The organism is Chryseobacterium sp. MMS23-Vi53, assembly GCF_047651245.1.
In the GTDB taxonomy this organism is placed as follows: domain Bacteria; phylum Bacteroidota; class Bacteroidia; order Flavobacteriales; family Weeksellaceae; genus Chryseobacterium.
Genome location: NZ_CP180265.1, coordinates 345,255 through 575,940, shown reverse-complemented (window position 1 = coordinate 575,940; position 230,686 = coordinate 345,255). Strand labels below are relative to the sequence as shown.

219 protein-coding genes, 1 other RNA gene and 3 pseudogenes (2 of these 223 only partly in view) are annotated in these 230,686 nt (G+C 33.9%); 131 read left to right on the top strand and 92 right to left on the bottom strand.

Annotated elements, in window-relative coordinates; genetic code table 11:
- From glgB to apaG, 8 genes are all read left to right on the top strand, one after another.
- Positions 1-1,883, top strand: the 3' portion of a protein-coding gene (gene glgB, locus ACKX2A_RS02685; protein ID WP_415327494.1) for a 1,4-alpha-glucan branching protein GlgB. Its footprint begins 67 nt before the window's first position; the window shows 1,883 of its 1,950 coding nt (coding positions 68-1,950); its start codon lies beyond the left edge, outside the window; it ends in the stop codon at positions 1,881-1,883.
- A 7-nt stretch (positions 1,884-1,890) separates the two neighbouring features.
- Complete coding sequence (locus ACKX2A_RS02680; protein WP_415327493.1) at positions 1,891-3,297, top strand: glycogen synthase; 1,407 nt, start codon at positions 1,891-1,893, stop codon at positions 3,295-3,297.
- A 2-nt stretch (positions 3,298-3,299) separates the two neighbouring features.
- Entirely contained in the window at positions 3,300-3,845 is a 546-nt protein-coding gene (locus ACKX2A_RS02675; protein ID WP_415327492.1) for a hypothetical protein, read from the top strand.
- Positions 3,846-3,847: 2 nt separating this feature from the next.
- Positions 3,848-5,116, top strand: coding sequence for a glucose-1-phosphate adenylyltransferase (locus ACKX2A_RS02670; protein WP_415327491.1), 1,269 nt, complete (start codon positions 3,848-3,850; stop codon positions 5,114-5,116).
- Between the two features lie 187 nt (positions 5,117-5,303).
- Entirely contained in the window at positions 5,304-6,347 is a 1,044-nt protein-coding gene (locus ACKX2A_RS02665) for an SRPBCC domain-containing protein (RefSeq protein WP_415327490.1), read from the top strand.
- A gap of 123 nt (positions 6,348-6,470) precedes the next feature.
- Positions 6,471-9,284: a 2-oxoglutarate dehydrogenase E1 component gene (locus tag ACKX2A_RS02660; RefSeq protein ID WP_415327489.1), complete on the top strand. Its 2,814-nt coding sequence runs from the start codon at positions 6,471-6,473 to the stop codon at positions 9,282-9,284.
- Positions 9,285-9,321: 37 nt separating this feature from the next.
- Positions 9,322-10,584, top strand: coding sequence for a 2-oxoglutarate dehydrogenase complex dihydrolipoyllysine-residue succinyltransferase (gene odhB / locus ACKX2A_RS02655; RefSeq protein ID WP_415327488.1), 1,263 nt, complete (start codon positions 9,322-9,324; stop codon positions 10,582-10,584).
- A 97-nt stretch (positions 10,585-10,681) separates the two neighbouring features.
- Complete coding sequence (apaG, locus tag ACKX2A_RS02650) at positions 10,682-11,056, top strand: Co2+/Mg2+ efflux protein ApaG (RefSeq protein ID WP_415327487.1); 375 nt, start codon at positions 10,682-10,684, stop codon at positions 11,054-11,056.
- Between the two features lie 125 nt (positions 11,057-11,181).
- Here the strand turns inward: apaG and ACKX2A_RS02645 are convergent, their stop codons facing one another.
- The 3 genes from ACKX2A_RS02645 to ACKX2A_RS02635 all read right to left on the bottom strand — a co-directional run bounded on the left by ACKX2A_RS02645 (position 11,182) and on the right by ACKX2A_RS02635 (position 13,800).
- Positions 11,182-11,736, bottom strand: a complete 555-nt coding sequence (locus ACKX2A_RS02645) for a 3'-5' exonuclease (RefSeq protein WP_415327486.1) — start codon at positions 11,734-11,736, stop codon at positions 11,182-11,184.
- Between the two features lie 204 nt (positions 11,737-11,940).
- Positions 11,941-12,909 (bottom strand): glycosyltransferase family 2 protein, encoded by a 969-nt coding sequence (locus ACKX2A_RS02640; protein ID WP_415327485.1) that lies wholly within the window; start codon positions 12,907-12,909, stop codon positions 11,941-11,943.
- A gap of 6 nt (positions 12,910-12,915) precedes the next feature.
- Positions 12,916-13,800, bottom strand: a complete 885-nt coding sequence (locus ACKX2A_RS02635) for a lysophospholipid acyltransferase family protein (protein ID WP_415327484.1) — start codon at positions 13,798-13,800, stop codon at positions 12,916-12,918.
- Between the two features lie 79 nt (positions 13,801-13,879).
- Here ACKX2A_RS02635 and ACKX2A_RS02630 point away from each other — a divergent pair, with 79 nt between their 5' ends.
- Positions 13,880-14,452 carry a thioredoxin family protein gene (locus ACKX2A_RS02630; protein ID WP_415327483.1) on the top strand — a complete coding sequence of 191 codons (573 nt, stop codon included), beginning with the start codon at positions 13,880-13,882 and terminating at the stop codon, positions 14,450-14,452.
- Between the two features lie 30 nt (positions 14,453-14,482).
- Here ACKX2A_RS02630 and ACKX2A_RS02625 read toward each other — a convergent pair whose 3' ends face one another.
- The 5 genes from ACKX2A_RS02625 to ACKX2A_RS02605 form a co-directional block, all read right to left on the bottom strand.
- The gene (locus ACKX2A_RS02625; protein ID WP_415327482.1) at positions 14,483-15,859 is read right to left on the bottom strand and encodes an aldehyde dehydrogenase; all 1,377 of its coding nucleotides are present in this window, start codon (positions 15,857-15,859) and stop codon (positions 14,483-14,485) included.
- Between the two features lie 42 nt (positions 15,860-15,901).
- On the bottom strand, positions 15,902-16,573 hold the full coding sequence (locus ACKX2A_RS02620) for a hypothetical protein (RefSeq protein WP_415327481.1): 672 nt from the start codon (positions 16,571-16,573) through the stop codon (positions 15,902-15,904).
- Between the two features lie 91 nt (positions 16,574-16,664).
- Positions 16,665-17,465: a hypothetical protein gene (locus ACKX2A_RS02615; RefSeq protein ID WP_415327480.1), complete on the bottom strand. Its 801-nt coding sequence runs from the start codon at positions 17,463-17,465 to the stop codon at positions 16,665-16,667.
- Positions 17,466-17,724: 259 nt separating this feature from the next.
- Entirely contained in the window at positions 17,725-18,771 is a 1,047-nt protein-coding gene (locus tag ACKX2A_RS02610; RefSeq protein ID WP_415327479.1) for an HlyD family secretion protein, read from the bottom strand.
- A 5-nt stretch (positions 18,772-18,776) separates the two neighbouring features.
- On the bottom strand, positions 18,777-20,033 hold the full coding sequence (locus tag ACKX2A_RS02605) for a TolC family protein (protein WP_415327478.1): 1,257 nt from the start codon (positions 20,031-20,033) through the stop codon (positions 18,777-18,779).
- A gap of 218 nt (positions 20,034-20,251) precedes the next feature.
- Between ACKX2A_RS02605 and ACKX2A_RS02600 the strand changes: the two genes are divergently transcribed.
- Positions 20,252-21,052: a helix-turn-helix domain-containing protein gene (locus ACKX2A_RS02600; RefSeq protein WP_415327477.1), complete on the top strand. Its 801-nt coding sequence runs from the start codon at positions 20,252-20,254 to the stop codon at positions 21,050-21,052.
- A 212-nt stretch (positions 21,053-21,264) separates the two neighbouring features.
- Here ACKX2A_RS02600 and rplI read toward each other — a convergent pair whose 3' ends face one another.
- The 3 genes from rplI to rpsF form a co-directional block, all read right to left on the bottom strand.
- Positions 21,265-21,774 (bottom strand): 50S ribosomal protein L9, encoded by a 510-nt coding sequence (gene rplI / locus ACKX2A_RS02595; protein WP_415327476.1) that lies wholly within the window; start codon positions 21,772-21,774, stop codon positions 21,265-21,267.
- A 154-nt stretch (positions 21,775-21,928) separates the two neighbouring features.
- Positions 21,929-22,231: a 30S ribosomal protein S18 gene (rpsR, locus tag ACKX2A_RS02590; protein WP_100074406.1), complete on the bottom strand. Its 303-nt coding sequence runs from the start codon at positions 22,229-22,231 to the stop codon at positions 21,929-21,931.
- A gap of 32 nt (positions 22,232-22,263) precedes the next feature.
- Positions 22,264-22,605 carry a 30S ribosomal protein S6 gene (rpsF, locus tag ACKX2A_RS02585; RefSeq protein WP_066434819.1) on the bottom strand — a complete coding sequence of 114 codons (342 nt, stop codon included), beginning with the start codon at positions 22,603-22,605 and terminating at the stop codon, positions 22,264-22,266.
- A 132-nt stretch (positions 22,606-22,737) separates the two neighbouring features.
- On the opposite strand from rpsF, the gene ACKX2A_RS02580 reads away from it, so the two are divergent.
- On the top strand, positions 22,738-23,337 hold the full coding sequence (locus tag ACKX2A_RS02580; RefSeq protein WP_415327475.1) for a hypothetical protein: 600 nt from the start codon (positions 22,738-22,740) through the stop codon (positions 23,335-23,337).
- Positions 23,338-23,606: 269 nt separating this feature from the next.
- Here the strand turns inward: ACKX2A_RS02580 and ACKX2A_RS02575 are convergent.
- The 3 genes and pseudogenes from ACKX2A_RS02575 to ACKX2A_RS02565 all read right to left on the bottom strand — a co-directional run bounded on the left by ACKX2A_RS02575 (position 23,607) and on the right by ACKX2A_RS02565 (position 27,475).
- Positions 23,607-24,942, bottom strand: a pseudogene (locus ACKX2A_RS02575) (chloride channel protein).
- A gap of 328 nt (positions 24,943-25,270) precedes the next feature.
- Complete coding sequence (locus ACKX2A_RS02570) at positions 25,271-26,584, bottom strand: dihydrolipoamide acetyltransferase family protein (RefSeq protein ID WP_415327474.1); 1,314 nt, start codon at positions 26,582-26,584, stop codon at positions 25,271-25,273.
- A gap of 63 nt (positions 26,585-26,647) precedes the next feature.
- Entirely contained in the window at positions 26,648-27,475 is an 828-nt protein-coding gene (locus ACKX2A_RS02565; RefSeq protein WP_415327473.1) for an SAM hydrolase/SAM-dependent halogenase family protein, read from the bottom strand.
- A gap of 134 nt (positions 27,476-27,609) precedes the next feature.
- Here ACKX2A_RS02565 and ACKX2A_RS02560 point away from each other — a divergent pair, with 134 nt between their 5' ends.
- The 6 genes from ACKX2A_RS02560 (at position 27,610) to ACKX2A_RS02535 (ending at position 32,305) form a co-directional block, all read left to right on the top strand.
- Positions 27,610-28,569, top strand: a complete 960-nt coding sequence (locus ACKX2A_RS02560) for a PhoH family protein (protein ID WP_415327472.1) — start codon at positions 27,610-27,612, stop codon at positions 28,567-28,569.
- A 143-nt stretch (positions 28,570-28,712) separates the two neighbouring features.
- Positions 28,713-29,375 carry a porin family protein gene (locus tag ACKX2A_RS02555; protein WP_415327471.1) on the top strand — a complete coding sequence of 221 codons (663 nt, stop codon included), beginning with the start codon at positions 28,713-28,715 and terminating at the stop codon, positions 29,373-29,375.
- Positions 29,376-29,497: 122 nt separating this feature from the next.
- Entirely contained in the window at positions 29,498-30,007 is a 510-nt protein-coding gene (locus ACKX2A_RS02550; protein ID WP_415327470.1) for a hypothetical protein, read from the top strand.
- A 215-nt stretch (positions 30,008-30,222) separates the two neighbouring features.
- Positions 30,223-30,879 carry an outer membrane beta-barrel protein gene (locus ACKX2A_RS02545; protein ID WP_415327469.1) on the top strand — a complete coding sequence of 219 codons (657 nt, stop codon included), beginning with the start codon at positions 30,223-30,225 and terminating at the stop codon, positions 30,877-30,879.
- Between the two features lie 70 nt (positions 30,880-30,949).
- Positions 30,950-31,627: a DUF3575 domain-containing protein gene (locus tag ACKX2A_RS02540; RefSeq protein ID WP_415327468.1), complete on the top strand. Its 678-nt coding sequence runs from the start codon at positions 30,950-30,952 to the stop codon at positions 31,625-31,627.
- A gap of 42 nt (positions 31,628-31,669) precedes the next feature.
- Positions 31,670-32,305 (top strand): outer membrane protein, encoded by a 636-nt coding sequence (locus ACKX2A_RS02535; protein ID WP_415327467.1) that lies wholly within the window; start codon positions 31,670-31,672, stop codon positions 32,303-32,305.
- Between the two features lie 82 nt (positions 32,306-32,387).
- Here the strand turns inward: ACKX2A_RS02535 and ffh are convergent, their stop codons facing one another.
- Entirely contained in the window at positions 32,388-33,749 is a 1,362-nt protein-coding gene (gene ffh, locus ACKX2A_RS02530) for a signal recognition particle protein (protein WP_415327466.1), read from the bottom strand.
- 483 nt (positions 33,750-34,232) lie between these two features.
- On the opposite strand from ffh, the gene ACKX2A_RS02525 reads away from it, so the two are divergent.
- The 34 genes from ACKX2A_RS02525 (at position 34,233) to ACKX2A_RS02360 (ending at position 68,607) form a co-directional block, all read left to right on the top strand.
- Positions 34,233-34,604 carry a hypothetical protein gene (locus tag ACKX2A_RS02525; protein WP_415327465.1) on the top strand — a complete coding sequence of 124 codons (372 nt, stop codon included), beginning with the start codon at positions 34,233-34,235 and terminating at the stop codon, positions 34,602-34,604.
- A gap of 59 nt (positions 34,605-34,663) precedes the next feature.
- A complete protein-coding gene (gene atpB / locus ACKX2A_RS02520; RefSeq protein WP_415327464.1) occupies positions 34,664-35,779 on the top strand; it encodes a F0F1 ATP synthase subunit A in 1,116 nt (371 codons plus the stop codon).
- Positions 35,780-35,837: 58 nt separating this feature from the next.
- Entirely contained in the window at positions 35,838-36,032 is a 195-nt protein-coding gene (atpE, locus tag ACKX2A_RS02515) for an ATP synthase F0 subunit C (RefSeq protein ID WP_002979108.1), read from the top strand.
- An 86-nt stretch (positions 36,033-36,118) separates the two neighbouring features.
- On the top strand, positions 36,119-36,616 hold the full coding sequence (locus ACKX2A_RS02510; protein WP_415327463.1) for a F0F1 ATP synthase subunit B: 498 nt from the start codon (positions 36,119-36,121) through the stop codon (positions 36,614-36,616).
- Positions 36,617-36,618: 2 nt separating this feature from the next.
- On the top strand, positions 36,619-37,158 hold the full coding sequence (gene atpH, locus ACKX2A_RS02505; protein WP_415327462.1) for an ATP synthase F1 subunit delta: 540 nt from the start codon (positions 36,619-36,621) through the stop codon (positions 37,156-37,158).
- 21 nt (positions 37,159-37,179) lie between these two features.
- Positions 37,180-38,757: a F0F1 ATP synthase subunit alpha gene (gene atpA, locus ACKX2A_RS02500; protein ID WP_415327461.1), complete on the top strand. Its 1,578-nt coding sequence runs from the start codon at positions 37,180-37,182 to the stop codon at positions 38,755-38,757.
- 86 nt (positions 38,758-38,843) lie between these two features.
- On the top strand, positions 38,844-39,707 hold the full coding sequence (gene atpG, locus ACKX2A_RS02495; RefSeq protein WP_415327460.1) for an ATP synthase F1 subunit gamma: 864 nt from the start codon (positions 38,844-38,846) through the stop codon (positions 39,705-39,707).
- A gap of 271 nt (positions 39,708-39,978) precedes the next feature.
- On the top strand, positions 39,979-41,337 hold the full coding sequence (locus tag ACKX2A_RS02490; protein WP_415327459.1) for a hemolysin family protein: 1,359 nt from the start codon (positions 39,979-39,981) through the stop codon (positions 41,335-41,337).
- Complete coding sequence (locus ACKX2A_RS02485; protein ID WP_415327458.1) at positions 41,338-41,643, top strand: ATP-dependent Clp protease adaptor ClpS; 306 nt, start codon at positions 41,338-41,340, stop codon at positions 41,641-41,643.
- A gap of 220 nt (positions 41,644-41,863) precedes the next feature.
- Entirely contained in the window at positions 41,864-42,478 is a 615-nt protein-coding gene (udk, locus tag ACKX2A_RS02480) for a uridine kinase (protein ID WP_415327457.1), read from the top strand.
- Position 42,479: 1 nt separating this feature from the next.
- On the top strand, positions 42,480-42,836 hold the full coding sequence (locus tag ACKX2A_RS02475; RefSeq protein ID WP_415327456.1) for an FtsB family cell division protein: 357 nt from the start codon (positions 42,480-42,482) through the stop codon (positions 42,834-42,836).
- Positions 42,837-42,940: 104 nt separating this feature from the next.
- Entirely contained in the window at positions 42,941-44,089 is a 1,149-nt protein-coding gene (locus ACKX2A_RS02470; protein WP_415327455.1) for a methylmalonyl-CoA mutase family protein, read from the top strand.
- A 73-nt stretch (positions 44,090-44,162) separates the two neighbouring features.
- On the top strand, positions 44,163-44,534 hold the full coding sequence (locus tag ACKX2A_RS02465; RefSeq protein WP_415327454.1) for a GxxExxY protein: 372 nt from the start codon (positions 44,163-44,165) through the stop codon (positions 44,532-44,534).
- A gap of 89 nt (positions 44,535-44,623) precedes the next feature.
- Positions 44,624-45,709 carry a class I SAM-dependent methyltransferase gene (locus ACKX2A_RS02460; protein ID WP_415327453.1) on the top strand — a complete coding sequence of 362 codons (1,086 nt, stop codon included), beginning with the start codon at positions 44,624-44,626 and terminating at the stop codon, positions 45,707-45,709.
- Positions 45,710-45,847: 138 nt separating this feature from the next.
- Entirely contained in the window at positions 45,848-46,138 is a 291-nt protein-coding gene (locus tag ACKX2A_RS02455; protein ID WP_415327452.1) for a hypothetical protein, read from the top strand.
- A gap of 439 nt (positions 46,139-46,577) precedes the next feature.
- Complete coding sequence (locus tag ACKX2A_RS02450) at positions 46,578-47,957, top strand: dipeptidase (RefSeq protein ID WP_415327451.1); 1,380 nt, start codon at positions 46,578-46,580, stop codon at positions 47,955-47,957.
- A gap of 293 nt (positions 47,958-48,250) precedes the next feature.
- Complete coding sequence (locus ACKX2A_RS02445) at positions 48,251-49,159, top strand: T9SS type A sorting domain-containing protein (protein WP_415327450.1); 909 nt, start codon at positions 48,251-48,253, stop codon at positions 49,157-49,159.
- Positions 49,160-49,430: 271 nt separating this feature from the next.
- Positions 49,431-50,237: a T9SS type A sorting domain-containing protein gene (locus tag ACKX2A_RS02440; RefSeq protein ID WP_415327449.1), complete on the top strand. Its 807-nt coding sequence runs from the start codon at positions 49,431-49,433 to the stop codon at positions 50,235-50,237.
- Positions 50,238-50,428: 191 nt separating this feature from the next.
- Positions 50,429-51,136 carry an SDR family oxidoreductase gene (locus ACKX2A_RS02435; protein WP_415327448.1) on the top strand — a complete coding sequence of 236 codons (708 nt, stop codon included), beginning with the start codon at positions 50,429-50,431 and terminating at the stop codon, positions 51,134-51,136.
- A gap of 192 nt (positions 51,137-51,328) precedes the next feature.
- Complete coding sequence (locus ACKX2A_RS02430; RefSeq protein WP_415327447.1) at positions 51,329-52,075, top strand: electron transfer flavoprotein subunit beta/FixA family protein; 747 nt, start codon at positions 51,329-51,331, stop codon at positions 52,073-52,075.
- Between the two features lie 83 nt (positions 52,076-52,158).
- On the top strand, positions 52,159-53,106 hold the full coding sequence (locus tag ACKX2A_RS02425; RefSeq protein WP_415327446.1) for an electron transfer flavoprotein subunit alpha/FixB family protein: 948 nt from the start codon (positions 52,159-52,161) through the stop codon (positions 53,104-53,106).
- 208 nt (positions 53,107-53,314) lie between these two features.
- Complete coding sequence (locus ACKX2A_RS02420; RefSeq protein ID WP_415327445.1) at positions 53,315-53,914, top strand: bifunctional nuclease family protein; 600 nt, start codon at positions 53,315-53,317, stop codon at positions 53,912-53,914.
- 22 nt (positions 53,915-53,936) lie between these two features.
- On the top strand, positions 53,937-55,319 hold the full coding sequence (locus ACKX2A_RS02415; protein WP_415327444.1) for a nucleoside permease: 1,383 nt from the start codon (positions 53,937-53,939) through the stop codon (positions 55,317-55,319).
- 195 nt (positions 55,320-55,514) lie between these two features.
- Complete coding sequence (locus ACKX2A_RS02410; protein ID WP_415327443.1) at positions 55,515-56,057, top strand: RNA polymerase sigma factor; 543 nt, start codon at positions 55,515-55,517, stop codon at positions 56,055-56,057.
- Positions 56,035-56,736 (top strand): hypothetical protein, encoded by a 702-nt coding sequence (locus ACKX2A_RS02405; protein WP_415327442.1) that lies wholly within the window; start codon positions 56,035-56,037, stop codon positions 56,734-56,736. Before ACKX2A_RS02410 ends, ACKX2A_RS02405 begins: the two co-directional genes overlap by 23 nt.
- Before the next feature lie 81 nt (positions 56,737-56,817).
- Positions 56,818-57,909, top strand: a complete 1,092-nt coding sequence (locus tag ACKX2A_RS02400; RefSeq protein WP_415327441.1) for a hypothetical protein — start codon at positions 56,818-56,820, stop codon at positions 57,907-57,909.
- Positions 57,910-58,057: 148 nt separating this feature from the next.
- On the top strand, positions 58,058-58,444 hold the full coding sequence (locus ACKX2A_RS02395; RefSeq protein WP_415327440.1) for a hypothetical protein: 387 nt from the start codon (positions 58,058-58,060) through the stop codon (positions 58,442-58,444).
- A gap of 14 nt (positions 58,445-58,458) precedes the next feature.
- Complete coding sequence (locus ACKX2A_RS02390; protein WP_415327439.1) at positions 58,459-58,914, top strand: hypothetical protein; 456 nt, start codon at positions 58,459-58,461, stop codon at positions 58,912-58,914.
- Positions 58,915-58,959: 45 nt separating this feature from the next.
- A complete protein-coding gene (locus ACKX2A_RS02385) occupies positions 58,960-60,138 on the top strand; it encodes an acetyl-CoA C-acyltransferase (RefSeq protein WP_415327438.1) in 1,179 nt (392 codons plus the stop codon).
- A gap of 996 nt (positions 60,139-61,134) precedes the next feature.
- Positions 61,135-62,664, top strand: a complete 1,530-nt coding sequence (locus ACKX2A_RS02380; protein WP_415327437.1) for an MFS transporter — start codon at positions 61,135-61,137, stop codon at positions 62,662-62,664.
- Positions 62,665-62,873: 209 nt separating this feature from the next.
- Entirely contained in the window at positions 62,874-65,045 is a 2,172-nt protein-coding gene (locus ACKX2A_RS02375; protein WP_415327436.1) for a T9SS type A sorting domain-containing protein, read from the top strand.
- Positions 65,046-65,504: 459 nt separating this feature from the next.
- Positions 65,505-66,431 (top strand): mevalonate kinase, encoded by a 927-nt coding sequence (locus ACKX2A_RS02370; protein ID WP_415327435.1) that lies wholly within the window; start codon positions 65,505-65,507, stop codon positions 66,429-66,431.
- Between the two features lie 11 nt (positions 66,432-66,442).
- On the top strand, positions 66,443-67,372 hold the full coding sequence (locus ACKX2A_RS02365) for a UbiA family prenyltransferase (protein ID WP_415327434.1): 930 nt from the start codon (positions 66,443-66,445) through the stop codon (positions 67,370-67,372).
- Between the two features lie 65 nt (positions 67,373-67,437).
- Positions 67,438-68,607 (top strand): proline dehydrogenase family protein, encoded by a 1,170-nt coding sequence (locus tag ACKX2A_RS02360; RefSeq protein WP_415327433.1) that lies wholly within the window; start codon positions 67,438-67,440, stop codon positions 68,605-68,607.
- 405 nt (positions 68,608-69,012) lie between these two features.
- Here the strand turns inward: ACKX2A_RS02360 and ACKX2A_RS02355 are convergent, their stop codons facing one another.
- Entirely contained in the window at positions 69,013-69,561 is a 549-nt protein-coding gene (locus tag ACKX2A_RS02355; protein ID WP_415327432.1) for a helix-turn-helix domain-containing protein, read from the bottom strand.
- Between the two features lie 836 nt (positions 69,562-70,397).
- On the opposite strand from ACKX2A_RS02355, the gene ACKX2A_RS02350 reads away from it, so the two are divergent.
- Positions 70,398-71,507, top strand: coding sequence for a M14 family zinc carboxypeptidase (locus ACKX2A_RS02350; protein WP_415327431.1), 1,110 nt, complete (start codon positions 70,398-70,400; stop codon positions 71,505-71,507).
- A 145-nt stretch (positions 71,508-71,652) separates the two neighbouring features.
- On the opposite strand, the gene ACKX2A_RS02345 is transcribed toward ACKX2A_RS02350, so the two are convergent.
- Positions 71,653-72,162 carry a DUF4920 domain-containing protein gene (locus ACKX2A_RS02345; RefSeq protein WP_415327430.1) on the bottom strand — a complete coding sequence of 170 codons (510 nt, stop codon included), beginning with the start codon at positions 72,160-72,162 and terminating at the stop codon, positions 71,653-71,655.
- A gap of 490 nt (positions 72,163-72,652) precedes the next feature.
- Between ACKX2A_RS02345 and ACKX2A_RS02340 the strand changes: the two genes are divergently transcribed.
- The 3 genes from ACKX2A_RS02340 (at position 72,653) to ACKX2A_RS02330 (ending at position 76,651) form a co-directional block, all read left to right on the top strand.
- On the top strand, positions 72,653-74,068 hold the full coding sequence (locus tag ACKX2A_RS02340) for an APC family permease (protein ID WP_415327429.1): 1,416 nt from the start codon (positions 72,653-72,655) through the stop codon (positions 74,066-74,068).
- A 233-nt stretch (positions 74,069-74,301) separates the two neighbouring features.
- Positions 74,302-74,742: a GPW/gp25 family protein gene (locus ACKX2A_RS02335; RefSeq protein WP_415327428.1), complete on the top strand. Its 441-nt coding sequence runs from the start codon at positions 74,302-74,304 to the stop codon at positions 74,740-74,742.
- A 25-nt stretch (positions 74,743-74,767) separates the two neighbouring features.
- On the top strand, positions 74,768-76,651 hold the full coding sequence (locus ACKX2A_RS02330) for a type VI secretion system baseplate subunit TssF (protein WP_415327427.1): 1,884 nt from the start codon (positions 74,768-74,770) through the stop codon (positions 76,649-76,651).
- Between the two features lie 69 nt (positions 76,652-76,720).
- Here ACKX2A_RS02330 and ACKX2A_RS02325 read toward each other — a convergent pair whose 3' ends face one another.
- The 3 genes from ACKX2A_RS02325 to ACKX2A_RS02315 form a co-directional block, all read right to left on the bottom strand.
- Positions 76,721-77,020 carry a putative quinol monooxygenase gene (locus tag ACKX2A_RS02325; protein ID WP_415327426.1) on the bottom strand — a complete coding sequence of 100 codons (300 nt, stop codon included), beginning with the start codon at positions 77,018-77,020 and terminating at the stop codon, positions 76,721-76,723.
- Positions 77,021-77,042: 22 nt separating this feature from the next.
- Positions 77,043-77,723: a type 1 glutamine amidotransferase domain-containing protein gene (locus tag ACKX2A_RS02320; RefSeq protein WP_415327425.1), complete on the bottom strand. Its 681-nt coding sequence runs from the start codon at positions 77,721-77,723 to the stop codon at positions 77,043-77,045.
- Positions 77,724-78,182: 459 nt separating this feature from the next.
- Positions 78,183-78,755: a Crp/Fnr family transcriptional regulator gene (locus ACKX2A_RS02315; RefSeq protein ID WP_415327424.1), complete on the bottom strand. Its 573-nt coding sequence runs from the start codon at positions 78,753-78,755 to the stop codon at positions 78,183-78,185.
- A gap of 241 nt (positions 78,756-78,996) precedes the next feature.
- Between ACKX2A_RS02315 and uvrA the strand changes: the two genes are divergently transcribed.
- The 6 genes from uvrA to ACKX2A_RS02285 all read left to right on the top strand — a co-directional run bounded on the left by uvrA (position 78,997) and on the right by ACKX2A_RS02285 (position 84,310).
- Entirely contained in the window at positions 78,997-81,828 is a 2,832-nt protein-coding gene (gene uvrA, locus ACKX2A_RS02310) for an excinuclease ABC subunit UvrA (protein WP_415327423.1), read from the top strand.
- Between the two features lie 271 nt (positions 81,829-82,099).
- Positions 82,100-82,498 carry a hypothetical protein gene (locus tag ACKX2A_RS02305; protein WP_415327422.1) on the top strand — a complete coding sequence of 133 codons (399 nt, stop codon included), beginning with the start codon at positions 82,100-82,102 and terminating at the stop codon, positions 82,496-82,498.
- Positions 82,499-82,645: 147 nt separating this feature from the next.
- Complete coding sequence (locus ACKX2A_RS02300; protein WP_415327421.1) at positions 82,646-82,780, top strand: bacteriocin-like protein; 135 nt, start codon at positions 82,646-82,648, stop codon at positions 82,778-82,780.
- A 106-nt stretch (positions 82,781-82,886) separates the two neighbouring features.
- Positions 82,887-83,399 (top strand): DUF421 domain-containing protein, encoded by a 513-nt coding sequence (locus ACKX2A_RS02295; protein ID WP_415327420.1) that lies wholly within the window; start codon positions 82,887-82,889, stop codon positions 83,397-83,399.
- Between the two features lie 5 nt (positions 83,400-83,404).
- On the top strand, positions 83,405-83,899 hold the full coding sequence (locus ACKX2A_RS02290) for a GNAT family N-acetyltransferase (RefSeq protein ID WP_415327418.1): 495 nt from the start codon (positions 83,405-83,407) through the stop codon (positions 83,897-83,899).
- 120 nt (positions 83,900-84,019) lie between these two features.
- Positions 84,020-84,310 (top strand): hypothetical protein, encoded by a 291-nt coding sequence (locus tag ACKX2A_RS02285; protein WP_415327416.1) that lies wholly within the window; start codon positions 84,020-84,022, stop codon positions 84,308-84,310.
- 477 nt (positions 84,311-84,787) lie between these two features.
- Here ACKX2A_RS02285 and ACKX2A_RS02280 read toward each other — a convergent pair whose 3' ends face one another.
- Positions 84,788-85,102, bottom strand: coding sequence for a DUF4286 family protein (locus ACKX2A_RS02280; protein ID WP_415327415.1), 315 nt, complete (start codon positions 85,100-85,102; stop codon positions 84,788-84,790).
- Between the two features lie 148 nt (positions 85,103-85,250).
- Between ACKX2A_RS02280 and gyrA the strand changes: the two genes are divergently transcribed.
- From gyrA to ACKX2A_RS02245, 7 genes are all read left to right on the top strand, one after another.
- A complete protein-coding gene (gene gyrA / locus ACKX2A_RS02275) occupies positions 85,251-87,839 on the top strand; it encodes a DNA gyrase subunit A (RefSeq protein WP_415327414.1) in 2,589 nt (862 codons plus the stop codon).
- A gap of 29 nt (positions 87,840-87,868) precedes the next feature.
- Positions 87,869-88,906 (top strand): tetratricopeptide repeat protein, encoded by a 1,038-nt coding sequence (locus ACKX2A_RS02270; RefSeq protein ID WP_415327413.1) that lies wholly within the window; start codon positions 87,869-87,871, stop codon positions 88,904-88,906.
- 569 nt (positions 88,907-89,475) lie between these two features.
- Positions 89,476-90,312, top strand: coding sequence for a 1,4-dihydroxy-2-naphthoyl-CoA synthase (locus ACKX2A_RS02265; RefSeq protein WP_415327412.1), 837 nt, complete (start codon positions 89,476-89,478; stop codon positions 90,310-90,312).
- A 76-nt stretch (positions 90,313-90,388) separates the two neighbouring features.
- Positions 90,389-91,318, top strand: a complete 930-nt coding sequence (gene menA / locus ACKX2A_RS02260) for a 1,4-dihydroxy-2-naphthoate octaprenyltransferase (protein WP_415327411.1) — start codon at positions 90,389-90,391, stop codon at positions 91,316-91,318.
- On the top strand, positions 91,318-92,286 hold the full coding sequence (locus ACKX2A_RS02255) for a tetratricopeptide repeat protein (protein ID WP_415327410.1): 969 nt from the start codon (positions 91,318-91,320) through the stop codon (positions 92,284-92,286). Before menA ends, ACKX2A_RS02255 begins: the two co-directional genes overlap by 1 nt.
- Positions 92,283-92,738, top strand: a complete 456-nt coding sequence (locus tag ACKX2A_RS02250) for an SRPBCC family protein (RefSeq protein ID WP_415327408.1) — start codon at positions 92,283-92,285, stop codon at positions 92,736-92,738. The genes ACKX2A_RS02255 and ACKX2A_RS02250 overlap by 4 nt, the downstream gene beginning before the upstream one ends.
- A gap of 136 nt (positions 92,739-92,874) precedes the next feature.
- Entirely contained in the window at positions 92,875-93,561 is a 687-nt protein-coding gene (locus ACKX2A_RS02245) for a metal-dependent hydrolase (protein WP_415327407.1), read from the top strand.
- Positions 93,562-93,666: 105 nt separating this feature from the next.
- On the opposite strand, the gene ffs is transcribed toward ACKX2A_RS02245, so the two are convergent.
- Positions 93,667-93,764: signal recognition particle sRNA small type (gene ffs / locus ACKX2A_RS02240), an RNA gene on the bottom strand.
- A gap of 131 nt (positions 93,765-93,895) precedes the next feature.
- On the opposite strand from ffs, the gene ACKX2A_RS02235 reads away from it, so the two are divergent.
- The 11 genes from ACKX2A_RS02235 to ACKX2A_RS02185 all read left to right on the top strand — a co-directional run bounded on the left by ACKX2A_RS02235 (position 93,896) and on the right by ACKX2A_RS02185 (position 103,290).
- Positions 93,896-94,495 (top strand): DUF4199 domain-containing protein, encoded by a 600-nt coding sequence (locus ACKX2A_RS02235; protein WP_415327406.1) that lies wholly within the window; start codon positions 93,896-93,898, stop codon positions 94,493-94,495.
- Between the two features lie 16 nt (positions 94,496-94,511).
- Complete coding sequence (locus tag ACKX2A_RS02230) at positions 94,512-95,462, top strand: glycosyltransferase family 2 protein (protein WP_415327405.1); 951 nt, start codon at positions 94,512-94,514, stop codon at positions 95,460-95,462.
- Between the two features lie 11 nt (positions 95,463-95,473).
- On the top strand, positions 95,474-96,298 hold the full coding sequence (locus ACKX2A_RS02225; protein ID WP_415327404.1) for a hypothetical protein: 825 nt from the start codon (positions 95,474-95,476) through the stop codon (positions 96,296-96,298).
- Positions 96,295-96,996 (top strand): GIN domain-containing protein, encoded by a 702-nt coding sequence (locus tag ACKX2A_RS02220; RefSeq protein WP_415327402.1) that lies wholly within the window; start codon positions 96,295-96,297, stop codon positions 96,994-96,996. The genes ACKX2A_RS02225 and ACKX2A_RS02220 overlap by 4 nt, the downstream gene beginning before the upstream one ends.
- 87 nt (positions 96,997-97,083) lie before the next feature.
- The gene (locus tag ACKX2A_RS02215) at positions 97,084-98,799 is read left to right on the top strand and encodes a phospho-sugar mutase (RefSeq protein WP_415327401.1); all 1,716 of its coding nucleotides are present in this window, start codon (positions 97,084-97,086) and stop codon (positions 98,797-98,799) included.
- Positions 98,800-98,826: 27 nt separating this feature from the next.
- Positions 98,827-99,189, top strand: a complete 363-nt coding sequence (locus ACKX2A_RS02210) for a four helix bundle protein (protein ID WP_415327399.1) — start codon at positions 98,827-98,829, stop codon at positions 99,187-99,189.
- A 51-nt stretch (positions 99,190-99,240) separates the two neighbouring features.
- Complete coding sequence (locus ACKX2A_RS02205) at positions 99,241-100,494, top strand: pyridoxal phosphate-dependent aminotransferase (protein WP_415327397.1); 1,254 nt, start codon at positions 99,241-99,243, stop codon at positions 100,492-100,494.
- 10 nt (positions 100,495-100,504) lie between these two features.
- On the top strand, positions 100,505-101,209 hold the full coding sequence (locus ACKX2A_RS02200) for a hypothetical protein (RefSeq protein WP_415327396.1): 705 nt from the start codon (positions 100,505-100,507) through the stop codon (positions 101,207-101,209).
- Positions 101,210-101,224: 15 nt separating this feature from the next.
- Positions 101,225-101,953: a 3-deoxy-manno-octulosonate cytidylyltransferase gene (gene kdsB, locus ACKX2A_RS02195; protein ID WP_415327394.1), complete on the top strand. Its 729-nt coding sequence runs from the start codon at positions 101,225-101,227 to the stop codon at positions 101,951-101,953.
- 70 nt (positions 101,954-102,023) lie between these two features.
- Positions 102,024-102,686, top strand: coding sequence for a histidine kinase (locus tag ACKX2A_RS02190; protein WP_415327393.1), 663 nt, complete (start codon positions 102,024-102,026; stop codon positions 102,684-102,686).
- Between the two features lie 25 nt (positions 102,687-102,711).
- Positions 102,712-103,290, top strand: a complete 579-nt coding sequence (locus ACKX2A_RS02185; RefSeq protein WP_415327391.1) for a glutathione peroxidase — start codon at positions 102,712-102,714, stop codon at positions 103,288-103,290.
- 87 nt (positions 103,291-103,377) lie between these two features.
- Here the strand turns inward: ACKX2A_RS02185 and ACKX2A_RS02180 are convergent, their stop codons facing one another.
- Positions 103,378-104,034: an NAD(P)H-binding protein gene (locus ACKX2A_RS02180; RefSeq protein ID WP_415327390.1), complete on the bottom strand. Its 657-nt coding sequence runs from the start codon at positions 104,032-104,034 to the stop codon at positions 103,378-103,380.
- A gap of 102 nt (positions 104,035-104,136) precedes the next feature.
- Here ACKX2A_RS02180 and ACKX2A_RS02175 point away from each other — a divergent pair, with 102 nt between their 5' ends.
- A complete protein-coding gene (locus ACKX2A_RS02175) occupies positions 104,137-104,490 on the top strand; it encodes an MmcQ/YjbR family DNA-binding protein (RefSeq protein WP_415327389.1) in 354 nt (117 codons plus the stop codon).
- Here the strand turns inward: ACKX2A_RS02175 and ACKX2A_RS02170 are convergent.
- Positions 104,487-105,407, bottom strand: a complete 921-nt coding sequence (locus ACKX2A_RS02170; RefSeq protein WP_415327388.1) for a bifunctional riboflavin kinase/FAD synthetase — start codon at positions 105,405-105,407, stop codon at positions 104,487-104,489. The genes ACKX2A_RS02175 and ACKX2A_RS02170 overlap by 4 nt on opposite strands.
- 238 nt (positions 105,408-105,645) lie before the next feature.
- Here ACKX2A_RS02170 and atpD point away from each other — a divergent pair, with 238 nt between their 5' ends.
- The 3 genes from atpD (at position 105,646) to ACKX2A_RS02155 (ending at position 108,402) form a co-directional block, all read left to right on the top strand.
- Positions 105,646-107,154: a F0F1 ATP synthase subunit beta gene (gene atpD, locus ACKX2A_RS02165; RefSeq protein WP_415329526.1), complete on the top strand. Its 1,509-nt coding sequence runs from the start codon at positions 105,646-105,648 to the stop codon at positions 107,152-107,154.
- Between the two features lie 56 nt (positions 107,155-107,210).
- Positions 107,211-107,492, top strand: coding sequence for a FoF1 ATP synthase subunit delta/epsilon (locus ACKX2A_RS02160; protein WP_415327387.1), 282 nt, complete (start codon positions 107,211-107,213; stop codon positions 107,490-107,492).
- A gap of 79 nt (positions 107,493-107,571) precedes the next feature.
- Complete coding sequence (locus ACKX2A_RS02155; RefSeq protein WP_415327385.1) at positions 107,572-108,402, top strand: hypothetical protein; 831 nt, start codon at positions 107,572-107,574, stop codon at positions 108,400-108,402.
- A gap of 296 nt (positions 108,403-108,698) precedes the next feature.
- Here the strand turns inward: ACKX2A_RS02155 and ACKX2A_RS02150 are convergent, their stop codons facing one another.
- From ACKX2A_RS02150 to ACKX2A_RS02135, 4 genes are all read right to left on the bottom strand, one after another.
- Positions 108,699-110,891 carry a B12-binding domain-containing radical SAM protein gene (locus ACKX2A_RS02150; RefSeq protein WP_415329524.1) on the bottom strand — a complete coding sequence of 731 codons (2,193 nt, stop codon included), beginning with the start codon at positions 110,889-110,891 and terminating at the stop codon, positions 108,699-108,701.
- A 40-nt stretch (positions 110,892-110,931) separates the two neighbouring features.
- On the bottom strand, positions 110,932-111,810 hold the full coding sequence (locus ACKX2A_RS02145; RefSeq protein WP_415327384.1) for a DMT family transporter: 879 nt from the start codon (positions 111,808-111,810) through the stop codon (positions 110,932-110,934).
- Between the two features lie 81 nt (positions 111,811-111,891).
- Positions 111,892-113,163: an aminotransferase class I/II-fold pyridoxal phosphate-dependent enzyme gene (locus ACKX2A_RS02140; protein WP_415329522.1), complete on the bottom strand. Its 1,272-nt coding sequence runs from the start codon at positions 113,161-113,163 to the stop codon at positions 111,892-111,894.
- A 77-nt stretch (positions 113,164-113,240) separates the two neighbouring features.
- A complete protein-coding gene (locus ACKX2A_RS02135; protein WP_415327382.1) occupies positions 113,241-114,278 on the bottom strand; it encodes a PLP-dependent cysteine synthase family protein in 1,038 nt (345 codons plus the stop codon).
- Positions 114,279-114,501: 223 nt separating this feature from the next.
- Here ACKX2A_RS02135 and ACKX2A_RS02130 point away from each other — a divergent pair, with 223 nt between their 5' ends.
- The 8 genes from ACKX2A_RS02130 to ACKX2A_RS02095 all read left to right on the top strand — a co-directional run bounded on the left by ACKX2A_RS02130 (position 114,502) and on the right by ACKX2A_RS02095 (position 128,040).
- The gene (locus ACKX2A_RS02130) at positions 114,502-117,987 is read left to right on the top strand and encodes a DUF2723 domain-containing protein (protein ID WP_415327380.1); all 3,486 of its coding nucleotides are present in this window, start codon (positions 114,502-114,504) and stop codon (positions 117,985-117,987) included.
- Between the two features lie 94 nt (positions 117,988-118,081).
- Positions 118,082-119,569: a hypothetical protein gene (locus ACKX2A_RS02125; protein WP_415327379.1), complete on the top strand. Its 1,488-nt coding sequence runs from the start codon at positions 118,082-118,084 to the stop codon at positions 119,567-119,569.
- A gap of 127 nt (positions 119,570-119,696) precedes the next feature.
- Positions 119,697-120,221: a DUF1697 domain-containing protein gene (locus tag ACKX2A_RS02120; RefSeq protein WP_415327377.1), complete on the top strand. Its 525-nt coding sequence runs from the start codon at positions 119,697-119,699 to the stop codon at positions 120,219-120,221.
- A 246-nt stretch (positions 120,222-120,467) separates the two neighbouring features.
- A complete protein-coding gene (gene kdsA / locus ACKX2A_RS02115) occupies positions 120,468-121,277 on the top strand; it encodes a 3-deoxy-8-phosphooctulonate synthase (RefSeq protein ID WP_415327376.1) in 810 nt (269 codons plus the stop codon).
- Positions 121,278-121,538: 261 nt separating this feature from the next.
- Positions 121,539-123,773 carry a TonB-dependent receptor plug domain-containing protein gene (locus ACKX2A_RS02110; protein WP_415327375.1) on the top strand — a complete coding sequence of 745 codons (2,235 nt, stop codon included), beginning with the start codon at positions 121,539-121,541 and terminating at the stop codon, positions 123,771-123,773.
- 171 nt (positions 123,774-123,944) lie between these two features.
- The gene (locus tag ACKX2A_RS02105; protein WP_415327373.1) at positions 123,945-124,322 is read left to right on the top strand and encodes an HYC_CC_PP family protein; all 378 of its coding nucleotides are present in this window, start codon (positions 123,945-123,947) and stop codon (positions 124,320-124,322) included.
- Between the two features lie 108 nt (positions 124,323-124,430).
- A complete protein-coding gene (locus ACKX2A_RS02100; RefSeq protein WP_415327372.1) occupies positions 124,431-124,904 on the top strand; it encodes a DUF3347 domain-containing protein in 474 nt (157 codons plus the stop codon).
- A 346-nt stretch (positions 124,905-125,250) separates the two neighbouring features.
- Positions 125,251-128,040, top strand: a complete 2,790-nt coding sequence (locus ACKX2A_RS02095) for a multicopper oxidase domain-containing protein (protein WP_415327370.1) — start codon at positions 125,251-125,253, stop codon at positions 128,038-128,040.
- A 70-nt stretch (positions 128,041-128,110) separates the two neighbouring features.
- Here ACKX2A_RS02095 and ACKX2A_RS02090 read toward each other — a convergent pair whose 3' ends face one another.
- From ACKX2A_RS02090 to ACKX2A_RS02075, 4 genes are all read right to left on the bottom strand, one after another.
- The gene (locus tag ACKX2A_RS02090; RefSeq protein WP_415327369.1) at positions 128,111-129,229 is read right to left on the bottom strand and encodes an FAD-dependent monooxygenase; all 1,119 of its coding nucleotides are present in this window, start codon (positions 129,227-129,229) and stop codon (positions 128,111-128,113) included.
- Positions 129,229-129,819, bottom strand: a complete 591-nt coding sequence (locus ACKX2A_RS02085) for a hypothetical protein (RefSeq protein WP_415327367.1) — start codon at positions 129,817-129,819, stop codon at positions 129,229-129,231. The genes ACKX2A_RS02090 and ACKX2A_RS02085 overlap by 1 nt, the downstream gene beginning before the upstream one ends.
- A gap of 151 nt (positions 129,820-129,970) precedes the next feature.
- Positions 129,971-130,837, bottom strand: a complete 867-nt coding sequence (locus ACKX2A_RS02080; RefSeq protein ID WP_027385416.1) for an RNA polymerase sigma factor RpoD/SigA — start codon at positions 130,835-130,837, stop codon at positions 129,971-129,973.
- A 597-nt stretch (positions 130,838-131,434) separates the two neighbouring features.
- Positions 131,435-132,226, bottom strand: coding sequence for a S1/P1 nuclease (locus ACKX2A_RS02075; protein ID WP_415327366.1), 792 nt, complete (start codon positions 132,224-132,226; stop codon positions 131,435-131,437).
- A 291-nt stretch (positions 132,227-132,517) separates the two neighbouring features.
- Between ACKX2A_RS02075 and ACKX2A_RS02070 the strand changes: the two genes are divergently transcribed.
- The 4 genes from ACKX2A_RS02070 to ACKX2A_RS02055 all read left to right on the top strand — a co-directional run bounded on the left by ACKX2A_RS02070 (position 132,518) and on the right by ACKX2A_RS02055 (position 136,947).
- Positions 132,518-133,459: a type VI secretion system baseplate subunit TssG gene (locus ACKX2A_RS02070; RefSeq protein WP_415327365.1), complete on the top strand. Its 942-nt coding sequence runs from the start codon at positions 132,518-132,520 to the stop codon at positions 133,457-133,459.
- Positions 133,460-133,515: 56 nt separating this feature from the next.
- The gene (locus tag ACKX2A_RS02065) at positions 133,516-134,430 is read left to right on the top strand and encodes a TssN family type VI secretion system protein (RefSeq protein ID WP_415327363.1); all 915 of its coding nucleotides are present in this window, start codon (positions 133,516-133,518) and stop codon (positions 134,428-134,430) included.
- A gap of 11 nt (positions 134,431-134,441) precedes the next feature.
- The gene (locus ACKX2A_RS02060) at positions 134,442-135,581 is read left to right on the top strand and encodes a hypothetical protein (protein WP_415327362.1); all 1,140 of its coding nucleotides are present in this window, start codon (positions 134,442-134,444) and stop codon (positions 135,579-135,581) included.
- A 187-nt stretch (positions 135,582-135,768) separates the two neighbouring features.
- The gene (locus ACKX2A_RS02055) at positions 135,769-136,947 is read left to right on the top strand and encodes an aminotransferase class V-fold PLP-dependent enzyme (protein WP_415327361.1); all 1,179 of its coding nucleotides are present in this window, start codon (positions 135,769-135,771) and stop codon (positions 136,945-136,947) included.
- Between the two features lie 102 nt (positions 136,948-137,049).
- Here ACKX2A_RS02055 and ACKX2A_RS02050 read toward each other — a convergent pair whose 3' ends face one another.
- Positions 137,050-137,703 (bottom strand): metal-dependent transcriptional regulator, encoded by a 654-nt coding sequence (locus ACKX2A_RS02050; protein WP_415327360.1) that lies wholly within the window; start codon positions 137,701-137,703, stop codon positions 137,050-137,052.
- A gap of 85 nt (positions 137,704-137,788) precedes the next feature.
- Between ACKX2A_RS02050 and ACKX2A_RS02045 the strand changes: the two genes are divergently transcribed.
- The gene (locus tag ACKX2A_RS02045) at positions 137,789-138,820 is read left to right on the top strand and encodes a threonine aldolase family protein (RefSeq protein WP_415327359.1); all 1,032 of its coding nucleotides are present in this window, start codon (positions 137,789-137,791) and stop codon (positions 138,818-138,820) included.
- A gap of 36 nt (positions 138,821-138,856) precedes the next feature.
- Here ACKX2A_RS02045 and ACKX2A_RS02040 read toward each other — a convergent pair whose 3' ends face one another.
- Positions 138,857-139,360 (bottom strand): hypothetical protein, encoded by a 504-nt coding sequence (locus ACKX2A_RS02040; protein ID WP_415327357.1) that lies wholly within the window; start codon positions 139,358-139,360, stop codon positions 138,857-138,859.
- A gap of 265 nt (positions 139,361-139,625) precedes the next feature.
- Between ACKX2A_RS02040 and ACKX2A_RS02035 the strand changes: the two genes are divergently transcribed.
- Complete coding sequence (locus ACKX2A_RS02035) at positions 139,626-140,585, top strand: hypothetical protein (protein ID WP_415327356.1); 960 nt, start codon at positions 139,626-139,628, stop codon at positions 140,583-140,585.
- Between the two features lie 135 nt (positions 140,586-140,720).
- Here ACKX2A_RS02035 and ACKX2A_RS02030 read toward each other — a convergent pair whose 3' ends face one another.
- The 5 genes from ACKX2A_RS02030 to ACKX2A_RS02010 all read right to left on the bottom strand — a co-directional run bounded on the left by ACKX2A_RS02030 (position 140,721) and on the right by ACKX2A_RS02010 (position 144,148).
- On the bottom strand, positions 140,721-141,278 hold the full coding sequence (locus ACKX2A_RS02030; RefSeq protein WP_415327355.1) for a DUF4256 domain-containing protein: 558 nt from the start codon (positions 141,276-141,278) through the stop codon (positions 140,721-140,723).
- A 57-nt stretch (positions 141,279-141,335) separates the two neighbouring features.
- A complete protein-coding gene (locus ACKX2A_RS02025; protein WP_415327354.1) occupies positions 141,336-141,914 on the bottom strand; it encodes a YdeI/OmpD-associated family protein in 579 nt (192 codons plus the stop codon).
- Between the two features lie 69 nt (positions 141,915-141,983).
- Entirely contained in the window at positions 141,984-142,448 is a 465-nt protein-coding gene (locus tag ACKX2A_RS02020) for an SRPBCC family protein (RefSeq protein ID WP_415327353.1), read from the bottom strand.
- Between the two features lie 4 nt (positions 142,449-142,452).
- A complete protein-coding gene (locus ACKX2A_RS02015) occupies positions 142,453-142,776 on the bottom strand; it encodes an ArsR/SmtB family transcription factor (protein WP_415327351.1) in 324 nt (107 codons plus the stop codon).
- A gap of 616 nt (positions 142,777-143,392) precedes the next feature.
- A complete protein-coding gene (locus tag ACKX2A_RS02010; protein WP_415327350.1) occupies positions 143,393-144,148 on the bottom strand; it encodes an SDR family NAD(P)-dependent oxidoreductase in 756 nt (251 codons plus the stop codon).
- Positions 144,149-144,255: 107 nt separating this feature from the next.
- Here ACKX2A_RS02010 and ACKX2A_RS02005 point away from each other — a divergent pair, with 107 nt between their 5' ends.
- Positions 144,256-144,618: a winged helix-turn-helix transcriptional regulator gene (locus ACKX2A_RS02005; RefSeq protein WP_415327348.1), complete on the top strand. Its 363-nt coding sequence runs from the start codon at positions 144,256-144,258 to the stop codon at positions 144,616-144,618.
- Between the two features lie 15 nt (positions 144,619-144,633).
- Here the strand turns inward: ACKX2A_RS02005 and ACKX2A_RS02000 are convergent, their stop codons facing one another.
- The 4 genes from ACKX2A_RS02000 to ACKX2A_RS01985 all read right to left on the bottom strand — a co-directional run bounded on the left by ACKX2A_RS02000 (position 144,634) and on the right by ACKX2A_RS01985 (position 148,300).
- Positions 144,634-145,251 carry a hypothetical protein gene (locus ACKX2A_RS02000; RefSeq protein WP_415327347.1) on the bottom strand — a complete coding sequence of 206 codons (618 nt, stop codon included), beginning with the start codon at positions 145,249-145,251 and terminating at the stop codon, positions 144,634-144,636.
- 313 nt (positions 145,252-145,564) lie between these two features.
- Positions 145,565-146,731: a zinc-dependent alcohol dehydrogenase gene (locus ACKX2A_RS01995; RefSeq protein WP_415327346.1), complete on the bottom strand. Its 1,167-nt coding sequence runs from the start codon at positions 146,729-146,731 to the stop codon at positions 145,565-145,567.
- Positions 146,732-146,859: 128 nt separating this feature from the next.
- On the bottom strand, positions 146,860-147,468 hold the full coding sequence (locus ACKX2A_RS01990) for a ferritin-like domain-containing protein (RefSeq protein WP_415327345.1): 609 nt from the start codon (positions 147,466-147,468) through the stop codon (positions 146,860-146,862).
- Positions 147,469-147,538: 70 nt separating this feature from the next.
- Positions 147,539-148,300, bottom strand: a complete 762-nt coding sequence (locus ACKX2A_RS01985) for a KGG domain-containing protein (RefSeq protein WP_415327344.1) — start codon at positions 148,298-148,300, stop codon at positions 147,539-147,541.
- Between the two features lie 474 nt (positions 148,301-148,774).
- Between ACKX2A_RS01985 and ACKX2A_RS01980 the strand changes: the two genes are divergently transcribed.
- Positions 148,775-149,455 carry an XRE family transcriptional regulator gene (locus ACKX2A_RS01980; protein WP_415327343.1) on the top strand — a complete coding sequence of 227 codons (681 nt, stop codon included), beginning with the start codon at positions 148,775-148,777 and terminating at the stop codon, positions 149,453-149,455.
- 74 nt (positions 149,456-149,529) lie between these two features.
- On the opposite strand, the gene ACKX2A_RS01975 is transcribed toward ACKX2A_RS01980, so the two are convergent.
- Entirely contained in the window at positions 149,530-149,742 is a 213-nt protein-coding gene (locus ACKX2A_RS01975; protein ID WP_415327342.1) for a bacteriocin-like protein, read from the bottom strand.
- 139 nt (positions 149,743-149,881) lie between these two features.
- On the bottom strand, positions 149,882-152,026 hold the full coding sequence (locus ACKX2A_RS01970) for a hypothetical protein (protein ID WP_415327341.1): 2,145 nt from the start codon (positions 152,024-152,026) through the stop codon (positions 149,882-149,884).
- 476 nt (positions 152,027-152,502) lie between these two features.
- Here ACKX2A_RS01970 and ACKX2A_RS01965 point away from each other — a divergent pair, with 476 nt between their 5' ends.
- Positions 152,503-155,370, top strand: a complete 2,868-nt coding sequence (locus tag ACKX2A_RS01965) for an AsmA-like C-terminal region-containing protein (protein ID WP_415327340.1) — start codon at positions 152,503-152,505, stop codon at positions 155,368-155,370.
- A 124-nt stretch (positions 155,371-155,494) separates the two neighbouring features.
- Positions 155,495-155,713, top strand: coding sequence for a hypothetical protein (locus tag ACKX2A_RS01960; protein ID WP_415327339.1), 219 nt, complete (start codon positions 155,495-155,497; stop codon positions 155,711-155,713).
- A gap of 2 nt (positions 155,714-155,715) precedes the next feature.
- Here ACKX2A_RS01960 and xth read toward each other — a convergent pair whose 3' ends face one another.
- Entirely contained in the window at positions 155,716-156,489 is a 774-nt protein-coding gene (gene xth, locus ACKX2A_RS01955) for an exodeoxyribonuclease III (protein ID WP_415327338.1), read from the bottom strand.
- A 145-nt stretch (positions 156,490-156,634) separates the two neighbouring features.
- On the opposite strand from xth, the gene ACKX2A_RS01950 reads away from it, so the two are divergent.
- Genes ACKX2A_RS01950 through ACKX2A_RS01940 form a run of 3 tightly spaced genes read left to right on the top strand, consistent with a single transcriptional unit; the run spans position 156,635 to position 157,711 of the window.
- On the top strand, positions 156,635-156,859 hold the full coding sequence (locus tag ACKX2A_RS01950) for a glutathione synthase (RefSeq protein WP_415327337.1): 225 nt from the start codon (positions 156,635-156,637) through the stop codon (positions 156,857-156,859).
- Positions 156,860-156,863: 4 nt separating this feature from the next.
- A complete protein-coding gene (locus ACKX2A_RS01945; RefSeq protein ID WP_415327336.1) occupies positions 156,864-157,091 on the top strand; it encodes a hypothetical protein in 228 nt (75 codons plus the stop codon).
- 8 nt (positions 157,092-157,099) lie between these two features.
- Positions 157,100-157,711, top strand: coding sequence for an alpha-ketoglutarate-dependent dioxygenase AlkB family protein (locus ACKX2A_RS01940; protein WP_415327335.1), 612 nt, complete (start codon positions 157,100-157,102; stop codon positions 157,709-157,711).
- A 9-nt stretch (positions 157,712-157,720) separates the two neighbouring features.
- Here ACKX2A_RS01940 and ACKX2A_RS01935 read toward each other — a convergent pair whose 3' ends face one another.
- The 4 genes from ACKX2A_RS01935 to ACKX2A_RS01920 form a co-directional block, all read right to left on the bottom strand.
- Positions 157,721-158,179 (bottom strand): NUDIX hydrolase, encoded by a 459-nt coding sequence (locus tag ACKX2A_RS01935; protein ID WP_415327334.1) that lies wholly within the window; start codon positions 158,177-158,179, stop codon positions 157,721-157,723.
- 533 nt (positions 158,180-158,712) lie between these two features.
- Positions 158,713-159,948, bottom strand: a complete 1,236-nt coding sequence (locus tag ACKX2A_RS01930) for a PQQ-dependent sugar dehydrogenase (RefSeq protein ID WP_415327333.1) — start codon at positions 159,946-159,948, stop codon at positions 158,713-158,715.
- Positions 159,949-160,256: 308 nt separating this feature from the next.
- On the bottom strand, positions 160,257-160,544 hold the full coding sequence (locus tag ACKX2A_RS01925; RefSeq protein WP_415327332.1) for a bacteriocin-like protein: 288 nt from the start codon (positions 160,542-160,544) through the stop codon (positions 160,257-160,259).
- A 518-nt stretch (positions 160,545-161,062) separates the two neighbouring features.
- A complete protein-coding gene (locus ACKX2A_RS01920; RefSeq protein WP_415327331.1) occupies positions 161,063-161,440 on the bottom strand; it encodes a winged helix-turn-helix transcriptional regulator in 378 nt (125 codons plus the stop codon).
- 83 nt (positions 161,441-161,523) lie between these two features.
- Here ACKX2A_RS01920 and ACKX2A_RS01915 point away from each other — a divergent pair, with 83 nt between their 5' ends.
- Complete coding sequence (locus tag ACKX2A_RS01915) at positions 161,524-162,264, top strand: SDR family NAD(P)-dependent oxidoreductase (RefSeq protein ID WP_415327330.1); 741 nt, start codon at positions 161,524-161,526, stop codon at positions 162,262-162,264.
- A gap of 103 nt (positions 162,265-162,367) precedes the next feature.
- Positions 162,368-163,165 (top strand): SDR family NAD(P)-dependent oxidoreductase, encoded by a 798-nt coding sequence (locus tag ACKX2A_RS01910; protein ID WP_415327329.1) that lies wholly within the window; start codon positions 162,368-162,370, stop codon positions 163,163-163,165.
- Between the two features lie 27 nt (positions 163,166-163,192).
- Here ACKX2A_RS01910 and ACKX2A_RS01905 read toward each other — a convergent pair whose 3' ends face one another.
- From ACKX2A_RS01905 to ACKX2A_RS01865, 9 genes are all read right to left on the bottom strand, one after another.
- Complete coding sequence (locus ACKX2A_RS01905; RefSeq protein ID WP_415327328.1) at positions 163,193-163,519, bottom strand: hypothetical protein; 327 nt, start codon at positions 163,517-163,519, stop codon at positions 163,193-163,195.
- Between the two features lie 27 nt (positions 163,520-163,546).
- On the bottom strand, positions 163,547-165,094 hold the full coding sequence (locus ACKX2A_RS01900) for a DHA2 family efflux MFS transporter permease subunit (RefSeq protein WP_415327327.1): 1,548 nt from the start codon (positions 165,092-165,094) through the stop codon (positions 163,547-163,549).
- A 140-nt stretch (positions 165,095-165,234) separates the two neighbouring features.
- Complete coding sequence (locus tag ACKX2A_RS01895; protein WP_415327326.1) at positions 165,235-166,281, bottom strand: GlxA family transcriptional regulator; 1,047 nt, start codon at positions 166,279-166,281, stop codon at positions 165,235-165,237.
- 378 nt (positions 166,282-166,659) lie between these two features.
- Positions 166,660-167,709 (bottom strand): alpha/beta hydrolase, encoded by a 1,050-nt coding sequence (locus tag ACKX2A_RS01890; RefSeq protein ID WP_415327325.1) that lies wholly within the window; start codon positions 167,707-167,709, stop codon positions 166,660-166,662.
- A 178-nt stretch (positions 167,710-167,887) separates the two neighbouring features.
- Positions 167,888-168,085, bottom strand: a complete 198-nt coding sequence (locus ACKX2A_RS01885; protein ID WP_415327324.1) for a bacteriocin-like protein — start codon at positions 168,083-168,085, stop codon at positions 167,888-167,890.
- Between the two features lie 135 nt (positions 168,086-168,220).
- Positions 168,221-168,427: a bacteriocin-like protein gene (locus ACKX2A_RS01880; protein WP_415327323.1), complete on the bottom strand. Its 207-nt coding sequence runs from the start codon at positions 168,425-168,427 to the stop codon at positions 168,221-168,223.
- Between the two features lie 168 nt (positions 168,428-168,595).
- Positions 168,596-169,057: a PA2169 family four-helix-bundle protein gene (locus ACKX2A_RS01875; RefSeq protein WP_415327322.1), complete on the bottom strand. Its 462-nt coding sequence runs from the start codon at positions 169,055-169,057 to the stop codon at positions 168,596-168,598.
- Between the two features lie 78 nt (positions 169,058-169,135).
- A complete protein-coding gene (locus ACKX2A_RS01870; protein WP_415327321.1) occupies positions 169,136-170,281 on the bottom strand; it encodes an FAD-dependent oxidoreductase in 1,146 nt (381 codons plus the stop codon).
- A 45-nt stretch (positions 170,282-170,326) separates the two neighbouring features.
- Positions 170,327-171,151 (bottom strand): helix-turn-helix domain-containing protein, encoded by an 825-nt coding sequence (locus ACKX2A_RS01865; protein ID WP_415327320.1) that lies wholly within the window; start codon positions 171,149-171,151, stop codon positions 170,327-170,329.
- Positions 171,152-171,266: 115 nt separating this feature from the next.
- Between ACKX2A_RS01865 and ACKX2A_RS01860 the strand changes: the two genes are divergently transcribed.
- Positions 171,267-172,067, top strand: a complete 801-nt coding sequence (locus tag ACKX2A_RS01860) for a Cof-type HAD-IIB family hydrolase (protein WP_415327319.1) — start codon at positions 171,267-171,269, stop codon at positions 172,065-172,067.
- A 126-nt stretch (positions 172,068-172,193) separates the two neighbouring features.
- Positions 172,194-172,364: a lmo0937 family membrane protein gene (locus tag ACKX2A_RS01855; protein ID WP_259106684.1), complete on the top strand. Its 171-nt coding sequence runs from the start codon at positions 172,194-172,196 to the stop codon at positions 172,362-172,364.
- 152 nt (positions 172,365-172,516) lie between these two features.
- On the opposite strand, the gene ACKX2A_RS01850 is transcribed toward ACKX2A_RS01855, so the two are convergent.
- From ACKX2A_RS01850 to ACKX2A_RS01825, 6 genes are all read right to left on the bottom strand, one after another.
- Positions 172,517-173,407 carry a helix-turn-helix domain-containing protein gene (locus ACKX2A_RS01850; RefSeq protein WP_415327318.1) on the bottom strand — a complete coding sequence of 297 codons (891 nt, stop codon included), beginning with the start codon at positions 173,405-173,407 and terminating at the stop codon, positions 172,517-172,519.
- 12 nt (positions 173,408-173,419) lie between these two features.
- Complete coding sequence (locus ACKX2A_RS01845; RefSeq protein ID WP_415327317.1) at positions 173,420-174,259, bottom strand: alpha/beta fold hydrolase; 840 nt, start codon at positions 174,257-174,259, stop codon at positions 173,420-173,422.
- Positions 174,260-174,297: 38 nt separating this feature from the next.
- Positions 174,298-175,122 carry an oxidoreductase gene (locus ACKX2A_RS01840; protein WP_415327316.1) on the bottom strand — a complete coding sequence of 275 codons (825 nt, stop codon included), beginning with the start codon at positions 175,120-175,122 and terminating at the stop codon, positions 174,298-174,300.
- Between the two features lie 424 nt (positions 175,123-175,546).
- The gene (locus tag ACKX2A_RS01835; RefSeq protein ID WP_415327315.1) at positions 175,547-176,104 is read right to left on the bottom strand and encodes an OmpH family outer membrane protein; all 558 of its coding nucleotides are present in this window, start codon (positions 176,102-176,104) and stop codon (positions 175,547-175,549) included.
- 158 nt (positions 176,105-176,262) lie between these two features.
- Entirely contained in the window at positions 176,263-179,448 is a 3,186-nt protein-coding gene (locus tag ACKX2A_RS01830; RefSeq protein ID WP_415327314.1) for a TonB-dependent receptor, read from the bottom strand.
- Between the two features lie 296 nt (positions 179,449-179,744).
- Positions 179,745-180,734, bottom strand: a complete 990-nt coding sequence (locus ACKX2A_RS01825; protein WP_415327313.1) for an aldo/keto reductase — start codon at positions 180,732-180,734, stop codon at positions 179,745-179,747.
- Positions 180,735-180,873: 139 nt separating this feature from the next.
- On the opposite strand from ACKX2A_RS01825, the gene ACKX2A_RS01820 reads away from it, so the two are divergent.
- Positions 180,874-182,145 carry an NAD(P)/FAD-dependent oxidoreductase gene (locus ACKX2A_RS01820; protein ID WP_415327312.1) on the top strand — a complete coding sequence of 424 codons (1,272 nt, stop codon included), beginning with the start codon at positions 180,874-180,876 and terminating at the stop codon, positions 182,143-182,145.
- A gap of 74 nt (positions 182,146-182,219) precedes the next feature.
- The gene (locus tag ACKX2A_RS01815) at positions 182,220-184,064 is read left to right on the top strand and encodes a chloride channel protein (RefSeq protein ID WP_415327311.1); all 1,845 of its coding nucleotides are present in this window, start codon (positions 182,220-182,222) and stop codon (positions 184,062-184,064) included.
- Between the two features lie 82 nt (positions 184,065-184,146).
- Here ACKX2A_RS01815 and ACKX2A_RS01810 read toward each other — a convergent pair whose 3' ends face one another.
- The 3 genes from ACKX2A_RS01810 to ACKX2A_RS01800 form a co-directional block, all read right to left on the bottom strand.
- Complete coding sequence (locus tag ACKX2A_RS01810; protein ID WP_415327310.1) at positions 184,147-185,091, bottom strand: aldo/keto reductase; 945 nt, start codon at positions 185,089-185,091, stop codon at positions 184,147-184,149.
- A gap of 159 nt (positions 185,092-185,250) precedes the next feature.
- Complete coding sequence (locus tag ACKX2A_RS01805) at positions 185,251-186,060, bottom strand: anti-sigma factor domain-containing protein (RefSeq protein ID WP_415327309.1); 810 nt, start codon at positions 186,058-186,060, stop codon at positions 185,251-185,253.
- Position 186,061: 1 nt separating this feature from the next.
- Entirely contained in the window at positions 186,062-186,571 is a 510-nt protein-coding gene (locus ACKX2A_RS01800; protein WP_415327308.1) for an RNA polymerase sigma factor, read from the bottom strand.
- A 326-nt stretch (positions 186,572-186,897) separates the two neighbouring features.
- Between ACKX2A_RS01800 and ACKX2A_RS01795 the strand changes: the two genes are divergently transcribed.
- From ACKX2A_RS01795 to ACKX2A_RS01785, 3 genes are all read left to right on the top strand, one after another.
- Positions 186,898-187,464 carry a fasciclin domain-containing protein gene (locus ACKX2A_RS01795; protein WP_415327307.1) on the top strand — a complete coding sequence of 189 codons (567 nt, stop codon included), beginning with the start codon at positions 186,898-186,900 and terminating at the stop codon, positions 187,462-187,464.
- A 114-nt stretch (positions 187,465-187,578) separates the two neighbouring features.
- Entirely contained in the window at positions 187,579-188,289 is a 711-nt protein-coding gene (locus tag ACKX2A_RS01790; protein ID WP_415327306.1) for a ferritin-like domain-containing protein, read from the top strand.
- A gap of 26 nt (positions 188,290-188,315) precedes the next feature.
- On the top strand, positions 188,316-189,128 hold the full coding sequence (locus ACKX2A_RS01785; protein WP_415327305.1) for a ferritin-like domain-containing protein: 813 nt from the start codon (positions 188,316-188,318) through the stop codon (positions 189,126-189,128).
- Positions 189,129-189,259: 131 nt separating this feature from the next.
- Here ACKX2A_RS01785 and ACKX2A_RS01780 read toward each other — a convergent pair whose 3' ends face one another.
- On the bottom strand, positions 189,260-190,183 hold the full coding sequence (locus ACKX2A_RS01780; protein ID WP_415327304.1) for a DUF3078 domain-containing protein: 924 nt from the start codon (positions 190,181-190,183) through the stop codon (positions 189,260-189,262).
- A gap of 509 nt (positions 190,184-190,692) precedes the next feature.
- Here ACKX2A_RS01780 and ACKX2A_RS01775 point away from each other — a divergent pair.
- Complete coding sequence (locus ACKX2A_RS01775) at positions 190,693-190,938, top strand: hypothetical protein (RefSeq protein ID WP_415327303.1); 246 nt, start codon at positions 190,693-190,695, stop codon at positions 190,936-190,938.
- Positions 190,939-191,081: 143 nt separating this feature from the next.
- Here ACKX2A_RS01775 and ACKX2A_RS01770 read toward each other — a convergent pair whose 3' ends face one another.
- The 4 genes and pseudogenes from ACKX2A_RS01770 to ACKX2A_RS01755 form a co-directional block, all read right to left on the bottom strand.
- Entirely contained in the window at positions 191,082-191,789 is a 708-nt protein-coding gene (locus tag ACKX2A_RS01770) for a DUF421 domain-containing protein (protein WP_415327302.1), read from the bottom strand.
- Between the two features lie 101 nt (positions 191,790-191,890).
- Positions 191,891-192,613, bottom strand: coding sequence for an SDR family oxidoreductase (locus tag ACKX2A_RS01765; RefSeq protein ID WP_415327301.1), 723 nt, complete (start codon positions 192,611-192,613; stop codon positions 191,891-191,893).
- A gap of 208 nt (positions 192,614-192,821) precedes the next feature.
- Positions 192,822-193,396, bottom strand: a pseudogene (locus ACKX2A_RS01760) (NAD(P)H-binding protein).
- 7 nt (positions 193,397-193,403) lie between these two features.
- A complete protein-coding gene (locus ACKX2A_RS01755; RefSeq protein ID WP_415327300.1) occupies positions 193,404-194,387 on the bottom strand; it encodes an aldo/keto reductase in 984 nt (327 codons plus the stop codon).
- A 196-nt stretch (positions 194,388-194,583) separates the two neighbouring features.
- Here ACKX2A_RS01755 and ACKX2A_RS01750 point away from each other — a divergent pair, with 196 nt between their 5' ends.
- Positions 194,584-195,480: a helix-turn-helix domain-containing protein gene (locus ACKX2A_RS01750; RefSeq protein ID WP_415327299.1), complete on the top strand. Its 897-nt coding sequence runs from the start codon at positions 194,584-194,586 to the stop codon at positions 195,478-195,480.
- Positions 195,481-195,669: 189 nt separating this feature from the next.
- Here the strand turns inward: ACKX2A_RS01750 and ACKX2A_RS01745 are convergent, their stop codons facing one another.
- From ACKX2A_RS01745 to ACKX2A_RS01720, 6 genes are all read right to left on the bottom strand, one after another.
- Positions 195,670-196,206 (bottom strand): GNAT family N-acetyltransferase, encoded by a 537-nt coding sequence (locus tag ACKX2A_RS01745; RefSeq protein WP_415327298.1) that lies wholly within the window; start codon positions 196,204-196,206, stop codon positions 195,670-195,672.
- A gap of 60 nt (positions 196,207-196,266) precedes the next feature.
- Complete coding sequence (gene bioA / locus ACKX2A_RS01740) at positions 196,267-197,538, bottom strand: adenosylmethionine--8-amino-7-oxononanoate transaminase (RefSeq protein ID WP_415327297.1); 1,272 nt, start codon at positions 197,536-197,538, stop codon at positions 196,267-196,269.
- 12 nt (positions 197,539-197,550) lie between these two features.
- Entirely contained in the window at positions 197,551-198,567 is a 1,017-nt protein-coding gene (gene bioB / locus ACKX2A_RS01735; RefSeq protein ID WP_415327296.1) for a biotin synthase BioB, read from the bottom strand.
- Positions 198,564-199,208: a dethiobiotin synthase gene (gene bioD / locus ACKX2A_RS01730; protein WP_415327295.1), complete on the bottom strand. Its 645-nt coding sequence runs from the start codon at positions 199,206-199,208 to the stop codon at positions 198,564-198,566. The genes bioB and bioD overlap by 4 nt, the downstream gene beginning before the upstream one ends.
- Before the next feature lie 115 nt (positions 199,209-199,323).
- Positions 199,324-200,433, bottom strand: coding sequence for an aminotransferase class I/II-fold pyridoxal phosphate-dependent enzyme (locus ACKX2A_RS01725; protein ID WP_415327294.1), 1,110 nt, complete (start codon positions 200,431-200,433; stop codon positions 199,324-199,326).
- On the bottom strand, positions 200,423-201,049 hold the full coding sequence (locus ACKX2A_RS01720) for a hypothetical protein (protein ID WP_415327293.1): 627 nt from the start codon (positions 201,047-201,049) through the stop codon (positions 200,423-200,425). Before ACKX2A_RS01720 ends, ACKX2A_RS01725 begins: the two co-directional genes overlap by 11 nt.
- A 65-nt stretch (positions 201,050-201,114) precedes the next feature.
- On the opposite strand from ACKX2A_RS01720, the gene ACKX2A_RS01715 reads away from it, so the two are divergent.
- The 5 genes from ACKX2A_RS01715 to pdeM all read left to right on the top strand — a co-directional run bounded on the left by ACKX2A_RS01715 (position 201,115) and on the right by pdeM (position 208,447).
- Positions 201,115-202,599 (top strand): PLP-dependent aminotransferase family protein, encoded by a 1,485-nt coding sequence (locus ACKX2A_RS01715; protein ID WP_415327292.1) that lies wholly within the window; start codon positions 201,115-201,117, stop codon positions 202,597-202,599.
- 91 nt (positions 202,600-202,690) lie between these two features.
- Positions 202,691-203,716 carry a ligase-associated DNA damage response exonuclease gene (locus tag ACKX2A_RS01710; RefSeq protein ID WP_415327291.1) on the top strand — a complete coding sequence of 342 codons (1,026 nt, stop codon included), beginning with the start codon at positions 202,691-202,693 and terminating at the stop codon, positions 203,714-203,716.
- Positions 203,713-205,293 (top strand): ATP-dependent DNA ligase, encoded by a 1,581-nt coding sequence (locus ACKX2A_RS01705; RefSeq protein ID WP_415327290.1) that lies wholly within the window; start codon positions 203,713-203,715, stop codon positions 205,291-205,293. Before ACKX2A_RS01710 ends, ACKX2A_RS01705 begins: the two co-directional genes overlap by 4 nt.
- Positions 205,294-205,400: 107 nt before the next feature.
- Entirely contained in the window at positions 205,401-207,806 is a 2,406-nt protein-coding gene (locus ACKX2A_RS01700) for a ligase-associated DNA damage response DEXH box helicase (protein WP_415329520.1), read from the top strand.
- Positions 207,803-208,447, top strand: coding sequence for a ligase-associated DNA damage response endonuclease PdeM (pdeM, locus tag ACKX2A_RS01695; RefSeq protein WP_415327289.1), 645 nt, complete (start codon positions 207,803-207,805; stop codon positions 208,445-208,447). The genes ACKX2A_RS01700 and pdeM overlap by 4 nt, the downstream gene beginning before the upstream one ends.
- A 3-nt stretch (positions 208,448-208,450) precedes the next feature.
- Here the strand turns inward: pdeM and ACKX2A_RS01690 are convergent, their stop codons facing one another.
- The 4 genes from ACKX2A_RS01690 to ACKX2A_RS01675 form a co-directional block, all read right to left on the bottom strand.
- Positions 208,451-208,972, bottom strand: a complete 522-nt coding sequence (locus tag ACKX2A_RS01690; protein ID WP_415327288.1) for a GNAT family N-acetyltransferase — start codon at positions 208,970-208,972, stop codon at positions 208,451-208,453.
- Positions 208,973-209,026: 54 nt separating this feature from the next.
- Positions 209,027-209,608, bottom strand: a complete 582-nt coding sequence (locus tag ACKX2A_RS01685; protein WP_415327287.1) for a nucleosidase — start codon at positions 209,606-209,608, stop codon at positions 209,027-209,029.
- Between the two features lie 58 nt (positions 209,609-209,666).
- On the bottom strand, positions 209,667-210,365 hold the full coding sequence (locus ACKX2A_RS01680; protein WP_415327286.1) for a DsbA family oxidoreductase: 699 nt from the start codon (positions 210,363-210,365) through the stop codon (positions 209,667-209,669).
- Between the two features lie 76 nt (positions 210,366-210,441).
- On the bottom strand, positions 210,442-211,620 hold the full coding sequence (locus tag ACKX2A_RS01675) for an MFS transporter (protein WP_415327285.1): 1,179 nt from the start codon (positions 211,618-211,620) through the stop codon (positions 210,442-210,444).
- 153 nt (positions 211,621-211,773) lie between these two features.
- Between ACKX2A_RS01675 and ACKX2A_RS01670 the strand changes: the two genes are divergently transcribed.
- Complete coding sequence (locus ACKX2A_RS01670; protein ID WP_415327284.1) at positions 211,774-212,505, top strand: MBL fold metallo-hydrolase; 732 nt, start codon at positions 211,774-211,776, stop codon at positions 212,503-212,505.
- Between the two features lie 19 nt (positions 212,506-212,524).
- On the opposite strand, the gene ACKX2A_RS01665 is transcribed toward ACKX2A_RS01670, so the two are convergent.
- Entirely contained in the window at positions 212,525-212,866 is a 342-nt protein-coding gene (locus tag ACKX2A_RS01665; RefSeq protein ID WP_415327283.1) for a helix-turn-helix transcriptional regulator, read from the bottom strand.
- A gap of 576 nt (positions 212,867-213,442) precedes the next feature.
- On the opposite strand from ACKX2A_RS01665, the gene ACKX2A_RS01660 reads away from it, so the two are divergent.
- Positions 213,443-213,898 carry a PCC domain-containing protein gene (locus ACKX2A_RS01660; protein ID WP_415327282.1) on the top strand — a complete coding sequence of 152 codons (456 nt, stop codon included), beginning with the start codon at positions 213,443-213,445 and terminating at the stop codon, positions 213,896-213,898.
- An 81-nt stretch (positions 213,899-213,979) separates the two neighbouring features.
- On the opposite strand, the gene ACKX2A_RS01655 is transcribed toward ACKX2A_RS01660, so the two are convergent.
- On the bottom strand, positions 213,980-214,606 hold the full coding sequence (locus ACKX2A_RS01655) for a CatA-like O-acetyltransferase (protein ID WP_415327281.1): 627 nt from the start codon (positions 214,604-214,606) through the stop codon (positions 213,980-213,982).
- A 116-nt stretch (positions 214,607-214,722) separates the two neighbouring features.
- Here ACKX2A_RS01655 and ACKX2A_RS01650 point away from each other — a divergent pair, with 116 nt between their 5' ends.
- From ACKX2A_RS01650 to ACKX2A_RS01635, 4 genes are all read left to right on the top strand, one after another.
- A complete protein-coding gene (locus tag ACKX2A_RS01650) occupies positions 214,723-215,313 on the top strand; it encodes a TetR/AcrR family transcriptional regulator (RefSeq protein ID WP_415327280.1) in 591 nt (196 codons plus the stop codon).
- Between the two features lie 67 nt (positions 215,314-215,380).
- Positions 215,381-215,842: a hypothetical protein gene (locus tag ACKX2A_RS01645; RefSeq protein WP_415327279.1), complete on the top strand. Its 462-nt coding sequence runs from the start codon at positions 215,381-215,383 to the stop codon at positions 215,840-215,842.
- A gap of 2 nt (positions 215,843-215,844) precedes the next feature.
- Positions 215,845-216,147: a DUF3817 domain-containing protein gene (locus ACKX2A_RS01640; protein WP_415327278.1), complete on the top strand. Its 303-nt coding sequence runs from the start codon at positions 215,845-215,847 to the stop codon at positions 216,145-216,147.
- Positions 216,144-216,518 carry a rhodanese-like domain-containing protein gene (locus ACKX2A_RS01635; protein WP_415327277.1) on the top strand — a complete coding sequence of 125 codons (375 nt, stop codon included), beginning with the start codon at positions 216,144-216,146 and terminating at the stop codon, positions 216,516-216,518. The genes ACKX2A_RS01640 and ACKX2A_RS01635 overlap by 4 nt, the downstream gene beginning before the upstream one ends.
- 158 nt (positions 216,519-216,676) lie before the next feature.
- Here the strand turns inward: ACKX2A_RS01635 and ACKX2A_RS01630 are convergent.
- Both ACKX2A_RS01630 and ACKX2A_RS01625 read right to left on the bottom strand, forming a co-directional pair.
- Positions 216,677-217,410, bottom strand: a pseudogene (locus ACKX2A_RS01630) (tyrosine-protein phosphatase).
- Between the two features lie 99 nt (positions 217,411-217,509).
- Positions 217,510-220,422, bottom strand: coding sequence for a TonB-dependent receptor (locus tag ACKX2A_RS01625; protein ID WP_415327276.1), 2,913 nt, complete (start codon positions 220,420-220,422; stop codon positions 217,510-217,512).
- 258 nt (positions 220,423-220,680) lie between these two features.
- Between ACKX2A_RS01625 and ACKX2A_RS01620 the strand changes: the two genes are divergently transcribed.
- Together ACKX2A_RS01620 and ACKX2A_RS01615 are read left to right on the top strand one after the other, a co-directional pair.
- A complete protein-coding gene (locus ACKX2A_RS01620; protein WP_415327275.1) occupies positions 220,681-221,838 on the top strand; it encodes a helix-turn-helix domain-containing protein in 1,158 nt (385 codons plus the stop codon).
- Positions 221,839-221,974: 136 nt separating this feature from the next.
- On the top strand, positions 221,975-222,484 hold the full coding sequence (locus ACKX2A_RS01615; protein ID WP_415327274.1) for a pyridoxamine 5'-phosphate oxidase family protein: 510 nt from the start codon (positions 221,975-221,977) through the stop codon (positions 222,482-222,484).
- 111 nt (positions 222,485-222,595) lie between these two features.
- On the opposite strand, the gene ACKX2A_RS01610 is transcribed toward ACKX2A_RS01615, so the two are convergent.
- Positions 222,596-223,591, bottom strand: a complete 996-nt coding sequence (locus ACKX2A_RS01610; protein ID WP_415327273.1) for a phytanoyl-CoA dioxygenase family protein — start codon at positions 223,589-223,591, stop codon at positions 222,596-222,598.
- A gap of 138 nt (positions 223,592-223,729) precedes the next feature.
- Between ACKX2A_RS01610 and ACKX2A_RS01605 the strand changes: the two genes are divergently transcribed.
- Positions 223,730-224,575: an AraC family transcriptional regulator gene (locus ACKX2A_RS01605; protein WP_415327272.1), complete on the top strand. Its 846-nt coding sequence runs from the start codon at positions 223,730-223,732 to the stop codon at positions 224,573-224,575.
- A 71-nt stretch (positions 224,576-224,646) separates the two neighbouring features.
- Here the strand turns inward: ACKX2A_RS01605 and ACKX2A_RS01600 are convergent, their stop codons facing one another.
- A complete protein-coding gene (locus ACKX2A_RS01600) occupies positions 224,647-225,726 on the bottom strand; it encodes an Atu1372/SO_1960 family protein (protein ID WP_415327271.1) in 1,080 nt (359 codons plus the stop codon).
- A 126-nt stretch (positions 225,727-225,852) separates the two neighbouring features.
- Between ACKX2A_RS01600 and ACKX2A_RS01595 the strand changes: the two genes are divergently transcribed.
- Positions 225,853-226,662: an AraC family transcriptional regulator gene (locus ACKX2A_RS01595; protein WP_415327270.1), complete on the top strand. Its 810-nt coding sequence runs from the start codon at positions 225,853-225,855 to the stop codon at positions 226,660-226,662.
- A gap of 231 nt (positions 226,663-226,893) precedes the next feature.
- Complete coding sequence (locus ACKX2A_RS01590) at positions 226,894-227,256, top strand: winged helix-turn-helix transcriptional regulator (RefSeq protein ID WP_415327269.1); 363 nt, start codon at positions 226,894-226,896, stop codon at positions 227,254-227,256.
- 51 nt (positions 227,257-227,307) lie between these two features.
- Here ACKX2A_RS01590 and ACKX2A_RS01585 read toward each other — a convergent pair whose 3' ends face one another.
- From ACKX2A_RS01585 to ACKX2A_RS01575, 3 genes are all read right to left on the bottom strand, one after another.
- Positions 227,308-228,342, bottom strand: a complete 1,035-nt coding sequence (locus ACKX2A_RS01585; protein WP_415327268.1) for a sulfite exporter TauE/SafE family protein — start codon at positions 228,340-228,342, stop codon at positions 227,308-227,310.
- 9 nt (positions 228,343-228,351) lie between these two features.
- The gene (locus tag ACKX2A_RS01580; protein ID WP_415327267.1) at positions 228,352-229,140 is read right to left on the bottom strand and encodes a phosphatase PAP2 family protein; all 789 of its coding nucleotides are present in this window, start codon (positions 229,138-229,140) and stop codon (positions 228,352-228,354) included.
- A gap of 96 nt (positions 229,141-229,236) precedes the next feature.
- Positions 229,237-230,686: the 3' portion of an LTA synthase family protein gene (locus tag ACKX2A_RS01575; RefSeq protein WP_415327266.1), read on the bottom strand. Its footprint extends 413 nt past the window's final position; the window shows 1,450 of its 1,863 coding nt (coding positions 414-1,863); the start codon falls outside the window, past its right edge; its stop codon occupies positions 229,237-229,239.

Below are 230,686 nucleotides of genomic sequence, written 5' to 3'. Positions count from 1 at the left end.
ATTATAAGCTATATGATAAATTTGGTGCACATTCTGTCGAAAAAGATGGAATAAAAGGTGTTTATTTCTCAGTTTGGGCTCCAAATGCGGAAAAAGTTTCAATAATAGGAAACTTCAATAACTGGAATCATAAAGATCATATTTTGTTCCCAAGATGGGACGGATCGGGAATTTGGGAAGGTTTTGTGGCGGGACTTACTTGGGGAACGCTGTATAAATATGCTGTTGAAACTCCCCGTGGAGAAATTTTAGAAAAAAGTGACCCTTATGCTTTAAGCTGGGAACAGAATATTCAGGCTGCCTCACTGGTTTCGACAACTTGGTACGAATGGAACGATAAAAATTGGCTTAAAAACCGATGGGAAAAAAATAGTTTAGATGCTCCGATTTCCGTATATGAAATACATTTGGGATCGTGGATGAGAAATAGTGAGGATCCCGATAGGTTTTTAAATTACCGAGATATTGGTCAAAAGCTGATTCCTTATATTAAAGAGATGGGGTTTACGCATGTTGAATTTATGCCTGTTATGGAATATCCATATGATCCGAGCTGGGGTTATCAGATTACGGGATTTTTTGCTGCGAATTCGCGTTTTGGGTCTCCTCAGGATTTAATGTTTTTGATTAATGAACTTCACAACAATGATATCGGTGTTATCTTGGATTGGGTTCCCTCTCATTTTCCGGGGGATGCAAATGGTTTGTACCGTTTCGACGGTTCTCATTTGTATGAGCACGAGGATCCGCGCAAAGGTTTTCATCCTGATTGGAAATCGCATATTTTTAATTATGGAAGAAATGAAGTTAAATCTTTTTTAATTTCTAATGCAATGTTTTGGTTTGAACGATATCATGTTGACGGATTGCGGGTGGATGCGGTAACGTCTATGCTTCATCTCGATTATTCAAGGAATGAAGGGGAGTGGGAACCGAATATTTATGGCGAAAATGTAAATCTTGAAGCGAAAGCTTTCTTACAGGAATTTAATACCGCTGTTTATAAAGAATTTGGAAACAATATTCTCACCATAGCAGAAGAAAGCTCAGATTTTCCTTTGTTGACCAAACCTGTCCATGATGGGGGAGTCGGTTTTGGAATGAAATGGATGATGGGTTGGATGCACGATACGCTGGATTATTTTAAAGAAGAGTACGATAACAGAAAATATCACCATCATAAACTGACTTTTGCTTCTATGTATATGTATAATGAAAATTATATAATGCCCTTATCTCACGACGAAGTGGTGCATGGAAAAGCAAGCATGATCTATAAAATGAAAGGTGATGAATGGCAAAAGTTTGCGAATCTTCGGGCATTGTATGTGTATATGTTTACTCATCCGGGTGCGAAGCTTTTATTTATGGGTGATGAATTTGGGCAAACAAACGAGTGGAACTTTAAACAAAGTCTGGATTGGCATTTGTTGAAATATCCTGTTCATAAAGGTTTGCAGACATTGGTGAAAGATTTAAATCATATTTATCGATATGAATCTGCCTTTTACGAAAATCAGTTTAATAAAAATGGTTTTGAATGGGTACAGGCAGATGATCTCGAAAATTCTGTCTATGTCTATTTAAGAAAAGGAAAAAGGAGGGATGATGTCTGTATGGTCGTTTTAAATTTAACCCCAAAAGCTTTAGACTACAAAATTGGAGTAAATGCAGGAACGCATTGGGAAATTATTTTTAATTCTGATGATGAGAGATATGCAGGAAGTGGCGTAAAACCTAATATTTTTAAAGAACAAAATGAAGACTGGATGCGGCATTCAAAATCAATAAGTCTCAATTTACCTCCGCTTTGCGGCATTATTTTAAAACAGAAAAAAGACAAAAAATATAAATTACAAAGGATAAAACAACACAAAAGATAAAAGTAAAATGGTAGTTTATCATCTAAGTACGGAATGTTATCCGATAGCAAAAGTAGGCGGTCTGGCAGATGTAGTGGGAGCTTTGCCGAAATATCAGAACAAAATTAAAGGTGTTGATGCTAAAGTCGTTATGCCCTGGTACAACAAACCTTTTGTTCACCAACATGAGTTTGACATAGTTTTTGATGGCTTTATTCACCAGGGACCGAATATGCTTCAGGTTCTGGTGATGAAGGAAAAAACAGATGTTTTGGGATTCGAACTATATATGGTAAAAATTCCCGGACTTTTAGATCGCGACAATCCATACGGTTATCAGGATGAAAGTTTCCAGTTTTTGGCTTTTCAACATGGGGTTTTGCATTGGCTGAGTGCAATGCAGATTCGTCCTGATGTCTTACACTGCCACGATTATCACACAGGATTGGTTCCTTTCATGATAGAACACTGCGATGAATTTAATTTTTTAAAAGGTGTAAAAACTGTCGGAACCATTCATAACGGTGAATATCAGGGAATGATGAGCTGGGATATGGCGAATTACATGCCGTCTTTCGATTCCTATAAATGGGGCTTGATCGATTGGAACGGCTACATGAATCCTTTGGCAAGTATGATTAAATGTGCAACGGCTTTTACAACAGTTTCGCAGGGATATTTGGAAGAACTTTTTGTAAGTTTCAGAGGTTTGGAAAGTCTGGTTCGTGATGAATTTGGAAAAGCTTATGGAATCATCAACGGAATTGATACGGAAGTCTGGAATCCTGAGACAGATCCGATGTTGGATTTTAATTTTAATAGTAAAAATGCCATCGCTCAGAAAAAGAAAAATAAAGATAAGTTGTGTAAAGAATATGGCTTAAAACCCGAACTTCCACTGTTTGCATTTATTGGAAGATTTGCAACGGAAAAAGGAGCGGATTTTCTTCCTGATGTAGTTTGGAGAAGCATTAAGCAAAGCTACGGAGCCTTAAATATTATGATTTTAGGTTCAGGAAATTCTTACATTGAAAATAAGTTAAAAGAATATGATTATGTCTACAGCAATTTCGCTTTAGATTTAGGATATAAAGAACATCTTTCGCATAAGATATATGCTTCGGCGGATTTTTTACTGATGCCTTCGCGAGTTGAACCTTGTGGTTTAAATCAAATGTATTCTATGAGATACGGTACAGTTCCGATTGTGCGATATACAGGTGGTTTGAGAGATACAGTTGAAGATATTTCGACAGGTGGAGCGGGAATTAATTTTACCTATCCCGGAGTTGATGATATTATCCATGCGATGAACAGAGCATTAAGTATTTACAGCGAAAAAGACACAATGGAGAATCTTATTCATGCAAATATGAATTTTGATTTTGCATGGGAGAAATCTGCAGAGAAATACATAGCTTTATATAATAATTAAAAATGTTGAAGAGGCTTTTTTTTCTGTTTTTATTAATGTTGATTTTTTCTTGTAAGAAAGAAGAGGGAACTTATGTAGGCGGTTATTACTGGATTTATGGTTATGGATTAAAAAACATGGAAGGAGAAGAAGCAACGGAAGGTATTTCTGAAAAATGGAAAATAAAATATGCCGATGTAGGTGGTTGTACAATTGGCTATGACATACAGAAAAAAGCAGATGCTTTGAATAAGAAGACTTACGCAGCTATTGCAAAAAGATATGGAAAGGATTGGGAAAAAAAATACGACAAAGACCTCGAAAATTTCATGATGAAAAAGGTCGATGTTATGGATGTTTTGACTACCAATAAATTATTCAGAGACGAGCTTAAAAAATATTATATAGAAATTGATGATGTAGATAAAAATGTAAAGGAATTAAATAACGATCTGTATAAAGTTGTAGTTTATAATCAGAAGCTAAAAGCGGAAAACAAAGAATGCTTTGCAGTAAAAGCGAACACTAAAGATAGAACAGTAAATTTAATAGATAAAAACGCAAGATAATTATGAATCGCAATGTAATTTCCATTGTTTTGGGAGGAGGTAGAGGAACAAGATTGTTCCCACTTACGTATTCAAGATCAAAACCTGCTGTACCAATCGCGGGAAAATACAGATTGGTAGATATTCCTATTTCAAATTGTTTAAACTCGGGATTGAATAAAATCTTGGTTTTAACGCAATTCAATTCTGCATCACTGAATTCTCACATCAAGAATTCATATCATTTCGATATTTTCAGCAAAGGTTTTGTTGATATTCTGGCTGCGGAACAGAATGTGGAAAACGAAAGTTGGTATCAGGGAACTGCGGATGCGGTTCGTCAGTCGATGAAGCATCTTGAAAAGTATGATTACGATTATATTTTAATTCTTTCAGGTGATCAGCTTTATCAGATGGATTTCAGGGAAATGCTGGATTTTCACATTGAAAAGGGTGGAGATGTAACGATCGCAACGATTCCTGTCAATGCAAAAGATGCGACAGGTTTCGGAATTTTAAGTTCGGATGATGAAGGAAACATAACCTCTTTCGTTGAAAAGCCGGGTTATGATCTTTTAGATGATTTAAAATCTGAAGTTTCCGAGGAAAATAAACATGCTGGAAAAGAATATTTAGCTTCGATGGGAATTTATATTTTCACAAAAAGCATCCTTAAAAAAATGTTTGAAGAAGGAGCCGGAGACGATTTCGGAAAAGACATCATTCCAAATTCTATCGGGAAATACACAACTTTGAGCTATCAATATGAAGGTTACTGGACAGACATCGGAACTATAGAATCGTTTTACGAGGCAAACTTAGATCTTTGTCAGGATTTTCCTCAATTTAATTTATTCTCATCATCACCGATTTATACAAGAGCGAGAATGCTTCCACCGTCAAAAATTAATGGTTCTTATGTAAGTAAAGCTGTTTTCGGAGACGGATGCATCATCATGGCAGATAAAATTGAGAATTCCGTGATTGGAAACCGAACGAGAATCGACAAAGGCAGTACGATTGTAAATTCTTACGTCATGGGTGCAGATTTCTATCAAAACACCACTGAAATTGTGATGAATGACAGAAAAGGTCGACCAAACATGGGAATCGGAAAGTATTGTTACATTGAAAAAGCTATTTTGGATAAAAACTGCTACATCGGAGATAACGTAAGAATTATCGGCGGAAAACATTTAGCAGACGGCGATTACGGAACACACTCTGTTCAGGACGGAATTGTGGTTGTGAAGAAAGGTGCGATTTTGGCGCCGGGAACTCATATTGGGTAAGAAGTTGGATGTTTGAATCTGGAAGAGAAAATTTTTTGAAGTTTAATTAAAATTAATTCAATTAAAAAAATCAACGGTAAAATAGAAAAATTTTTATCATCCTTCCTCCATCTTCCATCCCAAAAATAATTAAAATCAAAGTGATCAACATATTGGTCACTTTTGTTATTTTCAATACATTTGTGCGATGCGTTTTTTTAAGATCATAGCGGTAATTATAGTGTTGTTGGTTGGGGCATATGCTGCTTCCATGTATTATTTTGTGGACGAAAGCAAAGATTTCAAGATCGAAAAAGAGATCGACTATCCTTTAGAAAAAGTCTTTTCACAGTTCAATAACCTGCAGAATTTTACCCGTTGGAATAATTTCTTTACGAGCTCTCAATCGATTGATATTGATTACTATTCGCCGTACGAAGGGCAGGGAAGTTCGATCAGTTATGTTGACCCGAAAAACGATACAGACGGAGAAATGTTTATCCGTTATCAAAATCCGAATGGATCATCTTTAAGATACCAGCTTTTTGAAGACAGAAATGAAAATCCTACGGTAGTTGATGTTAAATTTAAAGCAGTTTCTGCAGAAAGAACAAAAATAACTTGGGTCGTTCATACTCCAAAATTGTCAGTTTTAAGAAGAGTTGAAAATTTTTGGACAGAAGATCGTTTTGCTGAAAATATTAATAAGAGTATGACCAATCTTAAAAATGTTTTAGGCAATAAGGTGGAAAAAGACAATCAGATGGCGGCGATAAAATACGACAGCCTGATGGTAGAAAATGAAGAACAAAAACTTTTATTGGGAATAAATGTAAGCACATCCAACAAAAAAGATGCGCTTTACAAAAATATTGTGATGAATTATAATAAAATTTATAATTACACCACGATGGATTTGGGCAAAAAAGACGACGAATTTGGTTTTCCAATGCTAATCACTGATGCCGACAATTATAAGGATAAAGAAGTGTCGTATTTTCTTGGAATTCCTTTATCTAAAAAGTTCGGAGTTACGGATAATAATTTCAGTTTCAGAACGATAAATGCTTCGCAGAATTATGTGATGTATTACAAAGGAAATTACGAAGGTAGAGTGAAGGCTATACAACAATTAATCCAGAAGGCAAAGAAAGATGAGATGCGTTTTAATGATATTCGTCAGACTTTTATCGAGCGCCCGATGGACGATCAGGATGTGAATATGAAGTTGTCTTTATCTGTCTTTAAGTAAATTAATTATATTTATTTCTTTTATAGTTTTTTTAATAGTTTAGAGGTCTCCCGAATCGGTTTTTTTTATTAAATTTGAGGATTAATTCTACAAACAAAATTTAATAATAGATAAACTGTAATAATGGACAGATTTTCATTCCTAAACGCAGCTCATTCTCAGTTAATTGAGGATTTATACCAACAGTACTTAAAATACCCGGATTCTTTAGAACCATCATGGAAAGCCTTCTTTCAAGGCTTCGATTTTGCTTTGGAGAACTATGGTGACGAAGAAAACATCCAATATATCCAGGCTCCGGCCAATTCTGCACCTGCTGTACAGCAAGCGACTCAGGCTGCATCGAATGGTGAGGTTCCTGAGCACATCAAGAAGGAGTTTAAGGTAGTAAACCTTATTGAGGCATATAGAACGAGAGGGCATTTGTTTACGAAAACAAACCCAGTTAGAGAAAGAAGACATTATACACCTACTTTAGACATCGAAAACTTCGGTCTTAGTAGCGCGGATTTAAATACAAAATTCAACAGTGCAATAGAAATCGGTTTCAAAGAACCTGTGACTTTGCAGGAGATCGTGAAACGTCTGGAAACAATCTATTGCGATTCTATCGGTGTTGAATATATGCACATCAACAATGTTGAAGAAAAAGATTTCATCAAAAGATGGCTTCAGGTAAACGAAAATCACCCGAATCTTTCTGCTAATGAAAAAACTGAGATTTTATTAAAATTAAATCAGGCAGTTGCTTTTGAAAATTATCTTCACACAAAATTTGTTGGTCAAAAAAGATTCTCATTAGAAGGTGGTGAAACTTTGATCCCTGCTTTGGATCAGTTAATTACCAGATCTTCTCAATTGGGTGTTGATGAGGTTGTGTTAGGAATGGCACACAGAGGTAGATTGAACGTGTTGACAAACATTTTCGGTAAATCTTACAAACAGATTTTCTCAGAATTTGAAGGAAAAGAATTTGAAGAAGATGTATTCTCTGGTGACGTTAAATATCACTTAGGTTCGTCTAAAAAAATTAAAACTGCTTCTGGAGAAGAAGTTTGCATTAATTTAACACCAAACCCGTCTCACCTTGAAACGGTGGCGGCTCTTGTAGAAGGGATCTGCCGTGCAAAGGTTGATGATAAATATAAAGATTATTCTAAAGTTTTACCGATCATTATTCACGGTGATGGTGCTCTTGCTGGACAAGGTATTGCTTATGAAGTTGCTCAGATGATGACTTTGGAAGGGTACAGAACAGGAGGTACAGTTCATATCGTTGTAAACAATCAGGTTTCGTTTACGACAAACTATATGGATGCAAGATCTTCAACTTATTGTACAGACATTGCGAAAGTTACAGAATCTCCTGTAATGCACGTAAATGCAGATGATGCAGAAGCTGTAGTTCATGCTATTCACTTTGCTGCAGATTTCAGAGCGAAGTTTGGTAAAGATGTTTATATTGATTTATTAGGATACAGAAAGTATGGTCATAACGAAGGTGATGAACCAAGATTTACTCAACCTAATTTATACAAAACAATTTCTAAACACCCGAATCCAAGAGAAATTTATAAAGATAAATTATTGAAAGACAGCGTTACTTCAAACGAAGTTATTGCTAAGATGGAAACGGAATTCAAAGCACTTCTGGATAAAGACTTTGATGCTTCTAAAGAAATTGAGAAAAACGTAATGGACGTTTTCATGGCAGATGACTGGACAAACTATCCGATTGGAAAAAGAGGTGCAGTTCAAGATGCTGTTGATACAAAATATGACTTAGAAAAGTTGAAAGAATTGGCTATTAAAATGTCAACGCTTCCTGCTGATAAAAAGTTCTTAAATAAAATCACAAGACTTTTCGAAAACAGACTGAAAACAATTGAAGGAAACTCTTTGGATTGGGCATTAGGTGAGTGGTTGGCTTATGCTACGTTGCTTACTGAAGGTCACAACGTAAGAATTTCCGGAGAAGATGTGGAAAGAGGAACGTTCTCTCACAGACACGCAGTTGTAAAAACTGAAGATACTGAAGAAGAATATATCCCATTAAGACATATTTCTGAAAACAGATTTGATGTATTTAACTCTCATCTTTCAGAATATGGAGTTCTTGGTTTTGATTACGGTTATGCAATGGCTTCTCCTAATACTTTAACGATTTGGGAAGCTCAGTTCGGAGATTTCGTAAACGGTGCTCAAATCATCGTTGACCAATATTTGGCAGCGGCAGAAGAAAAATGGAAAATTCAGGATGGTTTAGTAATGTTGTTGCCGCACGGTTCGGAAGGACAGGGTGCAGAACACTCTTCAGCAAGATTAGAGAGATTCTTAACGCTTTGTGCTAACGAAAATATGGTAGTTGCAAACATTACATCTCCTGCTAACTATTTCCACTTGTTGAGAAGACAATTAAAATGGTCTTTCAGAAAACCATTAATTGTAATGAGTCCAAAATCATTGTTAAGACATCCAAGAGTGGTTTCTCCACTTGAAGATTTTTCAAATAAAGGATTCCAACCAATCTTAGACGATCCAACTGCTGATCCTAAAAAAGTAGAAAAGTTAGTTCTTTGTTCAGGTAAATTATACTTTGAATTATTGGCTAAAAAAGAAGAATTAAATGCTGAAAATATCGCATTGGTAAGATTCGAACAATTGTATCCGTTACAAACAGATGCAATTGAGGCGATCTTCGAAAAATATTCAAACAGAAAAGAATTGATATGGGCTCAGGAAGAACCAGAAAACATGGGAGCTTGGTCTTATATCTTAAGAAACTTCAGAGATACAGGAATTCAGGTAGTTTCTCCTGTTCCAAGTGGTGCTCCGGCTCCAGGAAGTCACAAAATGTTTGAGAAAAACCAGAATGCAGTAATCAACAGAGTATTCGACAGAAACGATGCTCCTGTAAAAAGACCTGTAACAGCTTAATTAAAATAATAATCATTTAAAAAATAAAAAATACGATATGTCAGTTTTAGAAATGAAAGTTCCTTCACCGGGCGAATCAATTACAGAAGTTGAAATTGCAACTTGGCTTGTAAAAGATGGTGATTATGTAGAAAAAGATCAACCAATCGCTGAAGTAGATTCAGATAAAGCGACTCTAGAATTGCCTGCAGAACAAAGTGGAGTTATTACTTTAAAAGCAGAAGAAGGTGACGTTGTACAGGTGGGACAAGTGGTTTGTTTAATCGATATGGATGCTGCAAAACCTGCGGGAAGTACTACTCCTGCTGCTGAAGCTCCAAAACAAGAAGAGGCTCCGAAAGCTGCTGAACCGGCTAAACAAGAAGCTCCAAAACCTGCTGCTCAACCGGTAGCTGCTGCAACTCAGACTTATGCAACAGGTGCTCCGTCTCCGGCTGCTAAAAAAATTCTTGACGAAAAAGGTATCGATGCTTCTCAAGTGACAGGTTCCGGAAGAGATGGAAGAATCTCTAAATCTGATGCTGAATTGGCAGCTGTTCCTGCATTTGGAGGAAACCCAATCACAGCTACAGGTTCTAGATCTACAACAACAACTAAACTTTCAGTTCTTAGAAGAAAAATCGCTCAGAGATTAGTTTCTGTAAAAAATGAAACAGCGATGTTAACTACTTTCAACGAAGTTGACATGTCTGAGATCTTTAGACTAAGAAAACAATATAAAGAAGAATTTGCTCAAAAACACGGAGTAGGGCTTGGTTTCATGTCTTTCTTCACAAAAGCAGTTACAAGAGCATTACAAATGTATCCGGATGTAAATGCATCTATCGACGGAGATTTCAAAGTAAACTATGATTTTTGCGATATTTCAATTGCGGTTTCAGGTCCTAAAGGATTAATGGTTCCGGTATTGAGAAACGCTGAAAATATGTCTTTTGCTAGCGTTGAAGCAAACATTAAAGATTTGGCAATCAAAGTAAGAGACGGAAAAATCACTGTTGATGAAATGACTGGTGGTACTTTCACTATTACAAATGGTGGTACTTTCGGATCTATGATGTCTACGCCGATCATTAACCCTCCTCAATCTGCAATCTTGGGTATGCACAATATTATCCAAAGACCAGTTGCGGTTGACGGACAAGTTGTAATTCGTCCAATGATGTATGTTGCAATGTCTTACGATCACAGAATTATCGACGGTAAAGAGTCTGTAGGATTCCTTGTTGCGGTAAAAGAAGCGATCGACAACCCGGTGAGTATCCTAATGGGTGGAGACGAAAGAAAAGGTCTTGGATTATAAGATTTTAAGAAAATTATAATATAAATTTTTAATCTCGCCTCAAAAAGGCGAGATTTTTGTATTTAATATAGTAAATACTATAATGATGTTCTCAAAAATGACCTCTAATATCAAAGTTTCAGTAATACCTGAATATGATAGTAAAAACAGTTATCCATCTGAAAACCGTTACGTTTTCAAATACAACATTACCATCGAAAATGATGGAAATTTTCCTATAAAAATTCTTAAAAGAAAATGGTTAATTTTCGATGTTGGTTTCGGATACACAGAAATTATCGGTGATGGAGTGATCGGTTTAACACCGGAAATTCCAATGGGTGAAAATTTTGCTTATTTCTCCAATGTAATGCTTCGTTCCGGAGTTGGCAATATGAGCGGAAAATACCTCGTAAGAAACATGGAGACACAGGAAAGTTTTGAAATAGATATTCCGAAATTTAATCTTTTGTCTGAAGTTTTGAGCAATTAATTTAAAACAAGAAAAGCTAAATATTATTTTAAATTAAAAAATATCCTCAAACATCTGCGCAATCTGCAAATCAGCGAGAAAATAGACATTTTACTCAATCAAAATCAGTTGGGAAAAACCACAAATCACAATTTTTTAATTTTCAGTTTCATATACTCAGAAACCTCTTCATTGCTTGTGAGAAATAGTTTTTCAAAGGCTAGGAGAGAGATTTTAGCACAAACTTCCGCATCGTCACCTGCTCTGTGATGGTTGAATTTGATTTGATGATATTCTGCCAGATGTTTCAGACCATATTTAGGTAAATAATTCCATGATTTTTTTGCCAACTGAATGCTACATAAATAATCAATTTTTGGAGTAAACATTCCGTAATGATTCAGACAGCCACGCAAAACCCCTGCATCAAAAGAAGCATTGTGAGCAATCATCAGCGTTCCATACATTGCCTCTTCAATTTCATACCAAATTTCGTCAAAAGTAGGAGAGTCCTTAACATCTTGGGGCAAAATTCCGTGAACATCAATATTATACTGACTGAAATAAGGAAAACTAGGTGGTTTTATCAACCATGTTTTTGTTTCTTTAATCTGAGAATTTTCAACAATACAGATTCCGACCTCACAAGCTGAGCTTCTGTCGTTGGTCGCGGTTTCGAAATCTATTGCACAAAAATCCATGAATTGTAGTTATTAAATTGAGAGTTATAAGTTATGAATTATTCTAATATTTTGGGCAGCTTTTTTCCGCCTTCCGTTCCCGCAATTTTGTAGTTTTTAAAACTACAAAATGTGCTCCACTCAAGTCGGGCTGAACCTTTCAACACATTTTAAATTTTAAGGTGATCATGAAGCTAATCCCCTAAAACAAATCCCGCAATCTAATTATAAGAAATGTTTAAAAATCAACCATTTAGATTGATAAAATTTATCTTTCTGATATTTTTGCCTAAGTTTCCAAGTTCCAAAAGCTTGACCATAAAATCCAAAATGAGCTCTTAAAACTGCCCAAAAATGTGAAACCCCATTTTTATAGGCAAAATAAAATGAGGCAGCTCCGTCTAGACATAACCTAAAAAATATCAGCCAAATCAACCGTGGAAATGGCAAATTCTTTAATAGCATTGAAAAATTATTTCTAATGTTTAAATATGTCTTCTGAGGACTTTGCTTGTTTAAAGTCCCCCCTCCAACATGATAAACTTTTGATTTTCCGGTGTAAAAAATTTTCTTTCCTGAGTTAATTAATCTCCAGCAAAGATCGATTTCTTCCTGATGCGCAAAAAATCTTTCATCAAAACCTTTCTGTTCCCAAAAATCTTTTGAACGGATAAATAAGCAACATCCTGAAGCCCAGAAAATCTCTGTTTCATCATCATACTGTCCTTTATCTTCTTCTATATCATCAAAAACTCGTCCTCTGCAATATGGATAACCAAGATTGTCAATTAAACCACCTCCTGCTCCGGCAAATTCAAAATAATTTTTATTGTTAAATGATAAAATTTTAGGCTGAATGGCAGAAACTGATGAATCTTTTTCAAATAAATTCAAAATAGGTCCGATCCAGTTTTCTGTAACTTCTACATCAGAATTAAGAAGGCAGTAAAATTCGTTTTTAATTTCTTTTAAGCCTTCATTGTAGCCTCCTGCAAAACCGTAGTTTTTATCGTTTTTGATAATTTTTACATTGGGAAATTGAGACTGTAAAAATGATATAGAATCGTCTGTTGAAAGGTTATCAATAACATAAATATCTGCATCCTGAGAAAACTGAACAACACTTGGAAGAAACTTTTCCAGCCAATTTTTTCCGTTCCAGTTTAAGATCGCAACTGCTAATTTTTTCGACATGTGAATCTATATTTTTTCAGAATCAAAATTTTTAATAGAATCCTGATATTTCCATTTTCTATGTGACCAAAGATAATTATCTGGACGCTTGTGTAAAGTGTTTTCCAATAATTTATGAAATTTTTTCACAACTTCATGTTCAACAAACTTTTCTCCATCGGGATAAATTCTGTGATAATTCACTTGATAAAATCCACGCTTTACTTTCTTCATTTCACAATAAATGAACGCAAGATCCATCCTTGTTGCCAATCTGTCGTAACCCGTAAATACAGGAGTTCTTTGATTTAAAAATTCTAATCCGTACGTAATATGTGCAAAATGCGGAGTCTGATCTGCCACAAACATATAAGCAGAACTTCCGTCATTTTTTGATCTGAAAATATTGAGAATCACTTCATTGGCTTCCAAAGCTTCGTTTCCGAATTTATTTCGGACTTTTTTCATTTGATTTTCCCAAAAGTCACTATTTACTTTTCTGTAAACGGGATGGCAATGATCTTGTGGAATAATCCTAGCTAAAGCATTGATCCACTCCCAGTTGAAAACGTGTCCCGCCAACATTATAATATTTTTTCCTTCCGCTTTTGCCTCATGAAAAACTTCCTGATTAATGTGTTGCATTCTAACTCTCGATTCTGTCTCCGAAATACTGAATGATTTTACAGTTTCAACCAGATAATCGGAAAAGTTACGATAGAATTTTTTTCTAATTTCTGCGATTTCTTCATCGGTTTTTTGAGGAAATGAATTCTGAAGATTTTGGGTAATTACATTTTTTCTATATCCAACAATATAGAAGTTCAAAAAGAAAATAATATCCGAAAAAATATATAAAATTTTCAGGGGAAGCTTAGATATTAAAAATAATATTTTGATCAGGAAATTCATAAAACATGCAAATTTACGGATAATAAAATTATGGTTCTATTTTTGCTTGCAATAAGTATTATTTTTTTATTTTTATATTATGAAAAAATTATTGTTAACAGCTTTCTTGGGATTAGGTTTTTTAGGATTTTCCCAGGAGTTAAAAGATAAACCCGAAGCGAGAGAGACGGAAAAGGCTTTGTTGGTAAAAACCGACCATGCAGAGCTGGATGCAAAGAAAAAAGCTGCTGAAGAAAAGGCAAAATTACCGAAGCCTTACAATCCAAAAGCTGATGCGGAAAAAGATATACAGGCTTTAATTGCAAAAGCGAAAAAGGAAAAGAAGAATATCATAATTCAGGCGGGTGGAAACTGGTGTATCTGGTGTTTGAGATTCAATCAATTTGTGCAGACAACTCCTGAATTGAAAAATATTGTGGATAAAAACTATGAATATTATCATTTAAATTATTCTCCAGATAATAAAAATGAAAAGATTTTTGCTAAATATGGAAATCCAGGTGATAAATTTGGTTATCCTGTTTTCATCATTTTAGATCAAAATGGCAAAATGATTCATGTTCAGCAAAGTGATGTTTTGGAACAGGATAAAGGATATAGTTTAGAAAAAACGAAGGAGTTTTTCAAACAATGGGCTCCAAAAAAATCATAAAAATAAAACCGGGAAATTTTTCTCGGTTTTTTATTTTAAATTAAAATTCAACAATCTTTTAATCCAGCTTAATTTTTTCTCGGAATAAGGTGGAAATTTAATATTTGGTTCGCCCCAAGTCGCTTTTTCAAGAATAGATTTTTGATGCGAAAAAGTTTCAAAACCAAATTTTCCGCGATAATTACCAATTCCTGAATTTCCGACTCCGCCAAAAGGTAGATTTTCATTTCCAAGATGCATTATTACATCATTAATACAACCTCCGCCAAAAGATAGTTTCTGCTTAAAAAAATCCTTTTCTTCAGGATTATTGGTGAATAAATAAGCAGCTAAAGGTTTTTCCTGTTCTAAAATTTCATTTAAAATTAGATTAAAATTACTGAAAGAAATGACCGGCAAAATCGGTCCGAAAATTTCTTCCTGCATGACTTCATCATTCCAAGTAATATTCGTTAAAATTGTTGGCTCTATGTATAATTTTTCTTTGTTGAAGTTTCCTCCAAAGTAAATTTTATTCTTATCAATTAGTTGAATTAAACGTTCAAAATTCTTTTGATTAATAATTTTGGTGTAATGCTCAGAATCAGGTTGATAATTAAATTCTTTAAGATATTTTCTCAATATTTCTAAAAACTGTTCCTGAACAGATTCTTCAACTAATAAATAATCGGGAGCAACACAGGTTTGACCTGCATTTAAAAATTTACCCCAAACAATTCTTTTTGCAGCTACTTCAAGATTGGCCTCTTTCGTAATAATTGCAGGAGATTTACCACCTAATTCTAAAGTAACCGGAGTTAAGTTCTCTGCAGCAGCTTTATAAATAATTTTTCCGACTTTTGTACTTCCTGTGAAAAATATTTTATCGAATTTCAATTTTAAAAGTTCTGTCGTTTCATCAATTCCGCCTTCGTAAGCATATAAATATTCTGGTGGAAAATTTTCATTAATGATTTTTGCCATTGTTTTCATGGTATTTTCTGCAATTTCGCTTGGCTTTAAAATACAACAATTTCCTGCTGCCAAAGCCGCAATTATAGGAGAGAGCGATAACTGATAAAGATAATTCCATGCTCCGATGACCAAAATATTTCCTAATGGTTCGGAATAAATTCGGCTTTTCCCGATTTGGTTGACGAGATTAGTTCTTACCTTTTTAGGTTTAGACAAAGACTTTAAATTTTTAAGATAAAAATCAATATCATTTAAAATAAAAGAAATTTCTGTGGTGAAAGTATCAAATTTAGACTTACCAAAATCTTTGTAGATAGCTTCGTATAAAAGATTTTCGTTTTTAACAATTAAATCTTTTAGTTTTTCAAGATACATTTTACGAAACTTACTATTTTTCGTTTGCTGTGTTTTGAAAAAATCTTTCTGTCTAGATACAATTTCCTGAATTTCCATAAAGCGAATTTCAGAAAATATATCAAATTTTTTGCCTAAATTTTACATTATATTTCTCACGGCAATTTTTACAGGATGATACAGTAAAATTATAAATGCTGTAATTAAGGCCAGCCAAAACAATCCTGTAAAAATTTCCATGTTTGACAGTAAAATTGCCTGTGCATTTATTTTTGCTTTAAATGCTCCCGCCGTCATTGATAATGATTCATTCACAGGAAGTTTTGCCATATTTGAACCGAAAATCTGATTCCATTGCGAATAAAAAATAGGATTGGTATCTGTAAAGTTTGAACTTAATGTATCTGAGTGCTTTAAAGTTAAAAATAACATTAGATTTTGCATTAAGGCATATCCGATTGCAGTTGTCCAGAACCTGGTTGCTGTTCCCACTGCTGATGCATTAGCAACATAGTCTTCAGGCATTCCCGCAATTAAAAAAAATACTAAAGGTGTGAAAAGTAATCCTTGTCCGACTCCCTGCAAAAATAATGGCGGACAAATGGTCTGAAGCGTTGTGTCGGGGTAAAAAGTGTAGGTAAACCAAGCACAATCAATCGCTAAAATTAGAAATCCAGCGAAAAAAATTAACTTTGATGAAGCTCCTTTTGTAATACACAAAGCTGAAAGGAAAACGCCCAAAAGGCTTCCCGCAACATTCCAATATTGAATTTCTACAATGTAATCCCATGGCCATTTCCAGACGGTTGCCATGATGCTGTATACATTATTAATAGAAGCTCTTAAAATATAAAAAATGAAAAAAAGGATAACTCCCGCAATTAAGTTTTTTGAACTAAAAACTTCAAAGTGAAAAAAAAGGACGAGGCTGATTTCTCTGTTTTAACATAAATAATCCTCCGAAAATCAAGAAAATTAAAAAACAAAGAATGATGATATCGGATTCAAACCACATCAGTCTTTTTCCATAAATTAAAGCATAACCTCCGGCTTGAAGACAAACCCAAAGCAAAAACCAGCTTGTGATATCTAGTTGATACAGAGGTTTTTTAGGGAAGAATCTGTTTTTATTAAAAATGGCAAAGGCGATAATTAATACAAAAACATGGAAATAAACCATCATCAAAATCATATGCTTGAAATCGTAGTCTTCAATGCTTGATTTTAACAAAGAAGTTGTAATCGTTCCACCCGTAAGAATAATGGTGTACATGAAGGTGTATGCAATTTCTTTGGCGTGTTTCGTTTTGAGTTCGGCGACAATTAATGGCAAAAAAATAGCACCTTCCATCACTCCAAAAATTCCTTCCAGAAAGCGAATTACTAAAATAATATGATAATCGTTGGTAATCGAAAGTCCGTAAAGGATAAGAATGGAAACGGAAGACATCAGAAGGGTGTAATATTTTACGCTGAAATACGCCATAAATCGCTGTATAACTAAAAGGGTAACCACAAATGTCCCATACATCAAAATCATTAAGTATTGAATGTCGTCCGAATCAACATCCATAAAAGAAGACGTGAAGGCGCTATTGGAGTGCAAAAGCGACAACAACATCAGGTGGGGAAACAGCGCCAGAATAAGAAGCGGCAGTTTCAGCCATTGTGGTACCCATTTATGATAAACTGTATTGTGTTGCATGATTTTATTTAAGCAAAATCATAAAATTGATGAATTTTAATTTTTGCCTGATTTGTTTAATGTAAATGCGAAAAGACAAAATAGCAAGGTGTAAAAGTAAAGATAAGATGGCAAAATTGCAGTTCTGTCTTTTCGCTAAAAAAATAATTTAATTGTTTAATTTAAAATTTGAGAAGAGGAATTTGAAAATTTAATCGAATACACTTAAACACTTCCACATACAACTCTAAAAACGTTCAAACCCTCTCACTCTCAAACTTTATATTTTCTTCGCACTCACCAAAACATTCATTCCGGAAAGTAATTTTTCGTTATTTTGATGATTATCAAGAATAATTTTTACAGGAAATCTTTGTTCTATCTTTACGAAATTTCCTGTTGCATTGTCAGGTTTTACCAATGAAAACTGTGAGCCTGAAGCCGGAGAAACAGAAACAATTTTTCCTTTAAATTCTACATCGGGATAAGCATCTGCTGTGATGATAACTTCTTTATTCTGATCGATCTGTCCCAATTGTGTTTCTTTGTAATTGGCAATAATCCATTTTTCTTTACTCACGATCTGCACCAAGGCCTGACCTTCTTTAATCAACTGACCTTCCTGAATCGTTTTCTTACCAACCCAACCATCGTAAGGTGCGGTAACGACAGTGTAGGAAAGGAAAAGTTTAGCATTATTCAGACTCGCCGAACTTTGCTGGATCTGACTTTTAACGGGAGCAACTCTTGTTTCTTGTTCGTTTACGCTTGCTCTCACTGCATTTTTTTGCTGTTCTAATGCTAAAAGATTGGCTTTTGCCTGTTCGTAAGAAGCTTTTACGTTTTCGAATTGTTGTTCAGTCGCAGCATCTTCGGAAACCAGATTTTTATATCTCTTAAAATCTTGTTCGGTTCTCCAAATATCGATTTTGGCGGAAGCTATTTTTGCATCGATGATTTTTGTGTCACTTTCTTTCGTATTTACGCCACTTTCAATCGTATTGATGTTTTCTGAATTAGCATGGAGATTGGCTTCAGCCATTTTCACTTGGTTTACGAATTCACGATTATCAATCACAATCAAAGTATCACCTTTATGTACAAACTGATTTTCGTTAAACTTAATATTTTTAATGAAACCTGAAACTTTGCTTGAAACGGGTGTGATATATTGTTCGATCTGCGCATCGTTGGTCGTCACATTTTTTCTGGAGAAAAGATAAAAACTCACCATTCCCGTAATCCCACTGATAATGAGAATCCATGCCAATAAAGTGATCGTTTTATTGATTCTTTTTTCTTTTCGTGTCAATTGTTTTTGTGCCATAGTTTTTATAAGTTTCCAATAGTATATTGGAGTTGATAATATTTAAGTTGTCTGTTGATTTTTACGGAAATAAGATTGGATTGTGCCTCCAGATATGCGTTGTCAGCATCGATTAATTCAGTGATTAAGCTTAATTTATTCGCATATTTTGTTCGTACAATTCTGTAATTTTCCTTTGCCTGATTGATCGCTTCTTCTGCTATTTTTACCTTTTGGTCGGTTTCTTCAAACTTTTTGTAGGCTTCATAAACATTATGTCTGATATTTTCTTCATTTTCTTCAACCTGCAATTTGGCAAGGTTGATATTTTCATTTGCTTCCTGCATTTTGTATTTGTTTTTATACAGACTTTCAATAGGATAGGTAAGATTTACACCAATCATTCCTAACCGGTAAGCATAAGGTTCAGGAGGAAAAAACATCATATTGGGATATTTTAAAAAATATTCTCCACCGGCCGTAATTTTCGGTAAATAATTCGCTTTTGTAATTTTTTGGTCTAATTCCTTTATCGAAAGGTTTTTGGTTGCCATTTCTACAGATTCATTTTTGTGTAAAGCAGTTTCTGTTAGTTCATTTATGTAAGGAATTTCTGCTTTTTCTGAAATCAAATCTTCTGTATCTACATGCATTTTCTGATTTTCAGGCAGTGACAAAATGGTTTTTAATTTATGTTCTGCAATCTGAATATCGTTATCTAATTCAGTCCAGCTCATTTTATGATTGGAAAGCTGTAGAGAAGTTCTCAAAACTTCGTTTACGGTTACAACACCGTTTGCTTTTAAGGCTTTAACCTGTTTAATGTTTACAGAATCTTCTTTCATTTTATCATTAATCAAACTTTGCTGTTCTTTTAAATGATGAATCTGAAGGAAGCCAGTAATGATTTCCATTTTCAATTGTCTTTCATCTAAATGCGTTTTTAATGAAGAAATTTCAGTATCAATGGCTGCTTTTTTCTCTGTATTTTTAATTTTTCCGCCCATATAAATCGGAATTGAGGCAGAAAGCGTAAAGTCATACATACCGTTGATGATATCATATTTTGTTGCTTTTCCGAATACGCCATTTTCGTGCTGAAAAAGATTGGTCACCTGATTATAGCTGGTATGAAATTCAATGTCTGGAAGTTTTTCCATTTTAAGGTCTTTTTCCCTTGTTTGGAATATTTCATTTTTTAAATGACTTATCTGAATATTTTTGTTATTCTTAAGTCCGATCTCAACTGCATTGTGAAGGCTGAGATGTTGATAGTCGATCATTTGTGATTGTAAAAAACTGCTTATCAATAATAAGCACAACGCAATACAGCGATATCTGCGTGCGTCAAATATCATTTTCATAAATTTATTAAAGGTTTTTTGCTAAATTGATTTTGATGTTGCAAAGTTACGTGATGAAGCCTCGGGCGTGATTTGTGAAAACAGAAAAAGATTTGTTCATTTACGCCAAATTAAAATTTTCTGCATATCTTTATTTTATGAATGATAGTCATTTTGGAGCCGTTGAAGAAGTTGATGCTGAGTTTTACGTTTATCATGTACTTAAAGGAGATGTAAAGACAGATATTCACCATCACAGTTCTGCACAATTGGTATATGCTGAAGGAGGTATTGTGCATATTTTTACAGATTTGAAACACTGGTATTTACCGGCTAGATGTTTTATGTGGATTCCTGCAGGAACTCCTCATTATATTTTTTCCACCAGCCCGAAAGTGGATTTGTATAATTTTTATTTTAAAAAAGAAGAAAATGAAAGTGGCTTTTTTGATGAAATTAATATTTATTCTGTCAGCCATTTGCTTCGTGAGATGATTTTATATACAAAAGAATGGAATGGAAAAATCACAAAAAATGATGAAGCTAAATATTATTTCCTCAAAGCCTTAAAAGGAATTTTACCCGAAAAAAGAGATAAAAAATTAGCATTTCCCGTTCAACATCCTTTTCCGAATGATGAAACTTTATTAAAAGTTGCTCAATATATTCACGCCAATCTTGAAAAGCCTTTAACCATCGAATCTACAGCAAAAGAATTTGGAATGAGCACAAGAACGCTTTCAAGGAAATTTAAAGAGATTTTGGGTATGAATTACGTTCGTTTTCTACGTGCTTTGAGAATTACCCGTTCATTGGAATTAATGTTGGAAGGGAAATATAATATGTACGAAATTGCAATGATGGTAGGGTATAACAGTCTATCATCTTTCAGTAATATTTTTAAAAAAGTAATTGGAATTCCGCCGACGGAGTATCAGCAGAAGTTGAAAGGAACTTGAGTTTGAGAGTGGGAGAGTTTTTGTGTTTGAGATTTATAACGTGGCTTCGAGAGTATCAACAATCGTACTTTCTACAAATATTGATCCTCTTTTATAATTGCGACATTTCTTGGTGACTGAGGTTATCAAAGTAACCAGTATGTATAAAAAAAACCACTTCAAAAGAAGTGGTCTTATATTTTGAGAAAAATCTCGTCTTATTAATAATAAGATTAAGCTTCTTCAGAAGGAGCTTCTTCTTTCTTAGCAGGAGCAGCTTTTGGAGCTTCAACCGGAGCGTCAGATACGATATCGAATTCGTAGTTGTACTCAACGTTTCTGTGAAGTCTAACAAGAGCAGTAAATTTTCCTGTTCTTTTGATAGTATTTCCAGGGATTTTGATGTATTTTTTATCTACAGATACACCAGCTTTTCCTAGAGCTTCAGCTAAATCAGCATTGTTGATAGAACCGAATAATTTGTCACCAGCACCTACTTTTGCAGGAATAGTGATAGAAGTTTTCTTCAATTGCTCAACTACAGCGTTTGCAGCAGCCACTAATTTAGCTTCTTCTTCTTTTCTAGCCTCCAAAGTAGCTTCTAGAGCTGCAATGTTTTTAGGAGTAGCTAAAAGTGCAAATCCTTGAGGGATCAAGAAGTTTCTTGCATAACCAGGCTTTACGCTTACTGTGTCGAATTCAAGACCTAAGTTTTCTACGTCTTTTTTTAGGATAATGTTCATTGTTGTTGTCCTTTTTTAGATGTTAGAAGTTAGAAATTAGAAGTTAGACATAGTCTGTATCTGAAATCTATTATCTAAAATCAAGTTAGAATTTAATTATTTATTCAGCAACAAAAAGCCAAAAGCTATAAGCTAATGGCTAATTGCAATTTTTTTATTTCAATAAGTCAGCTACGTATGGTAGTAACGCCAAGTGTCTTGCTCTTTTGATAGCAGCAGAAACTTTTCTTTGGTATTTCAAAGAAGTTCCAGTGTATCTTCTTGGTAAGATTTTACCTTGCTCGTTTACGAACTGTAATAAGAAATCAGCATCTTTGTAATCAACGTGCTTAATTCCGAATTTTTTAAATCTACAATATTTCTTTTCAGATTTTGTATTGATATCAAGCGGAGTAAGGAATTTTACTTCTGATTCTCCTCCAGCTGAGGCTTGTTTAGCCATTTCGTCTATTGCCATGTCTTGTCTTTTTTAAAAAATAGGGTTAATAATTAAGCTTTAGCTGCTTTTACTTTTGCTCTTCTTGTTACAGCGTAGTCAACAGCGTGTTTGTCTAGTTTTGTAGTAAGGTAACGGATCACTCTCTCGTCACGTTTGAATGCTAATTCTAAATCAGCAACTACAGAACCTTCACCTTTAAATTCAATTAAAGTGTAGAATCCGTTCTTTTTCAATTGGATTGGGTAAGCTAATTTTTTTAATCCCCAGTTTTCTTTAGCAACGATTTCGCAGTTCTTTTCTTTAATAAGATCTACATACTTGTTCACTGCTTCCTCCACCTGAGCTTCAGATAGAACGGGAGTTAAAATGAAAACAGTTTCGTAATTGTTCATAATGTTAAAAAATTTGTTAATTATTTCGAGGTGCAAAAGTAGTGTAATTTTATAAACTATACAACTTTTTGTTGTGTTTTAATGTATTAGATTGTATTTTCGTGTATCTATTTATTTTGAAAAACTAGTGCCATGAAAAACAAAATTTATATTTTACCATTATTGTGTTTTAGCACACTTTACTTTTGTCAGGACAAAATTATTAAGAAAAATGGTGATCATTTTGATGCTAAAATCATCGAAGTGGGTTCTTCAAATATCATTTACAAAGAACCGGATAATCTCGATGGACCAACACGATCTCTCGGAAAAGCGGATATTTTTCAGATAACATATAGTAATGGAAAAAGTGAAGTTTTAGGAAAATATTCAAATATTAATGATGCTAAAAATTTTATTGTTAGTAAAATAAATGAATTTGGAATTGATAGAGATGACGATAACAAAATGCTTCAGGCTGAATTTGATGGAGATCAGATTAAAATAAGTTCGATCAATAAAAAAGGAAAAATTATAAATGATAATGTTCTTTGGGATTTAAGCCGGGTTATTAAATTTCATAATATTTCGGCAAGAAAAAACAATGTTTTTTATTTGAATATTGTTACTTATAAAACCGAAAAATCTAAAACAGAATTAGATAAGCTTGTTATTAAATTAACTGATTATGAAGCTGCTGTTGAAGTTTTAGAAGCAATGAAAGATCTGGAAATTATGCTTAAAAAAGATTAATTTATAGGAGCTATTTCCCGCTTTCCACTATATCTTTTGTTTCGCTTTGCTACACAAAAGGATGCCGTTGCAATCGGGGCTAAAGTTGCAGTCATTCATATAAACATTCGAAAAAATATCCACGAAGTTTGTCATCCTGAAAGTATCTAAGTTCGAATTTTTCCATTTTCTAATAATATGTCTAGATTCCTACGGAATGACAAACTTTGAAAATAAAAAGTTTAAACAGATTTTTGTATTAATTTTTCAGTTACAAAATTCAAAACTATTTATTTTTCCTTTCTAATTTCCGCCAAGAAACTCACCTTAATAATATCATATAAAGAATGCCTGCTTACCAAAATTGAAGCAATGGACGAAACCATTCCGGCTAACATAAGATGGAAAATCAACGAATGTCTGTCGGTCATTTCCAAAACAATAATGGCGGATGTAAATGGTGCTCTCGTAATTCCCGTTAAAAAAGCGACCATTCCACCAAGAACCACAACATTTATTTCGTTTGGTGTTAAATGAATAACCCCCGAAATTACCGAACCAATACTTGCACCTGCCGTCAAAGCTGGAGCGAAAATTCCACCAGCTCCTCCAGAAGTAAAAGATAGAGCAGGCCCCAACATTCTTAAAATAGGAACATACCAATCTTCATGTTTGTCTTTCGTAAAAAGTACACGCTCCATGATTTCCTTCCCTGATCCTAAAACTTCTCTATTAATAAAGAAAGCAATGGAAGCAATAATTAAAGCACAGATCACCAAAAATGCAACATTTGCTCTGTCTGTTTTTAAATTTTTCTTTTTCCACTCATTCATTTTCAGCATAATTACGGATAATTGACTGGCTAAAATTCCTGCAATTCCACCAACTAAAATAATGGGAAACATCATTTGTTTTAGGATAACCTAAATATAAATAAGAACCCGCAAAAGTCTGAGCGGTCAAACCTGCAATAATAACCGCCGTAAATAAAGCTGTTTTAAAATAATTAATATGTGTTTTAGACAATTCTTCAACGGCAAATACGATTCCACCAAGCGGTGTGTTAAATGCGGCTGCAAGACCAGCTGCTGCACCCGTCATGATCATATTTTTCTTCGAAATTTTAGGCCACCATTCAGGAAGATATTCGTTCACTTTTCGGAAAACGGAACCGGAAATCTGAATGGTAGGACCTTCTCGACCGACCGCGCCACCGCCAATGACCAATATGACAGAGGAAAGAATTTTAAAAATGATAATTTTTAAGCTTAAAAGGCTTCTAATTTTTCTGTGTTCCTTAGGATTTGCCAATTCAACGGCGGCCATTACTTGTGGAATTCCGCTTCCTCGCGCGCTTGGCGCAAACTCTTTTACCAACCACCACGAAAGCACAAAACCAATAGGAGCAATGATAAAGATCGTCCAGGAATGCCAATTCATAATAAAATGAAGCAAGTTTTCACCCCAGGCAAATATTTTAGCGTACATTACTGCAAAGAAGCCAGTAATCACAGAACCAATCCAAAAAGGAATTGCCTGAAGTAAGTTATATTTCAGTTGTTCGTTTCGGATATTGTCAAAAGATTTTTTTAAAGATCTTCGAATGAGGGTGAAAATTTTCAGCATTTGTTAATTTTGAGATGCAAAAATACATGTTTTTTGCGGAATTTATATTTTTGAAACAATCTTAAATCTTATAAAACTTATATTAAACAGGTTGTTATAAATTTAATACTAATAAATTAAACTTCAAAAAAATAATTATAATGTAAAATGAGTTTTGTTTAATTATTAATTTGATAAATAAATATCTATTTGTTTGAATAATTTAAATTTATTAAAGGTGAAAATTAATCTTTTGAATTTTAATTGCAAACAAAAAAACCTTCGAAAAAATCGAAGGTTTTATATTTAAAATCGGCAAGAAAATTACTCATTGCCCATTATTTATTGCTTATATTTCCGTGTTCAGATCCCAGTTTTGCAGGTAATCGTGAACGTGCTTCAACATCATTCCACCTAGAGAACCGTCTACCACTCTGTGATCGTAAGAGTGCGACATGAACATCAACTGACGGATTGCGATGACATCACCATCCTTAGTTTCAAGAACTGCAGGCTTTTTAACGATCGCTCCAATTGCAAGAATAGCAACCTGAGGTTGAGGAATAATCGGAGTTCCCATCAAGTTTCCAAAGCTTCCAACATTAGAAATTGTATATGTTGCGCCTTGAGTATCTTCTGGTCTTAATTTTTTGTTTCTTGCTCTGTAAGCCAAATCATTGATTGCTTTTGCAAGACCTGAAAGAGATAATTGATCTGCATTTTTAATAACAGGAACAATCAAGTTTCCGTCTGGTAAAGCAGTTGCCATACCTATATTGATGTTTTTCTTTTTGATGATATTATCACCGTTTACAGAAACGTTAATCATTGGGAAATCCTGAATAGCTTTCACTACAGCTTTCACGAAAATCGGCATGAAAGTAAGTTTTTCACCTTCACGTTTTTCGAAGATATCTTTGTGTTTATTTCTCCATTTCACAACGTTTGTTACGTCTGTTTCGATGAAAGAAGTTACGTGTGGAGCAATTTGTTTTGCTTTCACCATGTTTTCAGCAATGATTTTTCTCATTCTGTCCATCGGAATGATCTCATCACCTGCAGCAGCCGTAATGGTAGCAGCAGGAGCAGAAGTTGCAACCGGCTGTGGAGTAGAAGTTACTTGTTGAACCGGAGCAGCTTGTGGAGCTGGCTGATTTCCTCTGTTTTTAACGTATGCTAAAATATCTTCTTTTGTAATTCTTCCTTCCAAACCGCTTCCTTTGATAGATTTTAGTTCAGTTTCAGAAATATTTTCCTGTTGTGCGATAGATTTTACAAGTGGAGACAGGTAAAGATCTCCCGAAAATTCTGTTGAAGCAGCTACTTGCAGAGGCTGTTCAATTGTTTTTAAAGTTTCAGCATCTGGAGTTGCAACCGGAGTTTCAGTTTTTACTTCTTCAGTAGCTGTGTTTCCGCCTTCTCCTTCAATCTCTAAAATAGCAATGGCTTCACCTACTTTTGCAACTTCGTCTTTCTGTTTCAAAATCTTTACGATTTTCCCCGAAACTGGTGTCGGAACGTCTGAATCTACTTTGTCTGTTGCAATTTCTACTACGGAATCATCCTCTTTCACAGTATCACCTTCGTTGAATAACCAAGTGATAATTGTCGCTTCCATAACACCTTCTCCCATGGAAGGAAGCAATAATTTGTATTCTGCCATTTTTAATTTTTAGATTTTGACAAATATATAAAAAAAATCGATTTTTTTATGAAATATTAAATTTTAGAAAAATTCAATGTAAATATTTTCTCCGACATTCAGTCCAAACAAAGATTTTGCACCGTTTTTCTTGCTTCCTTTATAGATCGTTAACTCTAAAAGCTGACTGTCATTGAAAATTGCCGCAGACTGACCGTGAAATTCTGTTTCTCTTGCCCAGTCGGAAACCACTTCCGTATGGCTTGAAAATATCCTCGAAAGACTTAAATTCCTGAATTTGATAGTAAAACTTTCCGTTCCGCGACCTGTACTTTCGAAGAAATCTTTGCTGATATTTGAAATTATATTTCCGAAATTATCAATGTAAGTTACCTCGCCGATAATCATCTTTTCAGACTCATTGTAAACTGGCTTTGGGAACATTAATTCCTTGGCGTGTTTTATCTTTCTACCGATCACTTCCGGAAGTCCGCCATTCGCCAAATGTACGGCTGCAGGAACAAAAACATCGGTTGACGTAAAATTTACGATATCATCGAAACGGTTATTTAATGTAATTTCATAAATCGCTTCAGGTTTAATATCAAAAAAAACTAAACTTAAAAGTCCGTTATCGGCCGCTAAAAAATAATGCCCGTCTGCTTTATAGAGAATATTTTTCCTCGATTTATGATGAAAACTGTCTACGGAAAGGATATGAATTGTGCCTTTTGGAAAATATTTATATGCGTTTCTTACGATGTAAGAAGTTTGTATCAGATTGAAAGCCTGGATCTCATGAGAAATATCAATCACATTTGCTTCAGGTTTTAGCGACAGAATTCTGCCTTTTACAGCGGCAACTCTGTAATCTAAATTTCCGAAATCTGAAGTTAGGGTTATAATTGACATTGAATCGTTATAGAAATAATCGTACCGCAAATTTATCTAAAAATAAAGGAAAGGCCGAAGATTGTGGAAAAGAATTTGATATAAATTTAAAAAAAAGGTTTAAATTTAAAATCTAAAATAAATAAAAATACTGCATGTTTGAATTAACATATGATTTGGAAGATGTAGACGTAAAAATCTTCTACGGAGTTAATAACCAATTTTTCAATTTAATAAAATCCAGCTTCCCAACTCTTAAAATTAATGGGCGAGATCATTTCATCTTCGCGATGGGTAATCAGGAAGCTCTTGATATATTTAAGCAAAAACTTGATGATATTGTAAATTATATTTCGAAAAATAATTCCATCACTTTAAAAGACGTTGAAAATATTCTAAATATTAAAGACGAAAACGAAAAACAATTAGTCTTCGATCAGGATATTATCGTAAAAGGTGTAAATGGTAAAATAATTAAAGCTAAAACCACAAATCTTAAAAAATTAGTAAAAGAAACTGAGAAAAAAGATATGGTTTTTGCAATCGGTCCTGCCGGAACGGGGAAAACTTACACAAGTGTCGCCTTGGCTGCGAAAGCTTTAAAAGATAAACAGGTTAAAAGAATTGTTTTAACAAGACCTGCCGTTGAAGCAGGGGAGAGCTTAGGTTTTTTACCGGGAGATCTTAAAGAAAAACTGGATCCGTATTTACAACCTTTGTATGATGCGCTCCGCGACATGATTCCTCATGAGAAACTGGAAGGTTTTATCGAGAAAAAAGTAATTGAAGTTGCGCCGTTGGCTTTCATGAGAGGTAGAACTTTGGATGATGCTTTTGTAATTTTGGACGAAGCTCAGAATACAACCCACTCTCAGATGAAAATGTTTTTAACCAGAATGGGGATGAATGCGAAATTTATTATCACAGGAGATCCAACACAGATCGATTTGCCACCAAAACAACAATCCGGGTTAAAAGAAGCCATGAGAATTTTGAGTGATGTAAAGGAAATCGGATTTGTTCATTTAACAGAGGAAGATGTTGTACGACATCCAGTCGTTAAGAAGATTATTCTTGCCTACAATGCAGAGGATAAGAGATTGAGAAACGATTAAATTTAATTTTAATTGAAAATATTTAGCAGGATGGTGGAAACTATCCTGTTTTTTTGTTTAAATAAATGTAATAAGTCTAAAATTTTGATATTCAAAATAAATTGCTATTTTTGCCGTCGAATTAATAAGATAAAACTAATAACATGAAGAAAATTTTACTTCTTGCAGCAGTCGCTGTAATGGGTTTGAGCGCAAACGCTCAGGAATTTCGATTTGGTCCTAAAGTAGGTTTTGCAATGTCAACGCTTAAGATTGATGAAAAGCAAGACGATCTAAATGCCAGAAAAATGAGTCCCAAATATACTTTCTACATTGGAGGTATGGCAGAATACAAAATCAATGATAATTTCGGATTTCAGGCAGAAGTTTTATACTCGCCACTTGGAGCTAAAGAAAAAATCGATGGTGTGAATGCTGGAGTTGTATTTGTAGGTGAACAAACTAAAGTGGATTTAGGAACGCTTTTGATACCGGTTTCTGCAAAATATTTCATCACTGAAGGTTTTTCAGTTGCTGCAGGTGCTAACTTTGGAGTAATTCTTTCTGCTAAACAAAAAAGTGTAGTTGGTTCAGACTTCTTTGATATTGAAGTTGAAGGAGAGGGTGGTGAAGTAGATATTAAAGATGATATCAAAAAACTGAATATTGCTCCGTTTGTAGGGGTAGAATATATGTTTGAAAACGGATTCTTCATCGATGGAAGATATAGTTTGGGAGTATCTAACCTTTCTAACGACGGAAGTGGCGGAAAAGTAACAAATAGCTTCGCACAAGTAGGTGTAGGATTTAAATTTGGAGGAAATTAATTTTTGATTTTTTTCATTAAAAATAAAAAGCGGTACAAAATTTGTACCGCTTTTTTCTTGTATTAAATGATGTTATTCATTAATACCTTACTTGTAGAGAAAATTTTAAAATTAAATTGAAAATGAAAAAACTATTATTACTAGGTGCTTTTGCATTATTAGGAGGTGTTGCACAGGCACAGGAAGGATTTAGATTAGGAGCTCACGTAGGTGCTCCGCTGGGAGACGCTTCTGATGCAGCAAGTGTTACATTAGGTATTGACGCAGCCTATATGTGGAATATTACTAAGGGATTAGACATTGGTGTTACAACAGGATATTCACATTTTTTTGGAAAAGATCATGTAGATGATTTTGGGTTTGTTCCTATTGCTGCTTCTGGGAAATATAGATTTTCTAAAGTTCCTTTGTTTGTAGGATTGGATTTGGGAGCAGCTATTTCTACGAGAGATTATATCAATAGTGGATTGTATGTTGCGCCAAGAGTCGGTTATCAATTGAAAAATACAGAATTGTATTTAGGTTTCCAGACAATCAGCAGCAAATATAAGGATCATGGTCCTTATTGGTATGATGACAGCAGACACAATTTCGGAGCGATTAACTTCGGTGTAAATTTCTTCTTGAAATAAGAAAAATTAAAAAAATCAAATAATTTGAACTCCAGTTGCAAAATTGGAGTTTTTTTATTCAAAAATTTGTGAAAAAGTTAAAAGCCTTTATTTAATACGTTTTATTATCGAAAATTGCTAATATTTTTAAATGATATTAATCACATTAAGAAATTGTAATACTACCATAACATCACTGTAAATTTGCCCTCAGAAAGTATTAAAATTTTAAAAAAATGAAAAAAGTATTATTAGCTGGTGCTATTGCACTTTTCGGTTTATCTAATGCTCAAATCGCTAAAGGAACAACTTATTTGTCAGGTTCTGTAGGATATTCTCAAGTAGAAACTAACAACGGTAACAATAAAACAGAAAACTTCAACGTATTGCCAACTGTTGGATATTTTGTAGCTCCAAACTTAGCAATTGGTTTAGGTGTTGGTTACCAAACTCAAAAAGAAACTAACATTACTACTGCAGTATTCCCAACTACTACAGTTGTTACTACAAACGAAGTGAAAGAACCAGCATTCGTTGTTGCTCCTTTCGTAAGAAAATACTGGACTTTAGGAGATAAATTATACATATTCGGTCAGTTAGCAGTGCCAATGCAGTTTGGAAAAACTGAAGTTGAAAACACTTCTGTAGCTACTTCAGGTTCTACAACGACTACAACTTCAACTTCTACAGAAGCTAAATACACTCAAGTTGGTGTTACAGTAAAACCAGGTTTAGATTATTTCCTAAACAAAAACTGGTCTATTGAAGCTACTATCGGTGAATTCGGTTACAACAACTACAAACCAAAAGATGGTGATGCTACCAATAACTACACATTTGGTTTAAACTTATCTTCTGTAACTTTCGGAGTTAAGTATGTTTTCGCTAAATAATTTTGAGCTAAAAAACATTTAAAATAGAGCCCTGAGTTTTCTTAGGGCTTTTTTCACATAAAACTATACCATGAAAAAACTATTATTAATGGGCGCGATCGCGCTTTTTGGGTTTTCGAACGCCCAGATCAAAAAAGGGGCTATCTATCTTTCAGGACAGATAAATTATTCTAAAAACGAAACTTCAATCACTAATTTTAATTCTACTGAAAAAGATTTTAAAATCATTCCTAAAGTAGGTGTTTTTGTAGCGGAAAACCTGGCAGTAGGAGCAGGTTTTGGTTCTACAAATAATAAGTTTGATTATAACGAGATCATTTCCAGTGGATCATTCGCTACATTTATCGATTATAAAGGAAAAACAAATGCTGTTGTTATAGCACCTTTCGTAAGAAAATACTGGACTTTATCAGACAAATTATACTTTTTCGGACAGTTGGAAGTTCCAATGGAATTTGGAAAGATGAATCAGGATGCATTGGTGACAGGATTAGACGGCATGTCTGGCTTTATCTATCAGCAGACTTATTCTGATGAACAAAAATATACTTCCATCGGTGTAAATGTAAAACCGGGTCTTGATTATTTCCTAAATAAAAACTGGTCTATTGAAGCCACAATAGGAGAGTTTGGATATAAAAATAAGAAGTATAAAGATGCTGAATACAGAAACGAAAAGAATTCTAATTTCGGATTGAATCTATCATCGGTTTCTTTCGGAGTGAAGTATGTTTTCGGAGGTAAATAAATCAACTTTAAATATAAATTATAATTTTTTAAATTAAATATCATGAAAAAACTATTACTAGCTGGTGCAGTTGCACTTTTCGGACTTTCTAACGCACAAATGACTAAAGGTGACTGGGTGATCAGTGGAGATACAGGTCTTGGTTTCAACAATGTTTCAACGACTATTAAAGTTGGAGATCAGTCTGTAGACGGACCAAAAGTAAACACATTCTCTATTTCTCCTTCAGTTGGATATTTCGTAATCGATAAATTAGCTGTTGGTATTGAACTAGGATATATGAATACTACTACAAAATACCAAGGTCTTAAGTCTACTACAAGTAGCTTCTCTGGAATGCCGACTGCAACTTATTATTTTGCAAACTCTACTAAATTTGTTCCTTTCTTAGGTGCTGGAATTGGGTATGCTTCTGTAAAAAATACAGATGAAGCAAACGTAATGGGTACAGTTGTTAAAAACGAAACAACTACAGATGGTCTTGCTTGGAAAGTAAAAGGAGGTGTTACTTACATGGCTACTCAGTCTTTAGGTTTAAACTTAGGTATTTCTTACGATCAGTTCTCAAACAAAGAAACGATCATGAATACAGATGTTAAAACTAATGTTAAAACTTTCGGGGTAAACGTTGGTTTCTCTTATTTCATCAAAGCTAAAGCTCAAAAATCTGATAAATAATCAATTTATTTTAAAGATAAAAATAAAAAAATCCGACTCAATTTTGAGTCGGATTTTATATTTTAAATGAATTTAAGCTAAATTATTTTCCAAACATTCCGCCCATTCCAGGCATATTTGGCATTTTGCTCATCATCTGCATCATTTGCTTACCTTGAGGGCCTTGCATCATCTTCATCATTTTACCCATTTGGTCGAATTGCTTCATCAATTGGTTTACATCTTCCACTTTTCTACCTGCACCTTTTGCAATTCTGCTTTTTCTTTGAGTGTTGATAATTGAAGGTCTTCTTCTTTCTTCCGGAGTCATAGAATAAATGATCGCTTCGATGTGTTTAAACGCATCATCGCTGATTTCAACATCCTTGATCGCTTTTCCAACTCCCGGAATCATCCCCATCAAATCCTTCATGTTACCCATTTTCTTGATCTGATTGATTTGCTTTAAGAAATCATCAAAACCAAACTCGTTTTTAGCGATTTTCTTGTGAAGCTTTTTCGCTTCCTCTTCATCAAACTGCTCCTGAGCTCTTTCTACCAAGGAAACAACGTCTCCCATTCCCAAGATTCTGTCCGCCATTCTTTCAGGGTAGAAAAGGTCTAAAGCCTCCATTTTCTCACCTGTAGAAATGAATTTGATTGGTTTTTCAACTACAGAACGGATCGTCAATGCAGCTCCACCACGCGTATCACCATCTAATTTCGTTAAAACAACCCCGTCAAAATTCAAAGTATCATTGAATGCTTTTGCCGTATTCACAGCATCCTGACCTGTCATTGAGTCAACAACGAACAAAGTTTCGTTTGGTGTAATCGTAGAATGAACGGTTTTAATTTCCTTCATCATCTGCTCATCAATCGCCAAACGACCTGCTGTATCCACGATTACAACATCGTGACCGTTAGATTTAGCAAAATTAATAGCGTTTTGAGATATGCTTGAAGGATCCATAGAACCTTCCTCAGTGAAAACGGGAACCCCGATTTGTCCGCCTAAAACTTTAAGCTGATCGATCGCAGCCGGGCGATACACGTCACACGCTACCAAAAGAGGTTTTTTATTTCTTTTTGTTTTTAAATAATTCGCTAATTTTCCAGAGAAAGTCGTCTTACCAGAACCCTGAAGACCTGCAATAAGAATCACAGAAGGTTTTCCTGAAAGATTGATTCCCTCCTGAGAACCTCCCATAAGATCTACCAATTCGTCGTGAACGATTTTCGTCATCAACTGTCCCGGCGTAAGCGAAGTAAGCACGTTTTGTCCTAATGCCTTATCCTGAACTCTTTTTGTAAGATCTTTTGCAACTTTATAATTAACATCGGCGTCCACCAATGCTCTACGAATCTCTTTTACGGTTTCCGCGACATTGATTTCCGTGATTTTTCCTCTTCCGGAAATATTATGAAGCGCTTTGTCTAATTTATCCTGTAAACTATTAAACATATGTATTGTAAATTATAGGTTTGCAAAAATAAGGAATTTTTGGTATATCCAAAGTGTTCTGCACGTAATATTATATATGTATAAATTAATCTTGCTTTTATTTGTAGCTTTCTCCCGCTTTCCACTGTATCTTTTTCGCCAACGCTTTTTTTTAAAGCCCATTCAGAAAAAGGATGTCGTTGCAATCGGGGCTATGGTGGTAGTCACCTATTTAAAAAGCAGAAAATATCAACAAAGTTTGTCATCCTGAAAGGATCTACATACGAATCTTTCCATATTGTTTTCTAATACTATGTTTATATCCTTTCAGGATGACAAACTAAATGTTAATCGATCTAAGAATGAAAAAAAAGCAAAAAAAATAAATCAACTCCATCAATTGAGATGATAAAAATCAAATCATGAGGAAATACGATAGAAAAAGTCTATTTTTGTGATCAAATAAAATTAACCTAACCAATGTTAGGTAAAATAAATTTGATAATGAAGGCTAATCCAAATATTCTGGTTACGGTATTATTTTTTTTAACATTTTTGATTCATTTCTCCTTATGGAAGTTTGTTTTCCATTTAGATGAAATTATAATTGTGAAATTTTATTTATTCTTAAGTGTAATGTTTATGATGATGATTACGCTTATCATATTAATTAATAGAGTCGCACCGGAATTTTTAGGTTTGTCTGTGATTGGTTTAATCCTTTTAAAATTCGGTTTAATGTATTTAATTAGAAAAAAATTAAACTTTGAAGCGATTCCAGGGTATAAATTTCACTTTATCATGCCATATTTTGTCCTGACAACGCTACTTACGTACTATGCGATTAAGCTTATTAATCATGACAAAAAACAGTAAAATTATTTATTGAAACTAGAAAAATTATTATATTTTTGCACAACGAAAAAAACCTATCAATGTTTAAGAAATTCGCAGTTTTATTCTACAGTATTTTTGTATTAAACTTAGTGTCTGCACAGCACGGTGAAGCCACTGCTGAGGCAGGGTCTGCTACTACAGAGCTTTCAGAGAAAGACAAAGTAAGTAAAGAAAACAAAGAGTACATCGATCATCACTTGTTAGATGCACACGACTTTACATTGATGGTGGATAAAGATGGTCACCACATCGGTTTCCCTCTTCCTGTTATTTTTTATGACAACGGTTTCCACGCTTTCATGAGTAACAGTAAAGAAGGATTCATGCACGGAGAAACTACAGAAGTTGACGGATCTTATTACAAATTACACCACGAAAAAATTTACAAGACTGATGCAGCCGGAAAATTAACAGAAGATGAAGAAGGTCATGTAACTTCAGAAAAAGTTTTAGACTTATCAATTACAAAAAGTGTACTTATCATCTTGCTAACATCAGTTTTCATGTTGGTATTATTTACAGGAATGGCTAGGTCTTACAAAAAATCAGCAGTTCCTACAGGAGCGGCAAGATTCTTAGAGCCTTTAGTAATCTTCGTAAGAGATGAAGTAGCTATCCCGAATATCGGACATAAGTATAAGAGATTTATGGGTTATTTATTAACTGTATTCTTCTTTATCTTATTCCTTAACGTTTTAGGATTGATGCCTTTCGGAATCAATGTTACAGGTAATATTACAATGACATTCTTCTTGGCTATCCTTACTTATTTAATTACTACATTCTCTGCTAATAAAGATTATTGGAAACACATCTTCTGGATGCCGGGAGTTCCTGTACCAATGAAATTGATCATGTTGCCAATCGAATTGTTAGGAACAATCACTAAGCCTTTCGCATTGATGATCCGTCTTTTTGCAAACATGACTGCAGGACACATCGTAGTAATGAGTTTGATCGGATTGATCTATGTATTTAAGAATTTTATAGCAGGTGTTGCTTTCCCTTTCTTAACATTAGTGATCTATCTATTGGAAGTATTAGTGGCATTCTTACAGGCTTATATCTTTACAATGTTATCAGCTTTGTTCATCGGAATGGCAGTGGAGGAGCACGAGCATGGACACGGACACGATCATGCAACTCACCACTAATAGTTTGGCGTTGAAGTATTAAAATTATTTAGAAACAAATTTTTTAAAATTATATATTATGGAAATCCCTAAAATTGTAGGTGCTGGTATCGTAGTACTAGGTGTAGGTATCGGTCTTGGTAAAATCGGAGCTGCTGCTCTTGAAGCTATCGCTAGACAACCTGAACAATCTGGAAAAATCCAAACAGCTATGCTTATCGCTGCTGCCCTTGTAGAAGGTGTTGCGTTTGCTGCTCTATTCGCAGTAAACTAATTAAAACTAAAACCACTATCCGTAACGGTTGGTTACAGATAGTGGTTATTTAAGAAAAAAGTAATAATTATTTATACATTAATATAATGGAATTAATTCATCAGTTTTCATCAGGATTATTTATTATCCAGTCTGTTATTTTTCTGGCACTTTTGTTTTTGCTAGGTAAATTTGCTTGGAAACCTATTTTAAAATCTATTAACGACAGAGAAACTTCTATTGTTGACGCTCTTAATCAAGCTACATTGGCTAGAAAAGAAATGGAAACTTTAAAAGAGGATAACGAAAGAATCATTCGTGAAGCTAAAATCGAAAGAGATGCTATCCTTAAAGAAGCTAGAGAAATTAAAGATAGAATCGTAGGTGAGGCTAAAGATGCTGCTAAATCTGAAGGAGACAAATTGATCGAAGCTGCTAAACAAACTATCAACGCTGAGAAAAATGCTGCAATGGCAGATATTAAAACTCAGATTGGTACTTTATCAGTAAACATCGCAGAGTCTATCTTGAAGCAAAAGCTTGACAACAGCGAAGCTCAAAACGAATTAGTTCAAAATTATTTAAACAAATCTAACCTTAACTAATAATGCTTACATCTAAAGTAGCTAAAAGATACGCACAAGGTTTACTTGATTTTACTAATGAATCAGGGCAAACGGCTACTGTATTTTCTGAAATGAAAGATGTGGTAAAAATTATGGGTGAATCTCAGGATTTAAACAAATTTTTTCTTACACCATACATCGATTCTAAAAAGAAAGTAGAAGTAGCAAAAGAAATTTTCAAAAGTTTATCAGCTTCTTCTCAAAATCTAATTACTCTGGTAATCAGACATGGAAGAGAAAACCAGTTGAAAAATATCGCTCAGGAATTCATCAATAAAGTTGAAGATATCAACGGTGTACAGAGAATTACTCTTACAACGGCGACTCAGCTTTCAAAAGAAAACCTTGATCAGATATTAAGATCTACAAACTTGGTAAAAGCAGACTCTAATTTTGACATAAAATTAAATGTAAAGCCTGAAATTTTAGGAGGATACATTTTAAGAGTAGGAGACCAGCAGGTAGACGCGTCTGTGAAGACGAAACTAAATCAAGTTAAAAAAGATTTCCAATTAAATTAAAGAAAGAAAAACAACCATACAATGGCAGAAATAAATCCGGCAGAAGTATCTGCGATCTTAAAACAGCAATTGGCCAACTTCGACACTCAATCAAACGTTGAGGAAGTAGGTACAGTTTTAACCATCGGTGATGGTATTGCTCGTGTATACGGGTTAGAAAACGTACAATACGGAGAGTTGGTGAAATTTTCTAGTGATGTAGAAGGTATTGTACTAAACCTTGAAGAAGACAACGTAGGTGTTGCTTTATTAGGTGAAAGTAAATTAGTAAAAGAAGGAGACACAGTAAGAAGAACAAACAGAATCTCTTCTATTAAAGTAGGAGAAGGTATGTTAGGAAGAGTAGTAGATACTCTTGGTAACCCTATCGATGGTAAAGGTCCTATTACTGGGGATTTATACGAAATGCCATTGGAAAGAAAAGCTCCCGGAGTTATCTTCAGACAGCCGGTAACTGAGCCTTTACAGTCTGGTATCGTTGCAATTGATGCGATGATTCCTGTAGGAAGAGGACAGAGAGAGCTTATCATTGGTGACAGACAGACAGGTAAAACTACTGTTGCGATCGATACGATCATCAACCAAAAAGAATTCTTTGATGCTGGTAAACCAGTATATTGTATATATGTTGCTATCGGTCAGAAAGCTTCTACTGTAGCACAAATCGTTAAAACTCTTTCTGATAAAGGAGCTTTAGCATACACTGTAATCGTTGCAGCTAACGCATCAGATCCAGTTCCAATGCAGGTATATTCTGCAATGGCAGGAGCATCTATCGGTGAATTCTTCAGAGACACTGGTAGACCAGCTTTGATCGTTTATGATGATTTATCTAAACAAGCGGTAGCTTACCGTGAGCTTTCTCTACTATTGAGAAGACCACCGGGACGTGAGGCTTATCCTGGAGACGTTTTCTATCTTCACTCAAGATTATTGGAAAGAGCGGCTAAAGTTATCGCTGATGATAAAATCGCTAGCCAAATGAACGATTTACCTGAATCTTTGAAGCCAATCGTAAAAGGTGGTGGTTCATTAACAGCACTTCCAATTATCGAAACTCAGGCGGGTGACGTTTCTGCGTATATTCCAACAAACGTAATCTCTATTACAGACGGACAGATCTTCTTGGAGTCTGATCTATTTAACTCTGGGGTTCGTCCGGCGATCAACGTAGGTATCTCTGTATCTCGTGTTGGAGGTAACGCTCAGATCAAATCAATGAAAAAAGTTTCTGGTACTCTTAAATTAGACCAGGCTCAATATAAAGAACTAGAAGCATTCGCGAAATTCGGTTCAGACCTAGATGCTTCTACTTTAGCAGTAATCTCTAAAGGAGAAAGAAATGTAGAAATCCTTAAGCAGCCGGTAAATGCACCACTTCCTGTAGACAGTCAGGTAGCGATCGTATACGCTGGAACAGAAAACTTAATGAGAAACGTTCCTATCAGAAAAATTAAAGAATTCCAACATGAATATATCGAATTCCTAAGATCTAAACACCCAGATACAATGGCTGCGATCAAAGCTGGAAAAATCGATGATTCAATTACTAGCGTTCTTAAGCAGGCTGCTAATGATTTAGCTGCAAAATATAACTAAAAATTAGTTGATGATTGTTGGTTGATAGTTGACAGAAATATCTAAAAACTAGCAACCAACAACCGACAACCAACAACTAACCCAATATGGCAAACTTAAAAGAAATACGAGGCAGAATTAGTTCAATTTCATCTACGATGCAAATTACACGTGCTATGAAAATGGTTTCCGCTGCGAAACTGAAGAAAGCACAGGATGCAATCGTAATGTTAAGACCTTATTCTGAGAAATTACAGGAACTTATCCAGAATGTAAATTCTAGTTCAGATCCTGATCAGATTTCTGTTTACGCTCAAAAAAGAGAAGTAAAAAGAATCCTTTTCATCGCTGTTACTTCAAACAGAGGTCTTGCAGGAGCTTTTAACTCATCTATCGTTAAAGAGCTTAACGCACAGTTTCAGAACAAATCTCAATATGAGGTTGAAGTTCTTTCTATCGGTAAAAAGGCTTTCGATGCTGTAAGAAAAACTCGTACAGTATACTCAAACGAAAGTGCTGTTTATGATAATCTGAACTTCGATGCTGTTGCTCACGTTGCTGAAGCGGTAATGAGCAGCTTTACAGAGGGTAAATTTGATGAAGTTTATTTAATTTATAATAAATTCGTTAATGCTGCTACTCAGGAAGTGACTACGGAACAACTTCTTCCGATCTCTATGCCTGAAAATACAGAGCCTCAAGTAGAAACAGATTATATTTTCGAGCCAAATAGAGCAGAAATCTTAGATAATTTGATTCCTAAATCTATTAAAACTCAGGTTTTTAAAGCAATCCTAGATTCAGTTGCATCTGAACACGGAGCGAGAATGACTGCAATGCACAAAGCAACAGATAACGCACAGGCTTTGAAGAACGACTTAGTAATCTTCTACAACAAAGCAAGACAGGCTGCTATTACAAACGAAATCCTAGAGATCGTTTCAGGAGCAGAAGCCTTGAAAAATTCGTAAGAATTATCTTATTTAAAAATACTAAAGCATCGGTTTTTATCGGTGCTTTTTGTTTTGGCTGGAAGATGGGGATGTTGGGAGCTTGAAGTTTCTCATTATTCCGTTTTTTTGTTTTTAAGTTTAATTAAAAATTAATTTTCAGCATAAATTTCCACTCCAAAACCTCCAGTATCTGTCTTCCTGCTTCCTTTCCGAACGAAAATATACCACCAACCTCTCAGGTTATTTTTTTTTATATATCTTTGTATTAATAAATTTATATAATTTCTAAATGGATTCGGACATAGTCAGGCTTTTGCTAGCCTTATTACTTGTTTTACTTAATGGCTTTTTCGTAGCCGCAGAATTTTCAATTGTCAAAGTTCGTTATTCACAAATACAGCTAAAAGCCGCAGAAGGAAACTCTATGGCAAAGCAGGCAGAACACATTATCAAACATCTTGATGAGTATCTTTCTGCAACACAACTTGGGATTACATTAGCTTCTCTAGCCCTTGGTTGGGTAGGAGAAAGTGCCTTACACCACGTTGTGGAGGGAATTTTTCATTCATTAAATATTGACATGAGCCAAGCTACAGTTACTACAGTTTCAGTAGCGACCAGCTTTGTACTCATCACTGTAATGCACATTGTATTTGGTGAGCTTATACCTAAATCGATTGCGATCAGAAAATCAGAATCAACGACAATGGCAACTGCGGTTCCGTTGAGAGTTTTTTATACCGTTTTCAAACCATTTATTTGGTTGATGAATTTAATGTCGAATACTTTTTTAAGATTAATTAAAATTCATCCGGCTTCTGAACAGGAAATTCACTCTACGGAAGAATTGCAGCTTTTGGTAAAACAAAGTGCAGACAGTGGAGAAATTGAAGAAGAGAATTATGAGATCATTAAAAATGCATTTGATTTTACAGATCATTCTGCAAAACAGATCATGGTTCCTCGCCAAAACATCACATCAATTGATTTTGAGGAAGATATCAACGAAATTATCAATAAAATCATGGACAGTGGATATTCACGTATTCCTGTGTATGTAGATTCAATTGATAATGTGATTGGTATACTCTATACAAAAGAAATTATAAGAGAATTCGTTAAAAGAAAAGGAGAGCTTAATCACGAAGATCTTAAAGAATTAATGCGTGATGCATTCTTTGTTGTTGGAAGTAAGAAAATTTCAGATTTATTGAAGATTTTCCAGCAAAAAAAGCAACACTTAGCAATTGTGATCGACGAATTTGGTGGTACGGAAGGTATCATCACGCTTGAAGATATTTTGGAGGAGTTGGTTGGAGAAATTCAGGATGAAGAGGATGATGAAGAGAAAATCGTTGATAAAATGGGGGAAAATACCTACTGGGTTCAGGCAACACAGCCTTTGGACGAAATCAATGAGTTTTTACCTAAAAGATTATCGCTTTCAGAAGAGAGTGAATACAATACTTTGGCAGGATTTATTCTTCATGCTTTAGAAGATATTCCGGAAGAAAATCAGGAGTTTGATCTCGAAAATTATCATTTCAAAATTTTGAAAATGAATAATAAAAGCGTAGAGCTTGTAGAATTGGTTTACGAAGGACCGAATACAATCAATGATCTGGCAGAAAAAATAGGAGAAGTTTAAATGAATTTTTATAATAGTATTAAAGATTATGATAATCCGAAACGACAGTACGAAGAGGAAGTACTGGTTTTGGACGAAACGGATGATGTTTATAAATTGATCTTGCATAACGATGATATTCATACATTTGATTATGTAATCGATTCTTTAATTGAAATTTGTAAGCATACTTTGGAACAGGCCGAGCAATGTACAATTCTTGTACATTTTAAAGGCAAATGCACGGTAAAAACAGGATCAATGGATTTGTTGAAGCCAATGCACGAAAAACTTATTTCAAGGGAATTAACAAGCGAAATAGTATAATAAAATCCGACAGAGATGTCGGATTTTTATTTTTATAATTATTGATTTGTTCTATTCATGGGCTTTATCCAATGCTATTTTATATTGCCACTTCGTGGCTCTTTCTTTTTCTTAAAATCTATAAAATATTTTCAACGAAAAACTTCCATCTTCCCGCATCCTTCGTCCAACATTTAAATAAAATAGTATATTTGTAAAAACTATAAAGAAAAAATAAAGAATGCTTGTAATAGGAATTGCAGGAGGTACAGGATCCGGCAAAACTACGGTTGTTGACAAGATTTTGCAGCAGCTAGATGTTGAGGGAATGAATATCCTTTCACAGGATAATTATTATCATGATAATCATAATCTTACGCTTACGGAAAGAGAAGCTTTAAACTACGATCACCCGAAATCCATCGATTTTGATTTGCTGATAAAACACGTAAAAGCTTTAAAAAACAACGAGCCTATCGAACAGCCGATTTATAGCTTTGTAACGCATTCCAGAACCGGAGATCATGTAACTGTAGAGCCTAGAAACGTATTGGTGGTAGAAGGAATTTTAGTTCTTACCAATAAGGAATTGCTAAAGGAATTTGATTTAAAAGTGTTTGTACATGCAGATTCAGACGAAAGATTGATTCGAAGGATCAGAAGGGATACGCAGGATAGAGGAAGAGATTTGGGAGAAGTTTTGCACCGTTATCAGACGACTTTAAAGCCTATGCATCAGGAATTTATTGAGCCTTCAAAAAACGAGGCGGACCTCATTATTCCGAATATGCGACAAAATTCTGTAGCGATAGATTTTTTAACTACTGTTATTAAAAACTCGTTGAGAAAACATTAAAATGGAAGAAAATAAACTTATTAAAGACATTCAGCCGAAGTCCGAGACTTTAAAAATGCTTCAGAAATATATTTTGAACAAGTATACCATTACGATCGTTCTGTTTCTGGTCTGGATGATTTTCTTTGATAAAACTTCGTTTTTGGTAATAAACGAACTGAATGGCGAAATCAACAAATACGAAGACCAGCTTCAATATTATAAAACCGAGTACGAAAAAAATGACGCGTTTTATAAGAAATTGATGAATAATAAATCTGAAAAAGAAAAATACGCAAGAGAAAACTATTTCATGAAAAAACCAAATGAAGAGATCTTTATTTTGGTTGTAGATAGCACAAATATTGCGAAAAAATAATTCTAAAAGTGAAATGTCAATGGTGAATTTTGCCTAGTAAGTGAATTTTTATAATTAACAAGCAAAGGGAATTGACTATTACAATTCACACTCAAAACAAAACTATGTCAACAGCCTGGGAAAATTTAGTAAAGAAACAGCTTAAAACAGACGATATTTTTTCAATTCTTAAAAAAGAAAATTTAGAAGAAATTGATGTAAGACCTTTTTATGATACAGTTCAGAAGCCTTTGGTAAACCTGCCAAAAATCGAAGAAAGTACTCATCTGGTGGCAAAATATCACGAAAGTTTAGAAGAGGATGTATTTGCCTTTATTTTGGATGAAAATGTAGAAAATCTTGAACAGAAGACCATTTTTGTCAATAATAAAGAATTGGCAGGACATATCAGTCCGAAAGAAGAGGATCAATATTTTTCGTTAATTGATGTCTTTGACGAAAAAGAAGCTGCAATTAATGATCAATTAGTTAAAGAATTATTAGCAAAACAATTCAGAAGAAATATTTGTGTAGATATTTCTCTTCATCAAAACGCCGGAGCTGCGATTTACCAACAATTGGGAATTGCTCTCGCAAAGACTAAAGAACTGATCGAAGTTTATGGTGTTGAAATCATTGATAAATTAATTTTCAGAATTGCAATCGGCGGAAGTTATTTCTTTGAAATGGCAAAATTGAGAGCTTTTAAAATGGTTTTCAATCAATTATCAAAAGAATATGGTTTAGATGAAATTCCATATATTTTTGCTGAAACATCATTAAGAAATAAAGCTGTTTCTGATAACGAAAATAACCTGATTCGTTCGACTTTAGAGCTTGCTTCTGCAATGATTGGCGGAGCAGACGCAGTTTTCAGTAACAACTATTTGGTGGACAGAAGTACGGATAATTCGGAAGAAATTTCATTTAAGCAACAAATCGTTTTAGCTTACGAAAGTATCATTAATGTTTTTGAAGATGCTTCAAACGGAAGTTACTACGTAGAAGATATTACGCAGCAAATTGCTGAAAAATCTTGGACTTTATTTGTTGAAATCGAAGAAGCAGGAGGTTATCTTGAGCTTTTAAAGCAGGGAATTATTCAAAAGAAAATCTACGATCACGCCATTGAAGAACAAAAATGGGTGGAAGAAGGAAAAATAAAGTTAATCGGAGTAAATTTATATCCAAAATTAGACGTTAAAAAGTCGATCGAGGAGTTGTATAATGAAAATGTGATTAAGGCAGTTCGTTGGGCTGAAATGTTTGAGTAATTGATAATATTTAATGCCACGAATGCACGAATATATTTATTAAATTTGTATTCAAGCACAAGTGAGTCATTATATGAGTATTATTTATAAAGAAGAGTCGTACAAGATTATTGGAATTTGTATGGACATTCACAATTATTTAGGTCATGGGTTTTCTGAAATTGTTTATAAAGATGCATTGGAATTAGAATTTCGAAAAGTAGGAATATTCTATGAAAGAGAAAAAGAATATGAAGTGGTTTATAAAGGAATTGTTCTTCCTCATAAATTTTATGCAGATTTTGTCGTTGACGAAAAAATCATTTTAGAAATAAAAGGCAGAAATCAAATTGCAGATACCGATCTTGCACAAGCAATCAATTATTTAAAAGTTTCTGATAATAAATTAGCATTGATTGTTAATTTTGGCGAATCAAAATTGAATTATAGAAGAATCATTTTATAATTAATAACCGTTTAATAAATATATTCGTGCATTCGTGGCATTCAAACACCGAAGTTCAAAAATACATCAACGCAAATCTAAACCAAGACTTGCACATTTTACTATTAAAAAAATCCCCATTTCCTGAAGTCTCCATGCAGGAAATCGTACAACAGATTAAAGGAAAACAGGTTGCACAAAAGAAATTTCCGTTTTTATTAAAAGAAGGAATTATTTTTCCTCCACAGCTTAATTTAGAGCAATCTTCCTCGGAAAAAACAGCGTTTTACAAATCAGAAATTTTAAAAGGTAAACATTTTATTGATTTAACGAGCGGTTTTGGGATTGATGCCTATTATTTGTCTCAAAATTTTAAAGAAATAACTTTAGTCGAACAAAACTCTGAATTACTGGGAATTGTTGAAAATAACTGGAGTGTTTTAGGTAAAAAAGCAAAATTTATCAATCAAAAATTAGAAGATTTTTTAAATGAAAATCAGGAAATTTTTGATGTCATTTACCTTGATCCGGCGCGAAGAGACAATAATAAAAATAAAGTTTTTTTATTAGAAGACCTATCGCCAAATATTCTCGAAATTCAGGAAAAATTATTATCAATTTCAAATGAAGTTGTTATAAAATTGTCGCCTTTAATAGATCTTAAATACCTAATTTCCGTCCTTCCTAATATTTTCAGAATTGAGATTATCGCGGTAAAAAATGATGTAAAAGAAGCTGTTGTCTTTTTATCTAAAGAAAAACCTTCGCAGATCATTTGCAATTGTGTGAATTTAGAAAGCGGTGAAACCTCTTTTGAGTTTCAGTTTGGAGAAGAAGAAAATGCCCATGCAAACTACGACGAACCTGAAAAATTCATTTATATTCCGAATAATACTATTTTAAAGGCTGGAGTTTTCAATTTAATTTCAGAAAAATTTAATCTAAAGAAGCTTCATCCCAATTCACATTTTTACACTTCGGTAGAAAAAATAGATAATTTTCCGGGAAGAGTTTTCGAAATGGAAGTTATTGATGCTAAACATATTAAAAAGAAAAGTCAGTTCAATATTATCTCCAAAAATTATCCTCTGAAACCAGAAGAAATCAAGAAAAAATATGGTTTAAAAGACGGAGGAGAAGATTACCTTATTTTTACACAATCCAAAAAAGGAAAAATAATATTAAAATCAGTATAAAAATGTTGCCGAAAAAAATAGGAATCCTTAATTTTGGGCAAACAAAAATTAAAGCATGAAATTGCGGCTGTAAAAACGATCAGAATGATCGAAAAAACAGAGCAGTTTCATATGACCTTAAAAAAATAAATTTTACATATGAAAAAATTAGTTGTATGTTTAGCTGTTGCAAGTTTGGCTGTTGTAAGCTGTAAGAAAGTGGCTGCTGGAGGAAATAAGAATATTATTAAGCTTGAAGAAGGCGCAGACAGATATTCTGAAGACGTACAAGGTGGCGGTGAAGCTCACGGTCATGGTCACGAAGCTGCTGCAGAGCACAAAGAAGAGGCTACAGCTGAAAAACACGGAACTGAAGCTCCGAAAGCAGACAGTGCCGCAACTACTGCAAAGCCTGCTGAAGCGGAAAAAGCACCAAAAGCTGAACACTAATTATTAGTACAAAATATAAAAAATGTCTCGCAGATTTTGTGAGACATTTTTTTTGGAGCTTAATCCCGCTTTCCGTTGTATCTTTTTGGTTACGGGCTCCAGAACTTCGTTCGTAAACCTGCAGTTTATGCTCCGCCCGCAACCAAAAAGGATGTCACTTCAATCGGGGCTATGTTGCAGTCTTTTCATCTAGAAATTACATCAAAATCAACATTTTTTATAAATTAAAAGTAATTTTCCTAGTTGATGATTACGTAGTATAAAAATTCCCCTCTTGTTGAGGGGTGGCAAAAATTCAAAAAATTTTTGACGGGTGGTTTATAAATTAAACACAAGTTTCAAAATTAAAACTAGCATAATCACAAACCTGAGGAAAATTATATCTTTTTGTTTGCTCCAGCGGGGCAAATTTTTTACTTTTAGCAAAACAAAATTTACAATGCAAGAGACATTAAATTACATTAACGAAAACAAGCAGCGTTTCGTAGATGAATTATTTGAGTTACTGAGAATTCCTTCTATTTCTGCAGATCCGGCTTATAAAGACGACGTTTTGAAATGTGCAGATGTAGTAGCGACACACCTTAAAAATGCAGGAGCGGACAACGTAGAAGTGTGCCAGACAAAAGGATACCCTATCGTTTTTGGAGAAAAAATTTTAGATACAAATTTACCAACGGTTTTAGTTTACGGACACTATGATGTTCAACCGGCAGATCCATTGGAATTATGGACAAAACCGCCTTTCGAACCGTATATTGAGAAAACAGAACTTCATCCGGATGGAGCAATCTTTGCGAGAGGTTCTGCAGATGATAAAGGACAGTTCTTTATGCATTTAAAAGCTTTTGAAGCGATGATGAAGACAAATTCTCTTCCTTGCAATGTTAAATTTATCTTAGAAGGAGAAGAAGAAGTAGGTTCTGTAAGCTTAGGTGACTGGGTAAATGAAAATAAAGAGAAATTAGCTTGTGACTGTATTTTAATTTCCGATACACATATTTACAGCAACGAACAGCCGACTGTCACAACAGGTTTAAGAGGTTTAAGCTATGTAGAGGTAGAAGTGGAAGGTCCAAACAGAGATCTACATTCAGGACTTTATGGGGGTGCAGTTCCAAACCCGATTCATGTACTTTCAAGAATGATTGCAAAATTGATCGATGAAGACGGGCAGATCACAATTGATGGATTCTATGATAATGTAGAAGATGTTTCGGACGAAGAAAGAGCTGAAATGAATAAATTAAAAGACAATCCGGAAGAATTCAAAAAATCAATTGGATTGAGCAATGTAGAAGGGGAAGAAGGTTACACGACTTTGGAAAGAACATCTATTCGCCCTACTTTAGACTGCAACGGAATTTGGGGTGGCTACACGGGAGAAGGCGCAAAAACGGTGATCCCTTCGAAGGCTTTCGCCAAAATTTCAATGCGTTTGGTTCCTTATCAGACTCCCGAAGAAATTACTGAAAAATTCACAACTTACTTTAAAAAAATCGCTCCGGATACTGTAAAAGTGAAAGTTACACCGCACCATGGAGGTATGCCTTATGTTTTACCAACTGATACAAAAGAGTTTTTGGCAGCAAAACAGGCAATGGAATCTTCATTTGGTAAGGAAGTTTTGCCTTACAGAGGTGGTGGAAGCATCCCAATTACGGCAATGTTTGAGAAAATATTAGGTGCAAAATCTGTATTGATGGGCTTTGGATTAGATTCAGATGCCATACATTCTCCTAATGAGCATTATGGATTATTCAATTTTTATAAAGGAATTGAAAGCATTCCGTTGTTTTTTGATAATTATGCTAAATAAAATATTTAGAATCACAAATAATGATCCTCAAGAATTTTTCTTGGGGATTTTTTTCTTGAATTTTAGGCAGCTTATAGAAGGTTTTATCTAGATAAGATTGTGAATTATTTAATGTAAATAAAAATATAGATAATAGTTTATATTGTTTTGGTAAATTCAATAAATAGTGAATAAAAGGAAAATATTTACTCTTAAGTGTAGTTTTTTAGTTTTTTTTAAACTTTTAAGTTAAATTTATTTTGTAATTGCCTTAAAATCTTTACTTTTAACGAATAAACTAAAAATATTTTACCATGAGAAAATTTTATCTATTTGCATTTTCTTTAATTTCAATTTTATCTTTCTCCCAGAGCACAATCTCTTTTGAAAGCTCAGAAGGATTCACTGCAGGAAGCATACACGGACAAGGAACGTGGGTAACAACAGGAACAGGAGGCACACCGGCAAATGTGGCTAATCAGATTATTAATAGTGAAGACAAGACTGCCGGATTAAACTCCTTGAAAATTACAAAAGAATCTGCCTTTAGTGGACAGTCAAGCACTATTGTTGGAGCTTTTGATAATTTAGCGGCAACTTTGCCTTATAACAACTTTACAATATCTTTTGATATTAAAATTACAGAAAAATCAAGTACTTCATCAGATTTTGCTTTTGCTACAGTTAATACGACTGCAGGAAGTTATGTAACATGGTTAAGATGTCAGTTCGACGGAAAAATAATGGTTGCAACTACTGCCTGGAACGATTCAGGAGCAACATGGAATGCCAATACTTGGTATAGATTCAAAGTGGTTGGTGGGGCTACAAGTGTGAGTTATTATTTAAATAATACTCTAATCTATACAGGAGCACCGATGACTACAAACGCAATCAATCAACTTCGTTTTGTTCACGATAATTACAGTGGAAGTGCTTATGTCGATAATATTAGAATTAATAATGAAATTACATTAGGAACTGATGAAATTTCAGCCAAAGAAAATAATATATCAATTTATCCAAATCCAACAACGGAGTTTGTAAATATTAAGTCTTCTAAAAAAATTAAAAACGTTGAAGTTTTTGATATTTCAGGAAGAAAAATAAATGTAAAACTAGATGGAGATAGAGTAGATGTAAGAAGCCTTTCAGCTGGTTCTTATTTATTAAATGTAGAAACAGAAGGTAAAAACATTACAGAGAAATTCATCAAAAAATAAATTTTCAAAAAATAATTACTTAACGCTCCCAAATCGGAGCGTTTTTTTATTGAAAAAAAACATTAATGATATTGTTTTGTATATAAAATATTCTTTGAAACAAGGAAATTTGTGTGATTTTCATTTAAAATGAATCTTTTTTTTATCTAAAGTTGATTTTTATTCAAAATAAAAATAATTTTACACAGTCAATAATCAATGACAATTTTATTTCAGTAATGAATTGATGAATGTTGACAGTAGAAACACAACAATTTTTAATAAAAATAAGATGAAAAAAGCTATATTTTTCGCTACACTATTTGGTGTATCGCAATTATGCGCACAGACAACAACCATTTTTTACGAAGATTTCGGATCAACTGCATCTGCTGATTTATTACCCAATAACTGGACGGCCCAAGACTTAGATGGGGATGAATCAACTTGGATTGCGAACGTGTCCGGGCCCATGTTTGATGCTATGGGATATTCAGGCCAGTTTTGTTATTCTTATGGAGATGATCCGGATAATTTATTGATATCGCCTGCAATTACTCTGCCCGCTGGTAATCCTTTAGCTTTAACTTTCCTTATCGGAACCTATACTGGAAATGGGTTATTAACTGCAAATGGACACTATGCGGTTTATGTATTACCTTCAAACATAGCTTTTACAGGAACACCCACTCCATTATTAGAGGAAAGTATAGGAACTGGTGATACGGCTCTTCAAAAAACAATTAATTTATCAAGTTTTGCGGGACAAACAGTTAGACTATATTTTAAGCACTTTAACAGTCCTTCAACCTTCTTGCTGCTTGATAGTGTGAAAATTGCTCAAACTTCAACATTAGGAACTTCTGAAGTAAAGAGTAATGCACAAGTTGGTATTTATCCGAATCCCACAACAGATTATTTAAATATAAAATCAAATTATAAAATATTAAATGCGGTAATTTTTGACGCTGCAGGAAGAAAAATAAATGCCCAATTAAGTGATAATAAAATAAATGTCCAGAATCTTCAAACAGGAAGTTATATTATTGAAATTGAAACAAAAGAAGGGATAAGCTCTCAAAAATTTATCAAAAAATAACTTTTATCAAAATGTGTTTTTAGGGCTCCTACGGGAGCTTTTTTTATTGACTTTATTCTAAGATGGAAACTTTAATTTTTTTGAATTAAGCTTTTTAATTTTAAAAATAAAAAAATGATAAATCTTAGCTATTATAAAATGCTCCAATTGGGGCGTTTTTGTTATTTTTAGGGGATTAAAAAATCAGTGTTATGTTAGAGAATAAAGTTGCTTATATAACAGGCGGAACCAAAGGTATTGGTTTCGGGATCGCAAAAATTTTGCTGGAAAACGGTATCTCGGTGGCATTTTCGGGAAGAAAAAGAGATGATGTTGAAAAAGTGGAGCTGGAGCTTAGGCAATATTCAAACAATGTGTTGGGAATTGTTTCAGACGTCAGAAATCTTGAAAGTGAAGAAGAAGCCGTAAAATATACTTTAGAAAAATTCGGAAGACTGGATTTTGTGATTGCAAATGCGGGATTGGGAATTTTCAAGCCTGTGGATGAACTTTCCGCCGAAGAGTGGAATGATATGATTGAAACAAATTTAACGGGTGTTTTCTATACTTTAAAAGCTTCAGTTGAAGAACTAAAAAAGAGCGAAGGATATTACATCACCATTTCCAGTTTGGCCGGTGCCAATTTCTTTGAAAACGGAACAGGCTACAACGCTTCAAAATTCGGTGTTGTAGGCTTTACTCAGGCTGCAATGATCGATTTGAGGAAATATAATATAAAATCAACAGTAATTATGCCTGGTTCCGTGGCAACCAATTTCAACGGAAATGTTCCTTCCGAAAAAGACGAATGGAAAATTCAGCCGGAAGATATGGGAAATCTGGTTTTGGATATTTTGAAAATGAATCCTCGTGTTTTGCCCAGCAAGATCGAGTTTAGGGCATCGAAACCTGCAAGGTAGGGACTTTAATGCATTGAATAGTAAAAAAATAAGTACTATGCATGCATAATATATTTTTTATTTATATTAGCAAAAATTAATCAAAACAAAATCTTCATATAAAATCCCTGATTTTTATACATAAGAGAACAATAAATCGTACACATGAAACCGTAAGGTTCCATATGACAAATAAAAAAATTAAGACAACATATGAAAATATTAGTTTGTATCAGTAGTGTTCCGGATACTACTTCTAAAATTAACTTTACAGCGGATAAGTCTGCATTCGACAAAAACGGAATTCAGTGGGTAATTAACCCGCTAGATGAATTTGCGTTAACAAAAGCTATCAAATTACAAGAATCTCAGGGTGCAACGGTAACAGTAATCAACATTGGTGATGCTTCTACAGAACCTGTTGTGAGAAAAGCTTTGGCAATCGGAGCAAACGATGCGGTAAGAGTAAATCTTGATCCAAAAGACAGCTATTCAACGGCTAAAGAAATCGCTGCTGTTGCTCAGAACGGAGGTTATGATTTAATTCTTTGCGGTAAAGAATCTATCGATTATAATGGTGGTTCTGTTCCGGGAATGGTGGCTCAGTTATTGAATCAGCCTTTCGTAAACGCATCTGTAGGTTTGGACGTAAACGGAGCTGAAGCTACTGCGGTAAGAGAAATTGAAGGAGGTAAAGAAACTATTTCTGTGAAATTACCGGCTGTAATCGCTGGTCAGAAAGGTTTGGTAGATGAGAAAGATTTGATCATTCCAAACATGAGAGGAATTATGTCTGCAAGAACTAAGCCTTTGCAGGTTGTAGAGCCTACTTCTTCTGAGGTAAAAGTTCAGGGAGTTTCTTACGACAGTGTTCCTCCAAGAGCTGCTGTGAAATTGGTTTCTCCAGATAATTTGGATGAATTGGTAAGATTACTTCACGAAGAAGCTAAAGTTATCTAATATTGAAGCTAAGGCTGAGTTTGAGATTTAATTTTCTAAATCTTAGCCTAAATCTAAACCTTTAATTTTTAAAATTTAAAAAAATGGCAGTATTCGTATACGCAGAAAATATAAACGGAGTTTACAAAAAAGCGGCTTTTGAGGCAGTTTCTTACGCTAAAGCAGTTGCAGATCAGGCTGGAGACACAGTTACAGCGATCTCTGTAAACCCAACAGATTCTTCAGATTTATTATACAAATATGGAGCATCAAATGTTATCAATATCAAAGACGAAGGTCTTAAAAGTTTTTCAGCTAAAGCTTATGCTCAGGCTGTAAGTGAAGTGGCAAACGGAAATATCATTGTTTTCCCTCACACAACAGATGCTTCTTCAGTAGCTCCAATGTTGGCAGTAATGAACGGACATTCTTTAATTACGAATGTTTTGGAAGCTCCGGAAAGCCTTTCTCCGTTCCAGGTGAAAAGAAAAGCTTTCTCTGGAAAAGGTTTCATGCACGCAAAATCTGAAGCAGCTGGAGTGATCCTAACAGTTTCTCAAAACGCTTTCGGTGTTAAAGAAAATGCAGTTTCAGGTTCAGAAGAAGTGAAAAACTTATCTGTTGCTAATGAAGATACTAAAGTAATTTCTCACGAACAAAGCTCAGGAAAATTAGACCTAAAAGAAGCTGAAATCGTAGTTTCTGCGGGTAGAGGATTGAAAGGCCCTGAAAACTGGGGAATGGTAGAAGAATTGGCAAATGTTTTGGGTGCTGCTACAGCTTGTTCTAAGCCGGTTTCAGATATCGGTTGGAGACCTCACACAGAACACGTAGGGCAGACTGGTAAGGCGATTTCTCCAAATCTTTATATTGCAATAGGTATTTCTGGTGCAATCCAGCATTTGGCGGGAGTTAACTCTTCTAAAACGATTGTAGTAATCAACAGCGATGCTGAAGCTCCGTTCTTCAAATCAGCTGACTACGGTGTTGTAGGAGATGCTTTCCAGATTATTCCTGCATTGACAGAGAAAATTAAAGCTCTTAAAGGATAAAAAAGGTCAATTGTGAATCGTCAATTCGCTTCGCTTGTTAATTTTAGTATTGTTTAAATTAAAAAATTCACTTGCAAAGTAAAATTGACTTATAAAATAAAATTCACAATTTACCAATCATACAATTCATATAAAAGCCCAGTTTCGGGCTTTTATTTTTGTCTAAAAAGTAAAAAAAAACTTGAAAAATTAATCTATATTTGTAGCTATGGATTATAAACAGTTAATTATTCGCGGAATATCGTACAGCCAGACACAATCCGGGGCGTACGCATTGTTATTGGAACATGAAGAAACACATATTAAATTACCTGTTGTTATAGGGAATTTCGAGGCACAATCCATTTCTCTAGGTCTTGAGAAAGACATTCATCCGCCTCGTCCGCTTACACACGACTTATTCACAAAATTTATAGTTTCTGCCAATTATGAGTTGATCTCAGTTATTATTTATCAGATAGTAGATGGAGTCTTCTTCTCAAATATTAATTTTAAAAATAAAAGCACAGAAGAAGAATTGATTCTTGATGCAAGAACTTCTGATGCTGTAGCAATGGCCGTAAGATTTGATGCTCCTATTTTTACGACACAGCAAGTGCTGAACGAAGCAGGAATTCTTTTGGAGCTTGAAGATGTAGCGAAAGAAGAGCAATCTTTTTCAGAAACAGTTTCTTCGGAAGATAATTTAAGATCAGTTTCTATGGAAGAACTTCAAAAATTGCTTGAAGAAGCGGTAAAAGAAGAAGATTACGATACTGCTTTGGAGATTCAGGAAGAAATTAAAAGAAGGAAAAAGAAAATAGATTAAAAGAGATATTTTATACTAACTTATGAATTTAAAATTACGTCTGACCATCCTCAGCTTTCTGCAGTTCTTCGTTTGGGGAGCTTGGCTGATTACGATGGCTAACTTTTGGTTTGGCACAAAACATTGGGATGGAGCACAGTTTGGAGCTGTTTTCGGAACAATGGGTATTGCATCCATTTTTATGCCGACCATTACCGGAATTATTGCCGACCGTTGGGTAAATGCAGAGAGAATTTTCGCGGCTTTACATATTCTTTATGGGATCGTTCTTTTTATATTACCAAATTCAGCAGATCCGTCGTCTTTCTTTTCTGTAATGCTGATTGCGATGTGCTGTTATATGCCGACAATCGCACTTGCCAATTCAATATCCTATACAATTCTTAAAAACAGCAATCTGGATGTGGTGAAAGATTTTCCGCCGATCCGTGTTTGGGGAACGGTAGGTTTCATTGTAGCAATGTGGATTACCAATCTTACGGGAAATAAAGCAACAGAAGGTCAGTTTTATATTGCCGGAGCCGTAGCTGTTTTCCTAGGAATTTATGCTTTAACATTACCAAAATGTCCTCCACAGAAATTAATCGATAAAAATGCGCCTTTATCCGAACAATTAGGATTAAATGCTTTTAAATTATTTAAAGATTATAAAACAGCATTGTTTTTCTTATTCTCCATGTTATTGGGGGCTGCATTGCAGTTAACCAACGCTTACGGAGACGTTTTCTTAAGCGAATTCGAGCATTTTCCGAAGTATGCAGATTCTTTTGTAGTACAGAGATCAACAATTATCATGTCTATTTCTCAGGTTTCTGAGACATTATTTATTTTGGCAATTCCGTTTTTCCTAAAGAAATTTGGTATTAAAAAAGTAATGCTGATGTCTATGATTGCATGGGTGTTGAGGTTTGCTTTCTTTGCCTATGGAATTCCGGAAGGATTTGGGTTGAGCTTAATTATCCTTTCATGTATCGTCTACGGAATGGCATTCGATTTCTTCAATATTTCGGGATCTCTTTTCGTGGAAACAACAACAGACAAGAAGATCCGCTCTTCTGCACAAGGTTTGTTCATGATGATGACAAACGGTTTCGGAGCTGTTTTCGGAAGTTATGCCGCAGGTTGGGCGATTGATAAATTCTTTACCCACCAATTTACAACGGCTTCATCTTTAGCAACCTATCTACAGACAACACCGGAAAATCAGACATTTATTAATATTCTTAAAAAGAGCTTTAATGCTGCAATCAATCCAGACGGAACATTGTCACAAATCGTAATGGTAAAAGACTGGCAGAATATTTGGCTTTCTTTCGCTGCTTATGCTCTAATTTTAGCTGTTTTGTTTGCCGTTTTATTCAGACACAAGCATAACCCTGAAGAGCTTTCAGATGTAAAGCATTAACATTTAGTCTAATAAAATATCAAAGATAATTTCTTAATTAAACTCAACTCTTTAATGGTTTAAATGTAAAATAATTACTAAATTATAACATTGATAATTAATATATTAAATTGCACTTTCAAAAAAAGTGCAATTTTTTTTGTCTTTCAGGCAACCATTTGAAAAATTTTCCGTCTTATAGATAGAAACAGATACATGAAGAATTTAGAAGAGAATTTTAAACTGGCAAAAAAGCAGGATCGGAGAGGGCAGAAAGCACTTTACGAAATGTTTTCCGCGAAAATGCTTGCCATCGCAAATTCTTACGTGAATAATCTTCATGATGCGGAAGATATTCTAATGAACTCTTTTTTTACCTGTTTTTCGAAAATTGATGAATGCAGAGAATGGAAAAGCTTTCAGTTTTGGCTGAGGAAAATTGTGGTGAATAATTCCATCAATTTTATTAGGAAGCATAAAAATCTTCTCTATGCAGATGTTGAATTGACAGAGGATTATTCTGATGATGATTTTAACGAAAATTTTGAAGAAATCAACCTTGAAGAAATTTTTTCTAAAATGCCCGATGGTTATCGACTGATTTTTAACTTGTATGTCTTTGAAGAAAAAAAACATTATGAAATTGCGGAAATTTTAAACATTTCTGAAGGCACAAGTAAAAGCCAGTTGAGCAAATCGAAAAAATGGATCGCCGATTTTTTAAAACAAAAGAAAGATGAAAGACAGTATGCTAAATAAATTAAAATCCGACTACGAAGAGCTTGAAATAAAGCCTTCTTCTGATCTTTGGGATAGATTGGATCAGAAGTTGGATATAACGCCCGAAATTGTGTTAAAAAGATCTTTTCAATGGTGGAAATGTGCGGCGGTTCTTTTATTGCTGATTTCTGTGGGAATGATTATTTACATTAATTCAAATAAAAGGAAATTCGATTACAAAAATGCAGATTATGTCGTTAAAAAAAGATTAGAAAAAACGATCAATCCAATCAATCCGGAATTTGAAAATCAGAATGTAGTTTCAGATAAATATTTAATTGAAAAAGAAGAAGTTAGATTAGCTGTTGAAAATAAAAATAGTAAATTAAAAGAAGTTGTAAAAGAAGAGAAAAAGGAAATTATTCAACCTCAGATTTCAGAATTTAAAACACAAGAAATTGCCATTCAGCAACCTGAAAATATTGAAGTTAAACCTATCAAAATAGAGAATAATATTCCCAACTCTCCTGTAATTGCAGAAGTGAAAAAAACAAAAGCAACTTACATCAACGCCAACGAGCTTCTTTTGGGGCGGGAATTTGATAAAACAAGAGAAAATTCTTATAAAAACGATGTAAAATTCGGCGTCTTCAATTTTAACAAACCTAAAATAGAGAATGTGACGGTTTTGGGCGTAACCATTGTTGATTCTAAGTAAAATCTTAAACTTTTAAATAAAAAATTACTGTTCGTAAAATATGAACAGAGCTAAAAAATTGCTATAAATAATCTAATATACATGAAAACTCAAATTATTTTAATAACGGCTATAATGGCATTTTCTTACAGTTCAGCCCAACAAAATCCTTCAGAATCTATGATGAAAAATTATTCAAAAAAGATTGATAGCATTGTTGTGCATGAAAAATTAAAAATGAATAAGGAGCTTGATCTCATAGATAAAAATTTTAATGATAAAAAAATCAATATCGATGAAAAACAAAAGCAGAGAGCCGAAATTGCTTCAAAATATGAACAGTCAATCAATGAGAAAGTAGACGCTCAAAAATCGGAGTTTGAAGAAGCTACAAGAGAAATAGTAAAAGATGCCGTTTTGAGACCAAGAGATACCTTAAAAGCAGGTAAAAATCAATTGCTTTTTGGACTCGGAGGAATCAAGATGCGTATGGATACAGACAAAAAAACACCGAAAGATTATCTTAGTTCTTGGGAATATTCTGTCGCTTTGGTTGGAACGAGCTATACTTTGAAAGACAAACCTTTTACATTTTACGATAAAAATTCTGACATTAAAAATGTAGTTTTCAATTCATCCAGTTTCGCTGTACGCTACGAAAATCAGTTGTGTGGATTTACAAGTCCGGTTTTTTATCGTTTGGGAGTTGCTTATCGATGGGATCAGGTGAAACCAAAATACGGACAGGTTTTTACTCAGGATAATAATGCATTGGGAATCAAAGATTTTACCAAGGGTAATTTAAAAGAAACACATCTGGATAATCATTATATTTTCGTTCCGGTAGATTTCAGATTTGTGTTAAATCCTAAATATATTGAATATGACGGTGTAAAATATCTGGATAACAAAAAAAGCCAGTTCAGTATTATTGCAGGCGTTTATGGAGGCGTAAGAGTAGCGAGCAATATTTATAATAAATATTCTAATGAATTCAGCAACAGGATTGTAGAGCGAGAAAGATTAACGCATGGCGTGAACGATTTCGTTGTAGGAGGGAAATTAGGAATCGGTTATGCAGGTTTTAATATCTTTGTTCAAAAAGATTTTACACCAACATTTAATAATAATGCGAATCTTACACACAAATACGGACTTCAGATTGGCATCGAATTATTGAATGTTAATTTTTAAATTAATAATAATGTTTGTTATTTTTTATAAATTATTAAATATTATTTTGAAATTTTTAATATTAATAATTAGTTAACGAAAAATTACTGTTTTTAAAACACACTCAATTTAAGTGTGTTTTTTTTTGTATTTTGGCACTTTAAGAATTATGAAAAATATTCAGTTATTAGGATTGCTGTTGGTGGTTGTGGGAAGTTTCCTGCCATTGGTACATGTGCCGATTATCGGGAACTGGAACTACTGGAAACTCGACCATAATTTAGCCATTGCATGTTGGATTTTTTCTGCCGGCGCTCTGTTTGGGATTGTGAATAACAGTGCTAAAATGGCAAGAATTTTTGCGATTTTGCTAATCGTCTTATTTGCATTTACTTTATTCGCTATAAAAATGCAGTCGATGGATTATTTCAGCTTTATGCCGATTAAATCTTTTCAGGAAAAACTGGCAGGTATCGTAAAATTAAGATGGGGCTGGATTGTAGAATTTCTGGGTGCTTTCGTCATTCTTATAGCTTCAAAAAATAATAATAAATAAAAACCAACACAGATATGAATTTTTTAAAGGTATTTTCAGTTGCAGTATTGTTTTTAGGTGTTTCCAACATCAATGCACAGAAAAAAGATACAAAAACGGCAGCTCCAAAAGAAACTCCAAAGCAAAAGCCTGTAGATAATCCTACGAAATGTGCAAATATCAAAGAAGGAACATTCCTGAGAACCAATTACCCTAAAAATCTTTGGTACATGACGGTAAAAGATAATGTGCAGACAGAATTTTACAATGACGGAAAAGATCACATCAAATCAAGCATGGTTTTTGTGGATGACTGCAATTACAAACTTATCGTTCTGGAAAAAACAGAAAAAGATAATCCTATAGCAATAGGAGATGTTTTCAGTAATAAAATTGTGGCAACTCAAGACAATTATATCAAAATTCAATCTGAATTAAAAGGAGAGAATTATGATATTATTTTAATGAAAGCCAAAGAAGTCAAAAAATAAAATCAAAAGATTTATACAAATAAAAATTAAATAGAAATTATAAAAATGAAAGAAGTATTCATCGTTTCCGCAGTAAGAACTCCGATGGGAAGTTTTTTGGGAAGTTTATCAACTGTTCCTGCAACTAAGCTGGGTTCTGTTGCTGTAAAAGGAGCATTAGACAAAATCGGTCTGGATCCGAAATTGGTCCAGGAAATCTACATGGGGAACGTTTTACAGGCAGGAGAAGGACAGGCCCCGGCTCGTCAGGTTGCTTTAGGAGCGGGTCTTTCAAACGAAACGCCTTCTACTACGGTAAACAAAGTTTGTGCTTCGGGAATGAAGGCTGTAACGATGGCAGCGCAGGCTATCAAAGCTGGTGATGTAGACGTTATCGTTGCAGGAGGTATGGAAAATATGTCTTCAGTTCCTCACTATTATAACGCTAGAAATGCGACTAAATTAGGTGATGTAAAAATGTTGGACGGAATGGTTCTAGACGGACTTACAGACGTTTACAACAAAGTTCACATGGGAGTTTGTGCAGAGAAATGTGCGACAGATTACAATATTACAAGAGAAGAACAAGATAATTTCGCAATCGAATCTTACAAAAGAGCTGCAAAGGCTTGGGGTGAGGGTAAATTCGCAGAAGAAGTTGTACCGGTATCAATTCCTCAAAGAAAAGGAGATCCTATCGTTTTCGCTGAAGATGAAGAATACAAAGCAGTAAACTTCGACAGAATCCCGACTCTTCCTACAGTTTTCAAAAAAGAAGAAGGAACTGTAACAGCTGCCAATGCTTCTACATTAAATGATGGAGCTTCTGCGTTAATCCTTGTTTCAAAAGAAAAAATGGAAGAATTAGGTCTTAAGCCATTGGCAAGAATCGTTTCTTACGCTGATGCTGCTCAAGCGCCGGAAGATTTCACGACTGCTCCTTCAAAAGCGTTGCCGATTGCTCTTAAAAAAGCTGGTTTAGAGATCTCAGACATCGATTTCTTCGAATTCAACGAGGCGTTTTCTGTGGTAGGTTTAGCCAATAACAAGATCTTAGGATTAGATGCTGCTAAAGTGAACGTAAACGGTGGAGCAGTGGCTATCGGTCACCCACTTGGAAGTTCAGGTTCAAGAATTATCGTTACTTTGATTAATGTATTGAAGCAAAATGGCGGTAAATATGGAGCTGCAGCCATCTGTAATGGTGGAGGCGGCGCTTCTGCTATCGTTATCGAAAATATGTAATCATTATTTTTAAATAATATTAAAATCCGGAAGTTTAGGCTTTCGGATTTTTTGTTTTAAATTTTTTAGGAGCTTAATCCCGCTTTCCGTTATATCTTTTTTGTTACGGGCTCCGCTTGGCTCCGCCCGCAACAAAAAAGGATGTCACTTCAATCGGGGCTAATGATAACTTTCCGTTTAAAATAAACCTTCAAGGTTTTAATCCACAACAAGATACTTTATTCCGCCAAAAAACAGTTTCAACCCATCGGAAAACCCGACGCTCCCAATCAAAACCGTTTTGTTCCATCGGAAAACCCGACAAAGAGAATCAAAACAAATTCAAGCTGTCGGAACTTCCGACGAAGAGAAATAAGTTAAGTTTAAGCTTTCGGAAGTCCCGACAATGCAAACCTGTATTTTGGAGCGATATTGTAGTTTTTAGACTTTAATTGTCATTATTTAAAAATATTTCTACAAAGTTTGTCATCCTACAAGGATCCAAATATAGTATTGAAACAAGATGGAAAGATTCGCGCATAGATGCTTTCAGCATGACAAACATTCCGAGTATATTCCAAACATTTATATAGTATTACTTTAATTAAGTTTACGCCTTTGTTTACCTTTTAAAAAGAATAGTTTATATAATTCTTTGTTTAGCCTTGCGATAAAATTTAGAACAATTCATAAGTTTTGGTTAAAACCAAATTGGATATTCTATTTTGGTAAATGGGCTAAAGCCCATTCCTATTGAATGAACTTTATTAAAAAACACTCACACAGTCTTTGCTGAGTGAAATGCCTTTGCGAACGAAAAATCAACAGAAAAATGAGCAAAAAAATCATTGCATTCTTTGCGTTAAAAAAGATCTGTGCAATCAGCAAAATCAGCGATAAAAAAATAAAAACAAAGAATCAAACTTTAACCAAATAATAAAATTTCTCCGAAACAAAATAAAAACAGCCGAATATTCAATGGTTTTTTTATTTTTGTGCTACTAATATTTATTTGAAATGTCTGAAATTGAGAATCAACAACCTCAAATTATAAAGAATAATCCGAAGATCATGAAGGCTTGGGCAGTTTACGACTGGGCAAACTCTGTGTATTCTTTAGTGATTACGTCTACCATTTTTCCGATTTACTATTCCATTCTTACAACAGCTTACGAAAAGAAGGAATATGTAGAAGAAACAAAATCCTGGATCGATGTCCCTGTGAGGCATATGATCAAGATTTTCGGAGAAGAATATCAACCCGATGCAGTTTATGGATATTCCTTAACGATCTCATTCTTTATCGTGGTTTTATTATCACCATTTTTATCATCATTAGCCGATACAATCGGAAACAAAAAGTCCTTCTTGCAGTTTTTCTGTTACTTGGGAGCAACTTCTTGTATGGGACTGGCGATGTTTACAGGAATGCACAACGTCTTTTTAGGATTACTTTTCAGTATTACAGCAAGTGTCGGATTCTGGGGAAGTTTGGTTTTTTATAACTCCTTCTTACCTGATATTGCAACAAGGGATAAGCAGGATGCCCTTTCTGCAAAAGGGTATGTTTATGGATATGTTGGTTCAGTAGTTTTAGTAATCATCTGTTTATTATTGATTCAGGTTTTTGCCAAAGGTGCGGCGCAGCAGTTATTGTTTACAAGAATCAGTTTCCTTTTGACGGGGGCATGGTGGTTTGGTTTCTCACAATATACTTTCAAACACTTGCCGCAATTTGGTGATGTTAAAGAAAAATTGCCGAAAGATTTAGTGTTATTAAACTATAAAAACATCTTCAAAAAACACGAAGAACAGGGAGGTTTCTTCGAGGTTTTAAAAGATAACATCAGTTTTTATATAGACATTGCAAAAGAAAGTTTCCACGAATTATTTAAAGTTGGGAAAGAGCTTTTCAAAGATAAAAATCTTAAATTTTTCCTTTCCAGTTTCTTCTTTTACAGTGTCGGGATGCAGACTATTTTCCTAATGGCAACATTATTCGGAAAAAGCGAAATCAACCTTCCTCAGGATAAACTTATCGGAACACTTCTGGTGATTCAGATCGAAGCGATTATCGGAGCTGTAATTTTCTCAAAGTTATCAAAGAAAATCGGCAACAAAAACGTTATTACCATTGCGATCTTTTTATGGATTGTAGCTTGTATTTGGGCATATTTCCTTAACAAAGAAAACCCGACAGTAGAATATCAGTTCTACGGAGTTGCAGCGGTTGTTGGTTTGGTAATGGGAGGTCTTCAGGCAATGTCGAGATCAACTTATTCAAAGCTTCTACCGGAAAATTCTATGGAAAATACAACTTTCTTCAGTTTCTATGACGTATTGGAGAAAATCGCGATTATCGTAGGAACATTTGTTTTTGCTTTATTTATTGATAAATATGATTCTTTAAGAGATATTTTTGCTAAAATAGATGTTGTTCTTCCATCTGCTTCTGGGATGAGGTTTGCTGCATTTTCTATGGCATTATTTTTCTTTGTTGGCTTAATTTTAATTCGATTCTTAAAGCTGAACAATCAAAACAAATAATCGAAAATACTTTATAAAATTTAAGACGCTATTTTGTAGCGTCTTTTTTATTTTCATTCGTAAAATGAATTAAAATAATATTATAAATTTTATAGTATTATTTTAATTTAAATATGCTTTTTAATCGTAAATTCTGTGAAAACTATGCTGTTTATTCACTGTGTTTGGATTTTTTTTGTTTATTTGCAAATTGTAAATAATTAATAAAAATGATTAAAAAACTTCTACTCCTCTCAATTTTGCAATGCTCTGTTTGGGGTTTTGCACAAAACGTACGACCCGTTGCTCAAAAGGTTTCGGAATTTCATACACAAAAGAAAAACTTTGAAAAGTATGATCTGTTCACAGTAAACAAAACCTCCGAAAAATTAGCAGAATATAAAAGAGCAGCGACTGACATTTCAGTTCTTAATGTGGATACTAAACAGCTAAAAAAACTTGTTCACGACAAACCCGAATATCTTGAAGTTTCTTTCCCTTTTGATGGGAAGATTATTACAATGGAGTTGTTTAAAAATCAGATTTTTACAAACGATTTTAAAGTAACAACGAACAAAGGTGAAATTGTAAATTATACTCCCGGAGCTTATTATCAAGGAATTGTAAAAGGTGATAATCAGTCGGTTGTGGCGTTCAGTTTCTTCGATGATGATATCGTTGGAGTAGCTTCTACACTGGAATTAGGAAACGTAGTTGTTGGAAAAGTAAAAAATTCAACGGATTTTGTAAGCTATTCAGATTCAAAACTAACAGGTTTAAATCCTTTCATTTGCGGTGTTGATGAGTTAGCTGATAATCAAAAACAACAAGTTTCTTTTGACCCAAACGCTAAGAAAACAACAGGGAAAGTTTTAACCCAAAACTGTGTTAGAATTTATTACGAAGTTTGCTACACCCCTTATGTAAACAATGGTTCAAGCACGACGACAACAACAAACTGGTTGACTGCAATTCACAATAATATTTCTACATTATACAACAATGACGACATCAGAGTTGCTTTGAACGAAATTTATATCTGGACAACTCAGGATCCTTATACAGGAACTCCGAACGCAAATTTGGCGAGTTTCAGAACAAACAGACAGACATTTAACGGAGATTTGGCTCACTTGGTAAATCAGCCATCTACAACGAGCGTGGCTTATGTAAACTCACTTTGTACAACAAGCAGACATGCCTATTCAGGAGCTTCACAGACCTATAATAATGTCCCTGTTTATTCATGGACGATCGAAGCAATGACTCACGAAATGGGACATAGTTTAGGTTCTCCTCACACCCACGCTTGTGCATGGAACGGAAATTCTACGGCAATCGATGGATGTGGAGCTCAAGCTGGTTATCCGGAAGGAAGCTGTCCAACAGGGCCAATTCCTTCTTCGACAACGAAAGGAACAATTATGAGTTACTGTCATTTGATTTCTGGCGTTGGAATCAATTTTGCGAACGGTTTCGGTCCTCAACCGGGAGCTTTGATCAGGGCTACTGTAGATTCTAAGGCTTGTCTTGGAACAAACTGTACAACAGCTTGTGCAACTACAATAACAGGTATGACGGTTTCGAATATTACGCAAAACTCTGCAAGTGCTACATTTACAGATGCAACTTCAACAAACTGGAAATACAAATTAACGAAATTCGACGGAACACCTGTAACGACGGGAACTACAACGACTCAATCGTTTAATTTCTCAAATCTTCAGCCTGCGACATATTATCTTTTATCAGTAGGAACAGATTGTTCAGCAGCTTACCAAAGAACACAATTTTTCTTAACAGATGCAGATTGGTGCAACGGATTCCAGTTTACCGATACAGGAGGAACAACAGGAAATTACGGTGATAACCAAACAATTGTAAAAACGTTCTATCCAAGTTCTGGTGCTTTGACGATGAATTTTACTGAATTTGCTTTAGAACAAGATTATGACTATATGTACATTTATAATGGACCTTCAACAAGCTCCCCAATGTTTACTAATGGAAATGCTTTAACGGGTACAACACTTCCCGGAACTTTCACATCTACACACCCCTCAGGAGCAATTACGGTAAGATTTGTTTCAGATCCTGCAGTAAATGATTTAGGTTGGAAAGCTAATTTCTCTTGTGCAGTTTTGGCGGTAGAAGATGTTAATACGAAAGACAATTCAGTAAATATCTATCCAAACCCGGCTAGAAATATCATCACAATTTCTTCAAAAGATGCTTTAAAATCATTTAAAATTTATGATGAAGCAGGAAGATTAATCAAATCTGAATCTTCTCTAAAAGGCTCTAAATTGGATGTGAATATTTCTTCAATGCAGACAGGAAATTATGTTGTAACTGTAGAAACAGAAAAACAAAAGGTTACAAAGAAATTGATTAAGCAGTAATTAAATTTTAGAAAATACTATAGAAAGGCGCTTTTTAAGCGTCTTTTTTTGTTTTTTAGGAGCTTATTCCCGCTTTCTGCTATATCTTTTTTTGCCCTCGCCTTTTCCATTACAAAAAAAGGATGCCGCGTCAATCGGGGCTAGGGTTGCAGTCATTCTTTAAACATCAGACAAAATATCTACAAACATCTGCGCAATCTGCAAATCAGCAAGATATTTAAGGCAAAAAAATGAAGAAAAAAAGAAATTAAACATGTTCTATAAATTAATAAAAATCATTAAAATTATCCTCAAATATTCAGGATTTTTTAGTAAATTTAGTATAAGAAACACAGATTTTAAGATTTAATATCAAATTTGGATTTATATTTGTGTTAAAATTTGTTAGAATTCGGCTCGAATTTTGATTATATTCAGCGGAATAATTTTAAATTTGCAAAAAAATTTATTTAATATAAAATGACAAACCCTTTATTTTACGCAAAAATCATTTTGTTTGGAGAATACGGCATGATCGAAGATTCTCAAGGGCTTGTAGTTCCCTACAGTTTCTATAAAGGAACTTTAAAGTTTTCAGACCTGGATTCTGAATTCGAAAAAAAATCAAACCAACATCTTCAAAAATATTCAGATTTCCTTTCAGCATTGGATTTATCAGATGATTTTAAACTTGATATCCAAAGTTTTAAAAATGATATTGAAAGCGGACTTTTCTTTGATTCCAACATTCCGCAAGGATACGGAGTTGGAAGTTCGGGAGCTTTGGTAGCTGCAATTTTCGAAAAATATTCAGTAAAGAAACAGAATCCGGAAAACATTTCTAAAGATAATTTAAAGCAATTAAAAGCTGTTTTCGGAGAAATGGAAAGCTATTTCCACGGAAAAAGTTCAGGAATGGATCCGTTAATCTGCTACATGAATCTTCCGATTCTTATTGAAAATAAAGAAAATTTAGACAAAGTTTCTATTCCAGACGGAGAAGAAGGCAAAGGTGCAATTTTCTTAATTGATTCAGGAATTACAGGCGAAACCGGACCAATGATTCAGATTTTTTTCGAAAAAATGAAAACCGAAGGTTTCCGCAAAACGTTGAAAGAAGAATTTATCCGTTACAACAACGCTTGTATTGATTCTTTCCTTAAAAAAGATATGAATCCATTTTTCCGAAACCTGAAAAAGCTTTCACATTGGGCATACGAACATTTCCGTCCTATGATTCCGGAAAGTATTTTCAACATCTGGAAAAAAGGTTTGGATTCTAATGCTTATTATCTAAAACTCTGCGGAAGCGGTGGAGGTGGTTATATTTTGGGTTTCACTAAAGACTACGAAAAAGCAGAAAAAATGCTTGACGGCTTCCATAAAGAAGTGATTTACAGATTCTAAAAATGTTGTGAATGAATTCTGAAAAAGAAACTTTCCAACAGAAAAATTATATTCAAAAATCTTTATTTTACAGATTTTCACAATTCGTGGGCTTTCTTTTGGGAGCTCGCTTTTTTGTTGCTATTTTGCTCACTTTTGCGTTATATGTTTCAACATTTTTCCTCTTCAATCAAGATGAAACATTTAGAAAATTTGTCTTCGATTTCAAGGTTCACGGCATTATTTTTTGCACAGTTCTTACGATTTTAGCGGGGGGAATTATCAATCAATTTTATGATTTTGAAAAAGATCATGTTGTAAAACCTTTCAGAACAAGAATTCAAAGCTTTATCAAACAGAAATATTTCCTTTATGTTTATCTGTTTTTATGTATAATTTCTTTGACGATTGCCTGGTTGATTTCTCATAAAGTTTTTTTATTTTTTGTTGTTTATCAGTTCTTTATGTGGTTTTACAGTCATAAATTAAGCCGAATTTTAATATTAAATAATTTAACTTTTATAAGCCTTACTTTATACCCATTTTTTGGAATGATGGTGTATTATGAAACCTTTTCCAAAAAAGTTTTATTAATGGCAATTTTCCTGTTCTTAATTCTTTTATGTATTGATATTGTGAAAGATACATTAACGAAAAGTGTTGATAAAGCTTTCGGTTACACTACAATTCCAAATTATTTTAAAAGTAAAACAACAATAGGAATTATCATTTCACTATTGATAATTACAATGGCGGTTTCCATGAAACTCATCATGAAAACAGGTATCTCTGGATTTATGTCTTATTATTTTTCTGGAGGATTATTTGTCTTCATACTTTGTATTTATTTGCTTTTAAACAATTCTAGAAGAAGCAAATTTGTGACACTCAATATTTTAAGATTCTGGGTTTTTGTCGGAATCATTGCGATGCTTTTAAACGGACTGGAAGGTAAATTATAGAAAATTTTCTTTAAAAGAGATTACATTTTCTTACCTTTGCAGAACCTTAAATTTATATAAAAGTAATGCCCATTTTTAACGATACTAAAGTTGCATTCGCAGACAAGTCTGATGCACAGTTAAAGAAAGCGTACTGGATGTTCAAAATGATTGAGCAGCCTACTCTTACAAGTCTTGGAACTTCTGTTCTTAATTTCTCTATTCACAACAATTTTCCTTTCGTTACCGGAATTGTAAAAAACACTTTGTTTGAGCAGTTTTGTGGCGGTGAAACGCGTGAAGAAAGTATGAAAGTTGTGAAGCAATTATTCAAAAGAGGAGTTGGAAGTATTTTCGACTATTCGATTGAAGGTAAAGAAGATGAGGCTACTTTTGATGCGGTTTGTAAAGAAATTAAAGATATTGTAAGATTTTCAGTAGGAAATCCGGCCATTCCTTTTATCGTTTTTAAACCAACTGCTTTCGGTAGAATCGATTTGTATGAAGCTGTTGGAAAGAATGCAGAACTGACTTCAAGCCAAAAAGAAGAGTGGGAAAGAGTTGTAAAAAGATTCGATGAAGTTTGTAAACTTTGCCATGAAAATGACAAAAAAGTAATGGTAGATGCAGAAGAAACTTGGATGCAGGATGCTGCAGATCAGCTTTGTGAGGAGATGATGGAGAAATACAATCAGGAAAAACCAATTGTTTGGAATACAATCCAAATGTACAGAACCGGTAGATTGGAATATATGGAATCTCATCTTCAAAGAGCTAGAGAAAAAGGTTATTTCATTGGTTATAAGATCGTTCGTGGTGCTTATATGGAAAAGGAAAGAGCAAGAGCTGCCGAAAGGGGGTATGCGGATCCGATTCAGCCCAACAAAGAGTCTTCAGATAAAAACTACAATGCAGGAATCGATTTTGTGATGAATCATTTGGATAAAGTTTCGGCTTTCTTCGGGACTCACAACGAAATTTCTTCTGAATTAGTGATGGATAAAATGAAGGCTGTGTCATTGGAAAATGGAAATCCTCATGTATATTTCGGACAGCTTTACGGGATGAGCGACAATATCACATTCTATCTTTCTGATAAAGGCTATAACGTGGCAAAATACCTTCCTTATGGACCTGTAAAAGACGTTGTTCCATATCTTACAAGAAGAGCTCAGGAAAATACTTCTGTAGCCGGACAAACGGGCAGAGAGTTAGGATTAATTAAGAAAGAACTTGACAGAAGAAGAGGAAAATAATTAACTTTTCCATCTTAAAAATATAAAGTCTTACATCTGGTAAGGCTTTTTTTATTGAAAAATATTGTCAAATTAATTAAAATGCTTTCCATAATTATTTTTATTAATAATACTTTAAAAATTAAAACTTTTTTTTGTTAATTTAATTGTAATTTATTATATTTGATAATAATAAGTAAAACTAAGTCTGTGAAATAAACTTTATTCTATACTCATGTACAGAAGATAATTCTTCGTCATAAAAATCACTATTAACTTTTCCGAATTTTAAATAAGATAACTTTCAAAAAAAGAAAGTTGTACGATATAAGTAACCCAAAAAGTTACTCCACAAAAATAAAGCAATAGCTTTAGTTTTCTTCTTCAAATATTTTTGGCCTGATCATTTTTCTTGATCAGGTTTTTTTATGGCTCAAAACTTTCGAATTTTCCGTTTTCGTAGAAGATAACAATACGTTTTATCTTATTGTTTTGATTCTCAGTTGGTTGACTGTTGCTTTGAGGAATAAAATTCTCTAATCGCTGAGAATCCGATATTTTTTCCTGAGCCGTACTTTGTTGCGGTATAAACGATTCTTGAGAAGACATTTTTGGAGTCTCTATTTCGCTTTCATCAGCTCCAAAATCTTCATCATCATTCATCATCGTAAAAAGATCGGGTAGAGAAGTAGTCTTCGTTTTTTCTTCCTCGTAAATTTCCTCTGGTTTCAATTCCGGAACTTTCGTTTCCTCAAGATCCGACTTTAACATTTCACCTTCACCTGTTACAAGCCAATCCCAAAGAATCTCCGGAAAGCGCGATTTTATTTTTATGATAAATTCAAGAGATGGTTTGTTCCTTCCGGAAGTAATGTGCGAAATAGAAGATCGCTGCACATCTATCTCATCCGCAAATTCGGAAGAGGTAAGATTAGAATACTCTATGACTTTTGAAATTCTCTCGTTTAAGCTCATAAAATAGTTTTTAATGATGTTACAAATGTAAATAAATAAATTTACAAATGCAAATCTGTATAATGAACAAATGTAAACTAAATAGTGCTACAAATGTAAACCATATAAAGAGCTATAAATCAATAAATTATTATTTACATAAAGTTTTCTACTAAATTTTACAAAAGTTTATTAACAACTAAACATTAAAAAATCAATATTCTTTCTCTATAAATGTAGATAACTTATTTATAAGTTACTTTTGAATAAATGCCAATGTATATAAGATAAAGTTATTTTTGTACTGCTATATTTTGTCGATTTACTAATAAATATTAGAATAGGGTAATAACATATAATAAACCTCTGAAATATGCATAAATAGGCGATTTAAGGTTGTAAATTAGGATAATTTAGATCCTTAAAACAATATTTTCGAAGGTTTGTGTGCACAATTTAGAATGGTAAATTCTAATCTATAAAATGCTGTTTACATTATTAAATTTATATAGATAAGTAAAAATTATTTTTAAAAGTAAATCAAAAATTAGCTCTATTTACATTTGTATACAGTGAATATTTACAAAGTTTTCCACACATCTAGTGTTTAGTAATATTACCCATAAATACACATTAACAGTAATTTCCAAACTTAAAGTATATTTAAAATAAACATTTAGATAAATATCATAAATATCTGATTTTAAATATATTAAATAATATAAATTAAATTATTATCAATCCACAATTCTATCAACAGACATTTTGGCAGACTCATATGTTTAGTTGAATTACAAATGTAAATTTTATTTTTTCATGAAAAATAGTTAAATTTGACTATTGTAAACTATTTCATAATGAACTTTGAACAGATTTATTCACCAAATCCTAATTTCCCAAATCGCTATATTTCCCCAGAAAAATTATTTTCTTACTTACAGACAAATCTCAGCGATCATATTCAGGAGATTGGAAAATCATATTTAGGAAAATCTATTTACAAATTGACAGTCGGAACTGGAGACGTTAATGTACTTGCTTGGTCGCAAATGCACGGAAACGAATCTAATGCGACACATGCGATGCTCGACTTGTTGATGAACTTAGATAAAGCTTCGGAATTGAAGGAGGATTTATTTAGCAAAATCAAATTGGATTTTATTTTTATGTTAAATCCAGACGGCTCTGAAAGATGGACAAGATTGAATGCAGCAGATATTGATCTGAATAGAGACTTTCACAACGAAGCAAGTACAGAAATTAAATTTCTAAAAAATGCAGTCGCTTCCAAAAAATACGATTACGCTCTGAATCTTCACGAGCAGAGAACAATTTTTACAACAGACGGAATTCATCCTGCGACGTTATCGTTTTTGGCGCCTTCTGAAAATGTTGAAAGAACTGTTACTGAAAACAGAAAAAAATGTATGGCTGTTATCGCGGAAGTTTATAATCATTTAAAAGAATTAATCCCAAATCAAATTGGCAGATATTCCGATGAGTTTTATCCGACTTCCACAGGCGACAATTTCATCAAAGCAGGAATGCCGACGATTTTGTTTGAAGGCGGGCATTTCGTAGACGATTACATAAGAAAAGGAACAAGAAAATATTATACGATAGCTTTATATTATACATTAAAATCGATTTCTGAATTAAATTCAAAAATCGATGGTTGGGAAATTTATAATGAAATTCCTGAAAACAGGGAAACGCATTACGATATCATCTACCGAAATGTAAAGTTGAATACCGATCACGAATGTATTTTAGACGTGGCCGTTCAGTATAGAGAAATTATGGAAGAAGGAAAAGACGAGATTTCTTTTATCCCTTTTGTAATGGAAGTAGGAGACGTAAAGCAAAGAAAAGGCTGGCTCGAAATCGACTGTACCGGAAAGAAATTTGTTTCTGCAACAAAATATCCAAAACTAGATGCCGAAGTCAATTTTACAATAGAAGACTAAAAAATAAAAAGCGGAACAAAATAATTATTGTTCCGCTTTTGTTTTATACAGATCACCATTGCGAACCGAAGGTAAAGCCATCACATTAAAATAAGAGACAGATTCTTCACTTCACTTTTTCTGTTCTGAATGACGATGAAAAATCTTAGTTCACAACTTTAATTCCGTTCGCTACAAATCTGATTTCTTCTTTCGGAGTTGTAATCGCATCGATTTCAGATTGAGGTTTCTTTGCGTCTTCCGCATAGTGCTTTTGCTCGTCGATAGAAGTTACTTTTCTTTCAGCAGTTCCGTCTAGAACAACAGTTTTACCCTTCAAAGCAGTCGGAACAAAGAAAGCATAATCTTTCATTTTTACGAAAAACTGAGAATTATCTTCAGTCTGGATTGTTAACCAGCATCCTTTTTTCTCACAAACGTCTGTAACTTTTCCTTTTACAGCTACGTTTTCTACTTTTTTATTCTCTTTTTTAAGCTTTTTGCTTAATTTATCTACAGAAATAGCTTTAGATTCTACGTTAGAAGCAACTCCGCCTCCGTAAACATCGCCCACCAATGCGTTTCCTGCAGGAGGTCCGAATTTTTTAGTCTCTTGTGCAAAAGCCAAAGTAGAAACACTTACAGCCGCTGCGAATAATATTGCTTTGAATTTCATTTTTAATATTTTTTCCAAAAGTACTAATAAAATTTGAATCAGAAATCGTGAAAAACTTAATAAAAAAAAGGTTGTGTTTTCGGGTGTTTAAACTCATTTTAAATAAATCTGATCAATAAATTTTGTATTACTAATATAAACGAAGTGCCTTTGTATATCTTAAAACACAAATTGATTAAAGAAAAAACTTAGTTTATCCTTGCGATAAAATTAAACGCAAAGCGAAACAAAGATTTGGAAAACAATTATTAATAATAAAGTTAAACAAAGCCGTTTCACTTATTTTCGAAAAACAAGGTTTTAAAAATGAAGATTTATTACTATCATTTGCTGAGTGAAACGCTCTTGCGATCAAAAAATAAAAATCAATTAATCACAAAAAACATAGCGATCATTGCAATAAAAACATCAAAAATACTTTTCAATCTAATTTCAAACAAAATAAAAAACAAAACCTATATTTATTTATATTTGAAGCCTATACTCAACTATGCAAAAAAAACTAAAACTTTGGGACGCCATTATGCTCGTAATGGGTTCCATGATCGGAAGCGGAATCTTCATCGTAAGCGCTGATATGATGCGAAATCTCGGCTCAGGATTCTGGATGATAGCCGTTTGGGTGATTACAGGAATCATGACAGTTGCGGCTGCGATCAGCTATGGAGAACTTTCGGCTTTGTTTCCAAAAGCGGGAGGACAGTACACTTATCTAAAAGAAATTTTCGGAAAAAAGATGGGCTTTTTGTACGGTTGGGGATTGTTTACGGTGATTCAAACCGGAACAATTGCGGCAGTTGCAATGGCTTTCGGTAAGTTTACGGCTTATTTAGTTCCGGCTTTAAATGATGCAGCTCCGATTATCCAAAGTGGAGAATTCAAAATTACATGGATCCAGATTTTGGCGATCGGAACTATTATTTTATTAACTTATTTAAATACAAGAGGAGTAGAAAGCGGAAAAATATTGCAAAACCTATTTACAGGTTCTAAAATCATTGCATTATTAGGTTTAATAACTGCTGGATTTATTTTAGTTGATTTTTCTCATTTGGCGGAAAATTTCAACTTTGGATATGATTCATTTAATAACCTTAAAAAAGATAATCTTGGAAACTTTCTGAAAGAAGGTTGGGAGCCTATCGGTGGAATGACTTTACTGGGCGGAATTGCAGCAGCAATGGTAGGTTCAGTATTCAGTTCTGTGGCTTGGGAAAGCGTGACTTTCGTTTCAGGAGAAATTGAAAATCCTAAGAAAAACGTCGTAAAATCGATGATTTACGGAACAACTGCCGTAATGATTTTATATATCGCAGTGAATTATGTATATCTAAATGCCTTAGACAGGGACTCTATCGCGTTTGCAGAAAACGACAGAGTAGCCGTTGCAGCTTCACATCTTATTTTCGGAAGTGCAGGAACTGTGATTATTGCGGTACTAGTAATGATCTCAACTTTCGGTTGTAACAACGGATTGATTTTAGCCGGAGCAAGAGTCTTCCAGACGATGGCAAAAGACGGAATGTTTTTTAAGCAAGCGGAAAAAAATAATAAAAATGAAGTTCCGGCAAATGCACTTTGGATGCAGGGAATTTGGGCTTCTCTGTTGTGTCTGAGCGGACAATACGGAAACCTTTTGGATATGATTTCTTTCGTGATCGTACTATTTTATATGATTACCGTTTTTGGAGTTATCTATCTAAGAATCAAGCAACCGAATTTAGAAAGACCTTATAAAACATGGTTGTATCCAATTACGCCAATCATTTATTTATTGATCGGAACAGGATTTTGTATTTTGTTATTAATCTACAAACAACAATACACCTGGCCAGGATTCCTGATGGTTTTAATTGGACTTCCCGTCTATTATTTTATTAATCGAAATAAGAAAATTGCAGAATAAATTTCAAAAGCTGTTTGACTAAGTCGAGCAGCTTTTTTATTTCTTTAGATCTAAAATGATGAAGAAATCTTCTTTCTTTAAAAACGAATTGACTATTCACCATTTACAATAGAAATAATATTATCCAACAAATTTAAAATCTTATAATATTCTATTTCGTGAAAAATGATTAATTTGGTATTTCCTTTCAAGTAAACGAGAAGTATGGAGTAAAAAATAAAGAAGTTGATATCATGGACACACCAAATTACAGAATGCCTTTTGTACCATCAACATTAATGACGGAAGGGGGAAGTATCGACACCTGCGACATGGGTGAAAGTATTGCCCACAACATTATGCTGCTGATAACGACTAAAAAAGGCGAAAACAGATATGATGAAAATTACGGAAACGACGTTTGGAATCTGGAATTCGATAATGGAGTTACAAGTGCCGTCTGGGAAGCCGTTTTCATAAAAAGCCTGAAAAGACAAATACAGGAATACGAACCCCGAATCGTACAGCCACAAATAGACGCACACATCCAAATTGTGGAGCACAGCTACGATACTAAAGAACACACCGAAATCAAAAAGAAAGTAAAAATCGCCATCAATGCAAAAATGGAACATTCAGGAGAACGTTTCAGCTTTTCTACAGAGCTTTTCCTAAGTCCGATGTCGATCGATTAATTCTTTTAAACTGTAACCAAAACTTATGAATTTAGACCAGAATATATATTCCAAGGAATCTGTAAAAGCGAGAATGCTTCAGAACGCGACCAAAGTTTGGGGATTGAAAAGTCCGCAATCGTTGGATCCGTTTGTTAAATTACTAATTGATGCATTCAGCACAGAGGTTTTCAAAGCGAATAATGAGATACAAACCGTCAATGCCCGAATTTTAGAAAAACTGGCGAAATTGTTGACCCCATCTATTTATACACACCCGATTCCGTCTCATGCGATTGCATTCACGCAACCTTACGAATCTTCGGAGATTTTGTTGGAACATACCGAATTTTTCTTTAAAAAACAGATGACTTCCACGATAAAATCGGAGTCTGATAAGCAGGTGAATATTCCTTTTACGCCTGTCGGGAATGTGAGAATCAATAAATTACAATCAGCGATCATGTTTGTAGGAAACACTTGTTACAGCATCGACGATCGTTTGAATAAAATTCCGATTGCAAGATTTCAGGGAAAGCCGGAGGATTACAGAAAAGTAACGATCGGAGTAGATGTTTCTAAATATTCAAACGAAACTTTTCCGAAAAGCTTAAGCATTTACTGCTCAAATCCAGCTTTTGAACATTTGGATTTTACGTATAAGCTGTTGCCTTACATTACAGTTTCAAGCAACGGAAATCCTTTGTTTGTAAAGGAAGGCTTATCTTATTATAAAAACAATCATGCAGACGGATACGAGCAAATGTTTCGTGAACAGTCTATTCAGAACAAAATTATTGAAGATATAAAAAGTATTTATCATCATAAATTTATTGAGATTTCAGGACTTTCGAATTCATTATTTTCTGAACATGGGAAACTTCCAGAAAATTTAAGTTATGTTGATTATAAAGAAGAAATCACGAAATATATTGATGGAAAACGTTATTTATGGCTAACTTTCGAGTTTCCGCCACAGTTTTCTGCGGAAATTTTAGATAATTTCTCTTTTGTATTAAATGCTTTTCCCATTTATAACCGTGGCTGGAAGAAAACGGAATATAGTTTAGATATTATGGGAAATAATATTCCGCTTGTAACGGATGAAGGTGAACATTTTTTATATGTAGATGAGGTTCAGGACGGAGAAGGAAGAAGATATACTGAAATTCCTTTCACGCCTAATGACGATCTTCGAAAAGGTTTATACACCGTAAGAAAAGGAGGAATGGAAAGATTCACGAACAGAAATGCAGTCGATATGATTGCAAATGTTTTGGAATTAACAAGAGACGAGATTGCAGCATTTTCTTTATTAAACCGTGATAATGTAAAAGGTGTTTTGAGCGAAATGTCAGACAAAATGAAATCAATGGTTCAAAAAGTGAATAATGCGAAGAGAAGCATTAAACAAGAACTGAACTACGTTATCATGGAACCTGTAGAGAAAACAGATCATACATATGCTGCATTTTGGATCACACATTCTACATTAGCCAATCATATGCGTCCGGGAACGGAACTTTCGAATCAATTGAAATCGCAGAATTTGATTTTATTAACGGAAACTATAGGAGGTGCGGAAGAACAAAAAGGAACAGATAGCATTCAGGCTTACAAATACGCTTTGACGACAAGAGATAAAATTATTTCTTTGGAAGATGTAAAAAACTATTGCAGAATGGTTCTGAAAGATGAATTAAAAGATGTAAGAGTCACACGTGGAACAATGATCAGCAATAAGCCAAAAGAAGGTTTTGTAAGAACGGTTGAGGTGGAAATTATTCCGCAAAATTATTCTTTCTACGGAAGAGCGTATTGGGAAAATATGGCGAATATTCTTAGAAATCAAATTATTTCCAAAGCCATCGACGGAATCGAATATGTCGTGAAAGTAACGAATGAGGATTCGGATTTTTCTGAGAATTAAAATTTAAACTGAATAAAAAAGATTTCGGGCGAATCTTTGGTTCGCCCGAAACTATTTAAAAACACATTATTAAAATAACCGATTCATAAGAATCACCTCTCTATTTTCCAGTAAAGGAACAACCTGCTCCACAACGATATTTTTAAAATGATCGGAATTTCGGTGTGTTTCCACAGCATTTGCATCAACATAGCCTTCATACAAAATAATCGTATTGGGCTCTTCCTGACTTTGATGCAGTTTGTAGAATAAATTTCCCTCTTCCTGAGTACTTTTTTCGGCAGCTTCCTTCATTAATTGAAGAACAGCATCCAATTTTCCTTCTTTTACCTGCCATTTGGCATGAACAAATACATTATTTTGATCCATTTTTTTAATTTTATGATTAAAATTACGCTTTTTTAGCTTCCAAAAGTGCTACAATTTTTTCACCCACACCTTTTGCAGAAGCAGGATTCTGTCCTGTTACAAGATTTCCGTCCGCAATACTGTTGGCAGACCAAGGTTCTGCAGCGTGGAAAATTGCGCCTTGCTCAGTCAAAGCCGTTTGTAAATCGAAAGGAACGTCCTGTCTTGCATAATTGTCTTCTTCCTGAGTAGTGAAAGACGTAATATTTTTACCGTTTACGATGTAATTTCCATCGCTCAATTTTACATTTAACAGAGAAACCGGACCATGACAAACAGCTCCTACAACACGACCAGTGTCGTAAAATCTTGCTAGAACTTTCTTCAATTCAGGAGCTTCCGGCATATCTGCCATTGGAGCGATTCCTCCCGGAACGAAAACAGCATCGTAATCATCAATATTTACATCTGATAATTTTCCGGCGTTGTGCATATCTTGCCAACCTTTTCCGGTTAAGAATTTTAAATTATCAGGATCATCAGCCAAATTTAAAGCATCTAAAAACGGAGATTCACCTGTTAAACTTGCAAAATCAATTTGATAACCTGCTTTTTCAAATTCTGCGTAAGGATGCGCAACTTCAGATAAGAAAGTTCCTGTTCTTCTGTGATTTGGACCGATTGAGTTGGCATTGGATACAATGATTAATACTTTTGGATTCATGACGTTAAATTTTTTAGTTAATTAATATTTTTTAGTTTTGATCTTTGAAATTGATTTAAATTTCTATAGCAAATGTATGTCTATCGGAGGTCTCAACAGAAGGAGCGAAGTCACAAAAAAAGTGTGATCCAAATCACACTTCAATTTTTTATTTATAAATAAGATTTTTTAAATTTTTATATGAAGCTATTTCCCGCTTTCCACTGTATCTTTTGTTCCGCTTCGCTACACAAAAGGATGCCGTTTCAATCGGGGCTAGGGCGGAAGTTATTCATTCGAATACGGGAAAATATCCATCACGTTTGTCATCCTGAAAGGATCAAAACATAGTATTAGAAATAAGTTTAGGTCATTGCGAGGAATGAAATGACGAAGCAATCTCTAAGAATGAACGCAAAAATTAGTGCCAAAAAGAAACAGATTGCTTCGTTCTTCGCAATGACACACCACGAGAAACAATCACTTATTAGTATTCGAATACAATCTGCTCAAAGTTTCACGGCTCACGCCAAGGTATTCTGCTACATACTTCTTAGGAACTTCCGAAATAAGATCAGGATACAATCTTACAAATTCCTCATACCGTTGCTGAGGTGTGCTCGATAACAAAAGAATAATTCTCTGCTGCAAGGCAATATAGCCATTGGTTAATTTAATTCTAAAAAAATGATCCATTTTATGAAGATCAGCCGCCAGTTGATTTCTTCCCTGTAAAGTAAGACTTACCACTTCGCCATCTTTAAGACATTCTATGAACATTTTAGAATTGTTTTGTTTAAAAAATCCTATATAATCAGACATCCACCAATTTTTTTTCGCGAACTGCAGAATATGTTCTTTGCCGTTTTCATCAATATAAAAAACTTTGTAGATCCCATCCAAAGCCAGAAATTCATATTTCACTTCATCTCCTTCATGAATCAGAAACTGGTTTTTACGAACTTTCTTCAACGTAAAAAATGTTTTTACATACTCAAATTCCTCGTCCGTAAGTGGAGTTATTGCTTCGATATGTTCGCGGAGTCTGTTCATGGCTGGGGTTTTTATATAATGTAAATTTAATTAAAATTCTGTTACATTTTGAATAGTTATTTTGTTCGGTTTTGAATTAATGATCATTCGGTTGCTTCGTACTTGCAAAGTAAATTTTTTAATTTAAAATGGAAAATCAGATAAAACAATTACTTACAAACTAACACTTTTTAACACAAAAAATTCCTAAAAAATCCGTAATTTTGCACATCGTGATTTTCAGGTAAAATCACACCAAATTATGAGTAAATCAACAGAATATATAGAAGTTTACGGCGCAAGAGAGCACAATCTTAAAAACATCAATGTAAAAATTCCAAGAAACGAACTGGTAGTAATTACCGGGCTTTCGGGAAGCGGGAAATCGTCATTGGCTTTTGATACGATTTTTGCAGAAGGACAGCGTCGTTATATAGAAACGTTTTCTGCATATGCGAGACAGTTTTTGGGAGGTCTGGAACGTCCTGATGTAGATAAAATTGAAGGATTGTCTCCTGTAATTGCAATTGAGCAAAAAACAACAAATAAAAACCCACGTTCAACAGTTGGAACGGTAACAGAATTGTATGATTTCCTACGTCTTTTGTTTGCAAGAGTTTCCGATGCATATTCTCAGACGACAGGGAAGAAGTTGGTAAGTTATACTGAAGATCAAATTCTTGATACGATTAAGGAAAATTATAAAGGTGAGAAAATCATGTTGATGGCGCCTGTTGTTCGTTCAAGAAAAGGGCATTATCACGAGCTTTTCGTACAAATGGCGAAGAAAGGGTATGGACAGGCAAGAATTGACGGAGAATTACAGGATATTGAATATGATTTAAAGCTTGACCGTTATAAAACCCACGACATCGACATCGTCATCGACCGTTGGATCATCGGCGAATCTGCCTCCGAAGCCAGAATGGAAAAATCGTTGAGAACAGCGATGGAAATGGGAGAAGGCCTGATAGGAATTCAAAAATTAGGAAGTACTGAGATTGAATATTTTTCTAAAAATTTAATGGATGCCGAAACTGGTCATTCATTGGCTTTGCCGGAACCGAATACGTTTTCATTCAACTCCCCAAAAGGAAGTTGTCCGAGCTGTAAAGGTTTAGGAACCATCAAGAAAATCAATACCGATTATTTTGTTGAAAATCCGAAATTGTCTATCAATCAGGGAGGTTTGCTGCCTTTGGAAGATATCAAATCAAACAAATGGATTCTTTCTCAGATTAAAAATATTCTTGAAATTTTCGGTTTAGGTTTAGCAACTCCTTTTCAGGATATTCCGGAAGAAGCTTTGGATTATATCTATAACGGTTGTAATAAGGAATTCAATAAAGATTTAAAATATGCCGGAATTACCAAAAAGATTAAAATCAGTTTTGATGGTTTGATTCCTTTTATGGAAGAATTGATTGAAGAAAGAGAATCTTACGAAGCCATTTTGTTGGAAAGACACTTCACGACAGAAGAAACCTGTCCGGAATGTAAGGGAACCCGTCTTCAACCATCAAGTTTAAGCTTTAAAATTGATGGAAAAAATATTGCAGAAATTAATGCATTGAGTTTATCTGATTTAAAAGAGTGGTTAGCTAATGTTAAAGATAAATTTTCAGAAAAAAACGCCATCATTGCTCATGAAATTTTAAAGGAAATTGAAACCAGACTTCAATTTTTATTGGACGTCGGTTTAGATTATTTAAGTCTGAGCAGAAGTTCGAAAACACTTTCCGGAGGAGAATCTCAAAGGATTCGTCTGGCAACGCAAATCGGTTCTCAATTGGTAAATGTGCTTTATATTTTGGATGAACCAAGTATCGGACTGCATCAAAGAGATAATGAAAGATTGATTAATTCATTAAAGAACCTTCGAGATATCGGAAACTCTGTGTTGGTGGTAGAACACGACAAAGACATGATTCTGGAAGCCGATGAGGTTTTGGATATTGGTCCGAGAGCCGGAAAATTCGGGGGAGAAATTCTTTGGCAGGGAAAACCTAAAGACTTGTTGAAAGCAGATACGATTACGGCTCAATACATCAACGGAAAAAGAAAAATCGAAATTCCTGCGGAAAGACGCAAAGGAAACGGTAAAAATATAGTATTAAAAGGTGCTACAGGAAATAATCTTAAAAATGTAACATTGGATATTCCTCTAGGAAAACTGGTTGTTGTTTCGGGAATTTCAGGAAGCGGAAAATCTTCTTTGATCAACGGAACGTTATATCCAATTCTGAATAAACATTTTTACAGAGCCGTTCAGGAGCCCTTACCTTACAAAAAAATTGAAGGTCTTGAAAACATTGATAAAATTGTAGATGTAGACCAGACACCAATCGGTAGAACGCCACGTTCGAACCCTGCGACCTATACAGGAATGTTTACCGATATCAGAAACCTTTTTGCAGAATTGCCGGAAAGTAAAATTCGTGGTTACAAACCTGGAAGATTCTCTTTCAATGTGAAAGGCGGAAGATGCGAAACTTGTCAGGGAGGCGGTTTGAAGGTAATTGAAATGAATTTCCTGCCGGATGTTTACGTTCATTGCGAGACTTGTAATGGAAAACGTTTCAACAGAGAAACTTTGGAGGTTCGATATAAAGGAAAATCGATTTCCGATGTTTTGGATATGACGATTGATGAAGCGGTAGAATTTTTCCAACCAATTCCAAAGATTTTTGCAAAAGTGAAAACTTTACAGGATGTTGGTTTGGGATATATTACGTTGGGACAGCAATCGACAACGCTTTCTGGTGGGGAAGCCCAACGTATCAAGCTGGCAACGGAACTGGCAAAAAGACAAACCGGAAATACATTGTACATTCTCGATGAACCAACAACTGGACTTCATTTTGAAGATGTGAAAATTCTGATGGACGCGATTAATCAGTTGGTGGAATTAGGAAATTCGTTCATTATTATTGAGCATAATATGGATGTGATAAAACTAGCCGATCATATTATTGACGTTGGTCCCGAAGGTGGAAAACATGGCGGACAGATCGTTGCGCAGGGAACTCCTGAGGAAATTGTGAAGTCAAAGAAGAGTTTGACGGGAAAGTTTTTAAAGAGGGAATTGGAGTAATTTAAAATAGATAGTCTGGATTTCTACAGAATGACAAACTTATACTAAGATATGGCTAAATTTAATCAAGTTTAGCCTTTTTTATGCTCTAATATTAACTTCCAATATTAAATTTTCAATTATTTTAAAAATTTATAACACTGTAAATCAATAGATTAAATTCTAATGTTAACTGAATGTTAACTGAATGTAAAATTAATATGAATTATTTTAATAACTTTGGTTTAGAGATACAAAATAAGGTTAGTATAACATTTAAAACCAAAGAGTTATGAAAAATAAAATTCAAATAGTTATTGCATCTGTATTTTTATGTGGATTTGCTTCTATTGTAAATATAACTAAGGCACAAGTAACAAATAATAACGTAATTGAAGAAATTAAATTAAATAAAACCGATGCTTTTACAGACATTAGAAACGAACTATTGAATAATTTCGATTTTACCAATTACGAATATAAACAAGGCATTGTAAATTCGGAAGTGAAGTTTGATATCAATGAGAATGGGAAGATTGTAAATGTGCATTCCACGGGTGACTGCAAAAATGTAAGCAAAGAAATCGAGAATGTATTGACAAATCTTAAGATCAAACAAAAAAAATTAAATGAAAATGCCATTGCTTACACGTATGTAATGCCTGTAACGGTGGAAATAGACAACAGATAATATTCATAAAATCTTTTATAGTAAGCCATGCAGTTTTTCTGTATGGCTTTTTTATTTTAAGGTGTAAATCGTGAAAATTTTAAATATAAATCTGTAATAATTGAGAATAATTTTCGTTTTAAATTTAATCAGCAAAATTAAAACAATATGAAAAACCTAAAGAAACTTACCAAAAATGACCTGAAATCGATTTATGGCGGACAGCCAAAACAGTATTGCGTTTATTGTGAAAGGTTAAACAAAACAGTTTGCAGTACAGTCCCGATTGCTCAGTGTCCTTAAAAATTGAAACCGCTTTTTAAAAGGCGGTTTTTTTATGCTTAAAATTTTCTTTGATTATCCAACCAATCATAAAATTTAATACATTTGATAGTATAATAAAACTATTGTGGATCCTATTTTAAATGTAGTTGTCCGTTCGCTTTGCGTTTACCTTTTTATGGTGATCGCAATTCGGTTATTTGGAAAAAACCAGCTTTCACAGCTCAATGCGGGGGATGTTGTATTACTTTTACTTATTTCCAATGCGGTTCAGAACGCGATGGTAGGTCCAGACACTTCCTTGCAGGGCGGTTTGGTCGCAGCTTTGGTTCTTTTTATAGCTAATTTTATTGTTAAAAGATTGATGTTCTCAAACCAAAAATTTGAAAGTTTCCTGGAAGATAATCCCGTAATCTTAGTAAAAGATGGAGTGGTGGATCAGGAAGCTTTAAACAAAGTTAAGATCAGTAAAGATGAATTAGAAGAAGCTATCCGAGAACATGGAGTCGACGGAATAAAAAATGTAAAACTTTCCATTCTTGAAGTTGACGGAAACATAAGTGTGATTTCCGAAGACGAAAAGGATAAGCAAACGCATTACTCCAGAATTAAAAGAAAAAATAAACGCAAATATCATTAAATACGATGAACTACGAATTAAGAGAAATGCTTCCCAAAGACGAAGCGCGAGTTTTGGAAATATTTCAGCAAGGGGTAAACGGCGGAATGGCGACCTTCGAAACCACTATTCCCACTGCAGAAGCCTGGAATATGGATTATTTCAACGATTGCCGTTGGGTTTTGGAAAACGAAAGTAATGAAGTTGTCGGTTGGTGTGCTCTGAAACCTGTAAGTAAAAGAGAGGTCTATAAAGGCGTTGCAGAAGTAAGCATTTATTTCGATAATAATTACCAGGGTAAAGGTTTGGGTTCGGTTTTGCTTAAAAAGATGATTTTGGATAGCGAAAACCACGGATTCTGGACTTTACAAGCCAATATCTTCCCCGAAAATGAAGCTTCGATGAGGTTTCATCAAAAAAATGGTTTCCGAACAGTTGGTGTAAGAAAAAAATTAGGCAAATTAAACGGAGAATGGAAAGATGTTATCATGCTTGAAAAGAGAAGTGAATTAATTTCTTAGACAAGTTAAAATCAAAAAAAATAATAAAATTTTCTTAAAAATTACATAGAATCCAATAATAATGCATTATTGGCATCAGTCTTGCAAGTTTTCTTTCTGTAAATTTGAAAATAACTTGTTATGAATTTTTTAACTAAAGTGCTGGGATTTTTCCTAATCGTCTTTTCCTTAGCATATTATCAGGCAGCACCGATGCAGAGAGGACATGGTCATGGCTACGGTCATGGTCCAAAACACGGGAAACACTATTATCATGGCCCACGCAGATCATATTATAGGCCTGTTGTATATCACAGACCTCCGCGACATTATTACAAAAGACATTATTACAGACCTGTAAGACACAGATATTATTCTCACAGACCGCATCGCGTTTATCATAGTCGACCGGTAATTGTAGTAAAATTATAGAAAAATATAAATGACTGTTTTTGAAGCAGTCATTTTTTTGTAGTTATTCACATTAAAAAAAATCAGACAATATTAATTATTTTCAAAGTAGTAAACCTCCATCCTCCAACTTCTATCCTTTTTTTAAGGAGCTTTTTCTGGCTTTGCTACTCGCTTTTTTTGATTATGGCTCCATAACATTCGTTCGTAACCTCCAGTTTATGCTCCGCCGTAACCAAAAAGGATGTCGTTTCAATCGGCTAGGGACTTGTTAGCGCTATTTAATACGATATTAAACCTACATGGTTTCAAAAATCTTGAAGGTTTAGAATAAAAAAAGCACCGAAAACTTCGATGCTTCTATTTTATATATTTTTCGATTAAAAAACAAAATCATTCTATCAATTGAAACGGAGTGAAACCATTTAAATTAAGCAGAATCAAAATCGGTTTAGCCAAAACTCAAACTCAATCTTAATCTCGGTCTTAGCCTCAACCTTACAGCCTAGATTTCTTCGGATTCAGAAAAGTATTAAAAATCATCACTTCCTGACCAAATTTCGTTTCAATTCTTTCGGCAATATTTTCCAGCTCGCTTTTTACAAAATCCTCTCTCAATTCATCATTATCAAACATTAAAAGAAGGTTATAATTTTTTCCTTCATCAATATAATCACTGTGAACTTCGGAAAGTATATATTTATTGACATCCATTAAATTTTCTGTCATCAAAACCAATGTTTCATCAATATAATTTTCCCAATCTTCAAGATTATTTTTCGTGCAGTGGAAAGTTATACTCAGTACGCTCATATTTTATGAATTTTTAAGATTTTTTGGATAAATTCTACCGCAAAAATCGGCAAATTTTTCGTAAATTAGCACGTTAATAAAAAAACGAAATAGATAATTTTCAGACACACAGCTAAGGGTCTGACTATCATTATAATAAAATTTGTTTATGCAAAAAGAAGGAGAAAGACTGATTCCTATCAACATTGTTGATGAAATGAAGTCATCTTATATCGATTATTCGATGTCGGTTATCGTATCAAGAGCGTTACCTGATGTAAGAGATGGCTTGAAACCCGTTCATAGAAGAGTGCTTTATGGTATGTATGGATTAGGGGTTTTTTCTAATAGAAAATATTTAAAATCTGCGAGAATTGTTGGGGACGTTTTAGGTAAGTACCACCCGCACGGAGACTCCTCTGTATATGATGCAATGGTAAGAATGGCTCAGGATTGGAGCTTACGTTATCCTCAGGTAGACGGACAGGGTAACTTCGGTTCAATGGATGGTGACCCGCCTGCAGCAATGCGTTACACCGAAGCTAGATTGAAAAAAATCTCTGATGAGGTTCTTTCAGACTTAGACAAAGAAACGGTAGATTTCCAGAATAACTTCGATGACAGCTTACAGGAACCAACGGTTTTACCTTCAAAAATTCCGAACCTTTTGGTCAACGGAACTTCTGGTATCGCAGTAGGTATGGCAACAAACATGGCTCCTCACAACCTGACGGAGGCTGTAAACGCGATCTGCGCCTATATCGACAATAAAGAAATCACTATCGACGAATTGATGCAGCACATCATTGCTCCGGATTTCCCTACAGGTGGGATTATCTACGGTTACGATGGGGTAAGAGATGCTTTCCATACAGGAAGAGGTAGAGTAGTTCTTAGAGCTAAAGTTGCCTTCGAAGAAATTGGAAACAGAAATGCAATTATCGTTACCGAAATTCCTTACCAGGTAAACAAAGCTGAGATGATCGCCAGAACAGCTGAGTTGGTAAAAGATGAAAAAATCACAGGAATTTACGAAATCAGAGATGAGTCGGACAGAAGAGGTCTTCGTATTGTTTATGAATTGAAAAATGATGCGATTCCAAATGTTGTCTTAAACTTATTATATAAATATACTGCGCTTCAGACATCTTTCAGTGTTAATAATATTGCGTTGGTTCATGGTAGACCGGAGCAATTGAACCTAAAAGATATTATCCATCATTTCGTAGAGCACAGACATGAAGTTATTGTAAGAAGAACTCAATACGAGCTTAGAAAAGCGAAGGAAAGAGCTCATATCTTAGAGGGTTTCATGAAAGTGATCGGGACGCAGGATTCTTTGGATAGAGCGATTTCAATTATCCGTCACTCTGCAAATCCACAGGCTGCGAAAGAAGGATTAATTGAAGCTTTCGAACTTTCTGAAATTCAGGCTCAGGCGATTCTAGACCTACGTCTTGCTCGTTTGACAGGAATGGAGCTTGATAAAATTCGTGATGAGTATGATGCAATTATGAAAGAAATTGCAGACTTGGAAGATATTTTGGCTAATGAACCAAGAAGATTCCAGATCATTAAGGATGAATTAATTGAAATTAAAGAAAAATACGGCGACGAAAGAAGAACCGAAATCGATTATTCAGGTGGTGAAATGTCTATTGAAGATATTATCCCGAACGAATCTGTGGTTCTTACAATTTCTCACGCAGGTTATATTAAAAGAACTTTACTTTCAGAATACAAAATTCAAAGTAGAGGTGGCGTAGGGAACAAAGCGGCTACAACGAGAGATTCCGATTTCTTGGAGTATATCGTTTCTGCGACCAATCACCAATATATGTTGTTCTTTACGGAAAAAGGTAGATGTTATTGGCTAAGAGTATTCGAAATTCCCGAAGGTTCTAAAACAGCAAAAGGAAGAGCGGTACAAAACTTAATTAACATCGAGCCGGACGATAAGATCAAAGCATACATCAGAACCAATAACTTAAAAGATTCTGAGTACGTAAATCAAATGAGCGTTGTGATGGTAACGAAAAACGGTACGATCAAGAAAACGTCTCTTGAAGCATATTCAAGACCAAGAGTAAATGGTGTAAATGCTATTGAAATTAGAGATAATGACCAATTGTTAGGTGCATATTTAACAAACGGAAGTTCTCAGATCATGATCGCTACGAAAAACGGTAAATGTATCCGTTTCCCTGAAGAAAAAGTAAGAGAAGTGGGTAGAGGTTCTATCGGTGTTCGTGGTATCGCAATGGAAGACGACGACGAGGCAATTGGTATGATTGTTGTGAATGATGTGGAGAAAGAAACGGTTCTTGTGGTATCTGAAAAAGGATACGGTAAGAGAACGGCAGTGGAAGATTACAGAATTACCAACAGAGGAGGAAAAGGAGTTATCACCCTGAATATTACCGAAAAAACAGGTAATCTTATTGCTATTCAAAACGTTACAGACGAAGATGGGTTGATGATTATCAACAAATCTGGTGTTGCAATCCGTATGAATATGGATGAGATGAGAGTAATGGGTAGAAATACACAAGGGGTAAGAATGATTAACCTTAAGAAAAATGACGAAATTGCTGCCATCGCAAAAGTAGAAATGGATAAAGATGTAGAAGAAGATTCTGAAGAAAATGAAGAAGGAGCAGAAACTGTAGCTGATAACCAAAAAAACAATACAGATGCACCTCAAACGGAAAACGAAAACCCAACTGAGGAAACTGAGAATTCTGATTCAGAAGAATAATATTGTACAATTAATATAAAATAGTGATTATGAAAAAGCTAATTTTAGGTATAGCTATCATGGCATCTGCTTTTGCTTTTGGACAAAAAGAGGATGTAAATAAAAAGCTACAAGATGCTAATAAAGCAGCGATGGACGCATATAATGCAAAGAATTATGCTGTGGCAGGTCCTAAGTTTATGGAAGTTTACGAGCTTTTAAAAACGAGTGGGCAAGACGACAAAGTATACATGTATTATTCAGGTCTGAATTATGCTTTGGCTAATGATATTCCTAAAGCTACAAAAATCTATACAGATTTAATTAATTCTGGTTATACAGGTGTTCAGACTCAATATACTGCGAAAGACAATAAAACGGGTCAGGTTGCAACATATGATAAAGCTACTTGGGAGCTGTTGAAGAAAACATCTTCTAAAGATTATTCAGACTTCAAAACAGAACAGACTCCAAGTGTTGAGCAGGATTTGTACGAAACTTTATCTACTTTGTTAATTAATGACAAAAAAAATGATGAAGCTTTAGCACTTATCGAAAAAGGTTTAGCAAAATTCCCGAACAGTACTAAATTAAAAGAGTACCAAGGAAGCGCATTATATGCTACAGGAAACACAGACAAATTCATGACGAATTTGAAAGAGCAATTGGCTAAAAACCCTAATGACGCTACAAACTGGTACAACTTAGGAGTTCTTCAGTCTAAAAATCCTGCAACTTCAACAGATGCAGTTGCTTCTTTCCAAAAAGCAATCGACTTGAAAGCAGACTTTGCAAATGCTTACCAAAACCTAGTGTACGCAGTAATTGGTGACGATGAGAAAGCTGTTGCAGATATCAATGCATTAAGAAAAACTAAACCGGACGATGCTACAAAGTTAATTGAGGCTAGAAAGGAAAGATTCAACAAAGCAATTCCTTATGCTGAAAAATGGTATCAGGCAATGCCGACGGATATCAACGCTGTTCAGACATTGAAAGATCTGTATAACACGACAAAAAATACAGCAAAGTATAACGAAATGAAAGCTAAAGAAGCTGAATTAGCAGCAAAACAACCAGCTAAGTAATTTTCAAATACTTAAAATTAAATACAAACCGAAACATTTTTGTTTCGGTTTTTTTATTTGAATTTATATAAAATTATTTGAAGCTTTTTCCCGCTTTCCACTATATCTTTTTGGTTACGGGTTCCGCTTCGCTCCACCCGCAACCAAAAAGGATGCCGTTGCAATCGGGGCTATTTGTTTAGGGCAGGTGGTTTCGAGAGCCTCAAACACCATGGAAGTTGTGTCTTTCTTCATATCATTTCAGAATGACAAACACGACCCAATTTTCTGCAAAAATAGAATTATTCACAATCATCCGTGCAAATCTGAGAAATCTGTGGGAGAAAAAAGAAATCTGTCATTTATTGATTATCTCATTTATTTTAAAAACTTAGCGATCTTATTTAAGTGAAACGCCTTTGTGTAACTTAAAAAAGATTAGTGGTCAAAAAAAACTTAGCGAACTTTGCGTTAAAATAATTTTAAGCAAAAACAGCTAATATTCAAACCAAATTTTCCAAGATTTATCATCAAAAATCAATGTTAAAATTCTCTGCAATTCCGTATCTTTGAGAAAAATTTTTACAAAAATGATCGAGTGGAAAACCGTCAAAGAATACGAAGATATTACGTACAAAAAATGTAATGGTGTAGCGAGAATTGCTTTCAACAGACCGGAAGTTCGCAACGCTTTCAGACCAAAAACAACCTCAGAATTATACGATGCTTTCTATGATGCTTCAGAAGACCCTTCAATTGGAGTTGTGTTGCTTTCAGGAGAAGGGCCAAGTCCGAAAGACGGAGGTTGGGCTTTCTGCAGTGGAGGAGACCAAAAAGCAAGAGGGCATCAAGGTTATGTTGGGGAAGACGGAAGACACCGATTGAATATTTTGGAAGTTCAGCGGTTGATCCGTTTTATGCCAAAAGCTGTAATCGCGGTTGTTCCGGGATGGGCAGTTGGTGGTGGCCACTCTCTTCACGTAGTTTGCGATTTGACTTTGGCGAGTAAGGAACACGCTATTTTTAAACAAACTGACGCAGATGTTACAAGTTTCGACGGCGGTTACGGTTCTGCATATTTAGCAAAAATGGTCGGACAGAAGAAAGCTCGTGAAATTTTCTTTTTAGGTAGAAATTATTCCGCTCAGGAAGCTTTCGAAATGGGAATGGTAAATGCTGTAATTCCTCACGACGAATTAGAAGATACTGCTTATGAATGGGCACAGGAAATTTTAGCAAAATCTCCAACATCAATCAGAATGCTGAAATTCGCGATGAACTTAACAGACGACGGAATGGTTGGTCAGCAGGTTTTTGCAGGTGAAGCAACTCGTTTGGCATATATGACGGAAGAAGCGCAGGAAGGAAGAAATGCATTCTTGGAAAAAAGAAAACCGAACTTCGGAAAAGATAAATGGATCTCGTAATTAGTTGATGGTTTATAGTTGATGGTTGATAGAATTTGCCAACAACTATAAACCATCGACCATCAACTAAATATTTATGAAAGATTGGATACAAGCCGCAAGGCTACGAACTTTACCGCTTTCTTTAAGCGGAATTATAATGGGAGCTTTCATTGCAAAATGGAGGCTTTATGGTGAAGGCGGAATTTGGGACTGGAAAATCTTTGCATTGGCGCTTATCGTGACTTTGCTATATCAGGTTCTTTCCAACTATGCAAATGACTATGGAGACGGAGTTAAAGGAACAGACGCAAAAAGAGCCTCGGAAGCAGAATCAAGAGCAGTTGCATCAGGAAAAATTACAGCAAAGCAAATGAGAAATGCAGTAATTCTTTTTTCAATTTTATCTTTTGTAGCAACAATTGTACTTTTATACGTGGCTTTTATTCCTAAATATATGAATGAATTTTATATTTTCATTGGATTAGGAGTAGCTTGTATTTTGGCGGCAATCGGTTATACAGTAGGTAAAAAACCTTACGGATACATGGGATTGGGAGATCTTTTCGTGTTTGTTTTCTTCGGATTGGTTTCAGTTTGCGGAAGTTATTTTCTATTCACAAAATCGTTTAGCTGGGATATGTTATTGCCCGGATCGGCGGTTGGGATGATGAGTATGGCTGTTCTGAATTTAAATAACATGAGAGACATCGAAAGCGATAAATTGTCAGGTAAAAATAGTTTTGCATTAAAAATCGGATTCAAGAATGCAATGATCTACGAAATGATTTTATTGCAGCTACCATTAATTTTTATCTTAATGTTTTTGGGAGTAAACGGATTTTTCCAAACTCAAAATTATTATGTTTTTATCGTAATGATTTTATTGCTTCCATTAATGAAATTAAGAAGACAAATTATGACTGTTAAAAACCCGAAAGAACTTGATCCATTTTTAAAACAAGTTGGAATCATGACTTTCGTAATGGCAGTTCTTACTGCTTTTGGACTAAACTTTTTTCATTAATGAAAAAGTATTTTCTCTTTATAATTTTATTTTCATCTGAAGTTGTCTTCGGCTGTCTTAACTATTCTGTTATAGGAACAGATATTCATGGAAAAAAAATATCAACTGAATATTCTCTTAGACATAACAATGCTTTTTATATCACAGAAATTGATGTTGAAAATTACAGAAGAATGGCAAGTGATGATTTAAAAGAGTATGAGAAAACAAAAGATATCGATAGATATTTAGATTACGCTACTTCGTTAGTTTATTTAGGAAAGTATGATAAAGCCATTAAAATATTTAAAGAAATTGAACTGAAAAATGCCGATAAATATGAAGTTTTTTCTAATTTAGGTACAGCTTACGAACTTTCTGGAGATAATGAAAATGCTTTAAAATATATCAGTAAAGCATTAGCTATTAATAAAGAATCTCATCACGGTTCAGAGTGGATTCATATTAAAATTTTAGAATATAAATTAGGAAGAATTACATTAGAAAATCTTTTGGGAAGTAACTTCGGTAACAACGAAATTCCTGAAACGAAATTATCTGATGAAGAATTAGATAAATTTGTAGAAGACTTATCATATCAACTTTCAGAACGAACACAATTTGTAAAACCTACAAATGAAATAGTTGGTAAACTTTACTTTGAATTAGGAAATGCATTGGCTTTACATTCAAACTCAGACGTTGAAAATACTTTGGAAGCTTATGAATTTGCAAAGAAATATGGATATTCTAATAAATTATTGGAGAAAAGATTTACGTATTTTCAAAATTTAGTAAAACAAAATCCAGATTCAGGAAAAAAAATAGAAGGAACTGACAGCGTAAAAGTTGAAAAAATTTTGAATGAAAATAAAAATGTAACGGTTACAGCTTCTAAATCAACAAGTTGTTCTTATTGGATCATAGGAGGTATTGCTGTTCTGTTATCATTTATTTTAATATTTTATCTAAAGAAAAATAAGAAATGATAAAAAATTCAGATAATATCTACGTTCAAGCTCAAATGTTGATCAGAAAACCGATTGAAAAAGTTTTTGAAGCATTCATCAATCCGGAAATAACGACAAATTTCTGGTTTACAAAATCAACCGGAAAATTGGAAGAAGGCAAAACTGTGATTTGGGAATGGGAAATGTATGGAGCAAAAACAAATGTTAATGTTCTTGAAATAGTTCAAAACCAATCAATAAAAACAGAGTGGGGTGAACCTTCAACGAATGTAGATTACGAATTCAAAGAAATGGAAAAAGGAACGTTGGTAGTCATTAAAAGTTACGGATATTCTCAAACCGGAGAAGATCTTTTAAAAGTAATTAATGATAATACAAGAGGTTTCACAACAGTTCTTGACGGTTGTAAAGCCTTTTTGGAATATGGAATTAATTTAAGATTGATTGAAGATAAATTTCCCTCTAAATAATTTAAATAAGCACAAATGACACAAATATTTTCACGGATAACACTATTTTAATCATCAAAATATAAGTAGAAATTTGTGAAAATATTTGGGTCATTTGCGTTTGAGACTTAAAACAAAAATTAAAATATAAAAAATTATGAAAATACAATATCTAGGACAAAACTGTTTTTTGTTCACTTATAAAGACAAAACGATTTTATGTGACCCTTTTTATAACTACAAAAAAGCAGAATCAGGGTTTGATATTTCGGCTCAGAAAATCGATTATATTTTATTAACTCACGCACACGGAGATCACATTGCAGATGTGGAAGAAGTATTGCAGTTTCACCCTGAAGCGACGATTATTGCTGTTCCGGAAATTTGCGGATATTTCAAAACTGCAAAAAATACAGATGACGTGAACTTAGGAGGATCCGCAAAAATCGACGATCTTAAAATTTCCATGGTTCCGGCTCATCACACAAGTTCATTCCCAGATGGAAGCTACGGAGGTGTTCCTGTAGGATATATTTTCAGACTTCCTGAAGGCAAAAATGTTTATTTGGCAGGTGATACAGGAGTAATGGCAGATATGGAGCTATTTCCAAGATTATACGGGAATTTAGATCTTTCTATCCTTCCAATTGGTAGTCATTATACAATGTGTCCGAGAAAAGCAGCTTTCGCAGCAGCAGAATTATTGAAAACTCCAAAAGTGATCGGATGTCATTTTGATACTTTCCCTGCCATTGAAATTAATCATGAAAGTGCATTGAAGCATTTTGCAGACAAAAATGTAGAACTTGTTTTACCAAAATTAGGAGAAACATTTGAATTTTAAATAAATCTTGAAAGGTAATTTGAAAATCGGAATAGACATGTTGAAGTTTTTAGAAACAAAAAAAGATAATTTTCAAATTACCTCTCTTCAACTTAAACCAATAAAAAATGGCAAGCTACCTAAATCACACCGCTACGACCGATTACCTTTGCTGCGTTCCCACCCTGGAGGATTCTCAGGAGCTGGTTGTTTAGGACTTGCCGTTGCAAAGGTAGGAATATTTTGCAAAACTCAAAACATTATTACAGAAAATTAATTGAAAAAATACGCTGATAGAGGTAGATTGCTGAAATTCAGGTCAATAATTTTTCAAAAATTTTCAAAAAATTTAGATATGACGAAAAGCCCTTCCACATTAGGAATTTTACTGTTTGGTGCTACGATGCTTGTTTTTTTCGTGGTGTATAGCTTCTTTTCAGGAGTTAATTATTTTGATATTTCACTGAAAGCCAATGCTTTTGTATTGCCGCTGATTTATGCCGGAACCGCATTCTGGTCGGTGAAATCTTACTGGAACACCCATCGCGTGGTAAGTTTTAAAGATGCTTTTAAAAGATCTTTTGTTCCTATGTTTATCGGTGGAATTTTATCGATTTCCAGCATTTATTTATTTTTAAATTTTGTAGATACTGATGCCAAAAAGCTGTTGAACTACCAATATGTAACAAGACAAAAAGCAGAGATGGATAAAGAATATCAGTCTGCAAGAAAGGTTTTGAAACATCAAAAAGACATCGACGAGCTGGATCAGAAGTACAAAGAAAGACTTCCGAGCTTCTCTCCAGAGGCTGTAAAAGGGAAAGATATGCTTACAGCGAGTCATTTTTCAGGATATTTTGCGGCAATTCTTATATTTTACGTAGTTTTGTCAGTGTTTTTCGGGGCGTTTTTCAGAACGAGAAGTGTTTATCAGGAAGAACAAAATCAAGAATAATTTTTATTAAAATTAAATGAATTTATCTATAGTTATTCCGTTACTGAACGAAGAAGCTTCTTTGGAAGAGCTTTTTTCCAGGATCGATAATGTTTGTAAATCAAACAATTTGTCCTATGAAATCTGGTTTGTAGATGACGGAAGTACAGATTTGTCGTGGAGCATTATTGAGAATTTAAAAGTTCAACATCCTCAAATCCATGGTATTAAATTTTCCAAAAATTATGGAAAATCTCAGGCGCTTCATGCCGCTTTTGAAAGAACAAACGGAGACGTTATTATTACAATGGATGCTGATTTACAGGATTTTCCGGAAGAAATTCCAGAACTTTATAATATGGTGATTGAAGATAATTACGATATTGTTTCAGGTTGGAAAAAGAAGCGTTTCGATAATGTTATGACGAAAAATGTTCCGTCGAAATTGTTCAACGCAGCAGCTAGAAAAGTTTCTGGAGTTTATCTTCACGATTTCAATTGCGGATTGAAGGCATATAAAAAACAGGTTGTAAAAACAATAGATGTATATGGAGATATGCACCGTTACATTCCGGTTTTGGCTGCCAATGCGGGTTTCCGAAGAATTACTGAAAAAGAAGTACAGCACCAGGCGAGACCTTATGGAACTTCAAAATTCGGAACGGAAAGATTTATCAGAGGTTTCTTAGACTTAGTAACTCTTTGGTTTGTAAGTCGTTTTGGCGGAAGACCTATGCATTTCTTCGGCGCAGTGGGAACTCTAATGTTTATCGTTGGCTTCCTTTCGGCACTTTGGCTGGGAATTTCAAAATTAATTGATGTTGCCAGAGGAATTTACGGACATTTAATTACAAATAATCCATGGTTTTTTATTGCATTAACAATGATGATTATGGGAACTTTGCTCTTCATTGCAGGGTTTTTAGGCGAAATGATTATCAGAACGAATAGAGAACATAAGAATTATAATATTGACGAGGTGATTTAATTAAATAAAAGATGCAAAAATATTTTATTCTTAATTGGCTATTTGTAGTAAGTATTTTTTTACTTTTTATAAATGATCATTTTTTGAAATTTGAATATTCTAATTGGATTACCGGAAAATTATCTGATTTTACGGGTGTTTTCATTTTACATTTATTGATCGCTTTCATTTTACCAAAGAAAAAGTATTTTTCATTATTATTAACCATAATCTTTTTTATCTTTTGGAAATCTCCTGTATCTGAAATTTTTATAAAAATTTATAATCTTTTAAGTCCTATAAGAACTGAAAGAATTATTGATTATACTGATTTTCTGGCATTTTTGGTTTTACCATTTTCTTATTATCTTATTCAGAATTTAGAAAAATATGAGTTTTTGAAAATTAAAAAAGTTAATCCTGTTTTTTTTATCATTCCAACAATGATGATCTTAATCTCAGAAGCACCTCCTTTAAGTCATTATTATACTTACAGCGATGGTGATTTTAAATGTTATAAGTGTAAAACCACTGTTAATATTGGTCAGCAATCACTCATTAAAAAACTAGAAGAGAGAAACATTGCTGTTTACGAAAAACAGAAGATTAAATCTTATGGTGATTTTGGAAAAGATAAATATGCAATGTTTAAATTTTATAGAATAGATGAATTGATACTTGAAAAAGATACGTTACGAAATATAGATTTTTATCTTTCAGGTAATGATTCTAAAACAACTATTTATTTTAATGGAATGAATTTACCTAAAAATTTGTCAGTATCTCAAGTTGATTCAAAAGTCATAAAGTATTATAAAAAAATGATTTTTGAAGAATTAAAGGAAAAATTAAAATGAAAAATATATTTTACACATTCATGCTTGTAGCAGTAGTTTCCTGCGGAAAAGTTTCTCCGGAAGGAACAATCGAAAGGAAAGATGTAGATGTTGCAGAATTTGTGAATCTTGATCTAAAAGGAAAGTTCCGTGTATTTTATGCAAGAGGAACCAAAAATTTTGTTGAAATCGAAACTTATCCGAATGTTGCCAAAAATCTTGATATTGATGTAAATGATAAAACATTAAGCATTAAAGAAAAGCGTGGAACAAAAGGCGTTGACTTCTACAACGTAACAATTTATTCCAAATATAATCTTGAAAAAGTTTCGATCTCCGACTCGGTAGAAATGAATATTTCGAGCGAAATTAAGACCGATAATTTTAGGCTTAATTTAAAAAATTATGCTACTTTTATGGGTTCGGTAAATACAAGAAGAGCAGAAGTTGAAATGCTGAACCGAAGCAGGGCCAACTTTTTAGGTCAGACAAAAGATGCAGTAATAAAGATCTCTGATACAGCAAGTTTGATCTCTCCGTATTGGAAAATCGAAAATCTGAATATCGATTCTAAAAATGGAAATTATGCCGAAGTAAACGTAAAAGATTCATTGAAAGGACATATTCAGAATACAGCGAAATTTATTTATTATAATGATCCGATTCGTGCTTTTAAAATAGATAAGGAAACGAGGGTGGAGAATAAAAAATTAGATTAAAGAGTTTGGAAGTGGATGATGGAAGACTTCCAGCTCCTGCCTCCAACTTGTAACCAATTAAAGAAATTACAAAATAGAAATACAAATATGTCAACATTAGAAAAAGCAAAACTTTGGTTAAGCGACACATTCGATAAGGAAACGAGAGATGCAGTTCAATTATTAATTGACAGCAATTCTCCCGATTTGGAAGACTCTTTTTACAGAGAGCTTGAATTCGGAACAGGAGGCATGAGAGGAATTATGGGTGTCGGAACCAATCGTTTAAATAAATATACGTTAGGTCAAGCTACACAGGGACTTGCGAATTATATGTTAAAGCAGTTTAAAGGAGAAGAAATTAAAGTTGCAATTGCATATGATGTAAGAAATAATTCAAGAGAATTCGGAAAATTGGTGGCTGATGTTTTGACGGCAAACGGAATTAAAGTATTGCTTTTCAAGGATCACAGACCAACTCCGGAATTGTCTTTCACAGTTCGTGACAAAAAATGTAACGGAGGAATTGTGTTGACAGCTTCTCACAATCCGCCTGAATACAACGGTTACAAAGTATATTGGAATGACGGAGCACAAATTGTTCCGCCACATGACGAAGCGATTATTAACGAAGTTTATTCTACAAAATTTGAAGATATAAAATTCGACGGAAATGATGATTTAATCGAATGGATCGGAGAGGAGCAGGATGAAGTTTACATCGATGCTTGTATCGAAAACTCTACGTATCAGAACGTTGGAAAAGAAAATTTAAATATTGTTTTCACATCAATCCATGGAACAACGTATACAACAGTTCCTAAGGCTCTTAAAAAAGCAGGATTCAAGAAAATTGATTTAGTAACGGAACAAATGATTCCTAGCGGAAATTTTCCAACGGTAGATTCTCCAAATCCTGAAGAACCGGCTGCTTTGGAAATGGCAATGGATCTTGCAAAAATCACAAATGCTGATATCGTTATTGGAACGGATCCGGATGGCGACAGATTGGGAATTGCTGTAAGAAATTTAGACGGAGAAATTCAGTTACTAAATGGAAATCAATGTAATACAATTTTAACGTATTATATCTTAAACGAATGGAGAAAACAGGAAAGAATCACAGGAAAAGAATTCATCGGTTCTACGATTGTAACTTCAGATATTTTCTTTGATATTGCTCAGAAATTTGGTGTTCAATGTAAATCTGGATTGACGGGATTCAAATGGATTGGAAAAATGATTCGCGATGTTGAAGGAAAAGAAAAATTCATTTGCGGTGGTGAAGAAAGTTTCGGATTCATGACGGGAGATTTCGTACGTGATAAAGATTCTTGCGGAAGTATCGTCCTTGCCTGCGAAATCGCAGCTTGGTGCAAAGCAAACGGAAGAACAATGTATCAATATCTGATCGAAATTTATCAGGAAACCGGAATGTACTACGAAGGTTTGGTGAATTTGGTGAGAAAAGGAAAAGACGGAGCGGAAGAAATTCAGAATATGATGAAAAATTTCCGTGAAAATCCACCAAAAGAGCTGGCTGGTTCTCCAGTGGAAGAGGTTAAGGATTATAAAGAGCAGACTAATTTTATTGTTTCTAAAAATGAAAAAGTTGTAATGAATGATATTCCAAAATCGAATGTTTTGATTTATTACACACAGGACGGAACAAAAGTTTGCGTAAGACCTTCCGGAACAGAACCAAAAATTAAATTTTATATCTCAGTAAAAGATTCAATTACTTCTGAAGCGGATTTCAGAGATAAATTGAAATCTTTGGATGAGAAAATTAATCAAGTTAAAAACGATTTACAACTAACATAATTAGTTATAAGTTTTGAGTTATGAATTATGAGTGACAGCATTATTGGGAAGAAAAGTTTTGAGTTTGCTATAAAGATTATTAATTTTTATAAAAAATTCAGCTCAGAGAAAAAAGAATTCATACTTTCTAAACAACTTTTGCGCTCGGGAACTTCTGTCGGAGCAAATATTAGAGAGGCTTTGAATGCTCAAAGCAGAATGGATTTTATTCATAAACTCTCAATTTCTCAAAAAGAATGTGATGAAACAATTTACTGGCTAGAACTTTTATTCGCGACAGATTATATTTCAAAGGAGGAATTTGAAAATTTGAAAAATCCGGCAACGGAAATTTTAAAAATGATAAGAAGTATAATTATAACTACAAAGCAAAAAACTCATAACTCATAATTAATAACTTATAACAAAATATAACATAATTCTAATTAAATAAAAAATAAAGTGAAAGTTTCAAAATTAGCGGCGAACCTGATCGGTTCTGAAATTGTAAAAATTGGTAACGAAGTAAATGATTTAAAGGCAAAAGGAGCGGAGATTGCTAATCTTACGATTGGTGATTTAAATTCTAATATTTATCCGATTCCTGCAAAATTGAAGGAGGAAATTCAGAAGGCTTATCAGAATAATCTGACTAACTATCCGCCTGCTAACGGACTTTTATCTTTAAGAAAAGAGGTTTCTAAAGACCTTAAAACAAGATGGAATTTGGATTATTCTCCAAATGATATTTTGATCACAGCGGGTTCAAGACCATTGATTTACGCTGTTTATAAAACTATCGTTGATGAAGGTGATAAGGTAGTTTACCCTACACCATCTTGGAACAACAACCACTATGCTTATCTTACTTCGGCTGATGCTGTGGAAGTAAAGACAACTCCTGAAAATAATTTCCTTCCGACTGCAGATGATTTAAGACCTCATTTGTCCGGAGCGGTTTTAGTAGCACTTTGTTCGCCACTAAACCCGACAGGAACAATGTTCACAAAAGAACAGCTTTCTGAAATCTGTGAACTGATTTTAGAGGAAAACAAAAAAAGAGGTGAAGATGAGAAGCCATTGTATTTAATGTATGATCAAATCTATTCTAACCTTACTTTTGGAGCAGAACACGTAGATCCTGTGTCTCTTTTCCCTGAAATGAGAGAATATACAATTTATATCGATGGTATCTCAAAATGCCTTGCGGCAACGGGAGTTCGTGTAGGTTGGGGATTCGGTCCTTCTCATATCTTGGATAAAATGAAAGCTCTTCTTACTCACGTTGGAGCTTGGGCGCCAAAACCGGAGCAAGAAGCAACTGCAAAATACTTTGAAAATCCGGACGATGTGAATACTTTCGTGGAAGATTTCAAAAATAAATTAGAAGCTAGCTTGAAAGTTCTTCACAGTGGGATTCAGGATTTAAAAGGAAAAGGTCTTGCGGTGGACAGTATCGAACCGATGGGAGCACTATATCTTACCATTAAATTAGATTATATCGGAAAGACAAAACCAGATGGAACTGTTATCGAAAACTCTTCTGACTTGGTATTCTATTTAATCAACGAAGCTGGAGTAGCTTTGGTTCCTTTCTCTGCTTTCGGAGAAGAAAAATCTGAGCCTTGGTTCAGAGCTTCTGTGGGTGGTTTGGCTACTGAAGAAATTGCTTCAATGATGCCGAAATTAGAGAATGCTTTGAATGCTTTGAAATAAAATCTAAATTATGAAATACTTTAAAGAAAGTATATTTACACTTCTCATAAGTATTATTTTAATTTCATGTAAAAAAGATGATTACGTGCTTTATCCTGTGGATAAAGCATGTGATTCTATTACTATAAAGCATAGGTATTTTAATAATTATACATTTACAAGTAAATACGGAACTGCCGATGCTAAAATCATTAAAGATAAAGACAGTGTCAAAGTTTTAGAATTAGATTTGGGACCAGATAAAAGGCTGAATAAACTGATTATTAATAAAAATACATTTGCTATATATCCTGGTTTAATAGATGGAAATGAATTTATTGTAAAAAAAATTGGAGATCCTCTAAAACCTATTTCGAATTCAAAATGGGGATTGTTGAAAAACTGTAATTCAAAGTTAGAGAGATTTAGAAATTTTGAGTTTGATAAAGAATCTCAATTATTTAGATTTGATCGTTTTGGATATAATTATGGATTTACATATAAAACAAAAGATTCTATTAATTATCAATTGTTTATGAAAATAATCAAGCCTTCTAATTTTGATAAATTCGATTATGATCCGGATTTTGTTTCTATTGAATTTAAGCTGTTGGCTAATAATATTATTAGAGCAAAATTTAATGGTATGAAACTGAAGAATAATCCTGAAATAACATATTTTAGTAGTGATTCTTCTGATCCAGAAACAGTCTATTTCTTTAAATATAATAAATAATAATATATTTAATCAATGAAAATTATCGCAGTTATTCCCGCACGTTACGAAGCAAGCCGTTTTCCTGCCAAGCTGATGCAGACGCTGGGTGAAAAAACCGTAATTACTACGACCTATCAGAATGTTGAGGAAACAGGTTTATTTGAAGAAGTTTTTGTAGCGACCGATTCAGAAATTATCTTTGATGAAATCGTAAAAAACGGCGGAAAAGCAGTCATGACAGGTCAGCACGAAACAGGAAGCGACCGAATTGCAGAAGCGGTGCAAAATATTGATTGTGATATTGTTATCAATGTTCAAGGGGATGAACCTTTTCTTAAATTAGAACCCTTAAAACAATTAATTGAAGTTTTTTATCACGATGAAAATCAGGAAATTTCTTTAGCATCATTAAAAATAAAACTGACTGAAAAAGAAGAAATTGAAAACCCAAATAACGTAAAAGTAATTACAGACAACAACGGTTTCGCTTTGTATTTCAGCCGTTCGGTGATTCCTTTTCACAGGGAAATTTCTTACAATGTAGATTATTTTAAACATATTGGAGTTTACGCTTTCAGAAAACACGCTTTGATCCAGTTTTCAAAGCTGGAAATGAAGCCTCTGGAAATTTCAGAAAAGATTGAATGCATCCGTTATCTTGAATATGGTATGAAAATCAAGCTGATAGAAACAAGTTTCGTCGGAGTCGGAATCGACACACCAGAAGATTTGGAAAAGGCAAGAAAAATTATATCAAAATAATTGGTAAATTGTTACATTGATATATTGGTAAATTTAATAAAAGCCTATATTTGAATTATAAATAAGATTAATGAAGAAATTACTGTTAGTATTCGTCCTGATATTTTCACAATCCATTTTTGCACAGACAGCAAAGGAAATTATAGATAAAAACATAGAATTATCCGGAGGATTAACGAATTGGAAGCTACTAAATTCAGTATTGTTGCAGGGAAAAGTAATTTTGGGAGTGAAAGATGAATATCCTATTAAGATTTATCAGCAACGTCCGAATCTTACAAAAACAGTCATTACCATTGGTGGAAAAGATACTGCGATTGAAGGATATGACGGAACAAAAGGATACGCTATGAACTACGCAACGAATAAAGTTCAGGAATATCCGGAATATGTAGCAGAAAGTTTCGACAACGATTTTATCGACTGGGAAAATAAAGGTTTTGATGCTAAGTATTTAGGTAAAGAAAAGATCGGAAATATTTACTGTCATAAAGTTGAATTAACGAAAAACGTAAATAAAAACATCTATTATTTCGATACCAAAAGTTATATGCTTTTAAGAGAAGTCAAAAAAGATGAAACATTGGACTATTTCGATTATAAAAAAGTTGGAAATCTGAGTATGCCTTTCAGAATCGAATCTTCTTCGGCGAAGAAAGATGGCGATTATGTAATGCTTATCAACAAAATAGACATCAATAAAGTATTTCCGGCGAACATTTTTAAGTTTTAATTAAATAGAAAATTATATTATAGTTATGAAAAAAATGTTTTTAATAATACTTTCTTTTGTTGCCTTCTTCAACAGTTGTGCTCAAAAGAAAAGTGATGCATCTAAAGCTAAAACCAAAGAACTTATGGGAAAATCAATATACGATTTCAAAGTTGATGCCTTGGAAGAGGGAAAACAAATCAATTTTGCAGATTTTAAAGGAAAGAAAATCCTTATTGTAAACACCGCTTCAGAATGTGGATTTACCCCTCAGTATGCTGATTTGGAGAAGATTTCGGAAGAATACAAAGATAAATTGGTGGTGGTTGGTTTCCCTGCGAACAATTTCGGAGGACAGGAACCGGGAACAAACCATGAAATCGGAGCTTTCTGCCAGAAAAACTATGGGGTAACTTTCCCGATGGCGGCTAAAGTTTCTGTAAAGGGTGATGATACAGCTCCAATCTTTAAATATTTAACAGAAAAAGAATTAAATGGAGTAAAAAATTCAACCATCCTTTGGAATTTCACCAAATTCTTAATCGACGAAAACGGAAAACTAATCGATTCTTTTGTAAGCACTACAAAACCTACTGATAAAGCGATTACGAAATATTTAAATTAAAATTTTTTAATGTATCAATTTAACAGTTTAGCAATGTAGATGTTAGTTAAAGTTAAATTGATACATTATTAGATTGTTATATTAAGTCTACTCATTCGTTTTTTCCGCAAAACAAAAAATATTCCCCAATTTTATACTGGAATAGCCATTACTTTTAATTTTTGAGGATTTAATCATTGCTTTCGCTAAAATATCTGTAGGTAAAGGTTTTTGACTTTCCAATAAGCCTAATTTATTCGCAAATTTTATAATTCGGCTTCCCAAAACTTCTCCTGAGCGATCAGAATCTTTTCTTTCCAGCATTCCGGGCTTAAAAATTGTTATTTTGTTGAAATGTAATTGTTTTACAGCCTCTTCTAATTCACCTTTCATTTTAGAATAGAAAATTCTTGACTTTGGATCTGCACCATAAGCCGAAACCAAAATATAATCATCAACATTGTTTTCTTTGGCGGCTTTTGCAAATTCGTATTGATAATCGTAATCGACTTTTCGTTGTGCTTCCTTGCTTCCGGCAGTTTTCAGTGTGGTTCCAAGGCAGGAAAATGCCACATCGCCTTTCACTTCATTTTTCCATTCTTCCGGTTTTTCGAAATTTACAACGTGTGTTTTTAGTTTATCATTTTGAATATCAAGAGGTTTTCTTACAAATACATCCACTTCTTCAAAATCTTTATCATTGAGTAATTGATTAACCAAATCCTTTCCTGTAGCGCCTGTAGCACCGATTACGAGAGCTTTCATAATAATGTCGTTTATGGTGATGTTTGTTTCTTAAATTTACTAAATTTGAATTAAAGTAAAAAATATTACTGATTACCAATTACTCATTACTTATTTTAAGATATGGATGCCAACGAAATTTTAGATTATTGTCTTGCAAAAAAAGGAGTTACAGAAAGTTTTCCTTTTGATAATGAAACACTTGTAATGAAAGTCGGAACAAAAATGTTTTTACTGATGGCTTTGGAAAAGCAGCCTTTGGGAATCAATGTAAAAACCGATCCGGAATGGAGTGCAGAGCTTCGTGAGCAATATCCACAAATTACAGGTGCCTTTCACATGAATAAAACCCACTGGAATTCAGTAATGGTAGACGGTTTGAAAAGAGATCTTATTTTTAAATTAATAGATCAGTCGTATGAATTGGTATTTAATTCATTAACGAAAAAAGCAAAAGAAGAGATTTTAAATAGTTAAAAGTCAAATTCTTCTGTTAATCTTTTATCTTCATCAAGTCTTTCAATTAATTTTTCAAGACCTTCGAATTTTATTTCATCATGAAGAAAATCTCTGAATTTCACTGTGATTTTTTCATCGTAGATATCACCTTCAAAATCAAGGATATAAACTTCAACGGTTAATTTTTCCCCGTTAACTGTTGGATTAGTTCCAACGCTCAACATTCCTTTGTATTTCTGATTTTTAATAAAAACTTCAACAATATAAGCACCTTTTTTCGGCAAAAGTTTAATAGATTCCGTATCTATATTAGCAGTTGGATAACCAATCGTTCTTCCGATTTTTTTACCATGAACAACCGTTCCGGAGACAGAGTAGGAGTAACCCAGCATCTCGTTGGCTTCCTTGATGTTGCCCGTCAAAAGTGCATTTCGCACCTTGGTTGAACTGATGTTATTTTCATGAATATTTATGGCTTCCATTTGCTCAACTTCAAAATCAAGCTCTTTTGAAAGCTTTTGAAGCAATTCAAAATTTCCGCTTTTATTTTTTCCGAAAGAATGGTCATAACCGATAATTAAATACTTTACATTTAGCTTATCAATTAAAATCTGGCGAACAAATTCTTCACCCGTTAAGTTTCTAAATTCTTCATCAAATTCTTTTAGAAATAAATTTTCAATGTTATATTTTTCCATTAAAAATTTCTTTTCCTCCAAGGTATTCAGAAGTTTAAGATCTTCATTAGGATTAAAAACAAATCTCGGATGCGGCCAAAAAGTAAGGACAGCAGTCTCTAAATTATTCTTTGCACCTACCTTAATCAGCTCATCTATAATACTTTTATGACCAAGATGTACCCCGTCAAACATTCCTAAAGACAATGCTAAAGGCTTTTGAGAAGTATAATCTTTAAAATTCTTGAAAACTTTCAAAACGAAAAAAAATTTGACTGCAAATATAGCAAATAATGTAGCAAATTAATGTAACAATATAACAGTTTACTAATTTAGCAATGTATAATGTAAGCTAATTCTGTGATCAGTGATTTGATTGGTAAACTGTTAAATTGGTATATTGTTACATTGACCAAAAAGTATGATAAAAATCTGTTTTTTACCAATTGCAGGTTTAGGAAGAATCATTATATTTGCACCAAGAAAAAATTTAGCAATGGCAAACCAAATTAAAGGTAAAATTTCTCAAATTATTGGTCCGGTAATCGACGTTGTCTTCAGTGATGTGGAAGCTGTTCCAGCGATCTATGATGCGTTAGAAATTACAAAAGAAAACGGTGAAAAAGTAGTTTTAGAGGTAGAACAACATATTGGCGAAGATACAGTAAGATGTATCGCAATGGACGCTACTGATGGTCTTAAAAGAGGGCAGGATGTAATCGGATACGGAAATCCTATTACTATGCCAATCGGAGAGGCTGTAAACGGAAGACTATTCAACGTTGTTGGTGATGCTATCGACGGACTTCAAAATATTTCTAAGGATGGTGGTCTTCCAATTCACAGACCAGCTCCAAAATTTGATCAGCTTTCAACTTCTGCAGAAGTTTTATTTACAGGTATTAAAGTAATCGACTTAGTTGAGCCTTACGCAAAAGGAGGTAAAATTGGTTTGTTCGGTGGTGCAGGTGTAGGTAAAACAGTATTGATTCAGGAGTTGATTAACAATATTGCAAAAGGACACGGAGGTCTTTCTGTTTTTGCCGGAGTAGGTGAAAGAACGAGAGAAGGAAATGACCTATTGAGAGAGATGTTGGAATCAGGTATTATTAAATACGGTGATGATTTCATGCACTCTATGGAAAACGGAGGTTGGGATCTTTCTAAAGTAGATTTAGAAGCGATGAAAGATTCTAAAGCTGCATTCGTTTTCGGACAGATGAACGAGCCACCTGGAGCAAGAGCGAGAGTAGCACTTTCTGGTCTTACTTTAGCTGAGTACTACAGAGACGGTGGAGAAAGCGGACAAGGTAGAGACGTACTTTTCTTCGTAGATAATATCTTCCGTTTCACACAGGCTGGTTCTGAGGTATCTGCACTTCTTGGTCGTATGCCATCTGCGGTAGGTTACCAACCAACGCTTGCTTCTGAAATGGGTGCGATGCAGGAAAGAATTACTTCAACTAAAAATGGTTCAATTACTTCAGTACAAGCGGTTTACGTACCTGCGGATGACTTAACTGACCCGGCTCCTGCAACTACGTTTGCTCACTTGGATGCAACTACGGTACTAGATAGAAAAATTGCTTCATTAGGTATTTATCCGGCGGTAGATCCATTGGCTTCTACGTCAAGAATCTTGGCTCCGGAAATTATCGGTGACGATCACTACAACTGTGCTCAGAGAGTAAAAGAAATTCTTCAAAGATACAAAGCTCTTCAAGATATCATCGCTATCCTTGGTATGGAAGAACTTTCTGAAGAAGATAAATCTGTTGTTTACCGTGCTAGAAAAGTTCAGAGATTCCTTTCTCAACCTTTCCACGTTGCAGAACAGTTTACAGGTATCCCTGGATCATTGGTAGATATCAAAGATACTATTAAAGGATTCAACATGATTATGGACGGTGAATTGGATCACTTACCAGAAGCTGCTTTCAACTTGAAAGGAACTATCGAGGAGGCGATCGAAGCCGGACAAAAAATGTTAGCTGATAACGCATAATAATGCTAATTGCTGATAGCCAACAGCTATTAGCCAAAAGCAAAAAGCAATTTAAAATGAATATAAAAATTTTAACACCAGAATACGTAGTTTTTGAAGGAGAAGTAGAATCTGTATTATTGCCTGGAAAAAATGGTGAATTCCACATCATGACAAACCACGCAGGAATTGTTTCTTCCTTAGTAGGTGGTAAAGTGAAATTATTTGCAAAGTCTATCGACGATGCTTTCGCTAAAAACCTTACCAAAGAAAATGATAAAGATTCAATCTATTCTTATCCTATCAAAAGCGGTGTTGTAGAATTTAATCATAATAAAGGAATTATCCTTTGTGAATAATTAAATGAAAAGCTAAATATATTTTCAAGAAAGTGTAACTTTGGTTACACTTTTTTTATTGATGTAAGAATCTGATTTTATGAAGAAAAGTTTAATCATGTTATTTACAATTTTAGGCATTTTATTCAATTCGCAAACTGTCAAAATCAAAAGAGGAATTGTAAACCTTGAAGGGATCCATGTTGCAAAAGTATCTAATAGAGGAAATATTTATACTTTCATGGATTTAAAAGAAACACCCATTTATACGGTGGAATTCGTTGATAAAAGTGTAGTAGATTCCGTTCGTGACAGTTATATTAAATTGAATAGAATTTACAATCAGGATAAAACTCTGGAGCTTGATTATATTTCACCTTCGGCTTTTTCGGGTGAGGAAAAATCTGCAGCGTATACTTCGGTAAAAAGCTTAAAAATCATCGATGAAAGAGGAATTAATATCAAAAATCTGGATGAACTTTTTAAAAATAGTCCGAAAAGAAAGCTTGATACAAAGACCAAAGATGCTTATACAACCAGAGCTAAAATTGACAAGTTAAATATCACGGTGAATAATGTTGGAGAGATTTTAAGCAACGGAAAACCAGTCGGATATTTCACCAATTTGCCAGCAAGTTTTGGTTCGGAAGAGACGATTACTGATAAAACATTAGTAGACATCGAAATTTATGATGCAAACAGTAAATTTATAGGAAAGTATATTACTACAACAAAGCAGATTAAAACAGCAGGAGGGAAGACTTTTACGCTTTACCGAGAAATGTCGGGAAGGGCTTCTATTTTAAAGTTTCCAACGTATAAGGCAATTGCAGAACGAATGGCAATTATGGATCCGAATTTCATCAAAATACAGGAAAAAGTAATTGTTGGTGAAGTGACAAAAGATGGTGTTGAAAAAGATAAAAAGTAAATTTTTTACACAAATTTTTAATAAAACTTCGGATCATTTATTCAATAGGAACGGGCTTTAGCCCGTTTACACAAAAGATATAAACTCAATTGGCTTAAGCCAAAACTTACAAATTAAAATCTCCTGAAAATTAATTTTCAGGAGATTTTTGTTCTTCTTTATTATTTATTTCAATAAAATTTTCCATCTCGTTTGTCATTCCGTAGGAATCTAAGTCTGAATTTTAGCGAAATGATGTTGAGATTCCTACGGAATGACAAACGAGATGGTTATTTTTTTATGATAATAAAAAAAAATTATAAACTCAAAATCACGCCATTTTCCTTCAACTGCTGCAACGGCTTCGAAAACCAAAACAACTCAAAATCTTCAAGATTTTCTTCAAAATTATTTTTCAATTGTTGAAGTGTTATCTTTTTCGATTGATCTGTAGAATTTTCTTCAAACATTTTCATCAACCATTCTGCTTGTTCCTGCTCCAGATCGATGTTGATAATGTTTGTTTTTAAATGAATTGTAATTCTTGTATACGGATAAGTATATCTCTTTTTTGTTTTTACGCGATTCTCAGCGATTACGTTTTTGGTTAAAAAAACAACCTTAGAATTCCCTTTGAATTTAAAATCTTCATCCTCCAATAAACAATCATGAATATAATCCGGATGAATGGTTGTTCTCGGAATTTTAAAATCAAACCATTCCTGAAGCGGAAGTTCAAAATTAATTCCATGCATATAATTGAACAAAGATTTTTTTAAGCCAAAACTAAATTTTCCATGATCAATTCCAGTTTTATCAGTAAAATCAATATCATTGTTGGCAAATAAAATTTCCTGTTTAATCGGAGTTACCCCAAATTCTTCCGGATTTATTCCGACAGGTGAATGTGCCGTCATTGCAAACTGATGCCAAAACCCACTCTGCAAAATTCCCATTTCGAATAATTGCCGAACCATTTCCAAAGAATCAACCGTTTCCTGAACTGTCTGAGTTGGGTAACCGTACATTAAATAAGCATGAACCATAATTCCTGCTTCTGTAAAATTTCTTGTTACTTTAGCCACCTGATCTACAGAAACACCTTTATCAATCAATCTTAATAAACGATCGCTGGCAACTTCCAACCCACCCGAAACGGCAACACAACCGGAAAGTTTTAATAAAAAACAAAGATCTTGTGTAAAACTTTTTTCAAAACGAATATTTGTCCACCAAGTTACAACCAGATTTCTACGCAAAATTTCCAAAGCAACTTCACGCATCAAAGCGGGTGGTGCAGCTTCATCTACAAAATGAAAGCCGGTTTCTCCCGTTGTTTGGATCAATTCTTCCATTCTGTCAACGAGAATTTTAGCGGAAATAGGTTCGTAAATTTTAATATAATCTAAAGAAATATCGCAAAAAGTACATTTTCCCCAATAACAGCCGTGTGCCATTGTCAGTTTATTCCATCGTCCATCGCTCCACAAACTGTGCATCGGATTGGCAATTTCGATTACTGATATGTATTTATCTAATTGTAAATCAGTGTAATCGGGTGTTCCGATATCGGCTTGTTTATAGTCGTTCCTTTTAGAATTATTTTTATAAGTAACTTCTTGGTTTTCAATTAAAAAAGTTCTTTTGGCTTCGACAGGATCAGCCACCGGATTTGTTATATTTTGATAAAGTAATTCAATAGGAAGTTCACCATCATCTAAAGTGATAAAATCAAAGAATTCGAAAACACGTTTGTCTTTAACTTCTCTTAATTCAGTATTCGGAAAACCGCCACCCATCGCTGTTTTGATGTGAGGATAATGTTCTTTAATAAATTGTGCGCATCGAAAAGCAGAATACAAATTTCCAGGAAATGGTATTGAAAAGCAAACTAATTTCGGCTTAACAAAATCAAGTTTTTCCTGAAGAATTTTCAATGTGAAATCATCAATAAACGTCTGATTATCATTTAATTTTGAATATAATTCATCAAAAGAATTGGCACTTTTTCCTAATCTTTCGGCGTATCTGCTAAAACCAAAATCGGAATCGACATTTTCAACAATATAATCGGATAAATCTTCTAAATATAAGGTAGCCAAATGTTTAGCTTTATCCTGTAAACCCATATTTCCGAAAGCAAATTCCATATCGTCAAGCTGATTGAATCGTGATGCTTCCGGTAAAAAATTCATAGAACAAATCTGTCTTGCCAGCGTTGGATTTTTTCCCTGTAAAAATGAAATAACCTGATCGATTGTCTTGATGTATTCATCTCTTAATGTAAAAATCCTCTGAGAATTTTCTGAAATATTCTGAATATCAATTTCTTTGCTGAAAATTTTCTGAATTCCGTCTTTTGAAAATAAGTCCAAAATAACTTCAATCCCCAAATCGATCTGATAGCTTGAAATATTTTTGGTGTTCAAAAAACCTTTGATATAAGCTGTTGCAGGATAAGGAGTATTGAGTTGTGTAAAAGGCGGAGTGATAAGAAGCAGATCTTTCAACTGTAAAAATTTTTGCAAAGTTATTTTAAATATTTCAATTTTAAGAATGGACGATTTTTTTACTTCCTGAAATAATATTTAAAATTACACCTAAAAGTATGGATGTAATTCCAATTAATAAATTAGAAGTGATTTTTTCATGAAAAATAATAACACTAATCATCACAGCAATTACAGGTTCTAAAGCTCCCAAAATTGCAGTCGGAACTGAACCTATATATTTAATAGCAAAAACTAAACATAACATTGAAACTACTGTTGTAATGAATGCAAAAATCGTGAAGTTAAAGAAAATATGTATTGAAGGAATTTCAAATGATTGTTTTCCTATTATTGCTTTTACCATAAAATATCCAGAAGTAAAAAGCATAGAATAAAAGGAAAGTTTAAACCCAGAAACTTTAATTTTAGATTTGTTTACAATAATCATATAAAGTGCATAAAAAATAGCACTGAAAAGTACAATTCCTAATCCAATATAATTGATTTTGAAGCTATTTCCTTTTAAACATAAAATAATAACACCTGTAAGAGCAAGAAATAAAGAGAGTACTGAAAGCTTATTAAGTCTTTCTTTGTAAACAAAAAACATGATTAATGCTACAATAACAGGATAAATGAAAAGTGCTGTCGAAGCAATTCCCGCGGAAAGATAATCATATCCCAAAAATAGAAAATCAGAAGACAGTGCATAGCAAATTCCAAGAATTGCTAAAATTAATCCTTCTCTTTTATTGATAGAAAAACTTTCTTTGGAATAGAGTAGATAACCGCCAATCATTAAGGCAGAAATTAAAAATCTATAAAATAACGTAATGTCTAATGAAAAATGTGCTTGTTTTACAGGCAAAATAAAAATCGGAATCAAACCATACGATACCGATGAAACAATTCCTAAAGCATATCCCTTTAACTTCATTACTATTGTTCTATAAAATTTTAAAATTAAATAATAAAAAACCACTGATCGCGTCAGTGGTTTTAAAATTTTATGTTGAGATTAAATTTCTTTGAAACTTAGACCTTGTTCTGCCAACAATTTTTGCTCCTGCTCTTTATAGTAACCACTTACTAATTTATCGTGAATTGCTTCAAATGCGGCAAGAGTTTCATTAATTTCTGCATCTGTATGAGATGCTGTAGGAATTAATCTTAATAAAATCATTCCTTTTGGAATTACCGGATAAACAACAACCGATGTAAAAATTCCGTAGATTTCTCTTAGATCTTTTACCAAAAGAGTCGCTTCTACCGGAGTTCCCTGCATCATAACCGGAGTTACGCAAGTGTTTGTATCACCAATGTTGAAACCTCTTTCTTTAAGACCGTTTTGTAGTTTATTGGTATTTTCCCAAAGTTTTGCTTTAATTTCAGGTCTTGTTCTCAACAATTCCAATCTTTTTAAACCTCCGATTACCATTGGCATTGTTAAAGATTTAGCAAAAATCTGAGATCTTAAGTTGAATTTCAGATATCTGATCACTTCTTTATCACCAGCGATGAAAGCTCCGAAACCTGCCATAGATTTAGCAAAAGTAGAGAAGTAAACATCGATCTTATCCTGACATTTCTGCTCTTCACCAGCTCCGGCTCCCGTTTTTCCAAGAGTTCCGAATCCGTGAGCATCGTCAACCAAAAGTCTGAATTTATATTTTGATTTTAATTCACAAATTTCTTTCAATTTACCTTGTTGTCCTCTCATTCCGAAAACCCCTTCAGTAATTACCAAAATACCACCGCCAGTTTCCTGAGCGACTTTTGTTGCTCTTTGAAGGTTTTTTTCAAGGCTTTCGATATTGTTGTGCTTGTATGTAAATCTTTTACCTGCGTGAAGTCTCACACCATCAACGATACAAGCGTGAGAATCAACATCATATACGATAACATCGTTTCTTCCGACCAAAGCATCGATGGTAGAAACCATTCCCTGATAACCGAAATTTAATAAATATGCTGATTCTTTTTGAACGAAATCTGCCAATTCTCTCTCCAACTGCAAGTGTTGCTCAGTTTCGCCCGACATTGCTCTTGCACCCATCGGATAAAACATTCCGTACTCTGCAGCAGCTTTTGCATCCGCTTCCAAAACTTCAGGATGATTACACATTCCTAAATAATCATTAGCACTCCAGAAAATTACTTCTCTGCCCTGAAACTTCATTCTCGGGCCGATTGGTCCTTCTAATCTAGGGAAAATGAAATACCCTTCACCATAATCTGCAAACTGTCCAAGAGGTCCTGGATTTTCTTTTATTCTGTCAAAAATATCCAACATTTTTATTAATATTTTTAAGTAAAAAAGCCTTCCTGATTACAAAAAGGCTTGATTTGTATAGATTTATTTAAATTTTATTTGATGAATTCGGTCTTAAAAACTTCATCGTAGTTGTGAACACAATTGTTAACAAATCCTTGTTCTGCCATCCATTTATCACTGTAAACTTTTGTGATGTATCTTGAACCGTGGTCTGGATAAATTAAAACAACCATATCGTTCTCAGTAAATTCGTGAGATTGAGCATATTGAATTAATGCCTGTGTAACAGCTCCGGTTGTGTAACCTCCCATAATAGCTTCTTTCAAAGCAATTTCGCGGGTTCTGTAAGCAGACATTTCGTCATTTACTCTTACAAATTCATCTACTTTATCGAAAAGAAGGGCAGAAGGGATCAGATTTTTTCCCATTCCCTCGATTTGATAAGGATGAACATCTTCTTTGTGAATTTCTCCTGTTTCGTGGTAGCTCTTTAAAATAGATCCATCCGCATCAACACCAATAATTTTGATGTTCGGATTTTTCTCTTTTAAAAATTTAGCTGACCCTGATAAAGTTCCACCCGTTCCTGTACAAGCGAAAAGGTGAGTTATTTTACCTTCCGTTTGCTCCCAAATTTCAGGACCAGTAGTCTGGTAGTGTGCATCAATATTCAATTCGTTGAAATACTGATTGATGTAAACTGAATTTGGTGTTTCTGAAGCGATTCTTTTAGCCACTTCATAATATGATCTCGGATCGTCTGCAGGTACATTCGCAGGACAGATATATACGGTAGCGCCTAAAGCTTTAAGATAGGCAATTTTCTCAGGCTTGGTTTTGTCGCTCACCGCAAGAATACACTTATATCCTTTAATGATGCAAACCATTGCAATAGAGAATCCTGTATTTCCGGAAGTAGTTTCTACAACTACGGAATCTTCTTTTAATAAACCTTTTTTTTCAGCGTTTTCTATAATATGAAGTGCGATTCTGTCTTTAGTGGAATGTCCAGGATTATATGATTCTAACTTGGCATAAACGGTTGCAGGAATATCTTTCGTCACAGTGTTAAGCTTCACCATAGGAGTATTTCCTATTAGGCCAAGTATATTATCGTAAACATTACTCATTATTTGTTATTTTTCAATAAAAATCTGTCGGCAAAAATACAAAAAAATAAATTTAGTTTCTAAACTTTTGTTTGATTTCTAACCTCTAAAATAGATAAAATTTTATTTTCTGTTACTATCTAAACTCGAAAGTTTTCAAAAAGCGAGCCAAAATCTTTAAATTTTGTTAAAAACAATAGATAATGACCGAAAAACCTTATTTTCGCGTAATTGATTTAATACTATGAAAAATTGGACTTTTAGGCAATGGAACACCGTCCTCGGATGGGTGGTTTTCGTCATTGCATTTTTCACGTACTTGTCCACCATAGAACCCAATTTCAGTTTTTGGGATTGTGGAGAGTACATTTCTTCTGCGGTAAAACTCGAAGTAACGCACGCTCCCGGAGCCGCCTTATTTCAGATTGTGGGTGCTGTGGCAGCCATTTTTGCTTTTGGAAATGGAGAGAATTATTCTATCGTGATCAATGGAATGTCGGCGTTGTTCAGTGCACTGACGATTTTGTTTTTGTTCTGGACGATCACTCATTTTGTGAGAAGACTTTTAAACAAAGATTTTGATGAAGTTACCAGACATCAGGAGATTTCGGTTCTTTTCGCAGGAGTTGTAGGAGCTCTGTGTTTCACATTTTCGGATACGTTTTGGTTTTCGGCGGTTGAAGGAGAGGTTTATTCGATGGCGTCTATGTTCATCGCTCTTTTAGTATGGTTGATTACAAAATGGGAAAACGAATATCTCGCAAAAGACAGCGAGAGATGGATTATTCTTATTTTCTTTATTTTAGGACTTTCTGTGGGAGTTCACATGATGTGTATGTTGGCGATTCCTGCGGTTTGTTTAATATATTATGCAAGAAAATACGAATTTACATGGAAAAATTTCGCTTGGGCAAACTTAATTACTTTAATCATTCTTGCGATTGTATTTAAAGGTATTTTTCCTTTAATCATGACGATGTTTGGGAAACTTGAGATTTTCTTCGTTAATGGATTAGGTCTTCCTTTCCACTCAGGAACGATTGCGGCGTTTATTTTAATGATTGCAATTTGTTATTTCCTTATAAAATATTCAAGAAAATTAAAGAAAAATCTTTATCAGACAATTGCTTTATCGGTCGTTTTCATGATGATTGGTTTCTCTTGCTGGATGGTAATTCCTATCAGGGCAAATGCAAATCCACCAATGAACCTTAATGATCCGGACAACGCGATTGGGATGTTGGATTATTATAACAGAGAACAATACGGTGACTGGCCTACAGGTTATGGTCAAAACTATACGGCTTTCCTGGATGCTAACGGAATTGAGAAAAATGAAGACGGAAGTTTCAAAACTCAAAAAACGGGAGAAATCTATGAAAAAGACGAAAAAACAGGAACTTACAGAAAAACAGGAGATCGATTCAACTATGTTTTCAATAAGGCTCATGTAGGTTTTATGCCTAGAATGTTTAATGAAGATAAAGATGTGATGGCCAACTACATTTCGATGTACGGAGCGCCGGATTTTACATTCAATTACGGAAACGAAGATGTTGCAGACAGCCCGGAAGCTAAGCAGATTTTCGAAGAAATGAGACAGAAATATGCAGATAAGACCATTACGGCTGCAGATTATCTTAAAGTAAAACCTTATAACTTAATCAATGTTCAGAAGCCTTCTTTAGCTCAGAATTTAGATTATTTTATTACGTTTCAGAATGGATATTATTTCATCAGATATCTAATGTGGAACTTCGTAGGTCGCCAAAATGATTTAGAAGGTAATATGGAAATTACAAGAGGGAATTGGATTTCCGGTATTCCTTTTATTGATAATGCTTTGTGGGGAAATCAGGATAAAATGCCTGCTAAATTCAAAAATGAAAGTACGGTAAAATTCTTCTTTTTACCTTTAATTTTAGGATTAATCGGATTCTTTTTCCAATTAAACAGAGATTTTAAAAGATTCTATGCGATCTTAGCGTTATTCATCATCACAAGTGTCGGAATTATTTTCTATACAGGTGTAAAGCCTTTCGAACCAAGAGAAAGAGATTACGCAATGGTAGGCTCATTCTACGCATTTGCCATCTGGATCGGATTGGGAGCAGGAGCTCTTCTTTGGTTCTTACAGTCTAAAGTAAAATCTAACGGAGCAAACATTGCTGCGGGTGTGGTTTTATTGGGAGTTCCTTTTATGATGGGCTTCCAAAACTATAATGTTCACAACAGACACGACAGATATACTTCTTACGATTACGGATATTCTATGTTAAAATCTTTACCGAAAAATGATATTGTTTTCGTGTATGGTGATAATGATACGTATCCGGTTTGGGCGATTCAGGAAACTGAAAATTTCAGAGATGATGTAAAAGTGGTCAACTTTACCTTAGCTTCAACACCCTGGAATATCGATCAAATTAAAAGAAGAACATATAATGCAGCGGCAGTTCCGGGAGTTTTAACTCACGATGACTACAGAGATGGTGTAAATGACCAGATCTATATGATGAAAAAAGATGATTGGCAGGGACTTTTCTCGATGTTGAAAGAACAGGGAGCACCTGAAACTGAGTTTGCAGAATTCAGAAAATTCCTTACTCAGGATTCGATGACGTTAAAGGAAGCAATTAACTTCCTTAAACATAAATCTCCTGCAAAAGATGAACTTCTTAAGATGTATTTTGGGGAAGAAAAATTTGAGAAATACAATATTTTACCCGTAAATAAATTCATTTTACCAGTAAATAAAGCCAACGCTTTACAAGCAGGAATCATTAATCAGGCAGATCTTCCAAATACAGTAAATCAAATTATGATTACTTACAAAGGAAATACGCTTTACAAAAACAATTTGATTCTGCTTGATGTTTTGGCAAATTTTGACTGGAAAAGACCGATCAACTTCTCTTCAGGGGGTATTTATGACAGCGAAAACATATTCTATCTGGATGAATATCTTCAGTTTGATGGATTTAGTTATAGATTAATTCCAATTCACACACCACAAACTCCGGATGGAGAAATGGGAAGAGTAGATGCAAATTCTTTATATAATGTTGTTAAAAACTTCAGATGGGGTAATTTTAAAAACTTAAATGCTCACTTTGATGAAACAGCAACGTCCAACATTATGAGCTACAGATCGTCTGCAAGTAGGGCTGCAGCAGCTTTAGCAACAATGGGGCAAAAAGGAAAAGCAATAGAACTATTAGATCTTGCTGCAAAAGAAATCCCTGCTGAGAAATACAATGATCCTCGTTCATTAAGTTCAATGGTTTACGGATATATCGTTGCAGGACAAGAGAAAAAAGGATTACAGCTAGCTGAAGTTCTTAAAAAAGGAATCTTTGAAGAGTACGATTATTACATGAGTTTAAGCAGAGCAGATCAAAGTTATTTGAGAAAGCAGATCAGAACAAAACCAATGGAATATTCTCTTGTGATTTCGGCTGTTACAGATGCTTACACAAGAATCGGACAAAAAGATAAAGCTTACGATTATTTGGTAAAATCGATCGAGCCAATCGATAAGAAATTCAATAGATTTGTTGAAAACCTTAAAGAAATGGGCAAAGAAAAAGCGATGAAAGAATCTGAAGAAGTACAAAAGATCACGCCATTCTATCAATATTTATTTGATGTCATGGAGCCTTTTGATTCCACTTATTCGAAAGAAAAAGAAACTCAGATCACTAATTCGATTATCAGAGCGACACAATAATAACAAAATTTAAAACGGAACTTCGGTTCCGTTTTTTTTATGTGTTGGGATTTCAAAAATTTTAAGATTATATTTGCCAAATCAAAGAAGCACAATGGCAGAGACGAAAAACAAAAAAATCCCAATCTATGCTGTAATTTTTACAGTTGTTTTTAAACTCATTTTTTTACTGACGCACTACATTCAGGAAGACGCATTTATCACCTGGAGAGTGGCGCAAAACCTTTTAGATTACGGTGTGATCGGATTCAATGGGGCTACGAAGATTTCCGCATCTACAACGCATTTGTATGTTTTTGTTTCCTATTTTTTTAATTTAATTTTCGGAAAAGAAAACTTCGTAGAACCAATTCTTATATTTAATTCCATACTTTTCACGATAGGAAGTTTGCTGCTTTCACATTTGGTATTGAAAAACGTTTGGCATAAAGCCATTTTTATATTTTTAATCGGAATTTTACCACCAGCAATAAAAATTTCTATTCTCGGGATGGAATACGGAATTCTTTTCTTTTTAGAAATGGCTTTGCTTTATTTTGGCTTTAATAAAGGCAAAAAATGGGTACTGATTGTTCTTCCTGTTTTAATCTTATTTACAAGAATTGATACCGTTATTTTCTTAGGAATTGTATTTTTGGTTGATATTTTTTGGACTAAAAAAATTAGATGGACCTATATTTTTGGCGGAATTTTAGGAATTTCAACAGCGTTGGCTTTCAACTGGTTTTATTTCGGTGAAATTGTAAATAATACAATTGTTGCTAAAAAACTGGCTTATGATCAAAAATTTACATTTGCTCAGAATTTAGAATATTTCAGATTAAATTTTGGAAACTTCTGGGGAATGCTGAAGCTTCCGGGAGACTTCAATCCGTTGACGATTCTTTTATTAATTTTTGAATTATTATGTTTCATATATTTAATTAGACAAAGACAAAAAAGAAACGTTTTCCTTTGGATGATCTTTATTTTCGGATGGGTAAAACAGCTGATTTTCCTTTCACAAAAAAGTCTTTTTGACTGGTATTATTGGGTGCCGCAAATCTTGCTTTTTGTACCTGTTCTAATTTTTGTTTTGGAGCAGAAGGTAAAAAGAAACCTTTGGTTATCTTTATTAATCGTGGTTTACATCATTCCAATGTTGGCATTCCAAACCATACATTCCATCGCGACAGGAAACGGAGAATGGAATTACAGAAGAACAATCGGAACATTTTTAAACAAATACGAAAAAGATAAAAACGAATGGATTTTCCTTGAGCCGGCTGGTTATGTTCCTTATTTTTCTGGTTTAAAAACGATTGATGAAGTTGGTTTGGTAGATAAAGAAGTTCAGGAAGAAATCAAAAAAGATAAACCGAATTTCTGGATCAATACAGTGAAGAACAGAAAACCAAAATATCTGCTTTCTTACGATGATTTATTTACATCTAAAAATGCAGAATATTTGAAAGTTCATTATAAATTAATCAAAGAATTCCGAGTAAAAGACCATCTGAAAAGCGACAATAAAATTTTAGAAAAAATCTATATTTTAAAGCCTTCCGGAACGGATTATAACTTGTACGAAAGGATTGATTAATTGAGATGGAAGCAGGATGTTGGAAGTTTACATTTTTGCGCATACTTTTTAAGTTAAAATTCTCCAACTCTAAGACCCTAAAACTCTCAGACACTCGAACCCAAGAACCCTAAAACAAAACCAAAAAATGAAATACTGTGCATTTCTCCGTGGCGTCAACGTAAAAGGAACCAACATGAAAATGGCGGAAGTCTGTCAGGTTTTCAAGGATGCGGGAATGAGTAATGTGGTTTCGATTTTAGCATCAGGAAATATTGTTTTTTCATCTGATAAAAAATCCGATGAATTAAAGAATATCCTTGAAAAAGCTATGTCTGAACATTTTTGTTACGAAGCATTTTTATTCATCAAATCTCAGGAAGAAATAGAAAATTTCTGGAACGGAAATCCTTTTGAAAAAAATGATGAACTTCATTCGTATACTTTTGTCGGAAATGATGGAATAGAAAATGTTTTAATGCAAGAATTTGAAAATGCTTCAAAAACAGAAAATGAAGATGCCAAAATCGTAAATAATATTTTCTATTGGCAAGTTCCAAAAGGAAATACTTTAGATTCTACTTTCGGAAAAATTTTGGGTAAGAAGAGTTTGAAAGATCAGTTTACGAGTAGGAATATTAATACTTTTGAGAAGATTTTGAAGAAGTTTTAATGTAAAATTCTCTCGCAGATTTGGAAGATTACGCAGATGTTTGCGTAAAAATTAGTAAGAAATAATTTCAAAAAAATCTGCGTAATCTTCCAAATCTGCGAGAATAAAAAAGAATAAGCATTAAAGTTAAAATCAAAAATTCCAAAAGACCAAAACTATTGTAATCATAGTCTGTTAAAGCCTTCAAATAATTTCCGATTCCCGAACTTTATCATTATTTTTACTGAACTTTTTAATTAAAATAAAATGATTCAGTATTTAAATAATATTCATCACAAAGATTCAAAAAACTTTTTCCTTATTGCCGGTCCATGTATCATTGAAGGCGAAGATATGGCATTAAAAATTGCTGAAAAAGTAGTAGAATTAACCAATAAATATAACATTCCATACATTTTCAAAGGAAGTTTTAAAAAAGCTAACAGAAGTAGAGTAGATTCTTTTACGACAATTGGTGAAGAAAAATCTTTGGAAATCCTTAAAAAAGTTGGAGAAACTTTCAACATTCCGACAACAACAGATATTCACGAAAACGAACACGCTGCTTTGGCTGCTCAATATGTTGATGTTCTGCAGATTCCGGCGTTTTTGGTTCGTCAGACAGACCTTTTGGTTGCTGCCGCGCAAACAGGAAAATGTGTGACGTTGAAAAAAGGGCAATTCCTTTCTCCGGAATCTATGAAATTTGCGGTTCAAAAAATAACAGATTCTGATAATCAGAAAGTTGCTATCATCGAAAGAGGAAATTCTTTTGGTTATACAGACTTAATTGTTGATTACAGAGGAATTCCGACAATGAGACAGTATGCTCCTGTAATTCTTGATGTTACGCATTCTCTACAACAGCCAAACCAAAGTTCAGGCGTTACCGGAGGTAGACCAGATCTGATAGAAACCGTTGCAAAAGCAGGAATCGCAGTGGGTGCAGACGGAATTTTTATTGAAACTCACCCAACTCCGGAAACCGCTTTATCAGACGGCGCAAATATGTTGAGACTGGATCTTTTGGAAGATTTATTACAAAAATTAACACGAGTACGAGAAGCAATCTTATAATTTAGACTGTTTAAACTTTCATTTTTTATTTGAAGCTTTTTCCCGCTTTCCACTGTATCTTTTTGGTTACGGGCTCCGCTTCGCTGCGCCCGCAACCAAAAAGGATGCCGCTTCAATCGGGGCTAGGTTTGTAGAGATTAATTCAAGAGTAAGAATCGATACAGAGTTTGCAAAAACTTCATTTTAAGAAATGTTAAAGAAAGTTTAAATAAGTTAAAATAAAATTTATATATTCACGTTTGAAATTTTAAAACATTTCTTTTGAAAAAACTAGTTTTACCACTAAGCCTTATATTCCCAGTATTAGTATTCTCTCAGGTCAAGAAGAAGAAGGATACAATCGCTAGAACAACAGACATTGAAGAGGTCGTTTTCCAGAAAAAAGTTGCAGGAAGCACAAAGGACATAACCAATATAAAAATTTCTGCTAAGGATGCTAAAAATGTAGCAAGTATTTCCGGAGGTATTGAAGGGATTATCAAGACATTACCGTCTGTAAACTCCAATACAGAGCTTTCTTCACAATATATGGTTCGTGGTGGAAACTATGACGAAAACCTTATCTACATCAACGATATCGAGATTTACAGACCTTTCCTGATCCGAAATTCTCAGCAGGAAGGTTTAAGTATCATTAATCCGGATATGGTTTCGACCGTAAACTTCTCTGCAGGAGGTTTTGAACCGAGATATGGCGATAAAATGTCTTCAGCTTTAAATATTTATTATCGCGAACCTCAAAATTTTGAAGTTGCAGGAGAAGCAAGTTTAATTGGAGGAAGATTAACAACAGGTTTCGGAGCAGGGAAAGACAGTGAAGGAAATAAAAAGTTTACTGCTTTATTTTCAGGAAGATATAGAAATACGAATCTTGTTTTAAATACTTTAAAAGAGGATACAGATTTCAATCCAAAATACATGGATTTCCAAACGTATCTGAATTACCATTTTAGTCCAAAATTTAGCATGTCATTCATCGGATATTACTCTAAGAATGATTATGAAATGATTCCAAGGACACGAGAAGTAGATTTTGGAAGTCTTAACCAACCTCTAAAGTTGAATGTATATTATGGAGGTAGCGAAGATGATAAGTATAAAAACATGATGGGGACTTATTCAATGAACTACAAACCATCAGATAAATGGAGATTTACATTGGATGCTTTTGCTTATCAGAACCGTGAAAGAGAATATTACTCGATTGCTTCTGCTTATATTTTACAGACTTTTGACCCAATTACAGGAGCGCCAGTTACTTCTTATGACACAGGCGGACAAATAGAACACGCACGTAATGATTTGTTTGTAAGAACATATGGAGCACAGTTCAGAACTCGTTTTTCACCGAATGTAAATACAGATATTGAAGTTGGTTTTAAATACGAAAAAGAAAACTTAAAAGATCTTACCAACGAATGGAAATTGGTAGATTCTTCTGGATATAGTACACCAATTCCTGCGGTAATTGATCCTAGAGTTCCTGCAGATCTGGATTTATTTTATCATATTTCCGGGCAAAACCATATTCAGCCAACGAGAATGTCTGCTTATGCACAATATTCTCAGAAGTTTTTATGGGGCAGCAATAAGGTATTTGTAAACGCCGGAGCAAGAGTTGCACACTGGAGTTTTAATAATGAAACTATTTTCTCTCCAAGAGCGCAGTTTGCTATCAAACCGGATTGGAATACCGACATGTTATTCAGACTTTCGGGAGGGGTTTATTATCAGGCTCCTTTCTATAAGGAAATTAAAGATTTAGAAGGAAATTTTAATCCAAATATTAAATCTCAGAGATCCATTCAGGCTATTTTGGCTAATGATTATGAATTTTATTTTGATGACAGACCGTTCAAGTTAACAACTGAACTTTATTATAAAAAAATGAATAATCTTATTCCGTATTATATGGATAATGTGAGAATTCGTTACACAGGTCAAAATAATGCTTCAGGTTATGCTTACGGAATTGATACAAGATTATTCGGGGAATTTGTTCCCGGTGTTGATTCCTGGTTGTCTGCAAGTTACGCAAGAGTATATGAAAATGTTGATGGAAGAGGAGATATTCCAAGACCGACAGATCAACGTTTCAGATTTGCGATGTTCTATCAGGATTATATGCCAAGATTCCCACAAATGCGTGTAAATCTTACATTAGTTTATGCGATGGGATTACCAACAGGAGCGCCGGTTTTCACAGATCCTTATCAATATCAGAAAACATTGCCTTCTTATAAAAGGGTAGATTTAGGGCTTTCTTATGTATTTATTGATCCTAAAGAAAAAAATAATGCATACGGATTTTGGGGTAATTTTGATGAATTAACTTTAGGAGTACAGGTTTTCAATGCATTTAATATCAGAAATACAGTTGCGAATCAATGGATTACAGACGCGAATACAAGTTTAATGTATCCTGTTCCTGTTCGTTTAACAGGACGTTTCTTCAACGTAAAACTTGAATTTAAAATTGGTTCTAAGAAGAATTAAGATTTACAATTAAGAGAATATCCTCAATCATCTGTGAAAATCAGTGAGATCTGTGGGAAATAAATAATAAAAGCTTCTGAAAATCTCAGGAGCTTTTCTTTTCCTAAATTTTATAACAACAATACAAAATTCTATAACATCTATATCAAAGTTATTTTTAACTTTGCTTCAATGAAAAAGATTCTTGCCATATTGTTTTCTATTTTCTACTTCGGATTTTCTTCCGGAGCGGTTTTTAGTGTTCATTATTGCATGAATGAATTTTCCTCTGTAAGCCAGAAAGTTGAAGATGTTTGCAGCAAATGTGGTGTTAAAACCAAGAAAGATTGCTGTAAAACAGAAATCAAATGGGTAAAAGTCGATGATTCTCAAAAATCAGATTTTCTTAAAATCGATTTCTTAAAACAAATTTCAGAGTTTCCAAAACATGAATTTTTCTTTGTAGATCGATCTTTTTCAGCTACAAAATTTGCTCAGATTCAGATCAATGCGCCGCCGGAAAATAGGTCGGTTCCGATCTTTATCAATCATTGTAATTTTAGAATTTAAAATTCGTTAGTCGTTTGATCATTCAATCATTACGAACGACACGTCTTGTCGCACTATGCGATATTTAAAACAATTCTTTATTAAAATTTAATTCTAAAACTTAAAACAATGAAAAAATATATCATTACAGCAGTATTCTCTTTATTTTCAATCATTTCAATTGCAGCACAATCTAAAAAAGATGCACAGGTTAGTAAACTTTATCAAAACTATATTGCCATAAAATCAGCTTTGGCTTCAGATGATGCAGACAAAACTTCAAAAGCAGCGATAGAGTTCATCAAAACGGCTTCTGCGATAGATGTTAAGCAAATTTCAGAAGGAAATCTGAATATTCTTAGAAAAGATGCGACAGCAATTTCTGAAGCAAGAAATATCAATACTCAAAGAGAAACTTTCATGAACCTTTCAGATAATATGATTGCTTTAGCGAAAGAATTCAAAGTTTCTGAAAATCCGGTTTACGTTCAATATTGTCCAATGGCAGACGGTAGCTGGTTGAGCGATGAAGCTAAAATTGTAAATCCTTATTACGGAAAATCCATGCTTTCTTGCGGAAATGTAAAGTCTACAATTAAATAATTATTGTATCTTATTTTAAAATAATAAGTTGTATAGCTTAAATTAAATTTTACTTTAAATATATTTTCAAAATTTGTCATCCTGAAAGGATCTAAGCATAGTATTATAAACAGTATTGAAAGATTAATGTCTAAATTCCTACGGAATGACAAACTTGGTGGATATTTTCTAATTTTTAAATAGATGACTTTCGCCATAGCCCCGATTGTAACGGCATCCTTTTGTGTAGCAAAGCGTAACAAAAGATACAGTGAAAAGCGGGAAATAGCTTCAAAAAGTTTAAACAAATTCAATATTTAAAATACTAAAATTCAAGCTATACAACTTCAAAAAACTTCGAAATATTATGAAAAAAATAATAATATTTCTGATGCTTTTGTTCTCTGTATTCAGTTTTTCACAAACAACAAAAACATACTTTACCTGTCCGATGGATCCTGAAGTGGTTTCTTCGAAACCCGGTGACTGTCCGAAATGCGGGATGACTTTGAGGAAGAAAATAGTTATTATAAAACCAAAAGTTGTTGCGAAACCTGATGTAAAACCTGTTCCGAAAACAGAGATAAAATCAACAGAAATTAAAAGTAAGAATAAGGATAGGATTGATAAAAAAATTGATGTAAAAAAAGATAAGAAATCGAATATTATTAAGTCTGTTTTAAATTCAAAAAATAAATCTGACGATAAAATTTTAACTCAATCAAAATCTCAGCCTAAACCTCAAACTCAATTTCAAAAATATACTTGCCCGATGCATCCTGAAGTGATTTCCGACAAACCGGGAAAATGCCCAAAATGCGGAATGGATTTAGTTGAAATTGAAAATAAATCTGACCAAAAGCCTGATTTTGAACCTCAAAATTCTGTTTTAAAAAGAAATTCAGAAAATGGAAAAGTAAGTTTTGGAGGAAAAACGGTTCGCTACGATTTATATGTAAAAGACACGATCGTCAATTTTACAGGAAAAAACCGTCGCGCGATTGCTGTAAACGGAAAATTACAGGCTCCAACTTTATATTTTACAGAAGGAGACACTGCAGAAATTTATCTTCACAATATGTTAAAAGAAAACACAGGTTTTCACTGGCATGGCGTGATTTTACCGAATGAACATGATGGTGTTCCTTATTTAACGACTAAGCCTGTAAAATCTGGAGAAACGCATTTATATAAGTTCAAAATTTCTCAAAATGGAACCTATTGGTATCATTCTCATGAAGGTTTGCAGGAACAGATTGGGATGAACGGAATTTTAGTATTTAATAAAAGAGAAGGAGAGCCAAAAGTGAATTACACTAGAGAAATTCCTGTGTTATTGGGAGATTGGAGTGATGATGATCCGATGCAGATTGCGAGAAGACTTCACATGGCGAATACGGATTGGTATGCGATTAAGAAAAATGCAGTTCAAAGTTACTGGGAAGCTATAAAATCCGGCAATTTCGGAACAAAAGCCCTGAATGAATGGAAAAGAATGGAAGCGATGGACGTAAGTGATGTTTATTACGATAAATTTCTCATCAATGGGCAGCCAAGTTCTGAATATTCTCAATTAAAAGCGGGAGATAAAGTTCGATTAAGAGTTGCCAACGGAGGCTCATCCACTTATTTTTGGCTGAATTTCGGAGGTGGGAAAATAAAAGTTGTCGGAAATGATGGAAATGACATTGTTCCTGTGGAAGTAGACCGTTTGATTGTCGGAGTTTCAGAAACCTACGATATTGAGGTTACGATTCCCGAAAATAAAAGCTTTGAATTTCGTGCAACTTCGGAAGACAGAACTGGTCACGCCTCGCTTTGGCTGGGTTCAGGAGAGAAAATTGAAGCTCCGAATTTGCCAAGATTAAAACTGTTTGAAGGCATGAAAATGATGAACGGAATGATGGAAATGAGCGGAAATATGAAGCCAATGAATATGACGATGAGCAATCAAATGATGGACATGAATGAGGTAATGTATCCGGAACTTTCTGAAAGTCAGCGAAAAATGACGATGAAACATATGAATGAAATGATTGGGATTAAAACTAAAGAAAAGGATAATGAAGGTCATTCCAATCATTCGGAAATGAATATGCAGGAAGAAAAGTCGATTAAAAGATTGTCTTACAATATGTTGAAATCACCTGAGAAAACAATTCTTCCAATAGAAAATGTTCGTGAATTAAACTTCAGATTAGAAGGTAATATGAACCATTATCTATGGACGCTGGACAATAAAACGGTTACAGAAACGGATAAAATTTTGGTTAAAAAAGGGGAGATTCTGCGAATTACGATGTATAATAATTCGATGATGCGCCATCCGATGCACCTTCATGGTCATGATTTTAGATTGATAAATTCTAAAGGTGAATATTCGCCACTTAAAAACGTTGTAGACATTATGCCGATGGAAACCAATACGATCGAATTTGCTGCAAACCAAGATGGTGACTGGTTTTTTCACTGTCACATTCTTTATCACATGATGGCGGGAATGGGAAGAATTTTTAGTTATGAAAATTCAAAACCGAATCCTCAGCTTCCTAACAGAAAATTGGCTTGGAGAGATTTTATGAAAGATAACAGGATGGTAAGTTCGATGGCAATGCTTGATATTCAGTCTAATAAATTACATGCGGAAACAATGACGATGTTCGGACCGAGATGGGCGAACCTGAATGAATTTCATTCTAATTGGGATTTTAATCATTTTGACGGAAATTTTAAAGTCGGAAGATTTTTAGGAAAATTCCAATGGGCATTGCCTTATGCAGGTTTCAGAATTCAGAAAAATCATGAAATTATGGAACGACAAATGGCGGAAGATATGGGAATGGATTTTCAAGGTAAGAAAACATGGTTCGGACAACAGAAAGCTTCCAAAACAAAAGCGGCTTTTATTGTGGGAATGCAATATGTTTTGCCCATGCTGATTACGGCTGATGCAAGTGTAGACCAGAATGGAAAGGTTTTATTGGAGCTAAGTCGGGAAGATATTCCGCTTTCCAGACGATTGAGAGGAAATTTTACAGTTAATTCTGATGGAGAATTTAATACAGGGTTACGCTATATTTTACAAAAATGGTTATCGGTTTCCGGAAATTATGATAATGAAATGGGATGGGGAGCCGGAATTACTTTGATGTACTAATAAAATAATATTTAAATAATTAATCCTTCAAGGTTTTTGAAACCGTGGAGGATTTTTCTTAATATAAAAATCACATTTCCAATTGTATAACTCTTTCAACCATTTTCTGATTTACATTTTCAGGAACTAATCTCATTATTAAATTTCGCAATCGAGTCCCTTTTTCCCATTGGGAAAATTTCCCTAGTTTCCAGCTTGTGTCTACAACATGATCTATTTTTTTTCTTCTTATTTGCTGGAATTGCTCAAAAATGATGTTAAAATCTTTATTTTTTTCTAATAACTTTCCAATGATATAAGCATCTTCAATTGCCTGACAGGCGCCTTGTCCCAAATTGGGAGTTGTCGCATGGGCTGAATCGCCTATTAAACAAAGATTTTCTGTGTGCCATCTGGGAACAGGAGACAAATCGATGATATCATTAAGAATAATATCTTCTTGTAAAGTAGATTCAATAATTTCATTAATTAATGGATGAAAACCTTGAAAATTTTCAATAAGACTATTATTACGATTATATATTTCTTGATTAATGACTGCATACCAATATATTTTTCTTTCAGTCATTCTTACAAAACCAAAGCGCTTTCCTTTGCCCCAAGTTTCAATCGCTTTCTGATGAAATTTTTCAGGCAGATCAAACTCAACCAATCCACGCCAACACATTTGCTGTGTATTACGAATTTTACCCGTTTTAAAAATTTGATTTCTAATTTTTGAATGAATTCCGTCTGCTCCGAAAATAATTTTGCTTTCAATTTTTGTTCCATTTTCAAAGCTTAAAAGATAATTTTCCTTCTTTTGAATTTCTTTTAAAGAATGGTTTAATTTAATATTTTCAAAACCTATATTTTCAGCCAGAATTCTTTGCAAATCTGCTCTGTGAATGGCTACATTACAGGAATTATATTTCTTTTCCAGTTCAAGAACATTTGTTTTAGAGATAAGTTTAAGATTTTCATCAGTAATTGAGATTCCATGAATTTTATTTCCTGCCTTTTCTATTTTTTCTTTTAGTCCCAATTTATCAAAAACCTGCATCGCATTGATGGCCATCATAATTCCTGAGCCGACGGGTTTTATTTCAGGGGCAGATTCGTAAATTGTAAAATCAAGATTATTTTGCTTTAAAATATTTCCCAATGTTAAACCTCCGATTCCTGCTCCGATGATTGAAATTGAATTCATTATTTTAAATTTTTCAGCTCGTTCAATAACAGATTTTGCTTTTTGATAAAATTTTCTAAACTATCTGTGTCCAATGGATGAGAATCCTGATAATTTTCAATTTCAGGAAGAGTTTTTTTGATTTTATATGCGTCATAAAATGAAGAAAGCTGTATAAAATTAAGGTTAATCCGAACTTTCAACTCATTCAATTTATTAAGTTTAACATCATATTTCTCGGAACTGTTCTTTAAAAGATCCAGAACTTCTTTTTGTAATGTCGAATCCATAATATTTTTCGCCCTTCTTTCCGCATCAGCATAATAATCTTCAGATGAATTTGTTACATTATCATAAAGATCTTTCATAATTCTGTTGTCATTTTGAATTCCCTGAAATCTTTCATCTAATTCTAAAAGTTTGGAATCATCCTTAATTTTTTCAGAATAAATTCCATCAATAATTGATTGCGATTTGCTTAATCTATTTATTGTGAAGCTAGATTCAGTGTTTTCAGCTGCTTTTTCTACAATATTTCTATCTGTGTTGTTATTTTCTTTACATGAAATTATCAATAAAAATAGAGCAGAAGAGAGAAGTATTTTTTTCATGGTTTATTTTATTATTGTGGAAATCCTTTACTTTTTTCAGATGACAAATATAACAGTCAATTCGTTTTAATGAGTTGAAGATAATTCAAAATTAGTTACAAAAAAAGCGGAACCTGAAAATCAAGCTCCGCCTATACATTATTCGTTAAAATTATTTACCTAAATAAGATTTCAAAATCTTACTTCTGGTATTGTGTTTCAATCTCTTGATCGCTTTTTCTTTGATCTGACGAACTCTCTCTCTCGTAAGATCGAAAGTTTCACCGATTTCTTCAAGAGTCATCGGATGTTTTCCGTTCAATCCGAAGTATAATCTTACCAAATCAGCCTCTCTTGGAGTCAAAGTATTTAATGCTCTTTCGATCTCGATTTGTAGAGATTCAAGCATCAAATCTTTATCCGGGCTTGGAGATTCTCCGGAACGCAATACGTCATAAAGATTAGAATCTTCACCTTCTACCAAAGGCGCATCCATAGACAAATGTCTACCGGAATTTTTCATTGATTCTTTGATATCTTCCTCGCTCATGTCAAGAACTTCAGCCAATTCTTCCGGAGAAGGTGGTCTTTCATTTTCCTGCTCAAGGTGAGCGTAAGCTTTGTTGATTTTGTTGATGGAACCGATTTTATTCAATGGTAATCTTACAATTCTCGACTGTTCAGCCAAAGCCTGTAAAATTGATTGACGAATCCACCACACCGCGTAAGAGATGAATTTGAAACCTCTCGTCTCATCATACCTTTTTGCCGCTTTCATCAGTCCTAAATTCCCTTCATTAATCAAATCGGGTAAAGAAAGACCTTGATTTTGGTACTGTTTAGATACTGAAACTACGAAACGAAGGTTGGCTTTAATTAATTTCTCAAGTGCTGCTCTGTCGCCCGCACGTATTCTTTGTGCCAAATCTACTTCTTCGTCTGCTGTAATTAGTTCAACTTTACCAATTTCCTGCAAATACTTGTCTAATGAAGCAGTTTCCCTGTTGGTAACCTGCTTAGTGATTTTTAATTGTCTCATCTATTTTTTCCTCAAAAAAGAGTTTGTATATATTATACGTTTGAGAAAGTAAAAAGGTTACACATGTTTCAATTATTTTTTATTTATTTAAATTAAAATTGAAAAATTAGTTGTAAATTATAGCTCTCACGCCACAGAACGAAGATTTTATTGTTTTATAATTTCTTTGTCACCTCGAGTAGATTTTGAAAAAAATGTATCGAGAGGTCTTGTAATTATTTTATTTGGAGCTTAATCCCGCTTTCCGCTATATCTTTTTCATTACGGCTTCCGCTTTGCTCCACCCGCAACAAAAAAGGATGCCGCTGCAATCGGGGCTAGAGTTGCAGTCATCATTTTCAACATTCGAAAAAATATTCACAAAGTTTGTCATCCTAAAAAGATCTAGGCTTAGTATTATAAATATAATTATGGAAAGATTCGTGCCTAGATGCTTCCAGCATGACAAACTTTGTGGTAAATCATTAAGTTCAAAAATTAATTTAGTACTTTTTAAAAACAAAAAAGCGAAACCAAAGTTTCGCTTATATAATTATGAATGATTAAAATTTATTTAAAGTCTGAAAATCAACTAAAAATAGTCAACCATCAACTAAATTAAAACAAATCATTCAACATTTTCGCCAATCTCAGACCTCCATAAAGAAGCTGTCTTTCCAAAGTATCATTAAATTTATACAGATAATCGTAAGATAATTTAGAATCATTTGGAGTCTGTGCGTAGATTTTATTCGCAATTTTGTGAGAATCGTACAACCAGTCTTCCAAAGTTCCTGTCTGGATTTGTTTTACTTCATCATTAGATTTAATATCCAATAATTTAGCATATTCAGTATAGCTGTATTTTTGAGAATCTACTAATTTTCCGTCCCAAACTGAGTGTAAATTTGTTTTTTCTCCAAAATAAGTTACATTAATTTTGTTTCCACCCAAATCTTCCGCTCTTCCTACGTGTAAAGGCTGAGCCAGATCTCCCATAATGTGAATTAAGAAAATTAATGCGATTTTTCTGTCTTTTTCAGAAGTTTTTTCATCTTTAATCTGGCTCGACAAAACTTTCGCCTGGGTATACAAACTCGGACCAGCCTGAGCTTCCAGATTCTTCTCAAAAGCTTTGAAATCCGTTTGTGGATCGATGTTTACATAATGCCACGCTGAAGCCTGTTTCCAAACACCGGTAGTGTCAGATTTAATGAAATCCGGCCAGTTTGCCCAATAAGCAAGACGCTCTCTTCCCATGATTTTCTTGATCTCTCTTCTTGCCTTCCCCGAAAGGTGGTTTTCTGCAATTTCTGCAATAATTCTGTGCCCCGTCAATCCCCATGCATACGAATAAAGCGAAGATGCAATGAATGCTAAAACCAAAATTTTAGAATAAATACTTTTCATTGTAAATAACATTTTCAGGGTGCAAAGATACGGTTAATTTAAGGTTTAGCTTAAGGTTAAAGCAAGCATTTAAAAAATTAACCAAATATTAAAATTGAAATTAAATATATTCATTTCTATGCCTAAAGTTTAAACTCAGCCTTAAAATTTCCGTATTTTTACTATTTCTGCTTTATATTATTCTTTTTAATGCTAATAAATTACTATTTTTAGAATAAAATTAATCGAAAAATATTTTTTCAATAATTTGAGATATATTATTTTTACAAGCCAAAAATCACAGCAAACACTATGTATGAGAATAATATTGTAGATATGCATTACAATAAGCTGCAGACAGATTTCAAAGCGGAAGCTGTGGCAGTAAACCTTTTAAAATATCAAAGGGCAGTAAGCAATATTTTCATTGAGCGAATCGGCATCAATGATCGTGCTTATTTAAAGGATATTAAAAGTATTTCAAGCGACTATCTTGGTTTTGACGAAGAAGTTTTCACAATAGAAACGTACAGAGAAGGCATCTATGATTATCTTCCTGAAGGATTGTTTCATCCGCCGTCGTTGGGAGCGACACGAAAAAATGTGGAAAGTGTAGTTCGCGAGATCCGAAAACAGAAAAAAGTAGAGGAGGATGCAAGAAAGTTTTTCCAGCCTTTTGAATTGGAAATATTTTTCACCGAAATCAGCGCTTTGCTTAAAGAATTTGATTTCGAAATTTCCAGCGACACCGATTCTTTGCTTCACACGGTAAGCGAACTTTGGCCGCTAATCAATATGCTAGATAAAAAGAACGCTTATATTTTCATTTATATTTTACCGTTTTTCCATCAAATAAGAGGCGACAAAAAATGGTTTGAAAGATGTATGAGCGCATTTTTGCAGGTTCCTGTAGAAGTAACTTTTTCACCGAATGTAATCGACGGAATCGAAGAAAATGATGATTCAATGTTGTTGGGAAATTCTAGATTGGGAGTGACTTATATTCCGAGTGGAAGCCATATGGACGGACAAAGAAACTGGGTGGTTAACATCGGACCAATTCCTTATTCAGAAATGAAAAAGTACATCGACGGTAGCCCATTCCGAAAAGTTTTGCAGGCTTTATATGATTATTTTTTACCTGTAAGCGTAGATGTAGAGGAAAATTTTATCACAGAAAAAAAGGAATATTCGTTTGCTCTGGAAGATGATGAAAGAAATGCAAACCGCCTTGGTTACTCTACATTCCTGTAAAATATTTTAACTATATTTACATTCACCAATAAAAATATTAATTCGATAAAAGACAAATGGAAATTTCTTCAGTTAAAGGGATCTTTTTAAGGTATATTTTAATGCCTTTGTTTGCAGTAATCATGATGGTAATCTTAGGATTTATCAGAAGAAATAAACCTGCGATACAGATCAAGACCATTATTATATATGTTCTGTTATGCAGCTTGTGTCTTGCAGTTCCGGGAATTTTCGGATTTGCAGGAAATCTTTTTAATCCTTATTGGTACCTTATTGCGCAGATTGTTTATCTTATTTTGGGTATTATTCATGTGAATTTATCCGATAAATATTTCAAAAAACATTTTGAATCAACAGCGAAAAGTATCTTGTTTGAATCCATTCTTTCAATTACTTGTATTGGAGCAGGAGGTTATCTTTTTTATCTGATTTTCAACTGGATGAGTAAAGGGACAGGTTATCCGATCATGGCGGCGACAAGTATATTTATTTTTCTTGTTCCGTTAGTTTTTCATTACTGTTATGTGCAGTTAATTAGTATTCCGGTTGATATTTATAAGACTTGGAGATATTCTCCGGATCAGAGACTTCCTGATTTTGAAGGAGCAGATTTCGACAGACTAATGGTTCTGAATGTTGAATTAAGCAAAAATTTAGAAGATTCAAACCGATTCAGAATTAAGGCAAAAACTTTACCGACAGGGGTTACTTTCGGAGATTGGTTTTACAGAGTGGTTGATGATTATAATCACAAGAATCCAAACTCGATTATTCATCTTTCAGATCAGATACAAGAGCCATATTATTGGATTTTTTATACGAAAAAATCGTTCTTTAGCTTTAGAAAATATATAGATTTCGACCAGGATATTACTCAGAACAGCATTGCAGAAAACGATGTTGTGATCTGCAAAAGAGTGATCCAGCACGAGGAAGAAGGACTTAGAAAACCACAATCACACACAGTTTAAAAATATTGAATATGATACAGCCTATTAAGCATTTTGCAATCAATTGGGTTGACGGGATGAAGGTTTCCCAGAGACATCTTAATGATCAGGATAATTTTTTAATTGATACCATCAGAGATTCCAACTCATTGGGAATCACGACATATAATTACGGACTTTTACCGATTTCAAACGAATTTACGGACAGAACAATTTTTGATGTTCATAATACAGCGACAAATGATGTTCAGCTGGTGATAAAGCACTGTACTGCAGTCACAATGGCGGGTTACAGAATCTCTTTGAATGATAGGAGAGTGAGCGTAAAATCATTGGCAAAAACAATGAATGAAGAACAAGCTGATGGTGAATATTATATCTTAATTTCTGTTAATCCGTTTGATAAAGTTCCGTTTGGAGATATCGATCCGGAGGAAATTCCGCCGCGTCATCCGAACACGCAACCGAATCATCATATCGAATTACTTCCTGTAACTTCTTTGAACAGCAGCTACTCCGGAGGAAATTATCTGATTATTGGTAAGGTAGATTTAAAAGGTAACATTGCTCAGGTGGATTCTAATTTTATTCCGCCTTGTACATCGATTCAGAGTCATCCTGCGTTGTTGGACTATTATAATATTTTTGCAAAATCTATTGGAAATTTGCAACAGTATGCATTTAAAATTATTCAGAAATCATCGCATAAAAATCAGAATACAGCTTTAGCACAAAACGTTAAGTTCTTGTGTAATACAATGGTTACGACGTTTGGAGATATGTATTTCCAATTTAGAAATATTACTCCGTATCAACCGCCTGTATTTTTGATTGAGTCTTTTGCAAAACTGGCGCTTCGTATGTATAATGCGACTCAGGTTTTGGTGCCTGCAGAGCTGGAAGAAATGCTGAATTACAGTTTAGAATGGAGTGAAATTGCTCCTCATACTTTGTTAAATCAGCTGTCAATCGTTGCAGAAACCAATTACGATCATCACAATTGCGGAGAGCCATTGCTTTATATTCAACAGATGTTGAGAAGTTTAGAAACAATTTTCGCTAAATTAAGTGAGTTGGATTATATCGGTCAAAGAAAAGAAAATATCATTGTTAATGAGCAGGAAGTTTCAAACAACAACAATCCGAAAAGAGGTTGGAGTGTTTTAGATTAAACTCATTCGATGTGAAAAATATAAATCCCGTTATCATAATTTCGGGATTTTTTGTGTAAAAATGTTTATTAAATAGAGAATAAAAAATAGTAAGATTTGTCATTCCGTAGGAATCTAGACATCGAAAAGTGATAGATTTTTCCTTAGTCAGAATGATACATTTTAAAATAAAATTATAAATAAAAAAATGAACTTAGATAAAATAAGACAAGACATAAAAGGATTATCAGATGGAAAAATTTTTCTAAATAATGCGGGATCATCCTTAATGCCAACAATCGTTGTAGATTCTATGATTGACTATTTAAAGCAAGAAGAACAATTTGGAGGATATGAAGTTGCCAATAGAAATACAGAATTATTAGAACAATTTTATGACGAAACTGCAAAATTAATTAATGCTCAACCTTCCAATATTGCTTTTGCTACAAGTGCTACAGATGCTTATGCAAAAGCTTTGTCAAGCATTATTTTTAAAGAAGAAGATGTTATTATCACAACGGTTGACGATTATATTTCGAATCAAATTGTTTTTATTTCATTACAGAAAAAATTAAATGTAAAAGTTATAAGAACGAAAAATCTTTCAGACAATGAATTGGATCTTGAAGATTTGGAAAATTTAATTAAAAAACATAATCCAAAATTAGTTGCAGTTACCCATATTCCAACAAATTCAGGATTGATTCAAAATGTTGAAGCGGTTGGAAAACTTTGTAAGCAATATGATGTTTTGTATTTGGTAGATGCTTGTCAGTCAGTCGGTCAGTTGGTTGTTGATGTTGAAAAAATAGGTTGTGATTTTTTAACAGCAACCGGAAGAAAATTCATGAGAGGTCCGAGAGGAACAGGCTTTTTGTATGTTTCAGATAAAGTTTTAGAACAAAATTATGCACCATTATTATTAGATATGAGAGGAGCAAATTGGTCTGAATTTGATGATTATGAATTATTTAAAACAGCAAAAAGATTCGAACATTGGGAAATTTCTTATGCATCTTTATTAGGATTAATGGAAGCCACAAAATATGCTAACGTCGTTGGAATGCAGCATATCGAAGATTATAACAAAAAATTATCTCAAAAATTAAGAGAAAATCTTAAAAACATTGGTTTTAAAGTTTGGGATTGGGGAAATAATCTGAGCAGTATTATCACTTTTTGTGAACCGAATGGTGATCTGGAAAACAGTCAAAAAGTTTTGAAAGAAAATAATGTTTTCTTCTCAGTGACTTATAAAAATTCCGCATTAATAGATTTTACAAACAAAAATATCAATGGAATTGTAAGATTGTCACCACATTATTTCAATACACCTGAAGAAATAGAAAAAGTTTCTGAGATTTTGAAGAATAGCTTAAAATAATTTATCATCAATCATTTAGATTTTATTTGAAAGACTGAAATAATTAAAATAAATATTAACTGGATATTTTAACTTCTTAAATAAAATCTAATTGGTTCAAAATTATTTTTTTACCAATATTTTTTCCGTCGCTTTTTTACTCAAAACTTCCTGTTTTCCGGAAACTTCTATGGTTATGGATTTGTCAAAACTTTCAATTTTAATTATTTTAATTTTAGTATTTAAAAGCAATTTTCTTTCTGTTAAATAATTCAAGAAAGCATCGTCAGACAGTGTAACCGAGGCAAATACAACTGTTTCGCCAACTTCACAATTGCTTAATTTCTGTAAATCCTGAGCAATTATATTTCCGTCTTTATCTGGAATTGGTTCGCCGTGTGGATCAAATTTTGGATAATCAAGAATTTCATCCATCTTATCAAAGAAAATAGTTGAATGAACGTGCTCTAATTGTTCTGCAATTTCATGGACATTTTCCCAGCCGAAGTTCATTTTTTTTACCAAAAACATTTCGGTAAGTCTGTGTTTTCTTACGACCAAAGCAGCCTCGCGTCTTCCTTTGTTGGTGACTTTCAGAGGTTTATATGTTTCGTAGATAACCCAGCTTTTCTCTGCAAATTTCTTCATCATATTATTAACGCTTGGCATTTTTACATTCAAAAATTTGCTCAATTCGTTAATCGTCACTTTCCCTTCATTGTCAACTAAATGAAACAAAGCCTTCAGATAATTTTCTTCTGTTAATGTTGTTTTCAAAATGTTAGATGATTTTCATTACAAATCTAACAAAATATTATTAATTAATTATGCTTGTATGTTTAACTTTTTTTAATTTTACTCTATGAAATTTTCATTCAAAAACGACTATTCAGAAGGTTGCCATCCTAATATTTTACAGGCTCTTTTAGAGCATAATCTCGATCAGCAAGCGGGTTACGGAGAAGACGAATATTCTTTGAAAGCCAAAGAGTTAATTAAAGAAAAGATTAAGAATCCCAAGTCGGATATTTATTTTGTTTCGGGTGGAACTCAGGCAAATCTTATTGTAATTTCTTCAATTTTAAGACCTTATCAATGTGCAGTTTCTGCCGGGACAGGGCATATTTTAAATAATGAAACCGGAGCGATTGAAGCAACCGGACACAAGATTTTAAGTGTTGAAAAGGGAGATGGAAAATTAAAATCGGAAGATATCATTCCTGTCCTGGAAAGTCATAGAAATGTTCCTCATCAAGTGATGCCAAAATTGGTATATATCTCAAATTCAACGGAATTGGGAACAATTTATACTTTAAAAGAATTAGAAGATCTTTCTAAATTTTGCAAAGAAAATAATCTCTATCTGTTCATGGACGGAGCAAGAATTGGACATGGTTTGACCTCGGAAATTAGTGATTTGACATTAGAAAAAGTGGCGGAGCTAACTGATATCTTTTATTTGGGGGGAACTAAAAATGGAGCATTAATTGGGGAAGCAATTATCATTAATAATCAGGAACTTCAACAGGATTTTGCGTTTAATATTAAGCAAAAAGGGGCTTTATTGGCAAAAGGAAGACTGTTGGGAATTCAGTTTTTAGAGCTGATGAAAAATGATTTGTATTTTGATTTGGCAAAACATGCCAATCAACAAGCGATGAAAATTAAAAATATAATGAAAGAAAGGGGAGTCCAGTTTTTATCGGATACCTACACCAACCAGATTTTCCCTATTTTAAGTAATGATTTAATTGAAAAGCTATCAGAAAAGTTTGAATTTTATGTTTGGAAGAAAATTGATGAAAATTTTTCAGCCATTCGTTTAATTACTTCTTGGAACACAGGGGATGAACCTATTAATAATTTTATCGAAATTTTAAAAAACGAATTATAAAAAATGGTGGGTATTTTAAATCCCACCATTTCAATTTTATTTCAATGCTTTTGTAACTATTTTACAGTCAGCTATTTTTAGATTTCTTCCTCCTGCATATTTTATTTTTTTCTCGTTGGCATATTTTGTCCCTGTTTCAGCATCTCTTTCGCCGATACCTTCCATCAGGCCATCCTTTGTCTGAAGAAAATAGATGTCATTTTTGTTTCCGGCAACACCTTCCGAAGCAAATTCGTATGTCAACTTAAGCGTATCACCTGATTTAAAACCACTTAGATCACCCTTATTATTGTCTTTTTCACTATTTTTTGTCACCATTTTCCCTGTCACTGTTCCGAGATTATCATCGATACTTACAAAAACAGTATCTTTTCCTGTCACTCCCATGTAGCAGAAAGATTTTGAGCCTAATGTATCAACTACTTTTTCCGTTGCTGCAGTGGTATCTACTGTTGTCTTTTCCGTAGCCGGTGTTTCTGTTTTTTTATTACAATTCATCAAAAAAACTGATAATGAACTTAATAGGATTAGCTTTTTCATATTTTTGCTTATTATGTTAAATCAAATTTCAATAATGCTAAATTAATAATAGTATTTATATATGAAAGCAAAATTATTTTAAATAAAAAATAATTCATCAATTTTAAATAATTTATGATTCTATATTAAGTTAAAATTTACATTAAATGATAATTTTTCCTAATCGCTGAGAATCGCTTAAAATAAATTTTTCCGAATACTTTCCCGTATAACAGAAATATAACTTAGGCACGAAAACTGATAGAATTGAATCTAAAACTTCGAAATGAAAAAACTTCACAAAATTATTTTTATAGCTTTAATTTTAGGATTAAATTTTTCAAATGCACAAACACCACAAAACTATATTTACACTTCTTCAGGAGATTTACATGATATTGAAAAAATGATTATCCGAAAAGATATTGGAGGTGTACAAATTGTTTATAACTGGAGATCATTGGAAAAGGCGAAAGATGTTTATGATTTTTCCAGAATCGAAAAAGATTTGGAATATTTAACCAAGTTAAATAGAAAATTATTCATTCAACTTCAGGATCGTTTTTTTGAACCAAAAGCAAGATATGTTCCTGATTATATTTTAAATGAAAAGGAATTTACCGGTGGCTTGGTTGCTCAGTACGATAATCCGGGAGAAAACAGACCGATTGGAAATGGTTGGGTAACACAACAATGGAATCCTGCTGTTCAACAAAGATTTCAGAAATTGATAGGAGAGTTGGCAAAGAAATTTGATGGAAAAATTCAGGGGATCAATTTACCGGAAACTGCGATTGATATTGATATGAAACGCGATAAGACAGGTTTTAGCTGTGATAAATATTTTCAGGCTGAATTGGATAATCTGAAATTTGCTAGAAATGCTTTCAAAAAATCTTACGTTTTACAATATGTGAATTTTTTTCCGTGTGAATGGGAAAACGATCATAAATATATGTCAAGATTATTTGATTTTGCGAATAAAAATAACATTGGGCTTGGGGGACCAGATATTGTTCCAAATAAAAATGCACAGATGAAAAATTCGTATCCATTTTTTAATCAATATAAAGGAAAACTTTTATTGGTGGCAATGGCAGTTCAGGAGCCAACACTGACTTATAAAAATCCGAAGACGAAAAAACCCTTCACAAAAGAAGAGTTTGTAGAGTATGCAGAAAATTATCTTGGAGTTAACATAATATTCTGGAGCGTAGAATCGCCTTGGTTGAAAAATTCTAAATAAACTTTTTCTCGCTGATTTGGTAGATTTATTTAATAAAAATATACATAAACATCTGCATAATCTGCCAAATCAACGAGAAAAAATAAAAATGAGTTACAAAAAACTCATAACTCATCATTTATAATTCATATTTTTTTAAACTTTCAAACAACCTCGAAAACCTCTCGCGGCATAATAAGAATCAGCACCGTTGTGATAAGTAAAAACTGTATCGTAACGGCGATCGCAAAAAATTGCGCCTCCCAAATCTCGAATATTCTCAGAGGTTTTGATCCAGCTTGAAGTTTTTAAGTCAAACTTTCCAAGTTCCTGAAGCTGGCGATATTGTTCTTCGGATAAAAGCTCGATGCCCATTTCAGAGGCTTTATCAATAACATTATTTTCTGGTTTGTTGGCTTTTCGAGATTCCCAAGCTTGATAATCATAGCAAAGACTTCTGCGTTTTGGACTTTCCGGAGAGCAGTCGAAGAAAATATATTCGTCTGTTTTTTTATCGTAAAAAATAACATCGGGTTCCCCTTCAGTTTCTTCCATTTGATTTAAAGACCATAATTTTTCAGGACTTTTTTCTAGTTTTGATTGAATTTTTTCCCAATCTAAACCTTTATGACGATTCATATTTTTTTCAAAACGGGCTTTTAAAACCTTTAAAATTTCTGTGCTTTGGTCTGCAGTTAGTTTCTTTTTGTTCATATTTTTCTGTTTAAGGTGGAATTAATTGCAAGAAGTATGTATCTGATTTTTAAAGTTTTAATCATTTAAACCTTTTCCATTAAGAATTTCCGGGATGTATTTCTCAATTCTGGATTCTCTGGTTTTGGATTGTTTAGCAGAAGAAAAGTAGAGTAGGTAAGCTCTTTGTCTTCCTTGTGTTAATGCTTTAAAGGCCTCTTTTAATTCTGGATTTTCATCTAGTTTTTGTTGAAATTCTTCAGGCATTTCGAATTCTTTAGTTTTCTTCATTTCAACTTTTACTCCAGATTCTTCAACTTCAACAGCTTGGAACATATATTCTTTCAAGATATATTCTAAATCAATGATTTGCTGCAAGTTGGTGAAACGAATTTGTCTTGCCGCCTGTACATTTTCAGTTTGTTGAATTAGAATATTTTCAGGATCTTTCATTAATGCACCTTTGAAAAAGAGTAGTGCACAATATTCTTTAAAGCCGTGAATTAAGAAAATATTTTTCCCTTCGTAAGTATAACAAGGACAGCCCCATTTCAAATCTTCTACCAATTCCGTTTTCAGGGCGATTGATCTTAATTTTTCAAATTCTTTTTGCCATTGCTGGGCTTTATCAAAGAAAAAATCAACTTTTGTGTTCATAGCTTAAATTTTGTGAATTATTATATTAATGCTCAGTTGTGAATAGTGAATTTTGCAAGGATTGTCTATTTAATTTTTATTGAAAATTTCCTGTAATCTATTGTGAGCCATATTAATACCTTGTGCGAAAGGAAGCTTTAACATTTGATCTCTAAAATCAACAGATTTATAAATGATGTGAATCGTAATTTTGCTCGTTTTATCCGAAAGTTTTTCAAACTCTAAAAATTCCATTTGAACAGGAAAGGGCGTATTTTCCATTTGAAAAGTTCTTATAATTCTCTGATTTGGAATAACTTCGTGAATCGTTCCATTGGCACTGAAAACAACTTCACCTTGAGGATTTGAAGTTTCAAAACGGTAACTTCCATGTTGTTTATTTTCAAATTTTGTGACCTTTGTTCCCATCCATTGTTCGAAAAGCTCGGATTCAGTGTAGGCTTTGAAAAGAAGTTCAATAGGGAGATCAAACTCTCTGATAATGAAGATTTCCTGCTTTCCGTCTTCTGCATGGATTTTTGTTTTGAGTTCCATATTTCTATTTTTTGTTTTGGTAATTTTTCATGATTTCTTCTAACTTATTGAATTTTTCATCCCACATTTTGCGGAAAGGTTCTATAAAATCGGCAATTTCTTTCATTTTAATAGGGTTCAAATGGTAAATAATTTCGCGACCATTTTGCTCAGATTTCAACAATTCACATTCTGTAAGGATCTGCAGATGCTTTGAAACAGTCGGTCTTGCGGTGTCAAAATTCGAAGCAATTGCACCGGCTGTCATCGACTGTGCCGCCACAAACATCAATATTGATCTTCTTGTGGGATCGGCTATTGCTTGAAATACATCTCGTCTTAAATTCATTATGTAGTTATTTGGCTACAAATTTAAATGAAGTTATTTGACTACACAAATTTTCATGAAAAATTTTTAGACTAAATTAAATCTGATAAGAAGTATGAAAATAGAAGATTAAGCTAATTCCCAAAAGCGTGAGTGTACTTAAAAACAATTCTGATAGGCTTAGGATGTTTATCAATTAAGGGCTTAAAAACAGCTATAAAAAAGCTTGTTAAACAATAGCAGACAATACCAATGGAAATCTTAATTACGATTAATAAAAAGTCCTATAATTTATATTATGTTAAATTGTATTTATTTTAGAAAATCAAAATCAATGAAAATCAAAAAATTATCCGTTTGCATAATTACAGTTCGTTTTAATGAAAAACCTTCTATAAGTCATTAAAAGAAGGTTTTAAAAAATTTAATTCTATCTTAGATTCTTATTAAGGATATTTTCAAGTTTATCAAAAAAATTATATCAACTTTGTCGTATAAATCGACGTGAACTGCTTTAGGAATTATCATTAATTCTTTTCTGTAAAGCTCATTTTTTGTTATTCTGAATCTCAAAAAAATATAAAAGTGCAGTCTTTTTAGAATGCACTTTATATTTACATTAAATTTTAATAATGATTTAAAATCCAAAAACTCCTCCTGAAACAGAGATCAATTCTCCGGTAATCCATCCCGCATCATCCGACGCAATAAAAACAACGGCTTTTGCAATGTCCTCAGGTTGGCCAGTACGTCCTAAAGGTGTATTGGCAACAAATTTTGCTTCTGCTTCACTTCCGATAAATCCAGCTGCGGTAGATCCTTCCGTTTCAACAATACCCGGCAAAATAGAATTGATGCGAATATTTCTTCCGCTAAATTCCTTAGACAAGGCTACAGTCAAAGCATCCATTGCTGTTTTTGTTGCTGAATAAACCGAACCTGTTGGAAGCGGAGATTTGCTTGCTCCTGAGCTGATGTTGACGATATTTCCACCTTTTTCTCCAAATAGTTTCAAAGCTTCCTGAATAGAAAAAATTGAACCTAAAACATTAATATTAAATTGATTATGGAAAGATTCTTCAGTAATTTGTTCTACCGGTAGATAATCATAAATTCCGGCATTGTTTACCAATACGTCTAATCCTCCGAAAGCGTTTTTTGTTTCCTCAAAAAGTCTTATTACATCTTCTTTTTTCGAAACATCACCTTGTATCGCAACAGCCTCTCCTCCATTGTCGATAATAGCTTTTACTACTTTATCGGCACCTTCTTTACTGGATGCATAATTTACGACTACTTTTGCTCCTTCTGCTGCAAATTGTTTGGCAATTGCTGCTCCGATCCCTTTTGAAGCTCCTGTTATTACTGCTATTTTGTTTGTCAACTTACTCATTATTTTGTATTTCTTTAAGTTTGTAATGCAAAGTTATGGCATGAAAATTTATTTTAGTAACTTTGTTACGAAAAGTAACAGTAACCTCTAAGTAACAACATAACAATATGGTAACGACAGAATGTAAAATTCGCGAAGAGAAGCAGCATAAAAAAGAAATGATGGCCGTTCAGGATTCTATGGACGTATTGAGCGGAAAGTGGAAAATATCCATCCTGTCTTCGGTATGCTATTATAATAAGAGAAGATTTTCTGATATTTTAAATGATGTGGAAGGTATTTCTAACAAAATGCTGAGCAAGGAATTAAAGGAGCTTGAATTTAATAAATTGGTTAAGAGAACTGTTTTAGATACGCATCCTGTTACCGTTCAGTATGAACTTACGGCGCACGGTTTAACTTTAAAAACCATCATTAATAATCTTGTAGAATGGGGAATTCAGCATAGAAAGGAAATTATTGGAGATTAATGCTTTCAAATAAATTTAATTTATATCAATAAAACCGTTGGTTAATCTTTTCCATTGGATTTTTGAAAAACCGATCATTCCACCAATAGCTATGAATAAATTTCTTATTTTATTTAAAAATGAAGAATTAAAATTAGGATACTCATTTCGTCCATAAATACCGGCTTTGATGAAATTTTTGCCTCTACAAATGATAAATGTTGATGTAGATTCTTGGGAATAAAAATGAGCAATGTGGAAATTATTTTTATCCTGAGGGTTTTCTGAAGGCTGGCAAACCATTGAATAACACTCTAAAATTTCATTATAATGATATTCGCTGATGTTAAGGATTTTCACCCAATCATATCCTTTTGCTTCAGAATTTCCCGGTCCGGGAATATCTATTCTTATAAAGTCTCCTTCTTTTGGAAATCTATTGATAAAATTTCCTTCAGAATCAAATAATTTGAAATCGGCAAAACCTTCCCCACAAAAGCTTCTCCAGTCGTTTACTGCCAAAAATTTTCTTTTCAAAATTTCGAACTGTTCTGTTGCAGTTTCGGGATTATCAAATTTTTTGCAGGTTTCCGTATCATGAAAGCCACCTTTCATTTGTTGGGGTACTCCGGGAATTAATTTTGCTCTCATCATAATTAAATATGTTCATCTAGAATAACAGTTAAACTTCAAATAAAGGTTGGTCACGTTAAAGACATCATTGAATTAATAACAAACAAATAAACAATTAAAACCATAAGTCTTCACGATGACCAACAAAATATCTCTAGTTTTTCACTCAATCTCTTTTTCAAGGTTTGTCGTTGTAATAACGACTTCCACCCTAGCCCCGATTGTCGCGGCATCCTTTTTGGGTGCGGCTGGAACGAAGTGGAAGCCGTACCCAAAAAGATAAAGCAGAAAGCGGGAATAAGCTTCAAAAAAATTTAAAAAATCTATGAATCGCTTATTTCCAAGGGTCTAAAACAACTTTTACACAGCCATCTTCTTTTTTATGAAAAATTTCGTAGCCTTTTGCCACTTCATCCAAAGAAAGTCGATGGGTAATAATGTCGTCGAGCTTTACCTGTCCGGTTTCAACGTACTTTAATAATTTGTCGATGATCGCATGAACAGGCGACTGTCCGGCTTTCAACGTGATTCCCTTATCGAAAATCTGACCAAGCTTAAAATTGTCGTAATGAACGGGATAAACGCCTAAAACAGAAACAATTCCGCCACGTCTTACCCCGCTGAGACAGGCTTCCAAAACTTTGATAGAACCTTTTTCAAAATTAATCAATGCTTTTGCTTTATCTAAAAAGCTTCTTTCGGGTTCAAATCCGACCGCATCGATGCAGAGGTCAGCGCCACGACCATCCGTTAAATCTCTGATCTGAGCAACGGTTTGTTCGGCATTTTCCCATAAAATAGTGTCGCAACCCGTTAGTTTTTTAATCTGATCTAATCGATAAGGCAAAGTATCAATCACGATTACTTTTTTGGCATTGTGGAGAATGGCACTTTTGGCTGCCATTGAGCCGACTGGTCCTGCTCCGAAAATCGCAACCGTCTCGCCACCTTTCAAATCTCCCCACATAACGCCTGTATAGCCTGTTGGGAAAATATCTGTGAGGAATAAAACCTGCTCATCCGTAAGGTTGTCGGGAACTTTTCTCGGACCAACATTGCCATAAGGAACGCGTACATATTGCGCCTGTCCGCCGTCGTAACCTCCGTAAAGATCGGTATAGCCGAACATTCCGCCCCCTTTTTCGGTGAGAATCCCGCCTTCAGGACCGTAATGATCCGGATTGCTGTTTTCACAAGCTCCCGGAAGATCATGCTGACAAAAATAACAGCCTCCGCAAGCAATCGGAAATGGAACAACAACTCGGTCTCCGACTTGCAAATGGGTAATGTTTTTCCCGGTTTCTTCGACTATTCCCATAAATTCGTGTCCCATAACCATAGGTTTCAACTGAGGCATTCCTCCGGAATACATATGAAGGTCGCTTCCGCAAATGGCCGTGGAAGTTACTCGTAAAATGATATCATTTTCGGTTTGAATAATTGGGTCTTCGATCGTATCGCAGGTAATTTTACCCGGAGCGTGAAATACTGCAGCTTTCATAATTTTAATATTTTGTGATTGTGTGTTTAAAAATTGATGATTCAAGCACTATTTAAATTTTTAATAATGCCTGATGAAAAGCCATATAGAATTCTATATGGCTTAAGAATATATAAAATTTTTAAATTTTAATCTTCCTGTTCTGCATCGAAATTAATTGATGTCTCGGCAATTTCTGTAAGATTGTAGTCTGTATCTTCTTCTTCCTGTAATGTTTTTTCCAGAAGATCGGCAGCTTTGTCGTGTCCCATTGTGATTGCCAATTGAGCTAAACCTCCATAAGTTGCGATTTCGTAATGCTCGACTTTTTGTGCAGCGATGATAAGTGCCGCATCTCTCGTCATAGAACCTTCTTTTGTAGATTTAATGATTTCTTCGCCTTCTTTTATTAAGCCTTTGATGGCTTCACATTCCTTTTTTTCGGGCGTTTCATCAATTAATTTAAATACTTTTTCCAGACGGCTTACATGTTTTTTTGTCTGCAGCTGATGATCTTCAAAAGCATCTTTCAGCTCTTCTGTAGTGGCTGCTTCCTGCATTTTTTCCAGTGCATCGATGATGGCATTTTCTGCAAAATAAATGTCCTTTAAAGAATCAACAAAAAATTTATGAAGAGAAGAATTTTTCATCTCATTTTTATCTACAATAGCATTATCTACAGACATTTTTTTCGTGCCAGATGTAGCTGTTGTTGCTGAAGAAGGGGTTGTATTGGTCGTTTCTGTTTTTGTTGCCATGTGATTGTGTGGTGTTTTTGGTTAAAAGATTACCTCTTTAATCTAATAAAGAGGTAATCATGGAAAATAATTATGAATTACGTCTGCCTCCGAATCCCGATCTGCCGGAACCTGAAGATCTTCCGTTGCCATGAGACGCCTGACCGCCCATACGAGCAATTCTCGTACGATCTGCCTTGCTCATTGCTGCGAAACCTCTTTTTGATGATCCAGATGATCCTGAATTGGAATTTCGACCTGAATTGCTGCTATTATTTGATCTTGAACCAGAACCTGAGCCGGAGTTAGATCCAGATCTAGAGCCTCCACTACTGCTTCTGCTACCTCTTGGTCTTCCCGGATTGTCGTGTCTGTGATCGTAATTATCGCTGTTTGATGATCCTCCTGAAGACGACCTGCCCCTTCCGGAAGAACTAGAACCTGAGTTTGAATTTGAGCTTCTTCCTCTTCCAGATCCGCTGCGGGAATTTCCTCCTCTGCCACTTCCTGAAGTAAATCTCCCTTGATTATCTCTACTTTGGTTTCCGTTTCCGCCTCTGTTTCCGCCTCTTGAGCCACGACCTCTGTTGTCATTGTCATCATCCTCTTCATCATCGTCGTCATAATCTTCATCATCATTGTCGTCATAGTCTTCATCATAATCATCGTCATCGTCGTATTCATCGTAATAATCCTCAAATTCTGAGAAATCATCATCATATTCCTCATCCTGAGAGGCATCGTTGAAACCGTGGTCGTAACCTAATTGATAAACTTCTTCAAGAGTTGATCTTGATTCGTTGTTGGAAGAATTGTTTCTTGAACTTCGATTGTTTGAATTTCTAGTGTTCATAACTGACTTTTTTTATATTAATATTGTGGTGTTTTTTTAACTGCTATTTTTGACTAGTATTTCAATAGCAATTAAATGATTTGATGTTGGATTGGAATATGATTAAAAAGAGAATTCTGTGGTTACAGTTTTAATTTGTAATTGGTATTCCAAAGGTAATAGTTTACCAATGCTAGACTTATGACCAAAATCATACTAAGTTGATTTCTTTGGTTTTAATTAAATTTAAAATAAAAAATAAAGTGATAAAAAGAGTTTTTTCATAATATAAATTATATAAATTATATAAATTCTAATCTGTAATTTTAGAAGAAATTTTTTTAAGTGAAATTTAATTTTTTAAAATTTTAAGCAGATATTTTAAAACAAAAATCATGTAAAGTCCGTCAAATAGGACTTTTTTAAGTATTTTTATCCACAAACGTCATTAAAACCATTAAACAATTTGTATTTTTACCATTCTAATTTTTTATAATGTCAATTTTTTCAGAAAACATCAGGCTTTTGCGAGGTAAATTAGGAAAAACTCAACGCGAATTGTCTCAACAAATAGAAATTACTCCTTCAAGATATAGTTCATACGAAAACGGAAGATCAAAACCTCCGGTGGAAATATTAATTAAAATTTCCAGAATGTTTCATGTTAGTATTGATCTTTTATTATCAATTGATTTAACGAAATATTCTTTGGAAGATATGCTGAAGCTTCCGGATAATAGAATTGTTTTGCCGGTTGTAGTCGATCAAAACGGAGATGAAAGTATTGAAATTGTGCCACAAAAAGCCTCAATGGGTTATTTGAATGGTTACAGTGATCCTGAATATATCGAAAGCCTACAAAGGATTTCTTTACCGTTTCTTAAAAATGGAAAATTCAGAGCGTTTCCTGCAGATGGAGATTCGATGCCGCCGTTTAAGGATGGTTCATTTATTATCGGAAAATACATGGAAGGTTTAAATGATTTAAAATCAGGCAATACTTATGTTTTTATTACATTAAATGACGGGATCACGTACAAGCGTTTAAAATCGAAGAATAAAAATTCTATTACGGTTTCTGCAGATAATACATTTTATGAGCCGTATGAAATTCCTTTTGGAGAAATTGTGGAAGTATGGCAATATGCTTCAGGAATTTTTCCGGAAAATTTTTAACTAGAATTACTTTTTGAATTAAAATAAAAAACCGCTCTTTCGGGAGCGGTCTATTAATTTAAGTTATTTATTTTTTAACAGGTAGATCCGCAAGTCAAAACTTTTACTTGTGGAATACCATTCACTACGCATACTACGTTGCAAGTATTTCCCAGGACAGGAGATCCGTCTATAGGAATCTGTATACCTAGAACATTCACCGGAGCGTCACCATAATCTATGTTAATCAAGCCTCCGCCATTGATGATTTTTAAATCATTTCGATTCAATTTTTTTAAGCTTTTCATAATAAAAATTTTTAATGATTAAGTTCATTCTAATTTACAAATTATTTTAACATTAACTATTTAATAATCAATTTATTTGAATATTATGATACTTAAAATTGAATTATTTTCTGTAAAAATTTAAATTAAGTTTACTGTATCATTCAGGTTCTGCAATTCCTAAAAAAATTACAACACCATCACCGCCGGGATTATCCAAAACATCTACCAAGGCTGAAGGTTTCCAATTGTTCATGCACCAAAGATTTCCGGCTCCATCGATATTGGTTGACGTAAGTCTCATAATGGGTTGATAACAATGCATTTGTACAGGTTCGTGTCTTGACTGCTTCAATTTTGGCTTAGTCTGAGTCCCATAAAGAGGAAATCCATTTGCTAAAGTTACCTCGGAACCCCCTGTCGGAACGGTTAAAAGCATTGCAGACTCAGGCTTAGCCGGATTTCTAAGCATTGTAACTCCAAAAGGTCCCTGCATATCTAAAGTTGGATTGTCTTTAAAATCGGTTTCATGACCAAAATTGGCAAGAAAAACGGTTTCCTTTTTATCAATTTTCACACCCCATGGTGCATAAGTATTTACATCATAATACCCTTTAAATGTAAGGTCTTTGCTAAGAACTGTCGCACGACTGCTGCTAACTCCCACTACCACAACGTCTCCTTCCCCATTAATAGTCACTTGACGAAGTGACTCATAACCCGTTTCTCCATTTGCGCTTCCGGAAAAATCACTGAACCAGCTATTTTTTACAATTAATTTATTATCTTTTAAAGCTACCTTATAAACAGCCGAAAAAGCACAATTTTCCGGAACATGTTTATCATAATTTCCGATGCATGAAACATAAGCATTTCCTTCATTATCAGGTGTTACATCAAAAATTTTAAGGTAAGGAGTTCTCATCACAACAGGATCGGCATCAGCAGATTGTTTTACAGGAAATTCATTGCAGATTAAAGTCAGTTCAGGAGTAGGACCTTTTGCAAAATCGTTGTCTTCAGGTTTCAAATAAACAACAACTGCACTTGGTTCACTTTCAAAAGGATATACTCCAGGCTTGGACGGAGCAAAAGGATCTTGGCAGCCCACAGAAGCAATCCAAAGATTTCCAGCATTGTCATATTGCATCCCCTGAACTCGCGAAAGTCCTAATGTAAAACCGTTGGACGAACTCACAGGTCTTCCATCTTTATAATAAAAACGGGAAATGCTCCCCTCTTGAGGGTTATTGAATTCCGGTCCCCAGCCAAAATTTCCAAACGAAACATATTTTTTATCCGGACTAATTGCCGCTCCAAAAGCAACACCCAATAAACCTCCCCCTTGCACTGGCGAAAAATCTGCGGGAGTCGCATCATATTTATAAACCGGACAATGTGTTCCCGAATCTCCAGATCCAGCGCGGAAATTGTTGGCAATCCAAGCGTTATCATCTGCATCGAAAACCACAAAAGCAGAACCACTCGGAATGAAATTTTTAGCCCCAGAAGAATTACTTTTTAAAGTTAAAGTCCAGTTATTTGGTGCTTTCTGATCGTCCGACATATTTTTCATGGAGACTAAAGAATTAGGATAAATTTCTGCCATGCCAACAAGCATTTTATAAATATTTCCTGCATTGGTAAATGGATCGTGTAAAATATTGCGAATAGCTTGAAGGAAATTTTGGTTAGGTGTGTCAGATTCATGCCATGCATAGTCCAAAAATTGTTCGTAAAAAGGTTTTCTTGTATTTGAAACTGGATTTGTTAAACTATAATAATACAGATTACAGAGTGAATTGAACATTGGGTAACTGTTTGTCTCAAAGCCATTTGGAGAAGTGCTGATCATCTCTCCAATACCGCCTTCGGTTTTATAGAGATTATTCTTCATACCGTAAGCGATTTTCATATTTCGTTCTGTACCTCGCATTTGAACGGCTCCATCGTCGTCTACGGTTGCCATTCTTGCAAAAGTGTAGATTGAAGCAATAGAGGATTCAGGCGTAACTTTCACAATATCATTAGCATTCGGAAGATATAATGTGGCAAGGAAAGTAATTGGTTTATCGTTGATTGCATACTTTTTATCTCCGATCATATATTCGTTAATCCAAACGGTTACTGCGTAATATTCGGATTCATTTTCTTTCATTTCTGCACTGAAAGTATTGCCTTCAAAAGAGGTTTTGTTGTTTACGGCTCCTACAAAACCATTAACGATTCCAAAAACCTGGAAACTTCCCGAAGTGATGGTAAGATTGTTCACTTCAACATTGAATTGTACTTTTTTTGTTGACATAAATAAAGATGATTTAAGGGTTTTAATTTATTTAACAGAAAAAGAATCAAAAGATTTAGACTTTTATGTTTTAAGTTCATCACTAATCCATAAATAAGAAAACATAAGCTTTTAAAAATCATTAATTTTTTCTTTGCTGGCTTTTGTTTTCTAAATAAATTACTAATGCACATTTAATCCTTTTTCTCTTTCGTGGTAAGTTTTAATAAGTTATTAGTTTAAATAATTAGCCAAATTTCGCAATTAGGAATCGATTTTTATTAAGTAGAAATACGGTACTGAAAATATCCCAACTATTCCTCAATTTATGAGATGAATAAAGGGTTTAAAAAGATACCACAGTTTTCATAAAAAATTAAAATATGTTTTAAATGGCTCAATTTTAGATTACTAAAATTTAATTGTGCCTTTTTCACAGGTAATACTATTTTCAAATCAAAATTATCTGCATTATGGAGACGTTTAAAAAAATAATTTTGAAAATTCTAAAATGGACAGGAATTTCAATAGCTGCAATGCTATTTTTGATGTTTATTCTTCCGATTTTGTTTCCGGGAACAATTTCCCAGCAGGTAAAGATTTTTGCCAACAAACATCTTGCAGGAAAACTCGATTATAAAAAAACGCATCTTTCTTTTTTCAAACATTTTCCGTCGCTTACAGTTTCTGTTGATGATCTTATTTTGAATGGTTCAAAACCTTTTCAAAACGATACTTTGCTGACAGCCAGAGAAGTTGCAGTAGGAATCAATCTTAAAAATCTGATTTTTGACCGCGAAGTAAAAATCGATGAAATTTATGTGACAGATGCGAATGCGAATGTCTTTGTGAATAGCAAAGGCGAAGCAAATTATAATGTGTATGTTTCCAAACCTTCTGAAAAACCTAAAGATACGACGGAAAAAGGTGCTTCGATAAAATTGGATTTGATTAAATTTAAAAATTGGAATATCAAATATAATGATCACTCTGCGAGAGTTTTGGTTGATGCCAAAGGTTTGAATTATACAGGAAAAGGAGGTCTAAGCGAAGATATTTTCGATCTGGAAACCGATCTTAATATTAATAAATTAGATTTTAGCTTAAACAGAATTTATTATGCCAAACAAAAAACTTTACATGCCGATCTTATCACAAGAATCAACACTAATGCCCTGACTTTTGTTTTAAGAAAAAATGAATTAAGAATCAATGAATTGCCGTTGAAATTTACCGGAGCATTAAGTATTTTAAAAGACGGTTATACAATGGATATCAAGGCGGCATCGGAAAAAACGACGATTCGTGAAATGATTTCCGTGCTTCCTCCGCAATATCTCGATTGGGCAAAGGATACTAAAATTTCGGGAAACAGCGATTTGTATTTTCATATAAAGGGTAGATTTAGCGAACCGAAAAATATTAAACCAAGAGTAAAAGTCAGACTTTTGGTGAAAAATGGTTTCGTCTCCAACGGAAAAGCACCCGTTCCGATGAACAACCTGAATATGGATCTGAATGTAGATTTACCATCATTAGACACCAATCAATTGGCAATAGATCTTAAAAAACTAAGTTTTGATCTCGGAAAAAACAACAACTTCAGAGCCTTTGTGCAAACAAAAGGTCTGGATGAGATGCAGGTAAAAGCAGATATCAAAGGTGCGGTGGATCTTCAAATGCTGAGACAGGCTTTAGGCTTACAAAATATTGATGTTCGCGGCTTTATGGATACGAATATTCAGGCGAACGGAATTTTTAATTTAGATAAAAAGCTATTCCCAAAAACCAATGGTTATCTGAATCTTAAGAATGGTTTCCTTAAAACAAAATATTATCCGAATCCTATTCAAAACATCAATTTGGTAGCTACTATTACCAATACTGACGGTACTTTTAAAAGTTTAGGGCTGAAACTAGATCCTTTTAGCTTTGATTTTGAAGGAAATCCGGTTTTTGTAAATGCAGATTTGCAGAATTTTGAAGATTTACTGTATAAAGTTTGTGCAAAAGGTGTTTTGAATGTCGGAAGAATTTATAAAGTTTTTGCTAAAAAGGGTTTCGATATTTCCGGTTTAATCATGATGGATCTCGCCTTGAACGGTCGGCAAAGTTATGCTACAACGGGGCAATACAGTAAATTGGATAACAGAGGAAATTTAATTTTAAAAAATATTAAAGCAACAACAGAATACTTACCCAAATCATTTTTCATTAAAGAAGGAAATTTTGAATTTGAAAACGAAAAAATGTGGTTTAGAAAATTCTTTGCAACATATGGAAAATCTGATTTTTCGCTGAACGGATATCTTCTAAACACGATTAATTATTTTATTGAAAGAAAAGGAACGCTCCACGGAAAATTTGGATTGAATTCTAATTATATTTTAATTGATGAATTTATGGCGTTGAAAAGTGGAGACAACATCAACAAATCCATTGAGGTTGAATACGCTAAAGTCGAAAATCCGAACAGCAGCGGTGTTGTGATTATTCCTAAAAATCTGGATGTTGCGTTGGAAGCGAATGCAAAACAGGTCGAATTTAAAGGTTTGAAATTAAATCATTTAAAGGGAATTGCTTCGGTGGATAAAGGTCAGGTTTATCTTAAAAATACATCATTTGATATTATTGGAAGCCGCATGAATATTGACGCCCGTTATCAGGATGAATCTCCGTTGACAGCAAATTATGATGTTGCTTTAAAAGTTCTTGATTTTGATGTGCAAAGAGCTTACAAAGAAATAGATATGGTTCGTGAAATGGCAACAGCAGCCAAAAATGTAAAAGGAATTGTTTCTTTGGATTATAAATTAAAAGGTGATTTCGATAAAAATATGAGTCCGATCTACCCATCCCTGGAAGGTGGCGGTGTAGTGAATCTTCGTGATGTGGAAGTGAAAAACTTAAAAATGCTTTCCGCAGTTGGCGATAATATTGGTGCTAAAGCATTTAATGATCCCGATATGAAGGGTGTTAATATTGAAACGCATATCAAAAATAATTTAATACATGTTGATAAATTCACGTTTAAGGTTTCTGTTTTGAGACCTTCTATCAGCGGAACGACCAGTTTTAACGGATTGCTGGATCTTCAGGTGAGAGTCGGACTTCCTCCGGGCGGATGGATCGGTTTCCCGATTGTTGTGACCGGGACGCATGAAAAACCGAAAATTAAAATTTTCAGTAAAACGGGACAAGGAATTATTGATGCCTTGTACAACAAAAAGTCCAACAAGGTAATTCGTGAGGAAAGACGCGCCGAAAAGAAAACAAGAAGACAGCAACGTAAAGAAAAAGCGGCTCAGGAGCAGAAAGCTAAAAATGCTGAAAAACAGATTAATAAAGACTTGAAAGAAAAATAAAAACCTTCATACCACAAAAGTGCAAATTGTGGAAAAATTAATGTTAAAATTTTTATTTCATAAGTAATTTGGTCATTAAATTGTATAAGAATTATTAAGCAAACTATTAAAAAATTAAACGACTATGGATATTTCTTATTATGATTTTAAAAATCTTCCAAATCAGGATCAGTGCAATTTTGTGATCAATCAGGGACGTGTGATGAATGAAAGAATTTCTGACACACTAAAGTATGTTTTGTATGAAGTTTCCTATTTTAGCGTAGAAATTATTTACAATACAGCCAATAATAAAATCGAGGGAATGAATGTTTTTCAGATCAAATCTGCATATGCGAATTAGAATTATTTTTTCAATTCAATCCATACAGGCGCATGATCACTACTCTTTTCCCAACCGCGAACGTGCTTATCCACACCTCCCGATTGCAGGGCGGAACTTAAATATGGACTCAATAAAATGTGATCCAGTCTGATTCCTGCATTTCGGTCGTAGGCTTTGTAAAGATAATCCCAAAACGTGTAGACCACTTCGTCCGGATACAAAGTTCGGATAGAATCCAGCCAGCCTTTTTTTATTAATTGTTGATATGCTTTTCTCACTTCCATTCTGTAAAGCGCATCATTTTCCCAACGTTCAGGCTTATAAACATCAATTTCTGTAGGAATTATATTAAAATCTCCGATAATTATGGCGGGAAGTTCCATTTTTATTAGTTCACTGGTTCGTTTTTGTAAACGTTTGATCCAACTTAATTTATGATCAAATTTCGATCCCGGATAAGGGTTTCCGTTCGGGAGATAAAGACAGCAAATCACCATTTGATCGATAATGGCTTCCAAATAACGGCTCTGTACATCTTCATCGTCACCTGGCAAAGTATTCTGAACTTCAACAATTTCATGATCTTTTGAAAGAATGGCAACCCCGTTCCAACTTTTCTGTCCTTTCCAAATCGCCTGATACCCTGCGTCATTGATTTCTTTAAGCGGAAAACGTTCCTGCGGAGCTTTCAATTCCTGAAGACAGACAATGTCGGGTTGGGATTCTTTTAACCATTTTAGTAAAACGGGTAATCTTCCATTCACTCCATTTACGTTATAAGTTGCTATTTTCATGCTAAAAAGTTTGTTTTTATAATGCGACAAGAATTATTCCATCAATTTAATTCAAAAAAATTTAATACTTAATAATTTAAATAAAATTAGGCTCTATTAAATACAATTGGCATAGTTTATTCATTTTATGTTTAAATAATATATTATGGCAACTAAAAATTTTAATAAAGATGAATTCGTGCAGGATGGCGATAGGTATCAAATCGAATTCAGCATGAAAGAAATCGGGGAAGGATCTGATCTTATAATTGAAAGAAAAAAGGATGATGGAGAATATGAAATCATTCAGGCAGAAGTTAACAGACATGATGAAAGCCTTTTTGTAGTTTGGAGTGAACCTTTTGACGGAAGATTAATCTTTGAAAAATAATTTTATGAATTACCAAGAAGCTTTACAACACAAAAAAGAATCACTGAAAAATGCGGACGAAAATGTTTTAGAAAATTTTCATTTGATCATTTCTCCTGCTGATACAGAGGAAAGTACAAGATACATTGAAGATTTTCTGAAAAATCCGGACAATTTTAATGATGAAAGTTGTAAAAAATATTGCTCGAATGATGAATTTCAAGTTGTGAGTTTTAAAAAAGAAAATAAATAATCATTTTTATGGATCAGCTTAATTTATTTAACCCAGATGAATTTTTCCGATTTCCGACCGACTTGTTGGAATATACGGAGCATTTTCTGTCTCAAGATAAAGCTGATCTATTATTTGATAAATTATTAAATTCAGTTTCATGGGAGCAAAGAACACAAAAAATGTATGACAAAATGGTCATCACTCCCCGACTCACAGCTTGGTTTGGAGATAGTGAAAAGTCCTATAAATTAGGAGGAAGTCAATTTGCCGTAAATCCCTGGCTACCAGAATTACTAGGTTTAAAACAAAAAATTGAAGACAGTTCCGGCTACAAATTCAATTCTGTTTTGCTGAATTTATATCGCGACGGGAACGATTCTGTAGCTTGGCATCGAGATAAAGAAAGCGAATTGGGAAATCGTCCTGTTATTGCTTCCATAAGTCTCGGACAGGTTCGGAATTTTGATTTCAGAAAAGTTGATGATCATCGTCAAAAATACAGTCTGGCTCTACAAAATGGGTCGTTGCTCATTATGAAGGGCAATCTTCAGGTGGATTGGGAACATCGCATTGCAAAATCTACAAAATCAATGAAACCTCGTATTAATTTAACTTTTAGAATGGTAAAAGAACTATGATTATAATGTTTAAATTTTTAACAATTCTTCTAATTCTTCAATAAATTTTACCTGAGCAATATTTATTTTTTCTTTCGCTTCATCGGATTTACACCATTCCCAACGATCGACTTCCGGAATTTCCATAAACTTTCCGGATCTTGGCGGCCATTCGATTTGTATTGTATTACTAAAAAGTCCTTGCACTTCAATATTGCCTTCAACAGCCCATGCATAAACGGTTTTTCCGCCTTTTTGTTTAATCGGTGATAATTCTATAAAATCTCCTTTGATGGATTGTCCTGTTTCTTCTTCAAATTCAATTAATGCGCGGGTTAAAAAATCTTCATTTTCATCAATCTCTCCTTTGGGAATCGACCATGCACCTATATCTTTATTCTTCCAAAAAGGTCCTCCCGGATGCACCAGAAAATAGAAAAACTGATTTTTAATTCTTTTAAATAATAAAATTCCGGCACTTTTTTTCATAATTAAATGATTTTGATTTAGTTAAATAGCTTTATAATAATCTGTTAAGAGAAATATCCGGAAATATTTAACAAGGCTTGATTTCTGTACATTTCGTAAGGATTAATTTACGTTTTTTGATGATTTAATTAAAATTTTTAACTTTTTATTTGGAGCTTAATCCCGCTTTCCGTTGCAATTCCTCATTACGCGGCTACGCTTCGCTCCGCCGCTCCATTGCGGGATTTTCTCTACAATCGGGGCTAGGGTGAAAGTCATTTATTATTGTGGAAGTGTTTCCCAAGTAATGAAGTTATCTTTTTAGTACGATCTTCAAATTTAACAGTCGCGAGTTCCTAGCCCAGATAGTAACGGTTACCCCGCAACAGGCGTTGGAAAGCTGGAGGGTTTTAGGTGCTGGAAAGTGTTGGCGTGAGGAGTATGAGTGGATAGCTGGAAAAAGCTTCAAATAAAAAATAAATTAATCTGCTAAATTCCCATAAAAAAAGAGACTTCTAAAAAAAGTCTCCTTGTATTTTATGATGAAAACTAAATTACTGTTTACGAATTCTATACAATCTTCCCTCGTCGGTTACAGCATACAAATTATTGTCCGTTCCTTGTGTAATGTCTCTGAAACGCTGGTTTTCATCTGCTAAAAGTCTTTCCTCGCCTTTTACAACGTTGTTTTCGATGACCAATCTTGCAATGTGTTTCCCACTTAAAGCGGCAATGAAAAGATTATTCTGCCACTCCGGAATATTGTTTCCTTTATAAAAAGTAATACCACTTGGAGAAATTACAGGATCCCAATAATAAACAGGTTGTTGCATTCCAACCTGTTGCTGAACACCGTTTCCGATAGTTGCGCCGCTGTACTCGATTCCGTAAGTGATGGTTGGCCAACCGTAATTTGCTCCGCCCTGTACACGATTGATCTCGTCACCACCTCTAGGACCGTGCTCACTTTCCCACAACTCTCCCGTCACAGGATGAATTGCCAATCCTTGCGGATTTCTATGTCCCATACTATACAATTCCGGCAAAGCTCCTGATTGTGAAAAAGTTGGATTTCCGGATGCCGGTGTACCATCTTTTGTAATTCTAAGAACTTTACCCAAAGCAGCGGTAACCGATTGCGCAAGAGGTCGGGTCGAAAGATCTGAACGTTCTCCTGTACTTACCAATAAATTCCCTGTATTGTCAAATAAAATTCGACCGCCATAATGCAGTGTTCCTACATTTGCGGAAGGATTTGCTCTAAAAATAACGGTTGGATTTTCGATACTTGTTTCAGAAGCGGATAATTTTCCTTTGGCAACAGAAGTTTGATTTCCTCCGGCTACATTTTCTGAGAAAACCCAGTAAATCATTCTGTTCGAGGTAAATTGAGGATCGATTGTTATTCCCAACAAACCACCCTGTCCCGAAGAATTTACGGATGGAATTCCTGTAATAGCGCTACTTAAAGTTCCTGTTGTGGTTACAATTCTCATTGTTCCGCCTTTCTCGGTAATTAATAATCTTCCGTCGGGTAAACTTGTGATTCCCCAAGGTGCCGCAAGAGAACTTGTTAAGACCGTGCTTTGGTAAGGTGTGGTTGTTTTTACTCCGTTTACTCTGGTTTGTCCGGCAAAAGCAGGCTGATAATTTGTATTCGCCGGATTGGTTTCTACAGGTGGAAGTCCTGTTCCCTGCTCGGTTTCCGAGGGATTTTCATCGATACTGTCTGTGCATCCTGCAAATAGAAATGCAGATGCAATCATGGCATGGTAGAATGTTATTTTCATATTTCAAATTGTTTGGTGATCTTTTAGTAAATTCAGGTTTTTGGATACAAATTGCTTGCCGTATTCACCTTTTATTGAAATATGTGATTGTTTTTTTGATTTTTTAACTTTTATTTTTCTGTTGGAGTTTTGCAAATGCTCAAAGATTTTATAGAAAAATATTTTTAAAATTAAAGCACTAGAATTTCATGCTTGATAAAGTCTAATGCTTCATATTTATGTTATTTTTGATTTCTAAAATATAAAGAAACATAAAAAAAGCCGCCCTTTTTAGAGCGGCTGTACCTTACGATACTTGTTTTTTCAGACTAGCAAGAAGCTGCACCACAAGATAATACATGTACAGAGATAACTCCGTTTAGTACACACTGTACTTGGCACAATCCGTTTTCTAAAACAGTAACAGTTCCGTTTACAGTAGCACCTAGTGTAGAACCAACACCATTTACTACTCCACCTACTACACCTCCAACACCATTTACGATGCCTCCAACTGTACCTACAGTACCGTTTACAACACCTAAAACGTTATCAAGAAGTCCAGCTCCTGAAATAGTTCTTAACTCGTCTCTGTTTAATTTCTTTAAATTTTTCATGAATGTAATATTTGTTTGATTAATACATCACGAATATATGAATAATTATAATATGGCAAAATAATTTTGAAAAAAATCTTAAAATATTTTTATAAGTTAATATTTCATTAATATAAACGTTATTTATTGCGAATTCCATTCCCTAGTTTATCTTATTGATTTTCTTTATGTTAAAATTTTTAACATTCACCAGAGTGGGATTTTTTAATGTTAAATTTATTTTGCGAAGCGATACGAATCTTAAATAAAAATAGAAAAAAATTCACACTATAAGGAATTTTTAGGGTAAATTTTTTACTAATTTTTCTTTAAATCAGTCTAAAATTTTCGTGATCTGAAGTTTCGGCGAAGAAAAGTTGAAATTTTTTGAAGAAAAAAAGAATTAAAAAGGGTTTAAAAAATGAAGATTTTTTGAAAAGATTATTCAGTGTGAAATTTTCTATGAATCTAATTTATGGGAATAAAAAAAGTCTTTACATAATTTATATAAAGACTATCACTGTATTTCTAAATTTATTTTAATCAACTAACTCCGAAGGCAGTTTCTCCACCTTTTCGCGGTGCATATTTCCCCAGTCGGACATTGCTTTCAACATCGGTTCCATTGTTTTTCCCAGTTCTGTCATTTTATATTCTACGCGTGGCGGAACTTCAGCATATACGATTCTTTCGATAATCTGATCTTCCTCCAATTCTCTGAGCTGCGCCACCAACATACGCTCAGAAATACCTTCAATGGATTTTTTTAATTCACTGTAGCGCATTGTATAATTATTGAGTCTGCACAGGATTGCAGGTTTCCATCGTCCTCCAATGATGCTTAAAGATCTTGCCATTCCGCAGGTTTCATTAATAAGTTTTTCATTAAGAGAGTTTGTGGATGTTGTTTTTCTCATTTCTTACTTTTTTGTTAGTACTTAACAATTTTATCAGTACTTACAAATTTAATTATTCCGATTTAAATTTGCATAAAAAAAGAATGAAAAATTTATCAAACAAAATCGCTATCGTAACAGGTGGATCTCGTGGAATCGGTGCTGCTATCACTCGTAAACTTGCTGAAGAGGGAGCAAATGTTGTTTTTACTTATCAAAGTTCTGCAGAAAAAGCGGAAGCATTAGCTAACGAAATTAAGAATAATGGAGGAACAGCAATTGCTTTAGCAGCAGACAGCTCCAACCCTACCGATTTAAAAAATGTTATTGAAAATACAGTAAAACAATTCGGAAAAATAGATATTCTAGTAAATAACGCCGGAATTTATGTCGGAAAAGATTTTGTAGATTACACACTGGAAGATTATCAATTTACAATGGATGTGAATGTGAGAGCTGTTTTTCTAGGTTCTCAGGAAGCTGTAAAACATATGCCGGAAGGAGGTCGAATCATTTCAATCGGAAGCAATATGGCGGAAAACGCAATCGGACCTCAAACTACACTTTATACCATGAGCAAATCGGCCTTACAAGGTTTCACTCGTGGGCTTGCAAGGGATTTAGGTTCACGAAAAATTACGGTGAATTTAGTTCAGCCAGGTCCAATCAATACAGATATGAATCCTGACAATACGGAGTTTGCAGATTTCCTTAGAACTCGTTTGGCAAGCGGAGAATATGGCAAAGGCGAGGATATTGCAAATGCAGTTGCCTTCCTTGCTGGTGAAAACAGCAGCTATATTACAGGTACATTTATCACTGTGGACGGAGGTTTCAATGCATAAAATTATTAGAAACGAGCTTCTCAACAAAGTAATTTGAGCTTTTTATATAAGTAATTGCCTGAAAGCTGTCTATACATTTGTACTGTTTTAAAAATACAAGAAAATGGATTTACAGTTAAAAGGAAAAAGAGCTTTGGTAACGGGTTCAAGCGCAGGATTGGGAGAGGCTATCGTAAAAATGCTGGCAAATGAAGGTACAGAAGTGATTGTTCACGGTAGAAATGTTGAGCGTACAAACCAAGTTGCGGATTTCATTAATCAAAATAATGGGAAAGCAGATGTTGCTATTGGGGATTTAACGACCGATGAAGGCGCAGATAAAGTTGCAGAACAGGCATTAAAAGGTGGAAAAATAGATATTCTTGTGAACAATGCAGGATTTTATAAGCATACTTCTTGGCAAGATACAACATCGAACGACTGGTTAGAGGTCTATAATGCAAATGTTGTATCTTATATAAGAATGATTCACAGGATTCTTCCGCAAATGAAAGAATTAGGATGGGGGCGAATGATTCATATTGGCGGTGGTTTGGGAATTCAGCCAATTAAAGAACAGCCTCATTACAATGCAACTTTGGCGGCGAGACACAATCTCTCGGTTTCATTGGCGAGAGAACTTAAAGAAACAGGAATTACCTCAAACGTCGTTTCTCCGGGTGCTATTATGAACGAAAGCGTTGAAAAATGGTTGATGAGTGCAGCTCCTGAAAATAATTGGGGAACAGATTTTACTGAAATCGAGAAAAATGCTGTAAAAAATATAGTTCCAAATGATACAGGAAGATTCGGAAGACCTGAAGAAATTGCGGCGGCAGTTTGTTATTTATCAAGTCCTTTTGCGGATTATGTAAGCGGTGCGTTGTTGAGAGTTGATGGAGGTACGATCAGAAATATTTAATCATTTTAATGAATAAAAACCTTCTTATCAACTTTGATAAGAAGGTTTTAGTTTACTATTTTCTATAAAATTGTCTGTCAATGGAATAATTTGCTGTAAATGAAAAATATTTGATTTCACAGCGGGATCGTTTTCTATTATTTTTTCAAAATCATCGGCGCAGGATGAGCGGATGATGACTCCTATTGAATTGTCATTCATTACTTTACCGTAATAAACTGCTTCTACAAAACCTTTTAAATTTTTATAATAATTTTTATGAGCATTAAATTCTTTAGTATTAAAATTTTGAGACTGTTTGAAAATTAATATCACTAAATGGGGCTCTTTAAAATGATTAAGAATAATATTCATAATTTTTGAAATTAAGATTAAAAATAATTAATGATCTGAAATGACTACTTTTTGTGCGTTCGGAGATTTTTTCTTCATTCTCACAAATAATAAAAGAGGCATCGTTAAAGCGAAACACGCTCCCAAAGCATAAAAGGCATCAAGATAACTCAACATTGAGGTCTGTTTTACAACCTGAGCTTCGAGCAAAGCAATTGCTTTTGAATAGGCATCATTATACGCAAAACCTTTCGCCACAAAATATTTAACAAAATTGTTGATCCGTTCCATCACACTTTGATCGGTGTAAGTCAAATTCGAAACAAGATCGTTTCGGTGCGCCCAAGTTCTCCTTACATAATAAGTATTGATCACGGAAATTCCAAACGAGCCGCCCAATTGTCGCATCATATTATTAAGCGCTGCCCCTTGAGGAATATCTTTTGGCTCGAGCGAAGAAACCGCTAAAGTCGTTAAAGGAACTGCTAAAAATGCCATTCCAACCGATCTGAAGATCAATGAAAAAGCAATATATTCTGCCGAAGCATCCAAACTCATATGAGCCATGTGCCAATTGAAATAGATAAACAAAATATATCCTGCAGCTACGATAAATACAGGCGAAAGTCCTTTTTGCATCAATCTTCCGGAAAGTATTAAAGCTAAAACAGCGAGTACCGCTCCGGGAAGCATGATTTCTCCCGTTTGCAAAGGTGTAAAACCGAGCAATCGCTGGGCAATAATGGGTGTAATGAAAATCGAACTGTACAATCCTACTCCTGTAATGAATGTTAAAATGGCTGCGATACTCAAGGTTTTACTTTTTAAAACACTTAAATCAACAACCGGATTTTCAATATTGAGTTCCCAATAAATAAACATCGACAGTGAAATAATTGAAATAATCGTAAACCAAACAATATATCCTGTTGCAAACCAATCTTCGGTTTCTCCTCTTTCCAAAACGGTTTGTAAGGTTCCGATTCCGATGGCTAATAAAACGATTCCTGTCCAATCGATTTTTTTAACAATAGGTTTTTGAAGCGGTTCGGTTAATAGAATAATGCAAGAAATAATCGCGATAATTCCCACCGGAATATTCACAAAGAAAATCCATGGCCATGAAAAATGATCCACGATATAACCTCCCAAAGTTGGCCCGATTGTAGGACCTGTAAAAACTCCGATTCCGAAAATGGCTCCGGCAACGGCTTGTTTTTCTTTCGGAAACTGCTCAAAAATAACCGCTTGTGAAACAGAAAGTAAAGCCCCACCGCCCAATCCTTGAATAAATCTAAAGAAAACAAGCGTCCAAATATCATTCGAAAGCCCACACATGACGGAACAAATTGTGAAAATGACGATCGATCCGATGTAATAATTTCGCCGGCCAAGTTTTGCTGTTAAAAAACTTGTGATCGGAATAATGATCACATTTGCAATAGAATACGACGTAACAACCCAAGAAGTATCTTCAATGGTTGCTCCTAAATTTCCACTCATGTGCGAGAGCGCAACATTTACGATGGTGGCGTCTATAAGCTCCATTACGGCTGCTAAAAGCACGGTAATAATCAGTAAATTTCTTCTAAACATAATAAAAATACAATATCATCTCGACTGGTTTTTACCATTCGAATTCATCAGGTTTTTTTGAAAATTTAGGCATGAATAATCCTTTACACTAAATTGTTAATCAGTGTTTTGAATTCATTTCAATAAAATTTAATTGCGATTTAGGAATCCACAGTTTCCAATAAATTATTCATATCAGGATATTTTGCAGATTGGAAAGCTCTTCTGTAATCGGAAGGTGTTGTCAGTAAATGTCTTAGGAATGTCCTCCTCATAGAAACCAATCCTCCAAGACCACATTCTTCGGCAATTCTTTCAATTGGCATATCCGTGTTTTCCAAATATTTACGGGCTTTTTCTACCCTCAGTTTTTCGATAAATTTTGCTGGAGAAATTCCGGTTTGTTTGGTGAAAACTCTTGTGAAATTTCTTGGACTCATGTTCATATGATCTGCAACTTGGTTTACATCAAGTCTTTCATGCAGATGTTCGTTCAGCCAGGTTTGTGCTTTTTGAGCAATATGTCCCGAATCATATTCTGAAACCAAACTTCCGAATTGTGATTGTAAACCGGGTCTGTTTAAATAAAACACCAATTTTCGGGCAACTTTTATGGCAACATCTTTTCCGAAATCATTTTCTACTAAAGCAATTGAAAGGTCGATTCCTGTTGTAACTCCGGCTGATGTAAAAATGTGTCCGTCGTCACTATTAATATAAAAGGGATTGGAATTAACTTTAATATTTGGATAAGATTTCTTCATTCTTTCGGCTAAATACCAATGCGTTGTGGCTTTTCGACCTTCCAGTTTTCCTGTTTTAGCCAAAGCAAATGCACCACCACAAATAGAAGCAATTCTTCGTGTATTTTGCTTGTTTCTTGTTGATAACCAATCATAAAAGTCATTAAAGCTGGATTGACCTGTTTCTGTAAAATCGTTTCCGGCAATAATGATTGTATCGATTTCATCATTAAAATCCATTGCAGCGTATTGACAATCAATAGAAATGCCTGTTTCGGTTTTTATTTTTTTTGAAAAAGTCGGTGAAACGACAAAAACTTCATATCCGTTTTCGATTCCGTAGTCCTGTAAATATTTATTCGCATGAAAGAATACGTCTGTTGGTCCTGCCAAATAAAGGAGCGTATTCCCCGTCATTGCGACAACGAGAATCTTTTTCTTCTGAATTTTTGTATCGTTTTCCATATTCCGATTTTACTTTGTAAAAGTATTAATTTGTTGTGTAGTCGCAAAGGACAAAAATTATACAGTTTAAGCCAAGTTTGGATTTTTTTCTTTTTTGATTCTTTAATTAATTAGCTAACTAAACTTGTCAAGGCTTAAAATCTTGACACGATTTGCTACATACATATTTTTTAATGTTGAATGAATAATTGTCGCCAAGTCCCGATTGAAACGACATTCTTTTGGTTACGGCTGGAACGAAGTGGAAGCCGTAACCCAAAAGATACAGTACTTCGGCAGGCTCAGCATAAATTTCAAGCGGGATAAGCTTCAAATAAAAAAAACAAAAAATTCCCGCCAAAAAACTGACAGGAATTTCGAAAAAAACTATGTTAAAAACTACTTTGTAAATAAAGCTCTTCTTAACGTTGAAGCCGCATCAAGAACAGATTCTTTCACAGCAGGAATGTGTGCCAATGGATTCAACATTCCGTAATCGTGGATAAATCCTTTATATTCTACGACTGTTGTAGGTACACCTGCATCGTCTAATTTTCTTCCGTAAGCAACACCTTCATCATGAAGAATATCGTTTTCTGCAACCTGAATAAGCGTTGGAGGAAGGTCTTTCAACTCGCTTAGAGAAGCCTGTAATGGAGATGCATACTTGTTTTTTCTGGCATCAAGATCAGGTAAATAATTGTCCCACATCCATTTCATCAAAGGAGTTGTTAAGAATCTTTCCTGAGCAAATTTTGTGTAAGATGCTCTTGAAAAATCAGAGTCTGTTACCGGCCATAAAAGGATTTGTTGAGAAATTTTCGGTCCATTTTTATCTTTTGCCATCAAAGCTACAACTGCAGCCATATTTCCGCCAACACTGTTTCCAACGACTGCTAATTTATCTGAATTTACGCCGATTGCTTTACCATTTTGAGCCACCCATTTTGTCGCTGCATAAGCCTGGTTAATCGCCACCGGAAATTTTGCTTCAGGAGATGGTGTATAATCTGGGAAAACCGCCACTGCTCCACTGTTTACAACTAAATCTCTTACCAATCTTTTGTGAGTCGGGAAGTCTCCCAAAACCCATCCTCCACCGTGGAAAAACATAAAAACGGGAAGTCCTGCTTTTGCTCCTTTTGGCTTTACAATATGAATTTTTATGGTTTGACCGTCTTGAGTGATGGTTTTTTCAGATTCTTCAATATCCGAGTAATCGAAGTTTACAGATTTTTGTGCGCCCACCAAAACCAATCTTGCATCTTTCGGAGCTAATGTTTCCAGTGGTTTTCCGTCTCCGCTGTTTAGAACTTTTAAAAAGTCTCTGGTTTCTTTTCCGATGTTTGGATCTTGTGAAGCCGGATTTTGTTGTGCAAATACACTTGAATTTAAACTTAAAATTGTGATTGCTGTTAAGGCGATACCTTTAATAAATGTTGTTTTCATAATGAATATATTTTTTGTTTTATTTTTATGAGACAAAGGTATGGCGTATTGCAGTCCAATATAAAGCATAAAAGTGCCTGATAATTGTACTTTTTTCCTTTTGTGTAATTTTTTAAATTTTAAGCACAAAAAAAACCGTTCTATTGAACGGCTTATAAATTTGATTGTTATTATTTAATCAGCAAGTTGATCCACAAGGTAATAGTTTTATTTGTATGATACCATTTACCATACATTGTACGTTGCATACAGTAATACCTACTATACCTACTACTGTGGTAACAGCACCTGATACAGTTCCTAAAAGATCATCAAGCAAACCACTACCATTAATAGTTTTCAATTCGTTTCTGTCTAATTTTTTTAAATTTTTCATAATTATATTCTTTTTTGGTTAACGTTTTACTGATTTGCAAATAATCAAAAATAATATATAATCTGTATTTTTTAGAACAGACTCTGTCTTATGTTGAAGTAAATCAAATTTTGCCAATTTATTAAAATGCCAGTCTTAACAAGTTGATCCACAAGGCAGTAATTTTATCTGAACGACCCCATTTGTAATACATTCAAGAGTACAAAAAACATTATTTACAGTATTAACAATTGGCTTTACAACAGGATCCAGAATATCTAAAGTACCAATAAGATCATCGAGTAAGCCTTCCCCTGAAATGGTTTTTAATTGATTCCTGTCAAGTTTTTTTAAGTTTTTCATGATTATAATAATTTATGATTTAATATTTCACTAATGTACGAATAATTTTAATACCATTCCCTACCTTTGTGTATTGCTCTGTTTTTTTAATTATTCTAAAAATTAAAACCCCTTATACAGAGGCTTTAAAATAGAATATAGATTAAGAATTTTTCAATAAACAAAAATTTAATCTTTGTTTTTGTAAATGCTTTTTCCCTTAAATTGATGATAAGAATCCTTGATATTTTTAAGCTGTTCGGAAACAATGGATAAACTTTTTTCGTTAAATTCACCTTTATCAATAGCATCTTGATAGGTGTCAATTGCCGCTTTTTCGCCAAAAATTACATTTTCCAGTGTCGATTCTTCGATACTTCCGATTGTAAAAGAATTTTTCACATCAATCCATGCTCTATGAAGGATTCCTGCAACAGATGGTGAATCTTCCGCATCACCTCCATTTTCTATTATTAAATTGATGAGTTCATTTTTCATCACTTTAGATTGCGTAATCATTCGGTCATAATCATCTTTTACATCGGGATATTTTTCCCAAACTTTTCCTTCAACTTTCTCAAATCCTTGAATACGGTCATTGGTAATATGCAGTAAATCATTCAATACTGATATTTCTTCTTGATTTTTCATAATAAAATATTTTGTGGTGTACGAGAAATGTTACAAGAATTGTACCTTATGAGTTTTAGAAAATTTTTAATAATAGTTTTAATATTGATTCATAAATTTCACAAATGAAAAATCGGGATCTCGCATTGCAATCTCATTTTCACTTGATTGTTTTTGAGCTTCTAAAGCATATTGAAACATTCGCTTTTCATAATTGAAGATAGCTTCATCAATCGTATTAAAGTCTTTTTCTAAAAGGTTATCAGATAAAATTAAAGCATCCAATAAACCAGTGTTGACGCCTTGTCCGGCAAATGGTGGCATCAAATGTGCAGCATCGCCAATCAACGTGATGGGTAAAGGTCGATTTATCTTCCAGGTTTGATCTAGTAGAAGTTTTCTTGTAGGAAGACCGACGAAAAATTTGGTTGAACGGAACAAATTGAAATAAATTTCGTCCCAATTCTGCATTTTATTGATAATATAATCAGAAACTTCGGTAGGATTTTCAAAATTTAGTTTAATTTCAGAATTCCAGTTTTCAGGTTTTTTAAAAATCAAACCATATGATAATGCATCATTATTACATGGATTTACGACGAGTAAATTTCCATCATGCGCAGCCATCAATCTTTTGCCGTCACATAATTCAAAAAACTCAGGACAATTGATTTTTGGCAGAGGAATATCTCCCTGAATAATTATTGTTCCTGTTTCTTCAATTTGAGAATCTGTTACATAACTTCGCGCCTTAGACATTCCTCCGTTTGCAACGATCACAAAATCAGCAGTTTCATCAGGCCTATTTTCGAACTTCAACAACCATTTTCCATGATTTTCTTCCAAAGAAATTAGTTTTCTGTCCCAAACTACAGTTTTATTTTTTAAACTATTTATTAAAATTTGTCTTAAATCATTTCTATTAATTTCAGGATTATCATATTGATTTTCTGGGGTAATTTCATTTGAAGTTAAAATATTACCTTTTTCATCGGCAATATTTATACCCATAGGCATTGCGGTTTTGTAATATTTTTCAAGCAAACCGGCTTTGATCATCGCTTTCTGTCCAGATTGTTTATGAAGATCCAGAGTTCCACCCCAAATTCTTGCTTCCGGATTTTTATCTCTTTCAAAAACAGTGACTTCTACTCCATTTTGTTGTAATAATCTTGCCATCGTTAAGCCTACAGGTCCAGCACCGATAATGGCTATTTTTTTATTGTTCAGTAAATTGTTGTTCATTATTATTGTATTAATCTAACAGCAAAATTCTGAAAACGTTATCGCTTAGGATTGTATAAATGCGACAAAATCATGATCGTTAATTTTCTCTTTTTTTGCTTTTCGAGCAAATGCAGCCGGTGTTGTTCCCGTATATTTTTTGAATTCTTTAGTTAAATGAGCCTGATCGGAATAACCGAACTCAACAGCCAATTCTGCAAGATTGGATTCAGGATTTGTCCAAAGTCGGTTTCGAATTTGCTCAAATCGCATTAAACCTGAAACCTCTTTCAAAGTGTGTCCGGAAAATTGTTTGAACTTTCTTTCCAATGTCCGAATTGTGGAATGTGCTGCGTCTGCGATTTGATTAACAGGCATTGTTCCATTGGCTTTTCGCATTGCAATTCCTGCTTTATAAAGAAGGCTTTCTGTGGAAATTGGTGCTTGTGAAAAATATTCTTTTAGATGATTAATGGCTTTTTCAATATTATCATTTTTAATGCAATCATATAATATAGTATGAAGTTTTGCTATGGGATGCTCAAAAGTGTGAACATTATTTTTATTAGAATTTAGATTTAATAAATCAAAAACCGTCCATGGAAAACATCGTATTGCAAGAATTTGTAAACACCCTTTTGTATGAAAATGAACGGGCTGATCGAGCAAACCTACCAAAAACGGCGAAGGCAATTTCTGCAAAATCCCGTCCTGTAAAATGCTGCAGCCGTTTCCAAAATGAAAAATAATTTCCGCATATCCATCAGGAATTACTTCAAAATTGGTCTCTTCCTTTCCAAAATTGCTGTCATTGTACCAAAAACATTTGATAATATCATTTAATTCCTGAGGTGGTGCAAATTCCTGATGTTTGGTATTTGAAGGTCTCACTTTGTATTTTCTTTAATCAAATTTAATAAATATATAAAAGGTTAAACCATTAATCAAAACAAATATTATTGTAAATTTGTTAGACAAAAAATAATTATTTCTCACTATACAAATCATGAATATTATAGAAAATTCTTCACCCATTAAAGCGGTGTTCTTCGATATCGACGGAACTTTAATCAGTTTTAAAACAGGAAAAATCCCAAAGTCTACTCAAAATTCCATTAAAAAACTTCGTGAAAAAGGCGTAAAAGTTATTGTTGCAACGGGACGTTCCATTAATACTTTAGCTCATATTTCCCATATTGATTTTGACGGATTTATTACATTTAACGGTGGATATTGCGCGACCACAGACGGTAAAATTTTATCTAAAAAGACTATTGATTCAAATGATATCCAAAGTTTAGTAAATTATACTGAAAATTCTCCTTTAAGTTTTTCATTAATGTATGAAGACAAGGTAGAAATTAATGATGCGACACCTGAAGTTGTGGGAATGTATGCTCATGTCAATCTGCCAGTTCCTCCCATTCACGATAAAGAAAATATTGATACAGAAAATGTACTTCAGGCGAATATTTTTCTTAGACCAGAAGCCGAGGAAGAATTCATGAAAAATGTAATGCCCAATTCTACAGCTTCAAGATGGACTCCTCTTTTTGCAGATGTAAATCCTGGTGGAATCAGCAAACAAATCGGAATTGAAATTTTTTGCAATCATTTTGGAATTGATGTTTCAGAAACGATGGCTTTTGGTGATGGAGGAAATGATATTACAATGTTAAAATTTACAAAAATCGGTGTAGCTATGGGAAACGCCAACGACAATGTAAAAGAAATCGCAGATTATATCGCCGAAGATGTTGATAATGACGGAATTGAAAAGACCTTAGTTCATTTTGGATTGCTGTAATTTAAAGCCTTAAAATTGAAAAATTTCAATCATAATTAATTTTGTGGTATCTATTTTTAAGTTGTTTTGGTAAAAAAGGCACAGTATGTGTATATAATAAATCAAATCACTTAAAATATTATAGTTATGAGAAGTATATTATGGTTAGTCGCAGTCATCTGTATCGTAGTATGGCTATTGGGAATGCTTAATATCGTTCCGGGCATCAGCACAGGTTATTTAGTTCACGTCTTATTGGTAATCGCCATTATTGTAATTCTTTATAATATTATTACGGGCAGAAAGCCATTAGATTAATTTTATAAAATATTAAAGATAGAAAGCTGGAAATGAGAAGATATAAATTCTTAATTTCCAGTTTTTTTTGTTTTTAATATTTAATAATCAAATAAAAAAATCTCCTGCAATTTCTCACAGAAGATTTTAATAAACGATGATAAAAATTAGATTTAATTCAAACTTGTTTTCCTGAATTCCAAAGGATTCATACCTGTTTGTTTTTTGAAAAGTCTTGTAAAATAAGAAGCATTTTCGAAGCCTAATTCATAAGCAATCTCTGTTACTCCTTTTTCGCCGATTCGCAGTAAATTTTTCGCTTCTGAAATCAGGAAAATATGGATCAGTTCGATCGCTGTTTTTCCGGATTCCTGTTTCAGTAAATCACTTAAATAACGTGGAGAAATAGCGAGTTGTTCAGCGATAAACCCAACATTTGGAAGTCCGATTTTCTCCAAATTTCCTTCAACCACATAATTTTTCAACACTTCATTGAATTTGGTTGTCATTTTTCCGGATTTCTGGGCACGATCGATAAACTGTCTTTTATAAAATCGCTCAGAATATTTTAAAATAGATGAAACATGACTTAAAATAATTTCACGGCTGTATTCATCGGGATTGTTGTAATATTCGGTTTCAATTTTTTCATGTAGTTCCAAAATAATCTCTTCTTCCTTTGGAGAGAGGTGAATCGCTTCATCCATTTCATAATCAAAAAAACCGTGTAGATCGATAGATTTAAATAATTCGTGACCGCTAAGATAATCGGGGTCAATCATTAGCATAAATCCTCTTTCTTCAAATTTAAGATCAATCATTTCAATGATTTGTCTGGGTTTTGCAAAAAACATGCATCCATTGTCATGATCGTAAGGAGTTTTTCCGTACATGAAAATACCCGATTTTATCTTTTTAAAAGCAATAATATATGAATTTGTGGTAAATTTTTGATTTCCCAACGTGCAGGTAGAAAGACAGCCAACCATTCCAAAAAGTGGATTTTGAGGTGCATCCCAACGATTTCCTGCGTGAAGTTCTGTAATGGTTTTATAATGTTTCATTAAAATTTAAAATTAAATTTGAGCTAAAAATAAATTGATATAACCTGCCGATAATTCAGGAAACTGATGTTGCGGCCCATGTCCCGATCCATGCAGAATAATATGCTGAATACTCGGAGCATTTTGCAACAACGGAAACCAATTATCTGTCGCAAAACTAATGTCATGATCTCCGGAAAGGACTAAGACAGGCGTTTCCAAGGTCTTATATTTTTCACGGAAATTGAGCGCATCTTCTTTAAAACTTGCCGTTCCAGAAAAATACCTCTCAAATACCTCCATCGTCGACGGAATCAGGCTTGGATCCAATCTTTGTCCGATTCTTTTATGAGATTCCTCTGCTGCTCTTTTGCTGCTTTCCAAAGCGGGTTCGAAGAATAAATAGTACTCATCTTCAAGATCGTTGACAGGTTTCAATGCATGGTCGAAAAACACCTGTTCAATCGGAATTTCATTGTCACCGGGCGGATTTGTCCCAATTAAAACGGTCTTCATTACTCTGTCTAAGTTTTGGAACATCACGGTTTGTGCAATCAGTCCACCGTAAGACCAACCCAAGACATTAAATTTTTCAATACCAAGATAATCTGCCAATTGCGGAACGGTAGCTGCAACTTCTGTCACATGCAGTGGAAGATCTCCTTCCGAACTTCCGATTCCCGGATAATCGAATAGAATAATTGTATTATTTTCTGCTAGTTTATCCAAAAATAAAGGATCCCAAGTCTCCATTATTCCTCTGAAGCGGTTCACAAAAAACAAGGGATTTCCTTTTCCAAACTGGCGATATGCAACGTTTTTTTCATCAATAGCTGCAAATCTTGTTTCTGATGTTAAAGCATTTGAATTCATGATTTTAGGATTAAAAGTCTAACATCAAATGTAAGAAATTAATGGCCATGTGCAGCTATACTTACGTCTTTCCATTCTTCAATGTCTTTCAGACGGTTTGTATATACTTCATTTATTGCATTGTAGGCGATTTTCCCGAATAATAATCTTAACGGAGGGTTTTTGCTGTCGACAACTTTTAAAATAGGTTCAACAGTCGCATTCGGATCTCCCCAAATCTCTGAGTTGTTAGAAGTCTCTCCAAAACCTTCTCTTACAGGGTTGTAATCCGCAATATCTGAAGTTGTTTGTGTTGCTGATGCTCCTGCCCAGTCTGTAGAAAAACCGTTTGGCTCGATCAAAGTGAATTTTATTCCTAAATGTGCCACTTCTGATGCAATTGTTTCACTTAAACCTTCCACAGCAAATTTTGATGCGTTATATAATCCCAACATAGGAAGCGTTGTTAATCCCAAAAAACTGGAAACCTGAATGATATGTCCGCTTTTTTGTGTTCTCATCACAGGAAGCACAGCTTGCGTCACCCATAATAAACCGAAAAAGTTGGTTTCCATTTGAGCTCTTGCTTGTTCTTCAGTCGTTTCTTCCACTGTTCCGAAAAGTCCGTAACCAGCGTTATTGATCAGAATATCAATTGTTCCAAAATGATTTTTGATTTTTTCAACTGCACTTTTTACATCGTCTTTTTTCGTTACATCCAATTGTACAGGAAGAATATTCTCTCCATATTTTTGAACCAAATCGTCTAAAGCCGAAATATTTCTCGCGGAAGCTGCTACTTTATCTCCTCTTTTCAAAAATGCTTCTGCCCATAATTTTCCGAAACCCCTTGAAGCACCTGTAATAAAAACTGTTTTTGCCATTATTTTATTTTTTTTAATGTGTTAAAATGTTTTGTTTGATTTTCTTATGACAAAGGTATTTCAAGAGCCTGTGGAGGATGTAGCACATTTTCGCGAATTATTAGCACAGAATTACGAATGGAGTTTATTTCTTTTTTTTAGGAGCTTTTTCCCGCTTTCCATTACAATCTTTTTTTTCAAAAAAGGATTTTCATTGCAATCGGGGCTAGAAATTAGGATTGGTGGCTTCGAGTTCCTCAGCCACCATAGAAGTTTTGTTATAAAAACAACGGAACGAAAAACTCGAGAGGGAATCCCCAAAGGACGACTTAAATCAGGGTAGGTCGAAATCCTATCAAATTAATAATAACAAAATTAGTCATCAATAAAAAACGAAAAAGTCCGGAAAAAATTCCAGACTTTGATTTATTCTATTGGTTCGAGATTATTTTTTTGCACCCGTCGCACCCAATTTAGACTTTACAGTTGGAGTAATATCCTCACCTCCATCCATATAAGCGATTTGGCTGTTTCCCTGAGAAGCTGCAATATCAAATACATAAGCCAACCCTTTTTCTTTAGCTACCGCAGAAATTGCGCTTGAAACTTTTTGCTGAATCGGAGCGAACAATTCAGACTGTTTTTTAGAAACATCCTGAGCTGCCTTTGTTCTAGCCGCTTCAATATCTTTTCCTAAAGTCTGAAGTTCTGTTTGTGCAGTTGTCAATTCTTTAATCACGGTTTCCTTGTTGGCCTCACTTATCGTTTTTTCCTTATCCTGAGCTGCTTTTAGCTTAGTTTGATAAGTTGTAATCATTTTTTCGATTTCACCTTGTTTTGTTTTGGTGAAAGTATCCAAAGAAGCCTCTGCTGTTTTTGCTTCAGGAAGGTTTGCGAAAACATCATCCGAGTTTACATGACCGATTTTTTGTTGCGCACTGGCAAGGTTTGAAGTAAGAAATAATCCTGCAGCTACAGAAGCTACTGTAATTAATTTTTTCATTTTATGTAAGAAAATTATTGTTATTTAAATTTTAAAATTGAGCAAATATAATAAATATAACTACATTGCTAGTGATATGAACAAAAAATAAGAAGCCCGGAGCATATTTTCCGAACTTCTTATTGAAAGAATATTAAGTAAAAAATAAAAAGTATTACTTAAAAATTATAACGAAGCCCCAACTGTGCCTGGAATCTCGATGCAAACTGGTCGATTGTATAAGGCAGTCCAGGAGTTGTAAAGTTGTACGTTGGATCTCCTGCAGACGGCTGTCCTGTGGCAATATTTCCAACTTTCGTTAAACCAACACTCGCTGTGGAATTGAAGGTATTGGGTACAAAATATACTTTCCCCCAATCTTTATTCAACAGGTTCGTAAGATTAATAATACTTAAAGATATTTGAAGCGTATTTTTTGATTTTTGGCTTAATCTGATTTCATCCATAATTCTGAAATCAGCCTGAATATTCCAAGGAGTGAAATCTCCATTTCTTTCCGTAAATTTTCCTCTTCTGCTGTTTAAATATGAATTACTACTAACGAATTTCTCATAATCCGCAACCTGCTGAGCAGTCGTTACAATAATGTTTCCTGAACCATCTTTAATCGGAGCGATATATTTTGTTGCTTCCGCAGCGTCTTTAAAGATATAAGCCAAGCCTGCAGCCTGTCCTGTATTGGCAATCGTACTGTTCACAAATCCCCAAGAGAAAGGGTTTCCGGATTGTGCATTAAAGTAAACATTAGCAGATAATCTATTCGATTCCGAAAGCGGAATTGTATATCCAACATTTGCTACCACTCTATTTTTAATCGCAAAGTTTGAAGTCGTTAATTTAGGATCATTCGGTGTTAAAGACTGGTTCATTTGCCAGTTACTTTCCATTGAGTTTCTGATACCGTTTGTAATATCTTTCGCATCACCGTAAGTGTATGCTACGAAGAAATTTAAACCAAAATTATATGCTTTTTGAAGCTGTGCTGTCAAATTGTATCTGTAACCCTCTTTTGTGTTCGAAAGCATATAAGCATTAGAGAAATTACTGTTGATATTTGTAGTGTAGATCGGCATTTCATGGTTGATATCATAGCTGAAATACGTCACATTATCGGTTTTATTCACCTGCTGGAATTTTAAGTCATATAAAACTTTAGTATAAATACCTTCCAAAGTCAATTTATATCCGGAAACTGTATAATCGAATGCTAATGAACTTCTCCAAACTCTTGGCATTTTAAAATTATTATCAATTAAATCTACCTGAACCTTTGATGAATTCTGCCATTTCGGGAAATTTCCGCTTATCAATGGATCTCCGTTTGCAGCTAACTGAGCAGCTGTTGGAGCATTGTAATCATAACTACCGAAACCAACACCATCATTATAATAAGCATACCCCAACCAGGCAAAAGGAATTCTTCCCACAAAAATTCCGGAACCACCTCTCATGACCAAAGATCTATCTTGCGTAAGGTCTAAATTGAATCCTAATCTTGGAGAAATTGTAGGTTTGTTAAGATAATCGTTTGTAAGTTGGCTTAAAGGGGTGTAAGTGTAAGTGTTTCCGTAGTTTGGATCTGCCGGAGAATTTGTTACTTTCGGACTCAGTAATGGTTTGTTTGGTAAATCTGTGTAATCTACTCTCAATCCCGGTGTTAATCTCAATCTTCCTAAATTAATTTCATCCTGAAAATAAGCAGACAGCAAATTCACTTTATACTGAGCATAAGGATTATCAAACAAAGTCTGTCTGTCTGCTCCGTCAAATGCATATGTTCCTCTGATTCTTGCAGGATTTCCATTGTAGAAATCATTTAAGCTTTTATAGGAAATTCTTCCGTTTAGTGCATTTACAAAACCATAATTGATATTATACAATTCGTTGTGAGTTCCAAGCAAAAATGTGTGATGACCTGTTTTGTAAGTTAAATTATCTGTAATTTCGAAAGTCTTCTGTTTCATGTTGAAAACAGTCGCTTCTCTGTCGTTCCCTAATAAAATTGTTCCTCCGTTGTAAGAAATTTCAACCTGCGGAAACATTGCATTCTGAGAAGTAGGATCTCTGTAATCGTGAATTGATGAATATCCAAGAACTAAATTATTATTCCATTTATCATTAAAACGGCTTTTCAACTCCAAAGTTGTTGTAGAAGACGTGTTTTTCTGAATGTAATCCATGCTCGAAAAACGAAAGTTAGCTCCATCTCTTTCAAGGTTTGAGGCCTGTGAGAAAACGGTATTGTTTTTAATGGATAAGGTATGTTTATCATTAATTTTCCAGTCTAATTTGTTGAAAAGTTTACCACTTTCAGAAAAATTGTTGTACTGATCGAAGCTTCCGGCATTGAACCCATATTTATTTCTAACAAAATCAGAGATTTGTTGTGCAACATCATGACTTACCAAAGCACCTTGGTCTCCTGCATTATAAAAAACAGGATCTGTTCTTTTTGTATATTCGATATTGCTGAATAAGAATACTTTATCCTTCACAACAGGCAATCCTACTCTCCCACCGTAAATGAAATCTTCGAAAGAACTTGGCATCTTAGAATTGTCGCCCACTCTGTTTCTTCCTGTAATAGAAGCATTTCTGCCGTACATATACAAAGATCCTTCCACATTATTGCTACCGCTTCTGGTTACGGCATTGATACTTCCACCCAGGAAATTTCCTAGCTTTACATCATAAGGAGCGATATAAACCTGCACATCCTGAATGGCATCCAAACTGATCGAGTTCGAACGCGTACTGCTTCCCGGCATTCCCGAAGTTCCCGTTTGTCCGCCTAAAGATGGGCTAAATCCAATCGCATCATTGTTTATAGAACCGTCGATTGTTACGTTGTTATATCTAAAGTTTGTTCCGTTGAAAGAGTTATTAGCACTTTGTGGGATCAATTTTGTAACATCCTGAATTCCTCTGTTGATATTCGGAAGTCCGGAAATCTGCGCCTGACTAATTCCCACCCCAAATTTCGCCGGTGTCGATCTTTTGGAAGTCAGTTTTACTTCATCAATTACCTTTTCTTTGTTCCCGACTTCTACTACAGGAAGGTCGTTGTTCCCTAATGAAAGCTGTACATTGTTGTTGGAATAAACAACATTGGCTCCATCCATGATCTCAATGTTGTAAGGACCTCCAGGTTGTAAATTGTCTAAGCTGAATTGTCCTTTGCTGTTACTTTTTGTTTCGAAAGTACTGTTGGTAGGAACATGAGTAACTTTTACAGTCATTTCGGAAGTTGTTCCTCTTAGTCTTCCGAAAATTTTAGAACTGGTTTCCTGCGAGAAAGCAAGGCTGAAAGATAATAATGCGATAGCACAAATTATTTTTTTCATTTTTTTATACTTCAAAATTGTACTGCAAAAGTATTTCGAAGTGCATTCTCAGTGCGTTAACACACAGATAACATTACATGACAAAATATTTAATATTTCCTTAAAAAAAAATTAAAAAGACTTATTTGGAATTTTTGTTTTAATGATTTCAAGAATTAAATTTTTCAAAAAATCCAATGTTTATCGATGTTTTAGGCTTTAATTTTTATTTAAGTTTTTTTTAACTTTAAGTTTTGATTTAAAATAATCAAAAAACCTCCCATATTCAGGAGGCTTGAAGTAGTATCTAATTTCAATTAATCCGGAGTCTGAGCTTTTTCATAAATCAATCCTTCTGATTTTAACTCTTTCCAGAAATCTGTATGAATTTTTTCGTTTAAAGCATTCACGTTATCCTGAACCTGTTCCGGCCTGCTCGATCCCGGAATTATTGCTGCAAATTCATCGGAAGCCAAAACAAAATGTAATGCTGCATGGACAACATTTGTATTGTACTTCTTTGCAATTTCGTTGATCTTATCGCGTTTTTCTGTCATTCCTTTGGGAATCACATCTTTATAATTGTATCTCGGTCTTCCATTGATAAATCCTGAATTATATCCTGCACCTGAAACCAGCTTCACGCCTGCTTTTTTCACCGCAGGAAGCAGTCTATCGACCGCATCTTCATGTTCCAGAATAGAATATTGTGTGGCGGAAAGACAAATATCGGGATCGGAAGATTCAATACAGTCTAAGATAGGTTCAATTTTGTTAACACCCATTCCCCAAGCTTTTATTACACCTTGATCTCGTAATTCGGATAAAACTTTGAAAGCTCCTGCTCTGGCTTGTTTCAGGAAATATGGATAACGATCTCCAACCTGATCTTCCGACAAATCGTGAACATAAACAATATCAATATAATCTAAACAGCTTCTTTCCAGACTGTCCTCAATCGATCTTTTGATGGCATCTGCAGTGTAATTGTGTTCAAAATCATAATTTAAAGGTGCTTTCCACATTGTTGGCGGAACTTCATTTTCTGGAACTTCTACAAATAAACGCCCGACTTTGGTTGAAAAAATAAATTCTTCCCGATTTTGACCGTGAAGAAAATTTCCGAAACGTCTTTCACTTTTTGTCAAACCGTACCAAGGCGAAGTGTCGTAATATCTGATTCCTAAATCCCATGCTTTCTGCAGAACTTCGTAGGCTTCTCCGTCTGTTAAAGCTTCAAAAGCTGTTCCAATAGCAACTCCGCCTAATCCAAGTTGATGTTTTTCCGTTAAAATGTGTGATTTCATAAAAATAATATTTAAGATTTGGTTTTTAATGAAAAGCAAACATCATGCAGAGACTTTGATTTATCTTTAAAATGAATACCACATTTATTCCTTTGGCTTTATTCTTGGTGGAATATGTGTACACCACAATATCAAAAATATGAAAAAGCACATCGTCATCGTAGGCGGAGGTTTTGCCGGAATCAATCTGGTGAAATCTTTGGTAAACGACAGTAGGTTTCGAATTACATTGGTTGATAAAAATAACTATCACTTCTTTCCTCCTTTGATTTATCAGGTTGCAACCTCCTTTATTGAAGCTTCAAACATTAGTTATCCTTTCAGAAAATTACTTTCTAATTATAAAAATGTGAATTTTCATATGGGAAGTCTCGTAAAAGTAAATCCTGAAAGTAATTCCATCGAAACGGAAAATGGACATATCGATTATGATTATCTGGTTTTAGCATTAGGAACGGAATCAAATTTCTTTGGAATAGAAAACGTGAAAGCCTGCTCCCTGCCCATGAAAACCATTGATGAAGCGTTGTATTTGAGGAATTATATGCTTTTGACTCTTGAAGAAGCAGCCCGAAATAAAAATATAAAGGAAGCCCAAAAGTTACAGAACATCGTGATTGCAGGAGGCGGTCCAACAGGAGTCGAACTTGCCGGAATGATCGCTGAAATGGGCACTTATATTGCAGAAAAAGAATATCCTGAAATTAAACTCGGGCTTTCAAATATTTATTTGATTGATGCTCTTCCCACTTTGCTTTCGCCAATGAGTAAAATGGCTCAGGAAGAAGCTTATAATAAGCTTAAGAGTTTAGGTGTGAAAATTATTTTGAATACCGCCGTAAAAGATTATGTCGATGGCAAAGTGATTTTAGCAGATGGAAAAACCATTGAAACGGAAACTCTAATATGGACTTCCGGTGTTATTGGGCGTGAAGTTCCTGGAATTCCTGAAGAAAGTATCGGCAAAGGAAGAAGGCTATTGGTGGATGCTTATAATAAAGTTGAAGGAACGAAAAATATTTATGCATTAGGCGATATTGCTTTACAATTTGCAGATGAAAATTTCCCGAAAGGGCATCCGCAATTGGCGCAGGTTGCGATTCAGCATGCAAAAAATCTAGGAAAGAATTTTAAAAGAATTGAAGATGAAAAAGTGCTAAATCCATTTAAATATAATGATAAAGGAAGTATGGCGATCATTTCGAAATTTAATGCAGTGGTCGATCTTCCCAAGTTTTCATTTAAGGGATTTTTAGCTTGGTTAACGTGGTTATTTATTCATATCATTCCGTTGGTTGGATTTAGAAGTAAAGTCCGACTGGCATTTGACTGGCTGCGATTATTTATAACGAATAATCCTTCGATAAGATTAATTTTAAGACCAAAAAGAAATACAAGTAAGCACGAGTAATTTTAAGGTTCATGATATATTTCATAAATTTACGGAACTCTAACAATTCTGTTACAGAATAAAATTCTCCAAAAGTGAAAATTCACAATAAAAAAAAGTTTCTCAGTTTTCTGAAATTTAAAAGAGACTTTCAAAAATATGGACTTGAAAAAGCACGCAGTTACGAACTTATTTTACATTGGTTAAATAATAGGCTAAGCAGAAATCAATTCTTGGTTCTTTCCGGAATTATTGTCGGTTGTTCAGCGGGTTTGGCGGGTGTTATCCTGAAAACTTTAGTTCATAATATTCATCATTTTATTACTACAAAAGTTCATTTCGAATATCAGATTTTGTTCTATATTATTTTTCCGTTTTTGGGAATTGTGCTTACAACAAGTATTGTTTTAACGATTTTCAAAGGACAGGACAGAAAAGGAATCGGTGCGATTTTGTACGAAATTGCTCAAAATTCCAGTATTGTTTCCTCCGTAAAAATGTATTCTCAAATCGTTCAAAGTGCTGTGACGGTAGGACTTGGAGGATCTGCTGGTTTGGAAAGTCCAATTGCAGTTACAGGTTCCGCGATCGGGTCCAATTTTGCGCAAACCTATCGTTTAAGCTATAAAGAAAGAACATTATTATTGGCTGCAGGCGCTACAGCCGGAATTGCCTCTGCCTTCAACGCTCCGATTGCCGGAATTATGTTTGCTTTCGAAATTTTATTGACAGGCGTTGTGTTTACAGATTTCATTCCTTTGGTTGTGGCAGCGGTTTGCGGAAGTTTATTGTCGAGAATTTTGCTTCAGGAAGATGTGCTTTTCAGGTTTTATACCAGAGAAGCATTTAATTATAAAAATGTTCCATATTATTTAATTTTAGGAATTTTCACGGGATTATACGCAAGATATTTCGTAGTGATTTCTCAAAAAGTTGAGCATTTTATTAAAGGATTAAAAATTTCCCGCTTACGAAAAGCAATGTTTGGAGGAGCAATTTTATCATTGCTTTGTGTGCTTTTTCCGCCTTTATTCGGTGAAGGTTACGATACTGTGAAAGCATTCACCAACGGAAATACACATCAAATTATCGAAAATAGTTTCTTTAGATATTTTGAAATAAAAGAAATTACGATTATCATTTTCTTAATCTTTGTTCTTTTACTAAAAGCTTTTGCCACATCATTCACGATTTTCAGTGGAGGAAATGGTGGTAATTTTGCACCTTCGCTTTTTGCGGGGGGAACGGTCGGATATCTATTTGCTATTATTTGTCAGCAGATTGGCTTTACTGATGTCCCAGTGACAAACTTAGTTCTGGTTGGGATGGCAGGTGCAATGAGCGGCGTCATGTATGCTCCATTAACAGCGATTTTCCTGATCGCTGAATCAAGTTTTGGGTATGATCTTTTTATCCCTTTGATGATCGTTTCTATCATCTCGTATTTGATGGCAAAATGGTTCTCTCCTATTTCTCCTGAATTAAAAACATTAGCAGATCAAGGAAAAATTTTCACAAATAAGCATGATAAGAATTTATTATTTTCATTAAAAACGGAAGATTTTATTGATAGGTATTCTCAGGCTATTAATGAAAATGCTCCGATTACAGAATTATTTGAGTTGGTAAAGCATGGGGATAAGAATATTTTCGCCATTATTGATGATAAAAAAACGTTGAGGGGGATTCTTACATTAGATGATATTCGTCCATATTTGTTTACAAATGACGATGCCTCTGTAACAATTGTGCAGATAATGAAAGCTCCACCGGCAATTATTCACCCTGAAAATCAGCCTTTGGAAATTTTACAGACCTTCGATGATACAGGAGTCTGGAATTTACCTGTTGTGGATCAGAATAATATTTTCATCGGATTTATTTCAAAATCAACTATTTTAATGAGTTACAGACAATTATTAAAAGAATATTCTGAATAAATTAAGATTAAAAAAATAAATGTAAAAAGCCGTTCAACCTAAAACTGAACAGCTTTTTTATTAAGAAAAAAATTAGTCTGAATTAATTACTCACTTTATTTAATACATCGACATCTTCGTTTGACAGTTGAAGTTCCGGAGCTGCAAATAAAGTTTCTAATTGAGATTCGCTTGTTGCGCTTACAATTGGAGCTGTGATTAATGGGTTTGCCAATAACCAAGCCAATGCAACAGTAGAGGGTTTTGTATTATATTTTTTACTGATTTCGTCTAATGCCTTTAAAACCTCCAATCCTTTTGGATTTAAATATTTTCTTACACCTTCTCCCCTTTGGCTCTTTGATAAGTCTGCTTCATCACGGTATTTTCCGGTTAAAAATCCTGCTGCCAAAGACCAATATGGAAATGTGCTTAATCCATACTCTTCAACAATTGGCGCATAATTTTTCTCAAAACCTTCTCTTTCCATTAAATTGTAATGAGGTTGAAGCGCAACATATTTCGGAAAATTATTTTTTTCTGCAACTTCAAAAGATTCTCTCAGCCGTTCGGGAGATACGTTGGAGGCTGCAATATAACGAACTTTTCCAGCTTTTACAATTTCATCATAAGCTGATAAAGTCTCCTCAACAGGCGTTGTATCATCATCAAAATGAGTGTAGTAGATATCGATATAATCGGTTTGAAGTCTTTGTAGGGATTCATCAACAGATTTCAAGATATGCTTTTTACTGATATCAAAACCATGCTCTTTGGTTTGTGATCCTACTTTTGTAGCAATGACCAAACCGTGTCTGTTGGCGCGGCTTTTCATCCATTTTCCTATAATTTCTTCGGATTGACCACCAGTTCCGTTCACCCACCAAGAATAGGTATCGGCTGTATCAATAAAGTTAAAACCTCCCGCAACGAATTTATCCAAAATATCAAAAGACTGTTTTTCATCTAAAGTCCATCCGAAAACATTTCCTCCAAAATTGATCGGTGCAATTGATAAATCGGTATTTTTTATTTTTCTTTTTTCCATAAAGTTGATTTAGATTAAAGAATTAATATTAATTGTACTAAAGGTAGAAAATATTACAACGCTTAATGGTTTAATCTCTCTATTGTATTCATGGTTTTTCTCAATGAAAAAAGACCAGCATAGCTGATCTTTTTATATTTTTTAAGTTGAAAATTTACATTAAACTCCGCCCATCACATACATATTTTCCATCGTTGGAGTCGGGCTTCCCCCTTGTTTTTCTAACGTGATAGCGAATGCTTGAGCATTTGGAATATTGGCAAGAGCAATTTTACTGTCTTTTTCTTCTGTGTACATTCCTGCGCTTACAGGTTTTCCGTCTGCAATCGCCCAAAGTTGATATTGCATTCCTTCCGGAGCTTTCGGTAGGCTTTCGGCATTCAGATAGACTTCTTTTGTCTTGGTATCCCAGAAAACCATGGCTTTGGAATCGGTATGTTTTTCAACGCCTTTCAGCATAACCATTTTCATATCAGGATTGGAAACCATTTCCAATTTCTGATTCATTTTCTGCATTGCAAGATCCTGATTTTTCTTTTCAGTCTGCATTTTTGCAATTTCTTCTTTATTTTTAGACTGGCTGTTCATCCAGAAAAGATTTCCGGCAACACTTACTAAAAATAATACTGAAGCTGCGATTGCAAATGTCTTCCAGTTGCTGTTTCCCTGAATTCTGATCTCTTCCTGAGGTTTTGCCGCAGGAATATCCATAGAAACTGCAGGCTGTATTTCCTCAACAGTCTGTTCCTGCTGAATTTTATTCCAAATCTTTGATTTCAAATCGATTGGAGGTGTTACTGCCTGCGCAGTAGCAAGATCTTCCAATGTTTTTTGTGTCTCTTCAAAAGCTGCCTTTACTTCTGCATTGTTTTTCATTACACACTCCAAAATCCCTGCTTCCTCAGGAGAAGCAAGACCTAGAATATATGATTCTATAATTCCGGATGATATGTATTCTTTAGTGTTCAATTTATTGATAATCTTTTAGCAAATCTTTTAATTTTATCAGCGCATTCCGCATCTTGGTTTTTACCGTACCCAGCGGTATTTTCAGTTTATCGGATATTTCGTTTTGTGTATATCCCTGATAATATGCGAGGTCGATAAGTTCCTGTTTGTCAACTTCCAGACTTTCAAGAACATTTTTAAATCCGATATAGTCGGACGAATTATTGGTCGTAGAAAGTTCTGCAGAGTTATATACGAAATCGGGAAGCGATTGGTTTTTCAATTCGTTCTGAAAGCCTTTTGATTTTAAATAATCTATCGCCGTATTTCTTGCAATATTAATCATCCAGGTGTAAAATCTCCCTTTAGATGAGTCATATTGATGAATGGAATTCCAGATTTTTACGAAAACATCCTGAATAATTTCTTCAGTATATTCTTTAGATTGAACAATTCGAAGGATCACCCCATACAACGCACCAGAATAGTTATCATACAGATGATGAAAACCGGTTTCGTTTTTTTCTTTCAATAAAACGATTAGCTGTTCTTCCGAATAGGTTGTTTTGATAGTGAATAATTTTCATTCCAAAAATAGTAAAATAAAATAAATAACAAAGACCTATTCAATTAAATTTTGATAAAAAGCTTGTTTTCAATATATAATTTTCAACAGATACCACATTTCTTCGTGGATTTCCTATTAGAATGAATTATAACTTAAAGTATTTTTAAAATTAATACTCTGATTTTTAGCTATTTAAGAAAAATATTCAATTTTTTAAATCTAAATGAAAACCAAGTTCGTAAATGATTTTAACAACAAAATTTAATACAACAATTAAAAAAATCAGAACAATGAACACAAAATCAAAAATCGCAGTTTTAGGAATGATCGCTTTATCATTTGCCTTCAGTGGAAATGTTTCAGCACAAATGAAAGAAAAAACGGTAATGGTTGGCGGCGCAGCTATGTATCCTTCAAAAAATATCATTGAAAACGCCGTAAACTCCAAAGATCACAAAACTTTGGTTGCAGCAGTAAAAGCAGCAGGTCTGGTTGAGACGCTTCAGGGTGAAGGTCCTTTCACGGTATTGGCTCCTACTGATGCAGCTTTCGCAAAATTACCTAAAGGAACAGTTGAAAATTTAGTAAAACCGGAAAACAAAGCAACACTTACTAAGATTTTAACATACCATGTTCTTCCAGGAAAATATAATGCTAAAGAAATCTGGGCGGCTGTAAAAGCAAAAGGTGGAAAAGCACCAATGAAAACTGTTGAAGGTGAAGATCTTACTTTCTGGACTAAAGGAAAAGATCTTTATGTAAGAGATGCAAAAGGAAACGATGCAAAAGTAACGATAGCAGACGTGAACCAATCCAACGGAGTGATTCATGTGATAGATACGGTGTTAATGCCTTAATGGTTTGTAGTTTAAACAGCATAAGCTTTTTTTATGCTGTTTTTCCTTTCAATTAATTAAAATTCCAGAAACACATTGTACATATATACAACCTAACACTTAAAAATAATTATTATGAAAAAAACAATCAAAGTCTCAAATCAGGGTGCTACTCTTGATACAGGAAGACGAAATTTCTTAAAACTGAGTGGTGTAGGTTTGGCAATTGCCGGACTTACATTGATCGGTTGCGACGATACCGACTACGATTTTATAGGAAATGATAAAGTTTTTGATCTCGGTTCCGGAGATGTTGGTGTGCTAAATTATGCATACGCTCTAGAACAGTTGGAAGCAGATTTTTATACCAAAGTGGTTAATAATTTCTATTCCGGAATTTCCAGCATTGAAAAAGAACTGTTTACGGATCTTTACCATCATGAAGTGATTCACAGAGATTTCTTTAAAGCAGCCATTAGCGGAGCGACATCGAATGTCCTGCCTACACTTGAATTCCAATATCCGAATGTGAATTTTAATGACAGAAATTCTGTTTTAGCAACAGCAAAAGCATTGGAAGACACAGGTGTTGCAGCTTATAACGGAGCAGGAAAATTTATTACAAATCCGGATTATCTGGTGATTGCAGGAAAAATTGTTTCGGTTGAAGCAAGACACGCTTCTGCGATCCGAAATCTTATAAATCCAGGAACAGCAGCATTTTCCGGAGACGATGTGATCGATGCAAACGGATTGGATCTTGCTAAAGAACCGAAAGATGTTGTAATGGCAGCCGGAGGATTTTTCAAAACGCCTTTCACTTGGAAAGAACAGGGAATTAATTAATTATTCACCATCAAAAATCTATTATTATGAACATTCTTAAATTACTAGATAAACTTTCGGATGATAAATTTTTCACTACGGAAGCTACAAGATTAGAAACTTTAACCAGTATTTCAACATTTGGAAAAAAAGCGGCAGTTGCTTCTGTTCCACTTGGATTGGGAGCCTTAATGTCCACTCCTGCAAAAGCGGAAACTACCACCTCATCAAATGCAACATTTTTCAAATCTGCTTTAACGGATGCTTTACAACTGGCGCTCGTTTTAGAATATCTTGAAAATGAATATTATGCAATGGGTTTGGCAGCCGGAACATTAATTCCGAATTCAGATAGACCTGTTTTCATGCAGATTTCAAAACACGAATCTGCTCATGTTACCTTCCTTAAAAATACATTAACCTCTTTAGGCGTAACACCAGGTCCGAAACCAAATTTTGATTTTACAGCCGGAGGAAATTTTACTCCTTTTACAGATTACAACCAATTTCTGACTCTTGCTCAGGCTTTTGAAGATACTGGAGTAAGAGCTTATAAAGGACAGGCAGGAAATGTAATGTCTAATAAAGTCGTTCTACAAGCTGCTTTACAAATACATTCTGTGGAAGCGCGACATGCATCACAAGTGCGAAGAATGAGAGCCAACAAAGGCTGGATAGAATTGGCAAATGGGGGAAATATGCCTCCTGCAACCAATCCTGTTTATGCCGGAGAAGACAATACAAATCAGGCCGGTTTCAATACGGCAAACGCGTTTGGAGCAGCAGCAGGTTCTGCGGCTTACGACGAGATTTTAAGTGGAAGTGATGCTCAGGCAATTGCATCTTTGTTTATTGCCTAAGTTATTTCTTAATTTTAGCTGTTAATCCCTTTTTGATGAATCAGAAAGGGATTTTTTTGTTCTTTAATCGTTGAAGGAATTTTTTCTTAATAATTTAAATTGGTAAGAAAGAATCATTCAGCATACACTATTTATTTCTTTTGCCATGTTTGATTGTCAACGTTTTTAGAACGCTTCTGCCCGTTATCAATATTATAAGCAAAACCAACGCCCAGTGTCTGCTTCAACTGTGTTCTTCTGATCTGGTTGTGATCGTACAATAAATCTAAGGTAATATTGGTTGAGATAAATTTATTGATTTTCATATTCAGGATTCCGCTGTAGGAAAGCACTAATCTTTCAGGATGGTCAAGATAATTGGAGAAAGCAGAACCAGTATTCGTTAAAGTAATATTATCCATAATTTTCAACTTGTACATTGCAGTTCCTAAAAAACCGAATTGGAATAATGAGGAATCTCCATCATGTTTAAGACCATAATTTCCGGCATATTGCAGATCATCATCCAGAACAAAGGTCCATCTTGCATTGGCTGGTCTTAAAGTTACCGTTAAATTATCATTAGGTCTGTATGTAACTCCTACCCCTACATTTACATAACCAGGCGCCATAAAATTTGAAATTTTTGCAGCTTCAGGATTGTTTCCATCGGCGTAACCTGCAGCGAATTGGGTCTGCAAACTTGCTCCACCAGAAAGATACCAATGCTTTGCAAATTCTCGCCCGTAATTCGTTGAAAGATTGATGACATCCTGAGTTTTTCTTGTTCCAACACCTTTTGTATTATTTTGTCCATATCCCAAGATGATGATGTTTTCCCACAAGTCTTTTCCTTTTTCGTAAGTCATATTGTAGTTTACTCCGGCAAGCCAACCCACATTATTTGCTCCACCGCCAACCCAATTGGAAAAAGCAGCCTGATTTAGCATTAATGTATTTTGACCTTGGATGCTCCATGCTTTTGTTGTGTCCACAACGGGAGCGTCAGATTTTACTTCCTGTGCGGAAGCTGCAATTCCCCAGAATAAAGGAATAGCTAACAAAGTTTTTTTCATAATAAGTAATGTTTGGTGCAAAAGTATAAAATAATATTTGTGTTAAAAAATATTAAATAAACTTAAATTTAATTAAAAATAATACTTTTTTTTATTAAATAAATAATTTTAAACCTAATTTTTATTAAAATTTTAAATAATAATTGATAGTAAATAAAACATCAACATTAAATATTTGAAATAAAATTTATAATTAAATCATTTTAAATATAGAAATATTTCTTTGTAAAACATGGTATTATGAGAAAATTTAAAAAAGCTGAATGATTTGTTAAATTAAGAATAAGTCATAAAACCCCTCATCTGAGGGGAATTTGACTCAAAACTGAGGATATGGATTGATGTGTTCATTCAAATTTATTTAATTTCAAAAGATGAATTTATGATTCAGATCATAACATGCTGTTTGATAAACAATTTGAATATCATACAATTAAAAAATATTAAAATAGACTAACTCGGCTTAAGTTTTGCTGCATTTTATAATATAATCTTGTAAAAAACTGGTTATGAATACAGAATCATTAAAGAGTATGAGTTCCTCTATTTCCGACGAAATTCTGGATATTTTAAAAAATGTAAAGCAATCGGCTAATCTTGATGACATTACTTCAAAAAAATTTCAAGAAATTTTGCCGAATATAAAAAATTTAGTTCCCAACTCTAAAAATTATAGGAAATTTGCTTTAGCAGGGCTTTTGGGATTAATTGCTTTAGGTTTATTCACTTCTTCAAGAAGACTAAATGCAGGATAATTTTATAAAAATGCAATAGATTTTATAAATACTTATCATGTTATGTCGTGCATAATATAATTTTTGCTATATTTGCACATCGAAATAATTTTTTTTCATCATTTGTGTTTTTTTAGGCTCCTTTTTTGGAGCCTTTTTCTTTTTTAAGTGATTCGTTTTTTATTGCTGGAAATTACCCATTTATCCTTTCTGCATTTTTTACATTTCCCTGCATTTCCAGACTCTTTTGATTCGGTATGACCGCAAAATGTACAAGAATAATAACCTTGTTTATTAATATTTTTCAAAGGATGTTCCAAAGAATCAGGCATAATAGGAAGTCCATATTTTACATTTTCATCTTCATAAAAAAATACACTTATTTCCCCCGAACTTTCCTCAATGGCTTTTTCGATCTGACCTAATTGTGAAATTCCTTTTAATCTTAATTCAGCAAAAAATTCATCACTTCCCAAATTTTCTTTTTTAAAATTCTCAATAGAAAACTCACCATTTTCGATCAGACAAATAGATTTTCCTTCGATCAGTTGTTCAAATTTCTTGTTTTTAGCAATAAAATAAGTAACAATCGTATACAGTAAAATTATAACGATAAAAACAACAATGGAAGAAACAATTCCGACATCTTTATTAAACATTGGATCTCCCGCAGCCGACCCTAGACCGATAATCACTACCAACTCAAAGATTGAAAGCTGCTTCACTCCCCTTTTTCCTAATACTCTGAGTCCAATAATGATAGTGAGAAACATAATGGCTGTTCTTAAAATGATTTCCAAAATGAACGACCATTCTTCGTGTCCCATTAATAATTCTTTCCAGTCAAATTTTAAGAGAAATATGGATAACATAGAAAATTATTTATTATCCGAAATTCAAAAAATACGCCAATAAAAAGAAAGTTTTTAATTTTAATTAATTTGTTAACTGTCTGCGTTTTTACAACAAAACTTTAAACTAAAACCGCACCTCCATCAATTGTAATAATCTGTCCTGTTGCGAAACTTTGTTTCATTAAAAAAACGAATGTCTGAGCGATTTCTTCCGCATTTCCTACTCTTTTCACCAACAAAGAATCGCCAACGGTTTTGTAAAATTCATTTCTCTGATCTTCCGGCATTCCGTTCCAAAGATTGGTCTTAATAACTCCTGCAGAAACTGCATTCACTCGAATTGGAGCCAATTCAACCGCCATTGCTCTGCACAAACCGTCCATCGCACCACAAATGCTTGAAGCCAATGCCCAACCTGCACCTGGTCTTTGACTCGCAGTACCACTCATTAAATTGATAGAATCGCCTTCGTTGATGTTTGGAGTAGCATATTTTATAGACGTCAATGCTCCCCAGTAACGAAGTGTGAAGAAAGTTCTTGCCTGTTGCAAATCTGTTTCGGACAGATTCGTTAAGTTTAAATTTTCACCTGCTGTATAAACTAGATGATCGAATTTTCCGATATTTTCAAAAAAATGTTTAATATTTTCTTCTTTGCTTAAGTCGATTGCATATCCTTGGGTACCTTCAGGAAAACCTTTCAAAGCTTCATCAATTCTTTCTTGATTACTTGAAACTATAACGACTCTTGCACCTTCATTTGCAGCCGCTTTTGCCGTTGCCAATCCTAATCCTGAACTCGCTCCTAATACAATTACTTTTTTATTTTCTAGTGTTTCCATTTTTTTGTTTTAATTTTTAGATTTTTATTTTTTATAGATTAGATTTTTATTTTTTATAGAATTGAAAAAAACACAAAGACTTATATTTAAAGTAGTATCATTATTATAAATCTCTGCCCTTCGTTTATTAATAATGACAAATTTTGTTATTAAGTCAAAAATTAATATTGATTTATGAAGTAAAATTCATCATTTACAGTTAAAAATATCATGCAGGTTTACTGATTCCTAGATTTTCATTTATGTATAAATTGGGATAATTAATCAGTTTTGAAACAAAATGTGCAATGCTTCTTCTCGAGATCGCAGAACCTGTTTCTGGAACACCTTTTGGAGTGACCTTATAATCAACCTCATCGGTGTGAGTGAACCAATCCGGACGCAAAATCGTGTATTGCAAACCTGAACTTTCAATATTATCTGCCAGTTTCCGATAAGGTTCTAAAACTGGTCTTAAGGTTTGCCGTAAATTCCAATCGAACTTATGGCGATCACTCTTTCAACATGTTCTTCTTTCATAGCTTTAACTATATTTTTAGACATCTTTTCCAGATCACCGTCAAGGTTAATATAAACCAAATCCTGATTTTTAATGGCAATTTTTACATCTTCATAATTCAAAGCATCACCTTCGACAATTTTACAATTATCAGAAAGATATTTTGGAAGCCTGTTTTTGTTTCTCATAAAAAGTGTCAGCTCTATATTTTCCAGAGGTTTTACTGCTTCGATTACATATTGGGCAAGACTTCCTGTAGCCCCAATTATTAATACTTTTCTCATATTTAATTTATTTTCCTACCCTTTCCTGGAAAATTTTAGGATATCTTTCGCCTGTTATGATAATTTTTGAGGCGGATTCTTCTATATTTTGCAGATCTTCTGCGGTTAATTCTATATTCACAGCTCCTATATTTTCTTCTAAACAATGAATTTTTGTCGTTCCGGGAATCGGTGCAATCCAAGGTTTTTGAGCCAATAGCCAAGCCAAAGCAATTTGTGCCGGAGAAGCATTTTTTTCTGCTGCAATATTCTGGATTAATTCAACTAAAGCCAGATTTGCCTTTCTGTTTTCTTCTTTAAACCTCGGAACAATATTTCTAAAATCTTTTTCGCCAAATTGAGTGTTTTCATTAATAGTACCTGTTAAAAATCCTTTTCCTAGCGGACTGAACGGTACGAAACCAATTCCTAATTCTTCAAGTAAAGGCAAAATTTCTTTTTCAGGTTCTCTCCACCAAAGGGAATATTCGCTTTGTAAAGCCGTTAAAGGTTGTACAGCATGTGCTCTTCTGATCGATTCTACCCCAGCTTCAGACATACCGAAATGTTTTACTTTCCCTTGTTGAATAAGGTCTTTTACTGTTCCTGCAACATCTTCGATCGGAACTTCAGGATCTGTTCTGTGTTGATACAAAAGATCGATGACGTCTGTTTTTAATCTTTTTAAAGATGCTTCAACCACTTTGATAATGTGTTCGGGTCTGCTGTCGACGCCTTCTGTCGGAATAGCATCCTTAAAACCAAACTTCGTGGCAACTACCACTTTGTCTCTAAACGGAGCCAATGCTTCTCCCAATAATTCTTCGTTGTGGAAAGGGCCGTAAGCTTCGGCTGTATCGAAGAATGTGATTCCTGAATCGAATGCTTTTTGTAATAGCTTGATGGCTTCATTTTTCTCTGTTGCAGGACCGTAACCGAAGCTCAAACCCATACAACCTAGCCCTAATGTTGAAACTTCCAATCCGCCGTTTCCTAAAATTCTTGTTTTCATAAAATTAAAATTGTGTAATGTTATATTATTAAAGTAAAACTCACCATTCACTTTTCATATCGCAAAGTTGGCAAGTTTTAAGAATGGGTTTTGTATACTGATTACTGTATTTATTACCAAAATTACTGTTATGGATTTAACGATGATTTTCAATGCATTGGAATGGCTAAATTTGTATCATAGAAATGATTGAATTATGGAAAAGATAATAAAAATCAATACAGTGGATTTCTACAATAAACTTCGTGGTGTAGAAACTTTGAACCCTTTGGTAAGCGTTTTAGATTTGTCGAAAGCGAATTCTCTGCCGGAAGAAACCTTCAATTTCGGACTGTATGCAATTTATTTAAAAGAATTAAAATGCGGTGAGTTGAGATATGGAAGAAGTACCTACGATTATCAGGAAGGGACATTGGTTTGTGTAGCTCCCGGACAAATTATGCAGGTTCAGACGAGATCGGAAACCGTTTCTCCAAAAGGTTGGGCATTGGTTTTTCATCCAGATTTAATTAAAGGAACGTTGTTGGGAAAACATATTCATGACTATAATTTCTTTTCTTATGATTCTAATGAAGCGCTGCATCTTTCTGAAAAAGAGAAACATATCGTAATGGATTGTTTTCATAAAATTCAGGATGAATTGGAACAAAACATCGATAAACACAGCAAAACATTGATTGCTTCTAATATTGAATTATTTCTAAATTATTGTACCCGTTTTTACGACCGACAATTTATCACCAGAGACAATGCAAACAAAGGAATTTTAGAACGGTTTGAAAGTATTTTAAATAATTATTTTTCATCCGATAAACCTCAGAAAATAGGGCTTCCGTCTGTTGCATGGTGCGCCGAAGAAATGAATCTTTCTGCTAATTATTTTGGAGACCTGATAAAAAAAGAAACAGGAATTTCTGCACAGGAATATATTCAGTCGAAAGTTATTAATATCGCAAAAGAAAAGATTTTTGATATTGATAAATCTATCAGCGAAATTGCGTATGATCTTGGCTTTAAATATCCTCAGCATTTTACGAGACTTTTCAAGCAAAAAGTAGGAATGTCTCCAAATATTTATAGAAGTTTGAATTAAATTTTAACCACAAAAGACACAAAAGATTTTAATAATCTATACTTAAAAAATTTTGAAAACAACAGTTTGCAAAAGAATAAAAATCAAAGATTTTTAAAAACTTATGTGTTCTTATGTATGGTTTAATATTGAACTTAAAAATAACTAAAGTGTTAATCTTTTGTTTCTTTTGTTGTTAAAAAGAAGAATTTATTTTTTTATCCATTCTTCTTTTAAAACAGCATAAATTACATCATCCACCCAATTGTTTTTCCAGAATAAACTTTTTACAAAATGGGCTTCTTTTCTAAGTCCAATTCTTTCCATTAATTTCATGGAATCAACATTGTCAGGATCTATAGAAGCCATAACTCGATGTTTATTTAAATCATTAAAAAGATAATCAATAACGCCTGTTAAAGCTTCGGAAGCGTAACCTTTACCATAAAAGAATTTATTTAATGTAATTCCTAATTCTACTTGTAAATTTTCATTTCCGAAAAAATGAATTCCAATATCACCGATGACGGCTTTTGTTTCTTTATCCGTAATTAAAATTTGATACCAACTTTCCGGCTGATTGAATTCCTTATTATTTCTTTGAATAAAACTTTCAACATCTTCTAAAGTCTCAGGAATCCAGCTTTGAAATTTATTGGCTTCCGCATCTGAACGGTAATCGAAAATTGCCTGTTTATCATCTATTGTAATATCTCTTAAAAGTAATCTTTCTGTAAAAAGCTGCATGATTTTAATTTAATTGAAAAACAAAAATATGGTTATTCATCGAATTTTAAATTAAGAATCTTAAACTTTAAATTGGTCTAAAACCTCCAAAATATTTCGATAAACAAAGTCCAATTCCTCCGAAGTAATACAATATGGCGGAACGAGATACATCACATTTCCCAAAGGACGCATGATAATTCCTCTTTTTAGAAATTCGCTGTATAAAATCTTTCCGATTTCATTAAAATAAGAAGTTTGCTCATTGTTTTTAATTTCCCACGCTAAAATTGTTCCTGTTTGCCTTACATTTTCAACCTTTGGATGCTGCTGTAATATTTCAGAAAAATTTAAATGTTTTTTGCTAATTAAATTAATATTATTTAAAGTCTCATCTTTCAACAAAAGCTCCATACTCGCCAGAGCCGCCGTACAAGCCAAAGGATTTGCTGTAAAAGAATGTCCGTGAAATAAGGTTTTATATTTATCATCCGACAAAAATGCTTCGAAAATTTGATGAGTAGAACTTGTAATTCCCATCGGCATTGTTCCGCCCGTTAAACCTTTTGAGAAACACATAATATCCGGTTTTTCAGAAAGATAATTCGTTGCAAATAATTTTCCTGTTCTTCCAAAGCCTGTAAAAACTTCATCCTGAATCATTAAAATTCCTTCATTTCTGCAAAATTTCATTAATTCAGACAAATCTTCTGGTTGATGCATCAACATTCCCGCAGCGCCCTGAATCAAAGGTTCATAAATAAAACAAGCAATTTCCTCCGAGTGATTTTTAATAATTGATTGTAAATCATCAAGATTTTCCGAAGTCGGGATATCAATGAAAATTACTTCAAAAAGCATTTCACCAAATGGCTTCGTCCAGACACTTCTTCCACTCACAGACATCGCCCCAAAAGTATCTCCGTGATAAGCATCTTTAAAAGCCAGAATTTTCGTCTTCTCTTTTCCTTGATTATGCCAAAATTGAATGCACATTTTCAAAGCAACTTCAACTGCTGTGGAACCATTGTCGGAATAGAAAACTTTCTCCTGATTATCGGGCAAAAGTTTCAACAGATTTTCCGAAAGCTGAATGGCAGGTTCGTGTGTAAAACCCGCAAAAATAACCTGTTCTAACGTATTCAGCTGCTCCGAAACCCTTTTTGCAATGTACGGATGCGCATGACCGTGAAGAGTCACCCACCACGAAGAAACTGCATCAATATATCGTTTTCCCTTCTCATCAAAAAGATAGATTCCTTTTCCTTTTATAATGGGAATTGCCTCTTTTGCCGTTTTCATTTGCGTGTAAGGATGCCAGTTGACGGCTCTGTCGCGCTCTTGTAGAGTCATATTTTTGTAAGCTTATACATTAGCATTCCACGTTTCAAATTGCTCCTTTGTTTTTTCTGGTTGTCCCTTCATCGGTTTCAATCCTAAAGTCTGCAACATTTGCATATCTTCCGAAACTCCCGGATTTGGCGTTACCAAAAGGGTTTCTCTTTCTCCCGTAAAGATCGAGTTTGCTCCTGCCATGAAACACCAACCTTGCTCGAATTCAGTCATTTCAATTCTTCCCGCGCTCAGACGAACCATCGATGAAGGCATTATAATTCTTGCTGTTGCAATCATTCTCACCATTTCCCAAGTGTTCGTTTTTTCGTTGTCCTGAAGAGGCGTTCCTTCTACTCTAGCCAATGCGTTGATGGGAACAGATTCCGGATGTTTTGGCATCGTTGATAATGTTAAAAGCATCGAAATTCTGTCTCCGTGAGTTTCTCCAAGACCGATAATTCCTCCTGAACAAACGGTAATTCCTGCTTTTCTTACATTATTGATGGTATTAATTCTATTATCAAAAGTTCTGGTCGAAATAATTTCTTCATAATATTGTTCCGAAGTATCCAAATTGTGATTATAAGCGTATAAACCTGCTTCCTGAAGACGAATTGCCTGTTCTTCTGTCAACATCCCCAACGTACAGCAAACCTCCATTCCCAATTCATTGACGCCTTTTACCATGTCGATGACTCTGTCGAAATCACGATTATTACGGACTTCACGCCACGCTGCAGCCATGCAAAAACGCGACGAACCATTATCTTTTGCCTTTTGAGCATGCGCAATCACCTGTTCTGTCGGAAGCAATGCCTGAACTTTAATATTGGTGTGATAACGAGCCGCTTGTCCGCAATACGAACAATCTTCAGGGCAACCTCCGGTTTTTATAGAAAGCAGAGTCGACATCTGAACTTCTTCAGGATTGTGCCATTCGCGGTGAACAGTTGCTGCTTTATAGATCAATTCAAGAAGCGGAAGATTGTAGATTTCTTCGATTTCTTCTTTTGTCCAATCATTCCTCAATTTTGTTTTATCTCTCATCTATTTTCTAATTGTTTTGTAATACTTTCTATATTTTCTTTTGTTATATTTTTAATGTCCGGAATTCTTATAATTTTTGTTTCTGATTGAATATTTTCACAAATAATTCTTTCTGTATCAAATGGAAAATATCCATTAAGAATTAAATATTGTAGTTTTATTTTCTTTTGATTTAAGGCTAAAATTGATAATAAAGTATGGTTGATACAACCCAAATAATTTCTCACTACTAAAGCAACAGGAATGTTTAATTTTTCAATTAAATCAATAATAAAGTCATTGTCATTTAACGGAACCATTAATCCTCCTGCTCCTTCCACAATTAAATTATTTTGAGTTTGAGGAAGTTTAAATTCATTTAAATCAATCGTAATTCCTTCTTCTTTTGCCGATTGATGCGGGGAAGCCGCCAATTGAAAACGATACGTTTCCGGATGGCAAACCGTATTGTCTCCAACCCAGCTTTTGATTTTCATGCTATCAGAAAAATCCAAATCTCCGGATTGAACGGGTTTCCAATAATCTGCATTAAAATATTTCGTTAAAACTGCTGAACAAACGGTTTTTCCTACTTCCGTTCCGATTCCGGTTACGAAAAATAGTTTTTGTTCCGAGTTTTTTATTTCTCTTTTTATATCCATATTTTTATCCATCCAGTTTGTCATTCCGTAGGAATCTAAACAGTGTTTTTAAAGTTATTTTTACATTTTAATTGCTTAGATTCCTACGGAATGACAAACAGATGCTGATTTTATATTAAATAAAATCTCTGATAATCCTCGTCAAGGCTATAATTTCCTCTTCTGTATTAAAACTATGCAGACAAATTCTCAACCTCTCCGTTCCTACTTTTACAGTCGGACTAAAAACAGCGTAAGTCAAAAATCCATTATCAAATAAAATCTCTTTTAAAGCTCTTAATTGATGATTATCAGGAACTACAATCGCCTGAATCGGACTGTTTTCAGAAGATGGACTCTTCAAATCTTGCTGACGAAAAATTTTAATATTTTCCTGAAGTTTGATTGATAATTCTTTGTTTTGATTAAAGAAGTAATATCCTTCTTTAATAGTCATCCAAAGAAAATCGTGCGCTGAAGTTGAATAGATAAAAGGTGATGCGAAGTTTATGAGATAAGATTTAATTAAATCATTCGTTAAAATCGCTGCACCGTGAGTTCCCAGAGCTTTTCCATAAGTAATAACTGTCGCTAAAACTTTATTTTGAAGTTGAAATTTATCAACCAAACCATATCCAAAAACACCAAAAGCATGAGCTTCGTCGACAATTAAATTCGCGTTATATTTTTCCGTGATTTCAGCAATTTCATTAATGGAAGCAAGATCTCCATCCATAGAATACAGGCTTTCAATGGCAACATAACAAAGTCCGTTTTGCTTTTTTAAAACCCTTTCTAAATCCTTAACATCATTATGCTTGAATTTCAATTTTTTAGTATTCGACATTTTACACGCATCATGTACAGAACGATGAATTTGTTCATCAACAATAATCGTATCATGACGAGTTGGAAGTGCTGAAAACAAAGCTAAATTCGCATTATAACCCGATGGAAAAAGCAATGCAGATTCATATTGATGTTCTTTAGCAATAAATTCTTCGGTTTCAACTACAACAAAACTATTTCCGCTTATCAATCTTGAGCCTGTGCTTCCTTTTAGCAATTCAGGATTTTCTGTGATTTTTTTTAATAATAAGTCTTGAAAATCTTTATTTCCTACTAATCCCAAATAATCGTTAGAATAAAAATCTATTCCTTCCTGTTTTTGCTTTAAAATTCTTAATGTGCCGTTTTCTTTTCTTTTTTCTAAAGCTTCCTGAAAATGATAAAATTTATTCAGCATAATTTAATTGGAAAACTTCTTCAGAAATAGCATTGATCCATTGTTCATGAAGATCTTTTTCAATATTTAAAATAACTTCAGCATGAACTTTCCAATCTTTCGAAAATTCATCTAATTGATTAATCATTTCCTCCAAATGCCCTTCTTCTTCCAAAATAATTGACTTAACCATAATTTTTGACGAAGTTTTTGTCAAAATATCCTGATACACCGGATACAATTCATCGGCACGAACTTCAATCGCATAAGTGACAAAAAGATAAGCTGCGAATTTTAATTCTTCTTTGTTTAATTTAAAATGTTGTTGAAGATATTTACAGGCTTTAATATCAAGAGAATGAAGATATTGTCGGGTTGCAATAGAAGCCAATAGTTCATTACTTTCGTAAGTTTTGCATAATTCAGAATCAATTTTTCCGATTTGTTTTTTCAGATAAAAAGCATGGCGATGTTCTTCAGTTGCATGTTTTAATTGAATCAAACTAACTTTCGTCGGATGCTCACACGCAGAAATTTTTCGCGCTCCAGCATTTTCCATGAATGAAAGCGTATTCAGCCATTTTGCATGAGTTCCGTTGTGCTGAACAATTTTGTCTAAAAGATTGTAAAATTCCATTCTTTTTTGTTTTGGTTCAAAAGTAGTATATTGCCGGATGGTTGAATGGTGCCAGTTTTAAGATTATGAATAGTCCGGTTGAGATTCCTTATCAAAGTTTCATTAAAATCGATAGAAATTCTGAAGTTTCGATTTACATGCAAATTTCAAATCAGTTAATAAATGCAATACAGCGTGGTTTTTTGCCTTTCGGAACAAAACTTCCGGGAACGAGAGCTTTAAGCCAGATTTTGGAAGTTCACAGAAATACGATTGTTTCTGTTTATGATGAATTATTTGCTCAAGGTTGGGTGGAAAGCCTTCCCAATAAAGGAACTTTCGTTATTGGAAAAGATCAGGACAAACCTTTACAAATTAAAAATTTTGAGAAAAGACATCTCGAAAATTATCCAAAAACGACTGGATTTCTTTTCAAAACGTCGAATATTTTAGATAATCCTTTCGAACATTCCAATTGTGAATATATCTTCAACGACGGAATTCCTGATATTCGTTTAACTCAAATCGATCAGCATTCCAGAATTTACAGCTCTATTTTAAAAAGAAAAGCGCATAAAATCGGACAATACAATCAGGATGGGAGTGAATTTTTCAAGCAAAATCTTTCGAAATATTTAAATTTATCAAGAGGATTACCTATTTCAAAGAATAATCTTTTAATTACAAGAAGTACGGAAATGAGTATTTACATTGTTTCTGAAATTCTTTTATCTCAAGGCGATACCGTTTTGGTTGGAGAATTAAGTTATTTTTCTGTCAATATGATTTTCCAAAAAGCAGGAGTTAAAATTCAATCCATTCCAATTGATGATGACGGGCTCAATGTAGAAGAAGTCCGTAAAATCTGTGAAAAACAGAAGATCAGAATGCTTTATCTTACACCGCATCACCACTATCCAACGACGGTTACATTGAGTGCTCAAAGGCGATTAGAACTTTTAAATCTTGCCAACGAATTTGGATTTATCATTTTAGAAGACGATTACGACTACGATTTTCACTACGACAAAAGCCCGATTCTTCCCCTTACAAGTGCCGATACGAACGGAATGGTTGTCTACATAGGATCTTTCGGAAAATCTCTTGCACCAGGTTTTCGCACCGGTTTTATTGTTGCTCCCGAAAATCTGATGATCGAAATGCGGAAATATCTCGGAATTATCGACAGACAAGGCGACGTTTTGATGGAACATGTTTTGGGCGAAATGATTGCAGAAGGCGAAATCAACCGATATTTAAAGAAATCCTTAAAAATTTATCAGGAAAGACGGGATCACTTTTCTTTGTTATTGGAAGAATATTTAGGAGAATTAATTGATTTTCAGAAACCTTCCGGCGGATTGGCCATTTGGGCAGAATGGAAAATACCGATTAATCTCATGCAACTCAGTCGTGAATGTGCAAAAGATAATGTCTTCATTCCCAAAACATTATTGTATCAAAACAAAAATCTTACGGCAATGCGTTTAGGTTTTGGAAATTTAAATTTTGAGGAAATGGATAAATCTGTCGAAATTTTTTCAAAAACTGTAAATACGCTTTTGCAATAATTTTAATTTAAAACTCAAAAAAGCTGAAAATATTTAACTACTTAAATAATTGGTTAGATTTTTGAATAATAAATCAAAATCAGTTACACCATTGAAACTAATCACATTCACAAATAAAGGTATTTATTGTCCGCAGGGGAAATTTTATATTGATCCTTGGCGACCTGTTGATTTGGCAGTTATTACGCATGGTCATGCCGATCATGCTCGTTGGGGAATGAAAAAATACCTATGTCACCATTTTACAAAACCTATTTTATACCAAAGAATTTCTCCTGATATTGAATGTCAAAGCGTTGAATATGGTGAAGTTATCAATATGAATGGAGTAAAAGTGTCACTTCATCCTGCAGGACATATCATTGGTTCTGCACAGATTCGTCTAGAATATAAAGGCTATGTAAGCGTAATTTCTGGTGATTACAAAGTTCAGGAGGATGGTTTGAGCACCCCTTTTGAGCTTGTAAAATGCAATGAATTTGTAACAGAAAGTACATTCGGACTTCCCATTTACAACTGGCTTGAAGTTGAAGATCTCAATAAAAAACTGCAAACGTGGGTTTTAAGAAATAAAGAAAATCAAAAAACATCGGTGTTTATAGGATATTCTTTAGGCAAGGCCCAGCGGATTATGAAGGCTGTCGAAGGCTTAGGAAAAATCCATGTTCACTACTCTATTGGAAAGTTAAATGAAGCTTTTGAAACTGTCGGAATTAAACTTCCCGATTATGAAATTCCTGATTTTAGAGAAAGTGTAAAACATCTTCAGGATGAAATTGTTATCGTACCTCCAGCTTTGCTGGACAGTAATGTGATTAAGAAAATTCCCAGTGCTGCAACTGCGATTTGTTCGGGCTGGATGCAGGTTCGTGGTGCGAGAAGATGGCGAAGTGCGGATGCCGGTTTTGCAATGAGTGACCATGCAGACTGGAAAGGTTTATTACAAGCCATAAGAGCCACAGAAGCGGAAATTGTTCATGTAACACACGGACAAACAGAAGTTTTTTCTAAATATTTAAATGAAATCGGAATAAAATCCGATGTAGTTGAAACTTTATATGGAGACGATGATGAGGAAATAACTGAAAAAGAAACCATCGAAAATCCGGAGCCATGAAACATTTTGCAGAATTAATCAACGCTTTGGAAAGCACCAATAAAACCAATGCTAAAATTGATGCGATCATCGATTATCTGGAACGTGCTCCGGATGAGGATAAAGTGTGGTTCATCGCTTTGTTTACAGGCAAAAGACCGAAGCGAAATGTGAATACCAATTATATGAAAGAATGGGCTTTAGAAATCACAAAATTACCGTTTTGGCTGTTTCAGGAAAGCTACTCTTCTGTCGGAGATCTAGGTGAAACTCTTTCGTTGATTTTACCACCTCCAACGAAAAATATTGATCGTTCGTTGTCTCAGTGGATGAATGATATTATTGATTTAAAAAGCAAAACAGATATTGAAAAGAAAGAATTTGTCTTAAATTCTTGGAACGGGTTAGATTATACAGAACGATTGATTTTCAATAAACTATTGGGCGGAAGCTTTCGAATTGGAGTTTCAGATAAAACGTTGATTAATGCTTTGACGAAATTTTCGAATCAGGAATCAAGTACCTTGATGCACAGCTTGATGGGAAAATGGATGCCTGATGAAATTTCATTTAAAGAATTGATTTCAGCGGAAAAAATTAACCCGGATAATTCCAAGCCTTATCCTTTTTGTCTGGCTTATCCTTTGGAAAAAGATTTGACAGATTTAGGAACTCCCGATGAATGGCAAATCGAATATAAATGGGACGGAATTCGAGGACAAATTATCAAAAGAAATGATGAAGTTTTCATTTGGTCAAGAGGTGAAGAATTGATAACGGAACAATTTCCTGAGATTGCAGAAACTGTAAAACAGATGAACGGCAGTTTTGTTATAGATGGAGAAATACTTGCGGTAATGGATGGTAAGGTTTTAAATTTTAACGAATTACAGAAAAGATTAAACAGAAAAACTTTAACTAAAAAGATGCTTTCAGAAATTCCAATTGAAGTTTTTGCATATGATTTATTGGAACTTGAAAATAATGATTTACGAGAAAAACCTATTTCTGCAAGACGTGCCATGCTGGAAGAATTATTGTTAAATGAAACTCCTGAAAACATTAAAATTTCACAGGTCATCGACTTTGAAAACTGGGATGAATTAGATCAAATCAGAGAAAATTCCAGAGAAATAAACAGCGAAGGTTTAATGCTGAAACAGAAAAATTCACCATATCATTCAGGAAGGAAAAAAGGCGATTGGTGGAAATGGAAAATTAATCCATTGACGATTGATGCGGTTCTTATTTACGCTCAAAAAGGAAGCGGACGACGAAGTGCTTATTATACCGATTATACTTTTGCAGTGAAAAATGGCGATAAATTAGTTACCATTGCGAAAGCTTATTCCGGTTTGACGGATAAGGAAATTATGGAGGTGAGCAAGTTTGTCAATAAAAATGCGATTGAAAAATTTGGTCCGGTTCGAACAGTAAAAGCAGAACTCGTTTTTGAGATTGCATTTGAAGGAATTGGTTTTAGTAACCGTCATAAAAGCGGTGTCGCTCTGCGTTTTCCGAGAATTGTAAGGTGGCGAAAAGATAAAACGGTTGAGGAAATTGATGATTTGGAAGAAATAAAAAAACTGATACAATAAATTATATTAACGCTAAGTATTCTTTGGGATTTTAGCGTTAAAATCAAAAACAAAATAATTTGGCTACTTTCGAAAATACCAATGGATTCAAAATCATTCAACAATGGATGATAGATAAAGGTATTTCCCCATTTAAATTCCAGATTGAAACCTGGAGAAAATTTGAAAACGGCTACAGCGGAATGGTTGTCGCACCTACAGGCTTCGGAAAAACATATTCCGTCTTTTTAGCTTTATTAACGAATTTTTTAAACCACCCGGAAAAATATAAAAGCGGTCTGAAAATGATTTGGATTACTCCCCTTCGTTCACTTTCGAAAGATATCGCAAAAGCCATGCAGGAAGCGATTGACGAGATTGGACTGGATTGGGTCGTAGGCGTTCGAAACGGTGATACAGATCCTAAAGTTCGTCAACAGCAAGTCAAAAAAATGCCCGAAATTCTGGTGGCAACTCCCGAAAGTTTACACTTGCTCCTCGGACAAAAAAATCATCAGCGGTTCTTTCAAAATTTACAGTCTATTGTGATCGATGAATGGCATGAATTATTAGGATCAAAACGTGGAGTTATTGTTGAACTTGGAATTTCTCAGCTTCGAAAATATGTTCCTAAAATGAAAATTTGGGGAATCACAGCCACGATTGGAAATCTCGATGAAGCAATGGAAGTTTTAATTCCTTATCCTATAAAAAAGACAAAAGTTACTGCAAAAGAGCATAAAAAGATTGATATTATTCCGGTTTTTCCGAATGAGATTGAAATTCTTCCCTGGGCAGGACATTTAGGAAATAAACTGGCAGACAAGGTTGTCCCGATCATTTTAGAATCAAAATCGACGATTGTTTTTACAAATACAAGGAGTCAAAGTGAAATGTGGTATCAATTATTATTGGATGCTTATCCTGATTTTGCAGGACAAATTGCAATTCATCACAGCTCGATTGATGCGCATTTAAGAATCTGGATTGAAGAAAATTTAAGCAATGGCAAATTAAAAGCTGTAGTTTCTACTTCATCTTTGGATCTGGGAATTGATTTTAAACCAGTTGACACCGTGATTCAGATCGGTTCTGCTAAAGGTGTTGCGAGATTTTTACAACGTGCCGGACGAAGCGGTCATTCCCCTTTTGAAACTTCAAAAATTTATTGTGTTCCAACTCATTCTTTGGAATTAATTGAAGTTGCAGCGTTGAAAGAAGCAGTAAAACAAAACGTTATCGAACCTCGCGAACCGCAAGTTTTGTGTTTTGATGTGTTGGTTCAATTTTTAATGACTTTAGCGATTGGTGATGGATTTTATCCTGAAGAAACGTATGAAAGGATTAAACAAATTTATACTTTTCAGGAAATTACAGATGATGAATGGAAAAATATTCTCGATTTTCTAACAATTGGCGGAAGTGCTTTAAAAAGCTATGAAGAATACCATAAAGTTGTTGTAATGGAAGACGGCCTATTTAAAGTAACTTCACGAAAAATAGCCATGCTTCATCGTATGAATATGGGTGCGATTGTAAGCGATGCTATGTTAAAGGTTAAATTTATTTCAGGCGGTTACATCGGAATGGTTGAAGAATATTTTATCTCAAAATTAAAAAAAGAAGAAAAATTTATACTGGCAGGTCGTGTTTTAGAGGTTGCGATGGTGAAAGATATGACGGTCTATGTTCGTTTATCGAAAGGAAAAGCTTTGGCTCCAAGTTATTTGGGAGGAAGATTACCTTTAAGCTCGAATTTAGGACATTTTTTAAGAGAAAAATTATCCGGAGCACTGAATCCAAAAGCCTCAGAAAAAGAACTGAAATTTTTGCATCCATTATTAATAAATCAGGAAGAACGTTCACATATTCCGAAAGAGGATGAATTTTTAGTTGAATTAATTAAAAACCGTGAAGGATATCATTTATTCATGTATCCATTTGAAGGGCGATTAGTGCATGAAGTGATGGCTGCTCTGATTGCCTATCGCATTTCAAAACTGGCTCCGATTTCCTTCTCAATGGCGATGAATGATTATGGTTTTGAGCTATTCAGTGATAAAGAAATTCCATTAAATGAAGAAAATCTGCATAAAATATTAACCAGAGAAAATTTAATGGTTGATGTTATTTCAAGCATCAATTCGGCGGAAATGGCCCGAAGAAAATTCCGTGATATTGCGGTAATTTCCGGGATGGTTATTCAAAATTTTCCGGGACAGCAGCGTTCTAATAAATCTTTGCAAAGTTCAGCAGGACTTATCTTTAAAGTGCTGGAAGATCATGATCCGAATCATTTCCTTGTAAGACAGGCATATACAGAAGTTTTCAATATGCAACTGCAGGAACAGCGACTGGTTGAAGCGTTTAAAAGAATCGAAAAATCAAAAATTGTTTTGAAGTTTGCCAATACTTTTACACCTTTGAGTTTCCCTATCAAAGTGGATAGTCTGCGACAGACATTGACAAGTGAAAGTCTTGATGCAAGGATCCAGAAACTGATTCAGCAGGCGAAAAAAGCGAGATCAATATGAAAATAGTTACAAAAAATATAAACTTACAAAACGAAATTTTTACTTTAACCAACCAGCGAGCATTGTTTTGGAAAAAAGAAAAAGCATTAATTTTATCTGATTTACATATCGGAAAAACAGCACATTTCAGGAAAAACGGTATTGCTTTAGCCAATCAAATTATGAAGAATGATTTGGAGCGATTATCAATTTTAATAGAATATTTTCAACCTGAAAAGTTTATTGTTGTTGGAGATTTACTTCACGCTGGAGACAACTCGGATGTCGACGAATTTTGTGCTTGGAGAAATCAATATCCGGATTTACAATTTTATTTAATTGAAGGAAATCATGATAAAATTTCCAAAACTTTGGAGTCAAAATTATGTTTAAATTTTAAATCGAAATTTTTAGAAATTGAGAATTTTATTTTTGTTCATGACTTTGAAAATAAACAACCAAAATTTCAGATTACAGGACATATTCATCCTGGTTTTGTTATTAATTCTTCTGTTAAAAATATTAAATTGCCTTGTTTTGTTGTGACGGAAAATCAATTATTGCTTCCTGCTTTTAGCGAATTTACAGGTTTAGACACAAAAAATCTCCCTAAAAAAGGAAGATTCTATGTTTTTACGGATGCTGAAATCTATGAGATTTAGGATTTATTCCAAAACTTTCTTCATCATCAGATCCGTTTGCTCTTCGTCTCCTAATTTAAAAATATGTGTAGTAAATTCTATAAATCCGTTCTTTTTGTAAAAATTAACCGCTCTTACATTTTTTTCCCAAACACCTAACCAAATATATTTTTTCTCTTCCTGCAAAGCTATTTCCAAGGCTTTATCATATAAAATCTGACCAACCCTTTTTCCATGATAAGCCTTTTTTACATAAATTCTTTCAATTTCCAAAGCATTCTCATCTTCTGATTCTGTTTGTGCATTTCCTGAATTTAGTTTCAGATAACCAATTGGATTTTCGTTTTCCCAAACAATAAAGAATTGAGAATCATGATCGTTTAACTCTTTTGTTAATTTTTCCGATGCAAAACTTTCATTCAGATATTTTTGCATCGCTTCTTCCGAATTATGTGGTGCAAAAGTCTCATAAAAGGTTTCTCTTCCTATATTTTGTATGGTTTCCAGATCTTCAATTGAAGCCCTTTTGATTGTAATGGATGTCATTTTTTGAACTATTATTCTAATTTTTTTGATTAGATTTTAATTTCAATTTTAAATTTATGAAAATAAAATTTTAGTAAATGCTTCTGAAGCCAAATGAACCTGAACCGACCAATCATCGGCAGCTTCACTTCCTGCATCGTCTGAAATATACTTCAAACAAAGGAATGGAATATTTTCTTTCATCGCAATCAGAGCCAGTGGATAAGCTTCCATATCTACAATATTGTAAATCGTTTCTGAATGATTCATCTCGAAACTGTCTCCACTACCGCAAATCCCTTCAGGAAGCTCATTTTTCTTTAAGCCATATTCTAAAACAGGCGGAATTCCGGAAAGCGGAGTTTCATATAAATGAAAACCAAGACCTCTCACATCCATATCTCGCTGAATGAATTTTGTACAGCAAATCACATCTCCTTTATGAAAATTTTTACTTCCCGCTGAACCTAAATTCACAATCAATTTGGGTTTTCTACGGTGAATTTCTTTCGTTAATTCCATTGCTGCATTTACTTTACCTATTCCTGTAATTAACTTGTTTTTATCATTAAAATGTTGTCCTGCTTCTGAATCCAAAGCGAAAACAAAAAGCGTATCTTCAATAGGAAATTGATGTTCGTCGTTTATTTTTATCATTAGAAAACTGAATGTTAAATTCTTTCCAAAAATATTGAATTGTAATTAAAAATCGAAATTAAATACTGCAGTCATTTTCGTCGCAAGAGTTTTCTCCAGTTGAAAGATCCTGCAAAGGCGTAACCGTCTCATCATAAGTCTGTTGAAGCGCATTTACAAAAAGGTCCACAGGTTGTGCCCCCGAAACAGCATATTTTCCATTCAAAATGAAGAACGGAACACCAGAAACACCATTGTTTCTTGCTGCCAAAATATCCTGATTTACATCATAATCGAATGCTTCAGAGGTCAAAACTTTTTCAGCTTCTTCTTTATTTATGCCTAAAGAATCTGCTAAAGAAATTAATGTTTCAAGATCTCCAACGTTCTTTCCATCAATAAAATGCGCGATAAAAAGAGCTTCTTCCATTTCGTTTGCCTTGTTGTATTTTTTGGCAAGATGAAGCAATTTATGCGCAGAAAAAGTATTGGTAATTAATGCCTTATTAAATTGAAAATCAATTCCTGCACCTTTTCCCATTTGTATTACGTTTCCGATCATTTGCTGAGCTTGAGCTTCCGGAAAACCTTTCTTTTCTTTAAAATATTCAAAAGTTGTTTTTGTTTCCTTCGGATCTAAAGTCGGATCCAATTGAAAACTTTTCCATTCAACTTTTATATCATTTTTGAAAGGCAGTTTTTCTAAAGCCTGTTCAAAATTGTTTTTACCTATATAACAGAACGGACACATCACATCCGACCAGATTTCTATTTTCATTTTATTTATTTTTAATTGAAATTATACTTTACTTTTTTAATTCTGTTTAAATAAAAAATTAAACTAAATCTTAAACTTAACCTAATTTTATTCTTTTACTAAAAATTAAATGAGCAATTAAAGCCAAAACTCCCATTGTTGCCCCAACGAAACAGACCCCACTCCATTGCGCATATTGCCAAGCGATTGATGCTGTCCAAGTTCCTAATGATCCACCGATAAAATAAGACACCATATAAACCGTATTCAATCTGTTGACTGCATTGGATTTAATTAAAAAATAATTGGTCTGATTCATAATGTGGCTCGATTGCACGCCTAGATCCACCAAAATAACTCCAACAATCAATCCCCAATAGGTTTCTCCTGCAAAATAAGTAAAAGCCCAACTTCCCAAAACAATTAATAATGAATAGAAAATTATTCTATTTAAATCCAAAAATCGTTGAAGTTTTCCCACTTTCGCAGCAGCTAAAGCTCCGACCGCTCCTGCCAATCCAAAACTTCCAACTACCGATGAGCCTGCATTAAAAGGAGGTTTTTCCATATGAAAAACTAAAGTTGTGAATAATGCACACATCGATCCGAAAGCCATTGCACCACGAAAAGAAGCCAATCTTAAAATAGGTTGAGTTTTTGCCAAATGAAATACGGATTTCATTAATTCTTTGTATGTTCCTTTGAAATTTGGTTGTAAATCGGGCAACATTTTGTAAATTGCAAACCATACCAAAACCATGATTCCTGCGGCGATTCCGAACATTGCTCTCCATCCCCACATTTCTCCGACGATACCACCGACAAATCTTGACAATAAAATTCCGAGTAATAAACCTGACATTACGATCCCTATATTTGTCGACTTCTTTTTATCAGACGACAGTTCCGCTGCGATGGGAACAAATAATTGGGGAATTACGGAAGTCGCTCCGATTAACAAACTGGCTGCGTATAACATCCATAGTTCCTGAGCGAAAGTCATCCATAATAAAGAAGCAAAAACCAGAATTAAATCTATTAAAATTAATTTTTTACGAAAAAATTTATCTCCTAAAGGAACAATTAATAACAATCCTGCTGCATAACCAAGCTGTGTAAGAACTGAAATTCTGCTCGCCGCACTTTCAGGAACGTGTAAATCGTCTGAAATAAGAGCCAACAAAGGCTGATTATAATAATTGTTTGCCACAACAAGTCCGGAAATTACGGACATCAACCAAATGACAGTACGCGAAATACCGCTGGTAGAATTCATCTGCATAAATTTTATTTAAGGATTTTAGAACTTTGTGATACAAAAATACTTAATTTAAGATTAAACGATCATTAAGGTTTTATCGGTTTTACCAATAGCTTATATCGAAAAAAAACTTTTTACACATTTAGAAATAATGAAGAACTTTGCACTATGAAAATTATATCATTAAAAGAAGGAAATTTTTCTACGAACAAAACAAAAGACTTCACTCTTTTAACAGACGAAAACAAAGACACTGCTAAAGGAATCAAAATGTCCGTAACTCCTTTTCTCATCATTACCGGAAAGGATATTATTCTACTGGATGCAGGAATTGGATGGAAAAATGAAAATGGAGAAACAGTAATTTCTGAGATTCTTAAAAAGGAAAATATTAACCCAAATCAAGTAACTAAAGTATTACTTTCTCATCTTCACAAAGATCATATTGAAACGGTCATTACAAGGAGTGAACATGGTTTTAAAGCCACTTTCCCTAATGCAGAAATTTATATTCAAAAGCGCGAATTGGAATTTGCAATGGAAAACCAAGGGAATCATTCTTTTGATTTTGATACACTTGAAAAGCTTATTGAGATTGATAATATTGTTTGGATGGAATATGATAAGGGAAATATTACAGACGAAATTTCATTTGAAGTTGTTGGCGGTCATACTCCTTTTATGCAGGTTTTCTGGATTAAGGAAAATGATGAAATTGCATTTTATGGTGCCGATGATCTTCCGCAGGAATCTTATTTAAAATATCATTTGGCCTACAAAAGCGATTTTGATGGAAAAAAAGCAATGGAATTAAGGTTGAAATGGGAAAAAGAAGCAAAAGAAAATCATTGGAAAGTTCTTTTATATCACGATCTTGAAAAGGCTATTCTTGAATTTTAATAAAGATAAAAAAAGTGGTTTAAAGATCATTAAACCACTTATAGATATCTAATTCAGACGGGATATTCAATTTTTTTCGCAGTCTGTTTTTACGATTTTGAATTGCTTTAGGCGTTACAAATGTGTACGTTGCAATTTCTTTCGTAGTTAAATTCAATTTTAGATAGATACAGAAAATTAATTCGGAATTTTTTAAATTTGGTTGTATTGCAGACAATTTATTGAAGAAATCCGGATAAACTAATCTGAATTTATTCAACAGACGTGGCGAATTTTCTTTTGCCAATGTCATTACTTCGTCTTGTACCACAATTTTCTGGTTTAAATCTTCTAAACTGAATTCAGGTTTTTCGTTTTTCATAATTATTTTCTCATCTCTACAAATTTCTGTTGCGTATATGCTTCAGAATGGATCTTCTATTCTACTCTATTTCAACTTTTTATTATTTAAAATAATCGATTGATGTTGAAATTTTTACTATTTATAATTATCTAAAAATCTTCTATACGCATTAAAAAAATAATGTTATTTCGCAGTCAGTGGTTTTTTTATGTTTTTTCATTTTAATTTAAATCTTTTCAAAAAAAGAAATAAAGACAAAGAAAGAAAAAATGATTAAAATTTTATTCAATTATAATACCACATACGTACCACGCGAAGAGTTTAAAAATTACTTTAGATTACTTTTATAGCTTTATTTTTTTATTTTTTTTAGGATTTCTAATTATTAATTATCCAAAAGTAGAATATTATTCATTATCCTTTTTATGATCTTAATCAATAGAATTTAAATTTCGCAAGTCCCTTCCCCTAAAGTTGTTTTCAAGGTTTTAAAATATTAAGAAAAGCTTTTATGTGGTATTTTTGTGGTATCCAGAAAATGAATTTTTATTATAAAAGTCTTTTATTTAATGATCCAATAAAAAATAGTGGATTATGAATGAAAAATTAATAGGAAATAATTGGCAAGCAAGAAAAGTTGAGAATAATTATATCGTAATTTTTGATGATAAAGCTGAGATCAAAGATGTTTTGATGGATTTCATTTCCAATCGAGGAATAAAAAAAGGACATTTTTCAGGAATTGGCTTTCTAAAGAATGCAGTTTTAAATTGTTTTGATAGTATTACAGGAAAATATACAGATAAAGAATTTAAAGGATTGATCATTGCTTTTGATATTTTTGGAAGTATTTTGCAGTTGGAAAATCAAATATCCATAGATCTCCGAATGACTTTTAAATTTAATGATGAAATATTTTATGATAATCATCTATTAAAAGGAAAAGTCTATGAAAAAATAGAAATGATATTTTATTCCGCAGATACCCAAAAGGTTATTTTTACAAATAAAATATCATTGCCTGATATAAATGATTTTAGTTATAATTAATTTTCTATAAAATTTAGATTTTGAAGAAAATTATTGTAGCCTTTGTCTACTAATTTCATTTATTTTTTTCAACATTATTAATTAAAGTTCCAATTGTCGTTGAAATTCTTCAATATACTTTGCTAAGTGCAGACCGTCTGCCAAACCATGATGAGCTTCTATAGAAACCGGTAAAAATTTTCTGCCATCACGAATATTGAATTTTCCAAACGTAATTTTAGGAATACATTCTTTCGGATCAAAATTTGTTGGATGCAACAACGCACTGAAAGAATTCCAAGGAATGGTAGTATGTCTGATGTGATTGATCGGTAAAACATCATTGCTGATTCTCAATCCTGTAGAATTCTGTACTCCTTTTATTTCTTCCTGTAAACCCGCGTTAAAAGTTTCAAAATCCGGAGAATAATAGAAAAATGAAAATCCAAAAGTTCCGTCTGCTCTTCCGATTGTGCTTCCGCCATGAACTTCGTCGAATAAAAGTACCTGTCCATCAACAATTCTAAGTCTTAATTCATCAACAGAGTTCACCGCAACCATTGATTTATGTAGATAATAAGCAAAAAAAGAATATCCGTTTTTTTTCGCATTATCATAAGCTTTTGTACAGTCAACCTCTGTTGTAAAGCCAAAAAAAGGACTTTTCATACCCGAAAAAAATTCAAAATGTTCTTTTCTGTTCCAACTCTCCAAATCTATTACCTTCATTATTTTTTTTTGCAAATTTCAGGAAGTTTTATCACTTTTAAAAATTGTTTGGAAGGTGTTTTGAACTTTTTGTTTAAATAAAATATCGTTCCTTTGCAAAAAGACGACTGCATTTTATGAAAAAATCGGAAGCAACCCGCCTTAATATTCTTCAAAAAGCATTTGAGTTAATTTACGTAAATGGCTATCAGACAACCAGTGTAGATGAAATCATTGCGACTACTCAGGTGACGAAAGGCGCTTTCTATTATCATTTTAAAACGAAGGATGAAATGGGTTTGGCGATCATTAATGAACTTATGATTCCCAACTTCGAAAATACTTTTATTGAACCATTTCAAAACACTGTAAATCCATTAGATGCAATTTATAATTTGATATACAATTTATTGATTGAAAATCAATATTTAAAGGTTGAATATGGTTGTCCTGCATCAAATTTTACCCAAGAAATGGCTCCCTGGAATATTGAATTTACAAAAGCCTTGAACCAGCTTTCTTTGCAATGGGAAAACACGATGATTGATTCTATTGAAAAAGGAAAAGAAAATGGTATTGTGAAAGCAGATGTAAACGCAAAAGAGGTTGCAGTGTTTGTATTGTCGGGTTATTGGGGAGTGAGAAATTTAGGAAAATTAGAAAATTCCAAATCAGCTTATCTCATTTATTTAAAAGGACTTAAGTCTTATTTTGATACATTAAAATAATTTTTTCTTTAAAAACATACTAATTAGTATGTTTTTATTATACCTTTGTCAAGTTCTTAAAAATTTGATGATGTATCAAACACTTACATTTTTACACTCCACTTTTAGATGGCTGGTTCTATTGAACTTACTTTATTCTATTTTCAGGGCTTATAAAGGCTATTTTTCAAATAGAGAATTTTCAAAAAAAGATAATTCAGTGAGACATTGGACAGCAACAATTGCTCATATTCAATTAGTTTTAGGAATTACTTTGTACTCTCAAAGCCCGATCATTCAATACTTTTGGAAGAATTTCAACGAAGCAAAAGAATCTTTTGATCTTTTATTTTTCGGATTAATTCATATTTTCCTAATGTTGTTTTCCATTATTTTAATTACCATCGGATCAGCAATTTCTAAAAGGAAACTAATTGATAAAGAGAAGTTTAAAACGATGTTAATTTATTTTATCATTGCTTTAATCATCATTTTCATTGCTATTCCCTGGCCATTTTCTCCTCTCGCTAACAGACCTTATTTCAGATAATTATGATTAATTTATTTAAAACTAAAATCGGCCGTTTGAGAATCATTTCGATTCTCGAAGGTATTTCATTGTTAACTTTAGTATTCATCGCAGTTCCGTTGAAGTATGGATTTGATAATCCAGCTTTTGTAAAAATGATGGGACCCATTCACGGTTCATTATTTCTATTGTTCTTATTCAATACTTTAAGTGTTGGTGTAGAACAAAACTGGAAGTTTAAAGAAACAACCTGGAAAGTGCTTTTGGCGTGTATTATTCCGTTTGGAACATTTTATATTGACAGAAAAATATTAAGCAAACTATGAAAAACATATTAATTTTTTGCGGAATCGTTTTGTTGATTTACGTTGTATACAGAATTTATAAATATCAAACGCTGGATAATGGTTTGGATAAATTAATAAAAAACGGAGCTATCATTCTCGATGTAAGGACAGAAAAAGAGTACGAAACTGGTCATATTGCGGGTTCACAGAATATTTCTTTAGGAACAATCAGGGAAAGATATATTGAACTTGATCCCAATAAAACATATATAACAGTTTGTTCGCACGGTTTAAGGAGTGTAAAAGTTGAGAATATTTTAAAGGAAAAAGGTTTTAAAAATGTACATAACGGAGGAGCTTGGAGCGATTTGCAGAAAAGTTTTAATTTAAAAACCTCAGAAAGCAAATAAGCCGCAAGAAAACTCTACACGGCTTATTCTATAAAATCTAACTAAGTTTTTTCTAAAAGTGAATGTTGAATAATTAATTGTCAATTTTGCTTCGCAAGTCAATAGTGAATTTTGAAGTAAGATTTAAAAATTAACAAGCGAAGCGAAATGACAATTCACTACTTCAAATATTTCTGCTTCAAAATGGCAATTTCTCTCGGTCCGATACCCATTTCCACCTGAAAGAAATTTTCTACGCTTCCGTATTTTTTGTCGATGGCTGCGAAGAAATTTCTTATCAATTCAGGTCTTAATTCCATTTGCTGTTTGATTTCTGTTTCCGTTAATCCAGATATTTTTGATAATCCGGAATACATACCTTTCATCGTCGGATTTTTCGATAAATAAAAGTTGGAAGCTACATAATCGCTTTCAATTACATCCTGTGGAACTCCTAAATTTTCAGGAATAGTGCGGAAGCCATTCCTGTTCTGTCGCGACCTCCCGTACAATGAAAAAGTAAGGCTTCATCGGACTTTAACGTTAATAATTGAACAAATAAACTTCTGTATCTTTCTCCAAAATATGGAATTCCGCCATCACCGTACATATCAAACAAGAAATTTTTGTCTTTCAGAAATTTAGCCATATCCTGAGCGGTCGGAAGATTGTTGCTTCCCGCTGGACAAAGAATATAACTCGTATTTTCAGGAAGTCTGTCCTGTGCTTTTTTTGCTTCTTCAACCCCTCTGAAATCTACAACGGTAACGATTTTTTTATCTTTAAAAGCTTTCAAATCTTTATCCGTAAGTTTATCAATCGCATCACTTCTAAAAACTTTTCCTAATATAACCTCCTTTCCCTCAACGGTTTTGTAACCTCCTGTATCTCTGAAATTGTATGCACCTTCCATTTTTACTACTCTGCGAAGGCTGTCCTTAATTTGTGCGTTTGTCGTCATTCCAAAAGCAACGATTGCTGCTGTTAATAGTATTTTTTTCATGTATAAATTTTAAAATATTTGCCAACGAATTCCTATTTGTCCTCTGCTTCCGTACCACTCGTTCGATGTGATTCTCTTCTTATTATCACCCATATAAAGCCTTAAGCTTTCGTTACTTAAGTTGTTTAATTCAATGAATATCTTCACTTTTTTGCTGATGTCATAACTTGCAGAAAAATCAACCGTAAAGTTTTTATCCGACCAGATGTAATATTGTGGACCTAAAGCCTGATTAATAGTTTCAACCGATTTTCCTCTGTAATTTCCTGCAAGACGAATCATTAGCTTATTGCTTTCATAATATAAGATCGCATTGAAAAGGTTTTTAGACTGATTCGGAAGTGTTGTTTTATCAAAGTACTGAACTCCATTTGTTGTTCTTGGAACATCAACGCTCGAATCGATAAAAGTATAATTGAATTCAACTCCAAAACCGCTCCAGAAATTCGGTAAAAAATCAAGGCGTTTGTTGATTCCCACTTCAAATCCTACCAAATTGGAGTCCTGAAGATTTTTCGCTTGAGTCACCATATAGTCGTTACCATTTAAATTCATAATAGAGGTGTCCGAAAAAACGATGTCTGAAATCTTTTTATAAAAGACACCTCCTGAAAGAATTCCAATATTGTTAAAGTAATATTCGCCCATCAAATCGAAATTGTGACTGAAAGTCGGCTTCAGATCCGGATTTCCTCTCGTAATCTTGTTCGGACTTGAGGTATTGTCAATACTCGATCCTGGAGACATATCACCAAAATTTGGTCTGATGAATGATCTTGTGTAAGCAAACCTTAAACTCGCTTTTGGTGAAAAATTATAACGTAAATGAAGCATTGGAAGAAAAGCATTATAGTTATTTTCTACAATCGATTCACTTATTACTGTTGTTGCAGGTGTGCCTTCTTTGGTTGCTTTTGCTCCATTTAAAGTTAATCTTGTTGTTTCATTTCTAAAACCTCCGACTATTTTAAATTTATCACTTGCTTTAATTTCAGCCATTGCATATGTTGCGAAAACATTTTCTGAACCTGTATAAACACTTGTTGCATTGGTTTCAGCATTCGAATAATCTTTAAAACCATTTTGCTGTAAAAATTCAGGAGAAAACATTTGGAAAAGCTGATCTTTTGTTGGCGGATTCATGATGTACTGGCTGTAATCTCCGTTCATTCCGTTTAGGAAAGTCGTGCCTTTTGGCGGTTCGTTTGTTGTTAATTGTGATAAACTCAACAAAGCCGGAGAATTCGGAATTCCTAAAGATGCAGTCGGAAGGAAAACAGCGGTATAACCATAAGTACTGTTTCTATCTTTTTCTCGGTATTTTGCACCAATTTTTAATGTAATATTTGAATTAATATCATATTTTACATTAAATCTCGCAATTTTATCTCTTTCATTGTTATCCAATTTTGAAATCACCAATTGAGAAAGCAATAATTTATCGGCACTCATTACCTCACCCAGATTCGCTGTATCTGAGCTATAATCAAGATATTCCCCTCCAATTCCATTGGGTGAATCGAAGCCCCAATAACGTTTTCCATCACTTGAAAGATTGGTAAAGCCACCCGTTATTTTTTGCCGGAAAGTCGCAATTGGAAGTCCTTTAATATCATTGGTTGAAGGCGTATCAAGGAAATATTTTGCCTGATAATCGCTTAACATCCAATCGATATTTAACTTTGGTGAAATACTGTGTTCCCCTCCCAGTTCCATTCCATATAATTCCGTTTGATAATGAGAATATCTGAAATTGTATTGATAACGCGTGTTTATATAATCAACATAAGACTCATAAACCGGGCGAATATCATCAAACTTATTGAACATTCCACGGAAATAAATTTTATTATTTGGATTAAATTTATATTCCAAACCTCCATTCAAACCAATTGTTCTACGCGTTCCCATATATCGTTTCATCATCACCGTGCTGATGGATTTTCTCTGTGTTTCGTTTGTAGATGCCGTGTTGTACGTCACATCAAAAGAATCTGCGCCCCATTGTCTGTCCCAAATCGCTCCTGACAAAATTATACCTAATTTATTTTTAAAAAATCGGTCTCCATAAACAATTGAACCATTGTACGTTGCATTTTGCGAAAAAGTATTATAACCTCCTGCTCCACTTACACTTAATGTTTTCTTCGCCGGAGCTGTTCTTGTAATAAAGTTGATACTTCCACCAATCGCATCACCATCCATATCGGGAGTTACAGCCTTTGAAACCTGCACAAACTGAATAAGTTCCGAAGGGATAACATCCAAAACAAAAGATCTGTTTCCTAAAACATTTGCACTTGGAAGCCTGTTCCCGTTGAACAATGCGGAAGTCCAGGCAAAAGGAGTTCCACGAACGGTCGCCTGATCTGCTTCACCGTGATATCTCGCAACCGCCACTCCTTGAACCCTCTGCACCGCTTCTGCAGCATTTCTGTCCGGAAGTTTTCCAATCGCGTCGGCAGCAATAACTTCCATAATAGCATTATTATTCTTCTTGATTTCATAGGCTTTTGCTTGAGTTAAAACATTTGGTCTGGAAATCACAACTTGTTCGATATCTTTTACTTTATCCTTGCTTTTCTTTTCTTCAGGTGCAATGGTGATATACCCCAAATCGTTTGTTCCTTCTTTTATCGTGATCGGAAAAATTTTCGTTTCATAACCGATATATTCAACTTTAATATTGATTTCACCCAATTTTGGAGAAAGAATATTAAAATCTCCATCCAATGATGAAACTGTTTTCGCATTGGCATCTACAATCGAAATATTTGCTCCGGGAAGTGCTCCGTTTGTTTTGCCCACAACAGTTCCTTTGATTGTCTGTGCGTGAATGGTTCCAAAAGATGCCATCAGGAAAAATGCAGAAATCTGGATGATTCGAGATTTTTGTTTTGAAAAACCAATAGAATTATTCATAGGAATTTTTTTATGGCAAAATTGGGCGAATCATATTCAGCTTTCGTCCAAACGAAAAAACCATATTCTAAAACGTACCACTTGTTGGTTTGATACTTTTAATTAATTGATTTTTAAATATTTAAAGCAATTAAACTATTTGTTATTTATTTATGAACTCAATATTAAATCATGAACTAAATTTTTAATAGATAAATAATAAACTTCTCAATGATAAAAAGAAGATTATGTATTTATTTTGTGAAAACCTAAGGAAGAATGCAATACATAGTTATCATTGGGGCTTTTCAGGCGTTGGTGGCACTTTGGCTTTTACAGTTCAGAGAGAGAAAATCACCTTCAAATTATCTGTTTATTTGTCTGCTTTCTGCAATCGCTGTTCATCTTACCATTAAGTTTGTGATCTTCAATTTTATCCCCGATGAAAGTATCAGACAGCAGATGAATACCTTTATTGGTGCGTCTTACGGGCCTTTAATCTATCTCTATACTTTAAGCAAAATCAAAAAAGATTTTTCCGTTGCCAAAAAATGGTACACTTTCATTCCGCTTTTTATTTTGATGATAGGTTATTTGACGGTTTCCTGCGTGTTTTTTGTATTGAATCGTGTTGATCAAAAACTGCTTGATTTATATAATGATATAAGTTTGTATATTCTCTTCACCATTAATTTTTATTATCCATTAAAAAGCCTTTTAATCATTAATAAAATTCAATACAAATTTCTTGAAAAAATTGAATATGACATCATTACAAGAATTTCTTACTGTATTCTTTTCATGGAATTGGGCGTAGTTGCTTCAAAAACTTTGCTTTATTTATATCCTGAAGAAAATCATTTAATTAATATTTCAATAAGAACTATAGCCTATTTTTTATTGCTTGTCATTTGTCTTTTGATTGTTAGAAAAAGCTTTAAAACAGAAATAACACATTTTCAGGGAATCAATGCTCAAAATGATTTTAAAGTTGCTGTTAATCAAAATTTTAACGAAGAAAAAATATCATTAAATACGGTTGATTACGAAATGAAATTTAGTGAGCTTTGGCAAAAAATGGATCAGTCTGTCAAACAGAAGCAATTATTCCGTGATTGTGATTTAAACCTTGATCAATTGGCCTTAAAAACCGAAATTAATAAATATCAGATCAGCGAAATGTTGAATGGTTATAGGCAAAAACCTTTCTATCGTTACATCAACGAATATCGTATCGAATATTTTATAAATATGGTTGAAAAAGCAATCGAAAAGAATGAAAATATTAATTTTTTATCGTTTGCTTATGAAGCTGGTTTTAAATCTAAATCATCCTTCAATCGTTATTTTAAAGAAATAATGGGCAAAACTCCGTCTGAATATTATAAAAGTTTAATTAATGAAATCAAGCAGCAGAGTCTGGAAATAAGTGCATGAAAATGTAAATGATGAGTCTTCAATTTGCTTAGCTTGTGATTTTTTTATGTTTTTTTATTTTTTGTGGTATAATTTTTTTAATCATGGTCAGGTTTTTGAATAATACTTTAAACCAAATTACTTAAAATTTAATATTATGTCTACAGAAAATCTTTCGCATTTGGATGCGATTAAAAAAATCAAGGAACTATCAGAAAACGCAAAAATTTGTATGTTTTGTACTGAACTAGAAACTCTTCCGATCAATTCTCGTCCAATGACGCTTCAGGAAACCGATAACGAGGGTAATCTCTGGTTTATCAGTAGCGATACCAGCAACAAGAATTTTGAAATTAAAGATGATCGTAGAGTTCAATTGTTTTTTATGAATAACGGTGATTATCAATATCTTTCCATATTCGGCGAAGCTTCTATTTATAAAGACAAAACTACTATCGAAGAAAAATGGTCACCCATGGCAAAAGCCTGGTTTGAAGATGGAAAAGACGATCCTAAAGTTTCCATCATTCGTGTAGAACCTTCAGAAAGCTATTATTGGGATACAAAAGCTGGAAAATTAGTAAGCCTGTTCAACTTTGTTGCGAATGCAGTTACTGGAAATACAACGGATAATTCCGATGGTGTAGAAGGAAAAGCAAACATTTAGAGTGAATTTTGAATTATCAATTCGCTTTGTTTATAAATTTTTTAAACATTAAACTATAAAAAAGCAGTGAAAAATTTTCACTGCTTTTTTTCATCATTTGTGTATTTTTTATTACCATTTATTAAGACCTAATAGTTTTTTTCCTAATTCAGAAAGTTCTGCAATCGGATAATTTTTCTCTCTCTGCAAAGGATCTCCAGGAAAACCGTCTCCATCAGGACAAATTCTGTCATGCCAAGAATTCAGTCTCCACTGGCGAAGCTCTTCATTATCTTCATCGGCAGGAACCATCGAAATATATTGTGCAACACGCACTTTATCTTCACTATTATTTGCACGAATTCCGTGAGGTTCTGAGCTGTTGAAAATCAACAAATCTCCGGCTTCCATTTTTACTTTTGTAGGCGTAAAACCAGTTGTATCAGGAATAAAACGGTGACGATCTTCAGGCTGCGTCAGCTTCCAAGTATCGTAATCTCTGAATAATTCCGGAATACATTGAAATCCACCCATATTTTCATCCGTCTGATCCGCTAAAGCCAAAACTCCCTGCACATATTGCGGCTTCGTTTCCGGGTCATAATCCCAATGAATAAAGCCTTTGTACTCAAAGCCAGGACGAATCGGGAAATTCAAATTTGCCCGGTCAATACTCACCCAAAGATTATCCGTTCCCCAAATATCTGCAAAAGCCTGATGGAGTTTAGGAGCTTGTCGATTTTCCCACAAAACAGGAGCGTTATACACCTCCACCATTCCGGCGTTGTTTAGCTCCTTCATTTTGTGAGCAGTTTGTGGCACAGTATACCACGTTTCTTTATCATTTGGGTCTTTACCTTCGTATTCCCAAAGAAAAGCAGCACTTTTTGCAGCCTGTTCTTTAGAAATTACATTTTTTATAACAATATATCCGTTTTCGATCCAAAATTTCCAGTCTTCTTCCGAAAGAATTCTCAGAGGTTCATTATTTTCTCTTGTCGAAAGTTTTGGATTATTTTTTGTAAGCGTTGAAGGATTTCCAGGGTTCGGCTCGCCTTTTTTTCCTCCCATCATTCCACCCATCATATTCATCATTGGTGCTGTGTCTTTTGCTAATTCTTTTTCCATGTTTTTAATATTTTTATTTGTTACTGAGACAAAATTCAAGATAAAACTAATGGTAGAATTTATCTGAAATGATAATTTCTTGCTCTGTATTGACAAATTTTCATTTAATTTGTCTTTAAAGAAATAAACACAACACAAATGAAAATAGAAAAAGAAACGATTCCTTTTGAAGAGGAACAATCTTTCAAAATCCATACACCTTGTTTCAGAAACTATTTTTTCTGGCATTATCATCCTGAAATTGAATTAGTTTACGTAGAAGCCATTAACGGAATCAGCCACGTTGGAAAGCATATTTCGGGCTTTGTCGGAAGTTATTTGGTTTTAATTGGACCCAATATTCCTCACCTCAATTTTGATTATGGTATTGAAACTGAATACAAACAAATTGTCGTTCAGTTAAAGGAAAAATTCTCAGAAAACACCATCATTTCCACACCTGAATTCAATAATATAAAAAAACTACTCGATCGCTCCAACCTTGGCATGTCTTTTCACGGTAAAACCAAAGAGAAAGTTGCTGTAAAACTTAAAGAAATAAAAGAATTAAAACCTTTCGATGCTTTGATGGGTTTAATAGGAATTTTTAATATTCTTGCGAATTCCAATGAATTTAAATTGTTAAATGAAGAAGATACAAGTGTAAAATTCTTTTTAAACGATAAAATCCGAATGGGAACAGTTTACAGCTATATTCATGAAAACTATGATAAAAATCCTGATGTAAACGTAGTTGCTGAAATGGTTCATTTGAGCACGTCTGCTTTTTGTCGTTATTTTAAAAAGCAAACGGATATGACCTTCACAGATTTTGTGAATCAATACAGAATTAATCAGGCGAAAACGTTGTTGCTTTGTGATGTAAGTGTTGCAGAAATCGCTTATAATGTGGGGTTTGAAAGCATTTCTTATTTCAATAAATTATTTAAAAACCTGATTGGAGAAACGCCGACGGAATTTAAAAAGAGAAATAAATTGAATTAATTTTAAACAAGAAAAACTCTCGCAGATATAATAATCTACAAGAGTTTTAACAAGATTAAATATTAAAAAAACTACTCTACTTCAAAAATAGCCTGAATCTCAACAGAAGAATTTACCGGAATTGAAGATGCTCCAAACGTTGCTCTTGCATGTTTTCCTTTGTCTCCAAAAACTTCGACAGCCAAGTCAGAAGCTGTATTCATCAAACCTGCATGATTGGTGTAATCATCTTTTGTATTGAAAATTCCCGTAAGCTGAACGCATTGTTTTACTTTGCCTAAATCTCCACCAACAGCATCATTTAGAACCGACAAAACATTCAACATCGTAACTTTCGTCGCATCTTTTACCTGCTGTTCGTTTACATCAACACCTAATTTTCCTCCATTGAAAATTTTTCCGTCTTTTAACGCAACCTGATTAATAAAAATAAGATTTCCCGAACGTACAAATGGCTGATAATTTCCTGCCGGTTTTGGAACTTGTGGCAAAATAATGTTCTTTTCTTTTAAAATTTGATTGAAATTATTTGATTTTTCATTCATTACAACCTCTTTCTTATTGAATATTCCTTTTAATGCTAAAGCCACTTTTACAAAATTTTTTCCTTGAAGCTGAGCCAATTGCCTTTCATCCTTTGTTGGTCTTTCAACATCTTTCAAAGAAGACATTGTAGTGGTTCCTAAAACAGTATTTCCTTGTGGAATTGACTTATTAATTCCTTCATAACCACGGATTCCATTGGAAACTAAAACCATTCCGTGAACGGCAAGACTATTCCAGAAAGACTGAAGCGCCAATTCTTTTCCTGCCCCACTTCCTGCAGACATAAAGACCGTCGCCGGCATTCCTTCTAACGCATGATTTGTCCAAAGATTGACAGTTTTAGAAAGAAACTCACTCATTCCAGTACTTATATTTCCAAAATAAACGGGCGAACCGAAGGCAATTCCATCATAATTGGGAAGCTCTTCTACTGTTGCCAAAGAAATATTTTTAAGTTTTTGATTGGGTGAATCTTTAACCAATTTTATTGTTGCCGTAGCATTATTTTCACTTTCGATACCTTTTGCAACTTCTTTTGCCAACTCATAAGTTCCTCCATTATCTGAATGAATAAGAACTAATACTTTAGCTTTATTTTGAGCCATTATATTCGTGAAATTTATTAATAGAATTACAATAAATAGAGAACTAAATTTTTTCATTTTGAATGTGATAAATTTTAACATTGCAAAATTACTAATGACGTTTTTATTAAATTTGCCAAAAAGTTTATGCAAAACGACAAGATAAAATGTGGTTTAACTGAACAAACCGATAGTCAATTTGTAGATACCATTGAAAAAGAGGCTTATGTTTGGTGTGAAAAAGACTGGAACCACGATCAATACGAGCATTCTCACGAACGTGCTCAATTAACTTTTGTGGAAGAAGGCTATCAGTATTTTCATATTGACAGGAAAATTTATCTTGTTCCACAAAATCATGTGATTTGGATTCCATCTAAAAAAGCGCACAAAATTACTTCAGAGGCAAAGGCTGTTAATCTGATGGTTTTTCTTTTCAAAACTGTTTTTAATAAAAATTTTTATCAGAACGTTCAGGTTTTTTCTGTTCCGCCAGTTTTGAAAGAAATGCTACTTTATGCTTCTAAATGGAATAAATCTTTAAGAGAAGATGAAGAACAGGATATATTTTTTAAAGCAATTTTAAGAAGTCTTCCTAATTTTTGTAAGGAAAGCAATTATCTTGAAATCCCTGTTCCTACAGATGAAAGATTGATTCCTGTTTGTAATGATTTAAACATAAATTTTAAGTATAATTTAGACATAGAAAACCTCGCTGAAAAAGCAAAAATGTCGGTAAGAAGTTTACAGAGAATATTTAAAAATGAAACTGGAATTACACTTCAGAAATATCATCAGCTGGTTAGAATTTTGAAAAGTATTGAACTAATTGATACGCAACAATATACTTTAAGTCAAATATCATATTTAATTGGCTATCAAAGCTTATCTGCTTTTACTTCATCTTATTTTGCCATTATGAAATCTAAACCAAGGGTTCTAAAAAAACAAAAATAACCTGGTAAATTTATGTTATTTGTGTTTTGATTCTCAATCTACCAGGCTCCTAAAATTTAGAAATAATTTGTCTTTGGTTTGGCGAAATAATTTATAGTTTTCATGGTTAAGTTTGTGCAAAAATAATTCAACAAACATAGATTACAACTATTACTTTCCTCTTGGAAACTAGTTACCAGTAAGAAACTACCTTGTTTTTTCACTACATTTGTCATCCATTTTTATAATACCATGAAAAAAGAGCCTATTTACAACACGACTGTTTTATGTAAAACAAGAATTGGTGCGATTAAAGATGCTATGGAAATTCTTTCCGGTAAATGGAAATTCCATATTATCGGGACTTTAATGCAGGACAAAAAAATGAGATTTATGGATCTGATCCGTGAAGTTGATGGAATTGCCGCAAAAATGCTTTCCAAAGAATTGCAGGATCTTGAAATGAATCATTTGATTTCCAGAACAGTAATCAGCACAAAACCCATAACGGTAGAATACGAAATCACAGAATACGGAAAAACTCTTGCTCCGATTCTTGATGAAATCGCAAAATGGGGAATCGAATACCGTGAATCTTTGTATAAGAGGAAATAAAAAAATTACGGGCGAATTGAGTTCTGCCCGTAAATTTTAAACTAAATTATATTAAACTTCAATTTTCGTCAAATGCCCATCTTTATAACAATAAAATTCGTAAGCAGGTTCTTTCCTAAAAGTGAAAACTTTTTCTAGATTGATCTTATCGTATTGATTTTTTAAAGTTTCATATTTTTCTTTCAAATGATCTGGAAGTTCATCAGGATTGATTGGTCTTTCAACTTCAAAACCATCATCAAAGGCAAATTCTATTACAAAATCGGTATTTCTCCAGGAAATAACAGATTCGGATTCATTCTGACCACGATTCGTAGAAAAAGCGATTTTATCTTGTTGAATAATTTTCTCTGAAGTGCCCATCAACAATACAATTCCCGACAAAACCATTGCGCCATACCCTATTTTTTTGAATAAAAATTCGCTTAAATATGGAAGAATATGTTTTACAGTGTAGGATGAAATTATAGTTGCAACAGCAATCGTTAAACCCAACCATAATGCAGTATTGGAGTATAAACCTAATGAAATGTAAATTATTAATTTAATCAGATGCAAAAAGATTTCATTTGCAGCTCTTGTCGCTACGATTTCTTCTTTTTTTAAACCAAATCTTAAATAAAAGCGATTAAACAACAATCCAATTGCACCTGTAATTCCGGAAACAAAACCTGCACAAAATCCGATGATTATTAATAAAAACTTCGGATAAGGTTTCTGATTTTCTTTTTCTGACTTTTTTGATTTAAATAATTCAGGTAAATTTAGAACTAAAAAAAAAGCGACAATTAACTGTAAATAATTAGGATTGACGTATTTAATCAGCCAAGCTCCCAATAAAACGGCTGGAATAGAAAATGGGACAAACCAAAGGAAAATCTGCCATTTGATGTGTCTTTTGAAAACAGCAATTCTGGAAGCCGAACTGGTGAAAGTTCCGATTGTTAAAGAAAATGGTACAACAGAACTCGGAAGCATTAAATTTAAAATTGGAATTAAAATCAAACTTGCTCCACCACCACAAATCGCGCTGATCCAAAAAGCAACAATAGTTCCTACAAACAGAAGAATTATCTGAAAAATCATACCCGAATTTTAAAAATTTTTGACGAAGCCAATTCCCGCATTTCCCTTTTGATAATAAGGCATAATCATTACTTGAGATTTTTCTTTCTTTCCTCCCAAAAGGTTATTAATTTTCGGATACAGCCAATATGCCAGTTCCGTAGAAAGAATACCGAAACCAGCCCCCCCAATCACATCACCAAACCAATGTTTGTTGTTCAACATTCGGTAAACTCCCGTGAAAACGGCAAGAGAATAGCCTGAAATACTTAATAAAAAGTTGGTGTCTTTATATTCGCGAAACATAAATTGAGCCGAAGCAAAAGCAATCGCAGTGTGTCCCGAAGGAAAAGAAAGCGTGTTCGACTGATCGGGTCTTTCCTCTTTTACAGCATGTTTCAAAGGAATTGTAATTGCTGAAGTAATCAACATCGAAGTTCCGTAAATGATACTTCTGTCCCTGAAATTGTGTTTCCCTTCAACGCCAAAAGCATTCAGTCCATACACCAAAACAGCAGGTGCAAATTGTGTATAGTTGTCGAGCCTGATATGATCTGGTTTGTGTTCGCTGATCTCGTATTGTGTTGAAGCATTCAGTTGTTTTAGATCATCAATCGCTAAACTCGCCACTCCATAAGATATCAAAGCTGCCGGAATGATGAGTTTTTTATAGCTTAACTGATGCGTTTTGTCTTCTGAATAATTTTTTATAATAGATGTACTATCCTGAATTTTTTCAACTTGTAAACTATCTTGTTGAGCATGGATTCCATGAAGGCTTATTAACATAAAAAATAAGCCGGAAAGTAAACACTTCATAATTGAATAATGTATTATTAAACTTAATTACTAACACAAAATTGCAATTGAATTTAGAAGAAATTTAGAATAATTACTGTTAAATATGGTTAAAAATTATTTTTCTTTCATTTTACCATTTTTAAACCTTTCACTTGCTGTCTGATAATAAGAAATTGTCTCTGCAACAAGATCATCATTCTTGAAATTAACCTCCGAAAGCGACTGATCTGCACCCGAAACATTGAATTGTTTCACTCTTTTTCTGTCGTCAATTTGGGTGAATAAATTGTTCTTCAAAAGCCCTAAAGTTCTATAATTTCCAAGGAAAGCTCTTTCGTCTCCAGGCTTCGTTTGGTTAATGTCTTTTCCGTATAAACTTGTTTTATAATTCCAGTTCAGATAACCGAATAAAGTCGGCATCAAATCGATTTGAGAAGTCAAACGATCGATTTTTTTAGGAGCTTGATTTAAGTTATAAATAATTGCAGGAATGTGATGTTTCGCAATATTAATTTCCCATTTTCCGGCGCTGCTCGCACAGTGATCGGCAACAATTACAAAAACTGTATTTTTAAACCAAGGCTTTTTTCTTGCATCAGCAATAAATTTTCCTAAAGCGTAATCTGTATATTTTACGGCTGCATCTCTGTCTCCTTGTGGAAGATCAATTTTTCCGTTCGGGAAAGTATATGGTTTATGATTTGAGGTCGTCATTACAAATTGAAAGAAAGGTTTCTTTGCTTTTGCATTTATATCAGCATATTTTAAAGACTGCTTATAAAGATCTTCATCACAGATTCCCCATGCATTTTCGAAACTTACTTCGTTATCTTTTATCATGTATCTTTTTGTCTTAATCTCATCAGACAAAGGATTTCCTCTATCTCTGTCCACAATATCAAAGCCTTGTCCGCCAAAGAAATTGTTCATATTATCAAAATATCCATCCCCTCCGTAAATAAAGTACGGATGATAATTTTTTTCTTTTAAAATTGTAGAAATCGAAAATAAATTCTGGTTATTTGGTCTTCTCACGATACTGTTTCCAGGAGTTGGAGGAACACATAAAGTCAATGCTTCCATTCCTCTTACAGTTCTTGTTCCGGTTGCAAATAGGTTGGTAAAGAAAATACTTTCATTCGCCATTTTATCATAATTCGGAGTAAGATTTTGCTTGTTTCCGAAAGATGTAAGAAATTCAGCACTGAAACTTTCAATTGCAATTAAAATAATATTTGGCTTTTGTTCAGTACTATCTCCTTTTGTTATTCTCGAAATATCATCATATTTTGAAGTCGCATATTTTTGATTATTTTGTAAAAGGCTTTGTTTTAAAGTAGAATAAGCTGCTTTATCTGACAATTTGGGGTAAAATGTTTCGTAATCTAGTTCATTTGATTTAAAAGCAGTTACGAACGAAAATGCTCCATTTTTTCCAAGTTCATTTACAACTAAATTATTGCTGAAATCGGCCTGTTTATTTTTCATAAATAAGCCTAAAACTCCAGCTAGAATTAAAGCGGGAACGATGTAAGATGCTCTTTTCCCTATTGATATTTTATCC

Coding starts and splice junctions, on each gene's coding strand:
- ACKX2A_RS02680 (WP_415327493.1), top strand. CDS start 1,891: ATGGTAGTTTATCATCTAAGTACGGAATGTTATCCGATAGCAAAAGTA.
- ACKX2A_RS02675 (WP_415327492.1), top strand. CDS start 3,300: ATGTTGAAGAGGCTTTTTTTTCTGTTTTTATTAATGTTGATTTTTTCT.
- ACKX2A_RS02670 (WP_415327491.1), top strand. CDS start 3,848: ATGAATCGCAATGTAATTTCCATTGTTTTGGGAGGAGGTAGAGGAACA.
- ACKX2A_RS02665 (WP_415327490.1), top strand. CDS start 5,304: ATGCGTTTTTTTAAGATCATAGCGGTAATTATAGTGTTGTTGGTTGGG.
- ACKX2A_RS02660 (WP_415327489.1), top strand. CDS start 6,471: ATGGACAGATTTTCATTCCTAAACGCAGCTCATTCTCAGTTAATTGAG.
- odhB (WP_415327488.1), top strand. CDS start 9,322: ATGTCAGTTTTAGAAATGAAAGTTCCTTCACCGGGCGAATCAATTACA.
- apaG (WP_415327487.1), top strand. CDS start 10,682: ATGACCTCTAATATCAAAGTTTCAGTAATACCTGAATATGATAGTAAA.
- ACKX2A_RS02645 (WP_415327486.1), bottom strand. CDS start 11,736: ATGGATTTTTGTGCAATAGATTTCGAAACCGCGACCAACGACAGAAGC.
- ACKX2A_RS02640 (WP_415327485.1), bottom strand. CDS start 12,909: ATGTCGAAAAAATTAGCAGTTGCGATCTTAAACTGGAACGGAAAAAAT.
- ACKX2A_RS02635 (WP_415327484.1), bottom strand. CDS start 13,800: ATGAATTTCCTGATCAAAATATTATTTTTAATATCTAAGCTTCCCCTG.
- ACKX2A_RS02630 (WP_415327483.1), top strand. CDS start 13,880: ATGAAAAAATTATTGTTAACAGCTTTCTTGGGATTAGGTTTTTTAGGA.
- ACKX2A_RS02625 (WP_415327482.1), bottom strand. CDS start 15,859: ATGGAAATTCAGGAAATTGTATCTAGACAGAAAGATTTTTTCAAAACA.
- ACKX2A_RS02620 (WP_415327481.1), bottom strand. CDS start 16,573: ATGGCAACCGTCTGGAAATGGCCATGGGATTACATTGTAGAAATTCAA.
- ACKX2A_RS02615 (WP_415327480.1), bottom strand. CDS start 17,465: ATGCAACACAATACAGTTTATCATAAATGGGTACCACAATGGCTGAAA.
- ACKX2A_RS02610 (WP_415327479.1), bottom strand. CDS start 18,771: ATGGCACAAAAACAATTGACACGAAAAGAAAAAAGAATCAATAAAACG.
- ACKX2A_RS02605 (WP_415327478.1), bottom strand. CDS start 20,033: ATGATCGACTATCAACATCTCAGCCTTCACAATGCAGTTGAGATCGGA.
- ACKX2A_RS02600 (WP_415327477.1), top strand. CDS start 20,252: ATGAATGATAGTCATTTTGGAGCCGTTGAAGAAGTTGATGCTGAGTTT.
- rplI (WP_415327476.1), bottom strand. CDS start 21,774: ATGAACATTATCCTAAAAAAAGACGTAGAAAACTTAGGTCTTGAATTC.
- rpsR (WP_100074406.1), bottom strand. CDS start 22,231: ATGGCAATAGACGAAATGGCTAAACAAGCCTCAGCTGGAGGAGAATCA.
- rpsF (WP_066434819.1), bottom strand. CDS start 22,605: ATGAACAATTACGAAACTGTTTTCATTTTAACTCCCGTTCTATCTGAA.
- ACKX2A_RS02580 (WP_415327475.1), top strand. CDS start 22,738: ATGAAAAACAAAATTTATATTTTACCATTATTGTGTTTTAGCACACTT.
- ACKX2A_RS02570 (WP_415327474.1), bottom strand. CDS start 26,584: ATGGCAGAATACAAATTATTGCTTCCTTCCATGGGAGAAGGTGTTATG.
- ACKX2A_RS02565 (WP_415327473.1), bottom strand. CDS start 27,475: ATGTCAATTATAACCCTAACTTCAGATTTCGGAAATTTAGATTACAGA.
- ACKX2A_RS02560 (WP_415327472.1), top strand. CDS start 27,610: ATGTTTGAATTAACATATGATTTGGAAGATGTAGACGTAAAAATCTTC.
- ACKX2A_RS02555 (WP_415327471.1), top strand. CDS start 28,713: ATGAAGAAAATTTTACTTCTTGCAGCAGTCGCTGTAATGGGTTTGAGC.
- ACKX2A_RS02550 (WP_415327470.1), top strand. CDS start 29,498: ATGAAAAAACTATTATTACTAGGTGCTTTTGCATTATTAGGAGGTGTT.
- ACKX2A_RS02545 (WP_415327469.1), top strand. CDS start 30,223: ATGAAAAAAGTATTATTAGCTGGTGCTATTGCACTTTTCGGTTTATCT.
- ACKX2A_RS02540 (WP_415327468.1), top strand. CDS start 30,950: ATGAAAAAACTATTATTAATGGGCGCGATCGCGCTTTTTGGGTTTTCG.
- ACKX2A_RS02535 (WP_415327467.1), top strand. CDS start 31,670: ATGAAAAAACTATTACTAGCTGGTGCAGTTGCACTTTTCGGACTTTCT.
- ffh (WP_415327466.1), bottom strand. CDS start 33,749: ATGTTTAATAGTTTACAGGATAAATTAGACAAAGCGCTTCATAATATT.
- ACKX2A_RS02525 (WP_415327465.1), top strand. CDS start 34,233: ATGAAGGCTAATCCAAATATTCTGGTTACGGTATTATTTTTTTTAACA.
- atpB (WP_415327464.1), top strand. CDS start 34,664: ATGTTTAAGAAATTCGCAGTTTTATTCTACAGTATTTTTGTATTAAAC.
- atpE (WP_002979108.1), top strand. CDS start 35,838: ATGGAAATCCCTAAAATTGTAGGTGCTGGTATCGTAGTACTAGGTGTA.
- ACKX2A_RS02510 (WP_415327463.1), top strand. CDS start 36,119: ATGGAATTAATTCATCAGTTTTCATCAGGATTATTTATTATCCAGTCT.
- atpH (WP_415327462.1), top strand. CDS start 36,619: ATGCTTACATCTAAAGTAGCTAAAAGATACGCACAAGGTTTACTTGAT.
- atpA (WP_415327461.1), top strand. CDS start 37,180: ATGGCAGAAATAAATCCGGCAGAAGTATCTGCGATCTTAAAACAGCAA.
- atpG (WP_415327460.1), top strand. CDS start 38,844: ATGGCAAACTTAAAAGAAATACGAGGCAGAATTAGTTCAATTTCATCT.
- ACKX2A_RS02490 (WP_415327459.1), top strand. CDS start 39,979: ATGGATTCGGACATAGTCAGGCTTTTGCTAGCCTTATTACTTGTTTTA.
- ACKX2A_RS02485 (WP_415327458.1), top strand. CDS start 41,338: ATGAATTTTTATAATAGTATTAAAGATTATGATAATCCGAAACGACAG.
- udk (WP_415327457.1), top strand. CDS start 41,864: ATGCTTGTAATAGGAATTGCAGGAGGTACAGGATCCGGCAAAACTACG.
- ACKX2A_RS02475 (WP_415327456.1), top strand. CDS start 42,480: ATGGAAGAAAATAAACTTATTAAAGACATTCAGCCGAAGTCCGAGACT.
- ACKX2A_RS02470 (WP_415327455.1), top strand. CDS start 42,941: ATGTCAACAGCCTGGGAAAATTTAGTAAAGAAACAGCTTAAAACAGAC.
- ACKX2A_RS02465 (WP_415327454.1), top strand. CDS start 44,163: ATGAGTATTATTTATAAAGAAGAGTCGTACAAGATTATTGGAATTTGT.
- ACKX2A_RS02455 (WP_415327452.1), top strand. CDS start 45,848: ATGAAAAAATTAGTTGTATGTTTAGCTGTTGCAAGTTTGGCTGTTGTA.
- ACKX2A_RS02450 (WP_415327451.1), top strand. CDS start 46,578: ATGCAAGAGACATTAAATTACATTAACGAAAACAAGCAGCGTTTCGTA.
- ACKX2A_RS02445 (WP_415327450.1), top strand. CDS start 48,251: ATGAGAAAATTTTATCTATTTGCATTTTCTTTAATTTCAATTTTATCT.
- ACKX2A_RS02440 (WP_415327449.1), top strand. CDS start 49,431: ATGAAAAAAGCTATATTTTTCGCTACACTATTTGGTGTATCGCAATTA.
- ACKX2A_RS02435 (WP_415327448.1), top strand. CDS start 50,429: ATGTTAGAGAATAAAGTTGCTTATATAACAGGCGGAACCAAAGGTATT.
- ACKX2A_RS02430 (WP_415327447.1), top strand. CDS start 51,329: ATGAAAATATTAGTTTGTATCAGTAGTGTTCCGGATACTACTTCTAAA.
- ACKX2A_RS02425 (WP_415327446.1), top strand. CDS start 52,159: ATGGCAGTATTCGTATACGCAGAAAATATAAACGGAGTTTACAAAAAA.
- ACKX2A_RS02420 (WP_415327445.1), top strand. CDS start 53,315: ATGGATTATAAACAGTTAATTATTCGCGGAATATCGTACAGCCAGACA.
- ACKX2A_RS02415 (WP_415327444.1), top strand. CDS start 53,937: ATGAATTTAAAATTACGTCTGACCATCCTCAGCTTTCTGCAGTTCTTC.
- ACKX2A_RS02410 (WP_415327443.1), top strand. CDS start 55,515: ATGAAGAATTTAGAAGAGAATTTTAAACTGGCAAAAAAGCAGGATCGG.
- ACKX2A_RS02405 (WP_415327442.1), top strand. CDS start 56,035: ATGAAAGACAGTATGCTAAATAAATTAAAATCCGACTACGAAGAGCTT.
- ACKX2A_RS02400 (WP_415327441.1), top strand. CDS start 56,818: ATGAAAACTCAAATTATTTTAATAACGGCTATAATGGCATTTTCTTAC.
- ACKX2A_RS02395 (WP_415327440.1), top strand. CDS start 58,058: ATGAAAAATATTCAGTTATTAGGATTGCTGTTGGTGGTTGTGGGAAGT.
- ACKX2A_RS02390 (WP_415327439.1), top strand. CDS start 58,459: ATGAATTTTTTAAAGGTATTTTCAGTTGCAGTATTGTTTTTAGGTGTT.
- ACKX2A_RS02385 (WP_415327438.1), top strand. CDS start 58,960: ATGAAAGAAGTATTCATCGTTTCCGCAGTAAGAACTCCGATGGGAAGT.
- ACKX2A_RS02380 (WP_415327437.1), top strand. CDS start 61,135: ATGTCTGAAATTGAGAATCAACAACCTCAAATTATAAAGAATAATCCG.
- ACKX2A_RS02375 (WP_415327436.1), top strand. CDS start 62,874: ATGATTAAAAAACTTCTACTCCTCTCAATTTTGCAATGCTCTGTTTGG.
- ACKX2A_RS02370 (WP_415327435.1), top strand. CDS start 65,505: ATGACAAACCCTTTATTTTACGCAAAAATCATTTTGTTTGGAGAATAC.
- ACKX2A_RS02365 (WP_415327434.1), top strand. CDS start 66,443: ATGAATTCTGAAAAAGAAACTTTCCAACAGAAAAATTATATTCAAAAA.
- ACKX2A_RS02360 (WP_415327433.1), top strand. CDS start 67,438: ATGCCCATTTTTAACGATACTAAAGTTGCATTCGCAGACAAGTCTGAT.
- ACKX2A_RS02355 (WP_415327432.1), bottom strand. CDS start 69,561: ATGAGCTTAAACGAGAGAATTTCAAAAGTCATAGAGTATTCTAATCTT.
- ACKX2A_RS02350 (WP_415327431.1), top strand. CDS start 70,398: ATGAACTTTGAACAGATTTATTCACCAAATCCTAATTTCCCAAATCGC.
- ACKX2A_RS02345 (WP_415327430.1), bottom strand. CDS start 72,162: ATGAAATTCAAAGCAATATTATTCGCAGCGGCTGTAAGTGTTTCTACT.
- ACKX2A_RS02340 (WP_415327429.1), top strand. CDS start 72,653: ATGCAAAAAAAACTAAAACTTTGGGACGCCATTATGCTCGTAATGGGT.
- ACKX2A_RS02335 (WP_415327428.1), top strand. CDS start 74,302: ATGGACACACCAAATTACAGAATGCCTTTTGTACCATCAACATTAATG.
- ACKX2A_RS02330 (WP_415327427.1), top strand. CDS start 74,768: ATGAATTTAGACCAGAATATATATTCCAAGGAATCTGTAAAAGCGAGA.
- ACKX2A_RS02325 (WP_415327426.1), bottom strand. CDS start 77,020: ATGGATCAAAATAATGTATTTGTTCATGCCAAATGGCAGGTAAAAGAA.
- ACKX2A_RS02320 (WP_415327425.1), bottom strand. CDS start 77,723: ATGAATCCAAAAGTATTAATCATTGTATCCAATGCCAACTCAATCGGT.
- ACKX2A_RS02315 (WP_415327424.1), bottom strand. CDS start 78,755: ATGAACAGACTCCGCGAACATATCGAAGCAATAACTCCACTTACGGAC.
- uvrA (WP_415327423.1), top strand. CDS start 78,997: ATGAGTAAATCAACAGAATATATAGAAGTTTACGGCGCAAGAGAGCAC.
- ACKX2A_RS02305 (WP_415327422.1), top strand. CDS start 82,100: ATGAAAAATAAAATTCAAATAGTTATTGCATCTGTATTTTTATGTGGA.
- ACKX2A_RS02300 (WP_415327421.1), top strand. CDS start 82,646: ATGAAAAACCTAAAGAAACTTACCAAAAATGACCTGAAATCGATTTAT.
- ACKX2A_RS02290 (WP_415327418.1), top strand. CDS start 83,405: ATGAACTACGAATTAAGAGAAATGCTTCCCAAAGACGAAGCGCGAGTT.
- ACKX2A_RS02285 (WP_415327416.1), top strand. CDS start 84,020: ATGAATTTTTTAACTAAAGTGCTGGGATTTTTCCTAATCGTCTTTTCC.
- ACKX2A_RS02280 (WP_415327415.1), bottom strand. CDS start 85,102: ATGAGCGTACTGAGTATAACTTTCCACTGCACGAAAAATAATCTTGAA.
- gyrA (WP_415327414.1), top strand. CDS start 85,251: ATGCAAAAAGAAGGAGAAAGACTGATTCCTATCAACATTGTTGATGAA.
- ACKX2A_RS02270 (WP_415327413.1), top strand. CDS start 87,869: ATGAAAAAGCTAATTTTAGGTATAGCTATCATGGCATCTGCTTTTGCT.
- ACKX2A_RS02265 (WP_415327412.1), top strand. CDS start 89,476: ATGATCGAGTGGAAAACCGTCAAAGAATACGAAGATATTACGTACAAA.
- menA (WP_415327411.1), top strand. CDS start 90,389: ATGAAAGATTGGATACAAGCCGCAAGGCTACGAACTTTACCGCTTTCT.
- ACKX2A_RS02255 (WP_415327410.1), top strand. CDS start 91,318: ATGAAAAAGTATTTTCTCTTTATAATTTTATTTTCATCTGAAGTTGTC.
- ACKX2A_RS02250 (WP_415327408.1), top strand. CDS start 92,283: ATGATAAAAAATTCAGATAATATCTACGTTCAAGCTCAAATGTTGATC.
- ACKX2A_RS02245 (WP_415327407.1), top strand. CDS start 92,875: ATGAAAATACAATATCTAGGACAAAACTGTTTTTTGTTCACTTATAAA.
- ACKX2A_RS02235 (WP_415327406.1), top strand. CDS start 93,896: ATGACGAAAAGCCCTTCCACATTAGGAATTTTACTGTTTGGTGCTACG.
- ACKX2A_RS02230 (WP_415327405.1), top strand. CDS start 94,512: ATGAATTTATCTATAGTTATTCCGTTACTGAACGAAGAAGCTTCTTTG.
- ACKX2A_RS02225 (WP_415327404.1), top strand. CDS start 95,474: ATGCAAAAATATTTTATTCTTAATTGGCTATTTGTAGTAAGTATTTTT.
- ACKX2A_RS02220 (WP_415327402.1), top strand. CDS start 96,295: ATGAAAAATATATTTTACACATTCATGCTTGTAGCAGTAGTTTCCTGC.
- ACKX2A_RS02215 (WP_415327401.1), top strand. CDS start 97,084: ATGTCAACATTAGAAAAAGCAAAACTTTGGTTAAGCGACACATTCGAT.
- ACKX2A_RS02210 (WP_415327399.1), top strand. CDS start 98,827: ATGAGTGACAGCATTATTGGGAAGAAAAGTTTTGAGTTTGCTATAAAG.
- ACKX2A_RS02200 (WP_415327396.1), top strand. CDS start 100,505: ATGAAATACTTTAAAGAAAGTATATTTACACTTCTCATAAGTATTATT.
- kdsB (WP_415327394.1), top strand. CDS start 101,225: ATGAAAATTATCGCAGTTATTCCCGCACGTTACGAAGCAAGCCGTTTT.
- ACKX2A_RS02190 (WP_415327393.1), top strand. CDS start 102,024: ATGAAGAAATTACTGTTAGTATTCGTCCTGATATTTTCACAATCCATT.
- ACKX2A_RS02185 (WP_415327391.1), top strand. CDS start 102,712: ATGAAAAAAATGTTTTTAATAATACTTTCTTTTGTTGCCTTCTTCAAC.
- ACKX2A_RS02180 (WP_415327390.1), bottom strand. CDS start 104,034: ATGAAAGCTCTCGTAATCGGTGCTACAGGCGCTACAGGAAAGGATTTG.
- ACKX2A_RS02175 (WP_415327389.1), top strand. CDS start 104,137: ATGGATGCCAACGAAATTTTAGATTATTGTCTTGCAAAAAAAGGAGTT.
- atpD (WP_415329526.1), top strand. CDS start 105,646: ATGGCAAACCAAATTAAAGGTAAAATTTCTCAAATTATTGGTCCGGTA.
- ACKX2A_RS02160 (WP_415327387.1), top strand. CDS start 107,211: ATGAATATAAAAATTTTAACACCAGAATACGTAGTTTTTGAAGGAGAA.
- ACKX2A_RS02155 (WP_415327385.1), top strand. CDS start 107,572: ATGAAGAAAAGTTTAATCATGTTATTTACAATTTTAGGCATTTTATTC.
- ACKX2A_RS02145 (WP_415327384.1), bottom strand. CDS start 111,810: ATGAAGTTAAAGGGATATGCTTTAGGAATTGTTTCATCGGTATCGTAT.
- ACKX2A_RS02135 (WP_415327382.1), bottom strand. CDS start 114,278: ATGAGTAATGTTTACGATAATATACTTGGCCTAATAGGAAATACTCCT.
- ACKX2A_RS02130 (WP_415327380.1), top strand. CDS start 114,502: ATGAAAAATTGGACTTTTAGGCAATGGAACACCGTCCTCGGATGGGTG.
- ACKX2A_RS02125 (WP_415327379.1), top strand. CDS start 118,082: ATGGCAGAGACGAAAAACAAAAAAATCCCAATCTATGCTGTAATTTTT.
- ACKX2A_RS02120 (WP_415327377.1), top strand. CDS start 119,697: ATGAAATACTGTGCATTTCTCCGTGGCGTCAACGTAAAAGGAACCAAC.
- kdsA (WP_415327376.1), top strand. CDS start 120,468: ATGATTCAGTATTTAAATAATATTCATCACAAAGATTCAAAAAACTTT.
- ACKX2A_RS02105 (WP_415327373.1), top strand. CDS start 123,945: ATGAAAAAGATTCTTGCCATATTGTTTTCTATTTTCTACTTCGGATTT.
- ACKX2A_RS02100 (WP_415327372.1), top strand. CDS start 124,431: ATGAAAAAATATATCATTACAGCAGTATTCTCTTTATTTTCAATCATT.
- ACKX2A_RS02095 (WP_415327370.1), top strand. CDS start 125,251: ATGAAAAAAATAATAATATTTCTGATGCTTTTGTTCTCTGTATTCAGT.
- ACKX2A_RS02090 (WP_415327369.1), bottom strand. CDS start 129,229: ATGAATTCAATTTCAATCATCGGAGCAGGAATCGGAGGTTTAACATTG.
- ACKX2A_RS02085 (WP_415327367.1), bottom strand. CDS start 129,819: ATGAAAAAAATACTTCTCTCTTCTGCTCTATTTTTATTGATAATTTCA.
- ACKX2A_RS02080 (WP_027385416.1), bottom strand. CDS start 130,837: ATGAGACAATTAAAAATCACTAAGCAGGTTACCAACAGGGAAACTGCT.
- ACKX2A_RS02075 (WP_415327366.1), bottom strand. CDS start 132,226: ATGAAAAGTATTTATTCTAAAATTTTGGTTTTAGCATTCATTGCATCT.
- ACKX2A_RS02070 (WP_415327365.1), top strand. CDS start 132,518: ATGTATGAGAATAATATTGTAGATATGCATTACAATAAGCTGCAGACA.
- ACKX2A_RS02065 (WP_415327363.1), top strand. CDS start 133,516: ATGGAAATTTCTTCAGTTAAAGGGATCTTTTTAAGGTATATTTTAATG.
- ACKX2A_RS02060 (WP_415327362.1), top strand. CDS start 134,442: ATGATACAGCCTATTAAGCATTTTGCAATCAATTGGGTTGACGGGATG.
- ACKX2A_RS02055 (WP_415327361.1), top strand. CDS start 135,769: ATGAACTTAGATAAAATAAGACAAGACATAAAAGGATTATCAGATGGA.
- ACKX2A_RS02045 (WP_415327359.1), top strand. CDS start 137,789: ATGAAATTTTCATTCAAAAACGACTATTCAGAAGGTTGCCATCCTAAT.
- ACKX2A_RS02040 (WP_415327357.1), bottom strand. CDS start 139,360: ATGAAAAAGCTAATCCTATTAAGTTCATTATCAGTTTTTTTGATGAAT.
- ACKX2A_RS02035 (WP_415327356.1), top strand. CDS start 139,626: ATGAAAAAACTTCACAAAATTATTTTTATAGCTTTAATTTTAGGATTA.
- ACKX2A_RS02030 (WP_415327355.1), bottom strand. CDS start 141,278: ATGAACAAAAAGAAACTAACTGCAGACCAAAGCACAGAAATTTTAAAG.
- ACKX2A_RS02025 (WP_415327354.1), bottom strand. CDS start 141,914: ATGAACACAAAAGTTGATTTTTTCTTTGATAAAGCCCAGCAATGGCAA.
- ACKX2A_RS02020 (WP_415327353.1), bottom strand. CDS start 142,448: ATGGAACTCAAAACAAAAATCCATGCAGAAGACGGAAAGCAGGAAATC.
- ACKX2A_RS02015 (WP_415327351.1), bottom strand. CDS start 142,776: ATGAATTTAAGACGAGATGTATTTCAAGCAATAGCCGATCCCACAAGA.
- ACKX2A_RS02010 (WP_415327350.1), bottom strand. CDS start 144,148: ATGAGTAAGTTGACAAACAAAATAGCAGTAATAACAGGAGCTTCAAAA.
- ACKX2A_RS02005 (WP_415327348.1), top strand. CDS start 144,256: ATGGTAACGACAGAATGTAAAATTCGCGAAGAGAAGCAGCATAAAAAA.
- ACKX2A_RS02000 (WP_415327347.1), bottom strand. CDS start 145,251: ATGATGAGAGCAAAATTAATTCCCGGAGTACCCCAACAAATGAAAGGT.
- ACKX2A_RS01995 (WP_415327346.1), bottom strand. CDS start 146,731: ATGAAAGCTGCAGTATTTCACGCTCCGGGTAAAATTACCTGCGATACG.
- ACKX2A_RS01990 (WP_415327345.1), bottom strand. CDS start 147,468: ATGGCAACAAAAACAGAAACGACCAATACAACCCCTTCTTCAGCAACA.
- ACKX2A_RS01985 (WP_415327344.1), bottom strand. CDS start 148,300: ATGAACACTAGAAATTCAAACAATCGAAGTTCAAGAAACAATTCTTCC.
- ACKX2A_RS01980 (WP_415327343.1), top strand. CDS start 148,775: ATGTCAATTTTTTCAGAAAACATCAGGCTTTTGCGAGGTAAATTAGGA.
- ACKX2A_RS01975 (WP_415327342.1), bottom strand. CDS start 149,742: ATGAAAAGCTTAAAAAAATTGAATCGAAATGATTTAAAAATCATCAAT.
- ACKX2A_RS01970 (WP_415327341.1), bottom strand. CDS start 152,026: ATGTCAACAAAAAAAGTACAATTCAATGTTGAAGTGAACAATCTTACC.
- ACKX2A_RS01960 (WP_415327339.1), top strand. CDS start 155,495: ATGGATATTTCTTATTATGATTTTAAAAATCTTCCAAATCAGGATCAG.
- xth (WP_415327338.1), bottom strand. CDS start 156,489: ATGAAAATAGCAACTTATAACGTAAATGGAGTGAATGGAAGATTACCC.
- ACKX2A_RS01950 (WP_415327337.1), top strand. CDS start 156,635: ATGGCAACTAAAAATTTTAATAAAGATGAATTCGTGCAGGATGGCGAT.
- ACKX2A_RS01945 (WP_415327336.1), top strand. CDS start 156,864: ATGAATTACCAAGAAGCTTTACAACACAAAAAAGAATCACTGAAAAAT.
- ACKX2A_RS01940 (WP_415327335.1), top strand. CDS start 157,100: ATGGATCAGCTTAATTTATTTAACCCAGATGAATTTTTCCGATTTCCG.
- ACKX2A_RS01935 (WP_415327334.1), bottom strand. CDS start 158,179: ATGAAAAAAAGTGCCGGAATTTTATTATTTAAAAGAATTAAAAATCAG.
- ACKX2A_RS01930 (WP_415327333.1), bottom strand. CDS start 159,948: ATGAAAATAACATTCTACCATGCCATGATTGCATCTGCATTTCTATTT.
- ACKX2A_RS01925 (WP_415327332.1), bottom strand. CDS start 160,544: ATGAAAAATTTAAAGAAATTAAACAGAGACGAGTTAAGAACTATTTCA.
- ACKX2A_RS01920 (WP_415327331.1), bottom strand. CDS start 161,440: ATGAGAAAAACAACATCCACAAACTCTCTTAATGAAAAACTTATTAAT.
- ACKX2A_RS01915 (WP_415327330.1), top strand. CDS start 161,524: ATGAAAAATTTATCAAACAAAATCGCTATCGTAACAGGTGGATCTCGT.
- ACKX2A_RS01910 (WP_415327329.1), top strand. CDS start 162,368: ATGGATTTACAGTTAAAAGGAAAAAGAGCTTTGGTAACGGGTTCAAGC.
- ACKX2A_RS01905 (WP_415327328.1), bottom strand. CDS start 163,519: ATGAATATTATTCTTAATCATTTTAAAGAGCCCCATTTAGTGATATTA.
- ACKX2A_RS01900 (WP_415327327.1), bottom strand. CDS start 165,094: ATGTTTAGAAGAAATTTACTGATTATTACCGTGCTTTTAGCAGCCGTA.
- ACKX2A_RS01895 (WP_415327326.1), bottom strand. CDS start 166,281: ATGGAAAACGATACAAAAATTCAGAAGAAAAAGATTCTCGTTGTCGCA.
- ACKX2A_RS01890 (WP_415327325.1), bottom strand. CDS start 167,709: ATGAAAACAACATTTATTAAAGGTATCGCCTTAACAGCAATCACAATT.
- ACKX2A_RS01885 (WP_415327324.1), bottom strand. CDS start 168,085: ATGAAAAATTTAAAAAAATTAGACAGAAACGAATTGAAAACTATTAAT.
- ACKX2A_RS01880 (WP_415327323.1), bottom strand. CDS start 168,427: ATGAAAAACTTAAAAAAACTTGACAGGAATCAATTAAAAACCATTTCA.
- ACKX2A_RS01875 (WP_415327322.1), bottom strand. CDS start 169,057: ATGAAAAATCAAGAAGAAATATCAGTATTGAATGATTTACTGCATATT.
- ACKX2A_RS01870 (WP_415327321.1), bottom strand. CDS start 170,281: ATGAACAACAATTTACTGAACAATAAAAAAATAGCCATTATCGGTGCT.
- ACKX2A_RS01860 (WP_415327319.1), top strand. CDS start 171,267: ATGAATATTATAGAAAATTCTTCACCCATTAAAGCGGTGTTCTTCGAT.
- ACKX2A_RS01855 (WP_259106684.1), top strand. CDS start 172,194: ATGAGAAGTATATTATGGTTAGTCGCAGTCATCTGTATCGTAGTATGG.
- ACKX2A_RS01850 (WP_415327318.1), bottom strand. CDS start 173,407: ATGAAACATTATAAAACCATTACAGAACTTCACGCAGGAAATCGTTGG.
- ACKX2A_RS01845 (WP_415327317.1), bottom strand. CDS start 174,259: ATGAATTCAAATGCTTTAACATCAGAAACAAGATTTGCAGCTATTGAT.
- ACKX2A_RS01840 (WP_415327316.1), bottom strand. CDS start 175,122: ATGGCAAAAACAGTTTTTATTACAGGTGCTTCAAGGGGTTTCGGAAAA.
- ACKX2A_RS01835 (WP_415327315.1), bottom strand. CDS start 176,104: ATGAAAAAATTAATTACAGTAGCTTCTGTAGCTGCAGGATTATTTCTT.
- ACKX2A_RS01830 (WP_415327314.1), bottom strand. CDS start 179,448: ATGAAAAAAATAATTTGTGCTATCGCATTATTATCTTTCAGCCTTGCT.
- ACKX2A_RS01825 (WP_415327313.1), bottom strand. CDS start 180,734: ATGAAATCACACATTTTAACGGAAAAACATCAACTTGGATTAGGCGGA.
- ACKX2A_RS01820 (WP_415327312.1), top strand. CDS start 180,874: ATGAAAAAGCACATCGTCATCGTAGGCGGAGGTTTTGCCGGAATCAAT.
- ACKX2A_RS01810 (WP_415327310.1), bottom strand. CDS start 185,091: ATGGAAAAAAGAAAAATAAAAAATACCGATTTATCAATTGCACCGATC.
- ACKX2A_RS01795 (WP_415327307.1), top strand. CDS start 186,898: ATGAACACAAAATCAAAAATCGCAGTTTTAGGAATGATCGCTTTATCA.
- ACKX2A_RS01790 (WP_415327306.1), top strand. CDS start 187,579: ATGAAAAAAACAATCAAAGTCTCAAATCAGGGTGCTACTCTTGATACA.
- ACKX2A_RS01785 (WP_415327305.1), top strand. CDS start 188,316: ATGAACATTCTTAAATTACTAGATAAACTTTCGGATGATAAATTTTTC.
- ACKX2A_RS01780 (WP_415327304.1), bottom strand. CDS start 190,183: ATGAAAAAAACTTTGTTAGCTATTCCTTTATTCTGGGGAATTGCAGCT.
- ACKX2A_RS01775 (WP_415327303.1), top strand. CDS start 190,693: ATGAATACAGAATCATTAAAGAGTATGAGTTCCTCTATTTCCGACGAA.
- ACKX2A_RS01770 (WP_415327302.1), bottom strand. CDS start 191,789: ATGTTATCCATATTTCTCTTAAAATTTGACTGGAAAGAATTATTAATG.
- ACKX2A_RS01765 (WP_415327301.1), bottom strand. CDS start 192,613: ATGGAAACACTAGAAAATAAAAAAGTAATTGTATTAGGAGCGAGTTCA.
- ACKX2A_RS01755 (WP_415327300.1), bottom strand. CDS start 194,387: ATGAAAACAAGAATTTTAGGAAACGGCGGATTGGAAGTTTCAACATTA.
- ACKX2A_RS01750 (WP_415327299.1), top strand. CDS start 194,584: ATGGAAAAGATAATAAAAATCAATACAGTGGATTTCTACAATAAACTT.
- ACKX2A_RS01745 (WP_415327298.1), bottom strand. CDS start 196,206: ATGCAGCTTTTTACAGAAAGATTACTTTTAAGAGATATTACAATAGAT.
- bioA (WP_415327297.1), bottom strand. CDS start 197,538: ATGACTCTACAAGAGCGCGACAGAGCCGTCAACTGGCATCCTTACACG.
- bioB (WP_415327296.1), bottom strand. CDS start 198,567: ATGAGAGATAAAACAAAATTGAGGAATGATTGGACAAAAGAAGAAATC.
- bioD (WP_415327295.1), bottom strand. CDS start 199,208: ATGGATATAAAAAGAGAAATAAAAAACTCGGAACAAAAACTATTTTTC.
- ACKX2A_RS01725 (WP_415327294.1), bottom strand. CDS start 200,433: ATGCTGAATAAATTTTATCATTTTCAGGAAGCTTTAGAAAAAAGAAAA.
- ACKX2A_RS01720 (WP_415327293.1), bottom strand. CDS start 201,049: ATGGAATTTTACAATCTTTTAGACAAAATTGTTCAGCACAACGGAACT.
- ACKX2A_RS01715 (WP_415327292.1), top strand. CDS start 201,115: ATGAATAGTCCGGTTGAGATTCCTTATCAAAGTTTCATTAAAATCGAT.
- ACKX2A_RS01705 (WP_415327290.1), top strand. CDS start 203,713: ATGAAACATTTTGCAGAATTAATCAACGCTTTGGAAAGCACCAATAAA.
- ACKX2A_RS01700 (WP_415329520.1), top strand. CDS start 205,401: ATGATAGATAAAGGTATTTCCCCATTTAAATTCCAGATTGAAACCTGG.
- pdeM (WP_415327289.1), top strand. CDS start 207,803: ATGAAAATAGTTACAAAAAATATAAACTTACAAAACGAAATTTTTACT.
- ACKX2A_RS01690 (WP_415327288.1), bottom strand. CDS start 208,972: ATGACATCCATTACAATCAAAAGGGCTTCAATTGAAGATCTGGAAACC.
- ACKX2A_RS01685 (WP_415327287.1), bottom strand. CDS start 209,608: ATGATAAAAATAAACGACGAACATCAATTTCCTATTGAAGATACGCTT.
- ACKX2A_RS01680 (WP_415327286.1), bottom strand. CDS start 210,365: ATGAAAATAGAAATCTGGTCGGATGTGATGTGTCCGTTCTGTTATATA.
- ACKX2A_RS01675 (WP_415327285.1), bottom strand. CDS start 211,620: ATGAATTCTACCAGCGGTATTTCGCGTACTGTCATTTGGTTGATGTCC.
- ACKX2A_RS01670 (WP_415327284.1), top strand. CDS start 211,774: ATGAAAATTATATCATTAAAAGAAGGAAATTTTTCTACGAACAAAACA.
- ACKX2A_RS01665 (WP_415327283.1), bottom strand. CDS start 212,866: ATGAAAAACGAAAAACCTGAATTCAGTTTAGAAGATTTAAACCAGAAA.
- ACKX2A_RS01660 (WP_415327282.1), top strand. CDS start 213,443: ATGAATGAAAAATTAATAGGAAATAATTGGCAAGCAAGAAAAGTTGAG.
- ACKX2A_RS01655 (WP_415327281.1), bottom strand. CDS start 214,606: ATGAAGGTAATAGATTTGGAGAGTTGGAACAGAAAAGAACATTTTGAA.
- ACKX2A_RS01650 (WP_415327280.1), top strand. CDS start 214,723: ATGAAAAAATCGGAAGCAACCCGCCTTAATATTCTTCAAAAAGCATTT.
- ACKX2A_RS01645 (WP_415327279.1), top strand. CDS start 215,381: ATGATGTATCAAACACTTACATTTTTACACTCCACTTTTAGATGGCTG.
- ACKX2A_RS01640 (WP_415327278.1), top strand. CDS start 215,845: ATGATTAATTTATTTAAAACTAAAATCGGCCGTTTGAGAATCATTTCG.
- ACKX2A_RS01635 (WP_415327277.1), top strand. CDS start 216,144: ATGAAAAACATATTAATTTTTTGCGGAATCGTTTTGTTGATTTACGTT.
- ACKX2A_RS01625 (WP_415327276.1), bottom strand. CDS start 220,422: ATGAATAATTCTATTGGTTTTTCAAAACAAAAATCTCGAATCATCCAG.
- ACKX2A_RS01620 (WP_415327275.1), top strand. CDS start 220,681: ATGCAATACATAGTTATCATTGGGGCTTTTCAGGCGTTGGTGGCACTT.
- ACKX2A_RS01615 (WP_415327274.1), top strand. CDS start 221,975: ATGTCTACAGAAAATCTTTCGCATTTGGATGCGATTAAAAAAATCAAG.
- ACKX2A_RS01610 (WP_415327273.1), bottom strand. CDS start 223,591: ATGGAAAAAGAATTAGCAAAAGACACAGCACCAATGATGAATATGATG.
- ACKX2A_RS01605 (WP_415327272.1), top strand. CDS start 223,730: ATGAAAATAGAAAAAGAAACGATTCCTTTTGAAGAGGAACAATCTTTC.
- ACKX2A_RS01600 (WP_415327271.1), bottom strand. CDS start 225,726: ATGGCTCAAAATAAAGCTAAAGTATTAGTTCTTATTCATTCAGATAAT.
- ACKX2A_RS01595 (WP_415327270.1), top strand. CDS start 225,853: ATGCAAAACGACAAGATAAAATGTGGTTTAACTGAACAAACCGATAGT.
- ACKX2A_RS01590 (WP_415327269.1), top strand. CDS start 226,894: ATGAAAAAAGAGCCTATTTACAACACGACTGTTTTATGTAAAACAAGA.
- ACKX2A_RS01585 (WP_415327268.1), bottom strand. CDS start 228,342: ATGATTTTTCAGATAATTCTTCTGTTTGTAGGAACTATTGTTGCTTTT.
- ACKX2A_RS01580 (WP_415327267.1), bottom strand. CDS start 229,140: ATGAAGTGTTTACTTTCCGGCTTATTTTTTATGTTAATAAGCCTTCAT.